The 223,869-nt window shown below is 70.3% G+C and carries 229 protein-coding genes, 3 tRNA genes and 4 pseudogenes (2 of these 236 running past the window's edge); 111 read left to right on the plus strand and 125 right to left on the minus strand.

Annotated features, from left to right (window positions below):
• Positions 1-499 carry the 3' portion of an RNA polymerase sigma factor gene (locus AB0C33_RS19345; protein ID WP_358289502.1) on the plus strand. Its footprint begins 92 nt before the window's first position, so only the last 499 of its 591 coding nucleotides appear in the window; the start codon falls outside the window, past its left edge; it ends in the stop codon at positions 497-499.
• The gene (locus AB0C33_RS19350; RefSeq protein ID WP_358289505.1) at positions 492-1,472 is read left to right on the plus strand and encodes a CU044_5270 family protein; all 981 of its coding nucleotides are present in this window, start codon (positions 492-494) and stop codon (positions 1,470-1,472) included. Before AB0C33_RS19345 ends, AB0C33_RS19350 begins: the two co-directional genes overlap by 8 nt.
• A gap of 731 nt (positions 1,473-2,203) precedes the next feature.
• Here AB0C33_RS19350 and AB0C33_RS19355 read toward each other — a convergent pair.
• Together AB0C33_RS19355 and AB0C33_RS19360 are read right to left on the minus strand one after the other, a co-directional pair.
• Positions 2,204-3,511, minus strand: a complete 1,308-nt coding sequence (locus AB0C33_RS19355; RefSeq protein WP_358289508.1) for an MFS transporter — start codon at positions 3,509-3,511, stop codon at positions 2,204-2,206.
• A gap of 546 nt (positions 3,512-4,057) precedes the next feature.
• Positions 4,058-4,237: a hypothetical protein gene (locus tag AB0C33_RS19360; RefSeq protein WP_358289511.1), complete on the minus strand. Its 180-nt coding sequence runs from the start codon at positions 4,235-4,237 to the stop codon at positions 4,058-4,060.
• Between the two features lie 537 nt (positions 4,238-4,774).
• Between AB0C33_RS19360 and AB0C33_RS19365 the strand changes: the two genes are divergently transcribed.
• Complete coding sequence (locus AB0C33_RS19365) at positions 4,775-4,930, plus strand: hypothetical protein (protein ID WP_358289514.1); 156 nt, start codon at positions 4,775-4,777, stop codon at positions 4,928-4,930.
• A 107-nt stretch (positions 4,931-5,037) separates the two neighbouring features.
• A complete protein-coding gene (locus tag AB0C33_RS19370; RefSeq protein ID WP_358289517.1) occupies positions 5,038-5,421 on the plus strand; it encodes a DUF5655 domain-containing protein in 384 nt (127 codons plus the stop codon).
• Positions 5,422-5,866: 445 nt separating this feature from the next.
• On the opposite strand, the gene AB0C33_RS19375 is transcribed toward AB0C33_RS19370, so the two are convergent.
• The 3 genes from AB0C33_RS19375 to pyrH all read right to left on the minus strand — a co-directional run bounded on the left by AB0C33_RS19375 (position 5,867) and on the right by pyrH (position 7,789).
• Complete coding sequence (locus AB0C33_RS19375; RefSeq protein ID WP_352323926.1) at positions 5,867-6,121, minus strand: hypothetical protein; 255 nt, start codon at positions 6,119-6,121, stop codon at positions 5,867-5,869.
• Positions 6,122-6,451: 330 nt separating this feature from the next.
• Positions 6,452-7,060, minus strand: a complete 609-nt coding sequence (locus tag AB0C33_RS19380) for an SMI1/KNR4 family protein (protein WP_358289520.1) — start codon at positions 7,058-7,060, stop codon at positions 6,452-6,454.
• Between the two features lie 15 nt (positions 7,061-7,075).
• On the minus strand, positions 7,076-7,789 hold the full coding sequence (gene pyrH / locus AB0C33_RS19385; protein ID WP_358289523.1) for a UMP kinase: 714 nt from the start codon (positions 7,787-7,789) through the stop codon (positions 7,076-7,078).
• Between the two features lie 140 nt (positions 7,790-7,929).
• Here pyrH and AB0C33_RS19390 point away from each other — a divergent pair, with 140 nt between their 5' ends.
• Positions 7,930-8,580 (plus strand): histidine phosphatase family protein, encoded by a 651-nt coding sequence (locus AB0C33_RS19390; protein WP_358289526.1) that lies wholly within the window; start codon positions 7,930-7,932, stop codon positions 8,578-8,580.
• A gap of 116 nt (positions 8,581-8,696) precedes the next feature.
• On the opposite strand, the gene AB0C33_RS19395 is transcribed toward AB0C33_RS19390, so the two are convergent.
• From AB0C33_RS19395 to AB0C33_RS19405, 3 genes are read right to left on the minus strand one after another with little or no spacing between them, the layout of a single operon-like run.
• A complete protein-coding gene (locus AB0C33_RS19395) occupies positions 8,697-9,158 on the minus strand; it encodes an NUDIX domain-containing protein (RefSeq protein ID WP_358289529.1) in 462 nt (153 codons plus the stop codon).
• Positions 9,159-9,196: 38 nt separating this feature from the next.
• Positions 9,197-9,724, minus strand: coding sequence for a hypothetical protein (locus AB0C33_RS19400; protein ID WP_358289532.1), 528 nt, complete (start codon positions 9,722-9,724; stop codon positions 9,197-9,199).
• A 21-nt stretch (positions 9,725-9,745) separates the two neighbouring features.
• Complete coding sequence (locus AB0C33_RS19405) at positions 9,746-10,414, minus strand: FadR/GntR family transcriptional regulator (RefSeq protein WP_358289535.1); 669 nt, start codon at positions 10,412-10,414, stop codon at positions 9,746-9,748.
• Positions 10,415-10,490: 76 nt separating this feature from the next.
• Here AB0C33_RS19405 and AB0C33_RS19410 point away from each other — a divergent pair, with 76 nt between their 5' ends.
• The 11 genes from AB0C33_RS19410 to alc are packed head-to-tail and all read left to right on the plus strand — an operon-like array spanning position 10,491 to position 22,740.
• Positions 10,491-11,621 (plus strand): amidohydrolase family protein, encoded by a 1,131-nt coding sequence (locus AB0C33_RS19410; protein WP_358289537.1) that lies wholly within the window; start codon positions 10,491-10,493, stop codon positions 11,619-11,621.
• Entirely contained in the window at positions 11,621-13,246 is a 1,626-nt protein-coding gene (locus AB0C33_RS19415; RefSeq protein ID WP_358289540.1) for an ABC transporter substrate-binding protein, read from the plus strand. The genes AB0C33_RS19410 and AB0C33_RS19415 overlap by 1 nt, the downstream gene beginning before the upstream one ends.
• Positions 13,243-14,175 carry an ABC transporter permease gene (locus AB0C33_RS19420; RefSeq protein ID WP_358289543.1) on the plus strand — a complete coding sequence of 311 codons (933 nt, stop codon included), beginning with the start codon at positions 13,243-13,245 and terminating at the stop codon, positions 14,173-14,175. Before AB0C33_RS19415 ends, AB0C33_RS19420 begins: the two co-directional genes overlap by 4 nt.
• Positions 14,172-14,972, plus strand: coding sequence for an ABC transporter permease (locus AB0C33_RS19425; RefSeq protein ID WP_358289546.1), 801 nt, complete (start codon positions 14,172-14,174; stop codon positions 14,970-14,972). Before AB0C33_RS19420 ends, AB0C33_RS19425 begins: the two co-directional genes overlap by 4 nt.
• Positions 14,969-15,898, plus strand: a complete 930-nt coding sequence (locus tag AB0C33_RS19430) for an ABC transporter ATP-binding protein (RefSeq protein ID WP_358289549.1) — start codon at positions 14,969-14,971, stop codon at positions 15,896-15,898. The genes AB0C33_RS19425 and AB0C33_RS19430 overlap by 4 nt, the downstream gene beginning before the upstream one ends.
• Complete coding sequence (locus AB0C33_RS19435; RefSeq protein WP_358289551.1) at positions 15,895-16,680, plus strand: ATP-binding cassette domain-containing protein; 786 nt, start codon at positions 15,895-15,897, stop codon at positions 16,678-16,680. Before AB0C33_RS19430 ends, AB0C33_RS19435 begins: the two co-directional genes overlap by 4 nt.
• A complete protein-coding gene (locus tag AB0C33_RS19440) occupies positions 16,677-18,131 on the plus strand; it encodes an amidohydrolase family protein (RefSeq protein ID WP_358289553.1) in 1,455 nt (484 codons plus the stop codon). The genes AB0C33_RS19435 and AB0C33_RS19440 overlap by 4 nt, the downstream gene beginning before the upstream one ends.
• The gene (locus AB0C33_RS19445; RefSeq protein ID WP_358289556.1) at positions 18,128-19,459 is read left to right on the plus strand and encodes an aldolase/citrate lyase family protein; all 1,332 of its coding nucleotides are present in this window, start codon (positions 18,128-18,130) and stop codon (positions 19,457-19,459) included. Before AB0C33_RS19440 ends, AB0C33_RS19445 begins: the two co-directional genes overlap by 4 nt.
• Position 19,460: 1 nt before the next feature.
• Complete coding sequence (locus tag AB0C33_RS19450) at positions 19,461-20,243, plus strand: aspartate/glutamate racemase family protein (protein WP_358289559.1); 783 nt, start codon at positions 19,461-19,463, stop codon at positions 20,241-20,243.
• Positions 20,243-21,583 (plus strand): allantoinase AllB, encoded by a 1,341-nt coding sequence (gene allB, locus AB0C33_RS19455; protein ID WP_358289562.1) that lies wholly within the window; start codon positions 20,243-20,245, stop codon positions 21,581-21,583. Before AB0C33_RS19450 ends, allB begins: the two co-directional genes overlap by 1 nt.
• Entirely contained in the window at positions 21,580-22,740 is a 1,161-nt protein-coding gene (gene alc / locus AB0C33_RS19460) for an allantoicase (protein ID WP_358289565.1), read from the plus strand. Before allB ends, alc begins: the two co-directional genes overlap by 4 nt.
• A 2-nt stretch (positions 22,741-22,742) precedes the next feature.
• On the opposite strand, the gene AB0C33_RS19465 is transcribed toward alc, so the two are convergent.
• Positions 22,743-23,264 (minus strand): EF-hand domain-containing protein, encoded by a 522-nt coding sequence (locus AB0C33_RS19465; protein ID WP_358289568.1) that lies wholly within the window; start codon positions 23,262-23,264, stop codon positions 22,743-22,745.
• A 162-nt stretch (positions 23,265-23,426) separates the two neighbouring features.
• Here AB0C33_RS19465 and AB0C33_RS19470 point away from each other — a divergent pair, with 162 nt between their 5' ends.
• Together AB0C33_RS19470 and AB0C33_RS19475 are read left to right on the plus strand one after the other, a co-directional pair.
• Positions 23,427-23,762 (plus strand): hypothetical protein, encoded by a 336-nt coding sequence (locus AB0C33_RS19470; RefSeq protein WP_358289570.1) that lies wholly within the window; start codon positions 23,427-23,429, stop codon positions 23,760-23,762.
• A gap of 10 nt (positions 23,763-23,772) precedes the next feature.
• On the plus strand, positions 23,773-24,579 hold the full coding sequence (locus AB0C33_RS19475; RefSeq protein ID WP_358289573.1) for an inositol monophosphatase family protein: 807 nt from the start codon (positions 23,773-23,775) through the stop codon (positions 24,577-24,579).
• 24 nt (positions 24,580-24,603) lie between these two features.
• Here AB0C33_RS19475 and AB0C33_RS19480 read toward each other — a convergent pair whose 3' ends face one another.
• Positions 24,604-25,107: a diadenosine tetraphosphate hydrolase gene (locus tag AB0C33_RS19480; protein WP_358289576.1), complete on the minus strand. Its 504-nt coding sequence runs from the start codon at positions 25,105-25,107 to the stop codon at positions 24,604-24,606.
• A gap of 134 nt (positions 25,108-25,241) precedes the next feature.
• Between AB0C33_RS19480 and AB0C33_RS19485 the strand changes: the two genes are divergently transcribed.
• Entirely contained in the window at positions 25,242-25,373 is a 132-nt protein-coding gene (locus AB0C33_RS19485) for a hypothetical protein (RefSeq protein WP_358289579.1), read from the plus strand.
• Positions 25,374-25,377: 4 nt separating this feature from the next.
• Here AB0C33_RS19485 and AB0C33_RS19490 read toward each other — a convergent pair whose 3' ends face one another.
• Complete coding sequence (locus tag AB0C33_RS19490) at positions 25,378-26,136, minus strand: NAD(P)H-binding protein (RefSeq protein WP_358289582.1); 759 nt, start codon at positions 26,134-26,136, stop codon at positions 25,378-25,380.
• 166 nt (positions 26,137-26,302) lie between these two features.
• Here AB0C33_RS19490 and AB0C33_RS19495 point away from each other — a divergent pair, with 166 nt between their 5' ends.
• Both AB0C33_RS19495 and AB0C33_RS19500 read left to right on the plus strand, forming a co-directional pair.
• Complete coding sequence (locus tag AB0C33_RS19495; RefSeq protein ID WP_358289585.1) at positions 26,303-27,190, plus strand: maleylpyruvate isomerase N-terminal domain-containing protein; 888 nt, start codon at positions 26,303-26,305, stop codon at positions 27,188-27,190.
• A 41-nt stretch (positions 27,191-27,231) separates the two neighbouring features.
• Positions 27,232-27,459, plus strand: coding sequence for a hypothetical protein (locus AB0C33_RS19500; protein WP_352327393.1), 228 nt, complete (start codon positions 27,232-27,234; stop codon positions 27,457-27,459).
• Positions 27,460-27,654: 195 nt separating this feature from the next.
• On the opposite strand, the gene AB0C33_RS19505 is transcribed toward AB0C33_RS19500, so the two are convergent.
• Positions 27,655-29,454 (minus strand): alkyl sulfatase dimerization domain-containing protein, encoded by a 1,800-nt coding sequence (locus AB0C33_RS19505; RefSeq protein ID WP_358289588.1) that lies wholly within the window; start codon positions 29,452-29,454, stop codon positions 27,655-27,657.
• Positions 29,455-29,602: 148 nt separating this feature from the next.
• On the opposite strand from AB0C33_RS19505, the gene AB0C33_RS19510 reads away from it, so the two are divergent.
• The 5 genes from AB0C33_RS19510 (at position 29,603) to AB0C33_RS19530 (ending at position 33,193) form a co-directional block, all read left to right on the plus strand.
• Positions 29,603-30,241, plus strand: a complete 639-nt coding sequence (locus tag AB0C33_RS19510) for an HAD family phosphatase (RefSeq protein WP_358289591.1) — start codon at positions 29,603-29,605, stop codon at positions 30,239-30,241.
• Positions 30,241-30,696 carry a GNAT family N-acetyltransferase gene (locus AB0C33_RS19515; RefSeq protein ID WP_358289594.1) on the plus strand — a complete coding sequence of 152 codons (456 nt, stop codon included), beginning with the start codon at positions 30,241-30,243 and terminating at the stop codon, positions 30,694-30,696. The genes AB0C33_RS19510 and AB0C33_RS19515 overlap by 1 nt, the downstream gene beginning before the upstream one ends.
• A gap of 18 nt (positions 30,697-30,714) precedes the next feature.
• Positions 30,715-31,653: a ribose-phosphate pyrophosphokinase gene (locus AB0C33_RS19520; protein WP_358289597.1), complete on the plus strand. Its 939-nt coding sequence runs from the start codon at positions 30,715-30,717 to the stop codon at positions 31,651-31,653.
• Positions 31,654-31,707: 54 nt separating this feature from the next.
• Positions 31,708-32,454, plus strand: a complete 747-nt coding sequence (locus AB0C33_RS19525; protein WP_358289600.1) for a nucleotidyltransferase domain-containing protein — start codon at positions 31,708-31,710, stop codon at positions 32,452-32,454.
• A gap of 100 nt (positions 32,455-32,554) precedes the next feature.
• The gene (locus AB0C33_RS19530; protein WP_358289603.1) at positions 32,555-33,193 is read left to right on the plus strand and encodes a maleylpyruvate isomerase N-terminal domain-containing protein; all 639 of its coding nucleotides are present in this window, start codon (positions 32,555-32,557) and stop codon (positions 33,191-33,193) included.
• 13 nt (positions 33,194-33,206) lie between these two features.
• On the opposite strand, the gene AB0C33_RS19535 is transcribed toward AB0C33_RS19530, so the two are convergent.
• On the minus strand, positions 33,207-33,776 hold the full coding sequence (locus tag AB0C33_RS19535; protein ID WP_358289605.1) for a TetR/AcrR family transcriptional regulator: 570 nt from the start codon (positions 33,774-33,776) through the stop codon (positions 33,207-33,209).
• A 73-nt stretch (positions 33,777-33,849) separates the two neighbouring features.
• On the opposite strand from AB0C33_RS19535, the gene AB0C33_RS19540 reads away from it, so the two are divergent.
• Positions 33,850-35,025 carry an FAD-dependent monooxygenase gene (locus tag AB0C33_RS19540; RefSeq protein WP_358289607.1) on the plus strand — a complete coding sequence of 392 codons (1,176 nt, stop codon included), beginning with the start codon at positions 33,850-33,852 and terminating at the stop codon, positions 35,023-35,025.
• 60 nt (positions 35,026-35,085) lie between these two features.
• Positions 35,086-35,910: an NmrA family NAD(P)-binding protein gene (locus AB0C33_RS19545; RefSeq protein WP_358289610.1), complete on the plus strand. Its 825-nt coding sequence runs from the start codon at positions 35,086-35,088 to the stop codon at positions 35,908-35,910.
• A 1-nt stretch (position 35,911) separates the two neighbouring features.
• Here AB0C33_RS19545 and AB0C33_RS19550 read toward each other — a convergent pair whose 3' ends face one another.
• The 5 genes from AB0C33_RS19550 to AB0C33_RS19570 are packed head-to-tail and all read right to left on the minus strand — an operon-like array spanning position 35,912 to position 41,640.
• On the minus strand, positions 35,912-36,916 hold the full coding sequence (locus AB0C33_RS19550; RefSeq protein ID WP_358289613.1) for an ABC transporter ATP-binding protein: 1,005 nt from the start codon (positions 36,914-36,916) through the stop codon (positions 35,912-35,914).
• The gene (locus AB0C33_RS19555) at positions 36,913-37,893 is read right to left on the minus strand and encodes an ABC transporter ATP-binding protein (protein WP_358289615.1); all 981 of its coding nucleotides are present in this window, start codon (positions 37,891-37,893) and stop codon (positions 36,913-36,915) included. The genes AB0C33_RS19550 and AB0C33_RS19555 overlap by 4 nt, the downstream gene beginning before the upstream one ends.
• Positions 37,890-38,771 (minus strand): ABC transporter permease, encoded by an 882-nt coding sequence (locus AB0C33_RS19560; protein WP_358289618.1) that lies wholly within the window; start codon positions 38,769-38,771, stop codon positions 37,890-37,892. Before AB0C33_RS19560 ends, AB0C33_RS19555 begins: the two co-directional genes overlap by 4 nt.
• Complete coding sequence (locus tag AB0C33_RS19565) at positions 38,768-39,823, minus strand: ABC transporter permease (RefSeq protein WP_358289621.1); 1,056 nt, start codon at positions 39,821-39,823, stop codon at positions 38,768-38,770. Before AB0C33_RS19565 ends, AB0C33_RS19560 begins: the two co-directional genes overlap by 4 nt.
• Positions 39,820-41,640, minus strand: a complete 1,821-nt coding sequence (locus AB0C33_RS19570) for an ABC transporter substrate-binding protein (RefSeq protein ID WP_358289623.1) — start codon at positions 41,638-41,640, stop codon at positions 39,820-39,822. The genes AB0C33_RS19565 and AB0C33_RS19570 overlap by 4 nt, the downstream gene beginning before the upstream one ends.
• A gap of 146 nt (positions 41,641-41,786) precedes the next feature.
• On the opposite strand from AB0C33_RS19570, the gene AB0C33_RS19575 reads away from it, so the two are divergent.
• Positions 41,787-42,137 (plus strand): DUF2809 domain-containing protein, encoded by a 351-nt coding sequence (locus AB0C33_RS19575; RefSeq protein WP_358289628.1) that lies wholly within the window; start codon positions 41,787-41,789, stop codon positions 42,135-42,137.
• A 4-nt stretch (positions 42,138-42,141) separates the two neighbouring features.
• On the opposite strand, the gene AB0C33_RS19580 is transcribed toward AB0C33_RS19575, so the two are convergent.
• The gene (locus AB0C33_RS19580) at positions 42,142-42,402 is read right to left on the minus strand and encodes a heavy-metal-associated domain-containing protein (protein WP_358289631.1); all 261 of its coding nucleotides are present in this window, start codon (positions 42,400-42,402) and stop codon (positions 42,142-42,144) included.
• 110 nt (positions 42,403-42,512) lie between these two features.
• On the opposite strand from AB0C33_RS19580, the gene AB0C33_RS19585 reads away from it, so the two are divergent.
• Entirely contained in the window at positions 42,513-43,058 is a 546-nt protein-coding gene (locus AB0C33_RS19585; protein WP_358289634.1) for a type 1 glutamine amidotransferase domain-containing protein, read from the plus strand.
• 86 nt (positions 43,059-43,144) lie between these two features.
• Here the strand turns inward: AB0C33_RS19585 and AB0C33_RS19590 are convergent, their stop codons facing one another.
• Positions 43,145-43,699 carry a helix-turn-helix domain-containing protein gene (locus AB0C33_RS19590; protein ID WP_358290748.1) on the minus strand — a complete coding sequence of 185 codons (555 nt, stop codon included), beginning with the start codon at positions 43,697-43,699 and terminating at the stop codon, positions 43,145-43,147.
• A gap of 92 nt (positions 43,700-43,791) precedes the next feature.
• On the opposite strand from AB0C33_RS19590, the gene AB0C33_RS19595 reads away from it, so the two are divergent.
• The 4 genes from AB0C33_RS19595 (at position 43,792) to AB0C33_RS19610 (ending at position 47,834) form a co-directional block, all read left to right on the plus strand.
• On the plus strand, positions 43,792-44,706 hold the full coding sequence (locus tag AB0C33_RS19595) for a zinc-binding dehydrogenase (RefSeq protein ID WP_358289637.1): 915 nt from the start codon (positions 43,792-43,794) through the stop codon (positions 44,704-44,706).
• 97 nt (positions 44,707-44,803) lie between these two features.
• Entirely contained in the window at positions 44,804-46,333 is a 1,530-nt protein-coding gene (locus tag AB0C33_RS19600; RefSeq protein ID WP_358289639.1) for an amino acid permease, read from the plus strand.
• A gap of 117 nt (positions 46,334-46,450) precedes the next feature.
• A complete protein-coding gene (locus AB0C33_RS19605) occupies positions 46,451-47,287 on the plus strand; it encodes an alpha/beta hydrolase (RefSeq protein WP_358289642.1) in 837 nt (278 codons plus the stop codon).
• Positions 47,280-47,834, plus strand: coding sequence for a TetR/AcrR family transcriptional regulator (locus AB0C33_RS19610; RefSeq protein WP_358289645.1), 555 nt, complete (start codon positions 47,280-47,282; stop codon positions 47,832-47,834). The genes AB0C33_RS19605 and AB0C33_RS19610 overlap by 8 nt, the downstream gene beginning before the upstream one ends.
• A gap of 4 nt (positions 47,835-47,838) precedes the next feature.
• Here the strand turns inward: AB0C33_RS19610 and lipB are convergent, their stop codons facing one another.
• Both lipB and AB0C33_RS19620 read right to left on the minus strand, forming a co-directional pair.
• Positions 47,839-48,474, minus strand: coding sequence for a lipoyl(octanoyl) transferase LipB (lipB, locus tag AB0C33_RS19615; RefSeq protein WP_358289648.1), 636 nt, complete (start codon positions 48,472-48,474; stop codon positions 47,839-47,841).
• The gene (locus tag AB0C33_RS19620; RefSeq protein WP_358289650.1) at positions 48,471-49,019 is read right to left on the minus strand and encodes a TetR/AcrR family transcriptional regulator C-terminal domain-containing protein; all 549 of its coding nucleotides are present in this window, start codon (positions 49,017-49,019) and stop codon (positions 48,471-48,473) included. The genes lipB and AB0C33_RS19620 overlap by 4 nt, the downstream gene beginning before the upstream one ends.
• 67 nt (positions 49,020-49,086) lie before the next feature.
• Between AB0C33_RS19620 and AB0C33_RS19625 the strand changes: the two are divergent.
• Positions 49,087-50,439, plus strand: a pseudogene (locus AB0C33_RS19625) (FAD-dependent monooxygenase); the annotation flags it as partial.
• A gap of 21 nt (positions 50,440-50,460) precedes the next feature.
• Here AB0C33_RS19625 and AB0C33_RS19630 read toward each other — a convergent pair.
• The 3 genes from AB0C33_RS19630 to AB0C33_RS19640 form a co-directional block, all read right to left on the minus strand.
• Positions 50,461-50,649 carry a PspC domain-containing protein gene (locus tag AB0C33_RS19630; RefSeq protein ID WP_352325923.1) on the minus strand — a complete coding sequence of 63 codons (189 nt, stop codon included), beginning with the start codon at positions 50,647-50,649 and terminating at the stop codon, positions 50,461-50,463.
• 62 nt (positions 50,650-50,711) lie between these two features.
• Positions 50,712-51,221, minus strand: a complete 510-nt coding sequence (locus AB0C33_RS19635; RefSeq protein ID WP_358289653.1) for an HAD domain-containing protein — start codon at positions 51,219-51,221, stop codon at positions 50,712-50,714.
• Positions 51,218-52,138, minus strand: a complete 921-nt coding sequence (locus tag AB0C33_RS19640) for an AraC family transcriptional regulator (protein ID WP_358289656.1) — start codon at positions 52,136-52,138, stop codon at positions 51,218-51,220. Before AB0C33_RS19640 ends, AB0C33_RS19635 begins: the two co-directional genes overlap by 4 nt.
• A gap of 75 nt (positions 52,139-52,213) precedes the next feature.
• Between AB0C33_RS19640 and AB0C33_RS19645 the strand changes: the two genes are divergently transcribed.
• Both AB0C33_RS19645 and AB0C33_RS19650 read left to right on the plus strand, forming a co-directional pair.
• Positions 52,214-53,026, plus strand: coding sequence for an NAD(P)H-binding protein (locus AB0C33_RS19645; RefSeq protein WP_358289659.1), 813 nt, complete (start codon positions 52,214-52,216; stop codon positions 53,024-53,026).
• A 109-nt stretch (positions 53,027-53,135) separates the two neighbouring features.
• Positions 53,136-53,963 carry an undecaprenyl-diphosphate phosphatase gene (locus AB0C33_RS19650; protein WP_358289662.1) on the plus strand — a complete coding sequence of 276 codons (828 nt, stop codon included), beginning with the start codon at positions 53,136-53,138 and terminating at the stop codon, positions 53,961-53,963.
• Here AB0C33_RS19650 and AB0C33_RS19655 read toward each other — a convergent pair.
• Positions 53,960-54,646: a hypothetical protein gene (locus AB0C33_RS19655; protein ID WP_358289664.1), complete on the minus strand. Its 687-nt coding sequence runs from the start codon at positions 54,644-54,646 to the stop codon at positions 53,960-53,962. The genes AB0C33_RS19650 and AB0C33_RS19655 overlap by 4 nt on opposite strands.
• A gap of 80 nt (positions 54,647-54,726) precedes the next feature.
• Entirely contained in the window at positions 54,727-55,692 is a 966-nt protein-coding gene (locus AB0C33_RS19660) for a hypothetical protein (RefSeq protein ID WP_358289667.1), read from the minus strand.
• A gap of 71 nt (positions 55,693-55,763) precedes the next feature.
• Between AB0C33_RS19660 and AB0C33_RS19665 the strand changes: the two genes are divergently transcribed.
• Positions 55,764-56,378: a TetR family transcriptional regulator gene (locus AB0C33_RS19665; RefSeq protein WP_357966875.1), complete on the plus strand. Its 615-nt coding sequence runs from the start codon at positions 55,764-55,766 to the stop codon at positions 56,376-56,378.
• On the opposite strand, the gene AB0C33_RS19670 is transcribed toward AB0C33_RS19665, so the two are convergent.
• Positions 56,327-57,478, minus strand: a complete 1,152-nt coding sequence (locus AB0C33_RS19670) for an MFS transporter (protein WP_358289670.1) — start codon at positions 57,476-57,478, stop codon at positions 56,327-56,329. The two genes, AB0C33_RS19665 and AB0C33_RS19670, sit on opposite strands and share 52 nt — an antisense overlap.
• Positions 57,479-57,567: 89 nt before the next feature.
• Here AB0C33_RS19670 and AB0C33_RS19675 point away from each other — a divergent pair, with 89 nt between their 5' ends.
• The 3 genes from AB0C33_RS19675 to AB0C33_RS19685 are packed head-to-tail and all read left to right on the plus strand — an operon-like array spanning position 57,568 to position 60,945.
• Positions 57,568-57,885, plus strand: coding sequence for a helix-turn-helix transcriptional regulator (locus AB0C33_RS19675; RefSeq protein WP_352321025.1), 318 nt, complete (start codon positions 57,568-57,570; stop codon positions 57,883-57,885).
• Positions 57,872-60,259: an ATP-dependent helicase HrpB gene (gene hrpB, locus AB0C33_RS19680; RefSeq protein ID WP_358289673.1), complete on the plus strand. Its 2,388-nt coding sequence runs from the start codon at positions 57,872-57,874 to the stop codon at positions 60,257-60,259. Before AB0C33_RS19675 ends, hrpB begins: the two co-directional genes overlap by 14 nt.
• Positions 60,256-60,945, plus strand: a complete 690-nt coding sequence (locus AB0C33_RS19685) for a hypothetical protein (protein ID WP_358289676.1) — start codon at positions 60,256-60,258, stop codon at positions 60,943-60,945. The genes hrpB and AB0C33_RS19685 overlap by 4 nt, the downstream gene beginning before the upstream one ends.
• A 14-nt stretch (positions 60,946-60,959) precedes the next feature.
• Here the strand turns inward: AB0C33_RS19685 and AB0C33_RS19690 are convergent, their stop codons facing one another.
• Positions 60,960-62,135, minus strand: coding sequence for a pyridoxal-phosphate dependent enzyme (locus AB0C33_RS19690; protein WP_358289679.1), 1,176 nt, complete (start codon positions 62,133-62,135; stop codon positions 60,960-60,962).
• A 57-nt stretch (positions 62,136-62,192) separates the two neighbouring features.
• Between AB0C33_RS19690 and AB0C33_RS19695 the strand changes: the two genes are divergently transcribed.
• The 3 genes from AB0C33_RS19695 to AB0C33_RS19705 are packed head-to-tail and all read left to right on the plus strand — an operon-like array spanning position 62,193 to position 64,645.
• A complete protein-coding gene (locus tag AB0C33_RS19695; protein WP_358289681.1) occupies positions 62,193-63,020 on the plus strand; it encodes an SPFH domain-containing protein in 828 nt (275 codons plus the stop codon).
• The gene (locus AB0C33_RS19700; protein WP_352321015.1) at positions 63,013-63,186 is read left to right on the plus strand and encodes a hypothetical protein; all 174 of its coding nucleotides are present in this window, start codon (positions 63,013-63,015) and stop codon (positions 63,184-63,186) included. Before AB0C33_RS19695 ends, AB0C33_RS19700 begins: the two co-directional genes overlap by 8 nt.
• Before the next feature lie 19 nt (positions 63,187-63,205).
• On the plus strand, positions 63,206-64,645 hold the full coding sequence (locus AB0C33_RS19705) for an amidase (RefSeq protein ID WP_358289684.1): 1,440 nt from the start codon (positions 63,206-63,208) through the stop codon (positions 64,643-64,645).
• Positions 64,646-64,658: 13 nt separating this feature from the next.
• On the opposite strand, the gene AB0C33_RS19710 is transcribed toward AB0C33_RS19705, so the two are convergent.
• The 5 genes from AB0C33_RS19710 to AB0C33_RS19730 form a co-directional block, all read right to left on the minus strand.
• On the minus strand, positions 64,659-65,504 hold the full coding sequence (locus AB0C33_RS19710) for an aldehyde dehydrogenase family protein (RefSeq protein WP_352355733.1): 846 nt from the start codon (positions 65,502-65,504) through the stop codon (positions 64,659-64,661).
• A complete protein-coding gene (locus AB0C33_RS19715) occupies positions 65,497-65,694 on the minus strand; it encodes a hypothetical protein (RefSeq protein WP_358289687.1) in 198 nt (65 codons plus the stop codon). The genes AB0C33_RS19710 and AB0C33_RS19715 overlap by 8 nt, the downstream gene beginning before the upstream one ends.
• On the minus strand, positions 65,684-67,129 hold the full coding sequence (locus tag AB0C33_RS19720; protein WP_358289725.1) for an aldehyde dehydrogenase family protein: 1,446 nt from the start codon (positions 67,127-67,129) through the stop codon (positions 65,684-65,686). Before AB0C33_RS19720 ends, AB0C33_RS19715 begins: the two co-directional genes overlap by 11 nt.
• Positions 67,130-67,213: 84 nt before the next feature.
• Entirely contained in the window at positions 67,214-70,069 is a 2,856-nt protein-coding gene (locus AB0C33_RS19725) for an AAA family ATPase (RefSeq protein ID WP_358289728.1), read from the minus strand.
• A gap of 106 nt (positions 70,070-70,175) precedes the next feature.
• Positions 70,176-70,322: a hypothetical protein gene (locus AB0C33_RS19730; RefSeq protein WP_358289730.1), complete on the minus strand. Its 147-nt coding sequence runs from the start codon at positions 70,320-70,322 to the stop codon at positions 70,176-70,178.
• Between the two features lie 209 nt (positions 70,323-70,531).
• On the opposite strand from AB0C33_RS19730, the gene deoC reads away from it, so the two are divergent.
• Positions 70,532-71,461: a deoxyribose-phosphate aldolase gene (deoC, locus tag AB0C33_RS19735; RefSeq protein WP_352355741.1), complete on the plus strand. Its 930-nt coding sequence runs from the start codon at positions 70,532-70,534 to the stop codon at positions 71,459-71,461.
• 29 nt (positions 71,462-71,490) lie between these two features.
• A complete protein-coding gene (locus AB0C33_RS19740) occupies positions 71,491-72,156 on the plus strand; it encodes a hypothetical protein (RefSeq protein WP_358289733.1) in 666 nt (221 codons plus the stop codon).
• Here AB0C33_RS19740 and AB0C33_RS19745 read toward each other — a convergent pair.
• The 8 genes from AB0C33_RS19745 to AB0C33_RS19780 form a co-directional block, all read right to left on the minus strand.
• On the minus strand, positions 72,153-72,719 hold the full coding sequence (locus AB0C33_RS19745) for a TMEM165/GDT1 family protein (RefSeq protein WP_352355745.1): 567 nt from the start codon (positions 72,717-72,719) through the stop codon (positions 72,153-72,155). The two genes, AB0C33_RS19740 and AB0C33_RS19745, sit on opposite strands and share 4 nt — an antisense overlap.
• A gap of 225 nt (positions 72,720-72,944) precedes the next feature.
• Entirely contained in the window at positions 72,945-74,021 is a 1,077-nt protein-coding gene (locus AB0C33_RS19750) for a UDP-N-acetylmuramate dehydrogenase (RefSeq protein WP_358289735.1), read from the minus strand.
• 319 nt (positions 74,022-74,340) lie between these two features.
• Positions 74,341-75,195: a hypothetical protein gene (locus tag AB0C33_RS19755; RefSeq protein ID WP_358289738.1), complete on the minus strand. Its 855-nt coding sequence runs from the start codon at positions 75,193-75,195 to the stop codon at positions 74,341-74,343.
• 150 nt (positions 75,196-75,345) lie between these two features.
• Entirely contained in the window at positions 75,346-75,774 is a 429-nt protein-coding gene (locus tag AB0C33_RS19760) for a MaoC family dehydratase (protein WP_352355751.1), read from the minus strand.
• Between the two features lies 1 nt (position 75,775).
• Positions 75,776-76,225 carry a MaoC family dehydratase N-terminal domain-containing protein gene (locus AB0C33_RS19765; protein WP_352320994.1) on the minus strand — a complete coding sequence of 150 codons (450 nt, stop codon included), beginning with the start codon at positions 76,223-76,225 and terminating at the stop codon, positions 75,776-75,778.
• A 198-nt stretch (positions 76,226-76,423) separates the two neighbouring features.
• The gene (gene rpmG / locus AB0C33_RS19770; RefSeq protein ID WP_019632658.1) at positions 76,424-76,588 is read right to left on the minus strand and encodes a 50S ribosomal protein L33; all 165 of its coding nucleotides are present in this window, start codon (positions 76,586-76,588) and stop codon (positions 76,424-76,426) included.
• Positions 76,589-76,659: 71 nt separating this feature from the next.
• Positions 76,660-76,733: transfer RNA gene (locus AB0C33_RS19775), tRNA-Met, on the minus strand.
• A gap of 737 nt (positions 76,734-77,470) precedes the next feature.
• Entirely contained in the window at positions 77,471-77,791 is a 321-nt protein-coding gene (locus AB0C33_RS19780) for a hypothetical protein (protein ID WP_357966825.1), read from the minus strand.
• Between the two features lie 1,805 nt (positions 77,792-79,596).
• Here AB0C33_RS19780 and AB0C33_RS19785 point away from each other — a divergent pair.
• Both AB0C33_RS19785 and AB0C33_RS19790 read left to right on the plus strand, forming a co-directional pair.
• A complete protein-coding gene (locus AB0C33_RS19785; protein ID WP_358289741.1) occupies positions 79,597-80,106 on the plus strand; it encodes a hypothetical protein in 510 nt (169 codons plus the stop codon).
• A 161-nt stretch (positions 80,107-80,267) separates the two neighbouring features.
• Positions 80,268-80,480, plus strand: a complete 213-nt coding sequence (locus AB0C33_RS19790) for a hypothetical protein (protein ID WP_358289744.1) — start codon at positions 80,268-80,270, stop codon at positions 80,478-80,480.
• A gap of 61 nt (positions 80,481-80,541) precedes the next feature.
• Here AB0C33_RS19790 and AB0C33_RS19795 read toward each other — a convergent pair whose 3' ends face one another.
• The 3 genes from AB0C33_RS19795 to AB0C33_RS19805 all read right to left on the minus strand — a co-directional run bounded on the left by AB0C33_RS19795 (position 80,542) and on the right by AB0C33_RS19805 (position 81,209).
• Positions 80,542-80,721: a hypothetical protein gene (locus tag AB0C33_RS19795; RefSeq protein WP_352320986.1), complete on the minus strand. Its 180-nt coding sequence runs from the start codon at positions 80,719-80,721 to the stop codon at positions 80,542-80,544.
• A 144-nt stretch (positions 80,722-80,865) separates the two neighbouring features.
• Positions 80,866-80,938: transfer RNA gene (locus AB0C33_RS19800), tRNA-Thr, on the minus strand.
• A 40-nt stretch (positions 80,939-80,978) separates the two neighbouring features.
• A complete protein-coding gene (locus AB0C33_RS19805; protein ID WP_358289747.1) occupies positions 80,979-81,209 on the minus strand; it encodes a transposase in 231 nt (76 codons plus the stop codon).
• A 133-nt stretch (positions 81,210-81,342) separates the two neighbouring features.
• Here AB0C33_RS19805 and AB0C33_RS19810 point away from each other — a divergent pair, with 133 nt between their 5' ends.
• A complete protein-coding gene (locus tag AB0C33_RS19810) occupies positions 81,343-81,978 on the plus strand; it encodes a hemerythrin domain-containing protein (protein WP_358289750.1) in 636 nt (211 codons plus the stop codon).
• 15 nt (positions 81,979-81,993) lie between these two features.
• Here AB0C33_RS19810 and AB0C33_RS19815 read toward each other — a convergent pair whose 3' ends face one another.
• The 3 genes from AB0C33_RS19815 to AB0C33_RS19825 are packed head-to-tail and all read right to left on the minus strand — an operon-like array spanning position 81,994 to position 86,774.
• Positions 81,994-85,200, minus strand: a complete 3,207-nt coding sequence (locus AB0C33_RS19815; RefSeq protein ID WP_358289753.1) for a BTAD domain-containing putative transcriptional regulator — start codon at positions 85,198-85,200, stop codon at positions 81,994-81,996.
• Positions 85,201-85,233: 33 nt separating this feature from the next.
• Positions 85,234-85,764, minus strand: coding sequence for an NlpC/P60 family protein (locus AB0C33_RS19820; RefSeq protein ID WP_358289756.1), 531 nt, complete (start codon positions 85,762-85,764; stop codon positions 85,234-85,236).
• Positions 85,765-85,817: 53 nt separating this feature from the next.
• Positions 85,818-86,774 (minus strand): lysozyme, encoded by a 957-nt coding sequence (locus AB0C33_RS19825; RefSeq protein ID WP_358289759.1) that lies wholly within the window; start codon positions 86,772-86,774, stop codon positions 85,818-85,820.
• Between the two features lie 305 nt (positions 86,775-87,079).
• On the opposite strand from AB0C33_RS19825, the gene AB0C33_RS19830 reads away from it, so the two are divergent.
• Genes AB0C33_RS19830 through AB0C33_RS19840 form a run of 3 tightly spaced genes read left to right on the plus strand, consistent with a single transcriptional unit; the run spans position 87,080 to position 89,261 of the window.
• Positions 87,080-88,021 (plus strand): ATP-binding cassette domain-containing protein, encoded by a 942-nt coding sequence (locus AB0C33_RS19830; RefSeq protein ID WP_358289763.1) that lies wholly within the window; start codon positions 87,080-87,082, stop codon positions 88,019-88,021.
• Positions 88,002-88,745, plus strand: coding sequence for an ABC transporter permease (locus AB0C33_RS19835; RefSeq protein ID WP_358289809.1), 744 nt, complete (start codon positions 88,002-88,004; stop codon positions 88,743-88,745). The genes AB0C33_RS19830 and AB0C33_RS19835 overlap by 20 nt, the downstream gene beginning before the upstream one ends.
• A 9-nt stretch (positions 88,746-88,754) precedes the next feature.
• Positions 88,755-89,261, plus strand: coding sequence for an NUDIX hydrolase (locus tag AB0C33_RS19840; protein ID WP_358289812.1), 507 nt, complete (start codon positions 88,755-88,757; stop codon positions 89,259-89,261).
• Here AB0C33_RS19840 and AB0C33_RS19845 read toward each other — a convergent pair.
• The 3 genes from AB0C33_RS19845 to AB0C33_RS19855 form a co-directional block, all read right to left on the minus strand.
• Positions 89,258-89,923 carry a flavin reductase family protein gene (locus AB0C33_RS19845; RefSeq protein ID WP_358289815.1) on the minus strand — a complete coding sequence of 222 codons (666 nt, stop codon included), beginning with the start codon at positions 89,921-89,923 and terminating at the stop codon, positions 89,258-89,260. The two genes, AB0C33_RS19840 and AB0C33_RS19845, sit on opposite strands and share 4 nt — an antisense overlap.
• A gap of 68 nt (positions 89,924-89,991) precedes the next feature.
• Positions 89,992-90,369: a DUF2255 family protein gene (locus AB0C33_RS19850; protein WP_358289818.1), complete on the minus strand. Its 378-nt coding sequence runs from the start codon at positions 90,367-90,369 to the stop codon at positions 89,992-89,994.
• A gap of 68 nt (positions 90,370-90,437) precedes the next feature.
• Complete coding sequence (locus AB0C33_RS19855) at positions 90,438-91,313, minus strand: LuxR C-terminal-related transcriptional regulator (RefSeq protein WP_358289821.1); 876 nt, start codon at positions 91,311-91,313, stop codon at positions 90,438-90,440.
• Between the two features lie 86 nt (positions 91,314-91,399).
• Here AB0C33_RS19855 and AB0C33_RS19860 point away from each other — a divergent pair, with 86 nt between their 5' ends.
• Positions 91,400-93,016 carry an AMP-binding protein gene (locus AB0C33_RS19860; RefSeq protein WP_358289824.1) on the plus strand — a complete coding sequence of 539 codons (1,617 nt, stop codon included), beginning with the start codon at positions 91,400-91,402 and terminating at the stop codon, positions 93,014-93,016.
• A 166-nt stretch (positions 93,017-93,182) separates the two neighbouring features.
• On the plus strand, positions 93,183-95,675 hold the full coding sequence (locus AB0C33_RS19865) for a cytochrome c oxidase assembly protein (protein WP_358289826.1): 2,493 nt from the start codon (positions 93,183-93,185) through the stop codon (positions 95,673-95,675).
• On the opposite strand, the gene AB0C33_RS19870 is transcribed toward AB0C33_RS19865, so the two are convergent.
• The gene (locus AB0C33_RS19870; RefSeq protein ID WP_358289829.1) at positions 95,659-96,639 is read right to left on the minus strand and encodes a YafY family protein; all 981 of its coding nucleotides are present in this window, start codon (positions 96,637-96,639) and stop codon (positions 95,659-95,661) included. The genes AB0C33_RS19865 and AB0C33_RS19870 overlap by 17 nt on opposite strands.
• A 59-nt stretch (positions 96,640-96,698) precedes the next feature.
• Here AB0C33_RS19870 and AB0C33_RS19875 point away from each other — a divergent pair, with 59 nt between their 5' ends.
• Positions 96,699-97,268 carry a DinB family protein gene (locus tag AB0C33_RS19875; protein WP_358289832.1) on the plus strand — a complete coding sequence of 190 codons (570 nt, stop codon included), beginning with the start codon at positions 96,699-96,701 and terminating at the stop codon, positions 97,266-97,268.
• A 29-nt stretch (positions 97,269-97,297) separates the two neighbouring features.
• Complete coding sequence (locus AB0C33_RS19880) at positions 97,298-97,759, plus strand: hypothetical protein (RefSeq protein WP_358289835.1); 462 nt, start codon at positions 97,298-97,300, stop codon at positions 97,757-97,759.
• 139 nt (positions 97,760-97,898) lie between these two features.
• Here the strand turns inward: AB0C33_RS19880 and AB0C33_RS19885 are convergent, their stop codons facing one another.
• Both AB0C33_RS19885 and AB0C33_RS19890 read right to left on the minus strand, forming a co-directional pair.
• On the minus strand, positions 97,899-98,012 hold the full coding sequence (locus AB0C33_RS19885; RefSeq protein ID WP_358289838.1) for an FAD-dependent monooxygenase: 114 nt from the start codon (positions 98,010-98,012) through the stop codon (positions 97,899-97,901).
• 84 nt (positions 98,013-98,096) lie between these two features.
• The gene (locus AB0C33_RS19890) at positions 98,097-98,465 is read right to left on the minus strand and encodes a hypothetical protein (protein WP_358289841.1); all 369 of its coding nucleotides are present in this window, start codon (positions 98,463-98,465) and stop codon (positions 98,097-98,099) included.
• 107 nt (positions 98,466-98,572) lie between these two features.
• Here AB0C33_RS19890 and AB0C33_RS19895 point away from each other — a divergent pair, with 107 nt between their 5' ends.
• The 3 genes from AB0C33_RS19895 (at position 98,573) to AB0C33_RS19905 (ending at position 103,193) form a co-directional block, all read left to right on the plus strand.
• Entirely contained in the window at positions 98,573-99,970 is a 1,398-nt protein-coding gene (locus tag AB0C33_RS19895; RefSeq protein ID WP_358289844.1) for a glutamate decarboxylase, read from the plus strand.
• Between the two features lie 179 nt (positions 99,971-100,149).
• The gene (locus AB0C33_RS19900) at positions 100,150-100,884 is read left to right on the plus strand and encodes an ABC transporter ATP-binding protein (RefSeq protein ID WP_352320949.1); all 735 of its coding nucleotides are present in this window, start codon (positions 100,150-100,152) and stop codon (positions 100,882-100,884) included.
• The gene (locus AB0C33_RS19905) at positions 100,881-103,193 is read left to right on the plus strand and encodes an ABC transporter permease (protein ID WP_358290751.1); all 2,313 of its coding nucleotides are present in this window, start codon (positions 100,881-100,883) and stop codon (positions 103,191-103,193) included. Before AB0C33_RS19900 ends, AB0C33_RS19905 begins: the two co-directional genes overlap by 4 nt.
• A gap of 51 nt (positions 103,194-103,244) precedes the next feature.
• Here AB0C33_RS19905 and AB0C33_RS19910 read toward each other — a convergent pair whose 3' ends face one another.
• The 10 genes from AB0C33_RS19910 to AB0C33_RS19955 all read right to left on the minus strand — a co-directional run bounded on the left by AB0C33_RS19910 (position 103,245) and on the right by AB0C33_RS19955 (position 109,051).
• A complete protein-coding gene (locus AB0C33_RS19910; protein ID WP_358289847.1) occupies positions 103,245-103,556 on the minus strand; it encodes a gas vesicle protein K in 312 nt (103 codons plus the stop codon).
• Positions 103,540-103,779 carry a gas vesicle protein gene (locus AB0C33_RS19915; protein WP_358289850.1) on the minus strand — a complete coding sequence of 80 codons (240 nt, stop codon included), beginning with the start codon at positions 103,777-103,779 and terminating at the stop codon, positions 103,540-103,542. Before AB0C33_RS19915 ends, AB0C33_RS19910 begins: the two co-directional genes overlap by 17 nt.
• On the minus strand, positions 103,766-104,554 hold the full coding sequence (locus AB0C33_RS19920) for a GvpL/GvpF family gas vesicle protein (RefSeq protein ID WP_358289853.1): 789 nt from the start codon (positions 104,552-104,554) through the stop codon (positions 103,766-103,768). Before AB0C33_RS19920 ends, AB0C33_RS19915 begins: the two co-directional genes overlap by 14 nt.
• Positions 104,544-104,921: a gas vesicle protein GvpJ gene (gene gvpJ / locus AB0C33_RS19925; RefSeq protein WP_358290755.1), complete on the minus strand. Its 378-nt coding sequence runs from the start codon at positions 104,919-104,921 to the stop codon at positions 104,544-104,546. The genes AB0C33_RS19920 and gvpJ (AB0C33_RS19925) overlap by 11 nt, the downstream gene beginning before the upstream one ends.
• Positions 104,922-104,947: 26 nt before the next feature.
• Positions 104,948-105,313, minus strand: a complete 366-nt coding sequence (gene gvpO / locus AB0C33_RS19930; protein ID WP_358289856.1) for a gas vesicle protein GvpO — start codon at positions 105,311-105,313, stop codon at positions 104,948-104,950.
• A gap of 43 nt (positions 105,314-105,356) precedes the next feature.
• Positions 105,357-105,545, minus strand: a complete 189-nt coding sequence (locus AB0C33_RS19935) for a gas vesicle protein GvpG (protein ID WP_352355805.1) — start codon at positions 105,543-105,545, stop codon at positions 105,357-105,359.
• Between the two features lie 132 nt (positions 105,546-105,677).
• A complete protein-coding gene (locus tag AB0C33_RS19940; protein WP_358289859.1) occupies positions 105,678-106,481 on the minus strand; it encodes a GvpL/GvpF family gas vesicle protein in 804 nt (267 codons plus the stop codon).
• Between the two features lies 1 nt (position 106,482).
• Complete coding sequence (gene gvpJ, locus AB0C33_RS19945) at positions 106,483-106,902, minus strand: gas vesicle protein GvpJ (RefSeq protein WP_358289862.1); 420 nt, start codon at positions 106,900-106,902, stop codon at positions 106,483-106,485.
• A gap of 56 nt (positions 106,903-106,958) precedes the next feature.
• Positions 106,959-108,491 carry an SRPBCC family protein gene (locus tag AB0C33_RS19950; protein WP_358289865.1) on the minus strand — a complete coding sequence of 511 codons (1,533 nt, stop codon included), beginning with the start codon at positions 108,489-108,491 and terminating at the stop codon, positions 106,959-106,961.
• A 5-nt stretch (positions 108,492-108,496) separates the two neighbouring features.
• Positions 108,497-109,051, minus strand: coding sequence for a hypothetical protein (locus AB0C33_RS19955; RefSeq protein ID WP_358289868.1), 555 nt, complete (start codon positions 109,049-109,051; stop codon positions 108,497-108,499).
• Between the two features lie 863 nt (positions 109,052-109,914).
• Here AB0C33_RS19955 and AB0C33_RS19960 point away from each other — a divergent pair.
• Both AB0C33_RS19960 and AB0C33_RS19965 read left to right on the plus strand, forming a co-directional pair.
• On the plus strand, positions 109,915-110,349 hold the full coding sequence (locus tag AB0C33_RS19960; RefSeq protein WP_358289872.1) for a MarR family winged helix-turn-helix transcriptional regulator: 435 nt from the start codon (positions 109,915-109,917) through the stop codon (positions 110,347-110,349).
• Positions 110,346-110,690, plus strand: coding sequence for a nuclear transport factor 2 family protein (locus AB0C33_RS19965; RefSeq protein WP_358289875.1), 345 nt, complete (start codon positions 110,346-110,348; stop codon positions 110,688-110,690). The genes AB0C33_RS19960 and AB0C33_RS19965 overlap by 4 nt, the downstream gene beginning before the upstream one ends.
• A 200-nt stretch (positions 110,691-110,890) precedes the next feature.
• Here AB0C33_RS19965 and AB0C33_RS19970 read toward each other — a convergent pair whose 3' ends face one another.
• On the minus strand, positions 110,891-111,553 hold the full coding sequence (locus AB0C33_RS19970; RefSeq protein ID WP_358290757.1) for a DUF4097 family beta strand repeat-containing protein: 663 nt from the start codon (positions 111,551-111,553) through the stop codon (positions 110,891-110,893).
• A gap of 196 nt (positions 111,554-111,749) precedes the next feature.
• Positions 111,750-114,032, minus strand: coding sequence for a hypothetical protein (locus AB0C33_RS19975; RefSeq protein WP_358289878.1), 2,283 nt, complete (start codon positions 114,030-114,032; stop codon positions 111,750-111,752).
• Positions 114,033-114,323: 291 nt separating this feature from the next.
• On the opposite strand from AB0C33_RS19975, the gene AB0C33_RS19980 reads away from it, so the two are divergent.
• Entirely contained in the window at positions 114,324-114,878 is a 555-nt protein-coding gene (locus AB0C33_RS19980) for a DUF6461 domain-containing protein (RefSeq protein WP_358289881.1), read from the plus strand.
• A 117-nt stretch (positions 114,879-114,995) separates the two neighbouring features.
• Here AB0C33_RS19980 and AB0C33_RS19985 read toward each other — a convergent pair whose 3' ends face one another.
• Both AB0C33_RS19985 and AB0C33_RS19990 read right to left on the minus strand, forming a co-directional pair.
• Positions 114,996-115,568: a hypothetical protein gene (locus AB0C33_RS19985; RefSeq protein ID WP_358289884.1), complete on the minus strand. Its 573-nt coding sequence runs from the start codon at positions 115,566-115,568 to the stop codon at positions 114,996-114,998.
• Between the two features lie 142 nt (positions 115,569-115,710).
• Positions 115,711-115,857 carry a hypothetical protein gene (locus AB0C33_RS19990; RefSeq protein ID WP_358289887.1) on the minus strand — a complete coding sequence of 49 codons (147 nt, stop codon included), beginning with the start codon at positions 115,855-115,857 and terminating at the stop codon, positions 115,711-115,713.
• Positions 115,858-116,370: 513 nt separating this feature from the next.
• Here AB0C33_RS19990 and AB0C33_RS19995 point away from each other — a divergent pair.
• The gene (locus AB0C33_RS19995; RefSeq protein ID WP_358289890.1) at positions 116,371-117,009 is read left to right on the plus strand and encodes a hypothetical protein; all 639 of its coding nucleotides are present in this window, start codon (positions 116,371-116,373) and stop codon (positions 117,007-117,009) included.
• 62 nt (positions 117,010-117,071) lie between these two features.
• Here AB0C33_RS19995 and AB0C33_RS20000 read toward each other — a convergent pair whose 3' ends face one another.
• Positions 117,072-117,404 (minus strand): hypothetical protein, encoded by a 333-nt coding sequence (locus AB0C33_RS20000; RefSeq protein WP_358289893.1) that lies wholly within the window; start codon positions 117,402-117,404, stop codon positions 117,072-117,074.
• A 184-nt stretch (positions 117,405-117,588) separates the two neighbouring features.
• Here AB0C33_RS20000 and AB0C33_RS20005 point away from each other — a divergent pair, with 184 nt between their 5' ends.
• The 3 genes from AB0C33_RS20005 (at position 117,589) to AB0C33_RS20015 (ending at position 119,722) form a co-directional block, all read left to right on the plus strand.
• Entirely contained in the window at positions 117,589-117,972 is a 384-nt protein-coding gene (locus tag AB0C33_RS20005; protein ID WP_358289896.1) for a hypothetical protein, read from the plus strand.
• A gap of 422 nt (positions 117,973-118,394) precedes the next feature.
• Positions 118,395-119,111: a VOC family protein gene (locus tag AB0C33_RS20010; RefSeq protein ID WP_358289899.1), complete on the plus strand. Its 717-nt coding sequence runs from the start codon at positions 118,395-118,397 to the stop codon at positions 119,109-119,111.
• 368 nt (positions 119,112-119,479) lie between these two features.
• Positions 119,480-119,722, plus strand: a complete 243-nt coding sequence (locus tag AB0C33_RS20015; protein ID WP_358289901.1) for a hypothetical protein — start codon at positions 119,480-119,482, stop codon at positions 119,720-119,722.
• A 90-nt stretch (positions 119,723-119,812) separates the two neighbouring features.
• Here AB0C33_RS20015 and AB0C33_RS20020 read toward each other — a convergent pair whose 3' ends face one another.
• Positions 119,813-120,409 carry a hypothetical protein gene (locus tag AB0C33_RS20020; protein WP_358289904.1) on the minus strand — a complete coding sequence of 199 codons (597 nt, stop codon included), beginning with the start codon at positions 120,407-120,409 and terminating at the stop codon, positions 119,813-119,815.
• Positions 120,410-120,832: 423 nt separating this feature from the next.
• The gene (locus tag AB0C33_RS20025) at positions 120,833-122,035 is read right to left on the minus strand and encodes a helix-turn-helix transcriptional regulator (RefSeq protein ID WP_358289907.1); all 1,203 of its coding nucleotides are present in this window, start codon (positions 122,033-122,035) and stop codon (positions 120,833-120,835) included.
• Positions 122,036-122,259: 224 nt separating this feature from the next.
• Here AB0C33_RS20025 and AB0C33_RS20030 point away from each other — a divergent pair, with 224 nt between their 5' ends.
• From AB0C33_RS20030 to AB0C33_RS20055, 6 genes and pseudogenes are all read left to right on the plus strand, one after another.
• Positions 122,260-123,777, plus strand: coding sequence for a serine hydrolase domain-containing protein (locus AB0C33_RS20030; protein ID WP_358289910.1), 1,518 nt, complete (start codon positions 122,260-122,262; stop codon positions 123,775-123,777).
• A 34-nt stretch (positions 123,778-123,811) separates the two neighbouring features.
• Complete coding sequence (locus AB0C33_RS20035) at positions 123,812-125,026, plus strand: serine hydrolase domain-containing protein (RefSeq protein ID WP_358289912.1); 1,215 nt, start codon at positions 123,812-123,814, stop codon at positions 125,024-125,026.
• A 147-nt stretch (positions 125,027-125,173) separates the two neighbouring features.
• Positions 125,174-125,974: a hypothetical protein gene (locus AB0C33_RS20040; protein WP_358289915.1), complete on the plus strand. Its 801-nt coding sequence runs from the start codon at positions 125,174-125,176 to the stop codon at positions 125,972-125,974.
• Positions 125,975-126,245: 271 nt separating this feature from the next.
• Positions 126,246-126,380: pseudogene (locus AB0C33_RS20045) on the plus strand (Imm53 family immunity protein); the annotation flags it as partial.
• Entirely contained in the window at positions 126,353-126,556 is a 204-nt protein-coding gene (locus AB0C33_RS20050; RefSeq protein WP_358289917.1) for an Imm53 family immunity protein, read from the plus strand. The pseudogene AB0C33_RS20045 and the gene AB0C33_RS20050, both read left to right, overlap by 28 nt.
• A gap of 508 nt (positions 126,557-127,064) precedes the next feature.
• Positions 127,065-127,760: a GNAT family N-acetyltransferase gene (locus AB0C33_RS20055; RefSeq protein WP_358289921.1), complete on the plus strand. Its 696-nt coding sequence runs from the start codon at positions 127,065-127,067 to the stop codon at positions 127,758-127,760.
• 710 nt (positions 127,761-128,470) lie between these two features.
• On the opposite strand, the gene AB0C33_RS20060 is transcribed toward AB0C33_RS20055, so the two are convergent.
• The 3 genes from AB0C33_RS20060 to AB0C33_RS20070 form a co-directional block, all read right to left on the minus strand.
• On the minus strand, positions 128,471-129,520 hold the full coding sequence (locus AB0C33_RS20060; protein ID WP_358289924.1) for a hypothetical protein: 1,050 nt from the start codon (positions 129,518-129,520) through the stop codon (positions 128,471-128,473).
• A complete protein-coding gene (locus AB0C33_RS20065) occupies positions 129,517-130,002 on the minus strand; it encodes a SigE family RNA polymerase sigma factor (protein WP_358289926.1) in 486 nt (161 codons plus the stop codon). The genes AB0C33_RS20060 and AB0C33_RS20065 overlap by 4 nt, the downstream gene beginning before the upstream one ends.
• A gap of 438 nt (positions 130,003-130,440) precedes the next feature.
• The gene (locus AB0C33_RS20070; RefSeq protein WP_358289928.1) at positions 130,441-131,952 is read right to left on the minus strand and encodes a hypothetical protein; all 1,512 of its coding nucleotides are present in this window, start codon (positions 131,950-131,952) and stop codon (positions 130,441-130,443) included.
• Positions 131,953-133,130: 1,178 nt separating this feature from the next.
• Here AB0C33_RS20070 and AB0C33_RS20075 point away from each other — a divergent pair.
• A complete protein-coding gene (locus tag AB0C33_RS20075; protein ID WP_358289931.1) occupies positions 133,131-134,285 on the plus strand; it encodes a hypothetical protein in 1,155 nt (384 codons plus the stop codon).
• 212 nt (positions 134,286-134,497) lie between these two features.
• Here the strand turns inward: AB0C33_RS20075 and AB0C33_RS20080 are convergent, their stop codons facing one another.
• Entirely contained in the window at positions 134,498-135,499 is a 1,002-nt protein-coding gene (locus tag AB0C33_RS20080; protein WP_358289934.1) for a hypothetical protein, read from the minus strand.
• Positions 135,500-135,857: 358 nt separating this feature from the next.
• On the opposite strand from AB0C33_RS20080, the pseudogene AB0C33_RS20085 reads away from it, so the two are divergent.
• Positions 135,858-136,227: pseudogene (locus AB0C33_RS20085) on the plus strand (leucine zipper domain-containing protein); the annotation flags it as partial.
• Positions 136,228-137,071: 844 nt separating this feature from the next.
• On the opposite strand, the gene AB0C33_RS20090 reads toward AB0C33_RS20085, so the two are convergent.
• Together AB0C33_RS20090 and AB0C33_RS20095 are read right to left on the minus strand one after the other, a co-directional pair.
• Positions 137,072-137,704: a 2'-5' RNA ligase family protein gene (locus AB0C33_RS20090; RefSeq protein WP_358289937.1), complete on the minus strand. Its 633-nt coding sequence runs from the start codon at positions 137,702-137,704 to the stop codon at positions 137,072-137,074.
• The gene (locus AB0C33_RS20095) at positions 137,701-138,957 is read right to left on the minus strand and encodes a hypothetical protein (RefSeq protein ID WP_358289940.1); all 1,257 of its coding nucleotides are present in this window, start codon (positions 138,955-138,957) and stop codon (positions 137,701-137,703) included. The genes AB0C33_RS20090 and AB0C33_RS20095 overlap by 4 nt, the downstream gene beginning before the upstream one ends.
• Before the next feature lie 101 nt (positions 138,958-139,058).
• Between AB0C33_RS20095 and AB0C33_RS20100 the strand changes: the two genes are divergently transcribed.
• The 6 genes from AB0C33_RS20100 (at position 139,059) to AB0C33_RS20125 (ending at position 143,537) form a co-directional block, all read left to right on the plus strand.
• Positions 139,059-139,457, plus strand: a complete 399-nt coding sequence (locus AB0C33_RS20100; RefSeq protein WP_358289943.1) for a hypothetical protein — start codon at positions 139,059-139,061, stop codon at positions 139,455-139,457.
• A gap of 252 nt (positions 139,458-139,709) precedes the next feature.
• Positions 139,710-140,024 carry a hypothetical protein gene (locus AB0C33_RS20105; RefSeq protein WP_358289944.1) on the plus strand — a complete coding sequence of 105 codons (315 nt, stop codon included), beginning with the start codon at positions 139,710-139,712 and terminating at the stop codon, positions 140,022-140,024.
• A gap of 315 nt (positions 140,025-140,339) precedes the next feature.
• Positions 140,340-141,029, plus strand: a complete 690-nt coding sequence (locus tag AB0C33_RS20110) for a GntR family transcriptional regulator (RefSeq protein WP_358289945.1) — start codon at positions 140,340-140,342, stop codon at positions 141,027-141,029.
• On the plus strand, positions 141,026-141,934 hold the full coding sequence (locus AB0C33_RS20115; RefSeq protein WP_358289948.1) for an aminoglycoside phosphotransferase family protein: 909 nt from the start codon (positions 141,026-141,028) through the stop codon (positions 141,932-141,934). The genes AB0C33_RS20110 and AB0C33_RS20115 overlap by 4 nt, the downstream gene beginning before the upstream one ends.
• A gap of 217 nt (positions 141,935-142,151) precedes the next feature.
• Positions 142,152-142,913 carry a hypothetical protein gene (locus tag AB0C33_RS20120; RefSeq protein ID WP_358289951.1) on the plus strand — a complete coding sequence of 254 codons (762 nt, stop codon included), beginning with the start codon at positions 142,152-142,154 and terminating at the stop codon, positions 142,911-142,913.
• A 42-nt stretch (positions 142,914-142,955) separates the two neighbouring features.
• Positions 142,956-143,537: a DinB family protein gene (locus AB0C33_RS20125; protein WP_237104576.1), complete on the plus strand. Its 582-nt coding sequence runs from the start codon at positions 142,956-142,958 to the stop codon at positions 143,535-143,537.
• A gap of 45 nt (positions 143,538-143,582) precedes the next feature.
• Here the strand turns inward: AB0C33_RS20125 and AB0C33_RS20130 are convergent, their stop codons facing one another.
• Positions 143,583-144,830 carry a hypothetical protein gene (locus AB0C33_RS20130; protein WP_358289954.1) on the minus strand — a complete coding sequence of 416 codons (1,248 nt, stop codon included), beginning with the start codon at positions 144,828-144,830 and terminating at the stop codon, positions 143,583-143,585.
• Positions 144,831-145,280: 450 nt separating this feature from the next.
• Here AB0C33_RS20130 and AB0C33_RS20135 point away from each other — a divergent pair, with 450 nt between their 5' ends.
• The 14 genes from AB0C33_RS20135 (at position 145,281) to AB0C33_RS20200 (ending at position 158,221) form a co-directional block, all read left to right on the plus strand.
• Positions 145,281-145,448 carry a hypothetical protein gene (locus tag AB0C33_RS20135; RefSeq protein ID WP_357966596.1) on the plus strand — a complete coding sequence of 56 codons (168 nt, stop codon included), beginning with the start codon at positions 145,281-145,283 and terminating at the stop codon, positions 145,446-145,448.
• A 17-nt stretch (positions 145,449-145,465) separates the two neighbouring features.
• Positions 145,466-145,795 (plus strand): WhiB family transcriptional regulator, encoded by a 330-nt coding sequence (locus AB0C33_RS20140; protein WP_358289957.1) that lies wholly within the window; start codon positions 145,466-145,468, stop codon positions 145,793-145,795.
• On the plus strand, positions 145,796-146,170 hold the full coding sequence (locus tag AB0C33_RS20145) for an RRQRL motif-containing zinc-binding protein (protein ID WP_358289959.1): 375 nt from the start codon (positions 145,796-145,798) through the stop codon (positions 146,168-146,170).
• Positions 146,167-146,361: a hypothetical protein gene (locus AB0C33_RS20150; protein ID WP_358289962.1), complete on the plus strand. Its 195-nt coding sequence runs from the start codon at positions 146,167-146,169 to the stop codon at positions 146,359-146,361. The genes AB0C33_RS20145 and AB0C33_RS20150 overlap by 4 nt, the downstream gene beginning before the upstream one ends.
• The gene (locus AB0C33_RS20155; RefSeq protein ID WP_358289965.1) at positions 146,358-147,338 is read left to right on the plus strand and encodes a DUF2637 domain-containing protein; all 981 of its coding nucleotides are present in this window, start codon (positions 146,358-146,360) and stop codon (positions 147,336-147,338) included. Before AB0C33_RS20150 ends, AB0C33_RS20155 begins: the two co-directional genes overlap by 4 nt.
• Positions 147,338-147,703 carry a hypothetical protein gene (locus AB0C33_RS20160; protein ID WP_358289968.1) on the plus strand — a complete coding sequence of 122 codons (366 nt, stop codon included), beginning with the start codon at positions 147,338-147,340 and terminating at the stop codon, positions 147,701-147,703. The genes AB0C33_RS20155 and AB0C33_RS20160 overlap by 1 nt, the downstream gene beginning before the upstream one ends.
• Positions 147,700-149,955 carry a cell division protein FtsK gene (locus tag AB0C33_RS20165; RefSeq protein WP_358289971.1) on the plus strand — a complete coding sequence of 752 codons (2,256 nt, stop codon included), beginning with the start codon at positions 147,700-147,702 and terminating at the stop codon, positions 149,953-149,955. The genes AB0C33_RS20160 and AB0C33_RS20165 overlap by 4 nt, the downstream gene beginning before the upstream one ends.
• Positions 149,956-150,095: 140 nt before the next feature.
• A complete protein-coding gene (locus tag AB0C33_RS20170) occupies positions 150,096-150,314 on the plus strand; it encodes a hypothetical protein (RefSeq protein ID WP_358289974.1) in 219 nt (72 codons plus the stop codon).
• Positions 150,315-150,346: 32 nt separating this feature from the next.
• Positions 150,347-151,243, plus strand: a complete 897-nt coding sequence (locus AB0C33_RS20175) for a bifunctional DNA primase/polymerase (protein WP_358289976.1) — start codon at positions 150,347-150,349, stop codon at positions 151,241-151,243.
• Entirely contained in the window at positions 151,240-152,802 is a 1,563-nt protein-coding gene (locus AB0C33_RS20180; RefSeq protein ID WP_358289979.1) for a YfjI family protein, read from the plus strand. The genes AB0C33_RS20175 and AB0C33_RS20180 overlap by 4 nt, the downstream gene beginning before the upstream one ends.
• Positions 152,803-152,815: 13 nt before the next feature.
• Positions 152,816-153,013, plus strand: coding sequence for a helix-turn-helix domain-containing protein (locus AB0C33_RS20185; protein WP_357994124.1), 198 nt, complete (start codon positions 152,816-152,818; stop codon positions 153,011-153,013).
• Complete coding sequence (locus tag AB0C33_RS20190) at positions 153,013-154,389, plus strand: tyrosine-type recombinase/integrase (protein WP_358289982.1); 1,377 nt, start codon at positions 153,013-153,015, stop codon at positions 154,387-154,389. Before AB0C33_RS20185 ends, AB0C33_RS20190 begins: the two co-directional genes overlap by 1 nt.
• Positions 154,390-154,782: 393 nt before the next feature.
• Positions 154,783-155,709, plus strand: coding sequence for a hypothetical protein (locus AB0C33_RS20195; RefSeq protein ID WP_358289985.1), 927 nt, complete (start codon positions 154,783-154,785; stop codon positions 155,707-155,709).
• A 478-nt stretch (positions 155,710-156,187) separates the two neighbouring features.
• Positions 156,188-158,221 (plus strand): hypothetical protein, encoded by a 2,034-nt coding sequence (locus AB0C33_RS20200; protein WP_358289988.1) that lies wholly within the window; start codon positions 156,188-156,190, stop codon positions 158,219-158,221.
• 846 nt (positions 158,222-159,067) lie between these two features.
• Here AB0C33_RS20200 and AB0C33_RS20205 read toward each other — a convergent pair.
• Positions 159,068-159,149: transfer RNA gene (locus AB0C33_RS20205), tRNA-Tyr, on the minus strand.
• Between the two features lie 87 nt (positions 159,150-159,236).
• Positions 159,237-159,917 carry a sulfotransferase family protein gene (locus AB0C33_RS20210; protein ID WP_358289990.1) on the minus strand — a complete coding sequence of 227 codons (681 nt, stop codon included), beginning with the start codon at positions 159,915-159,917 and terminating at the stop codon, positions 159,237-159,239.
• A gap of 219 nt (positions 159,918-160,136) precedes the next feature.
• Here AB0C33_RS20210 and AB0C33_RS20215 point away from each other — a divergent pair, with 219 nt between their 5' ends.
• On the plus strand, positions 160,137-160,634 hold the full coding sequence (locus tag AB0C33_RS20215) for a YajQ family cyclic di-GMP-binding protein (RefSeq protein WP_352322494.1): 498 nt from the start codon (positions 160,137-160,139) through the stop codon (positions 160,632-160,634).
• Between the two features lie 102 nt (positions 160,635-160,736).
• The gene (locus tag AB0C33_RS20220) at positions 160,737-161,207 is read left to right on the plus strand and encodes an NUDIX domain-containing protein (RefSeq protein ID WP_358289993.1); all 471 of its coding nucleotides are present in this window, start codon (positions 160,737-160,739) and stop codon (positions 161,205-161,207) included.
• A gap of 153 nt (positions 161,208-161,360) precedes the next feature.
• Here the strand turns inward: AB0C33_RS20220 and htpX are convergent, their stop codons facing one another.
• The 7 genes and pseudogenes from htpX to AB0C33_RS20255 form a co-directional block, all read right to left on the minus strand.
• Complete coding sequence (gene htpX, locus AB0C33_RS20225) at positions 161,361-162,212, minus strand: zinc metalloprotease HtpX (RefSeq protein ID WP_358289996.1); 852 nt, start codon at positions 162,210-162,212, stop codon at positions 161,361-161,363.
• 179 nt (positions 162,213-162,391) lie between these two features.
• Positions 162,392-163,951: an NADH-quinone oxidoreductase subunit N gene (locus AB0C33_RS20230; protein WP_358289998.1), complete on the minus strand. Its 1,560-nt coding sequence runs from the start codon at positions 163,949-163,951 to the stop codon at positions 162,392-162,394.
• A complete protein-coding gene (locus tag AB0C33_RS20235; protein WP_358290001.1) occupies positions 163,948-165,591 on the minus strand; it encodes an NADH-quinone oxidoreductase subunit M in 1,644 nt (547 codons plus the stop codon). The genes AB0C33_RS20230 and AB0C33_RS20235 overlap by 4 nt, the downstream gene beginning before the upstream one ends.
• Positions 165,588-167,531 (minus strand): NADH-quinone oxidoreductase subunit L, encoded by a 1,944-nt coding sequence (locus tag AB0C33_RS20240; protein ID WP_358290004.1) that lies wholly within the window; start codon positions 167,529-167,531, stop codon positions 165,588-165,590. The genes AB0C33_RS20235 and AB0C33_RS20240 overlap by 4 nt, the downstream gene beginning before the upstream one ends.
• Before the next feature lie 164 nt (positions 167,532-167,695).
• Positions 167,696-167,992, minus strand: a pseudogene (gene nuoK, locus AB0C33_RS20245) (NADH-quinone oxidoreductase subunit NuoK); the annotation flags it as partial.
• On the minus strand, positions 167,992-168,552 hold the full coding sequence (locus AB0C33_RS20250) for an NADH-quinone oxidoreductase subunit J (protein WP_352322488.1): 561 nt from the start codon (positions 168,550-168,552) through the stop codon (positions 167,992-167,994). The gene AB0C33_RS20250 and the pseudogene nuoK, both read right to left, overlap by 1 nt.
• Positions 168,549-170,042: a 4Fe-4S binding protein gene (locus AB0C33_RS20255; protein WP_358290007.1), complete on the minus strand. Its 1,494-nt coding sequence runs from the start codon at positions 170,040-170,042 to the stop codon at positions 168,549-168,551. The genes AB0C33_RS20250 and AB0C33_RS20255 overlap by 4 nt, the downstream gene beginning before the upstream one ends.
• 153 nt (positions 170,043-170,195) lie before the next feature.
• Here AB0C33_RS20255 and AB0C33_RS20260 point away from each other — a divergent pair, with 153 nt between their 5' ends.
• Positions 170,196-171,431: a serine/threonine-protein kinase gene (locus tag AB0C33_RS20260; RefSeq protein WP_358290010.1), complete on the plus strand. Its 1,236-nt coding sequence runs from the start codon at positions 170,196-170,198 to the stop codon at positions 171,429-171,431.
• Between the two features lie 265 nt (positions 171,432-171,696).
• Here AB0C33_RS20260 and AB0C33_RS20265 read toward each other — a convergent pair whose 3' ends face one another.
• From AB0C33_RS20265 to ndhC, 6 genes are all read right to left on the minus strand, one after another.
• Entirely contained in the window at positions 171,697-172,641 is a 945-nt protein-coding gene (locus AB0C33_RS20265) for a hypothetical protein (protein WP_358290012.1), read from the minus strand.
• Positions 172,642-172,720: 79 nt separating this feature from the next.
• Positions 172,721-173,662 (minus strand): NADH-quinone oxidoreductase subunit NuoH, encoded by a 942-nt coding sequence (gene nuoH / locus AB0C33_RS20270; RefSeq protein WP_358290014.1) that lies wholly within the window; start codon positions 173,660-173,662, stop codon positions 172,721-172,723.
• Positions 173,655-174,197: an NADH-quinone oxidoreductase subunit C gene (locus tag AB0C33_RS20275; protein ID WP_357994090.1), complete on the minus strand. Its 543-nt coding sequence runs from the start codon at positions 174,195-174,197 to the stop codon at positions 173,655-173,657. The genes nuoH and AB0C33_RS20275 overlap by 8 nt, the downstream gene beginning before the upstream one ends.
• Positions 174,194-174,667, minus strand: coding sequence for an NADH-quinone oxidoreductase subunit B family protein (locus AB0C33_RS20280; RefSeq protein WP_352322499.1), 474 nt, complete (start codon positions 174,665-174,667; stop codon positions 174,194-174,196). Before AB0C33_RS20280 ends, AB0C33_RS20275 begins: the two co-directional genes overlap by 4 nt.
• A gap of 90 nt (positions 174,668-174,757) precedes the next feature.
• On the minus strand, positions 174,758-176,017 hold the full coding sequence (locus tag AB0C33_RS20285; protein WP_358290016.1) for a M48 family metallopeptidase: 1,260 nt from the start codon (positions 176,015-176,017) through the stop codon (positions 174,758-174,760).
• Between the two features lie 74 nt (positions 176,018-176,091).
• A complete protein-coding gene (gene ndhC, locus AB0C33_RS20290) occupies positions 176,092-176,463 on the minus strand; it encodes an NADH-quinone oxidoreductase subunit A (protein ID WP_358290019.1) in 372 nt (123 codons plus the stop codon).
• A gap of 85 nt (positions 176,464-176,548) precedes the next feature.
• Here ndhC and AB0C33_RS20295 point away from each other — a divergent pair, with 85 nt between their 5' ends.
• From AB0C33_RS20295 to AB0C33_RS20320, 6 genes are all read left to right on the plus strand, one after another.
• A complete protein-coding gene (locus AB0C33_RS20295; RefSeq protein WP_358290022.1) occupies positions 176,549-178,036 on the plus strand; it encodes a polysaccharide deacetylase family protein in 1,488 nt (495 codons plus the stop codon).
• A 33-nt stretch (positions 178,037-178,069) separates the two neighbouring features.
• Positions 178,070-178,159: a putative leader peptide gene (locus tag AB0C33_RS20300; protein WP_352322479.1), complete on the plus strand. Its 90-nt coding sequence runs from the start codon at positions 178,070-178,072 to the stop codon at positions 178,157-178,159.
• 120 nt (positions 178,160-178,279) lie between these two features.
• Complete coding sequence (locus tag AB0C33_RS20305; protein ID WP_358290025.1) at positions 178,280-180,124, plus strand: 2-oxoacid:acceptor oxidoreductase subunit alpha; 1,845 nt, start codon at positions 178,280-178,282, stop codon at positions 180,122-180,124.
• Positions 180,117-181,163 carry a 2-oxoacid:ferredoxin oxidoreductase subunit beta gene (locus AB0C33_RS20310; RefSeq protein WP_358290028.1) on the plus strand — a complete coding sequence of 349 codons (1,047 nt, stop codon included), beginning with the start codon at positions 180,117-180,119 and terminating at the stop codon, positions 181,161-181,163. The genes AB0C33_RS20305 and AB0C33_RS20310 overlap by 8 nt, the downstream gene beginning before the upstream one ends.
• A 61-nt stretch (positions 181,164-181,224) precedes the next feature.
• The gene (locus AB0C33_RS20315) at positions 181,225-182,148 is read left to right on the plus strand and encodes an NAD-dependent epimerase/dehydratase family protein (protein WP_358290030.1); all 924 of its coding nucleotides are present in this window, start codon (positions 181,225-181,227) and stop codon (positions 182,146-182,148) included.
• A gap of 60 nt (positions 182,149-182,208) precedes the next feature.
• A complete protein-coding gene (locus AB0C33_RS20320) occupies positions 182,209-182,865 on the plus strand; it encodes a class I SAM-dependent methyltransferase (protein WP_358290033.1) in 657 nt (218 codons plus the stop codon).
• Between the two features lie 18 nt (positions 182,866-182,883).
• Here AB0C33_RS20320 and AB0C33_RS20325 read toward each other — a convergent pair whose 3' ends face one another.
• From AB0C33_RS20325 to AB0C33_RS20335, 3 genes are all read right to left on the minus strand, one after another.
• Positions 182,884-184,311 (minus strand): hypothetical protein, encoded by a 1,428-nt coding sequence (locus AB0C33_RS20325; RefSeq protein ID WP_358290036.1) that lies wholly within the window; start codon positions 184,309-184,311, stop codon positions 182,884-182,886.
• A 163-nt stretch (positions 184,312-184,474) separates the two neighbouring features.
• Positions 184,475-185,395: a hypothetical protein gene (locus AB0C33_RS20330; RefSeq protein WP_358290038.1), complete on the minus strand. Its 921-nt coding sequence runs from the start codon at positions 185,393-185,395 to the stop codon at positions 184,475-184,477.
• Positions 185,392-186,207 carry a 2OG-Fe(II) oxygenase gene (locus AB0C33_RS20335; RefSeq protein WP_358290041.1) on the minus strand — a complete coding sequence of 272 codons (816 nt, stop codon included), beginning with the start codon at positions 186,205-186,207 and terminating at the stop codon, positions 185,392-185,394. The genes AB0C33_RS20330 and AB0C33_RS20335 overlap by 4 nt, the downstream gene beginning before the upstream one ends.
• 106 nt (positions 186,208-186,313) lie before the next feature.
• Here AB0C33_RS20335 and AB0C33_RS20340 point away from each other — a divergent pair, with 106 nt between their 5' ends.
• Entirely contained in the window at positions 186,314-187,237 is a 924-nt protein-coding gene (locus tag AB0C33_RS20340) for a glycosyltransferase family 2 protein (RefSeq protein ID WP_358290044.1), read from the plus strand.
• Between the two features lie 94 nt (positions 187,238-187,331).
• Entirely contained in the window at positions 187,332-187,880 is a 549-nt protein-coding gene (gene rfbC / locus AB0C33_RS20345) for a dTDP-4-dehydrorhamnose 3,5-epimerase (protein ID WP_358290047.1), read from the plus strand.
• Here the strand turns inward: rfbC (AB0C33_RS20345) and AB0C33_RS20350 are convergent.
• Genes AB0C33_RS20350 through AB0C33_RS20360 form a run of 3 tightly spaced genes read right to left on the minus strand, consistent with a single transcriptional unit; the run spans position 187,769 to position 190,809 of the window.
• Complete coding sequence (locus AB0C33_RS20350) at positions 187,769-189,163, minus strand: O-antigen ligase family protein (protein WP_358290050.1); 1,395 nt, start codon at positions 189,161-189,163, stop codon at positions 187,769-187,771. The two genes, rfbC (AB0C33_RS20345) and AB0C33_RS20350, sit on opposite strands and share 112 nt — an antisense overlap.
• A complete protein-coding gene (locus AB0C33_RS20355; RefSeq protein WP_358290053.1) occupies positions 189,160-189,891 on the minus strand; it encodes a hypothetical protein in 732 nt (243 codons plus the stop codon). Before AB0C33_RS20355 ends, AB0C33_RS20350 begins: the two co-directional genes overlap by 4 nt.
• Before the next feature lie 9 nt (positions 189,892-189,900).
• Positions 189,901-190,809 (minus strand): hypothetical protein, encoded by a 909-nt coding sequence (locus AB0C33_RS20360; protein ID WP_358290056.1) that lies wholly within the window; start codon positions 190,807-190,809, stop codon positions 189,901-189,903.
• A 142-nt stretch (positions 190,810-190,951) separates the two neighbouring features.
• Here AB0C33_RS20360 and AB0C33_RS20365 point away from each other — a divergent pair, with 142 nt between their 5' ends.
• Positions 190,952-192,079, plus strand: coding sequence for an acyltransferase (locus AB0C33_RS20365; protein WP_358290058.1), 1,128 nt, complete (start codon positions 190,952-190,954; stop codon positions 192,077-192,079).
• Positions 192,080-192,085: 6 nt separating this feature from the next.
• Here AB0C33_RS20365 and AB0C33_RS20370 read toward each other — a convergent pair whose 3' ends face one another.
• The 10 genes from AB0C33_RS20370 to AB0C33_RS20415 all read right to left on the minus strand — a co-directional run bounded on the left by AB0C33_RS20370 (position 192,086) and on the right by AB0C33_RS20415 (position 202,140).
• Complete coding sequence (locus AB0C33_RS20370) at positions 192,086-192,931, minus strand: hypothetical protein (protein WP_358290060.1); 846 nt, start codon at positions 192,929-192,931, stop codon at positions 192,086-192,088.
• Positions 192,932-193,052: 121 nt separating this feature from the next.
• Positions 193,053-193,874 carry a hypothetical protein gene (locus tag AB0C33_RS20375; protein WP_358290062.1) on the minus strand — a complete coding sequence of 274 codons (822 nt, stop codon included), beginning with the start codon at positions 193,872-193,874 and terminating at the stop codon, positions 193,053-193,055.
• 7 nt (positions 193,875-193,881) lie between these two features.
• Positions 193,882-194,760 carry a glycosyltransferase family 2 protein gene (locus AB0C33_RS20380; RefSeq protein WP_358290065.1) on the minus strand — a complete coding sequence of 293 codons (879 nt, stop codon included), beginning with the start codon at positions 194,758-194,760 and terminating at the stop codon, positions 193,882-193,884.
• A gap of 15 nt (positions 194,761-194,775) precedes the next feature.
• Positions 194,776-196,251, minus strand: coding sequence for an oligosaccharide flippase family protein (locus AB0C33_RS20385; RefSeq protein WP_358290067.1), 1,476 nt, complete (start codon positions 196,249-196,251; stop codon positions 194,776-194,778).
• Positions 196,252-196,259: 8 nt separating this feature from the next.
• Positions 196,260-197,240 carry a hypothetical protein gene (locus AB0C33_RS20390; protein WP_358290070.1) on the minus strand — a complete coding sequence of 327 codons (981 nt, stop codon included), beginning with the start codon at positions 197,238-197,240 and terminating at the stop codon, positions 196,260-196,262.
• The gene (locus AB0C33_RS20395) at positions 197,237-198,502 is read right to left on the minus strand and encodes a DUF4910 domain-containing protein (RefSeq protein ID WP_358290073.1); all 1,266 of its coding nucleotides are present in this window, start codon (positions 198,500-198,502) and stop codon (positions 197,237-197,239) included. The genes AB0C33_RS20390 and AB0C33_RS20395 overlap by 4 nt, the downstream gene beginning before the upstream one ends.
• Entirely contained in the window at positions 198,499-199,515 is a 1,017-nt protein-coding gene (locus tag AB0C33_RS20400; protein WP_358290076.1) for an SDR family oxidoreductase, read from the minus strand. Before AB0C33_RS20400 ends, AB0C33_RS20395 begins: the two co-directional genes overlap by 4 nt.
• Positions 199,515-200,162, minus strand: coding sequence for a PIG-L family deacetylase (locus tag AB0C33_RS20405; RefSeq protein ID WP_358290078.1), 648 nt, complete (start codon positions 200,160-200,162; stop codon positions 199,515-199,517). The genes AB0C33_RS20400 and AB0C33_RS20405 overlap by 1 nt, the downstream gene beginning before the upstream one ends.
• Entirely contained in the window at positions 200,159-200,938 is a 780-nt protein-coding gene (locus tag AB0C33_RS20410; RefSeq protein ID WP_358290081.1) for a sugar phosphate nucleotidyltransferase, read from the minus strand. The genes AB0C33_RS20405 and AB0C33_RS20410 overlap by 4 nt, the downstream gene beginning before the upstream one ends.
• A complete protein-coding gene (locus tag AB0C33_RS20415; protein ID WP_358290084.1) occupies positions 200,935-202,140 on the minus strand; it encodes a class I SAM-dependent methyltransferase in 1,206 nt (401 codons plus the stop codon). Before AB0C33_RS20415 ends, AB0C33_RS20410 begins: the two co-directional genes overlap by 4 nt.
• Before the next feature lie 96 nt (positions 202,141-202,236).
• On the opposite strand from AB0C33_RS20415, the gene rfbC (AB0C33_RS20420) reads away from it, so the two are divergent.
• Entirely contained in the window at positions 202,237-202,794 is a 558-nt protein-coding gene (gene rfbC, locus AB0C33_RS20420; protein ID WP_358290087.1) for a dTDP-4-dehydrorhamnose 3,5-epimerase, read from the plus strand.
• Positions 202,788-203,618 (plus strand): glycosyltransferase, encoded by an 831-nt coding sequence (locus tag AB0C33_RS20425; protein ID WP_358290090.1) that lies wholly within the window; start codon positions 202,788-202,790, stop codon positions 203,616-203,618. Before rfbC (AB0C33_RS20420) ends, AB0C33_RS20425 begins: the two co-directional genes overlap by 7 nt.
• Here AB0C33_RS20425 and AB0C33_RS20430 read toward each other — a convergent pair.
• The 15 genes from AB0C33_RS20430 to AB0C33_RS20500 all read right to left on the minus strand — a co-directional run bounded on the left by AB0C33_RS20430 (position 203,615) and on the right by AB0C33_RS20500 (position 218,840).
• Positions 203,615-207,430, minus strand: coding sequence for a LamG-like jellyroll fold domain-containing protein (locus AB0C33_RS20430; RefSeq protein ID WP_358290093.1), 3,816 nt, complete (start codon positions 207,428-207,430; stop codon positions 203,615-203,617). The two genes, AB0C33_RS20425 and AB0C33_RS20430, sit on opposite strands and share 4 nt — an antisense overlap.
• Before the next feature lie 69 nt (positions 207,431-207,499).
• A complete protein-coding gene (locus AB0C33_RS20435; RefSeq protein ID WP_358290096.1) occupies positions 207,500-208,615 on the minus strand; it encodes a hypothetical protein in 1,116 nt (371 codons plus the stop codon).
• Positions 208,612-209,382: a WecB/TagA/CpsF family glycosyltransferase gene (locus AB0C33_RS20440; RefSeq protein WP_358290099.1), complete on the minus strand. Its 771-nt coding sequence runs from the start codon at positions 209,380-209,382 to the stop codon at positions 208,612-208,614. The genes AB0C33_RS20435 and AB0C33_RS20440 overlap by 4 nt, the downstream gene beginning before the upstream one ends.
• 52 nt (positions 209,383-209,434) lie before the next feature.
• Positions 209,435-210,394 (minus strand): endonuclease/exonuclease/phosphatase family protein, encoded by a 960-nt coding sequence (locus AB0C33_RS20445; RefSeq protein ID WP_358290102.1) that lies wholly within the window; start codon positions 210,392-210,394, stop codon positions 209,435-209,437.
• Positions 210,379-211,230, minus strand: a complete 852-nt coding sequence (gene rfbD / locus AB0C33_RS20450) for a dTDP-4-dehydrorhamnose reductase (RefSeq protein WP_358290105.1) — start codon at positions 211,228-211,230, stop codon at positions 210,379-210,381. The genes AB0C33_RS20445 and rfbD overlap by 16 nt, the downstream gene beginning before the upstream one ends.
• A gap of 13 nt (positions 211,231-211,243) precedes the next feature.
• Positions 211,244-212,173 carry a dTDP-glucose 4,6-dehydratase gene (rfbB, locus tag AB0C33_RS20455; protein WP_352364744.1) on the minus strand — a complete coding sequence of 310 codons (930 nt, stop codon included), beginning with the start codon at positions 212,171-212,173 and terminating at the stop codon, positions 211,244-211,246.
• Positions 212,170-213,237 carry a glucose-1-phosphate thymidylyltransferase gene (locus tag AB0C33_RS20460; protein WP_358290108.1) on the minus strand — a complete coding sequence of 356 codons (1,068 nt, stop codon included), beginning with the start codon at positions 213,235-213,237 and terminating at the stop codon, positions 212,170-212,172. Before AB0C33_RS20460 ends, rfbB begins: the two co-directional genes overlap by 4 nt.
• Before the next feature lie 2 nt (positions 213,238-213,239).
• Complete coding sequence (locus AB0C33_RS20465) at positions 213,240-214,694, minus strand: sugar transferase (protein WP_358290111.1); 1,455 nt, start codon at positions 214,692-214,694, stop codon at positions 213,240-213,242.
• 270 nt (positions 214,695-214,964) lie between these two features.
• Entirely contained in the window at positions 214,965-215,315 is a 351-nt protein-coding gene (locus tag AB0C33_RS20470) for a hypothetical protein (RefSeq protein ID WP_358290113.1), read from the minus strand.
• Between the two features lie 72 nt (positions 215,316-215,387).
• On the minus strand, positions 215,388-216,017 hold the full coding sequence (locus AB0C33_RS20475; RefSeq protein ID WP_358290759.1) for a GntR family transcriptional regulator: 630 nt from the start codon (positions 216,015-216,017) through the stop codon (positions 215,388-215,390).
• Positions 216,017-216,937, minus strand: a complete 921-nt coding sequence (locus AB0C33_RS20480) for an EamA family transporter (RefSeq protein WP_358290116.1) — start codon at positions 216,935-216,937, stop codon at positions 216,017-216,019. The genes AB0C33_RS20475 and AB0C33_RS20480 overlap by 1 nt, the downstream gene beginning before the upstream one ends.
• An 18-nt stretch (positions 216,938-216,955) precedes the next feature.
• Positions 216,956-217,333 (minus strand): hypothetical protein, encoded by a 378-nt coding sequence (locus AB0C33_RS20485; RefSeq protein ID WP_358290119.1) that lies wholly within the window; start codon positions 217,331-217,333, stop codon positions 216,956-216,958.
• 170 nt (positions 217,334-217,503) lie between these two features.
• Complete coding sequence (locus AB0C33_RS20490; RefSeq protein ID WP_358290123.1) at positions 217,504-217,998, minus strand: GNAT family N-acetyltransferase; 495 nt, start codon at positions 217,996-217,998, stop codon at positions 217,504-217,506.
• A 22-nt stretch (positions 217,999-218,020) separates the two neighbouring features.
• Entirely contained in the window at positions 218,021-218,380 is a 360-nt protein-coding gene (locus AB0C33_RS20495; RefSeq protein ID WP_358290126.1) for an MmcQ/YjbR family DNA-binding protein, read from the minus strand.
• A gap of 40 nt (positions 218,381-218,420) precedes the next feature.
• Positions 218,421-218,840, minus strand: a complete 420-nt coding sequence (locus AB0C33_RS20500; RefSeq protein ID WP_358290129.1) for a VOC family protein — start codon at positions 218,838-218,840, stop codon at positions 218,421-218,423.
• A gap of 155 nt (positions 218,841-218,995) precedes the next feature.
• Here AB0C33_RS20500 and AB0C33_RS20505 point away from each other — a divergent pair, with 155 nt between their 5' ends.
• Genes AB0C33_RS20505 through AB0C33_RS20515 form a run of 3 tightly spaced genes read left to right on the plus strand, consistent with a single transcriptional unit; the run spans position 218,996 to position 221,262 of the window.
• A complete protein-coding gene (locus tag AB0C33_RS20505) occupies positions 218,996-219,418 on the plus strand; it encodes a hypothetical protein (RefSeq protein ID WP_358290132.1) in 423 nt (140 codons plus the stop codon).
• A 32-nt stretch (positions 219,419-219,450) separates the two neighbouring features.
• Positions 219,451-220,278 (plus strand): hypothetical protein, encoded by an 828-nt coding sequence (locus tag AB0C33_RS20510; RefSeq protein ID WP_358290135.1) that lies wholly within the window; start codon positions 219,451-219,453, stop codon positions 220,276-220,278.
• 30 nt (positions 220,279-220,308) lie between these two features.
• Positions 220,309-221,262 carry a helix-turn-helix domain-containing protein gene (locus tag AB0C33_RS20515; protein WP_358290138.1) on the plus strand — a complete coding sequence of 318 codons (954 nt, stop codon included), beginning with the start codon at positions 220,309-220,311 and terminating at the stop codon, positions 221,260-221,262.
• A gap of 35 nt (positions 221,263-221,297) precedes the next feature.
• On the opposite strand, the gene AB0C33_RS20520 is transcribed toward AB0C33_RS20515, so the two are convergent.
• On the minus strand, positions 221,298-223,869 hold the 3' portion of the coding sequence (locus tag AB0C33_RS20520; RefSeq protein WP_358290141.1) for a S8 family serine peptidase. The gene runs 1,172 nt beyond the window's last position; 2,572 of the gene's 3,744 nt are visible here — the last part of the coding sequence; its start codon lies beyond the right edge, outside the window; the stop codon is at positions 221,298-221,300.

A 223,869-nucleotide genomic window follows, 5' to 3' on the forward strand; every position in this document is an offset into this window, starting at 1 on the left:
GCACGCGCCCGCGTTACGGCGTTACGTTGCCCGGCGGCTGGGCCCCTCTCTTGCCGACGACATCGTCTCCGACGCCTTTCTGACCGCTTTTCGGCGCCGTGGCCGCTATGACATGAGCCATCCTGACGCACGGCCTTGGCTGTACGGCATCACCGCTCGGCTCATCAGCCGACACAGACGTGTGGAGGTTCGGTTCTACCGGGCGCTGGTCCGCAGCGGCATCGACGAGATCGTCGAGCCCTACGCCGAGCGTGTCGATGACCGGATCGCCGCACAGCAGGCCGGTCTGGCGGCGGCGCTGGCAAAGCTGTCACCCGGAGATCGGGAGGTGCTGTTACTCGTGGCCTGGGCCGACATGTCATATCAGGACGTGGCCCGTGCACTGGATATCCCGATCGGCACTGTCAGATCCCGCCTGAACCGAGCCAGGACGAGGACACGCCAGGCGCTCGGCGGATCCGACCCCGCGATGACCCGAGAGGAGTCTTTCGATGGATGACCTGCGATCGTTGCACGAGTGGCGTGCCAAGGTCCCCGAGCCCGGCCATGAGTGGATCATCTCGGAGCGCCGGCGGCTGCTGGAGCGGATACGGGGGCGCAGGCGATCAGTGGGGCGCCGGCTGCTTGCGATCGGGGCTCTGGGGGCCGCCGCCGCGGTCGCCGTGGCCACCCTATGGCCGCCACCGCCTGCTCAGGGGCCGGCGGCTACACCCTCAGTCGTTCGGCTCGACTCCAGCGTGGTGCTGGTCCGCGCCGCCGATGTGGCGAGCAGGCGCAGGAGCGTCCAGGTGCCGCTGCCGACGCAGTGGCACTACACCAAGACTCTGGACAAGCAGCCGAACTCAGAGACGACCAAGACCCAGGAACAATGGCTGCGCTATGACGGCAGGCAGGCCGCCTCCTTCGGCGAGGACGGCCAGCTCACCGTCGGCAAGGAACACAACCCGCTGGATCCCGGCGATGACGACCTGTCGCCGCAGCAGTACGACGCCAAGCTACGCAAGCTGCCCACTGACCCGAGGAAGCTGCTGGCCAAGATCACAGGTGATCGTCACTGGATCGAGGGAGCCCGCGAGGAGGGGGTGCCCAAGAGCGTCGAACCCGCCGACGCCCGCGCCTATCGCGTGATCATGCTCTACCTGAGCAGGTACGGCACGATGCCACCGCGGCTGGAGGCGGCCATGTTCCGCGCTCTGGCGCTCATTCCCGGCGTCCGGATCGAGCAGGGCGTGAGCGACGCCGCCAGTCGCAGTGGGCTGGGCGTCTGGCTGGAGCGCCCCGGCGATGCGCGGCCCTTCCGCCAATACGAGATCCTGGATCCGGCCACCTACCGCTACCTGGGAACTCGGACGGTCTGGCTGCGCGATGCGTTCATGCCCGGCAGCAGCGAGCCCGCCACCCGCAAGGGAGCGGTGTGGAGCACGGCCTTGCTGACGTCGGTGATCGTGGAACGTCCCGGTCAGCGGGGCTGAACGCTCACCCGTGGGTGGGAAGCACGCAGGTATGAGGCGGACTTGGGACCTGTTCGTCGTGCGCGGCCGCATGAGCCTGGACGGTGGACGGCATGCACAGGGGCGCCGGGCTTGGCGTAATAGCGCCGTGACCAGCGTCGTCGCGGGCTCCCAGGCTGATGATCAAGGCTACTGGCGTACAGGATTTCGGGCCTGAGCATGCGGATCGGAAGCGGCTTGGTCCGATCGCATGTGTGTTCCACCGCAGGCCACGAAGCATCGCACAGCCAGAGTCCCGCTCCGTCTTCATCCGCTTGTTACGGGAGCCACGTTGAGAGCCACCGGAGTGGACGATCATGAATGGCCTTGGATATCGTTCGAGGACCTACGGATCAGAAGGTGCATGCCCGTACGGTCGGCGATCACCGGGCAGTCACGGGGACTCACGGGGATTGGACCGGCATCCGCCCAGGTCAGCGTTCTCACAACTCAGGGAGCATGACCAGCCTCTTGCCCTGCTCGGCGCCTCATCAAGCCGTGATCGATGCAGTTCCCATGCTGACAGCGCGCGTTCGATTCCCGTCATCCGCCCCCCATGAGAAGCCCAGGTAGACCGATCGAGTCGGCACCTGGGCTTTGATCTTTCTCAGGGTTCTGGGCCACGACATCGCGATCCGGTAGGGCAGGTGCTCCCGACGGGGATCGTCCTCGGACAGGGAATGACGAGACCGGCATTCGAGCGTCTTCAGCGCCTATTCAGGCACCTGCCCGGCATGTGCGCCCGGCCCTACGGCGTCGTGTCCGGCTGGGGTGACTTCCCCGGTGAAGCCGCGCAACTCTCGGCTGAGCGCGGCTATGACCGCGGTCATGCCGATCAGACCGCCCAGGATGACGAGCGCCGCCGCGCCGCCCAGTGCCGCAGCCAATGCTCCGCCGAGGACCGGGCCGAAGGGTTTGAGCGCCATGCTGCCCATGCTCAGGATCGCGCCCATCCGGCCGAGCATCTCTTCGGGCACCATCCGTGCGATCACCACGTTCAACACCACGTTCAGCGAGGGTGTGGACAGGGTGATGAACACCAAGGGAACCATTGGCCACCACGCTCCCCATGGCAGCGCCGTGGCCGCCAGTGCGGCGCCGAAGACCGTCAGGACGACCAACAGCAGTTTGCCGGGCGGGAGGAGCTTTCCGATGCGTCCCGACAGCAGCGCACCGGCCAGTCCGCCGACGCCAAGGCCGGCCAGGACTGTGCCGGTGGTGAGCGCACTGCCGCCGCGTTCGCCGACAAGCACGATCAGCGGGATCAGGAATGCCCCGCCCAGCAGGTTGAGGACCATCACCGCGGCAGTGACCTCCCTCAGGCCCCGCCGGCGCCACAGCCAAGTCATGGCCTCAACCGCCTCCCGGCGCATGCCACCCCGGATCGGGGGCTGCTCCTCGCCGTCCTCTCGTGTGGAGGTCCGCGACTCGTTCGCCGGGCGGCGCGGCACCTTCGCCAGAGCGTAGAAGATCGTGGCGGCAAGGAAGGTGATGGCGTCGACGACGAAGGGCACCGCACGCCCCAGGCCGTAGAGCAGGCCACCAAGCGGAGGGCCGGCCAGCCCGGCGGCATGGGTGCGGGACTCCTCTTGAGCGTAGGCGCTGTGCAGTTGGCTCGTGGGGACGATCCCGCGAACGGCCGTGCCCAGGACCGGCTCGATGAACGCGGCGCACAGCGCGTCGAGTACCGCCAGCGTGACGAAATGCCATATCTGCACCTGGTCGGTGAGGACCAGTGCCGCCAGCAGCGCTGAGACGACAGCCTGGAGACCCTGGGCGGATATCAGCGTACGGCGGCGGTCCCACCGATCCACCCAGACGCCGGCGGGTATCTGAACCAGAAGGAAGGCTACGGTGCGGGCTCCGGCAACGACGCCCGCCAATCCCGGGGAACCGGTGAGCGCGAGCACCAGCAGCGGCATGGCCAGTCTGGTGAGCTCCGACCCCAGTTCAGACACCGCGCTGCCGATCCACAGCAATTGGAAACGCACGTTCCTGCGCAACGGGACGATGTCGGTCACGGGTCATCTTCCTTGGGTCGGGGCGGTGCGACTCCGGGCCTGCGGCGCCGTTTCCGGATGAGGCAGGGCTGCCGCTGCGGTTCAGTCTTCGAACAGGCGCGCCCCGAGGCGAGACCCGGAGAAGATACTCATCAGGCATGACGCTGTCTACTGAATATCGCGGGCGGGCCATGCGCTCTTGCGCGCCCGCAGCGGAGCTCGTGAAAAGAGTTCGGCGGTCAGTCAGATCAGCGACGTGCCGCGTTGCCTCGCAGAACTTGATGGGAGCCCCCAGGGCGATCGACCTGGCCCGCTTCCCCCTCGGGCGGGTCGACGGCAGACGGGTTACCCAGGCGGGCGGGGTGCGACTTAGGCCGCAACGGTCAAATGAACATGCTTGACTTGAGTACCTATAGAAGGTCGCAAATGCATCCCCGATGGCCAGTCGGCAACGCGGCTTGGGCGGCAGCTGCCCTTACATGCCACTTGAAGGATCTGTACTTCGAGGACTGGCCGACGTCGCATGTTACAAGTCAGTTGACGCGCCGCGTGGTGTCGTGGGGCTTATCACGAGGCTGGGACGCCGAGTTGGAAGTGCCCGCCGCCGCCACGCACCCCGACAATCCCGAGCGGCAAGGCTTCCTTGACGTAGTTCTTCGGCGCCCGTTGGGCGGGGACATCGTGATCGAGATCGACCGGGCGAACAAGCAGTGGTCCCTCGTCAAGCTTCGGGCGGAGGTCGAGCATGGAGCCATTGCCGTTTGGCTGCGCTGGCACCGGCCCGAGACGGCTGTGGTGTCAGATGGGATCGGATTAGTCTCAGTCAAGACTGAGACACGTCGTAGAGACGGGGTCAGGCTCTTCAGCAGAGGCTACGTGTCATCCAGCACCGTACGGATACCTGGTCACGAGGTGATGGCGGCGCTCCGAGGGACGTGCCCAGTCCCAACGGCCAAGGGACGCCCCTGCCGAGGAGCCCCCGACATCAGGGGGTTCTGTCCCACGCACGATGGAACGGTGGCTTGCGGCGAGCCAACTGAGGACGGCCAACTGTGCCTCACGGCAACCAATGACGGAGGGCCTTGCAGCCGTCACCGCCGAGTTCGGGCGGAGCAGTAGCCGTGCCCAATGCGTGCCCGTTGGCAGAGCGGTCGTCACTGGTCAGGTCCCGTCTCCTCCGACAGGCCCCATAGGCAGCCACAGCGACACCGAACTCACTCGGCTCACCATCACGCACGAGCACTGATCCCCCATCTCTTCCTTGACCAACGAGAAGCCGACCTCGTGCAGACGGTGGTCGGCGCCCTCTTGCAGGTGCTCGATCACCTCGGCCCTACCCCTCCGGACAGCGCCTGCCTCGACCATCCTGAGTGGGTCAACATCCTGAACTCGGCCGGCGCCGCCTACCTGGCCTTGTCCTCCGACAAGCACGGCCCGTGACGAGACTTCGCGCAACGCGCCCTTGCACGTAGGAGCGTCAGGCAGGGGGAGTCCGTACGGGTTCGCAGCCCGAAAACCGTCGCCCCCGCCTGCTACTTTCTCGGTCCATGAACCATGAGACCTGGACGATCGACGATCACCTTGACGGCAAGCCCGACACATCGGTGGCCCTGTACCGCGAATTCGTCAGGTTGGTTGAGGCGTGCGGCCCCTTCACGTACGCGGTGTCCAAGAGCATGATCACCGTCAAGGGAACACGTCGTGGTTTCGCCGGAGCAAAGCCGGACGCGCGAGGGCTCCGAGGCTATTTCGACATCCAGCGCACGATCAGCGACGACGCACGCATCACCAGCCTGGCTCCGTACACGAAGCGGCTGTACGTTCATTCCTTCCGAATCTCTGATCTCGCTGAGCTTGATGAGGAATTCGCCGGCTGGCTCCGCGAGGCGTACGGAGTGGGTCAGGGCGAACATCTGGGCGCTTCACGATAAGGCCGGCCCCGACACGAGCTGTGAGGTCCCTGGTCGTCAGCTGATCGTCATGCGATCAGACAGTTTCGGCTTTCGAGGCGGCGCCGGTCTGCGAAGGCGTCGACCTCCGCCAGCCAGGCATTCCGGCTGAGTTCCAGCATGTCCAGCGCTCGGATCAGAGCCGACTCATCACGTCGGAGGTTTCCTGCCGTGGCAAGGTACGAGTAGGTCGCATTGAAGCCGATCGGGTGGTAGCAGCCGACTGCGCACCTCAGCGCGCACAAGCGTCTCCTGTGAGGAAGGTCGCGGACGCGTCTGGCGTATGTCCCGAAACCCACAGCACCACCCCTCGTCCGAGCCGTCATCAATGCAGTTGCCAAGCTGCCGGTGCGGGCGGGATTCCCGTCGCCCGCTCCAACGCTTCGCCTCTGTGGCGTTTCAGTCGTCGCCGAAAAAGCGTCTGGTCTTATTCGTCGTCCTCGTCACCCGTGTAGGCCTCGTACAGCTTGCGGCGGAGGAGGTCGGTTCGGACGGTCAGGGCGCCGAGGAGTTCCTCGTCGCTCAGCCCGTCCGTGGTTCGGAAGGCCCATGAGGAATGGCCTTCCTCGTCGAGGCACTTCACGAGGACTATCGCGCCCAGAGCGGTCCATCCTTCGGGAAGCGGGTAGACGTCGAGGCCGTTCAGGGCCTGGCCGACGGGTACTTCCCTTTCCTCTGTCACGAAGCCTCCTGATGGCTGGTGGCGGCACGAACCGGGATGTGCTGCTCAAGCGCGTCGCAGCAAGCAGCGAAGCCGCCGTGCCGGGGGCACTCGACCTCGCCGGCTCGCGGGCAGTAGTAGATGTCCGGACAGCCGCAGTCGGAGCACGGGCAGGGGGTCAGGCAGGGCGGCCACGTTCCAGATGATGTGCCGCCGGTTCCCCGCTGCGCAACCGCTTTAGTCTCCGAGCCAAAAGGCGGAGGGCGGCGGGGCTCAGCGGGCGTCTACGGAGAACGAGTCTCCAGCCCAGAGCCCTCTCGCTGTTGCATCCCGGGTTTCAGGAAGGGCGCCTCAGTCGGCCAGCCGCTGCTCAGCCGACTCCCATGGCCGCATTTCGCCGTCTTCGTCGGCGTCTTCTTCGTACCAGCCCGTTTCCGAGAGCCAGGTCTCCAGCCAATCGGTCAGGCTCTCCGAGTCGACATACCAGGCGTGGTGCCAGTCGTCGCCGATCCCGTTCGGTTCGAAGAGCAGTACGGCGGCCTCGGGGCTGCGGCAGTCCACGGCGGCGTACATGCCGCACCCCCAGTCCAGGATGGGCAGCACGTCCGCCGGCCAGTGCGCGTCCGTGCCGGGCCCTGAGGTCTCCCGGACCTCGCGGTATTCGCGCACGACGGTACGTCCTTCTCCCGCGAGCGGGAGGAGCTGGTAATCGGGGCCGAAGCCGCCGTTGGCCACCTCGCGGTAGAGGCGGGCGAGCACCGGAGGGAGTCGAAATCCCAAGATGCGTTCGGCCTGGGCCACCTCCTCCGCCGTCGCGGGAGGAGGCAGGTGCTCCGTGGTCGTGCTCGCCTTCGCCGACACACGCCGAAGGAGATCATCGTTGTCCGTCACGACGGTGATCCTGCCAGCTGCCCACGACAGGCACTTTCCTGCGATCTCAGCCGCCACCTGCTCGTTCATGCCCGCCCGAGATGGCTATCTGGAGGAATCCGGATCCCGGGTGATCCTCGTTCCCACGTCTTCCCCTTGGCAGATCGCCTTCATCACGCCCGTCGCCGCCACGTCGAACACGTGCATGAGCAGCCCTTGCTCATTGGCGAGCACGAAAGCGCTCTCGTCCATCACCCTCACCCCGGCCGCCAGGGCTTCTCGATAGGTGAGGTTGGTGTAGCGCTTGGCGTCCGGGTTCACGTTCGGGTCGCTGTCGTAGACCCCGTCGACGCCGCGCTTGGCGACCAGCAGCGCGTCGGCTTCGAGCTCCAGAGCCCGCTGGACAGCCGGATAGTCCGTCGTGACGTACGGCTGGCCGATGCCACCGGCGAGCAGGACGATCAGCCCGCGGCGAAGGTGCCGGTCGGCGCGCAGCCGGATGAAGGGCTCGGCGACACTCTGCATCGGCACAGCCGTCATCACCCGCACATCGGTCTGCGAACGCGCGGTGAGCACACCACGCAACATCAGCGCGTTCATCACCGTGCCGAGCATGCCGATGTTGTCGGCTTCGGCGCGGCCTATCCCCCAGCCGTCGGCCATCCGGCCGCGGAAGTAGTTGCCGCCGCCGATGACCACCGCGACCTCGACGCCCAACGTGCTGACGGAGAGGATCTCATCCGCCAGCTGAGCGAGGCTGGCCGGATCGGTTCCCCAACCGGCGTCGCCCGCAAGTGCCTCGCCGCTCAGCTTCACCACGACCCGTGAGTAACGACTCATCCCGTTCCCTTCACGGCCGCGCCCTCGGCGACCTGATCAAGGATACGAGGCGCACCCTCGCCAGAAGCATCCCGGCTGCAGGCGCCTCGACGGCCGCCCCATTTGGCATGATCCACAGCATGCGAACCCGGATGCTCTTCGTACGCCACGGGGACTCCCTGCACAAGCAGGACGGCGTGATAGGCGGCCCGAAGGGATGCCGCGGCCTCACCGACACCGGACATCAGCAAGCAGCACGACTCGGGCGGCAGATCGCCGCGGAAACAGGCGACGACACGACGACGATCTACTCCTCGCCCCTGCCACGCGCCGTGCAGACGGCCGCCGCGATCGCGACGGCCGCCGGCCTGCCCTCGTCACAGGACTGCGGGCTCTGCACGTGGCACACACCGCCAGAGGCGGACGGGCTCACCCACGCGGAGTTCCGGCGCCTCGACATCGAAGGCGGCGGCATCTACCGTCCGTGGCAACAGGGCAACGAGACCTGGGCCGAGATGGTGACCCGCACCAGCCGCACCATCACCGACCTCGCCCACCGCCACCGCGGCGAAACCGTCGTCGTGGTCGGCCACGCCGAGACGGTCGAGATCTCCTTCAACGCCCTCGGGCTGCTGCCGGTCTACCGGTCCTTCGACCTCAAGGTGTCCCCGGCCTCGGTGACGGAATGGGTCACCGACGAGGAGCCGACACAGTGGCCGCCACCCAGGTGGACGCTCGTGCGCTTCAACGACACCCCAGCCCCTGGGGGAGGCGCTGCGGCTCCGGGATGAACCGCTCCTGGTCGGGAGGGACGTTCACCGCGAGGGCCATCTCGACGTTGGCAGGGGTGATGGGCGCCAATCGCAGAAGCTTGTTCATGGGAGCACCCCTGGGTTCCAGGCGCGGGTCAGCTGTGGAGCAGGTGGGTGAGTGGCTCGTGCACGTCGGCGGGGTAGAGGTCGAGCTGCCCGAACTCGGCGGCGCTCGCCCAGACGAGCTCGAAGGTGTTGTCCGGCCCGTGGTCAACGGCTTCGTCACCGGAGAGCGACGGGACGCCGATCACGTCCCGCATGAGGAAGTAGGAGGCGGGCCGGCCGCCGTGCGAGCCGGTGAAGAGCAACCGGTCGATCGTCGCGGTGAGAGTCGTCTCCTCGTGGAGCTCGCGGACCGCGGCGCTCTCCGGCGACTCGCCATCCTCCACGTGACCTCCCGGGAGAAGCGCGTAGTGGTGCCCGGGACACGGCTGCCCCTGCCGGCCCTTGGCGGTGCAGATGCCGCAGGCGACGCCGGGGCCGCGCCGGAAGTACCGCTTGATGACCAGGACCCGGGCGCCGTCGACGACCACGGCGACCGCTCGGGGGATCGGCATGAGACGGATCATACGATCCGGCGTCGCACGGGCCGCGATCACTGCGGTTTCCAGCCCTCGGGGTCCAGCAGGTACGGGAGGAATTGACTGGTGGTCTTCAGCACGGCGGGATCTTGCCGTGGTGCAGGCCATATCTGCAGGTAGTAGCCGTCTTCCTCCCAGTTCTCGTCGTCCCCTTGGGTGTGGTAGCGCAGGCGGTAGGCGCCAGGACCGGCGGGCAGCGGAAGGCGGTGCGCCTTGTCCTCGCGCCAGTCGGTGGCCCATCCCACCACGACCAGCTCGCTCGCCACGGTTTCGAAGCTGATCTCCACGACGTCCTCGTAGCCGTCAAGGCGCGCGCCCGGATCCCGGTCGGCGACGGCCACCGTGAAGGGCACCTCTCCGGCCTGAGCGGCGATATGCAGGCAGACCACCCCTGCCGCCTCCACCTGGACGAGCCCGATGGAGTCCTCCGGCACACCGGGCGCATCGTAGCCCTCCTCGTCCAGGAGGTAGATCACGCCGCAGTCCGCCACGTACACGTCCAGCTGCTCGGTGTGCACGACAGGGGGCCCGGTTCCGCTCATGGACGGGAAGCATAGAGGGCGTCAGAGGTCGCGTTCCTGGTCGTTGAGGATGGTGAGCGCGATCGTGGCCGCGCCGGCCGCGTCGCCGGACTCGATCGCCTCGTACAGGTCCTCGTGGGTGGAGTCGGAGCCGAGCACGGCGCGTTCCATGCAGTGGTCGCGGCGGACGGTCTCGCGCACCGCCTCGCTCATGCCGCGGTACAGGTCCAGCAGCACGGGGTTGTGCGAGGCCGCGGCGATGGACAGGTGGAACTCCACGTCGGCGTCGGCGAACGCGTCGAGGTCGGCGGCCTGGTGGGCGGCGGTACGCCGGGCCAGGGCCTTCCTCAGGTCGTCGAGGTCGGCCGGCTTGCGGCGTTCGGCGGCCAGGCGGGCCGCCACGAGGTCCAGGCCGCGTCGTACGTCGATGATGTCGATGGTGGCCGCGCGGTCGAGGCGGCGCTTGAACGCCACCTCGCTTTCGTCGGTCGCGGTGACGTACGTGCCGTCGCCCTGACGCGTTGTGAGCAGCCCGGCGTGGACGAGCACGCGTACGGCCTCGCGTACCGACAGCCTGCTCACGCCCAGCGCCTCGGCCAGCCGGCTCTCCGTAGGGATCTTGGCCCCGACCGGCCAGACGCCGCTGGTGATCTCCTGGCGGAGCTCCCGGATGGCGGAGTCGACGAGGGAGGTCCGGCCCACGTGCCGCATTTGTCCTCTTCTCTAATCATCTGATGTCTGATAATTCTATGCCACTGTCGCCCTCGGGTTAAGGGGATCAGCCGGTATGGCTCAGATTCTGTTCACCGATGTACGCCCCCACGATGTCCTGATCGAAGACGGTCGCGTCGTCCCGCCGGCACGCCGGGCGGAGGACTGCGAGGTGGTGGCGGCGGGCGGACTGCTCGCCCTGCCCGCTCCGGTGGACGCGCACGTCCATCCCGACAAGACCACCTGGGGCCAGCCCTGGCTGAGCCGCACCCCGGCCGGGACGCTGCGCGACCTGATCGAGGGCGACGTCGCGGCGCGGGCGGAGATGACCGCCCCGGTCGCCACGCGGGCCCTGGCGCTCATGGACCACGCGATCGCCCGCGGCACCCGGGCCTGGCGGGCGCACGTGGACGTCGCCCCGGTGTACGGGCTGAGCAACGTGCACGGCGTACGGGAGGCCGCTCAGGCCCGCGCCGGCCTGCTGGACGTGCAGATCGTCGCCTTCCCCCAGCTCGGGCTGCTGTCGCGGCCGGGCACGGCGGAGCTGATGGAGCAGTCGCTCAAGGAGGGCGCCGACATCCTCGGCGGGCTCGACCCCGTGGGCATCGACGGCGACCTGCACGGCCACCTCGACCTGCTGTACGGCCTGGCCGAGCGGCACACCGTCCCCCTCGACATCCACCTGCACGACGGCGGCGACGAAGGGGTCGCGCAGGTGCTGGAGATCGCCCGCAGGGCGAGGTCCAGCGGCGTGCCGACCACGATCAGCCACGCCTTCTGCCTGGCCGACCGCGCGGACCTCGCCGAGACGCTGGCCGAGGCGAAGGTCTCGCTGACCACCTGCGCGCTCGGCGCCGACCCGGTCCTGCCGGTCGGGCCGCTGGTCGAGGCCGGGGTGCTGGTCGGCCTCGGGTCCGACGGGGTGCGGGATCCGTGGACGCCGTTCGGCGACGGCGACATGATCAACCGCGCCCACCTGCTCGCCTACCGCACCGACGCCCGCACCGACGAGGAGCTGGCCAGGTGCTACGAGATCGCGGCGCACGGGGGCGCCGCGCTGCTGGGCCTGGAGCAGGCCCGGCTCCAGCCCGGAGATCCCGCCGACTTCCTCCTGGTACGCGCCGAGTCCATGGCCCAGGCGGTCGTGGACAAGCCCATCCCCCAGTTCGTCGTCCGCAACGGACGCGTTCGCGAAAGGTCCTCCTGATGATCCGTCGAGCCCTACCGGTGGCCGCCGCACTCGCGGTGGCCCTGGCCGGATGCGGCCAGCAGGCCGCAGCACCGCAACAACAGCAGCAGGGCTCGGGCGAGGCGCCCAAGCTGGAGCTCAGGACCGTCACCGCCCCGGCCACCGGGGAACTGGACAGGGTGACGTGGAACCTGCCGTACGAGCCGCAGACGGTCGACCCGATCAGGTCGTTCAACTACGCCGAGAACACCGTGCTGGCCAACATGTGCGAGAGCCTGCTGCGGCTGACCCCCGAGTTCGGCATCCAGCCCGGCCTGGCCGAGAAGGCCGACAACCCCACCCCGACCACGTGGGTCTACACGATCCGGGACGGCGTGAAGTTCTGGGACGGCACGCCGCTGACCGCCGAGGACGTCGCGGCCAGCCTCAACCGCCACCTCGATTCCGCGCTCGGCACCTGGTGGGGCGACTACTTCCACACCGTGCAGTCGATCAAGGCGACCGGGCCGATGCAGGTCACCGTCACGCTGAAGCAGCCCGACGTGCTGTTCAACCAGGCGATGGCCACCGCGGCCGGCGCGATCGTGTCGGCCGAGTACGCCGGGAAGAAGGACCTGGGCTCGCCGACCGGCGGGGTGATGTGCACCGGCCCGTACAAGTACGGGAGCTGGAAGTCCGGCGACGCGCTGACGATCACCCGCAACGACGCCTACTGGGACACCGCGCTGCGGCCGAAGACCAAGGAACTGGTCTTCCGGTTCATCGCCGACGAGACCACCGCCATCAACGCGCTGCGCTCCGGCGAGGTGGACGGGCAGTACTTCTACCTGCCGCCGGCGGGGCTCGGCCAGCTCCGGCAGTCGCCGACCGGCTCGGTCACGCTCGGCAAGTCGCTGACCTTCTGGACGTTGCTCGGCGCCGCAAAGTCCGGCCCGTACGCCGACCCGAAGGTCCGCCAGGCGCTGTCGCTGGCACTGGACCGGGCGGCCATCTCCAAGGTGGTCTTCCAGGGGACGGCGATGCCGCAGCGCACCCTCGCCGGCGACGAGTACTGGGGATACCAGCGGGACGCCTTCCAGAAGGCCTACGACGCGATCCCGCCGGAGACGCCCGACCTGGCCAAGGCCAAGCAGCTGCTCACCGAGGCCGGCTCCCCCACCCAGACGATCACCATCGGGATCCAGGGCAGCTCGGCCGTCCACGAGCAGACCGCCAACCTGATCAAGGCGACCGGCGAGGCCCTCGGCCTGAAGATCGAGATCAGGGTGATCCCCGTCGAGCAGTACGGGAACCTCTACAGCGACCCCAAGGCCCGCGAGGGCATCGACGCCTTCTTCTCCACCTGGTACGGCAACGTGCCGGACCCGCTGGACATCTACACCGTCTTCCTGGCGGGCGGCCGTACCAACTTCAACGACTACGCGGCCGTGAACGCCGACATCGCCAAGGCGCGGGCCGCCTACGACGAGGCGAAGCGGGCGGGGCTGGTGACGGCGATCCAGCAGAAGGTCACCACCGACGTGCCGTGGATGCCGCTGAACAACCTGCCGGTGATCCTCTACATGAACAAGCGGGTGACCGGAGCTGTCGCCTCCTTCCCCTACCTGTACTACCCGTGGGCCGCGGGGCTCGGCGCGGCATGAGGTTCCTGGCGAGACGGCTGGCGGGGCTGATCGTGGTCCTGCTGGTCGCCTCCTTCCTGGTGTACGGCCTGCTCTACCTGGTGCCCGGCGGGCCGATGGCGTTCCTGCTCGGCAACCGCAGCGGCACCCCCGAGCAGGTCGCGGCCATCCGCGCGCAGTACCACCTGGACGATCCGTTCCTGCTGCGCTACGCCGCCTGGCTGCGCGACGCGGTGACGGGCGACTTCGGCGCCTCCCTGGTCTACCGGCAGGACGTCTCCGCGCTGATGGCGTCCCGGGCGACGACGACCGTCTTCCTGGTGGTCTACGCGACGCTGCTGATCGTGGCCGGGGGCGTGGCGATGGGCCTGCTGGCCGCGCTGCGCGGCGGCCGGGCCGACGGGCTGGTCAGCCTGGTCTCCTCGGTGTTCCTGGCCACGCCGCCGTTCGTGATCGGGGTGATCCTCGTCATCGTCTTCGCGCTGGGACTCGGCTGGTTCCCGGTCTTCGGGCCCGGCGACGGGTTCGGCGACCGGATCCACCACCTCACGCTGCCGGCGATCACGCTCAGCCTGGCCGGCGCCGCCTTCCTCGCCCGCATCACGCGGGCCTCGGTGTCGGAGGAGCTGGGCCGCGAGCACGTGGAGACCGCCCGCAGCCGCGGCCTGGCCGAGGGGCACATCGTCCGCAGGCACGTGCTGCGCAACGCGGCCATCCCGGTGGTGACCGTGGTCGGCCTGAACGTCGCCGGGCTGATCGCGGGCTCGGTCGTGGTGGAGAGCATCTTCGCCCTGGACGGTCTGGGCTCGTTGTTCGTCCGCGCGATCCTGCAACGCGACTTCGCGATCGTCCAGGCGGTGGTGCTCGTGCTGGTCACCGCCTTCGTCCTGATCAATCTGGTGGTGGACCTGTGCTACTCCGCTCTCGACCCGCGCCTGTCGCGGCAGTGACCCGCCGCCTGGGCGGGCTGGGCGTGGCCGCCGCCGTCCTGCTGGCCGTCGTCGTGGCGATCACCCTGCTCGCGCCGCTGCTCGCGCCCTACGACCCCGACCAGCCCGACCTGTTCAACGCGCTGGGCGGCGCCTCCGTCGCGCATCCGCTCGGCGGGGACGTCCTGGGCAGGGACGTGTTGTCCCGGCTGATGTACGGCGCGCGGAGCACATTGCTCGCCCCGGTGCTGGTGATCTGCGTCGCGAGCGCCGCCGGGACCACGCTGGCGATCGTCGCCGCCTGGGCGGGCGGCAAGGTGGACGCGGTCGTCTCCCGCCTGCTGGACGTGCTGTTCTCCGTGCCGGGCATCGTCTTCGCGCTGGTCACCGTGGCCGTGCTCGGTCCCGGCGTGCCCGGCGTGGTGATCGGCCTGGCGGTCGCGTACACGCCGTACGTGGCCCGGGTGGTGCGCAGCGCGGCGCTGCGGGAGCGCAGCCTGCCGTACGTGGCCGCCGCCTGGGTGCAGGGCCGGTCGGCGACCGCCATCTGCCTGCGCCACCTGCTGCCGAATCTGCGGCCGATCATCGTCGCGCAGTCGGTCTCGGCGCTCGGCTTCGCGGTGATCGACGTCGCGGCCGTCTCCTTCCTCGGGCTGGGCGTGCAGCCGCCCACCGCCGACTGGGGGCTGATGGTCAAGAGCGGCCTGGACAGCGCCATGCGCGGCCAGCCGCTGGAGGCACTGAGCGCCGGCCTGCTGATCGCGCTGGTGGTGGCCGCGGTGAACCTGTTGGGCGATCGCCTGGGGAGGCAGTCGTGAGCCTGTTGACGTTGGAGGGCTTCGGCCTGGCCGTGCCGTACGAACGAGGCTGGCGGACGCTGGTCGAGCACGTGGACCTGACCATCGGCGCGGGAGAGGCCGTCGGGCTGGTCGGGGAGTCCGGTTCGGGCAAGTCGATGACCGCCCGCGCGGTCATCGGCCTGACCCCGCCGGGCGCCCGCATGACCGGCAGGATCGTCTTCGACGGCGCGGACGTGCCCTCGGGCCGGGCGCTGCGGCTGCTGCGGGCCAGGCGGATCGCGATGGTCTTCCAGGATCCGCGGGCGCACGTCAACCCCGTCCGCAGCGTCGGCGACTTCCTCACCGAGGCCATGGTGCACAACCTGCGGATGCCGGTGCGGCAGGCGTCGGCGCGGGCCGTCAGGCTCCTCAAGGAGGTCGGCATCGCCGACGGCGAGCGGCGCCTGCGCCAGCACCCGCACGAGCTGTCCGGCGGCCTGCTGCAACGAGTGATGATCGCCTCCGTCCTGGCCGTCGAGCCCGACCTGGTGCTGGCCGACGAGCCGACCACCGCGCTCGACGTGACCACCCAGTCCGAGGTCATGGCCATCCTGGACGAGCTGCGCCGCGAGCGCGGCATGGCCATGCTGCTGATCACCCACGACCTGGAGCTGGCCGCCGCGACCTGCGACCGGCTGGCGGTGATGTACGCGGGCCGCATCGTGGAGGACCTCGACGGCGAGCCGCGCCACCCCTACACCCGCGGCCTCATGAGGTCGCGGCCGAGCCTTGAGGAGGCCGCGCACCGGCTGCCGGTGATCCCCGGACGGCCCGTGGCCGCCTTCGAGGCCGAGGACGGCTGCGCGTTCGCGCCACGCTGCGAGCTGGCCGAGCCGCGCTGCCGGGAGAGCCGGCCGCCGTCCGTCCGCGGGGTCGCCTGCCTGAGAGCGGAGGAGACGGCATGAGCGTGATCGAAGCGCAGCGGCTGCGCAAGGTGTACGGCCCGGCCACGGCGGTGGACGAGGTCTCCTTCACCGTGGCCGAGGGCGAGTCGCTGGCCGTCGTGGGCGAGTCCGGGTCGGGGAAGACCACCGTCGCACGCATGTTGCTCGGCCTGGAGACGCCCACCAGCGGCACGATCAGCGTCTGCGGGCGTCCGCGGGCGGCGGGCCGGGTCTCGGCGGCGGAGCGGCGCAGGCGGGCACGGGAGATCCAGATCGTCTTCCAGGACCCCTATTCGTCGCTGGACAAGCTGCAGCGGGTCGGCGACGTCGTCGAGACCAGCCTTGCCCTGCACTTCCCGCTCACCTCCGCCGAGCGGCGGAAGAAGGCGCTGGACCTGCTCGAATCGGTGGGTCTGGCCGAACGGCACGCGGCGATGCTGCCCAGGCAGCTGTCCGGCGGGCAGCGCCAGCGCGTGGCCATCGCCCGCGCCCTGGCGGTGGAGCCGCGGGTGCTGGTGCTGGACGAGGCAGTCGCCGCGCTCGACGTGTCGATCCAGGCGCAGATACTCAACCTGCTCGCCGACATCCGCGAGCGGCGCTCGATCAGCTACGTCTTCATCTCCCACGACCTGGCCGTGGTCAACCAGATCAGCGACACGGCCGTGGTGATGCGGCACGGCCGCGTCGTGGAACGCGGCGCCACCCGCGCCCTGCTGCGCGAGCCGCAGGAGGAGTACACCCGCGCCCTGCTGGCCGCCGTGCCCAGGCCCGGATGGAAGCCGACCCGGAGGAACACACAGTGAGCACGCTGATCAGGGCGTCGTTCGTCATCGGCTTCGACGGCGAGGACCACGTCATCCACCGCGACGCGTGCGTCGTCTACGACGGCGACCGGATCGTCCACGTCGGCCGTTCCTACGAAGGGCCGGTCGAGGAGGTGATCGACACGGGTGAGGCGATCGTCGGGCCCGGCTTCATCGACCTGGACGCGCTGGCCGACATCGACCACGCCGTCCTCGACACCTGGCACGCCGACTCCAGCGGGCTGAACTGGTCGCACGACTACGCCGTCAACCGGCGCCGGGCCGTCTTCCCCCCGGAGGACACGCTCTTCATGCGGGAGTACGCGCTCACCCAGCTCATCCGCAACGGCATCACCACCGCGATGCCGATCGCCGCCGAGACGCACAGCGCGTGGGCGGAGTCGTACGAGGAGCTGGCCGGCGTCGTGGAGATCGCCGGGCGGCTCGGCCTGCGCATGTACCTGGGGCCGTCCTACCGTTCGGGCGTGCCGGTGCTGCGCGCCGACGGCAGTCGGGACGTGCACTGGGAGCCCGGACTCGGTGAGCGGGGGCTCGCCGACGCCGTCCGCTTCGTCCGGGACGTCGACGGCGCCCACGACGGCCGGATCCGGGGTGCGCTGCTGCCGTGCCGCATCGAGACCGTCACCCTCGACCTGCTGCGCGCCACCGCACAGGCAGCGGAGGAGCTCGACTGCCTGGTGCGCCTGCACTGCATGCAGGGGCTGACGGAGCTGCGGCTGCTGCGCGAATGGTACGACCGGCACCCCCTGGACGTGCTGGCCGAGGTGGGCCTGCTCGGCCCGCGGCTGCTGGTGCCGCACGCCCTGTACCTCGGCGATCCCGGCACGCCGTTCGAGGGATCGCCGGACCGGCTCGCGGCGCTGGCGGGGATCGTGCACTGCCCCCTCACCTTCGTCAGGTACGGCGACGCGCTGCGCGACTTCGACCGCTACCGGGCGGCCGGCGTGACCGTGGCGCTGGGCACCGACTCCTTCCCGCCCGACATGATCCGCAACATGGACTACGGCAACAACCTGGCCAAACTCGTCACCGGACGACTGGACGCGGGCTCGGCCGCCGACTACTACCGGGCCGCCACCCTGGGCGGCGCCCGCGCGCTGGGCCGGGACGACCTGGGCAGGCTCGCCCCCGGCGCCAAGGCCGACCTGGTCGTCGTGGACCTCTCCGGCCCGCGCACCGGCCCGGTCGACGACCCGATCAGGACGATGCTGATGAACTGCACGGGCGCCGACGTGTCCACCGTGGTGATCGACGGCCGGCCGGTGATGCGCGACCGGACGATTCCCGGCGTGGACGAGGAGTCGATGCGGCTGCGCGCGCAGAGCTACTTCGAGACGATGAAGGCCGCCTACTCCGAGCGCGACCACCTGCGCCGCGACCCGGCGCTGCTGTTCCCGGCGTCCTTCCGCGTCGTCGAGGACGGCTCATGACCGACGCGACCTTCCTGTCCGGGCTCGCCGCCGAGCTCGACGTCCGGCTCGCCGCCGCGGACGAGCGGCTGCGCACGGCCTACCCCGGCGAGCCGGCCACCCGGCAGCCGGTGCACACGGTGTACGTCCCGGCCGACCGCTACACGCCGGACACCGTACCGGCGTGGGGCCGGCGGGCGCTGGCGGCGCTGGCCGAGCACGGCCGGACCGCCACGGAGTTCGCCGACGCGCTCGGCCTGCCGCCGCGCACGGCGGCGGAGGTGTACGACCAGGTCCGGGCCAAGCTGGCCCGCGAACCGGTCGAAGACCTCAGGATCGACTTCGAGGACGGCTACGGCCACCGCCCGGACGCCGACGAGGACGCCGCCGCCCGGACCGCCGCGAAGGCCCTGGCCGAGGCCACCGCCGCCGGAGCCGGCTCGCCGTTCTGCGGGATCCGGTTCAAGAGCTTCGAGGCGCCGACCCGGCGGCGCGGCCTGCGCACCCTGGCGATCTTCCTGGAGACCCTCGGACCGCCGCCCGGCGGCTTCGTCGTCACGCTGCCGAAGGTGACCTCGGTCGAGCAGGTGGAGGCGATGGCGCTGGCCGCCGGACGGCTGGAGGCGGCGTACGGGCTGGCGAGCGGGAGCCTGCGGTTCGAGCTCCAGGTGGAGACGCCGCAGGCGATACTCGGCGCGGACGGCGTCTCGCCGCTGCCGTCGATGATCCGCGCCTCGGCCGGGCGCTGCGCGGGCCTGCACTACGGCACCTACGACTACTCGGCGGCGCTCGGGGTGTCGGCGGCGTACCAGAGCGCGGAGCATCCGGTCGCCGACCATGCCAAGGCGGTGATGCAGGTCGCCGCCGCCGGCACCGGCGTACGCGTCTGCGACGGGTCGAGCAACGTGCTGCCGGTGGGCGACGGCGACGACGTCCGCGCCGCCTGGCGGCTGCACGCGCGCCTGGTGCTGCGCGCCCTGGAGGGCGGCGTCTACCAGGGGTGGGACCTGCATCCCGGGCAGCTCCCGAGCCGGTACGCCGCCGTCCACTCCTTCTTCAGGGAGGGGCTGCCGGCCGCCGCCGCCCGGCTGCGCGGCTATCGCGAACGCCGGACGTCCGGCTTCCTGGACGAGCCGGCGACCGTCCGCGCGATGGCCGGCTTCCTGGACGAGCCGGCGACCGTCCGCGCGATGGCCTGCTTCCTGGACGAGCCGGCGACCGTCCGCGCGATGGCCGGGTTCCTCGCCCGGGGCCTCGACTGCGGCGCGATCGGCGCGGCCGAGCTGGGCGCCCTGGCCGGGGTCACGCCGTCCGAGCTGCGCGCCATGCGCGCCGGGACGGGTGGCTGACGTGCGCATCCTCATCGTGAACGTGAACACCACCCGGTCGATGACCGACACGATCCGCGCCCAGGCGGCGGCGCACGCCTCGCCGGGGGTCGAGATCGTCGCGCTCACCCCGTCGTTCGGGCCGGAGTCGGTGGAGGGCAACTTCGAGAGCTACCTGGCGGCGGTCGCCGTGATGGACCGGGTCGTCCGCTACGACGAACCGTACGACGCGGTGATCCAGGCCGGGTACGGCGAGCACGGCCGCGAGGGGTTGCAGGAGCTGCTCGACGTCCCCGTGGTGGACATCACCGAGGCGGCCGCGCAGGTCGCGATGCTGATCGGGCGTACGTACTCGGTGGTCACCACGCTGGACCGCGCCGTGCCGCAGATCGAGGACCGGCTGCGGCTCGCCGGGCTGGCCGGCCGCTGCGCGTCGGTCAGGGCCAGCGGGCTGTCGGTCCTGGAGCTGGAGGAGGATCCCGGCCGGGCCGTCGAGGCGATCGTCGCCCAGGCCCGGGAGGCCGTCATCGGCGACCGGGCCGAGGTGATCTGCCTGGGATGCGGTGGCATGGCGGGACTCGACCGGAAGATCACGGCTGCCACCGGGGTGCCCGTGGTCGACGGCGTGGCCGCGGCGGTCGCGCTCGCCGAGGGGCTCGTCCGGCTCGGCCTCACCACGAGCAAGGTGCGCACGTACGGGACGCCGCGCCCCAAGACCGTGACCGGGTGGCCGATCACCGGCGGGGCCGCGGCCGTCGCCGGGCCGGTCCGCGCGGGACGGCGCAGCCAAGGAGGTGTCGCCTGATGGCCCGGCTGGACCTGCTGTTCAGGGCCCGTCGCGTGGTCACCGACGCCGGGGAGGTGGCCCGCAGCATCGGCGTGCGGGACGGGACGATCGTCGCGGTCGAACCGCTGGAGGCCGACCTGGCGGCCGCCGAGGTCGTCCGGCTCGGCGACGACGAGGTGCTGCTGCCCGGCCTGGTGGACAGCCACGTGCACGTGAACGACCCCGGACGGACCGAGTGGGAGGGGTTCGCGACCGCCACCCGGGCGGCCGCGGCCGGCGGCGTCACGACGATCGTCGACATGCCGCTGAACAGCGTCCCGCCCACCACCGACGCGGCGGCGCTGCGGGTGAAGCGGGCGACCGCCCGCGGGCAGGCGCACGTGGACGTCGGCTTCTGGGGCGGCGCGGTGCCGGGCAACCTGCGCGAGCTGCGCGGGCTGCACGACGCGGGCGTGTTCGGGTTCAAGAGCTTCCTGCTGCACTCGGGCGTGCCCGAGTTCCCTCCCCTGGAGCCGGCCGAGCTGGCGGACGCGCTGCGCGAGCTGCGGGCGTTCGACGCGCTGATGATCGTGCACGCCGAGGACCCGCAGGTGATCGACCACGCGCCGCCCGCACGCGGCGCCGGCTACCGCGACTTCCTGCGCTCCCGCCCGCGCGGCGCGGAGAACCTCGCGGTCGCGCAGGTCATCGAGCTGGCCCGCCGGACCGGCTGCCGGGTACACATTCTGCACCTGTCCAGCTCGGACGCGCTGCCGATGATCCGCTCGGCCCGGGACGACGGCGTGCGGATCACCGTGGAGACCTGCCCGCACTATCTGACGTTCAGCGCCGAGGAGATCGCCGAGGGGGCCACCATGTTCAAGTGCTGCCCGCCGATCCGCGAGGCGGCCAACCGCGAGTCGCTCTGGCGAGGGCTCGCCGACGGCACGATCGACTGCGTCGTCTCCGACCACTCGCCGTGCACGCCGGAGCTCAAGCGGCTCGACACCGGCGACTTCGGCCTCGCCTGGGGCGGCATCGCGTCGCTCCAGCTCGCCCTGCCCGCGGTGTGGACCGAGGCCAGGCGCCGCGGCCACCCGCTGACCGACGTGGCGCGCTGGATGGCCGGCCGGCCCGCACAGGTGGCGGGGCTGTCCGGCAAGGGCCGGATCGCGCCGGGCCACCAGGCCGACTTCTCCGTGTTCGCGCCCGACGAGCTGTTCGTGGCCGACAAGGACCGGCTGCACCACCGCCACCCCGTGACGCCCTACCACGGCCGCACGCTGGCCGGCGTGGTCCGCGGAAGCTGGCTGCGCGGCGAACGCATCGACATCGACGGCCCGCCGCGGGGCCGGCTGCTCACCCGAGGAGAAGCATGACCTTCACCCACTTCCCGGACCTGGCCTCGCGCGCGCTGGCCGGCAGTGTCGTGCACGCCAACGACGAGCTGTTCGCCGAGCGGGAGAACCTGATCAAGCCCGGCCCCGCCGCGTTCTCGACGGAGGACTTCGGCCACAAGGGCAAGGTGTACGACGGCTGGGAGACCCGTCGCCGGCGCGAGCCGGGGAACGACTACGCGATCGTCCGGCTCGGCGTGCCCGGCGTGGTGCGCGGGGTGGTGATCGACACCGCCTGGTTCAAGGGCAACTACCCGCCGTACGCCTCGGTGGAGGCGGCCAGCGTCGAGGGCGCGCCGTCACCGGCCGAGCTGGAGCGGGCGAACTGGGAGACGATCGTCGGGAAGAGCGCGATCAGGGGCGACGCCGAGAACGCGTTCGAGGTCGAAGACCGGCGGCGCTGGACGCACGTGCGGCTGAGCATCTACCCCGACGGCGGGGTGGCCCGGTTCCGGGTGCACGGCGAGCCGGTGCCCGACCCGCGCCTGCTGGACGGCACGATCGACCTGGCCGCGCTGGAGCACGGCGGCAACGTGGTTGCCTGTTCCGACACGTTCTACTCCTCGCCGGTGCAGCTGCTGCTGCCTGGCAGGGCCCGGATCATGGGCGACGGCTGGGAGAACGCCCGCCGCCGCGACGGCGGCAACGACCACGTGACGGTCAGGCTGGCGGGCCGCGGGCGGGTGCGCCGGGTGGAGATCGACACGTCGTACTTCGTCGGCAACGCGGCCGGCTGGGCCTCGCTGACCGGAACCGACGCGGGCTCTCCGGACGCGGGCTCTCCGGACGCGGGCGCGGAGTGGTTCGAGCTGATCCCGAAGACCCGGTTGCAGCCGGACACCCGCCATTTCCTGCGCCCGGTGTCGGCCGCGCCCGTGACGCACGTCCGCCTGGACGTCTTCCCCGACGGCGGCCTGGCCCGGCTCAGGGTGCACGGCGAGCTGGACGCCGACGCCCACCGCGCGGCCGTGCTGCGCTGGCTCGACCTGCTGCCGGCCGGGCACGCCGTCGAGGTGCTCCGCGGGGCCGGCGTGCCCGGCCGGACCGCCGAGGAGCTCGTCGGCCGGCGGCCGTTCGCCGACGGCGACGTGCTGCCCCCGGCGCTGCTCCTGCCCGCGGGGCCGCCTTTCCGACCTTGAGGTCATTCGGGCGGCGCGCCGAACACGTACGAGCCGGGGGCGTCCGGGTCGTCGCCGGCCCAGAACTCGGTCCAGTGGAGGCGGAACTCCTCGCGCGAGAGGTGGCCGTCGCCGTCCAGGTCGAGGCGGGGGAAGATGTCGTCGGTCACCGAGGGGGCGCCGTTCCACGTCTCGATCAGCGCGCCGTACTCCGCACGGGAGATGAGGCCGTCGCCGTTGAGGTCGATGGCCTCGAACATCGCGTCGGCGGTGCCGGTGACCGCGTCGGTCATGTCGCCGAGCACGTCGACCACGCTGAGCACCTGGTCGAGGGAGACGCCGGCGTCGCCGCCCGAGGCGGCCCTGAGCACCGGCCACCAGCCGGTCATGACGGAGGTCAGCCGCTCCGGGCCGGCCGGCCCGGCGAGGGCCGACCAGCGGTGGGCGAGCGCCTGGAAGTCGGCCTGGGTCAGCCGGCCGTCGCCGTCGACGTCCATCGCCCGGAAGACTCCGCCGACCTTCTTGCGCTGGAACTCACTGGCCACATCTGCCTCCACTCTTCGGGGAGACTCAATGCTGTCGAGTGATCACTTTTCGTGACCATAGTCGTTCGAGTGACTAATCCGTTACGTATTGTGGGCAGTCAGGTGAAGCCCGCGCAGCGGAGCCGCCCGTCGTCCGGTCGGTCACGCAGTTACCCTGGGCGGATGGGTCATGCGAAGACGTCGTTCGTCTGCCTGCCGTGCCGGGCCTCGTACAAGCAGCCCTACCCGCTGCCCGGCGACCGGGGCCGGTCGTGCCCGCGGTGCGGCGAGCCGCTGATCCACGTGGGCTCCGCCTTCGCGGCTCCCCGGCGACGCGACACCGCGGCCTGGCGGGTGCTGTCGCTGCTGCTGCACGCGGGCGTCGGCTTCCACAAGAGTTGTTGCGGCGGGCCCGGCTACCGGCCGCGCACGCTCGGCGCGGCTCGCGCGCGGATGGCGCACGCACGGGCCACCGGAGAGCCGTTCGCCACGGCCCTGACGCGTCCCGAACTGCCCTAGGACGGCCCGCATGACCATCGACGTCCGGACGCTGCTGCCCGTCGCCGAGCGGGCCGCGTCGATCGCCGGCGAGATCATCACGACCCGGGCGCCCGGCGTCGTCACCGCCAAGGGCGACCGCGACATGGCCACCGAGGTCGATTACGCCGTCGAGCACGCCGTACGCGAGTTCCTCTCGAAGGAGACGCCCGAGCTGGGCTTCCTCGGCGAGGAGGAGGGCGCGAGCCGGCCGGGCCAGGGCCTGACCTGGGTGCTCGACCCCGTGGACGGCACGGCCAACTTCCTGCACGGCATCCCGCTGTGCGGGGTCTCCCTGGGCCTGGTCGACGGGGACGTGCCGCTGCTCGGCGTCGTCGGCCTGCCGTTCCTCGGCGTCCGCTACTCGGCCGCGCAAGGCGCCGGCGCGACGGCCAACGGCTCGCCCGTCCAGGTCAGCGGCGCCGCGGAACTCCAGGACGCCGTCGTCGCCCTGGGCGACTACGCGGTGGGCGCGGACGCGGCGGAACGCAACCGCCCCCGCTTCGCCCTGACCCAGGAACTGGCCGCGCGAGTCCAGCGCGTCAGGATGCTCGGCTCAGCAGCGATCGACCTCGTGTGGGTGGCCGACGGCAAGGTCGACGCGAGCGTCATGCTCAGCAACAACCCGTGGGACACCGCGGCGGGCGTCGTCATCGCCCGCGAGGCCGGAGCCCTGGTGGTCGACCTCGACGGCAGCCCCCACGACATGGCCTCCCGGGCGACCATCGCGACGAGCCCCGCCCTCGCCCCCGAGCTCCTGAAGCTCCTCACCGCCGCCCTTCTGCACGCCTCGGAATAGGTCTGGCCGGTCCCGGGCCCCGCTTCAGCCGCCGGCGCGGCCCTGGGCTGCGTGGGCCGCGTACAGCACGCCGAGTCGCCGGTCGATCTCCGCACGCACCGGGTCGTGCCGCGGGCCGAGGGCGAATCGCCGGTCGGTCCAGCTGCCGGGCGGATACAGCCACACCGGCCGGCCGGCCAGGTGCTCCGGTTCCCACTCGTACCGCGGCCAGACGTGAGCGTGCAGGAACTGGTCGGTGTTGCCGAGAATCTCCAGGTTCACCCGCCGGAACGCCGGGTCCAGCGCGCCGCAGGCCCGCTCGACCGCCTCGCCGAGCAGCTCCATGTCCGACAGGAAGGCCATCCGCCTGGCCCGGGGCAGGTCGGACAGCCGCTGCACGCCGGGCTCGTCCGTCAGGAGAACCGAGTATCCCGGCAGGAACTGCGTGTCACCGATCACGGCGAAGCCGGCGTCCAGCCGCCTGAGCACCGTGGGGTTCCGGCCCGCCAACGCACTGCCGACCCTGTCCCGCCGCCAGTCACCGCTCACGGCCCCCGACCCTACACACAAGCCGCCACAGCTCACCGGCGAGCACTCCCATCGACACTTCTAACAGCCGGCTGTCAACACGGCCGCTGCGCACGGGCGCTTGGCGGCCCGGCGGTGATCGATAGCATCGCCGGATGGAGGATGATCTGCCGTCTCAGCACTTTTCCGACGCGGGCATGGCCATCGGTGTCGGAGTCATGGTGTTCCTGATTCTGCTGCCCACCATCGTCTGGATCGCCGTGGTGATGTCGCGCGGCCGCAAGTAGGCGGTCAGAGGGTGGCGTGGAGGTGGGAGAGCATCGTGCGGGCGGGGTGGCCGAGGATGTTCTCCAGGTCGGGGGTCTGTCTCTCCAGGGCGCCGGCGCGGATCCGGGCGTTCAGCCAGGCCATCGGGCCGGGGGCGGCGTCGGGGACCTCGCGGTAGGGCACGCCCAGCGCCCGCGCCACCTCCGGGTGGGTCCACAGCGGCCCGGTGAAGTCGTAGGCGCGGCCCTCGTGGCCTTCGCCGGTCAGCACGTTGGCCGCCGCCTCGGCCAGGTCGGAGCGGAACGCGGTGTTCAGGCCGCGCCCTCCGCCGCTCCCGGTCAGCTCACCGCCCGAGACCCGGGGGACGAACGCGTCGCTGTAGAACGGGTGGCGCAGGATCGTGCACGGCAGGCCGCTGCGCAGGAGGGCCTGCTCGGTGGCGTGGTGGGCCTCGGTCATGCCGGTGGCGACGGTGTCGGCGTCCAGGAAGCTGGTGTAGACGACGGCGCCGACGCCCACGTCCGCGGCGGCGGCGAGGGCGGCCAGGTGGTGGCCGATCCGGCGGCCGGGGTCGAGCTCCGGCGAGGAGATCAGGAGCAGGCGGGCGGCGCCCTCGAACGCCGTGCGCAGGCTCGCCGGATCGTCGTAGTCGCCCCGCCGCACCGGGACGCCCTCGGGCGCGCGGGCGGGATCGCGCACGGCGGCGACGACGTCCGCCCTGGTGCGCAGCCGGTCGATGACGAGACGGCCGAGCGCGCCCGACGCCGCCGAGATAACAATCATGGAGCTCCCTCTGATCAGGATGGGTGCTGAAAGTGAACTGCCGCGACGTCCTGCGACGCCACTGCTTTTCGCCCGGGACGGGCCCATGACGGCCCCAGAGGAGCATTTCCGGAGAAGACCGCCCAGGTCACCCGGGTTAGCGTGATCGTGGACCTCTGGAGAGAACATGGACGAGCTCATCACGTACGGCAAATGGGCGTCGGTGCGCGGCTCGCTCAAGGCGGCCACCGACCGGTTCGCGAAGCTGGTCTCCATCGTCGATCCCCACGCCATGGCGACCAGGGAGTGGACCGTCGCCGAGACCGCGGCCCACGTCACCGCGATCGCCTCGCTCTACACCTGCGTGGTGCGCGGCGACGTGACCACGCCCTTCCCGGAGCTGGCCGAGCCGATACTCGGCGCGAACGTCGACACGGTGAGCGCCCTGAACGAGCTGGCGTTCGAGCACTTCCCCGAGCGGGACCCGGTCGTCCTGGCCGAGCGGCTGCGCGGCGACGTCCGGGAGATCCTGCGCGCCGGCGCGGAGGCGGATCCGGCGACGCCGGTCCCGTGGCTGGGCGACGCGCGGGTGCCCGTCGCGGGCGTGCTGGCCCACCTGCTGAACGAGCTGCTGCTGCACGGCTGGGACATCGCCCGCGCGACCCGTACCCCCTGGTCGGTGCCCGCGCGGGACGCCGGGCTGTTCTTCGACCTGTTCCTCATCGGGATGATCAGGAACGACTACGGACGTCTGATGGACACCGGGACGCCCGCCCCGCCCCGCCGGATCACCGTCGGGTTCCACTCCGCGCACACCGCACCGGCTGCGCTGGCGCTCGAGAACGGGCGGGTGTCGGTGGCCGAGATGGGGCCGCAGGTGGACGCGCACGTGCGGTTCGACCCGGCGGCGCTGAACCTGCTGCTGTTCGGCCGGATGTCCAGGACGCGGGCCGCGCTCACGGGCAAGGTGGCGGTCTGGGGGCGGCGTCCGTGGCTGCTGCCGGCCTTCCTGCGGTTCGTACGGCTGCCCACGACGACGGTCCCGCGCTCACGCGCCGAGTCCATACAGGTGTGAACGCCACAAAGTATTCACCCGGTGGGCGCATACTGGAGGAGATGAAGCGAGCCAGCGGCGATTCTCGTCGTCACCTGCCCACAAGTCCCTTCAAACCGCCGCCTCCGGCGCCACCCGCGGAGCAGTTCGACATGCACGACCGGGTGAGCCACGACCGATTCGGCCTCGGTGTCGTCATCGGTGTGGAGGACGACGTCGCCGTACTGGTCGACTTCGGATCCCGGCAGGAACGGATCACGACGCCGTTCAACAAGCTGTACAAACTCTGAGAGCCGGTCCGCGACGCCCGTGTGCCCCGAGGGCCGCATGGGCGGGACCGACGCGCGGCGGGCCCGGCCGAGGGCGCCGGGGTTCAGTGACTCACGGGGACAGACGCTCGTGGGTCGATGGCGCGCGGAGTGGAGTCGCGGAGTGGAGTCGCGGAGTGGAGTCGCGGAGTGGAGTCGCGGAGTGGAGTCGGCGGCTCAGGGGGTGACGATGGCGAAGTCGCGGGCCGGTGAGTCGAGCACGGCGACCAGCCGCTGCAGCGCCGTGATGTCGCCCTCCCGCTCCACCCCCTCCACGCCCTTGCCGGCCAGCAGGCCGAGCAGCTGGGCCCTGGTGAGGCGGAGCGTGAGGTCCACGGGCTCCTCCGGCGGGTTCAGCCGCTGGACGAGCACGCCGTTGGACAGCGTGGTGCGGTACAGCTCCCCCAGGTCCGTCAGGTGCCAGTCGATCGACAGGCTCTCGTGCCAGGCCTTGGGGCCGTCCACGCGGATGGCGAGGGAGTCGAAGATCTGCTCCACGGTCAGGGCCGCGAGCAGGTCGGGCGAGGTGGTGGTCACGCGGGTGGGGGCGATGCCGTCGGTCAGCTCCATGGCCCCCGTCAGGTACGAGTTGCGCCACGTCCCGTTCTCCGCACCCTGGCCGAGCCGGGTGTAGACCTCGGCCAGCAGGTCCCTGGCCGCCTTGTTGCCCTCGTCGGCGAAGACGGCGTGGTTGAGCAGCTGGACGGCGAAGCGCAGGTCGTTCTCCTCGATGTAGCGGCGGGCGAAGGCCACGACGGCCGCGCCGCCGCCCATGCACTCGACGTACCGGATCGCGCTCTCCCTGGGCGGGTGCTCCCACAGGTGGGCGGGGTTGCCGTCGTACCAGCCGAGGTAGCGCTGGTAGACGGCCTTGACGTTGTGGCTGACCGAGCCGTAGTAGCCGTGGGTGTGCCAGACCTGTTCCAGCGCGGGCGGCACCCGCATCTGCTCGGCGATCTCGGCGCCGGTCAGTCCCTTGTTGAGCAGGCGCAGGGTCTGGTCGTGCAGGTAGGCGTACAGGTCTCGCTGTTCCTGGAGGAACCGGACGATGTTGCTCTTTCCCCAGGTCGGCCAGTGGTGGGAGGCGAAGGCGACCTCGGCCCGGTCGGCGAGCAGCGTGAGGGTCTCCGACAGGTAGCGGGCCCAGACGCGGGCGTCGCGCACCTGGGCGCCGCGCAGCGTGAGGATGTTGTGCAGGTTGTGGGTGGCGTTCTCGGCCAGGCAGAGGGCGTCGCGGTCGGGGAAGAGGAAGTTCATCTCGGCGGGGGCCTCGGTGCCGGGGGTGAGCTGGAAGACGATCCGCACCCCGTCCACGATCTCCTCCTGGCCGGTGCGGCTGACGTCCACGGTGGGCGGGATGAGGGACGTGGTGCCGGTCGAGGACGTCATGCCGAGGCCGCAGCCGATCTGGCCGTCCGGGGCGTGCGGCAGGGCCAGGCCGAACATGTAGCCGGCGCGGCGGTTCATGGCGGGGCCGGCGTAGACGTTCTCGGAGACCGCGTGATCCATGAACCCGGCGGGGGCCAGGATCGGCACGTTGCCGTCGGTGACGCCGCGCACGCCGCCGAAGTGGTCGACGTGGCTGTGGGTGTAGACGACGCCGGTGACCGGCCGGTCGCCGCGGTGGCGGCGGTAGAGCGCGAGCGCGGCGGCGGCGCACTCGGTGGAGACCAGCGGGTCGATGACGATGACGCCGACGTCGCCCTCGACCAGGGTCATGTTCGACAGGTCCAGGCCGCGTACCTGGTAGATGCCGTCGGCGACCTCGTACAGGCCCTGTTTGGCGCAGAGCTGGCTCTGCCGCCACAGGCTGGGATGAGCGGTTTCGGGGCATTCGGCGTTGAGAAAGGCGTAGGAGTCGTTGTCCCAGACGACCTCGCCGCTTCTCGACCTGACCACGGCGGGGGTCAACTTCGCGATGAAGCCGCGATCGGCGTCCTCGAAGTCGCCCGTGTCATGAAATGGAAGGTCTGCCATGTCTGCTCGCATGCCCCCGAATGGACGCTCGTAGCTCAACAACCAGCCCCAATAGCATGAAACTCGGGCAATAAGGACAGGGAGCGGCGGCGTAGCGACTCGGACGGTGTGATTGGGTGGTTCCAGGCTGATCTCATCGGGGGTGGTCATGGAAGCGTGCGTGTTCGACCTCGACGGCGTGCTCGTCGACTCCGAACCCGTCTGGGAGCAGGTGCGGCGCGCCTTCGTCGCCGACCACGGCGGCACCTGGCAGCCCGACACGCAGTCCAGGCTGATGGGCATGAGCACCGGCGAGTGGGCGGCCTACCTGCACGAGCTGGGGGTGCGCCTGACGCCCGACGAGATCGCCGCGGGCGTGGTCGACCAGATGGCCGAGCGCTACCAGGACGGCGTGCCGCTGCTGCCGGGCGCCCGCGAGGCCGTGCGCCGGCTGGCCGGGCACTTCACCCTCGGCCTGGCCAGCTCGTCGCCGCGGCGGCTGATCGACGTGGTGCTGGACGCGGCCGAGCTGCGCGAGTACTTCGTCACCACGGTCTCCACGGAGGAGGTCGCGCGCGGCAAGCCCGCCCCCGACGGCTACCTGGAGGCCGCCCGGCGGCTGGAGATCTACCCGAAGGACTGCGTGGCGGTCGAGGACTCCAGCAACGGGCTGCGTTCGGCGCACGCGGCCGGCATGCGGGTGATCGCCGTGCCGCATCCCGGCTACCCGCCCGACGACGACGCCCTCGCTCTGGCCTGGCAGGTCCTGCCCGACCTCGACGCGCTCACGATCGAGGCGCTGACGTGATGACCGGCGACATGGGCGTCCGTCCCCGGACGCCGGCCGACCTGAACGCCTGCGCCGACGCCCTGGCCCTGGTGCACGCCGCCGACCGCTACCCCGTCGACTGGCCGGCCGACCCGCGAGGCTGGCTGACCCCGGGCGACCTCCTGCGCGCCTGGGTGGCGGTCGAGGAGGGCCAGGTGCTCGGCCACGTGGGCCTGGCCGGCACCGACGAGGGCCCGCAGGTCACCCGGCTCTTCGTGGTGCCCGCCGCCCGGGGCCGCGGGCTGGCTCCCGTGCTGCTGGACACCGTGCGGAAGGCCGCAGGAACGCCCGTCGTCCTGGAGGTCTCCGACGAGGGCCGGGCGGCCGTCGCGCTCTACGAGCGGCTGGGCTGGCGCCGCGTCGGCAGCACCCGCGCTCGATGGCTCAACGCCGCGGGCGAACCCGCCCTGCTCCACCACTACGTGAGCCCGTGAGGCTATCCTTTGGGAATCGTGCGAGACATCACGGTTTTCAGTGGCAGCGCCCACCCCGAGCTGGCCGAGGAGATCTGCTCCCACCTCGGAACCCCGCTCCACCCCGTCAAGGTCGCCCGCTTCGCCAACGACGCGCTTGAGGTGCAGCTCCAGGCCAACTGCCGCGAGCGCGACGTGTTCCTCATCCAGCCCCTGGTGCCGCCGACGCAGGAGAACCTGGTCGAGCTGCTGCTCATGATCGACGCGGCGCGCGGCGCGTCCGCGGCCAGGACGACCGTGGTGCTGCCGCATTACGCCTACGCCAGATCAGACAAGAAGGACGCGCCACGCATCTCCATCGGCGCGCGCCTGGTCGCCGACCTGATGGTGGCCGCGGGCGCGAACCGGGTGCTGGCCATGACCCTGCACTCGCCGCAGGTGCACGGCTTCTTCAGCGTGCCGGTCGACCACCTGCACGCGCTGCGCGAGCTGGCCGCGCACTTCCGCCGCTACGACCTGTCGAACGCCGTCGTCGTCTCCCCCGACCTGGGCAACGCCAAGGAGGCCGCACACTTCGCCCGGCTGCTCGGCACGGGCGTCGCGATGGGCGCCAAGCAGCGCTTCGCCGACGACCGCGTGGTGATCAGCTCGGTCATCGGCGAGGTCGCCGGCAAGGACGTGATCATCCTGGACGACGAGATCGCCAAGGGCAGCACGGTCATCGAGCTGCTGGGCCGGCTGCGTGAGCAGGGCGTCAACTCCGTCCGGGTGGCGTGCACGCACGGGCTGTTCGCGGGCGGGGCGATCGAGCGGCTGGGCGCGTTCCCCGAGGTCATGGAGATCGTCTGCACGAACACCGTGCCGCCGCCCAAGCCGAGTGACAAGCTGACCGTGTTGTCGATCGCGCCGGCACTGGCCGAGGCCATGCGCCGGATCCACGACGGCGAGTCGGTGAGCGCTCTGTTCAGCACGTCCTGACGGCCCGCCCCGGTGATCTTCCGGGACGGCCGGGAATGGATCATAGTGGACATCATGCATGCGGCCACAGACGTCCTGCTCCGGCGGTTCCGAGACGGCGTGGGCGAGATCGTGCCCCTGGTGTCACTGTGGGCGCACGGCTCGCTGGGCGCCGGCGACTACCAGCCGGGGCACAGCGACCTCGACCTGATCGCGGTGGTCGAGACACCGGTCACGATGGAGCAGTGGCGCCGGATCAAGGGGCTGCACCGGGGGCTCGACCTGCCGCTCGCCGACCTCCTCCACTGCTCCTACCTGCCGCTGGAGGAGCTGGCGGACCCGCGGGTCGAGCACGTGACGTGGGCCCACGAGCAGATCTTCCGCCGTCCGGTGACTGCGGTGACCCGCCGCGAGCTGCACACGGCCCCGCTCGTGCTGCACGGGCCGCCGCCCGCCGAACTCCTGCCGGCCGTCTCCGACGCCGTGCTGGCCGACTTCGTCCGTACGGACCTGCGCGAGTTCTGGCTGGACAAGACCCGAGGGCGGCGGCGCTGGCTGCGGGACGTCTGGGTGGACCTCGGCCTGCTGACCGTCGCCAGAGCCTCGGTCACGCTGCGGGAGGGCCGGTTGATCACCAAGCGGGAGGCCCTGGACGTGCTGGCCGGGATGGGCGCGCCGGAGGCCGTCCTGGCCGACGTGCGCGCCCGCCGGTACGGCACGCCGCGCCCGGTGCTGAGCCGCTTCAGAAGGGGCAGGCTGACCCGCGCCTTCGTCCGGTCGGCCATCGGGAAGGTGCTGGCGGAGGGCCCCGGCGAGACCTGAGCCCGGCCCCGTCTCAGTGGGCAGGACGGCGGCCCTCCGCGGATCGCCGAGGGATAGTCTTGGCCCCGAGTTACCACCTGAACCGGGGAAAGGGCGGCATATGGGGGAGATCAGGCAGTCCTATCTGGTGGCCGCGGCGTCGGCGATGTCGCTGCTGCGCGACCCGGCCGTCCGGGCGGCGTGGGACAAGCCCAGCGCGCTGACCGAGTTCAGCGTCGCGGGCCTGGCCGGGCACCTGGCCCACCAGATCGTCCGGGTCGTCGACGTGCTCGACTCCGGCGAGGAACCCGGGGCGCCGATCCCGCTCATCGAGCACTACACGAGGTCGCCGTGGGTACAGGCCGGCCTCGACCACGAGAGCAACGTCAGCGTCCGGGCAGGCGGCCAGGCGGCCGCCGCGGACGGGCACGCCGCGCTCGTCGAGCGCACGCAGGCGCTGCTGGACCGGCTGCTGGCCGAGCTGCCCGCCGCGCCGGCGGACCGGGTCGTGCGGCTGCCGTGGGCCGGCTGGTCGCTGCGGCTCGACGACTTCCTGCTCACCAGGGTGATGGAGCTGGTCGTGCACTCCGACGACCTGGCCGCCAGCGTGGGCGTCGAGACGCCGGAGCTGCCGCCGTCGATCAACGAACCGGTCGTGGAGCTGCTGGCCCGCCTGGCGGTGCACCGCCACGGCGCGACCGCCGTCATCCGCACCCTCAGCAGGGCCGAACGCGCCCCCGCCACGATAAGCGCCTTCTAGTCCGCGACACCTTTCACGAGCCGCTCACCAGGCGCAGCGCCTCGGCCACCTCGCGCCCGGACAACGCGCTGTCCGGGTCGAGCAGCCACTGCGCCAGGAACCCCGTCAGCATGGCCTGGTACAGCGAGCCCACCAGCCGGGCCCGTTCGGGGTCCGTCTCCGCCCGCACGTCCTGGAACAGCTCGGCGAGCCCCAGCCGCGCGCCCTTGATCGCCGGGACGAGCTGCTCGCGCAGCTCCGGCACGTGATCGATCTGCCCGAGCAGCTCAAGCTGGGTGATCCAGAGCGGCCGCAGCCGGTCGAACGACTCCACCACCCGGTCCCACGCCGCCTCGAACCGCTCCAGCGGTGAGGCGCCCTCCTCGGCGTCGGCGACGAGCGTCCGCGCCAGGTCGTCGCCCCATTCCTGCATCACCTCGAACAGCGCCTCGTTCATCAGCGCGTCCTTGGACTTGAAGTGGTAGCCGATGCCCGCGAGGCTCACGCCCGACGCGGTCGCGATGTCGCGCGCGGTGGTACGCGAGTAGCCCTTCTCGATCAGGCAACGCTTCGCCCCGGCCAGCAGGTCTTCCCTGTTTCCCATGCCCAGACGTTAACACGAACGTCTGAAAACATCGTCCTAGACAAACGTCTGAGACAGATGTACTGTTCTCGGCATGAAGAACGTCCTGATCTCCGGCGCGAGCATCGCCGGCACCTCGCTGGCCTACTGGCTGCGCCGCCACGGCTGCACCGTCACCGTCGTCGAGCGCGCTCCGGCCGTCCGCACCGGCGGCTACAAGGTCGACATCCGCGGCGCCGCCCTCGACGTGATCGAGCGCATGGGCCTGCTCGACGCGGTCACCGCCCGCAGCACCGGCATGCGCGTCGCCACCCACTACGACCGCAAGGGTCGCCGGGTGGCCACCATGGACGCCGACCTGTTCGGCGGGCGCGCGGGCGACGACGTCGAGATCATGCGCGGCGACCTCAACGAGCTCCTGTACGACCTCACCCGCGACGACGCCGAATACCTCTTCGGCGACTCCGTCACCGCCGTCTCCGACGACGGCCTGGTCACCTTCGAGCACGCCGCGCCCCGCCGGTTCGACCTGATCGTCGGCGCGGACGGGATGCGCTCCAACATCCGCAGGATCGTGTTCGGGGAGGACGCTCGGTTCGTCCGCGACCTGGGCTACTACGTCTCGATCTCCACCGTGCCCAACACCCTGGGCCTGGACCGCGAGGAGGCCGTGCACGCCGCCCCCGGCCGCACCGCCAACGTCTACAGCACCCGCCAGGACGGCGCCGCCAAGGCGCTGTTCATGTGGGCCTCCCAGCCGCTGTCCTACGACCACCGCGACACCGGCCGCCAGAAGAACCTGCTGGCCGAGGCCATGGCGGGGGTCGAGTGGGAGGTGCCGGCGCTGCTCGGCGCGGTGCGCGACGCCGACGACTTCTACTTCGACTCGGTCAGCCAGGTGCACATGGACAGCTGGTCGAAGGGCCGGGTCGTGCTGCTCGGGGACGCCGCCTACTGCGCCTCGCCGGCCTCCGGACAGGGCACGAGCCTGGCGATCGTGGGCGCGTACGTGCTGGCGGGCGAGCTGGCCGGGGGCGGCGGCGCGGCGGGCTACGAGCGGGAGATGCGGGAGTTCGTCCGGGTCAACCAGGAGCTGGGCCCGGTGAACGTCAGGGGCATGGTGATGGGCTCACGGCTGGCGCTGTGGTTCCAGCTCAGGATGCTCAGGCTGCTGCCGTACCTGCCGGGCAAGGAGAAGGTCGTCGAGCGGATCGCCGGGGCGATCCATCGGGCCGCCGTGGCGATCCGGCTCAAGAACTACTCGGAATGAAGCGTTCCGTTCTGCTATAGTAAGAGCAGAACGTTCCGTTCCGAAAGAAGTGGGGTTCACATGACCATCCTCGTCACCGGTGCCACCGGGACCGTCGGCCGCCTCGTCGTCGAGGAGCTCCTCCAGGCCGGCCAGAAGGTCCGCGCGCTGACCAGGAACCCCGCCAAGGCCGCCCTTCCCGAGGGCGTCGAGGTCGTCGGCGGCGATCTCGCCGAGCCGGCCTCCCTGGCCGCCGCCTTCGAGGGCGTCACCGCAGTGCACTTCATCAACTTCGCCGGCGACGACTACGCCCCGCTGCCCGACGGCGCCGGGCTCGCCGAGCTGGCCGTCGAGGCGGGCGTGCGCCGGGTCACCGTGCTCGGCGGCCGCGAGGACGGCGAGCTGGAGCAGGCGCTCGCCGCCACCGACCTGGAGTGGACGCTGCTCCACCCGGTCGAGTTCATGGCCAACACGCTCCAGTGGTGGGCGCACACGATCAGGACGGAAGGCGTCATCAAGGAGCCGTTCGGCGACCGGCTGAGCGCCCTGGTGCACGAGCGCGACATCGCCGCGGTGACCGCGAAGGTCCTGACCGAGGGCGGCCACGGCGGCCGGACGTACGTGCTGACCGGCCCCCGCGCGATCACCCTGCGGGAGAAGGTCGCCGTCCTGGCCGAGGCCGTCGGCAGGGACGTCGGCTTCGTCGAGCTCACCGTGGACGAGGCGCGGGCCAAGTGGCGCGCCGACGGCATGGGCGAGCAGACCATCGAGTTCCTGGTCGGCGCGCTGGGCAACACGCCGGAGGTCGGCTACACGGTCGTCCCGACCGTCCGGGAGATCACCGGCCGGGACGCGCGTGACTTCGCCGAGTGGGCGCGCGAGCACGCCGACGCGTTCCGCGGGTGAGCTACCCGGTGACCGCCGCGTAGTGGCAGGCGGCCTGGGCGTCGGGGACCGCGGGCAGGATGCTCAGCGCCTGCGACCGGCAGGCCGCGTCCACGCCCGCCTCCGCCGCGCGGCCGGAGGCCAGCACGTGGCAGCGGGGATGGAAGCGGCAGCCCCCCGGCACCCTGGTCGGGTCCGGCGGCTCGCCGGACAGCACGATCCGCTCGGGCGACTCCGGCAACACCGACATCAGCGCCTGCGTGTACGGATGCCGCGGCGCCGTCAGCACCTGCTCCACCGGCCCCGACTCGACGATCCGCCCCAGGTACATGACCGCGACCCGGTCGGCGATGTTCCAGGCCAGGCCGAGGTCATGGGTGACGACCAGGGCCGACAGGCCGAGGTCGGTCTTGAGCTTGAGCATCAGCGCCAGGATCTCGCCGCGCACGGAGGCGTCGAGCGAGGCCACGGGCTCGTCGGCGATCAGCACCTTCGGGTCGAGGGCGAGCGCGCCGGCGATCACGACGCGCTGCCGCTGCCCGCCGGACAGCTCGTGCGGGTAGCGCAGGAAGAACCGCTCGGGCGGTCGCAGCCCGGCCCTGGACAGGGCCGAGGCCACGATCTCCTCCTCGTCGGGCAGGCCGTGGATGCGCGGCCCCTCGGCGACCGCCTCGTAGACGGTCTGGCGGGGGTTGAGCGAGCCCATCGGGTCCTGCAGGACGAGCTGGACCTGGCGGCGGTAGGACCGGAGCGCCTTGGAGCCGTAGTTCAGCGCGTTGCCGTCGTAGCGGACCTCGCCGGACGTGGGGCGTTCGAGGCCGAGCAGCGTGCGGGCCAGCGTGGTCTTGCCGCAGCCCGACTCGCCGACCAGGGCCACGATCTCGCCCTGGCCGATCGCCAGGTTGACGCCGTCGACGGCGCGGGCGCTGCGGCCCCGCGAGGAGAACGCGACGTGCAGGTCACGGGCCTCCAGCAACGCGCCCTTGCCCGTCGAGACGGTCTCGGCCGCGGTCTGCGTCTCGGTCATGAAGCCTCGACCTCCTCCTTGGAGCGTACGTGCACGCAGGCCGCGGCGTGGCGGGGACCGGCGGGCCACAGCTCGACGTCGAGGCCCGCGCATTCGTCCAGCGCGACCGGGCAGCGCGGGTGGAACGCGCAGCCGGTCGGGAGCTGCATCGGGTCCGGCGGGTCGCCGCCGAGCCCCTTGGGGGCCAGCCGCGAGACCGGGTCGCCCACGGTGGGGAAGGCGGCCGCCAGCGCCCGGCTGTAGGGGTGGCGGGCGTCGTGGAACACCTCGCGGGAGGGGCCGTGCTCGACCACCCGGCCGGCGTACATGACCGCGAGCTGGTCGCAGACGTCGGCCAGGACCGACAGGTCGTGCGAGATCATGATCAGGGAGATGCCGTGCTCGGCGATCAGCTCCTTGATCAGCGTCAGGACCTGCGCCTGGACCATCACGTCGAGCGCGGTGGTGGGCTCGTCGGCGATGATCAGGCGGGGCGAGCAGGCCAGCGCCATCGCGATCATCACGCGCTGCCGCTGGCCGCCGGACAGCTCGTGCGGGTAGCTGCGGGCCCGCCAGGCGGGCAGGCCGACCTGTTCGAGCAGCTCGCCGACGCGCTTGCGGGCGCCGTCCGGCTTGGCCAGGCCGTGCACGAGCAGCGGTTCGGCGATCTGCTCGCCGATCCGGCGCACGGGGTTGAGGCCGTGCTGCGCGCCCTGGAACACGATCGAGGCCTCGGCCCAGCGCACGGCCCGCATGCGTCCCCACTTCATGGTGAGGACGTCCTCGCCGTCGAGCAGGATCCGGCCGCCGACGCGCGTGCTCTTGGGCAGGAGCCTGAGCAGCGCCATGGCCAGCGTCGACTTGCCGGATCCCGACTCGCCGGCGACTCCGAGCGCCGCTCCGGCGTCGAGGGTCAGCGACACGCCGCGCACCGCGGGCACCTCGCCCGACGCGATGCGGTAGGTCACCGACAGGTCGTCCAGTTCGAGGAGACTCATGCCGCCCTCCTGAGCCTTGGGTTCAGCACGGCCTCCAGCGCCCGTCCGACGAGGGTGAACGCCATGACGACCACGAGGATGGCCAGACCGGGGAGGATGATGTACCACCACGCGCCCTCGTTGGCCGCGCCGTAGTCGTAGGAGCCGCGCAGCATGGTGCCCCACGACGTCTTGTTCGCGCTGGCGCCGAGGAAGGCCAGCGTGGACTCGGTGACGATCGCGCTGGCCACCTCCAGCGTCGTGCTGGCCAGCAGCAGCGGCGCCACGTTGGGCAGCACGTGCCGGGTGGTGATGTGCCAGTGGCCGCCGCCGAGCGCCTTGGAGCGTTCGATGTAGGGCCGGGCCTCGACGGCGAAGGTCTGCGCCCTGATCAGCCGAGCCGTGGACGGCCAGGTGGTGACCCCGATCGCCATGATGATGGTGAACGTGCTGCCGCCGAGGATGGCCGCCAGCACCAGCGCGGTCACCAGCGAGGGCAGCACCAGGAACCAGTCGGTGACCCGCATCAGCGCGCCGCCGAGCCAGCCGCCGAAGTGCCCGGCGGCGATGCCGATGACCATGCCGATCACGATGCTGAGCAGCGCGGCGAGGAAGCCGATGAGCAGCGAGGCGCGCGAGCCCCACCAGATCATCAGCAGGATCGACCGGCCCGACTCGTCGGTGCCGAAGGGGAAGTCCAGGCCGGGGGGCTGGAACTTCTCGCCCGGCGCGTCGATGACGCTCGTCACGCCCTCGTCGATGAACAGCGGCGCGACCAGCGCGAGCACCACGGCCACCAGCAGCACGACCATCCCGGCCACCCCGGCGCGGTGCCTGCGGAAGTCGGTCCAGAAGTTGCTCAGCGCCTGCCGCCTGCGCGTGGCAGCGACACTCGTCATGCCGACCTCACCCTCGGGTCGAGAACGTGGTAGAGCAAGTCGGCCAGCGTGTTCATGAGGATCACGGCCACGGTGATGAGCATGAACGTGCCCTGCATGAGCGTGAAGTCGGGGACCCGGACCGCCCGGTAGAACAGCTGCCCGAGGCCCGGCCAGGTGTAGATCGTCTCCACGGTGACCGCGCCGCCGACCACGAAGCCGATGCGCATGAAGACCAGCGTCACCGTGGGCAGCAGGGCGTTGGGCACCGCGTGGCGGCGGCGTACCTCGTCGTCGCGCAGGCCCTTGGCGCGGGCCACGGTGACGTAGTCCTGGCTGACCTCCTCCAGCAATGACGACCGCATGACCAGCAGGTACTGGGCGTAGATCACCGCCACCAGGGTCAGGCACGGCAGCACCATGTGCGAGGCCACGTCGAGCACGTAGGCGAACCCGTCGGGCGCGTCGACGCTCTCGATGCCGCGGAAGGGCAGGATGCCGGGGATCGGGCCGATGCCCACGCCCAGCACCATCATCAGCAGCAGGCCGAGCCAGAACGTCGGCACCGACCACAACACCAGCGACAGACCGGTGGAGAAGCGGTCGAACCGGCTTCCCCGCCGCCATCCGGCCCTGGTGCCCTGCCAGATGCCGAGGCTGACCGCGATGACCAGCCCGGTCCCGGCCAGCAGCAGCGTCGGGCCGATGCGCTCGCCGATGAGGTCGAGCACCGGCCGCTTGTACTCGTACGACGTGCCCAGGTCGAGTCTGAGCGTCTTGCCGACGAAGTCGAAGAACTGGTCGAGCACCGGCTTGTCGAGACCGAGCCGGTGACGTTCCATGTCGAGCTGCGCCGGGGTCATGTTGCGGCCCTGCGCCAGGTTCCGCACCGGATCGCCGGGCAGCAGGCGGAAGACGAAGAACGTCCCGACGATCACCGCGGCGATGCTGAACAGCGCCCCGCCGGCCTTCGACAACGCGTACCTCAGCGTGCCGTGGCGAGCGGGGCGGTCCTCACCAGGGCCCGCCGCCTGGACGGCGGCGGGCTCTGCTGCTTCGAGCGGTGTGGTCATTCGCGCTCGTCCGCGGCGCTCTTGCGCCGCCTGGTCAGGAGGAAGGCCACGAGGCCGATGACCACCACGCCGCCGACCACGCCGACGATGAGACCGGTGTTGGAGCCGGAGTCGCCGCCCGCGCCGGAGCCGCCCGCCGCGGTCGCCTTGACGTCGGCCGTGTAGAACGGCCAGTAGCCGCTGCCGCCGTACAGCAGGCCCTTGTCCTCGGGGATCGGGGTGATGCTGGTGATCCGGTCCTTGCGGTAACCCTCAAGGTCGTTGGTGTAGTAGATCGCGATGACGGGGGCGTCGACGTAGAGCCGCTGCTCCATCTGCTTGATGAGCTCGGCGCGCTTGGGCCGGTCGAGCTCCTTGAGCTGCTCCTGGTAGAGCTTCTCGAAGGTCGGGTCGCAGTAGAACGACTCGGTGCCGCCGCCCTCGCCGCCCGGCGCCGGCCTGCGGCTGCACAGGTGGGTGGCCAGGACCTCTTCGGGGTCGGGGTTGACCGACCAGCCGCTGATCGCGATGTCGAACAGCGCCGTGACGCCGGTCTCCTCGGTGAACTTGCTGGAGTCGAGCTTCTGGGTGGTCAGCGTGATGCCGATCTCCTTCCAGAAGCCGGTCAGGTACTCGGCGAGCTTGTCCTCGATCGGCGTGTCGGTGTGGATGCTGAAGCGGAACTCCAGCTTGCGCTTGCCGTCGGGCATCGTCCGGACGCCGTCGGCGCCCTTCTTGTAGCCGGCGTCGTCGAGGATCTTGTTCGCCTTGGCCACGTCGTAGGTGACCTTCTCCTCGCCCGCGGCCTCCCAGAAGAAGTCCTTGTACATGGGCGGGATGATCGAGCCGTCGGCGGGCTTGGCCAGCCCGCCCTGCACCTCGTCGACCAGCTTCTGCTTGTCGATGGCGAAGTGCAGCGCCTGGCGCACCTTCGGGTCCTTCAGCGCCGGGTGGCCGTCGCCGATGGGCTTGTTGTCGGTGGTCGTGGCGCCGTGGTTGATCTGCAGGTACGACGCCCGCCGGCCCTGGGTGTTCCACGCCTCGATGTTCGGGTCGTTCTCGATGGCCTGGAACTCCGGCGGCGTCATGCGGCCGAGCAGGTCGATGTCGCCCTTCTTGAGCCCGGCGATGGCGGCCTGCGGGTTGTCGTAGAAGATGAACTGCAGCTCGTCGAGCTTCGGCTTGCCCCGCCAGTAGTTGGGGTTGGCCTGCAGCTTGACGTACTGGTCCTTCTTGTGCTCGACCGCGATGAACGGGCCGCTGCCCACGGTCGGGTAGGTCTCCGCCTCGTAGTTGGCCATGTCGGTGACCTTCTCCCACACATGCTTGGGCATGATCGGGACCGGGTTCTCCAGCATGGACGCCTGCGGCGCCTTGGTCTTGATGATCAAGTCCTGGCCGTTGGCGGTGACGCTCGCGAAGTTCTCCACGGCGGGGCCGTTGGCCGTCTTGGCCGCCTCGTCCGTCATCATCTTGTTGAACGTCCAGGCGGCGTCCTCGGCCGTGACCGGCTGGCCGTCGGACCACTTGGTGTTACGGATCTTGAACGTCCAGGTGAGCCCGTCGTCGGACGTCGTCCACGACTCGGCGAGATCGGGGCTGGGCTGGAGCGTCTTGGAGTCAGGGACGGTGAGGAAGCCGTACATCGTGCGCTGGATCGCGGTGGAGACCAGCCGGACCGCCAGGAACGGGTTCATGGAGTCCATCGCCTGGGTGGCGCCGACGCGTAGGATCTTCTTCCCCGCCGCAGGTTCCTGGGCCTGGGCCGCCGTGGCGCCTTGGCCGGCCACTAACAGCGCGACGCCCAGCACAGCCAGGCGTGCGAACCATTTCCTCATGATGCCTCACCTTCAGGCGGGGGATTCCTGTGTAGATGAAGGCACACCATACGGAGACCGCGTGTCAACGAGTGGCGGAAAATTGTTTCATTCTCGTTTCCTTTTGCGGTGTAAATTTTCAGCAGGCTTGGCACTACCGTGATCGGGTGCCCCGCCTGCCCGTTCTCCTCGCCGCCGTCGCGACCGTCGTGGCCGGGCTCGGCGTCCGGGTGTTGTGGGACGGGCCCGTGCCCAAGTACGCGGGTGACGCGCTCTACACCGTACTGATCTACGCGCTCGTCGTGCTGGCGCTGCCGCGGGTGCGGCCGTGGGTGGCCGCGATGGTGTCGGGCGGGCTGAGCTGGGCGATCGAGTTCGCCCAGCTGGGTGAGATCCCGGCAGTCCTGCGGCCATTGCTGGGCAGCACTTTCAACCCGCCCGACCTGCTCTGGTACGCCGTCGGCGCGGCCGCCGCGTGCGCCGCGCACACCCTGTGGGCCCGGCGCCGATCCCCCTGAGGGGTCAGTGGCAGCCGCCCGAGCCGCAGCACGACCCGGCCTGCGGCAGCAGCTCGCGGCCGCCGCCCAGCTCGTAACCGGCCTCGACGACGGCCGACTCGATGACGGCCTGGTCGATCGGCGCGCCGCTGGTCACGACCATCTCCTTGGCCGCGAGGTCGACCTCGACGGCCTGGACCCCGTCGACCTTGCCGACCTCGGCCCGCACCGAGCTGACGCAGTGGCCACAGGTCATGCCCTCGACCTGGTACGCGGTGATCACCATGCCCGAACTCCTCTTCTCTAGGCTTCGCGGCCCACTCTATACCCCCCCAGGGTAGAGAGTGCATACTTCCCCGGTGTCCGGATAGGGGAGGGGAAAACGAAGGGACAGTCATGTCGAACGGCAAGACCATCGCGTTCCTGGTCGCCCCCGAAGGGGTCGAGCAGGTGGAGCTCACCGAGCCGTGGAAGGCGGTCAAGCAGGCGGGCGGCACGCCCAGGTTGGTCTCCACGTCCTCCGGGAAGATCCAGGCGTTCAACCATCTGGACAAGGCCGACACCTTCACCGTGGACGCCACGGTGGACGACGCCGACCCCGGCGACTTCGACGCCCTGCTGCTCCCCGGGGGCGTCGCCAACCCCGACTTCCTGCGCACGGTGCCGCAGGCGGTCCGGTTCGCGCGCGCCTTCTTCGACGCCGGCAAGCCGGTGGCCGCCATCTGCCACGCCCCCTGGACGCTGGTCGAGGCGGACGTCGTGCGCGGGCGTACGCTCACGTCCTGGCCGAGCCTGCAGACCGACCTGCGCAACGCCGGCGCGACCTGGAAGGACCAGGAGGTCGTGGTCTGCACGGACGGCCCGAACACCTTGGTCACCAGCCGCAAACCGGACGACCTCAAGGCCTTCTGCCAGGCCGCCACGGACGCCTTCTCGGCCTAGCCCGGCACACCGATCCGAGCCCGGCCCGAGGCCGGGCCCGCGGCCGCGTCGGCCCGGCCCGAGGCCGCCTCGGCCCCTTGGCGGGGTCAGGCGCGCAGGAGGGCCTCGGCGACGCCGCGCACCGAGGCCCTGAGCCGGTCGGCGCCGCCCTCGGCCATCACGTGCCGGGCGAGGTCGGCGTCGAAGGAGGCCAGCAACGTGTGGGCGGCGAACTCGGCGTCGAGCCCCGGCGCCGCCGCCGCGACCAGCCCCGTCACGTGGGCGTGCCACCGCAGGTAGGTGGGGTCGCGGTATTTGTCGGCCGCGCAGGCCCGTTCGTGCGCGGCGAACAGCGCCAGGTTGCGCTCGGCCAGCCCGGCCAGCTCGTCCAGGAACGCGAGCAGCCGCTCCCGCGCCGGCGCACCCGGCCCGAGTGGCGAGCCGGGCGTCTCGATGGCCTCGGCCAGGGCGGCGGCGCGCTCGGCCAGCAGCTCCTGGAACAGGCCGGTCCTGCTGCCGAAGCGGCGGAACACCGTGCCCTTGCCCACCCCGGCCGCCGCGGCCACCCGGTCGAGCGAGATGTGCTCGGCGCCGTGGGCGTCCAGGAGCTCTTCGGCGGCCCGCAGGATCGCCTCCCGGTTGCGGGTGGCGTCTGATCGCACCAAGGCCCCTCCTTGCAAGCGGACTGTCGGTCCCCATAGTATCCCGGCAACGAAGCGGACCGCCGGTCCGCATGATGGCGGGAGGATCTCGTATGCGCGCACTGGTGGTCGGCCCCGGGGCCGTGGGGCGGCTCGCCGACGTCCCCGAGCCCGTTCCGGGGGCCGGGCAGGCACTCGTCGAGGTGCGGCGGACGTCGGTCAACTTCAGCGAGCTGCGGCACATGGACCGCCTGCCGGAGGGCGTCGTGCTCGGCTACGACGCCGCCGGGGTGGTGCTGCGGCCCGCCGCCGACGGCACGGGCCCGGCCGAGGGCGCGCGGGTGGCGGCGTTCGGGGCGGGGGCGTGGGCGGAGCGGGCGGCGTTCGACACCGGCTCGCTCGCGGTGGTGCCCGACGGGGTGGACCTGGCGGTGGCCGCCGCCCTGCCGATGTCCGGCCTGTCGGCCCTGCGCTCACTACGCGCCGCCGGCGTCTCCCTCGGATCGCGCGTGCTCGTGACGGGGGCGTCCGGCTCGGTCGGGACGCTGGCCGTGCAACTCGCCAGGCTGGCCGGGGCCCACGTCGTCGCCTCGGTGAGCTCCCCGGCCCGCGCCAAGACCCTCGGCCCGGACGTGGACGTCGTGACCGCCCTGGACGGCGTGGCCCCCGTGGACGTCGTGATCGAGTTGGTCGGCGGCCCGACCCTGGTGGCCGCCTGGGGCCTGCTCAAGCCGGGCGGCAACCTCCAGAGCGTCGGCTGGGCCGGCGGGCAGCCGGCCGTCTTCCCGCCCGGCTCGACCTTCTCCCTCGGCCCCGCCCGCTCGATGAACTCCTTCGGCGACGTCAGCTCCCCCGGCCCCGACCTGGCCCTCCTGCTCGGCCTCGTGGCCGCGGGCGATTTGACCGTCGAGATCGGCCGCCGCGTGCCCTGGGACCGCCTGGACGAGGCCGCCGCGGCCCAGCTCGACCGCACGGTCACGGGCAAGGTCGTGCTCGACGTCGGCCCGGCGGGACACGCTCTCTCCTGACCACATCGAAACTCGTCTGTCACGCCTTGTCCCTCGGGAAGAAATGGTCTAGACCTAGACCAAACAGAGCGTCCTCCGCGCCCCCCAGGGAGACCTCATGTCACTCGAAGAGGATTCCAGGCGACTCGCCGAGCTCGGCTACAAGCAGGAGCTGGCCCGGACCTGGAGCGGCTTCTCCAACTTCGCGATCTCCTTCTCCATCATCTCGATCCTCGCCGGCTGCTTCACGACCTTCGGGCAAGCCTGGAACAACGGCGGCCCCATCGCCATCTCGTGGGGCTGGCCGCTGATCTCCGCGTTCATCCTGATCATCGGTTTCTGCATGTCGGAGCTGGTCTCGGCGTTCCCGACGGCGGGCGGCATCTACTGGTGGGCCGCCACCATGGGCAAGCCGATCCACGGCTGGTTCACCGGCTGGCTCAACCTGATCGGCCTCATCGCGGTCACCGCGTCGGTCGACTACGGCTGCGCCACGTTCCTCAACATCACGATCAGCCGCCTGACCGGCGGCGCGTGGGAGGGGACGCTCCCCCAGGCGTTCCTGCTGTTCGTGATCATCCTCATCCTGCACGCACTCATCAACATCTTCAGCCACCGGCTCATCTCGCTGCTGCAGAACATCAGCGTGTGGTGGCACGTCGCGGGCGCGGTCGTCATCGTGGCGATCCTGGTGTTCGCGCCGTCCGAGCACCAGTCGCTCGGCTTCGTGTTCGGCGGCACGATCAACAACTCCGGCTTCGGCGACGGCGACGGCGGCGTGCCCTTCTGGCTGTACGTGCTCCCGCTCGGCTTCCTGCTCACCCAGTACACGATCACCGGGTTCGACGCCTGCGCCCACGTGTCGGAGGAGACGCAGGGCGCGGCCAGGACGGCCGCCCGCGGCCTGTGGCAGTCGATCTTCTACTCGGCGATCGGCGGCTGGATCCTGCTGCTGGCGTTCCTGTTCGCCGCGACCAACGTGGACGAGATCAACAAGCAGTCCGGCTTCGTCGGCGCCATCTTCGAGACCGCGCTCTCCTCCCCGCTGGCCACCGCGATCTTCGCGATCTCCACGATCGGCCAGTTCTTCTGCGGGATGAGCTGCGTGACCTCGATGTCGCGCATGACGTACGCGTTCTCGCGCGACGGCGCGGTTCCCGGCTGGCGGCTGTGGTCGACGGTGGACCGCAACCGCACCCCGGTCAACGCGATCCTGGCCGGCTGCCTCATCGCCGCCCTGATCACCCTGCCCGCCCTGTACGCCCCGGCCGGCTCGACGACCCCGGTCGCCTTCTACGCCGTCGTGTCGATCGCGGTCATCGGCCTCTACCTGGCGTTCCTCATCCCGATCTGGCTGCGCCTGCGCATGGGCGACGCCTTCCGTCCCGGGCCGTGGACGCTCGGCCGCAAGTACCGGGTGCTGGGCTGGATCGCCTGCGTCGAGATCGTCATCGTGTCGGTCTACTTCGTCATGCCGTTCTCCCCGGCCGGTGTGCCGGGCAACAAGGACTTCACCTGGACGTCGGTCAACTACGCGCCGATCGCGGTCGGCGTCGTGCTGATCGGCATCTGGTTGTGGTGGAGCCTGTCGGCCAGGCACTGGTTCACCGGCCCGCGCCGCACGATCGACGAGGTGCCGATCTCCTGAGCACCCTGTGGGCGGGCACGGCCGATCCGGCTGTGCCCGTCTTTTTTTGCTGCTTGACACCGCTTGGCTAAAGGCTTTAGCTTTAGGGCTATAAGGGTTAGCCGAGAGGGGTTGGACATGACGGAGTTCCTGACGGTCGAGGGTGGACAGCTCGCCTACGACGTGACCGGCGAAGGGCCGCTGATGGTGCTGGCGCACGGCATGGGCGTCGGACGGCAGTCGTTCAGGTTCCTGGTGCCCGAGCTGGTGGCGGCGGGTTTCCGGGTGGCGACCACCGACCTGCGCGGTCACGGCGAGTCCAGCCGCGACTGGCCCTCCTACACCCGCACCGACGTCGCGGGCGACCTGCTCGCGCTGGTCCGCCACCTGGGCGGCCCGGCGGTCCTGGTGGGCCACTCGTTCGCGGGCGGGGCCGTCACGATCGCCGCCGCGCAGGCGCCCGAGCTGGTCAGCGCCGTGGTGGAGATCGGCCCGTTCACCCGGGTGCAGAAGATCGACGGCGGCGGCCTGCTGCGCAACGCCCGCCATCGCAAGGGGGCCATGCTGCTGCTCGGCGCGGCGCTCCTGCGCAGCATCGGCCTGTGGAAGAAGTACCTCGACCACGCCATGCCGGGCGTCAAGCCCGCCGACCACGCGGAGCACATCGCGGCGCTCGAAGCCGACCTGCGCCGGCCCGGCCGGATGGCCGTGGTCTCCAAGATGGGCCAGGCGCCCCCCACCGACGCCGGCGCGCGACTCCCCGACCTGACCCGCGACGTCCTGGTCGTGATGGGCACGCTCGACCCCGACTGGGCCGACCCGCGCGCCGAGGCGGAGGGCGTCGTGGCCGCCATGCCCGCCGGGCGCGGCCGGATCGCCATGATCGAAGGCGCCGGCCACTACCCGCACGCCCAGTTCCCGGCTCAGGTGGCCGCCGAGGTGCTGGCGTTCGTCAAGGAGCGCCTGCATGCCTAGGGCGGCGTTGTCCCGGGACACGGTCGTCGACCTGGCGGTGTCCCTGATGGACGAGAACGGGCCCGAGGCCCTGACGCTCTCGGCGCTGGCGGCCCGCGCCGGGGTCGCGACGCCGTCGTTGTACAAGCACGTGCGCAACCTGGCCGAGCTGCGCGAGCTGCTGTCGGTGCGGATCACCGACGAGATCACCGACGAACTGGCCCAGGCGGTGCTGGGCCGTTCCCGCGACGAGGCCGTCGGCGCACTCATGGACGCCTGGCGCGCCTACGTCACCCGCCACCCGCACCGCTACGCGATGGTCATCCAGCAGCCGCACCCCGGCATGCGGGCGTCGGGCGAGCGCCTGATGGGCATCATGCTCGCGGCGCTGCGCGGCTACGGGCTGGAAGGCTCCGACGCGATCCACGCGGCCCGCTGCCTGCGCGCGACGGCGCACGGGTTCGCGGTGCTGGAGGCGTCGGGCGGGTTCGGCCTGCCCGAGCTGCTCGACGAGAGCTACGACCTGCTCAAGCACATGGTCGTGGCCGGGCTGACCACTCCCCGCTGACGGGTCAGGACGCCTCGAAGGCGGCGGCCACGGCGGGCCGCACGTCCTGCATGGTGATGTCGCCCAGCTCCCGCTTGAGCGAGGTCATGTCCACGTCGGGCATGCCGCAGGCCACCGCCCAGTTCCAGGGCGTGAGGTCGCCGTCGACGTTGAGCGCGAACCCGTGGCTGGTGACGCCCCTGCTCTGGCGCATGCCGATCGAGATGATCTTACGGCCGGTCGTGGACGTCCAGACGCCGGTCAGCAGCTCCGAGCCCGGCGGGGTGTCCCGCCGCTCGGCGGGCAGGCCGAGCTTGCCCAGCGCCTCGACCAGGCGCAGCTCCACCTCCCGCACGTAGTCGACGATGCCCTCGTCCTCGCCGAGCTTGACGATGAGATAGCCCACGAGCTGGCCGGGGCCGTGGTAGGTGAGCTGCCCGCCGCGCCCGGTCTCCAGCACGGGAATGCCGCGCGCGGGGTCGGGCAGGTGCTCGGCGGGGGTGCGCCGGCCGACGGTGTAGACGGGCGGGTGGCTGAGCAGCCAGAGCGTGTCCGGCCGTTCGTCGCGCTGGCGCTGCCCGACGAGGTCGGTCATGCGCTCCATCGCCGTGTCGTAGTCGACCAGATCGTCCTGCAGAAGTGTCAGCGGCCTTGCCCTCATCCTTCGAGGATAAGACGCATCCCGGACACCAGCGCACGCAGCCCGAACTCGAAGTCGCCGTCGGGGTCCTCCATCGGCCGCGCGTCGAGCGGCACGGCCGGGCCGCGCTCGTCGATCGCCGAGCCGAGGGCGAACCTGCCGACCGCGATCAGCGCCCTGACCGCCTGCTCGCCGGTGAATCCCGCCTCGGTCAGCGGCCTGATGAGCGCCGGGAGCTCGGCCAGCCGGCGCGGCGTGGGCCGGGACCCGGCGTGCACGAGCGCGCCGTCCCGGTACGACAGCAGCGTGCCGCGGATCGCCCGGCCGCGGGACATGAGCCAGTTGTCCCATTCCTGACCCGGTTCGGGCACGTCGAGACGCTCCAGCGTGTCGGCGAGCATCTCCTCGGCCATCTCGTCGAGCAGCTCCTGCTTGTTCTTGAAGTGCCAGTAGAGGGCCGGCTGCTTCACGCCCAGCTCGTCGGCCAGCCTGCGGGTGGTCAGCCCGTCGATGCCCACCTCGTTGAGCAGCCGCAGGGCCGCGCGTACCGCCGTCCGCCGTTCCACGCTTGACAACTTATCAAAGATAAGGCTTTATCACTGATAAGCACTTATCGTTGATAAGGAGACGTGGATGGACGTCGTCATCGCCGGGGCCGGTCCGGTCGGCCTGATGCTGGCCTGCGAGCTGCGCCTGCGCGGCGTGCGCACGCTCGTGCTCGAACGGCTCGCCGCCCCCACCGGCCTGTCCAGGGCGCTCAACCTGCACCCCCGCTCGGTCGACACCTTCGCCATGCGCGGGCTGCTCGACCGGCTCGGCGACGCGCCCCGCCTGGACCTGCAGCACTTCGCCGGCATGCGGGTGCTCGACCTGACGGCCACGCGGACCCCGCACCCGTACGGGCTGCTGGTCCCGCAGTCGCGGGTGGAGGAGATCCTGGAGGCGCGGGCGCTGGAACTGGGCGCGGAGATCGTCCGGGGCCGGGCGGTGACCGGCCTGACGCAGGACGGGTCGGGCGTGACGGTCGAGACCGGCGACGGCACGGCGTACCGGGCGGCCTGGCTCGTCGGCTGCGACGGCGGCCGGAGCACGGTGCGCAAGCTGGCCGGGATCGCCTTCCCCGGCACCCCCGCCACCCTGGCCGCCTACGTCGGCGACGTCACGGTGGCCGGCGGTACGCCGACCGGCTGGGTCCGCACCGGCCACGGCCTGTTCCAGTGGCCGTTCGTCCGGCCCGACGGCACGACCAGGATCCTGACCGTCGACCACGGCCGGGTGCACGCGGACAGGGACGCGCCCGTGACGATCGAGGAGTTCGCGGCCAGCGTGCGCCGGCACCTCGGGGACGCCGCCCCCGAGATCACCGGGGCGACCTGGCTGTCCCGCTTCTCCGACGCGGCCAGGCAGGCCGAGCGCTACCGGGCCGGCCGGGTGTTCCTGGCCGGCGACGCGGCCCACGTGCACATGCCGTTCGGCGGCCAGGGGATGAACACCGGCCTCCAGGACGCCGTCAACCTGGGCTGGAAACTGGCACTGGCGGTGCGCGGGACGGCCCCGGCCGGGCTGCTCGACAGCTACCACGCCGAACGGCACCCGGTGGCCGCCGCCGTGCTGGCCAACACCCTGCAACAGGTCGAGCTGGCCGCGCCGGACGCCGGGACGACCCGGTTGCGCGACCTGTTCGCCCAGCTCATGACCGTCCCCGAGGCCAACAGGATGCTGGCCGAGGACGTGAGCGCGGTGTCGGTGCGGTACGCGACGGGCCCGAATCCGCTCGTCGGCGCCTTCATGCCCGAGGGCCTGCGGCTGGACGACGGGCGCGGACTGCTCGTCACCTCCGCCCCGGCCCTGCTCGCCGCGGGGGCGCGCTGGGCCGATCGGGTGGACGTGGTGCCCGGCGACCGCGAGCTGCTGGTGCGGCCCGACGGTTACGTGGCCTGGGCCGAACCCTGCGCGGAGCCCGCCGCGGTGGCGCTCACGCGGTGGTTCGGCGAGCCGGCGGACGCGTCAGTGGGAGTAGCCCCTCGGCTCCTCCGGGACGAGGATCCACATGGCGACGTAGACCACCCAGAGCGGGCCGGGGATGAGCGACAGCAGCAGCCAGAGGATGCGGACGAGGGTCGGGGGCAGGCCCATCTTGTCGGCGAGCCCGCCGCAGACGCCGGCCAGAATCCTGTGCTCCCTTGAGCGGTACATGCTGTTCCTCCGTGTCGTGATGACCTACCGGTAAAACGGACAGCAGTGCCGCCGATATCCCGCTAGGGACCCTGAGAAAACCCTGTAAGGGTCAGCCACTCATGAGCCATGCCCAGATGTTCCCTGGTCAGTCCATGTCTGGGATCGACGTGGATCAACAGGAAATTCTCCAGACCCTGATCGACCCTGAGGTACTGCTCGTCCTGCGCCCACACCTGGTCGTCGAACCACACGAACGGCCGCCGACCGGCGTACGCGGCGACGTGCGGCGTCTTGAACATCTCGCCGTGCTCGGTACGGGTCCGCTCAGGGCCCATGGTGACGACCGGGAGCGTCGGCAGGCCGATCCTGGGAGAGATCCACTCGTTGGCGTGCTGCTCCCAGGTGGTGGCCCAGACCAGCTCGGCGCCCGTGGTCAGGGCCAGGTCGAGCAGCCGGCGGCCGTGGCGGGGGTTGAGGTGCACGGTGTAGACCTCGGTGCCGATCGTGCAGCGGTAGCGCCGGAAGTCGGGCGTCGGGCGTCCCATCGGGTTGAGCACGCCGTCGACGTCGAGCAGCAGCAGGGGCTTCACCTCGCCGCTCCGGCCCGGTGCTCCTGGGGGCTGACGCCGCGTACGCGCTTGAAGGCCGCGCTGAGCGCGAACGGGCTGCCGTAGCCGACCTTCCTGGCCACCGAGCCGATCGTGGCGTCGGGCTCGCGCAGCAGGTCGGCGGCGAGCGCGAGCCGCCAGTCGGTGAGGAAGGACATCGGCGGCTCCCCCACCAGGTCGGTGAACCGCCTGGCCAGCGCCGCCCTGGAGACCCCCACCTCGGTGGCGAGGGCGGCGACCGTCCAGGGATGGGCGGGGTTGTTGTGCAACATCCGCATCGCCCTGCCCACGATCGGGTCGCCCATCGCGCGGTACCAGGCGGGCGCCTCGTGCGTGGCGAACCATGACCGGAGCACGGCGATCAGCAGCAGGTCGAGCAGCCGGTCGAGCACCGCGGACTGGCCCGGGTCGTCCTTGACGATCTCGGCGCCGAGCAGCGCGATGACCGGCCCGCCGGGCTGCACGAGGAGCTGGGGCAGCGCGTCGAGCAGGCGCCTGCTGACCTCGCCCTCCAGCGTGTACGTGCCGGTGATCAGCACGGTGCCGCCCGCCGGGTCGTTGCCCCAGGTGCGCACGCCGAGGTCCATCGACTGGTACAGCGACTCGCCGTCGAGGGTGGTGCAGCGCTGGCCGGGGTGGATGACGATCTGCGGCGCGGTGCCGGGGGCGTCGGCCACCACGTACGGCTCCGGCCCCCGCAGGATGGCCACCTGCCCGGGTTCGAGGCGGGCCGGCTCGCCCTTGTCCGGCAGCACCCACGCCTCACCGGACACCAGGGCCACCAGCGTGAGCGGGGCCTCGTCCTGGATGCGCATCGACCACGGCGGGTCGAGGATGGACCGGAGCAGGAAGGCGCTCCGCGCTCTCGGTCCGTCGAGCAATGCCGCGAGCTGATCCATGGGCTAGACGATCGCATATGGCAACGCGCTTCTCAACCATGGAGAGTCTTATGGGTATGACGGCTTACTAGATGCATGACGATTTTGGTTCTGGGCGGAACCGGCAAGACCGGCCGCCGTGTCGCTGACCGGCTCACCTCTCTCGGCCTTCCCGTGCGGATCGGCTCCCGCTCGGCCACGCCGTCCTTCGACTGGGCGGACCGCTCCACCTGGGCCGCCGCGCTCGACGGCGTCGAGTCCGTGTACGTGTCCTACTACCCCGACCTGGCGTTGCCCGGCGCGTACGAGGACGTCCTGGAGCTCACCCGGCTCGCCGCGGACGCCGGGGTGCGGCGGCTGGTGCTGCTGTCGGGCCGGGGCGAGCCGGGCGCCGAGGCGAGCGAGCGGACCGTGCGGGAGTCCGGCCTCGACTGGACGATCGTGCGCTGCGGCTGGTTCATGCAGAACTTCAGCGAGGGCTTCCTGCTCGACCAGGTCCTCGACGGCGTGCTGGCGATCCCGGTGGCCGACGTGCCCGAGCCGTTCGTGGACGCCGACGACATCGCCGACGTGGCCGTGGCCGCCCTCACCCAGGACGGCCACGCCGGCCGCCTGTACGAGCTCACCGGCCCGAGGCTGCTGACGTTCGCCGACGCGGCGGCCGAGCTGTCGAAGGCCACGGGCCGCACGATCACCTCCATCGAGGTCACGCCGGAGGAGTACGTGGCCGGGGCCGTGGCGGCGGGCGTGCCGAAGGAGGAGGCCGAGGGCCTGACCGGGCTGTTCACCGAGGTGCTCGACGGCCGCAACGCCCACGTGGCGGACGGCGTCCGGGAGGCGCTGGGCCGTCCGGCCCGCGACTTCGCCGACTACGCCAGGGCGAACGCCGCGGCGTGGGCCGGACGCTGAGAGCGGGCCGGCTCTCCCCCGGCCTGCTCAACCTGCTGGGCGGGCAACTGCGCGGCCCCCGTTTCCGCTAACCTCACCCTGGTCACTCCCGTAACCGGAAGGTGTAGTCGTGATCGGCTGGCTCGAAGCGGTGGTGCTGGGGCTCGTCCAGGGGCTCACGGAGTTCCTGCCGATCTCCTCCAGCGCCCACATCCGTGTGGTCTCGGCCTTGGTCGGCTGGCAGGACCCGGGGGCGGCCTTCACGGCGGTCATCCAGCTGGGCACCGAGGCCGCGGTGCTCATCTACTTCCGCAAGGAGCTGTGGGAGATCGTCTCCACCTGGGTCCGCTCGCTGTTCGACCGGGAGCTGCGCGGCCACTGGGCCGCCCGCATGGGCTGGTACGTCATCGTCGGCACGCTCCCGATCGGCGTGCTGGGCCTGGCGTTCAAGGACCAGATCGAGACCGTCTTCCGCGACCTGCGCGTGGTCGGCACGACGCTGATCGTCTTCGGCTGCATCCTGTGGTTCGCCGACCGCACCGCGCGCAACAAGCTCACGCTGGAGAAGCACCTCAGCTTCACCCACGCCATCGTCTACGGCTTCGCGCAGGCGCTGGCCCTCATCCCGGGCGTCTCCCGCTCGGGCGGCACGATCACGGCCGGCCTGCTGCTCGACTACCGCCGCGAGGACGCCGCCAAATACTCGTTCCTGCTGGCCATCCCCGCCGTGCTGGCCTCGGGGGCGTTCGAGCTGAAGGACATCGGCGAGGGGCAGGCCCCCGCGTGGGGGCCCACCATCCTGGCGACGCTGATCTCGTTCGCCGTCGGCTACGCGGCGGTGGCCTGGTTCCTGAAGTACATCAGCACCCACCGGTTCACCGCGTTCGTGATCTACCGCATCGTGCTGGGCTTCGTCGTCATCCTGGCGGTCACCGCGGGCTTGATCCCGGCCGCCTAGGCCGACACGGCCGTCCGGTCGAGGGCGGGCGAGGGGTAGTAGGCCGCCCACGCCTCGTCGCCCATGCGCAGCACCTTCAGGCCGGTCCAGCCGAGGCCGGCGACGGGCAGGGCCCAGAACAGCACGGTCACGGGGCCGTACTCGATGGGGAAGGAGACGACGTACCCGACGAAGACCAGCAGCGGCACCCACCAGCCGACGAACCCGGCCCGCCACACGGCGACGACCAGCAGCGGCAGGCCCAGCACGGCGAAGAACATCCACGGCATCTGGAAGCCGAAGATCACGCCGGGCAGGTTCAGCATCTCGTCGAGGATCTTCTGCGCCTGCTCCGGCGGGTTGTGCCGGCCCAGCCACCACTCGACGGGGTCGATCATCAGCAGGGCCGACGTCGAGATGTAGCCGATGGCCGTCGCCGCCCCGGCGATGTGGCCGAGCACGGTGGCCTTGCGCCTGGTGAGGTGCACCAGGGCGATGGCCGCCAGGCCCATGAGCATCCAGCTCCAGTGGTAGAGCGCCGACTCCGCCTGGGCCAGCGCGGGGTTGTCGCCGTAGCTGACCGCCTCGCGGGAGTCGCCCCACGTGCCGGGGTCGATGACGACGGCCACGAACTGCAGGAGCGGGGCCGCGATGAGCAACGTGCCCGCCGCGACGCGGCGGAAGGTCACCTGGTTCCTGAACATGGCGGCGACGGTACGTGCCGCCGCCGCCACCCGTCGTCCGCCTGCGGGGCGACCGCAGGTCACCTCCGAGGCGGAGAAGATCAGACGGCCACCGGCGCGCGCGGGGCGGCGGGGGCCGGCTGCGCCCGGCGGCCGGGCAGGGCGAGCAGGACCAGGCCGAGCAGCGCCCACAGGGCCAGCACCCCGACCGGCGTCCACAGGGCGGCCCCGCCGAAGAACACCGTGTTGCGCACCGCCTCGGCGGCCGGGCCCACGGGCAGGACACGGCCGACGGCGGCGTACCACTCGGGGATGTAACGGGCGCCGAGCGGCCCGCCGCTGGCCGGAAGCCCGATCGGGACGAACAGCAGCGCCGCCACCCCCACCCCCGGCGTGCCGATGACCTTGACCAGCCCGGCGACCACCAGGCCGACCGCCAGCGCGATGCCCGCCGAGACCGCCACCAGCGGGACGAAGCTGCCCGGCAGCGCGCCGAACACCACGTCGGCCAGCCACGCGACGGCCGTGCCCGCCACCAGCGCGCCCGCGGCCAGGACGCCCGTCCGCGCCGCCGCGCCCAGACCCGGCGCGACCCGGGCGAGCAGCACGGCCAGCGCGATCCCCGGCAGGAGCACGCTGAGCACGTAGAACATGCCGGCGATGCCGCCGGCGTCACCGGGCGGCAGCGGGACGGCGTCCTCGACCTCCAGGGTGCGGCCCTGCGCCTGCGCGGCCCCCTGGAAGGCGGCGGTGATCACCGTGGCGCCGGTGCGGCCGCCCGCGCTCGCCACCACCAGCCTGCCCTCCCCCGGCACGAGCACCGCGTCCACCTCCCGCTCCAGCAGCGCGGTCCGCGCGGCCTCTGCCGACCCGTACGGGCTCAGCGCGAACGCCCCCGGCCGTCGCCTGTCGATGCCGCTCTGGAGCTGCCGCACCTGCCCGGCGGGCGCGACGACGGCGACGGGCACGCCGTGCGGTTCCGGCGCGTGGAAGGCCCCGAGGAACGACCCGGCGAACACCATCCCCAGCAGCGCGACCCCGACCACGAGGCCAATGATCCTGCGCATTTTTCACCACCTGATGAGTTCATCGATGTTGAATTCGAGGGTAGATGAATTCCACGTGGTTGAATAGCCCCATGGCCGAGGAACGCGGAAGACGACCGGGAAACCCGCAGACCAGGCAGGAGATCCTGGAGGCGGCGATGGAGTCCTTCGCCGCCCACGGCTACGGCGGCACCACGATCAGGGCCGTGGCGCGGGCCGCGGGCGTCGATCCGGCGCTGGTGATGCACTTCTTCGGCAACAAAGACGGCCTGTTCGAGGCCGCGATCAAGGCCAGCATGCCGGTCGCGCTGATGGTCGGCGCCCTCGACGGCGACGCGTCCGGCATCGGCGAGCGGCTGGTGACCCGCTATCTGGAGTTGTGGGAGGACCCGCGGCACGGCCCCCGGCTCTCGGCCGTGCTGCACGCGGCCGCCGCCACCCCGGCGACGGCCGCGCTGCTGAAGGAGCTGCTGGGCCGGGAGCTGCTGGCCCCGATCGCCCGCCGGCTGCCCGGCGCCCATCCCGAGGTCCGCGCGCTGCTGGCGGCCTCGCAGCTGCTCGGCCTGGCCATGATCCGCTACATGCTCCGGCTCGACCCGCTGGCCTCGCTGCCCGCCGGCCAGGTCGCGGCCCTGACTGCGCCCAACGTCCAGCGTTACCTGACGGGCACGCTCTCGCTCGACGAGATCGCCGCCGCCCGGGGGTAGGTCGCCAGGGTGAACAGCAGCGCCGCCACGCCGAGCCCGGTGGCCAGCACGACCACCCCGGCCCGGCCGTAGGCGTCCAGGGCCACGCCGCCCGCGATGCCGGCCGCGAACAGGCCGACGTACTGGGCGGACGACAGCAGGCCGAGCCCGATGGGCACGTTGTCCGGCACCGCGGCCACCGTCCTGAACTGCTGGGCCGGCGCGACCAGCCAGCCGAGCGCGCCCCACAGGAGCGCCCAGACCAGCGCGATCGGCAGGGCCAGGTTCGCGACGGGGATCAGGGCCAGGAAGACCGTGGAGGCGGCCAGGCCGATCAGCACCATCCGGCGCGGCCCGTAGGCGTCGGTGAGGCGCCCGCCGAGCTGGTTGCCCACGATGCCGCCGAGCCCCCACGCCCACAACACGGCCGGCAGCGGCAGGTCGAACAGCGACCCGATGTAGGTGTAGGCGGTGAACCCGGCGCCGAACATCAGCAGCTGGGTGACCAGCACCACCAGCACCCGCCGGTCGGCCAGCGGCGCGAACCGCTCGCCGAGCCGTCCCGACACGGCGACCCGCACGTCCGGCACGAGCGCCGCCACCCCGGCGAAGCCGATCACGCCGAGCCCGACGACCAGCCACATCGTCGCCCGCCAGCCCGAGACCGAGCCCAGCCAGGTGCCCAACGGCACGCCGACGGCCGAGGAGACGCTCAGCCCGCCCATCACCAGCGCCAGCGCCCGCCCGCGCCGCTCGGGCGAGGTCAGCGCGTTGGCCACGCCCGAGGCGGTCGGGGTGAACATCGCCGCCCCGGCCGCGGCCACCACCCGCGTGGCCATGACCAGCGGGTACGTCGGAGCCAGCGCGGTCAGCACGTTGCCCGCGACGAACACGGCCAGCGCCAGCAGCAGCAGCCGCTTGCGCGACAGGCGGGCGGTGAGCGCGGCCAGCAACGGGGACAGCAGCGCGTACGCCAGGGCGAACACGGTCATGAGCTGCCCGGCGGCGGACGTGGAGATCCCGAGGTCCGCGGAGATGGGGGTGAGCAGCCCGGCGGTGACGAACATGCCAGTACCGATGGCGAAATTTCCGGCAGCAAGGGGATAGAGCCGGGAACTCATGGAACCTCCAGCCAATTAGTTGGACGGGCATCAAACTGTCATTACAGTTGGATAGTTGTCAAACAATCAGAGCGAGGTAGGGTGCCACCATGCGCCTGCTACCGCACCCCGCGAAGGAGGACATCCAGCTCACCGAGGTCCTGCGTGCGCTCGCCGACCCCGTCCGGCTGGAGATCGTGGTCCGCCTGGCCACCCTCGGCGAGATGACGTGCACCGCCGCGGGCGACCATCTCGGCGTCCACAAGTCGACGGCGTCCCACCACTACCGCTCGCTGCGCGAGGCCGGCGTGATCGTCTCCAAGCAGGAGGGCCGGCTCAAGTACATCAGCCTGCGCCGCGGCGACCTCGACGAACGTTTCCCCGGCCTGCTCGACTCCGTGTTGTCGGCCTCGCATGCCCCCGCCTGACCGGCTGCCGATCCACGACGCGCTCCCCGAGCTGCTCGCCACGCTGGAGCGCCACGGCACGGCGGTGCTCACCGCGCCGCCCGGCACGGGCAAGACCACGGTCGTGCCCCTGGCGCTGGCCGAAACCGGGCTGCGGGTGCTGGTCGCCGAGCCCCGGCGGCTGGCCGTCCGCGCGGCGGCCCGGCGCATGGGCGTCAGCTACACGATCCGCGGCGAGCGGCACACCGGGGCGAACCCCATGGTCGAGGTCGTCACCACCGGCGTGCTGCTCCAGCGGCTCCAGCGCGACCAGGAGCTCGCCGGGGTCGACGCGGTCGTGCTCGACGAGTGCCACGAACGCCATCTCGACGCCGACACCGCCCTCGCGTTCCTGCTCGACGTGCGCGAGACGCTCCGCCCCGACCTGCGGCTGCTGGCCACCTCGGCCACCGCCGACGCGGCCCCCTGGTCACAGCTGATCGGCGGGCCCGTGGTGGCCGCCTCGGGGACGGCTCATCCCGTGGAGACCGTGTGGGCGCCGCCGGAGCGTCCGGTCGCGCCGCCCCACGGCCTGCGCGTCGATCCGGCGCTGCTGTCGCACGTGGCCTCGGTCGTCCGGCGGGCGTACGCCGAGCGCGACGGCGACGTACTGTGCTTCCTGCCCGGTGTGGGGGAGATCGCCCGGGTCGCCGGGATGCTGGGCGACCTCGACGTGCTCCAGGTGCACGGTCAGGCGCCGGCGCGCGTCCAGGACGCCGTCCTGTCGCCCGGGGCCGGCCGCCGGGTCGTGCTGGCCACGTCGGTGGCCGAGTCGAGCCTGACGGTGCCGGGCGTCCGCGTGGTGGTGGACTCGGGGCTGGCCCGCGAACCCCGTACCGACCACGCCAGGGGGCTCGGCTCGCTCACCACGGTCAGGGTCTCGAAGGCGTCCGCCGCCCAGCGGGCCGGCCGCGCCGGGCGGGAGGCCCCCGGGGCCGTGTACCGCTGCTGGACGGCGGCCGAGCACGAACGCCTGGCCGACCACGCGCGGCCGGAGATCGCGCTGGCCGACCTGACCGGGTTCGCCCTCCAGGCGGCCTGCTGGGGCGACGCGGACGCGGTCGGCCTCGCCCTGCTCGACCGGCCGCCGCCCGCCGCGATGGCGGCCGCCGTCCGCACCCTTGAGGCGCTGGGCGCGCTGGAGGCCGGCCGGGTGACCGGCCGCGGGCGGCGCATGGCGCTCGCCGGCGTGCATCCCCGCCTGGCCAGGGCCCTGCTCGACCTCGGCCCGCGGGCCGCCGAGGTGGTGGCGCTGCTGTCGGAGCAGCTGCCCAGGGACGCGGGCGACGACCTCGCGGAGGTCTGGCGTGCGGCCCGCAGCGGCGGCACCGGCTTCGCGGCCCGCTGGCGCCAGGAGACCAGACGCCTCGCCCGCGCCTCCGGCCAGGGGCCGGAGGCGTGGGAGGTGGGTGACGACGCGCTGGCCGGCATGGCGGTGGCGCTGGCGTTCCCGGAGCGGGTGGCGCGACGGCGCGGCGGCGGCTATCTCATGGCGTCGGGCACGCAGGCCCAGCTCGTCGAGGGCTCCAGGCTGTCCACCTCGCCGTGGCTGGCGATCGCCGTCGCCGACCGGCCCACGGGCTCGGCCTCGGCCCGCGTGCGCCAGGCCGTGGTGATCGACGAGGAGATCGCCAGGCTGGCCCTGCCCGTCACGGTCGAGGAGGAGGTCGCCTGGCGGGTGCCGCCGGGCGAGCGGCGCGGCGACGTGTCGGCCCGCGTGGTCGAACGCCTGGGCGCGATCGAGCTGTCCGCCACGCCGCTCAAGGACGCCGACGTACGCCCCGCCATCCTGCACGGCCTGCGCACCGAAGACCTCCTGACCTGGACGAGACAGGCGAAGGACCTCAAGGACCGCCTGACCTTCGCCCACCGCGCGATCGGCCCCCCGTGGCCCGCCACCGACGACCTGATCGCCCTGGCCGACCAGTGGCTGGAGCCGGAGCTGTCCAGGGCCCGCCGCCGCGCCGACGTCGAACGCATCGACGTGGCCGCCGCCCTGCGCCGCCTGATCCCGTGGAGCGAGCGCCTGGAGAACGTGGCCCCCGAACGCGTCGAGGTGCCCAGCGGCTCGCAGATCAGGATCGACTACTCCGGCGAGCAGCCGGTGCTCGCGGTGAAGCTGCAGGAGCTGTTCGGCTGGGAGGAGACGCCGCGGCTCGCCGGCGTCCCCCTGCTGGTCCACCTGCTGTCCCCGGCGGGCCGTCCGGTGGCGGTGACCGCGGACCTGGCCTCGTTCTGGCGCGAGGGCTACCGGTCCGTACGGGCCGAGATGAGGGGCCGCTACCCTAAGCATCCATGGCCGGAGGATCCGCTCACCGCGCCGCCGACCCGCCGCGTCAACCGGAGCAGACCTTGATCGACGAAGCCGTCCGCGACAACGCCGCCTGGTGCGACACGATGTGCCGGGCGCACGGCCGTCCCGGCGTCTTCGGGCCGCTCGCCTGGACCAACCCGGCCAGGACGCCCGTCCTGTACCCCGACGCCGTCACGCTCTCCCCCGACGCCGGGCCGGCCGACGTGCTCGGCCACATCGACGCGGGTTCGGGCGCCTCGGTCAAGGACAGCTTCGGCACGCTCGACCTGCCGGGCTTCGACGTGCTGTTCACCGCCCAGTGGATCGCCCGGCCCGCGCCCGGCGCGCCCGAGCGTCCCCTCCGGGCGGCCACCGGCGACCCGATCGTGTGGGAGGTGGCCGCCGACCCCAGGGTGCTGGAGGAGTGGGCGCAGGCGTGCTTCTCCGGCGGCGCGCCCGGCCTGTTCCCGCCCGCGCTGCTCGACGAGCCGCACGTGCGGCTGGTGTGCGGCCGCATCGGGGCCGACGTGGTCTGCGGCGCGGCGCTCAGCGCGAGCGGCACGGTGACGGGCGTCTCGAACGTCTTCGCCTCGGGCTGCGACGAGTCCGCCGCCTGGGAGGGCACGGTGGCGATGGCGGCCGAGCTGTTCCCCGGCCGCCCGCTGGTCGGCTACGAGAGCGATCCGTCGGCCCCCCTCGCCCACGGCTTCACCACCCTCGGTCCCCTCCGCATCCTGCTCAAGCCCTGACAGACCGGGCGCGGTCAGTCCGTCAGGTCGGCCACCGTCAAACCGGTGCGGACCGGATGGGCCGCCTCGCCCACCCCCATGTCCTTGAACCCGCTCGACGTGCCCACGCACACCACCGGCCCGTCGAAGTCCCGGCGCAGCTTCCGGCAGCCCGCCAGGCCCGCCGCCCCCGACAGCTCCTGCCATATGCCCTGCCGCGCCAGGTCCCGCTGGGCGGCGCGCATCTCGTCGTCCGTCACGAGCACCGCCTCGCCGCCGCTGTCGCGCACCGCCAGCACGCCCCGGTGGCCGCCCACCGACCCCGCGATCCCGTAGGCCCGGCTGGCCCCCAGCTCGACGACCGCCGCGGGTGAGCCCGCGGCCAGGGCCCGCGCGTTGGGGCCGCCCGCGGCCGGCTCGCAGGAGAACATCCGCGGCACGTCCCCGGACAGCCCGAGCAGCCGCAGCTCGGTGAAGCCCTTCCACATCCCGAACAGCAGCTCGGCGTACCCGGTGGGCGCGAAGACCGCCGCGGGCACCCGTCGGAGCTGGAGGAACAGCTCGTACGCGACCGTCTTGTAGCCCTCCGGGCCGAACGGGTGGCCGGTGTGGGTCACGGTCTGGTTGCTGACCGGGTGGTAGCCCAGCCGGTCCACGACCTCCCGCAGCAGCGGCCACCGCTCCTCCGCCGGCACGGAGAACACCTTGGCCCCGTACGCCCGCACGAACGCCTGCACGCCGGCCGGCGAGTCCGCCGAGGCCAGCACGATGGCCGGCAGCCCGGCACGGGCGGCGTACGCGGCGGCCGAGGCGCCGTGGTTGCCGGACGAGGCCACCACCCCCGCCGCCCCCTCCGCCAGGGCGGCGCTGACCGCCACCCGGTTCAGCCGGTCCTTGTGCGACCAGGTCGGGTTCTGGGACTCGTCCTTGACGTGGATCCCGTCGAACTCCAGCAGCGGCGTCCCGCCCTCGCCCAGCGTCGGCGCCTCCAGGGACGGCAGCAGCGGCGACCACCGCGCGATGTCCGGCCCCGGCTCCTGGTCGAACAGCCCCTTGTCGACGCCCGCGTAGTCGTAGACGACCTCGACCGGATAGGCGATCTCAGCGGTGCTGGTGCGCGGGCAGCCCCTGGTGAGCGGCGGGGACAGCGGGAACTCGATCGAAGGGTCACCCAGCGAGCGCTGGCGGATGGCGAGTGAAGATCCGTTCACGCGCATGGAGTTTATATGGCTATCATGGTGATATCACTTCGATAGCAAGGAGTCGCGATGGAACGTCGTGCTTTCCGGGTCAACGGGTTCCTCGTCCTGCTCGTCCTCCTCCTGCTGGGCGGCGCGGCGCTGGTCTCGATCAAGACGCTCGGCATAGCCTGGATCGTGCTCTTCGCGCTCGTGGCCTCCGGCTTCACCGTGGTCAACCCCAACGAGGCCAAGGTCGTGCAGTTCCTCGGCCGCTACGTCGGCACGGTCAACGTGGCGGGGCTGCAGTGGGTGACGCCGTTCACCACCAAGCGCCGCATCAGCCTCCGGGTGCGCAACTTCGAGACCGCCAAGCTCAAGGTCAACGATGCCGACGGCAACCCGGTCGAGATCGCCGCGGTGGTGGTCTACAAGGTCACCGACACGGCCAAGGCCGCCTTCTCCGTCGACGACTACGAGGAGTACATCGCGATCCAGTCCGAGGCCGCCGTGCGCCACCTCGCGACCACCCACCCGTACGACTCGCACGAGCCCGAGCGCACCAGCCTGCGCGACGGCGCCGAGGTCGCCGGCGAGCTGACCGCCGAGCTGCGCGAGCGCACCGAGCTGGCCGGGATCGAGATCCTGGAGGCCCGCATCACCCACCTGGCCTACGCGCCGGAGATCGCCCAGGCCATGCTGGTGCGCCAGCAGGCCAGCCAGGTGGTGGCCGCCCGCACCAGGATCGTCGAGGGCGCGGTCGGCATGGTCCAGCTCGCGCTCGACCGGCTGGCCGCCGAGGGGGTCGTGGAGCTCGACGAGGAGCGCAAGGCCCAGATGGTCTCCAACCTCCTGGTCGTCCTGTGCGGCGACCGGGCGACCCAGCCGGTGGTGAACGCCGGCAGTCTGTATGCCTGAGCGGAAGAAGCTCCTGCTCCGCCTCGACCCGGCCGTCTACGACGCCATCGCCAAGTGGGCGGCCGACGACCTGCGCAGCATCAACGCGCAGATCGAGTTCGCGCTGCGGCTGGCGCTGAAGGAGGCCGGGCGGGAGCCTGGCAGGGGCTCTCGCAAGGAAGAGTGAAAACCTGCACACTCTAGACATGTTGTGGGCAGGCAGGACCGCCATCGAGATCGCGGCGGCCGTCCGGCGCGGCGACGTCACGGCCACGACCGTCGTGGAGGAGCACCTTCACCGCATCTCCGAGCGGGATTCCCGGGTGGGCGCCTTCCGGCTGGTCAGGAAGCAGGCGATGGACGAGGCGCGGGCCGTGGGCGACCGCCGCGACCTGGCCGACCTGCCGCTCGCCGGGGTCCCGGTGGCGGTCAAGGACAACCTGGAGGTGGCCGGCGAGCCCACCCGCGGCGGCTCGGCGGCCACGTCCGGCGCGCCCGCCCGGGAGGACCATCCGGCCGTGGCCCGCCTGCGCGCGGCGGGCGCGGTGATCGTCGGGCTGACCAACCTGCCGGAGCTGGGGCTGGTCGGCTTCGGCGACAGCCCGTACGGCGTCGTGCGCAACCCCTGGAACCTCGCCCGCACCGCCGGTGGCTCGTCCTCGGGCAGCGCGGCGGCGGTGGCGGCCGGGATGGTGCCGATCGCGCTCGGCAACGACGGCATGGGGTCGCTGCGCATCCCGGGCGCCTGCTGCGGCGTGCTGGCCGTCAAGCCGGGAACGGGCCTGGTCCCGCCGCCCGCCGACGACTGGGACGGGCTCACCGAGAACGGCCCCCTCGCCACGACCGCGGCCGACCTGTCGCTCGCGCTGTCCGTCCTGGCCGCCGATCCGGCGCTGGCCGAGGCGTGGCGTACCGGCCACCGGGTCGAGCCGAAGCCGCGCATGCTGCGCTCGGTCTGGGCCGACGACGACGAGGTGTGGGAGCCGCAACCGCCGCAGGACAGCCCGGAGCCGTTCGACCTGCGGGTGGCCTACGCCCCGCAGCCGCTGCCGCCGGGCCTGCCCGTGGACCGGGAGTTCCAGGCGGCGGTGCGAGCGGCCGCCGAGACGTTGCGGCACGCCGGGCACACCGTGGTCGAGCACCCGCACCGCCTGCCCGCCTGGCTCGGCCCCGCCGCCGTGGCCACCTGGCTCGGCCGGGCCGCAGCCGCCGCCGACGGTCTCGATCCGCACGGACTGGAGCGCCGCACCCGCGCGCTGGCCCGCGCCGGCCGCGTGCTCACCAGGATCGGCCTGGACGGCCGGCGCGGCCGCGAACGCTGGAGCGGCTACGGCGCCGACACCTGGTTCGGCGACGCCGACGTGATGATCACGCCGGCGCTCGCCGCCCTGCCGCCGCGCGCCGACCGCTGGGGCGGGCGCGGCCTCCTGCCCAACCTGCTGGCCAACGTCAGGTACGCGCCCACCACGGGCCCGTGGAACCTGTGCGGCTGGCCCGCGATGGCCGTGCCGGTCGCCACGCACTCCAGCGCGCTGCCGATCGGCGTGCAGCTCGTGGCGCCGCCGGGCGGCGAGCCGCACCTGCTGGCCCTGGCCGCCCAGCTCCAGGCGGCCCACCCGCCGCTACGCCCGCCCGGCTTCTCCTGACCGCCTGTTTCTTCTAGACGCCCGCTGGGTGCCAGACGGTCTTGGTCTCCAGGAACCGTGTCATCCGCCCGAGCCCCGGGTCGGCCGTCCAGTCCTCGCGCACCGGACGCAGCACCCGCTTGAGGTTCTCGGCCGCCTCCTGCTCGCAGCGCAGCGCCAGGTCGGCGTCCTCGACCCCGGTGAGGTCGAGCGCGTTGACGTCCATGTGCGCGGCCAGCCAGGGCGCCAGCTCGGCCTGCTGACCGGTCAGGATGTTGACCACCCCGCCCGGCAGGTCGGACGTGGCCAGCACCTCGGCCAGCGTGATCGAGGCGAGCGGCGAGGGCTCGGAGGCGACCACGACGCACGTGTTGCCGGTGACGATCACCGGCGCGACCACGGACACCAGCCCGAGCAGCGGATCGGCGGGCGCGACCACGGCCACGACCCCGGTCGGCTCCGGCGAGGACAGGTTGAGGTACGGCCCCGCCACCGGGTTCGCCGACCCGCGCACCGCCGTGATCTTGTCGGACCAGCCCGCGTACCAGACCAGCCGGTCGACCGCCGCGTCCACCGACTCAAGCGCGGCCTTCTTGCCCAGGCCCAGCTCCTCGGCGAACTGCCCGCGCCGCCCCTCCAGCATCTCGGCGACGCGGTAGAGGATCTGCCCCCGGTTGTAGGGGGTCGCGCCGGACCAGCCGGGGAACGCCTTGCGCGCGGCCACCACGGCGTCGCGCGCGTCCTTGCGCGAGGCGCGCGAGGCGTTGGCGAGGAAGTCGCCCTTGGGCGAGGTCACGGGATAGGACCTCCCACTCTCCGAGCGCGGGAAGGCCCCGCCGATGTACAGCTTGTAGGTCTTTCTGACGGACAACCTACTCATCGCCCCGACCTCTCCACGTGGACTCCTGCGACGTCTGGACCGGGGCGAACACCTGGCCGCACCTGCTGACGCCGCAGCGGTGGGCGTACCAGCCGACGCGTACGGGCCGGCCGGCGCGGGCGAAGGCGTGCCCGCGGGTGGCCTGGGCGCGCCGCCCGGACCGCCCGGCACGGCGATGATCACACGTCAAGGTAGGCCTCCAGCCCGGCGAGCCCGCCCTCACGGCCATACCCCGACTCCTTGTAGCCGCCGAACGGCGAGGTGGGGTCGAACTTGTTGAACGTGTTGGCCCAGACGACCCCGGCCCGCAGCCGGTCGGCCATCCACAGGATGCGCGAGCCCTTCTCGGTCCAGACCCCGGCCGACAGCCCGTACGGGGTGTTGTTGGCCTTCTCCACGGCCTCGGCCGGGGTGCGGAAGGTCAGCACGGACAGCACCGGCCCGAAGATCTCCTCCCGGGCGATCCGGTGAGACTGGGCGACCCCGGTGAACAGCGTGGGCGGGAACCAGTAGCCCCGCTCGGGCAGCTCGCACGCGGGCGACCAGCGCTCGGCGCCCTCGTCGGCCCCGGCCTCGGACAGCTCGCGGATCTTGGCGAGCTGCTCGGCCGAGTTGATCGCGCCGATGTCGGTGTTCTTGTCCAGCGGGTCGCCGAGCCGCAGCGTGCCGAGCCGCCGCTTCAGCGACTCCAGCAACTCGTCGTGGACGGACTCCTGCACCAGCAGCCGCGAGCCCGCGCAGCAGACGTGGCCCTGGTTGAAGAAGATGCCGTTGACGATGCCCTCGACCGCCTGGTCGACGGCGGCGTCCTCGAACACGATGTTCGCGGCCTTGCCGCCGAGCTCCAGCGTGAGCTTCTTGTCGGTGCCCGCGACCGCGCGGGCGATGATCCGGCCGACCTCGGTCGAGCCGGTGAAGGCCACCTTGTTGACGTCGGGGTGGGCCACCAGGGCGGCGCCGGTGTCGCCCGCGCCGGTCACGATGTTGACCACGCCGGGCGGCAGCTCGGCCTGCTGACAGATCTCCGCGAACAGCAGCGCGGTCAGCGGGGTCGTCTCGGCGGGCTTGAGCACCACCGTGTTGCCGCAGGCCAGCGCGGGAGCGATCTTCCAGGCCAGCATGAGCAGCGGGAAGTTCCACGGGATGACCTGCCCGGCCACCCCGAGCGGCTTGGTGCCACTGTGCCCGTCTGTCGTCCTCCGGCCGAACCCGGCGTAGGCCAGCTTGTCGGCCCAGCCCGCGTAGTAGAAGAAATGGGCCGCGACCAGCGGCAGGTCGACGTCGCGCGACTCGCGGATGGGCTTGCCGTTGTCGAGGGACTCCAGGACGGCCAGCTCGCGGGCCCGCTCCTGGATCAGGCGCGCGATGCGGAACAGGTACTTGGCCCGCTCGGCGCCCGGCAGGGCGCTCCACACGCCGAACGCCTTGCGCGCCGCCTGCACGGCCCGGTCGACGTCGTCGGAGGAGGCCGAGGCGACTTCCGCCAGCTTCTCCTCCGTCGCCGGGTTGACCGTCTTGAAGGGGGAGCCGGAGCCGTCCACGAACTCACCGTTGATGAACAACCCGTACGACGGCTTGAGATCGACAATGTCGCGCGACTCTGGCGCGGGTGCGTAGTCGAACATCGCCGTCACGCCAGGGTGAGGTATAGGGACATCACCTTGCCAGCGTAGACGGTCGGTCCGAGTGCTCAGAGGGGCCCGGAGCTCCTAGGACAGGAGTGACAGCCGATGCGCCGCCGCGGCGGCCTCTCCGCGCGTGGTGACACCCAGCTTGGCCAGGATGTTCGAGACGTGCACACTGACGGTTTTCGCCGAGATGAACAGTTCGGCGGCGATGTCGCGGTTGGTGCGGCCCTGGGTCACCAGGCGCAGCACCTCCAGCTCACGCGGCGTCAGCAGCTCCGACGGCGTCTCCTGGGCCTGCGGGCCGCCGCCCACGCGCCGCGACAGCGCCTCGATCTCCTCGGCGAGCGGGATGGCGCGCAGCGCGGCGGCGAGCGGACGCGCCTGCCGCAGCCTGGACGCCGCGCCCTCCCGGTCACCGCTCCTGGCCGCGACGCCGGCCGCCCGCAGCAGGGCCTTGGCCTGGTTGTGCGGACGCATCAGCCGCTCCCACGCCGCCGCCGAGGCGTCGAAGTCGCCGCTGTAGGACAGTCGGTACGCCTCCGCCACCGGCCCGCTGATCGTCAGCTCGGCCGCCACTTCCGCGGCGTGCGCCCGTACCGCGGCGGTCCGGCCGGGTTCGAGGTCCTCCGCCGCGTCGCAGACCGTGCGCAACAGGGAGAGCAGCCGCCAGCCCAGCATGGCCTTGCTCGGCAGCCTCGGATGCGACAGCGCCCGCTCGGCCACGGCCAGCGCCGCCCACGGCTCACCCTTGAGCAGGTGCCAGCCGATGTGCAGCCGCGCGTTGCTGATCACGTCCTGGACGAAGTCCTCGGGACGGTCCTTCAGCACGCCGATCTCCGACAGGATGCCCTCGACGCGCTGCAGGTCGCCCCTGGCCAGCCCGATGTCGGCCCGGACGCGCAGCAGCGCGTACTGGGTGCGCAGGACGGGCCCGTAGTTGAGCGCGCTGTCCACGAGGTCGAGCGCCTCGTCCCAGCGGCCGAGCGACTCCAGCGCCTCGGCCCAGTTGTTGAGGATGAACAGCCCGCTGCCGCGCAGCCTGCCGTACTTCTTGGCGTACTCCCAGCCCTCCTCCGACAGGCGCAGGGCCTCCTCGGCGCGGCCCATGTCGATGAGGGAGTCGATGTTGTTGCCGATCGCCCTGATGATGATGCGGCCCGAGCTCTCGGTCTTGCCGAGTGCCATCGCCTGCTCGTTGACGGCGATGACCCGCTCCAGCTCGCCTCTGAGCGAGTGGCCGAGCGCCAGGTTCATCAGCAGGTCGCCTTCGAGGCACTTGTCGCCGGACCGCCTGACCAGGTCGAGGCCCTCGTGGATCAGCTCCTCGCCCTCGGTGATCTGGCCGCGGAGCATGAGCTGCCTGCTCAGCGGCATGACGACCTCCGCGCGCACCGGGCCCGGCTCGGGCGCCAGCCGCAGGGCGTGCCGGAGCAGCTCGATGACGCCCATCTGGCCCTTCGACGCCTTGAACGACGCCTGCCGCACGATGAGCTGGGCCACCCGGCCCGGCTCCTTGGTCTCGTCCAGCTCGGCGAGGGCGGCCTTGACGAACTTCACGCCCTTGTCCACCTCGCCGCCGGCGTTCGCGGCCTCGGAGGCGCGTTCGAGCACGGCGGTGTGGTCGACGCCGATGCGCCGGGCGGCGTCGGGGACCCGGTCCCAGAGCATGAGCACGCGTTCCAGCAGCGGCACGGCCTCGGTGTAGGCGTACGCCTTGAACGACTTCTGCGCGGCCTCCCAGGCCGACACCAGGGCCCAGAGGTCGTTGCGGGCGCCGTGCCAGTGGTGGGCCAGCTCGACGGCGGCGCGGCCGGGCGGGACGAGCGAGCGGTCCTTGGAGATCTCCTCGGCGTACCGGGAGTGCAGGCGCTGGTGCTCCCCCGGCAGTAACTCCTCGTGCACGGCCTCCTGGATCAGCGCGTGCCGGAAGACGTAGGCGCGGTTGTCGGCGATCTGCAGCACGTTCCCGGCGATGGCGGGACGCAGGGCCGCCTCCAGCTCGATCTCGGACAGCCCGCTGACGGCGGCCAGCAGCGCGTGGCCGACCCGGTTGCCGCCGGCCGCGGCCATGCGCAGGACGCGCTGGGTGTCCTCGGGCAGCCGTTCGACGGCGCTGAGGATGAGGTCCTGCATGGACTCGGGGAACGTGCAGTCCTCGCCGCCGTCGAGCAGCGCCTCCACGAACAGCGGGATGCCCTCGCTGCGTTCGTAGACTTTCTGGACCTTCACATATTCCGGCGCGGAGCCGAGGATGCCGGCCATCTGCGCGGCCACCTCGTCGCGCGACAGGCGGGGCAGGTCGAGACGGTGGACGCCGTTCACCCGGCCGAGCTCGGCCAGCACGGGGCGGAGCGGATGTTGCCGGTGGAGGTCGTCGGAGCGGTAGGTCATGACGATGAGCACCTGCGGGGCGTGCAGGTTGCGGCTGAGGAACGCGATCAGGTCGCGGCTGGAGCGGTCGGCCCAGTGGATGTCCTCGATGACGAGGACCGTGGGGCGGCTGTCCGCGAGGCGTTCGAGAAGGGTGAGGAACTGCTCGAAGAGCCGGGCGCGGCCCGTATCCGTCTCCCCGTCGCCGCTGGGCTCGCCGAACTCCGGCAGCAGCCTGGCCAGGTCTCGCTGGGCGCCTTCGGGCAGCAGCGCGGCCACCGCGGCGGGGCCCTGCTCCCTGACGAGCTGCCTGAGCGCGGCGGTGAAGGGCGCGTAGGCAAGGCCCTCGGCCGACAGCTCCACACAGCCGCCGACCAGCACCTGCGCGCCGTCGGCCACGCAGGACTCGGCGAAGCGCTGCACGAGCCGGCTCTTGCCGACCCCAGCCTCCCCGCCCATGAGCACGGCCGTCACCGTGCCCTTACGTGCCTCGTCGAAGCTCTCTGCGAGAGCGGCGAGCTCCTCCGCCCGCCCGACGAAGACGGGACTCACCGAACGTCCCAGCATGTCGTTCAGCATGCCATGCCCTATCAATCAGTTTCGACGGGGTTTCAGGGGGGTTCAGAGGCCCGGCCGCCACAACTGATGACGCGGCCGGGCTCTCTGGGGGCGGTCATGACGAACGGAGCTTGCCGAAGACCGAGCGACGCTCGGCCTTGTTTCCCTTCATGGCCTCGCGTACTCGGCGGTGCTCGGCGGCGGCCCGCCGGAGCTCGCTGGCGTGGGACTTCATGAGCTCGTACTCGAGTTCGGGGTTCATCGTGTTCTCCTGAACATTTGCTGCTTTTCCCTGACATCTTCAATGTTCGGCCTAAGGCCCGGCCCGCCACATCGGGTGGATGACCTATCTGGGGGCGTACGCGGGGCCGGACATACCTAGGACGGGGCCCGCCACGCCTTAGGCGGCGTTCCCGTCCGTCCGGTTTGGAGGTAGTGGCCCTGGTCGGCGATGCTGTGAAGGTGTCAACTGTGACTACCTCGCTCGCGGACGTCGCCTCGTCCCACGCGACGCTGCGCGCCTTCCTGCACGGCCTTCCCGGAGTCGACCGGGTGGGCGCCGACCAGCGGGCGGCCATGCTCGGCACCCGTTCCATCAAGACCACGGCCAAGGCCCAGGCCATCGACCTGGCCATCTCCATGGTCGACCTGACGACGCTCGAAGGCGCCGACACGGCGGGCAAGGTGCGGGCCATGTGCACCAAGGCCGTGCACCCGGGCGGCGGCGCCCCCAAGGTGGCGGCGGTGTGCGTCTATCCCGACATGGTGGAGGTGGCCGTCCGGGCGGTGGCCGGGTCGGGGGTCAAGGTGGCCTCGGTCGCCACCGCGTTCCCCAGCGGGCGCTCCTCGCTGGAGGTCAAGGTGAGCGACACGGCGCTGGCCGTGGCCGCGGGCGCCGACGAGATCGACATGGTGATCGACCGCGGCGCGTTCCTGTCCGGCGACTACATGAAGGTCCACGACGAGATCGTCGCGGTGAAGGCCGCCTGCGGCGCCGCGCACCTGAAGGTGATCCTGGAGACGGGCGAGCTGGCGACCTACGACAACGTGCGCCGGGCGTCCTGGCTGGCCATGATCGCGGGCGCCGACTTCATCAAGACCTCCACCGGCAAGGTGTCCCCCGCGGCCACGCTGCCGGTGACCCTGATCATGCTGGAGGCGGTGCGCGACTTCCGCGACACCACCGGGCGCCAGGTGGGCGTGAAGCCGGCCGGCGGCATCCGCACGACCAAGGACGCCATCAAGAACCTGGTGCTGGTCAACGAGACGGCGGGCGACGACTGGCTCTCCCCCGACTGGTTCAGGCTGGGCGCGTCCTCGCTGCTCAACGACCTGCTCATGCAGCGCCAGAAGCTCGCCACCGGCCGTTACGCGGGCCCCGACTACTTCACCCTCGACTGACGGCGACGGCCCTCGGGCGGCTCTACGAGGTGTTCGGAGCCGTCGCGAGGCCCGCGAGCGTGCCCGGCTGCCCCCACTGCGTCGAGCCGGGCGAGCAGGCGTGCCTGCTGTCCGGCCCGGTCTCGGCGATCGAGGCGGGCTCGCTGGCCCGCTATGCGGCCAAGGCGCTCACCACGTGGGGGGACGTCCCCGCCTTCCGCTACTTCCTGCCGCGTCTGCTCGAATGCGCGGCGGCCGACGCGTTCTCCTACCCCGACCCGGAGATCGTCCTCGGCAAGCTGGCCGTCGCCGGCTGGCACGGCTGGCCGGGCGGCGAACGCGCGGCCGTCACCGCGTTCCTGCACGAGTGGTGGCTCGGCACGCTGCGCCGCCATCCGTCCCGTCCGCCGGCCGACACGGTGTTGTGCGCCGTCGCCGCCACCGGCGTCGACCTGGCGCCCTTCCTCGACGCCTGGGCCACGCTGGAGAGCGAGGCGGCGATCGCCCACCTGCGCGACTTCGTCACCGACGGCCTGTCCGGGCGGCGGCTGACCAACGCCTTCTGGAATCGCGACGCCCCCGCCCACGCCCAGGTCCTCGCCTGGCTCGGCGACGGGCCCGCGGCCCGGGCGGTGGAGGCCGCCTTCGCCCGGGAGAGCCGCGAGGCCGTGCTCAACCTGATCGCCGACGTCCACGAACGGCTGCCGCGCTGCTAGATCAGCGCCTCGACCAGCAGGATGACGCCGAACACCGCGAACGCGGCGGCGGCGCCGTACCGGATGACCTTCTCGGGGAGGTGCTTGCCGAGCAGGCGGCCCACCAGGATGGCCAGGGCGTCGGCGGCGACCATGCCCACGGTCGAGCCGATCCACGTGCCGACCCAGCCGTGCTGCGTGGCCAGGGTGATCGTGGCGAGCATCGTCTTGTCGCCCAGCTCGCTCAGGAAGAACGCCACGGTCACCGCGACCAGGACGTTCCTGGTCGTCTTGCGGGCCTTGTCCTCTTCCTCCTTGGTCAGCTCGTCGCCCCGCAACGTCCACAGGGCGAACCCGAGGAAGGCGATGCCGGCCACGATCGAGATGGCCGTCGTCGGCAGCGCCTTCCCGACCAGCCCGCCCACGGCCACGCTCAGCAGGTGCACGACGGTGGTGGCGATGGTGATGCCCGCGAGCACGGGCCAGGGCTTGAAACGGGTGGCGAACGTCATCGCCATGAGCTGGCTCTTGTCACCGAGTTCGGCCACGAAAATGACCGCGAGACTGATCCAGAACGCTTCCAACCGGTCCTCTTTCCCGCGACCAGACCGGAAGCAGGCACCCGGGGGATCTTCGGGCACGACTTTCGGCCCGGCAGCGTCTTTGTCCATGACTGCCAGGCCGAAGGTCTCGTCCGCCCGTCAAGGCCCGTGTGACCGGGCGCGATCACGCGCCAGTATGTCGATCACACGATTGGGACTACTCCCCTTCGGAATTACCAACACACCATAACAGCCCACGTAGAGCCGTCATTCCGCCGGCTGTTCCCCCGCCTCGGACACCGGCTCGGCCGTCAGTGTGCAACCGACCAGCACCGGCTCGTTGACCAGCGTCACGCCGAACTTCTCCCGCACTCCGTCACGCACCTCCACGGCCAGCCCCAGCAGGTCGGCCGTGGAGGCGGCGCCCGCGGGGTTGGTGAGGGCCAGCGTGTGCTTGGTGGAGATGCGCACCGGGCCGCGCTCGTAGCCCTTGGGGAAGCCCGCCTGCTCGATCAGCCAGGCGGCCGGCACCTTGACGCGGCCGTCGGGCATGTTCCAGCGGGGGTGGCCGGGAGCGCGTCCGGCCAGCTCGGCGGCCTCCTCGGCGGTCAGGATCGGGTTGGTGAAGAACGAGCCCGCGCTGCGGCTGTCGGGGTCGGCCGCCGGATCGAAGACCATGCCCTTGCCCCGCCGCAGCCCCAGGACGGCCTCACGGGCCGGCCCGAGGGGCACGCGGCCGCCGAGCTCCACCCCGAGCCGCCCGGCCAGCTCCTGGTAGGCCACCGGGCCGGACATGTCCGACACGTCCAGTGCGTACGTCACGGCGAGCACCACGTGCCGCGACAGGTCCCGCTTGAACGCGCTGTCGCGGTAGGAGAACCCGCACTGGCGCGCCTCCAGGTCGACCACCTGCCGGGTGAGCCGGTCGTAGGCCCGTACGCACCTGATGGTCTGCGCCACCTCCTGGCCGTACGCGCCGACGTTCTGGATCGGCGTCGAGCCCACCAGGCCCGGGATGCCGGACATGCACTCGATGCCGGACCACCCCTCGGCCACGGCCCGCTCGACCAGCCGATCCCAGTCCTGGCCGGCCTCGACCGTGAGCAGCACCTGCTCGCCATCCCTGGAGACCGTCACGCCCTCGGTGGCCACCTTGACGACCAGGCCGTCGAAGCCTTCGTCACCGATCACCACGTTGCTGCCGCCGCCGAGCACCAGGGTCGGCACCCCGTTCATGTCGGCCTCGGCGACAAGGGACACGAGCTGCTCCGCCGTGACTGCCTCGGCGAAGTCGCGGGCGGGGCCGCCCAGGCCCAGGGTGGTGTGCGACGCGAGCATCTCCATGGCCCCCAAGCTTATGAGCCCCCCAGCCCCCACGACACCGCCCCGAACCCCCTACAGCTCCCCCACAACCGCGAACCGCCCCGCCTCCAACGGCCACCTCCACCCCAAACCAACCCCCGGCGGCATCCCCCAACGGCTCCCCCGCCCCGAACCGCCACCATTCCTGGCGGCACCCTCTCGCACCGCCGCTCCCACTGGCGGCCCCCTGAGCCCGCCACCCGCTCCCTGCAGCCTCCTCCGACCCGGACCGCCACCCGCCCGCCCGTGCACGCGCCCGCGCCGACGCTGCCGATCGGCTCCACGGGGCAGGGGCGGGGGGTCAGCTGTGGAGAGGCTGGTCGTGGTGGTGGGGGGAGCCGAGGCGGTGGACCGGGAGGGGGCCCTCGGGCACCACCAGGCCGCCCTCCAGCGCGCGGGAGAACTCCAGGTCGGCCTCCTCGCCGCGCTCCGCGCCCTCGGGGAAGGCCCCCAGCGCCGCCGACCTGCGCACCGCCATCAGGTCGCAGCGCAACGCCCCCACCCTGCCGGGCTCCTCGGCCTCGGCCGCCTGCCACCCCGCCGCCACCGCCCCTTCCACGATGGCCGCCACCAGCGGCGTCAAGGCGTCCCCCGTCAGCGCGAGCGAGGTCTCCATCAGCACGTGCACCTCGGACTCGTCCAGCCGCAACAGCTTGGTACGACCTTCTCCCCACCCCGCCGTGCCCCCGGCCGCCCGCGAGGTCTCGGCGACGTGCCACACCACGATCCGCTCCGGGTGCCGTTCGGCCAGCTCGTCCAGGACGTCTCCCGCGCCGTCGACGTTCCCCAGGTCGAGGGCCAGGATCCGGGCGCGCGTGTGCTCGATCACCGACTGGACGCACTCCAGCACGTCCCCGGGCCGGCCGTCCACGAGCAGCCCGGCGGAGACCGTCACGTCCTTGGTCTCGACGCGCTGGCGTTCGGTGTTGACGCCCAGGTCGTCCATGCGGTTCGTGGCGAGGGTGCCGTCCCAGACGCGCTGGGCGTGCAGCATCGTGTCGTCGGGGTCGCCGTGCTGGCCGGGGTCGCCGGAGAAGCCCAGCGCGGCGGCGGGGTTCCCGTGCGCGCCCGCGCCCCTGGGCCGGGCGCGGCCCGTGCCGACGCCGGTGGCCGAACCGCCCGTGGTGTCCCGTCCGGTGCCGCTGCTGCCCCCCACCTGTTCAGGGGACGCGGGACGCAGGTGAGCAGGAGGCTTGGCATCGGTCACGGACGACACGGGGATGGAACGGACGGTGGGCCAGACCTGTCGCGGAACTTCACTCATAACAACACGGGCTACCCGCGACCCGCCCGACATATCACGGGATCAGGAGAGCTGTACCACCGCACGCGCCTTCGACAGGACCCTCGCGTCGCCCGCCTTGGCCGTCAGCCCGACGACCACCCGCTTGTCCTCCAGCTTCTCCTCGACGACCCCGCTCACCGAGATCGTCGCGCCCTGGTCGTCGTCGGGCACGATCACCATCGACGAGAACCGCACGCCGAAGTCCAGCACGGCGCCCGGATCGCCCGCCCAGTCCGTGACGAACCGGCCCGCCTGCGCCATCGTGAACATGCCGTGCGCGATCACGTCGGGCAACCCGACCGTCCGGGCGAAGCGCTCGTTCCAGTGGATCTGGTTGAAGTCGCCGGAGGCGCCGGCGTACATGACGAGGTTCAGCCGCCGGACGTTGTAGCCCACGACCGGGAGCTCCTGCCCGACCTCGACCTCGTCGTACCTCACCGTGGCCGCCATCTCAGCCCGCCCCTCCGCGCTCGACGATCGTGTTGTAGGTCGTGCAGACCGGCTCTCCGGCGACCGTCGTCACGTCGCTCCTGATCGTCAGCAGCTCGTTGCGCCCGGCGCTCCTGATGTCGGTGATCGTCGCGGTGGTGACCAGCTCGTCGCCAGCGCAGACGGGCCTGACGTACTCGAACCGCTGCTCGCCGTGGACCACCATCGCCAGGTTCAGGCCCAGCTCGGGGTCGACCAGCGCCTCGCCGCCCGCCTGCAGGCTGAACACGATGGGGAACGTGGGCGGCGCGATCACGTCGGGGTATCCGGCGGCCCTGGCGGCCTCCCTGTCGCGGTAGACCGGGTTGTTGTCGCCGATCGCCGCCGCGAACTCCTTGATCTTCACCCGGCTGACCTCGTACGGGGCGGCGGATGGATAGGTCCTGCCCACGAAGTCACGGTTCAAGGCCATCAGTGCTCCCTCGTATGTCTTCAACGAGCGCTGCTGAGGCAGACGGTAACAGAACAAGGTTCGGCTGTCGCCGCTCATGGCGTGCTTTTTGCCGGGACCCGGGTCAGCGCCTAAGAAGGCGCCTCAAAGCAGTGAAAACACGACAAACCGGCGCCCCGTCCGGGACGCCGGTTGTGCGATATGGAGGCAGAAGTACCGCTAGCGGGTTTCGCGGTGCGCGCGGTGGCAGCGGCAGTTCGGGCAGTACTTCTTCAGCTCAAGCCGATCCGGGTCGTTGCGCCGGTTCTTCCGCGTGATGTAGTTGCGGTGCTTGCACTCCTGGCAGGCCAGCGTGATCTTCGGCCTAACGTCGGTGGCAGCCACTTGGGAGTGCCTTTCTACGTTCGGGACATGGACACACCCGTACCCAGGCCGACCGACCTGGGATTGGGTAGTAGCGGAGGCCGGACTTGAACCGGCGACACAACGATTATGAGCCGTTTGCTCTGCCTGACTGAGCTACTCCGCCTTGGCCGGAAACTCCCGGCCCGTAGAGGATACCCGAAGCTGGGAGCACATTAGTAACTCACCTGATCGGGTGGGGTGCTACCAGTATGCCCCAGGAACCTCCGACAACCGAAATCCGATCATGCCACCTGGGTCTCGCCTGGGGAATCACCCGCGGAGGCCATCGCCACACTAGCAGCCCCCCCTTACCGACGCGAACCTCCGGACCAGGCACGCAGCAACGAACACACCCCGGCGACGCCCGTCCACGCGGTGGTCGGAAGGGCCCCCCGGCGGCCGCCGGCGACGCCCGTCCGTACGGCGAACGGGCGTGCCCCCGGCGAACGCCGGCGGCGCGCCCCCACGCGGGGACGACCCGCGCGGGAGACGGAGGGGTGTCCGCGACGGACGCCGACGCAGCGGCGGAGAGGGCCCGCAGCGGACGCCTGCGCTCACCCGGAGGTGTCACGCAGCCGAAGCCAGCGCAGTGGCGAAGCGGACAGACCTGGGCGGACAGCCCCGGGCGGACAGCCCCCGGGGGCGCAAGAGAGTGCGGTGGACACCCGTGCGACCGCGCAAGGGGAGCGCGTGCCGCACGGATGTCCGGCGAGGTGCCGCCCACCTCGACCGCGCTCCGGCTCCTCAACGACGAGCCGCGCCCCACCCGCCCGCACCTCGGATCCGAGGGCGCATTCGACCCCTGTCAGCCCCGCGCCTCGGACCCGAGGGGGCCCGGACCGGGCGGGGCCGGGCGGGGTCTCATGCCTGGCGTTCGTCGACGCCTACGGCGCCGACGCCGCTGCCCCAGCTTGCGCATTTGCCCTCGGACCGGCCCGAGGCGCCGGGCCCTAGCGTGATCCACGGGCCGACGACGTCCGGGCTCCAGCCGCACGTGATCACGGCGCGGTAGACCCAGGTCTGGCCGGTCGGGTTGTGGCAGTCGGCGCGGCCGACGTAGCCGTCCTCCGGGGCCCGGCCGCTGTTGCACTGGAGGCTGCCGGCCGAGGCGGGGGCGGACGGGATGACAAGCCCGGAAAGGACGGCGGCGACACCTGCGGCGAGTGCCAGTTTCCTGTTCATGTCGTCTTCCTCTTCTGCTCGTTCTGCTTGTGCTGCTCGGGGTTTCGGCGCTGGTCTGCGCTCGAATGCCAGGAAAGCGACCGAGCGCCGGTGTCCAACAGCAGGGCGGACAGGCTCGTCCGGAGTCGTCCACAGGCGAGCCTGACTCGGACGTCCCTGAAATCCCTCCGGACACGTACGGTCATCGTTCGTACACTGTCGGACAGAAGAAGGCCGGGTCGGGGAGAGGGGCGATGGGCGAGGACCAGGAAGGCGCGGAACCCGGCGTGGAGTCGGTGAGCTGTCACGAGGGTCTGGTGAGGCTCCTCGCCGAGCAGTTCGCGCGGGCGGACGTGTCGTTGCGGGAGCTCCAGGCACGGGCGGACAGGGCGGGCGGGCCCCGGCTTCCCCGGGCGACCTGTGCGGACATGCTGGCCGGACGGCGGTTTCCGAAGAAGGCGGTGATGGTGACGTTCCTGCGGGCTTGCGGGGTGCCCGAGCATCGGGTGCCGGAGTGGGAGCGGGCCTGGGAGCGTGTGCGGATCAACCGCATGCCCCCGTCCGGCTTCCAGCTCACCCGGATGGCGTTGTCCCCCGGTGTTCCGCCCTTCGAGTATTCCGGGGTTCCTGACGTCGCCTCCGTCCATCCGCACGCCGGTCCCGTCGGGGGGCTGCCTCAGCCGGGTGCCGCGCCTCCTGCGGAGCTGAGCCGGCCGGACGCCGTGCCCGTCGACAGCCGTGCCGAGCTCGGCACGACGCCGCCTGGAGGCCCTGGCCAAGGGGCTGCACCTCTTGTTGGAGGCCCCGGCCATGGGGCTGCGCTTCCCGGATTCTCTGGGTTCCACGGAGGGGCAGAGGGCCCGACAGGCGCTCAGATGGCGATAAGTGGAGCACCTCCGGCATCTGCCCCGGCCGCAGCCCCAGCGGCCACGCCCGTCACCCCTTCCGCCGGCGGCGCTCTCCCCGCCGATGGCCCCCTGGTCAAGGACCCCCCAGTCGCAGGTCCCCCGGTCGCCGCAATTCCGGCCGACGGTCCCCCGGTCGCCGCACTTCCGGGCAGCGCACTTCCGGTGGGCGGTCTCCCGGGCGGGGGCCTGCCCAGCGAGGGCCTGCGGGGCGGAGGGCTACCGGGCGAGGGTCTGCCCGGCGCAGGACTGCCGGGCGAGGGACTGTCCGGCGCAGGACTGCCCGGCGCAGGGCTACTGGCCCGGGGCCTGCCGGGCGAGGGTTTGCCGGGCGGGAGTCGGCTGGGCGAGGGGCGGCCGGGTGAGGGGTCTCCAGCGGGTGAGGCTCCGGGAGGTGGCCTTTGGGCGAGTGGGATCCCCGTTGACGGGATTGCGGGAGGCGGGGTTTCCGATGGTCTGTCCAGCGGGGGTGTTGCCTTCGGCACTTCCCTGATGGGCGCTCCCTCCGGCGGCGCGCTTCCAGCCGACAGGCTTCCCGCTGAGGGGAGTTCTGGTGGCGGGCCGCCTTCGGGCGACGTCGGGGCCGCCCTGCCCGTAAGCGGTGTCCCCGCCGGTGTTGCTTCCCTGATCGATGGTCTTCCCGCCGACGCTTCCCCGGTCGGCGGGGGGCCAGGCGTGCCGGCAAGTGGGGCAGCGGCTCCGGCGGGTTGGGCGGCCGTCACGGCAGGCGGGGCAGCGGCTCCGGCGAGCGGGGTGGCGGCCCCTGCGGGTGGGGTGGCCGTTTCGGTGGGTGGGGTGGTGGTCCCTGCGGGTGGGGTGGGGGCGTCTGCTGGGGGGAGGTGGGGGCGGTGGCGGGGGGTTGGGATTGGGGCTTTGGTGGTGGTGGGAGCGGTTGGGGTTGGGGTGGTGGTGGGGTTGTGGGTGGCGCCGCGGCATGTGCAGCCCTTCGCGCTCGGCCGCCCGGTCTCGGACGACGGGCGCGCGTTCGGCCACGGAGGGTCGAGCCGGTTCACCGTGACCGTGGACCCCGCCAACACCGGCGTACGGCTGATCCGCCGCCTGGACGCCGGCATCTCCATGCAGCAGGCCGCCATCACCGTGAACGGCGCCCCCGCCGGCGTGTGGCACCCCCTGCCCGTCGAGAACACCTACCGCTGGCGGGACCAGTCCGTGGACCTGCCACCGGCGCTGACCACGGGACGCCGATCGCTGACCGTGCTCAACACCTTCGTCTCCTCCTCACTCGACTTCAACGAGTTCCTCTACGTCGTCAAACAGCAGGTGAGAGGCGTCTGGTCGATCGCCGACACCGTGGACGTGGGGCCGTACCACACCACCAGCGAGGCCGCCCACGGTTACCGGCTCACCGGCCCGCAGACCTTCGCCGACACCCGCCACTTCGCCTACCCGCCCCTCGACGAGACCGCCTAGCGCCGGGCAGCGAACCCGCGGAACGTCCAACGCCGGGCACGCGAAAGCTCCGGACGCTTCCCCGCGTCCGGAGCTTTCAGGTGTGGGCAACCAACCCTCACCGGCCTACTGCCCGCCGGTCCGCATTCTATGCTTTTGTCCGTTTTGCGTAGAGTTGTGGCGTGACACGCTGGCACGGCCCCCGCGGCATCCTCGTCGAGGTCATCACCCTCGGCGCGAGGCAACGCATCAAGGTCACCCAGACGGTGAACGGCCGCCGCTACCTCCTCGGCTACTACGGCACCATCGCCCAGATCGTCCACCATGTGGACCTCGCCGACCTGGTCGAGGTGATCGACCTCCCCGCCTTCGCGTCCCGGAAGGCCAGAGCATGAGAGCCGCACAACCGAGAAGCCGCCCCTCCCCGCACGGGGAAGAGCGGCTCGCCCGCAGGACCTACAGGTCCTTGCACCACATCCATTTGCCGTCGATCAGGCATTTGTGCCAGCCGTCGTTCGCCGGGTTCCACGCGTAGGCGGGACTGCTCGCCACGCTGATCGTCAGCACGGTCGAGACGGAGAGCAGGATCAGAGCCAGCGCCCGGCGCACACCACGGGCCGCGAACATGTTTCTCATGACCGTCATGGAACACGCCGGCGCTTGGAGCCTTCTTGGGGCCGGCTGAAGCCCCGAAACAAGCGCATCCCAACCCAACCCGCACAACGAAAAACGCCCGGCTCCAAGTCACCTTGGCCGGGCGTCGTATCTGCTCATTACAAGAGCCCCCAAACGGAATCGAACCGTTGACCTTCTCCTTACCATGGAGACGCTCTGCCGACTGAGCTATAGGGGCCTGTCCGCTCGCTGCGGACAGGTGTAACCATACACGGCACTCAGCCATGATGCGAACTCGTACGGGCCTCCACCGCGCCGCCGGATCCGCGGCGCGCGGCGAGATCGATCACCTCGCACAGATCGGCCAGGTCGACGTGTGCGGCCACCTCCGCCACCGAACGGCAGTCGGCGACCAGCCACCCGTTCCTGCGCACCCGGAGCACCTGCCGGCCCGCCCGCATCGCCGGCACGACCTCGACGCCGTCGAGGCCGACCCATCGCCTGTCCATAGCGGCACACCCTAGCCGCCGGGTCTCTCAATTTCCGTCCGCCACAGGCGTTACCGCCATGCCAAGTCGGCACCAAGAGGTGTCTAAGAGCCGCGTCCCACGCTGGTGCCAAACGGACAGAAGGAGCACCGAAATGGCACCCAACATGCTCGGCTTCCGCATCACGCACCGGGCCATGCGCGGGGACACCCGCCATCTGGCCGAGGTGATGAGCGCGATCGCCGCCGGCGAGCAGCCTGCCGGTCAGGAGCGGCTGCGCGCGATCGCGACGTTCACCGCCAAGCTGTGCGCGGGCATCCACCACCATCACCAGGCCGAGGACAACGTGTTGTGGCCGGTCATCGTGCGCTCGGCGGGCGCCGAGGTGGACCTGAGCGACCTGACCGACGACCACGCGGCGCTCGACCCGCTGCTGGAGGAGATCACGACGGCCGCGGCCCAGCTCGGCTCCGACGGGCAGGCGGCCCGGCGGATGGCCAAGTCCCTGGCCGCGCTCGCCGACCTGCTGGACGAGCACATCGAGGAGGAGGAGCGGCTGATCTTCCCGGTCGTCGCCAAGTACGTCTCGGAGGCGGACTGGGCGAAGGTCGAGACCGAGGTCAGAAAGGGCGGGGACGCCCGGTTCGACCTGCCGAGGATCGCCCAGTACGCGCAGCCGGAGGAGCTGGCCGAGCTGCGGCGCCTGGCCGGGCCGGTGCTCGTGGTGCTGCTCGCGCTCATGGGCCGCGGCCACCGGCGCCGCCAGAGCCTGATCTTCGGCACGCCGTGAGCCTCCCGGGGCCGCTCAACGGCGCGCCCGGCGGCGGGCCGCCTGCGCCCAGTGGGGCGAGCCGACGCGCTCGGCGACCTGCAGAGCCTGCGCGTAGTGGCCGTCGGCCGGCAGCCCGAGCAGCTCGGCCAGGTCGCCGAGCACCAGCGCGACCGGCCCGAGCGTGATCGACCCGCTGCTCATCCCGGCCAGCTCGTCCGCCCACGGCAGCAGGACGCGGTAGGAGCGTGCGGCCACCTCGCGGTCCTCCAGGGCGACGGCGGTCTGGCCGCGCAGCGCCTGCCACATCAGCCAGTAGTAGTTGCGCGGCAACCACGACTCGGGCCGCCACACCAGCCGGGCCGCGTCCAGCTCGCCCGCGGCCGCCAGCGCCCCGGCGTAGATCTCGTGCACGGTGGCGCTGTTCACGCGTTCCCGGATGGCGGCCAGCTCGTCGAGGGAGTCGCGGACGTTCCCGCGGGCCATCCGGACGGCGAACCTGCACAGAGCGCCCATGGCCCGCGCGTTGACGCCGCCGCGCTCGGCCATCTGCTCGGTGAGCCCGGTGTAGACGGCCTCCGCCTCGTCGAACTCGCCCTCGACCAGCTTCCGCAGCGCGCCGAACAGCGCCAGGATGGCCAGCGACATGCCGAGCTGGCCGCTGGTGGACACCGCCACGCCGCTGTCGGCGTGCCGTCTGGCCGCCTCCAGGTCGGTGCGTCCGAGTGCGGCCATGAGCAGCGCGCAGTGGCCCAGTGTGAGGTAGCCGACGAGCCGGTGGGTGCGGCCCAGCTCCAGCAGCTCGGCGCCGACGGCCTCCAGCTCGTCCCGCCGTTCGGGGCTGAGCACGGCGAAGTAGCGGGCGTTGAGCGCCAGGCAGAGCAGGTCGGGACGCCCGAGGCGGCGGGCCAGGGCCACGGCCTCGGCGCCGGCGGCGTCCACGCGGTCGTCGTCGTGCCCCTCCAGCTCGAACACGAGCGCGGCCAGCAGGCGGCAGCGCGTCTCGTCGTCGGGGCCGGCGGCCAGCTCGCGTTCCACGGCCTCCATGAAGTCCCGGTTGTAGAGGGAGTCCACCTGGATCGTCCAGACCACGGGGGCTTCGTAGGAGGTCAGCGCGCGGGCGAGCGCGCCGCGCGGGGCGGCCAGCTCGACGGCCCGCGTCCGTGCGGCCAGCGCGCCCAGCACGTCGCCGGCGTGGCCCAGCGCCGACACCAGTCCGCACAGCAGGTCGAGCCGGGTCGCGTCGTCGGTGGCGAACTCCAGCGCGGCGCGCCACAGCGCCGCCGCCTCGCGGTGCGCGTGCAGGCCGGACGCCTGGACGGCCGCCGCCTTGGCGTACCGGACGGCGTCCGGCACGGCGGCCTCCAGCGCGTGGTGCGCCAGGGCCGCCACGTCGTTGGGCCGCAGCCGCTCCAGCACCGACACCACGCGCCCGTGCAGCCTGGTCCGGCGGATCCGCGCGGTGTCCTCGTACAGCGCCTGCCTGACCAGGACGTGCGTGAACCTGACGCGGCCCGGCCCCGGCTCGGCCAGCAGGCCCGTCATGACGCCGGCCTCCAGGCCGTCGAAGACGGTGTCCTCGTCGCCGTCGTGCAGCGCGATCAGCACGTCCACGTCGGCGTCCCTGCCGACGACGGCGGCGTTGCGCAGCACGGTCTGGGCGGTCGCGGGCAGGCGGGTGATGCGGCGGCGGATGAGGTCGCGCACGCCGGGCGGCAGCGCCTCGGCGGCCTGCGGCCCCTCGGAGGCCAGCAGGCGGGCGATCTCGCAGACGAACAGCGGGTTGCCGAGCGTGCGGTCCAGGACCGTGCGGACGGTGGCGGGGTCGAGGCCGGCGCGCTGTGAGTGGCGTTCGAGCAGCGTGGCGACGGCGGCCTCGTCGAGCCCGGCGAGCTCGACGTGCCTGCTGCCGGTGGCCAGCGCGGCCAGGGTGGCGGACAGGTCCTCGGTGGTCTCGGCCGGGCGGTAGGTGGCGACGACCAGGATCCGCGCGGCGGGGTCCAGGTGCCGCAGCAGGTGCAGGGTCTCGCCGTCGGCCCGGTGGACGTCTTCGAGGACCACGAGCAGCGGCGCGCAGCCCGCCAGGTAGCCGGCCACGGCCCTGGCGAGCTGGAACTGGTTCTGGATGGCGACGCCGTCGTTCAGGAGGGGGGCCAGGCGGGCCGCGTCGGCGGCGGCCGGCGGCCGTACGGCGGCGAGCTGCCGGACGATCTCGCTCCACGCCCAGGCGGGCGGCGCGTCACCGTCGATCTCGGGGCAGCGTCCGAACGCGACCCGCCACCCGCGCTCGGCCAGCTCGGCCGCGAACGCCTCGGCCAGCGCGCTCTTGCCCGCGCCCGGCTCGCCGCCCAGCCAGACCGTGCGCCGGTAGGGCCGCACGGCCTCCTCCCGCAGCGCGGCCAGCTCGCGGGCCCGGCCCACGATCGAGGGCTCCTGCGCGGCCACGGGCCGTTCCTGGACGTGTTCGACGACCTCGGGCGCGTGCAGGGACTCGGATTGGCGGAGGATGTCCTGTTCGAGCGCGCGCAGGGCCGGGCCGGGATCGACGCCGAGCTCCTCGGACAGGTTCTCGCGGGCCTGGCGCAGCACGGCCAGCGCCTCGGCCTGGCTGCCGGCTCGGTAGAGGGCCAGGGCCAGCAGACGGACGGCGTTCTCGCGCAGCGGGTGGGCGTCGGCGTGGCCGCGCAGCTCCGGCACGGCCTCGGCGTGGCGGCCCATCAGCAGCGCGGCCTCGGCGCGGTACTCGACGGCGACGAGCCTGAGCTCGGCCATCCTGGCCGCCTCGGGCGCGGCCCACTCCTCGGTGAACTCGGCGTAGGCGGCGCCCGTCCACAGGCCGAGCGCCTGGTCGAGCAGGTCGTGGGCGACGGCGCCCGCGCCCCGCTTGAGCGCCGCGCCGGCCGCGTCGATGAGGCCGGGCAGCCGCCAGGCGTCCACGGCCTCGTCGGGCAGGCAGAGCCGGTAGCCGGGCGGGGCGCTGACGATCACTCCGGCGGGGGCGCGCGGCGGCCGGTCGGGTTCGAGGACGCGGCGCAGGTTCGAGACGTAGACCTGGAGCGCGGCCAGCGCCTTGGGCGGCGGCTGCCCCTGCCACAGGTCCTCGATGAACCGGTCGGTCGAGACGACCTGGCCGTCGGCGGCGACCAGGCGGGCGAGCACGGCGCGCTGCCGGGCGGAGCCGAGGTCGAGCCGGCGGCCGTCCAGGGTGGCGTGGAGCGGTCCAAGGAGGTGTAACTGGAGCATGGCACCCTTTTTCCGTACCGGTAGCGCCCGCTTTCAGTACCGGTAGAAGCCCGCGAAGTCAGATCTTCGCCCGATATCGTCAATGCGCACCGAGGCCCCCGTCTCAGGCGCGTTCATCATCTTCCCACGACCCAGATAGATGCCCACATGCTGCGTCTTGATCTTATTTTTCGTGATTTTTCCGAAGAAGACTAAGTCGCCCGGCAGGCCGCGCTCGACGGGCCGCATCCTGCGCACGTGGTCGTCGGTGTTGCCGGGGCCGAGCACGTCCCTTCCGTTGGCCAGGGCGTACACCCATCGGGCCAGGCCGGAGCAGTCGAGGCCGCGGGTGCGCGCGGCCGGGCAGGGCTTGATCCGGCCGCTGTAGCCCAGGCAGGTGCCCTTCGTGGGGCCGGGCCGCTCGCCGTGGCCGCCGCCCCACGAGTACGTGATGTCGTACCGCTCGATCTCGTACGCGATGCGCACGATCCTGGACGGCACGAACGTCGACAACGGCATGGACGCCGCGCCCGCCAGCAGGACGACCAGGACGGTCACCGCCAGGACCAGCCGCCGCCGCGCCACCCGTTTCTCCCTTAAGCCGAGATCCCGGGTTTTATCCTACCTATCGCGATATTTCAGCTTTTGAGGTCAAGTGTGACCGTTCCTACCTCGACGACCATCCCGACCCGGCCCTTCGGCTTCGGCCTGGTGGTGAAGGTGAAGGCGGCCTTCTGGCCCCGCTCCAGCTTGCCGACCACGCAGCGCACGGCCGTGCCGCTGAACTTGCACCCGGGGGCCTTGACCACCTTCTGGCCGCCGTACGCGCGCCCGGAGACCACGATGTCCTCGACGGGGTGCGGGCCGGTGTTCGTGATCGTGACCCGGTAGAGCTTCCTGCCCTTGACCAGGCCGGAGACCGACACCCGCGCGGGCGGGTTGGCCAGCGACCGCAGCTGGGACTCCGAGCCGTTGAAGGAGTTCTGGCCACCGGCCAGCGAGCCCTTCTCCGCCGACTGCCAGAACGTGTGCCGCTTCCAGCTCTTCGGCAGCTCGCCGGGGTCGCTCCCCCAGCGGGCCAGCCAGAGCGGGTTGGCCTTGAACGCGCCGGAGTTGCCCGTGCAGGTCTGCCACCAGCTCGTGGTGGTGTAGATGATCGCGTCCCGGCCGGTCTGCTGCCGGTACTTCTTGGTGAAGTCCTTGATCCAGGTGACCATGTCCTCGGCGGACAGGTCGTAACAGTTGTTCTTGCCGTTCTTGTCCTTGTACGGGTTGTCCTCGATATCGAGGACTCCGGGCAGCGTTTGACCGTCGCTGGTCCAGTTTCCGCCGTTCTGAAGGAAATAGTCGGCCTGCGCTGTCCCGTCGGATTCATGTGGTTGCGCAAAGTGATAAGCGCCACGCACGAGCCCGGCCGTCGCGGCCCCGCCGAACTGCGGGTCGAACCGTGGGTTGCGGTAGTTCGTGCCCTCGGTGGCCTGCACGAACGCGAACTTGCCGCCGCCTGCGGCCACGCTCGCCCAGTCCACGTCGCCCGTCCAGTTGCTGACGTCGACACCGGGAACACCGTCGGCCGCCTCCGCGACCCCTGTCATGCCGACAGCGGCAATTACCGCAATTAACCACAAGCGTTTCACGCCCGAGATCATCGCGGAGTCGCCACTTACGCCGCAAGCACGGAAATATCACGTCTTTCCGTGAAAAAGCGCGAAACCCCATGTCGAGGCCCGGAAATCCGCCTTCCGCGACCACCTCTCCGGACGCCGTTTCCGCAGGTCAGAGCCGTATATGAACGTCACATTCGCGTTTGCCAAATCGATACCACCCAGCCCAAACTGAACCGATCCCCGAAAGGGCCCCTGACCAGGGGTTTCTTCGCCATGCCCAGGAGGCACCACCCATGATCCACACCCGGGCCCTCACCCGAGTGTTCAAGATGAAGAAGGAGACCGTCGAAGCCGTACGCGGCATCGACCTCGACGTCGAACCCGGCCGGCTCGTCGCCTTCCTCGGTCCCAACGGCGCCGGCAAGTCCACCACCCTCCGCCTGCTCACGACCCTGCTCCCGCCCACCTCCGGCACCGCCGTCGTCGCCGGCCACGACGTCACCCGCGACCCGGCCGGCGTGCGCTCCCGCATCGGCTACGTCGGCCAGAAGAACAGCGCGGGCGAGAGCTTCCGCGTACGGGACGAGCTCGTCACGCAGGGCCGCTGCTACGGCCTGACCGTCTCCGAGGCCGTCGCGCGGGCCGGCGAGCTGATGCGCCTGCTCGACCTGGAGGACCTGGCGAGCCGCAGGCCGGGCACGCTCTCCGGCGGCCAGCGCCGCCGCCTGGACATCGCGCTCGGCCTGATCCACCGCCCCGACCTGCTCTTCCTCGACGAGCCCTCGACCGGCCTCGACCCGAAGAGCCGCGCCGACATCTGGCGGCACATCCTGCGCCTGCGCGAGGCGTACGGCACCACGATCTTCCTCACCACCCACTACCTGGAGGAGGCCGACAACATGGCCGAACGGGTGATGATCATCGACAACGGCGCGATCACCGCCGACGGCACGGCCGAGCAGCTCAAGAACGACCTGGCGGGCGACACCGTCACGGTCACCACCGACACCGCCCAGGACGCCGCCAGGGCCGCCGAGCTGACCGGCGGCCGAGCCGAGGGCGTCACCGTGCGGGTGCGGGTGGCGAACGCGCCCGCCGCGCTCCCCGGCTGCCTGCGGGCGCTGGACGCCGCCGGGATCAAGGTGACCGCCGCCGAGACCGCGCGCCCCACCCTTGACGACGTGTTCCTCACCCTCACCGGGAGAAGCCTCACCGATGACGACCTTCCTGCGTGACACCGCCACCGTCTTCACCCGCGAGTTCCGGCCGGTCCTGCGCGAGCCGGTCGCGCTGCTGTTCGAGATGGGCCAGCCGCTGCTGTTCCTGTTCCTGTTCGGCGCGCTGCTGGACGGCGCGGTGGGCTCGTCGTGGCAGTGGTTCGTGCCGGGCATCCTGGTCATGATGTGCCTGACCGGGCCGATGTCGGCCGGTTACACGCTGCTGGTCGAGCTGATCGGCGGCTCGCTGGAACGCATGCTGGTCACGCCGCTGAACCGGACGGCGATGCTGGTGGGCCGGGCGATGAAGGCGATGGTGGTCCTGCTGGCCCAGGCCGTGCTGATCATCGTGCTGGCGGTCCCGCTGGGGTTCGAGCTGTATCCGGCGGGCGTCCTGGCGGGGCTGGCGCAGCTCACCGTGTTCGGGGTGGGGCTGGGGGCGTTCTCGTTCGTCCTGGCCATCCGGTCGGCGCCGGGCGGGACGCTGTTCTACGTCGTCAGCCAGTCGATCCTGTTCCCCCTGCTGCTGCTGTCGGGCGTACTGCTGCCCCTGGACACCGCGCCCGGGTGGCTGCGCGCCGTCGGTGCGGCGAACCCGGTCACGTACATCGTCGAAGGCCAGCGCGCGCTGTTCTCCGGCGACCTCGCGGACCCCTCCGTCCTGTACGGCACCGCGTCGGCCTGCCTGGTCGCCGCGATCGGCCTGTACCTGGGCAACCGGGCCATGCGCAAGGGCGTGTGAAATGGAGGCATGACCCGTGTGATGGCCTCCCGCACCGTGCCGTGGATCCCCGTCGAGCACCGCCTCGATGTGATCCTCTCCCCGGACCTCCCGCCCGCCGACGGCACGACCTCGGCGTTCGCGTTCGTCACCGACGGCGTCGGCAGGACCCTGCTCACCTGCGTCGACCGGCCCGGACGCGGCTGGGACGTGCCGGGCGGCCACCTGGAGGCCGGTGAGAGCGCCACCGAGGCCGCGGTCCGGGAGCTCCAGGAGGAGACCGGCCTGCTCCTGGAGCCGTCCGCCCTGTCGGTGTTCGCGTGGCAGCGCGTCGAGCTGCTGCGCCCGGCTCCGGCCGGTTACCGCTACGCGCCGCTGACGTACATGGTGATGTTCCGGGCGCGGCTGGCGGCGCCCGGCGCCGCGACCGCGCCGCCGGCGGGGTCGGAGAGCACCGGCGCGGAGTGGCTGCCCCGGGAGCGGATCACGGAGCTGTGCGCCCACCGCACCTGGCTGCCGCTGCTGGAGTGCCTCTAGAGGGTGCGCGCGCGTTCGAGGTCGTCGCTGCGGTAGTGCCGCTCCGGGATGCTCGCCAGGGTGGACGGGTGCACCTGCGGGCCCAGGCCGTACAGCTTCTGGAAGCTCATGATGAGCGGACGCCAGGCGTCGGGGTCGATGTGGTCGTCGGTGCCCTTCATCCGGATGTCCTCGTGCACCCAGACCCGCTGCACCCGCACCTCGAACGCGAGCACCCCGCCGTCGCCGACCGGGTGCGTCTCCTCCACCACGACCTCCATGGCGACCGGGCACTCGCCCACCCTGGGGGCGGCCACCGTCTCCGACGGGACGGCGGTCAGCCCGGCCCGCTGGAACTTGTCCGGCACGAACCGGTAGCCGCGCTGGTACTTGCGCTCGGGCACCGGGTCGCTCCCGGTGGTCAGCGCCAGCCGGTCCACCTGCGGGGCGAGCGCGTCGGACGGCAGGTTGAGCACGCCCTCGCCGGTCCGCAACAGGTTCTGGGACGTCTTCGACCTGGCCCCGAGCCCCAGCATGCCGCGCCAGCCCAGCCAGAAGGCCGACGACATGGGGGCGAGGTTGGGGGTGCCGTCCTCGTTCACGGTGGAGATCAGGACGACGGGAGTGCCGAAGTAGAGGATGTTGGGTTCAATGCGGACGTGCTGATCCACGACAGTGTTCATGCGTCCCACTGTCGCCGCCGGTGCGGGCCGGACGCTGGCGGCCTTCGGACCTGTCGTTGCCGGGCCGGTCAGGAGCGCGGCACGAGCCTGATCGTGGCGGCCCGCGCCTGCCCGCTGACCACCGAGTCCACGATGCTCTCCGGGTAGTGGCGGTACTTGGCCCGGTACGCGGCGTCGATCCGGTCGTTGAGCTCCTGGTCGGCGTCGGCGAACGTGACGCCCTTGTCGACGCCCCCGGCCTGGATCCGGCCGCGTCCGCGCTCCTGGGCGCCGCGGAACCAGGTGCCGTCCCGCCCGTTCACGGCCCGGACGTACAGGTCGTCGCCGAGGCGGACGACCCAGATCGTCACCGGGCGGCGCAGCTCGCCGTCGCCGCGCAGGGACGCGATCTGCAGCTCCTCGGCGGCGGCGATCCGGTCGAGTTCGTCGTTCGTCCAAGCAGTCATGGTGGGGGCCTACCCGGAACCGGTCGACGGGGCCGGCGGTCATCGTCCGTAGTTGGTAAATCCGCCGGTCAGGGGAGGTAGCCGGCGCGCCTGGCCGAGACCACGCTCTCCATGCGGGTGTGGGTGCCGAGCTTGCGCATCGCGCTGCGCAGGTAGCTCTTGACCGTCTCCGGCTTCAGGTCGAGCCGCCGGCCGACCTCGGCGTTGCCGCAGCCGACCGCGACCAGGGAGAGCACGTCGAGCTCCCGGGGGGAGAGCGGGTTGGCCGGGACGGGGCCGCCGTCCGGCGAGGTCAGCCGGTCGCAGACGCCCTGCAGCCGCTCGCGCAGGACCGGGTCGGCGACCTCCTGGGCGATCGAGCGCAGCTCGGCGTGCGCCTCGCGCAGCTGCTCCCATTCGGGGCCGGCGGGCCGTTCGCGGGCCGCGCCGGTGATCGCGGCCGTCTCCAGCGCGGCCACCCGCCGCTCCACCTCCGCGCGTACGGCCAGCTCGACGCCGAGCCGGGCGGCGATCTGGTTCATGCCGTCGAGGACGCGGGTGCCGAGCGGCAGCGGCTCGCGGACGCCGCCGTAGAGCAGCCCGTAGACCGTCTCGCCCACCACGACGGGGACGGCCGCGATCGCCCGCAGGCCCTCCGCCGCCACCGGTCTGTCGTATTCGTGGCTGATGCGGGAGTCGGTGACGTAGTCCTCGACGCTGCCCGGCCGGGCGGTGACCAGGACCCGGCCGCCCAGGCCGCTGCCGGTGTGGATGGCGAGCCCGCGCAGCACGTCCGTGCGGACCCCCGTCACCTCGGTGAGCCGCACGGCGCCGCCCGGGGCCGACACCGCGCCGCCGAACAGGACGGGCAGCCCGACGACGTGCCGCATCCGGGTGAGGGCGGCCCGCAGGAGCACGGCGGCCTGCGGGGCCAGGGCACTCGACGGAAGATGTGTCACCGCCATGTCACCAGCATGGCACGCGGCCGGCGTCCCGCGGCTACCCCTGAACGGGGGTAGCGTGCCGCACCGCCCTGGCGGATGCTTCGGGCATGGGTGACTCACTGCTCTCCTACGCGTCCGGCGTCTCCGCGCTCCCCCTGCTGGGCGAGACGATCGGGGAGAACCTGGAACGCGCCGCGGCCCGGTACGCCGGCCGCGAGGCGCTGGTCGAGATGGCGAGCGGGCGGCGCTGGACGTACGCCGAGTTCGACGCCGCGGTGAACGAGGTGGCGCTCGGCCTGCTGGCCAGGGGCATCGCCAAGGGCGACCGGGTCGGCATCTGGGCGCCCAACTGCGCCGAATGGGTGCTGACGCAGTACGCCACCGCCAAGATCGGCGCGATCCTGGTCAACATCAACCCGGCCTACCGCGCCCACGAGCTGGACTACGTGGTCCGCCAGTCGGGCATGCGGCTGCTGGTCAGCGCCGTCGAGCACAAGACGAGCGACTACCGCGCGATGCTCGCCGAGATCGGCTTCACGCAGGTGGTGTTCATCGGCGAGCCCGGCTGGGACGAGCTGGTCGAGACCGGCCGCCGCGCCGACCCCGCCGCGCTGCGCGTACGGGCGGCGACGCTGTCCTTCGACGACCCGATCAACATCCAGTACACCTCGGGCACGACCGGCTTCCCCAAGGGCGCGACGCTGTCGCACCACAACATCCTCAACAACGGCTACTTCGTCGGCGAGGGCGTCGGCTACACCGAGGACGACCGGGTCTGCCTGCCGGTGCCGCTCTACCACTGCTTCGGCATGGTCATGGGCAACCTGGGCGCGACCTCGCACGGCGCCTGCGTGGTGCTGCCCGCGCCCGGCTTCGACGCCGAGGCCACGCTGCGGGCCGTGGAGGCCGAGCGGTGCACCTCGTTGTACGGCGTGCCGACGATGTTCATCGCCGAGCTGGGCCATCCGCGCTTCGCCGACTTCGACCTGTCGTCGCTGCGCACCGGAATCATGGCGGGCTCGCCGTGCCCGGTCGAGGTGATGAAGCGGGTGATCGGTGAGATGCACATGAGCGAGGTGGCGATCTGCTACGGCATGACCGAGACGTCCCCCGTGTCGACGATGACCCGCCGCGACGACGGGCTGGTACGGCGCACCGAGACGGTCGGCCAGGTGATGCCGCACCTGGAGGTGAAGATCGTGCACCCGGAGACCGGGCTCGCGGTGCCCCGGGGCGAGCCGGGCGAGCTGTGCACCCGCGGCTACTCGGTGATGCTCGGCTACTGGAACGAGCCGGACAAGACGGCCGAGTCGATCGACGAGGCCCGCTGGATGCACACCGGCGACCTGGCCACCATGGACGCCGAGGGCTACGTCAACATCGTCGGCCGGATCAAGGACATGGTCATCCGCGGCGGCGAGAACGTCTATCCGCGCGAGGTCGAGGAGTACCTCTACACGCATCCCGACATCGCCGACGTCCAGGTGATCGGCGTGCCGGACGAGAAGTACGGCGAGGAGCTGATGGCCTGGATCGTCATGCGCCCCGGCACCGAGCCGCTGACCGCCGAGGCGATCAGGGACTTCTGCGCCGGCCGCCTGGCCCACTACAAGGTCCCCCGCTACGTGCACCTGGTCAACGGGTTCCCGATGACGGTCACGGGCAAGATCCGCAAGGTCGAGATGCGCGAGCAGGCCGTCACCCTTCTGGGGCTCCACCCCTGACCTGCTGAACCGGGGGCGGCGGGCGCGCGTATCTCCGCGTGTGCGCTCGAAGCAGACCTCGCTCGCGCCTGGCCCGGCCTGGGACCCCGTGGGAGCATGTGGGGGTCGCGCCCGCCCCGGGCGGCGCGGCCTGGTTCCTGGCCTCCGACGACGTGGCGGGTCGGCTATGAGAGCTTCTGTCCGGACGTACGCCGTGTTCGCGGTCGGCGTGGGCGTCCTGGTGCTGGTCGCGGTGCTGCGCTTCGGCGGCGGCGCCGGCACGGTGGAGGTCTTCGGGCTGCCCACCGCCGGTCCGGTCACCGACTGGGGGCTGCCGCTGGCCCGCCTCGCCCTCGACCTGTGCGCGGTGGCGTGCGTGGGGACGTTGCTGGCGGCGTCCGTGCTGGCCCCGGCCGGCTCGCCGGAGTCGGCGCGGTGCCTGCGCGCGGCGGGCTGGTGGGCGCTGGGGTGGGCGGTCGCCGCCCTGGCCGGTTACGTGTTCACCCTGTCCAGCTTCATCCCGATGCCGGTGCGGTACCTGCTCGCCGAGCCCGGCATGCTCGACTTCGGCACCTCGCTCCCGCAGACGCAGGCGCTCCTGGTGGTGCTGGTCACGACGTTCGCGGTGGCGGTGGCCACGCTCGTGCGCCGCCTGCCCGCCTGGGCGCCGCTGGCCGTGGCGGCGTTCGGGCTGCTGCCGCCCGCCTACGTGGGCCACGCCGCCTCGGCGGCCGACCACGACATCGCCGTGTCCGCGCTGATGGCCCATCTGCTGGGGGTGTCGGTGTGGGTGGGCGGCCTGGCCGCGGTACTGGTGCACTTCCGGCGCTCGGCCGACCTGCGGGTGGTGCTGCCCCGGTTCAGCACGATCGCGCTGTGCTGCTTCGCCGCCGTCGCCCTCTCCGGCGTGGTCAGCGGCTGGGTGCGGCTCGACCGCCTGTCCGACCTGTGGCTGAGCCGGTACGGCCTGCTGCTGCTGGCCAAGGTCGCCGCCCTGGCGGTGCTGGCCTGGTTCGGCCGGCGGCACCGTCTGCGTACCGTGGCCGGCGTGGCCGACCGGGGGGTGCGGGGCACGTTCGTCCGGCTGGCCGCGGGCGAGGTGATCGTGATGGTGGCGGCGACCGGGCTGGCCGTCGGCCTCTCGCGCACCCCGCCGCCGCCCGGCGCGGGCGGCGGGCACGACCATCCCGTCCTGGAGTACGCGCTCGCGCCCTTCTCGCCCGGCGCCCTGCTCAGCGAGGTGCGGTTCGACCCGCTCGTCCTGCTGCTGCTGGCGTTGCCCGCCGCCGGTTACCTGGCCGGCCTGCGCCGGGTGCCCGGCTGGCCGGTCCTGCGCACGCTCTGCTGGCACGCCGGGCTGGCCCTGGCCGCGGTCGCGCTGTTCGGCGGCGTGGGCGGGTACGCGCGGGCGATGTCGTCGGCCCAGGCCGTGCAGCACGTCGTGCTCGCCGTCGTCGCGCCGCTCCTGCTGTGCGCGGGCGCGCCGCTCACCCTGGCCGCGCGGGCCACCGGCCCCGGCTCCCAGTACGGCCCGCTCGGCGACCGCGCCCTCGGTCGCCGTCTCACCCGTCCCGCGCTGGTGACGGCCGCCGTCCCGGTGCTGCTCCTGCTGCTGTACGGCACGCCGTGGCTGCCCTGGTCGCTCGCCGGGTACGCGCCCCACCTGGTCACCATGGCCGTGTCCGCCGGGGCCGGCCTGCTGGTCGCCTGGGCGGTGCTCGACCTCGACCCGCTGCCCAGGCCGTTCCCGTGGGCCGCGCGGGTCCGGCTGCTGGCCGTGGCCGCCGTCGCGTACCTGGGGCTGGGGACGTACCTGCTGGTGGGACCGGCCGTCGCGGCGGAGTGGTTCGCCCTGGCGGCCCCGCCCGGGGTGCCCGACCCGCTGGCCGACCAGCGCGCGGCCGGGGCGGTGTTCCTGCTGGCGCCGCTGGCCGCCTACGCGTTCCCGGCCGTACGCCTGGCCCTGCGACGGCAGGCCGCCCGCGCGCACCGCCCCCGGTCCGTCCTACACTCATCCCCTATGGGCGATCTCCCGGTCTACGACGTTGTCCTGTTGCCGCCGCACGACGTCAACGCCGAGGCCGTGCGCCTGAGCCGGCGTTGCGCGGAGGCCGCCGCGACCGAGTTCGTCCTGCGCGAGGACGGCCTCTACCCGCACATCTCCCTCTACATGGCCAATTTCACCCCCGACCAGCTCGAAAAGGCCGTCGCGCTGCTGCGCGACCTCAGCGGCCGCACCTGCGCGACGCTCCTGGAAGGCGAGTCCTTCGCCGCCAACGAGCACGGCATGGTCGAGCTGTTCTTCCGGAAGACGGACGCGATCACCCGGCTCCAGGAGGACGTCGTCGCCGCGCTCAACCCGTTGCGCACGGGCCTGCGCCACCGCGACCCGGTCGGCCGCGTGCTGGCCGACCACCGGCTCACCGCGCCGCCCACGGCCCGCGCCAACCTCGACCTCTACGGCTACGACGAGATCGGCGACCTGTTCCGCCCGCACATCACCCTCACCCGGCTCCAGCAACGGGACCACCCGCTCGACCTGGGCCTCCTCGCCGCGCCGTCGGCCTTCACCGCCACCTACCAGGCCCTCGCGCTGTGCGTGATGGGCGAGCACGGCACCTGCACCGAGATCGTCGAGACCTTCACCCTCGACACCGCCCCCGTCACCCCGACGGCCTGACCGCCCCGGCCGAGGCCAGCCTGCGGGCCAGCTCCCGGCAGCGTTCCCCCAGCTCCGGCGGGTCGAGCACCTCGAAGTCGTGGCCCAGCGCGACCACGTGCATGAGCACGTAGTCGAGGCTGCCCGCGCCGCTGACCAGCTCGCACCGGTCGCTCCCGCGCTCCCGCACGACGGCCGCCGACGCGGGGACCTGCGCGCGTACCGTGGCTGCCGGGGCGTGCAGGAGGAAACGCGCCTGGTGCGGGTAGGCCCGGCTCGCCACGCCCTCCTGCACGTACGCCGCCGCGTCCGGCGCCGGGCGCGGCCGGAAGCGGAAGGTGCGCGCGGCCACCGACGCCATCCGGTCCACCCGGAAGCTGCGCCAGCCGTCCCGGTCGAGGTCGTAGGCGAGCAGGTACCAGCGCCGGTCGGAGGTCACCAGCCGGTACGGCTCCACCCGCCGCCGCCCCACCCGCCCTCCTGACGGGTAGTCGAAGCCGGCCTCGACCTCGTCCCGGCAGGCCCTGGCCAGCGTCATGAGCACCTCGGGATCGACCGGCACGCGCCCGCCGCCGAACGACTCCACCGCCCCGGACAGCGCGCGCACCTCGTGCCGGAGCCGGGCGGGCAGCACCGTGTCGAGCTTGGCCAGCGCCCGGATCGCGGCGTCGCCGGCGCCCGCGACCGCGCTGTCCGCCCCGGCGAGCAGCGACACGGCGGTGGCGATGGCCTCCTCGTCGTCGAGCAGCAGCGGCGGCAGGTCCTGGCCGGGCCCGAGCCGGTAGCCGCCGCCGATGCCCTGGCCGGCGTGCACCTGGTAGCCGAGCGCGCGCAGCCGTTCCACGTCACGGCGGACCGTGCGCGACGTGACGCCGAGCCGCCCGGCCAGCTCGGGGCCGGTCCAGACCTGACGTTGCTGCAACAGGCCGAGCAGGGTCAGCACCCGCTCGGTCGTGCCCCGCTCCGCGCCGCCCGTCTCGTCCATGCCGCCACCCTGCCAGAAAGCGGACCGATTCTGTCCGCCGGTGAGGTGATCGTGTTTCCATGGACGCACACACACTCGACTGGAACCGCACATTGCGCGAGCAGTGGGAGTTCCACTGGAACCACCAGCTCCGGGCCCGGCTCGACGGCCTGACCGACGAGGAGTACTTCTGGTCGCCGGTGCCGGACGCCTGGAGCGTACGGCCGCGCGGCGCCTCCACGGCGCCCGTCCAGGCCGGCGCGGGCGGCCACACGATCGACTTCGCCTTCCCCCAGCCGGTGCCGCCGCCCTTCACCACGATCGCCTGGCGGCTCGGCCACGTCATCGTCGGCGTGCTGGCCGTCCGCAACGCGGTGCACTTCGGGGCGCCGCCGGCCTCGTACGAGACCTGGGAGTACGCCGGCGGCGCGGCCGCGGCGCTCGACCAGCTCGACACGGAGGCCGAGCGGTGGCTGGCGGGCGTGCGGGGCCTCGGCGAGGCCGGCCTGCGCGCGCCCATGGGCGACGCGGAGCCCTTCCCGGAGGCCCCCATGGCCGACCTGGTCCTGCACGTCCACCGCGAGCTCATCCACCACCTGTCGGAGGTCTGCCTGCTGCGCGACCTGCACCTCCACATGAACCGCCCCTGACCGGAGGCGTCGCTTCCTACGCTCTCCCCATGAGCACCGACATCTACGGCTTCATCGAGGCCCGTCACCCGCTCGCCCACGAGGACTGGTACGAAGGCGACCCCTGGACGGCCGTCTCCATCCCGCTCCACCCGCTCTACGACGACCAGGACCACGAGTCGTTCGCCTGCCTGTTCGGCATCCGCGACCGGCTGGGGTGGCCGCCGGTCGCGGCCGGCCGCGGCCTGCCGGACGACGTGTCGGGACCAGTCCGCGCCGAGTACGAGGACACCGCCCGCCTCGACCCCGCCGTGCACGGGTGCACCTGGGTCTCCTGGGCGGAGCTGCGCGACCTGGACCTGACGGCACGCCCCGCGGCCGGATCCGTTCCCTTGACCCGCCTCGACCTGCTGGGGCCGGAGACCGGGTGGGCGGCCGTCTTCGAGGTGATGCGGGCGCTGGCGCGACGGTTCGGGCCCGACGGCGTGCGCCTGGTCGTCTGGTTCGACTGAGCGCCGGCGTCACCTACGTTCGACAGGGGCCCGTCCCAGCGCAGACGGTGTTCCAGGAGTGGCGCGCCGCGCAGGTCCGCGCGGTCGGCGAGATCGAGCAGGACGGGCCGCGCGCCGTGCATGAGCTCCGCGACGCCGGTCATGCCCTGGATCCCGGTCGCCGGGAACAGGTGAGCCGCGTCCCCGGCCGCAACTCCGCCGCCAGCATGAGACCGGTCGGCCCGGCCCCCACAATGATCACATCGGCATCCATAACCAGCCATTCCTCTCGCAAGCCACCATCCGGCCGCCCACCCAATGCCGCACGCGGCCACGACCCTGGAAGCCACCCAGCCGGTCACACATGAGGGACGACGACCACCTGATCGTCGTCTTCGTAGATGATCCTGCCGGGATCCGCCGATTCGAGGCGTACACACTCCACATCGTGCGCGGCGAGGATCGCCAGGTACCCCGGCACCCGCTCGACGAGCCGGGCGGCCGACGCCTTGAACCAGGCCGCCGCCGTCGGGTTGACGTCGCGGCGGTAGACGTCGGGGTCCACGGTCGTCGGGTCGGTGAAGTTGGCCTCGTACCACGCGTTGTTCTCGCGCCTGAACGCCTCCTCCTCGTCCGACAGAAGACCCTGCTCGGCGAGGCTGTTGACCAGCCCGAACACCCCTGGGTACGTCCCGCGGCCGTTCGGCGCGGGACTCTGGAACCGCACGAACACAGGCGCTCCTCGCTCTCGGTAAAAACGGACGTTGACTGACAGTAAAAACTTGCCTACTGTGAGTGCTCGACATCACAGAACTCATCGAGAAGGTGAAGCTCATGCTCAGACGAGTCGAATCCGACCGGTGGCAGGAAGCGCTCGATGTCAACCCCCTCTACAACGGCCTGGTGCCCGAGGGCGGTGTGCCCCGCTTCAAGATGCCGGCCAGCCCGATGAACCCCAGCGCGGCCCAGGCTCTCATCCGTGACGAGCTCCTTCTCGACGGCAACGCCCGGCTCAACCTTGCCACGTTCTGCACCACCTGGATGGAGCCGCAGGCCCGCGAGCTCATCGCCGAAACCCTCGACCGCAACATCGTCGACCACGACCAGTACCCGCAGACGGCCGACATCGAGGCGCGCTGCGTCAACATGCTCGACCATCTGTGGAACGATCCAAACGGCGTCAGCGTCGGCTGCTCCACGGGCGGCTCCAGCGAGGCGGCCATGCTCGGCGCGCTGGCGATGAAGTTCCAGTGGCGCGCGCGGCGCCGGGCGGCCGGGCTGCCCGTCGACCGGCCCAACCTCGTGATGGGCACCGCCGTCCACACCTGCTGGCCGAAGTTCTGCCAGTACTGGGACGTCGAGCCGCGCTGGATCCCGATCGAGGAGCCGGCCTACACGCTGTCCGCCTCCCGGCTCAGGGAGTTCTGCGACGAGAACACCATCGGCGTCGTCGGCGTGCTCGGCTCCACGCAGTGCGGCAAGTACGACCCGATCGAGCAGATGTCGGCCGAACTCGACCGGCTGGAGGCCGAGCGCGGCCTGAAGATCCCGCTGCACGTCGACGCCGCCGTGGGCGGTTTCATCACCCCGTTCCTGGAGCCCGACCGGGTGTGGGACTTCCGGCTCCCCCGGGTGCAGTCGATCAACACCTCGGGGCACAAGTTCGGCCTGGTGTACCCGGGCGTCGGCTGGATCGTCTGGCAGGAGCCCGACGCGCTGCCCGAAGACCTGGTGCTCTCCTGCGACCTGCTCGGCGGCAACATCGACACCTTCACGCTCAACTTCTCCCGCTCCGGCGCGCCGGTCGTCGCCCAGTACTACAACTTCCTGCGGCTCGGCTTCGAGGGCTACCGCGCCGTCCAGCAGACCTGCCGGGACGTGGCGACCTACCTCGGCGACGAGATCGCCAAGCTGCCCGAGCTCTCGCTCATCGCCGACGGCTCGGAACTGCCGGTGCTCGCCGTCCGGACCGCCCCCGGCTTCGACGGCTTCACCGTCTTCGACCTGGCCGAACGGCTGAAGATGCACGGCTGGCAGGCCCCGACGTACTACCTGCCGCCCAACCTGGAGCACATCGCCGTCATCCGCTTCGTCATCCGCAACGGCTTCAGCCAGGACATCGCGGCCAAGCTGCTGGCGAACCTGCGTACCGAGGTCGAGTACCTGCGTGACAACCGGGTCCCGCGGCCGCGGACGTCCGCCGAGCAGCCGGGCGTGCCGACCGGAAGGTGAGCCGGCGGTCCCACTGAAGGGCGATCCCCAGGTCTGGGGGTCGCCCTTCTCGTCGGTCGCCCGCGAGCCGTCCAGGCCCCGGGAGAAATATGACTGAATGTCCGGATCATGAGGACGTCATGAGTGATCGGTGATCGCGTCTCTGGTCGGCGTACGCGCAGGCCAGCAGGCTTGTACCCATGACGGACGTGGTGCGGTTGGACGCCGTGAGCAAGGTGTACGGCAAGGGCCAGGGCGCGGTGGCGGCCCTGCGTGAGGTGTCGGTGGGCATCCCGCAAGGGTCGTTCACCGCCGTGATGGGCCCCTCGGGGTCGGGCAAGAGCACGTTCCTGCACTGCGCGGCCGGCCTGGACGTGCCGTCGTCCGGCTCGGTGCGGCTCGGCGGCACGGAACTGTCGGGCATGGACGAGACCGGCCTGACCGAGCTGCGCAGGCAGCGGATCGGGTTCGTGTTCCAGGCGTTCAACCTGATCCCGGCGCTGGACGTCGTCGAGAACATCACGCTCCCCCTGCGCCTGGCCAAGGCCCGCGTGGACCGCGACTGGCTGGCGGAGATCCTGCGCCGGGTCGGCCTGGAGGGCCGGACCGGGCACCGGCCCGCGCAGCTCTCGGGCGGCCAGCAGCAGCGGGTGGCCATCGCCAGGGCGCTGGTCACCAGGCCGGAGGTGGTGTTCGGCGACGAGCCGACGGGCGCGCTGGACACGATGACCGCCCGCGACGTGCTGAGGCTGCTGCGCGAGGTGGTGGACGGCCTGGGCCAGACGGTGGTGATGGTGACGCACGACCCGGTGGCCGCCTCGTACGCCGACACCGTGCTGTTCCTGGCCGACGGCCGGATCGTGGACGCGATGACCGCGCCGACCGCCGACAAGGTGGCCGAGCGCATGACCAGGCTGGGAGCGTGGACGCGATGATCACCTTGGCATTGAGGACGTTGCGGCACAGGAAGGCCGCGTTCGCCGGCGCGTTCTTCGCGCTGCTGTGCGCCGCCGCACTGGTGTGCGCGTGCCTGATGTTGCTGGAGACCGGCCTGCGCGGCGGCGTCGCCCCCGAGCGGTACGCCGGCGCCCCCGCGATCGTGGCCGCCGACCAGTACGTGCGCCAGACCGTCGACAAGGGCGACGGCAAGAGCAAGACCAAGGCCAAGCCCTTGACGGAACGCGCCTGGCTGCCCGAGTCGGTCGTGGCGGCGATCCGGGCCGACAAGGTGGTCCCCGAGGTGACGTTCCCCTTCGGTGGCTTCACCGGGCACGGCTGGGAGTCGGCCGCGCTCACCCCGTTCACCATCGCGAAGGGACGCGAGCCTAGGTCGCCGGGCGAGGTCGTCGTCGACGCGCGCGCCGGGCTCGACGTGGGCGCCGAGCTGCGCGGACACCGCGTGGTGGGCGTCACCGCGCAGGCGCTGCCGAGCCAGGACACCGTGTTCTTCAGCACCGCCGAGGCCCGCCGCCTGGCCGGTCACCCCGGAAGGGTCAGCGCGGTCGGCGTGTTCCCCGGTCTGGACCGGGCACCGGAGGGCGCGGTGGTCTACACGGGCGACGAGCGCGGCAGGCTGGAGTTCCTGGACGCCGAGCAGGCGCGGGTCAAGCTGATCAGCATGGGCGGCGCGCTGGCCGGCACGTCGCTGCTGGTCGCGATCCTGGTCGTGATGGGCACGTTCGCGCTGTCCATCCAGCAGCGGCAGCGCGAGCTGGCCCTGCTGCGCGCCGTGGCGGCCACCCCCCGGCAGGTGCGCAAGCTGGTGGGCGGCGAGGCCCTGCTGGTCGCCGGGGCGGCCGGGGTGCTGGGCGCGGCGGCGGGCATCGGGGTCGGGTTCTGGCTGCGCGCCCAGTTCGTCTCGCTCGGGACGGTCCCCGCCAACCTCGGCCTGGTGGTCAGCCCGTTCCCGCCGCTGGCCGCGCTGCTGGCCACGGTCGGCGCCGCCTGGGTCGCGGCCCGCGTGTCGGCCCGCCGGCTGACCAGGATCCGGCCGGTGGAGGCGCTGGGCGAGGCGGTCCTGGACAGCGGCAGGGTGGCCCGGTGGCGGCTGGTGGCCGGGCCGCTGGCCCTGGCCGGCGCGGCGACGCTGACGGTGGTCCTGTCGAACCTGCGCACCGAGGCGGCGGCCACGCCCGTGACGATGCTGACCGCGCTGGTCTGGACGATCGCGCTGACGCTGCTCGGCCCGCTGGTCGCACGGGTGGCCGCGGCGGTGCTGTCGGTCCCGCTGCGGGCCTCCCGGGTGGGCGGCTTCCTGGCCGCGCGCAACCTGCGCGCCAACTCGGGGTCGCTGGCCTCGGTGTTGTCCCCGCTGACCCTGATGATCGCGATGACCTGCACGATCCTCTTCGTCCAGACCACGATGGGCCACGCCGCGCAGGAGCAGGCCGACGCGGGCACCCGCGCCGAGTACGTCGTGACCGGCGTCTCCGCCGCCGAGGCGGCCAGGGTTCCCGGCGTCGAGGCCGTCACCCGGGTGCTGCGCACGACCGTCCGGTCCGGCCTGGACAAGTACGGCGCGCAGGCGGTCACCTACGACGACCGCACGATGGACCTCGGCATCGTCGCCGGCTCGATGAAGGACGTGGCCGTCAGCTCGACCGCCGCCGAGCGGCTGGGCGTCGGGGTGGGCGACCCGCTGAAGCTGACGCTGGGCGACGGCACCCCCGCGACGGTGACGGTCGGCGCGGTGTACACCCGCGGGCTGGGCTTCGGCGACCTGACGTTGCCGTACGACCTGGTGGCGGGCCACGTGGACGAGCCCGCGGCGTCCCTGCTGGTCAAGGCGCCAGGGCTGACCGTGGACGCCCTGGCCGAGGCGCTGCCCGGGGCGTCGGTGCTGGACCGGGCGCGGGCCGCCGAGGTGAGCGCGTCGAACCCGCAGGCCACGTTCGTGGCGCTGGGGCTGATCATCGCCTTCACCGCGATCGCCGTGGTCAACACGCTGGCCATGGCCACCTCGGCCCGCTCGGGTGAGATGCGCGCGCTGCGCCTGGCCGGCACGACGCGGCGGCAGGTGCTGCTCATGCTGCGGCTGGAGACGCTGGGCGCGGTGGCCACCGCCGTCGTGCTCGGCACCGGGGCCGCGCTGGTGACACTGGCCGCGTTCGGGGCGGGGATGACCGGGTCCGCGGTGCCGTACGTGCCGGTGGGGACGTACGCGGCGGTGGTCGGGGCGGCGGCCGTGCTGGCCCTGGCGGCCACCGCCCTGCCCGCCCGGCTCACGATGCGCTCGGCCGCGTGAGCGAACGGTCGGTCCGCCGGGCGCGCGGGGTGCCCAAGAAGCCCGAGGCGGTCAGTCCGTCGGTAGCAGGGTGCCGAGGGGGCCGAGGTCGAGGTTGAGGTCGGCGGGCGTCAGCCCGAACCGGTCGCACAACTCGGCCATGGCCTCCTCCAGCCGCATGAGGGTCAGCCCCACCGCCTCCAATTGCTCCCCGGTCAGGTCGCCGTTGTCCATCCGCCGGACGCACTGGCGCTCCACCAGCTGGCGGATCAGCTCGACCAGCGTCAGCACCAGACGGCTCAGGTCGTGCTGCACCGAGTCGGCGTCCGTCTCCAGCCGCCACTCGCCGGGTCTGGCCACCCGCCCGTCAGTCGGGCTCGTCATGTCGCATCCCTCCTTCGACCGCGTCGCCCTCGCGCACGCTGACCAGCAGGGCCCGCAGCGAGATCCGTACCAGGTCGATGCCGGAGATGGACAGCACGAGATCGCCGGTCACCACCGCCCCGCCCGCCAGCAGGCGGTCCAGCAGATCGACGAGCGCCACCCGCTGGTCGGGCAGGCGGCCCTGGGCGGCGAGCCGGGCTCCTCTCGGCTCAGGAGGCGTCACCGCGGGCCGCCTCACCGTCCTGGTCGAGGGCGGCGAAGGAGTAGGGCGCCCACGGGCCGACGAGCTCCACGGTGACCCCTCGATCGGCGACGTCCTCGATCACCCGCGCGAACTCGGCGGCGCGTGCGTCGTCCACCAGGTAGGCGCCGTTGAGGACCATCTGCTCCCGCCGTCCGGACAGCTGCGGGTCCTGGGCCCGGTGGCATCTGCCGACGACGGCGACGTCCATCAGCGCCTCGTGCACGGCCCGTGCGTGCTCGGCGGCCCGGCGCCAGTCGGCCTCCCGGCTGCGCAGGGCGGCCCGGCGGCGGTTCAGGTAGGCCGCCCCCGGCGTCGCCGTCGCGCCCTGTGGGTCGGCCGCCGGCTCAGTCCCGCCGGGAACGGCGTACGCCTTGACGCCCCACTCCCGCCGGCCGGCCACCCGCGCCAGCACCGCGTCGAACTGTTCGTGCCGCTCGTCGAGCAGCTCCCGGACCTGCGCCTCTCCCGTGTAGACGGTGACCAGCCGCACCGGCGCCGTGGGCCTGAGAGCGGCGACGGCCTCCACCACCCGGTGGTGGGCGCGCGCGGTCTCCTCCAGCCAGGCGAGGTTCTCCATCGAGCGGCGCAGCGCCTCCTCGCCGAACTCCGCCAGCGAGACCGTGCTGAGGAACGCGGCCAGACCCCGGTGCGCCAGACGGTGCACGGGCGCGCCCGCCACCCCCGCCAGGCCGTCGGGCCCCTCGCCCTCGTCGCGGGTGACCGCGTAAAGGTAGACGCCCTGGTCAGTGGCCACGCTCGACCGCCTCAGGCACGTGGCCGGGCGCGTGCCCGGTCGCGGCGCCGCCTTCCACCACCCGGGCGGACACCATCTCCTCAAGGGCCGCGAGACGGCGGCGCAGCTTGCGGTTCTCCTTCGCCAGCTCCTGGGTGCCACCGGTGAGCCACGGGTCGTGCTCCCACCAGTCGATGCCCATCTCGCGGGCCGTGTCGACCGAGGCGATGAGCAGGCGCAGCTTGATCGTCAGCAGCTCGATGTCGAGCAGGTTCACCTGGATGTCGCCGGCGATCACCACGCCCCGATCGAGCACCCGTTCCAGGATGTCGCCGAGGTTGGCCGACTCGCGGCCGCCGGAGGCCGGCTGGTACGACGCCCCGGGCATGTACGGGCTCGACCGCACGTTGGCGCTCACCGCGAGCCCTCGGCGAGGTCGCCGCTGCCGCGCTTGTACCGGCGCACCCGTCGGTAGGACAGGAGGCCGCCCGACATGTCGAGTTCGAGCTCGTACAGGGCCAGGGTGTCACCGGAGGACGGGATCCGGCGGTCCTCCACCATCTCCACGCCGACCAGCCACCCGTCCTCGGCCGGCTCGACCAGCGTGACGCTCTCGGCCTCCTTGCCGGTCAGCTCGGTCATCATCCGCAACCCGACCCCGGCCACCTCGGCGGCCGGCATGTCCGCCGCACGCGTGCGAGGCGGCCCCTCGCCGCCGGTTGCCGCATGCCCTGTCGTCCCCGGCACGCGCTTGTGCTCGGTCTCCTGCCTGGCAGGCACCACGTCACCCCCGTACTCCCCTGGTGCGGCCCCCGCTAGCGCCTCACCAGCCGACCATCCCCCGCAAGATCTCCTCCACCGCCCGGTCCTCCTCCTCCGCGGAGATCCGGCCGTCGGCCCTGGCCTGCTCCACCGCCTCCAGGCGGCGCCGGACCACGGCCGGGTCGTGCAGCTCGCGCTCGACCTGGTCGCGCATGAGCTCGCCGAGCTTGACGACCGCGTAGAGCGGCATGAGTGGCCAGCCAAAAAGCAACGTCCCCAGTCCCAAGGATGTTCACTCCTCCCAGGTGCCCGCGTCGTGCCGGCGCGGTCAGCTCGTGCCGACGAAGCCGTACGGTCAGCTCGTGCTGACCAAGCCGTACGGTCAGCTCGTGCCGACGAAGTCGTACGGCGCCATCGGGCCCAGCAGCCGCAGCTCGACGCGTCCCGACCAGCGGCGGGCCAGCTCGTCCACGGCCTGTTCGAACTCGGCCCGCCGGTCGTCCGCCACCAGCGCGGCCACGTGCGCGGCGTCCCGTTCGTGGGAGGGCTCGCGCACGGCCAGCTGTTCGCAGACGTCGGAGAGCTCGTCCACCACCGTCGCGGTGTCGGCCTCGCGCTTGTCCGCGATCGTGCCCTCGATGATCTCGCCGAGCCGCATGCGCTCGTTGCGCGTCGCGTCCTCCGAGCGGCCGGCGATCTGCTGCCGAAGGCTCGCGGCCTCGCCGTTCTCGCGCAGGATCTCGGTCAGGATCGCGCGCTCGTCGTACCGGCCGTTGACGACGTACTGCGTCCGGCCCTCCACCTGCTGAAGGGCGTCGGCGAACTGGTCGTGGTACGGCTTCAGCAGCTCCTCCACCACGGCCTCGGAGTTCGTCAGCACCGCCCCGAACCGGAACGGCAGCACCGGCACCTCCGCCGCGGTCTGGTCGAGCAGCCGCTGGTGCGCCTGAAGGTCGCGCGGGCGGCCGAGCGGGCGGTCCGGCTCGACGTCGCTCACCAGAGCGGCGACCTGGCCGAACGGCACCAGCCGCACGTCCCCGCCGGGATCCCCCACCCCCTTGGTCCCGGGCTCCACCTCGACGTCCATCGGTACGATCCCGTACACGTAGGACGCGTAGCCGTTCATGCTCGCCTGCGACGTGTCCTCGGACCCGGCGGCCTCCGCGGCCTCTCTGTGTGGCGACATCTCAGTCATCCTCTCTACGACGTGCCCGGCGCGGCTCTTCCTCGCGGTCCACGACCTCACCCGTGAGCTCCTGCAACTCGTCGGGCTCGTCGGAGGCGGCCTCCAGCTCCCCGGCGTCAGGCTGGCTCGCCTGGCCGACGGCCCTGGCCGCCGTCACGCCCTCGACCACCTCCGGCAGACCCTTCTCGGTGGCCGACAGGTCGAGGCGGTTGGCCGCCTCCGCGAAGCGCAGGTACGTGTCCACGCTGGCCACGACGATCCGGGTGTCGATCGTCAGCACCTCGATGCCGACGAGCGAGACCCGGACGAAGGCGTCGATGACGAGGCCCTTGTCGAGGATGGTGTCGATGACGTCCGCCAGACTTGTCCCCGCGGTGCCGCTGCTGGCCGGTGTACCGCGACCGGCAGGCTGAACGGTCATGTCGTTCCCCCTGGTTCTGGGTGGCCGGGCCCTCGGCGACAGGCCCTGACGAGTGGCTACTCGGCTCGGATCCGGCGCCGGCGTACCGGGCGGTCGTGCTCGGCGGACCGGCGGGTGGGCGCTCCGGCGCGACGCCGCGCCACGGCCGGAGCCGCGGGACGCTCCTCGGGCTCCTCTTCCTCCTCCTCTTCTCCTTCTTCTTCCTCCTCGGGCTCCTCGAACTCTCCCTCTTCCTCCTCGAACTCCCCTTCTTCTTCCTCGGGCTCCTCCTCTTCTTCCTCGGGCTCCTCCTCTTCTTCCTCTTCCTCCTCCTCGGGCTCCTCTTCGTACTCCTCCTCGGGCTCTTCGGCTTCCGCCCGCTCGCCCTCCTCGGGCTCTTCGGCTTCCGCCCGCTCGCCCTCCTCGGGCTCTTCCGCTTCCGCCCGCTCGCCCTCCTCGGGCTGCTGCTCCTCGGCTTCCTGCTGCTCCCGCTCCTCCTGGACGGCGGTCTCGTGATCCTTGACGACCTGACTGTCGCGGATCTCGCCGCGCCAGCCCTCCAGCTCGTCGGGCTTCAGCAGCAGGTGCGCCATCACGTGCCGTCTGAAGTGCTTGAGCTCCAGGCGTACGCGCCGGCCCTGGGCGCGCCACAGGTTGCCGGTGCGCTCGAACAGGCCCTGCGGGTGGTACTCCAGCACGACCAGGACCCGGGTCAGGTCGGGCGAGACCTCATGGAAGGTCACCGCTCCGTCGACATACCCCTTCGCTCCTTCGGACCGCCAGATGATCCGCTGGTCGGGGATCTGCTCGATGATGTGCGCCTTCCAGGTCCGGTGCGACCAGAAGACCTGGGCCTTCCAGGACAGCTCCTCGTCGGACTCCTGGTTGATGGTCTCGACCTTCTTCATGAAGGTCGGGAAGTCCTGAAACTGGGTCCACTGGTCGTACACCAGGCGCCGGGGCGCACCGATGTCGATCGACTCGACGATATTGGTGATCTTCGCGTGTCCGGCTTTCCCGCCGCCACGGCCGGTGATCTTCTGCCAGATGCCCTTGAGTCCTCCCTTGAGGCCCCCCTTGATGCCTCCCTTCAGACCTCCCGTGAGGCCGCCTTTCAGGGCTCCGCTCATGAAGCCGGGCTTGTCCGAGCCCGTGACCGCGCTCATCAAGCCCTTTCCGCCGTGTTCGACGTAATCGGTGAGCCGGCCGGTCAGTCCTTCGAGCTTGTCCCCGGCGGAGGACAACACGCGCGTGCCCGCCGCCTGCAGGAGCCCCTGCGCGGACTGCACGAGCCGGTCCATCGGCAGGTTGTCGGCGATGCCCTGGCCGGCCTCCCCGGCCTTCCCCGCGACGTCCCCTGCCTTTCCGGTGACGTCCCCTGCCTTTCCGGTGACGTCCCCTGCCTTTCCGGTGACGTCTCCGGCCTTACCGGTGACGTCCCCGGCCTTACCGGTCACGTCCCCGGCCTTACCGGTCACGTCCCCGGCCTTACCCGTGACGTCCTCGACCGTGCCCGTCGCGGCCTGACCGGCTCGACGGGCCGTTCCGGCGGCCTTGCCCAGGGCTTCCCTGCCGCTTCCGGTCGCCGTCCTCTTCGCTGCATCAGCCACCGCACTCACCTCCGTGACTGGCCGACCCGCCGGACAGGACGTGTCCGCCGCTGCCCTCTGTGACCCTCATGACCCTCTTGACCCTCGGGCCTGCGTCTGGCCTGCTCCGGCGCCTCGGGTTCCTCTTCGTCGTCGTCCTCCTGGTAGCGATCGCTTTCGTCGTAGTCCTCCTCGCCGTAGTCGGCTTCCTCGTCCCTGGGCGCCTGCCGCTTCGTGGGCTGCGGCTCGGCTTCTTCTTCCTGCGCGGTCCCGGACTTCTCCCCACGCTCCTGGAGCTTGTGGGTCAGGGAGTCGATCTGCTTGGTGGCCGCGGAGATCACCGCCGCCTTGCCGACTTCCATGAGTTCGCCGCGAAGGCGGCCGGTCATCCGCTGAATCTCAGGATTGGAGCCGAGGGTCTTGACGCCTTGCGCCAGCAGGCCACCAGCCGCACCCTGGCCGCAGCTGGCGCGTCCCGCCAGCCCGGCCGCCGCCAGTGCCGCGGCCGTGCGCAACTTGTGGCGCCTGCCGAGGTAGTACCCGGCGAGTACGGCAAAGGCCATCTGCAATCTGCTCGACATGGTCAGCTCTCCTTCCGCTCGCTCACCATCTCGACCCGCACTGGAGTCACAGTGCGCGGTCCCAGTGCGCGCGGACAGACCCCGAACACGCCGACGCCTGCTCGCCGCGGCTTGACCTACCCGGAAAACCGACAAAGCACCCAATTGGCGAAAAACGGGACAGGGAGTTGGTGTGCGGGCGCGAATCCAAGCCGACCCATCAGGGCGTGTTTAGCCTCGCCTGCCCCCGGGCTCTGGCGAGCGGAAGCGTCAGGACCTGGGCCCGACCTGCCCAAGGATCCGCCAACTCCCGAACCGGACTGCTTGCGCCGAGCGTCATACGGGCCAGACGGCAACCGTCTGAGCGTGATCTCGGAGGCGACCATGAACGACCTGCCATCTTCCGTGTTCATCCGTCCGGCCCCATCCCGGTCCGCGGCACGCGGCAAGGGCGTCCTTCCGCCGTCCGCGCTCTTCCGGGGATCGCCGCTCGCCCCTCGGAGGCGTTTCGGCCACGTCTTCGTCGTCATCGCGGTCGCCCTCTCGCTCGGGACGGGCGTGTTCGTCGGATTCACGGTCAGCCGTGGGCTGCAGGAGGAAGCCCAGGGGCGCGGGCCGGCGGGCGTCGTGAGGGCGGCCGTCCCGCAGGCGGCCCCGTCCGCGCCTCCTCGGCCACTGGCCGCCCAACCGCCCCACCCGGTCACGCGGCCGAAGACCGCGGCGAAACACACAGCGAAGCACACGGCGAGGAAGCCGCAGCACGCGAAGAGGCGGAGGCACCACCACTCGCCGTGCGCCAGGTTCGAGGGGTTGCGGGCGCGCGTGTGCCACACGATCTTCCGCTGACTCTTGAGCTTGTCAAGAGTTGCCGATATAAAAAGATCGTGCACGAAGAGACCGCTGAGGACACGTTCTTCCGGGAGCTCGGAGGCGCCTGCGCCGAGCTCCGGCAGGCGTTCGCCCGGCACGTGGGCATGAGCCCCCACCGGGTCCAACTGCTCATCCGCCTCCGGCGCGACGGCGAGACCAGCCACAGCGAGCTGCGCCGGACGCTCGGCATCGACGGCGCGAGCGTCACCCGGCTGGTCAAGGAGTTCGAGGCCGAAGGGCTGGTCAGCCGCCGCCTGGACCCGGCGGACAACCGCTACACGCTGTCCGCGCTCACCCCCGCCGGCGAACGATGCGCGGCCGATCTCGACCGCTCGCACCAGGCGTACCAGGAGCGGCTCCTCGACGGCGTCCCGCCGCACCAGCGGGACCTCGTCCTGGACGCCCTGCGCCGCGTCCGCGCGAACATGACCGAACAGGAGAGCCGATGACCGAGGACGCACGGGCCGCGGCCCACCGCATGTACGCCGCCTTCAACGCCCGCGACCACGCCGCCACGACGGAGATCTTCGCGGCGGACTTCCACAGCCACCCCTTGGGCACGACCGGCCCCGACAGCGTCTCCCAGGCGTGGCGGCGGTTCCACGAGGCGTTCCCCGAGGTCCAGGTGGTCGTCGAGGACCTGATCGTCGAGGGCGACACGGTCGCCGTCCGCACGAGCGTGCACGGCATTCCCGACCGGGAGCCACCGACCATGCTGGAGATGTTGCGGGTGCGCGACGGACGGATCGCCGAACTGTGGGGCCTGTCCTCGCTGCGACGCGACTCCTGAGCCCGGCCTTCCCCGCAACGCAGAAGAGGCCCCGAAGGGCCTCTGACCTGCTGTTGGAACCGGCGGCCGGCGCAAGGTCCCGAGCTCGCGCGGGCTTGGCCGACAGTTTCACAGTCCCGCCAGATGAGCGCTCTGACCTGTGGCTTCTTCCTGAGGGCGGTTCCGGCGGGTTGGCCCGCCCTCTCGTCGGAAGCCGGGGGTCACAGGCTGCGGGCGGTGATGTCGCCGTTGGAGGTGGTGGCGTGGATGTCGAGCTCGACGGTGCCGTCGTTCTTGAGTGCGTTGGTGATGCGGCCGTGGCTCGTGCCGGCGTCCAGGGCCGCCGAGACGCCGTTGGCGGCGGTGATCGAGATGTCGCCGGACTGGGTGCGGAGCACGACCTTGCCGCCCGCGGCCTCGGCGATCCGAATGTCCCCGCGTGCGGTGCTGATCTCCGCGGGCCCGCCCAGCCGGCCGACCTCGACGTCGCCGTCCACCGCGGTGAGGCGAAGGCTCGCGGCCTCCTCGATCTCGATCCGGCTGTACGCGCCTTCGAAGGCGACGTCGCCGAGGCGTCCGGTGGTCCGCAGCTCGGCGCTGGCCGCCTTGGCCTCGACGCGGGAGCCGGCCGGCAGCTGGACCGTCACCTCGATCGACCCGGACGGGCCGAGGATCTGGCTCTTCGCCGCGGTCGCGATCCGCAGGACGCCGTCGGCGTAGTCGACCGTGGTCTGCTCCGCCGCCTGCACGTCGCGGCTCTTCGAGGCGTTGGCGGGCCGGACCTCGACCGTGGTGTCGCTCCGGTCGTCCGCCACGAACTGCACGCGTCCGGCGGGGATGTCGAGGACGACGCGGACGGGGGCGGGGGTGGTGAACTGCATGATGCTCTCCTGCGAGTGATGGTCTCCGACGCCCGCCCCTGGAGGGACGGGCGCTTGGCCCGCTTCGCGGCCCTGGGGCCGCGTCGCTGAACCGTTCATGGGTCAACCATCGCGGGCCGCTCTGATACCGCGCCGTCACCGCCCTGACATGGCCGCTGACATCCGGCAGGACGCGGCCGGCCCCCGCCGCCCTGCGGCCTCAGCCCATCGTCGCGAGGGTGTCGCGCAGCCGCCGCAGGTCGCGCATGCGGGCCTCGTACGTCGCCCCGACCACCACGAGCAGCAAGCCGCCCACGGCGATCGGCACCCAGCGCGGCACCGCGAGGAACAGCTCCGACACGTACGGGGCCAGTTCCCGCACCACGACCCCGGCGACCACGACCGCGCCGATCGACGTGGGCGCCTGGAGCTTGGACCGGACCCCGGCGAGCAGCACCGCCAGCGCCAGCACGCCGAGCGCCAACGACCGCCGCCATTCGGCGTCCGAGTACACCGCCACCAGGCTGGGCAGCATCGTGAAGGAGAGACCCGCCCCGTAGGCGGCCCACGACGTGACCGCCGCGCTGCGCCGCCGCCACCAGCCGGATCCCAGCAGCACCAGCGAGCACGGCACGGTGTACGCCTCGACGACGGTGACCTCGTCCGCCCCCAGCCGCAGCCACGACGCCAGCAGCAGCAGGACGGCGCCGGCGTACCTGAGGCCGGTCCCGCCGCTCCGGCCGGCCGGGCCCGTCCACAGCGACATGAGCAGCACCAGCACCCCCGCCACGGCGAACCCCATGCTCCCCGCGACCAGCAGGCGCATGCCCAGCGAGAGCCCCGCCGCCACCGCCTCCACGCCGAGGAACAGGGCGGCGAAGCCGGCTCCCCAGAGCCGGAGCTCCTTCAGCCTGGCCGACAGCGCCATCGCGGCGGCCGCCGCCGCCAGGATCGGCAGCACGATCAGCGTCGCGGGCTCGCTGCCGAACGCGTACGCCGCCGCCCGGACCGAGACGGGAGCGGCGACGAGCGCGCAGGCCACCGCCCACCAGGGCGTCCGGCCACGGGTGGCGGCCACCGCGAGTGCGACGGCCGACGCCGCCTGCGCCGCCGTCGCGACCGGGTAGGGCATCCCGAAGGCTTGGGGGGCGACCGCGATCGCGAGCGCCCCGGCCACCAACGCCCCGGCCGCCGCCACCTTGACCAACCACCCACCGCGGCCGCGCCCGGCCCCCGCCAGGAGGGCGGCCGCCGGTATGGCCAGGATCACCACGTCCACCGGCGACGCCGTCTCGAACGGCGGCCACTCCCGCCCTTTCCAGGCGCCCGTCCAGAGGACGTCCAGCCAGGCGAACGGCGCCGCCAGGGTGACCACGAGCCGGGGCAGCGCTGTCAGCGTGGTCACCAGCGCCACCAGCCCGCCGGTGCCCATGACCGCCGCCCGTAGCCGCCGCCAGGGCAACCGGCAGGCGGCGAGCACCACCCCGAGCGCCGGGACGAGGTAGGCCAGGGGACGCCAGTCCATGCCCGGACCGTCCAGCATCGGTTGCGCCAGCGCCGCCGGCACGGCGATCAGCGTGAGCGCGGTCCCGACGGCGACCGCGGAGCCCCAGATCTCCCTCTCGGCGTCGCCCCGCCTGACCAGCAGCCAGGTCACCCACCCGCCGAGCAGCACCAAGGCGACCAGCGGCACCGACCTGACCAGCGCCTGACCGACGGAAGGCGATCCCAGCGCGTACGGCACGCCGCTCAGCAGGGCGAGGACCGCGACCCCGCTGCCGGTCGAGGCGGCCGTCACCCGCACCGCTCCCCGGCCGCGGCGGACCAGGGCGACGTCCAGCGCCGCCGTCGCCACCAGCGCGGCCACCAGCCAGGTCACCGACCAGTCTCCGACCAGCAGCGCCAGGACCGGCTGCGCCAGCACCACGGCGACGGGACCAGGCCCGCGAAGCCGGGTGATCCGGGCATAGGCCACCAGGATCAGCGCGGTGAGCCCGAACACGCCCGCCGTGTACTGCAACACGTCGAGGGAGTCCACCCCGAGGAGTCCCACCCGCCTGGCCGCGTAGCCGTCGAGCAGCAGCAACGCGACCGCGAACCCGGCCATGGTCTCTGCCGTCGCGGTGAGCCTGCGCCGGATCAGCACGACCGGCGCCAGCATCACCAGCGCGGTGAACGCGGCCAGCACGGCCGCGCGCCCGCCTATGCCCAGCCGGCCCCAGCTCACCACGGTGAACACCGCCGCCGCCACCGTCAGCAGCAGACCACCGAGGATGAGCAGGACATTCTTCGCGGTACCCGCGGAAACCTCCGGCCTCGCCGCGCCAGGGCCCGCATCCCCGGATCCGGCCGCCACCCCCGGATCCGGCGGCAACGCGCTCGCCTCTGGGGGACCCGCCGCACCCGCGCTCGCCGCTTCGGCACGTAAGGCGCCGAGCAGTTCCGTACGGCGGGCCTGCAGCCCGGCGAGCTGGTCCCCCAAGCTGGCGAGAGCCTGATCCACCTGCCAGAGCTCATGCGCGACAGGGCCCTGCAGAGGCAGCGCACACCCCGGGCATCTGGAAACCGGCTCCTGAAGCCCGGCCCCGGACAACATCACCCCGCAGTCCGGACACTTCACATTTCCCTGCACCGACACTCCGTTTGAGCCCGACGAGATGACCCATATTGCACCGTGACGTCCTTGCGAATCACTGTCATCGGTTGTCGTAGCGGATTCCGGCCCGACTGATCGAGCGGCGGATCCGCGGCCTGGTCTAGGCTGACGGCCACCCGAAACGATCCAGGAGCGCGCATGGGCGGGGCGACCTCGGCAGACTACGCCTGGTTGAGCGACCGGTGGACCGACGGTGTCGGCACCACCGTCTTGTGCATCACGTTCGTCCGTGACCTGTCCCCCGCCGACGCCCTCCGACGGATCAAGGTCACCCCTGGCACTCGCGGCGACTTCAACGTCGCCGCCTACGCCGCTCGGGGCGGAACCGTCCTCGCCGACACGGGATGGGCCACCAAGTACGTCAGCAACCTGGCCGAGCCGTTGTCATTGGGCACGGCCGCGGCCATGGTGTTCGCCAATGTCGAGGACTCGGACTTCACCTACAGGGTGAACGACCGTCTGATCACCACGTTCGGCCTGTACGGCTACCGCTACCGGGAGGGCGACGATCCCGACCGGCTGCTCGCGGATGTCCGCGAACTGGGCCTGTACGACGACGGGGACGAATACTGCGAAGACCCCATCCCCGGCGCTCTGGCCCTCGCCTCCCGCGCCACCGGCGTACACCTGTCCCGCGCCCACTACGCCCGACCGGCCCTCACGGGTTCGACCGATCACCTCATGGAAGGTTGACCGCGCCGAGGACTGCGCCGTCGGCCACCCGGCGCCCGTCCCCCTCCCCGGTCTTCACGACGGTCAACCGCACCACGAAGTGCGGCGCACCGCTCGCCGGTGATCCCCGCGGGAATGTCAGATCCGCGTGCCACACTCCCCGTGATCACCCAGGAGGGAGAAACCGGTGCGCAGGCCGCCGCCCGCCTCCGCACGCCGGACCAGCGCCAAGAACGTGACCAGTACCGCGCCCATCGAATAGTGCAGCATCGGCCCGAACCTGACGATGTCCCAGCCGCCGAACTCAAGCGTTTCCCGGCAATCGTCCAAGATGACCCGAACAGCGTAGGGAAGGCTGAACACCCCGGCGAAGACCACGAACAGCGCCACCGTCACCCATGCGGCGCATGCTCCCCACCCGCCACGAAGGGCGAGAGTCGCACACAGCCCCAGCGCCATCACCCCGGTGGGCCAGCCGGACAACTCCGCGGAGATGGTCCCCCAGTTGATCTCGACCAGCCAATCGAACTTGCCGGGTTTCCACGGCTCGGCACTCAAGGGGCAGGCATAGCCGTGCGCCGAGTAGGTCGGCCCGCCAGAAAGGCGCCACTGCAAGGTACGCAAAGCGGGAGCCGCCAGAGCCGCCAAGGTCAGAAGGTGCACTCCCCAGCGCGGAGGAATCGCCGATAACGGAAGCAAGACAGCCGCCATGTGATCGCAGGAAAAGGGCGCCCAGCCTAGATCATTTCCCGTACGTATGTCAGCTGGCACCCACAATGGGCCAATGCGGGAACCGTGGGTGCATCTGGGCCGGCTGTGGACGAACGGCGATCCGTTTCTCGCTGTCGACGCTTCACTGCGCGGCGCCTGGCGCGGGTTCAGCGGCGACCAGTACGACCACATTGTGGATCTCGGCCCGGAAACCACCGGCATCCCGGTCGGAGCCGGCCGGGCGGTCCTCGTCGGCACCGAGGTACTTCTGGTGCTCGGACTTGATCACCGTTCGGGGCGTGGGGTACGAGGGCATGGCGGCCGCGATTCGCGAGCTGATCTCATCTGGAGAGATCGACACAGCATGCGGCCCGCTCGGGCCTCTTACCGATGACACGAACGCGTGAACGCCCCGGCTCCGAGTGGAGCCGCGCGACGTGGATTTCTGCCCGGTTGACGGCACGCTCATGGCGCGTCAATCACAGCGGCGAACACAGATTCGTTCTGTCGGTCCGCTGCTCTACGGTGTGCCGTCACGACGTCCTCTGTTGTGATCGGAGTGGTGAGCATGAGGTTGACGACGCCTTCGGCGCCGTTCGATTTGGCGGCTGTCTTCCCTGAACTGGCAGGTCAGCACCGGACCACGGTTCGTCTGCATCCACGCCGGGGAGAGCCGGCCGTCACGGACAGCTCTCTGGGCGGGCCGTTGTTGTGGCCGGCTGATGAGCCTTGGCCGATCTGTCCTGAGCCGCTGTCTCATCACCCCTCGGAGGGGTGGGATCCACTTCCACTCGTCCCGGTCATGCAGCTGTTCGCCCATGACGTTCCCGAGCTGCCCTTCCCCGATGACACCGACACCCTCCAGGTGTTGTGGTGCCCGCTCGATCACGAGCCGTACTCCCAGCCTCATCCGATCGTGCGTTGGCGTAAGGCGGAAGAGGTCGGAAGTCTGCTCACCAAGGCCCCTGAGCCGGATCCTGACAGCGACGACTCGTATCTCCCTATGGCGTGCGTCCTGTCGCCGGAGCGGGTGGAGGAGTACCCGGATGGCTGGGAGCTTCCCGATGAGCTCGGGGCTCGGATCTGGGCATGGGAGAAGGATGCCTCGAACTCTGACGACTTGAGCTACTTCTCGCACCTCTCAGCTGCTCCAGGGAGCAAGGTCGGAGGCTGGGTGGACTGGATCCAGGATCCGGTGCAGTTCGAGTGCGGCAGAGGCCATGAGATGGCACACCTGCTGACCATTGCGAGCTGGGAACTCGACATCAAGAGCGGCAGGCGTTGGGCGCCCATCGAAGAGCGTCCGCTGCTTACCCCTCACGCCCCTGAAGAAGTGCAGAACCCCACCGATCTCATGATCCAGGACGCTGGATCGCTCTACATGTTCGTCTGCCTGGAGTGCCCTGAGCGCCCAGTGGACTACATCAGCCAAGGGTCATGACTTCACCGCCGCGGTGATCGGCCGGTTCGGCGACAGCTTCCGCTGGGTGCCGGCGAGCTGTGTCACAGAGGGATCGGCAGTGCCGAGCAGGGGCTGTACATCAGTGCTTCGTCCAGGCGGACGCCGCTTTCCAGCTCCACCATGGCAAGGCAGGCCGCAATGATGTCCACCCTCGCCTCCGCGTCCTCGCTGTCATAGCCGCTCGCGAGAAGGTCGATGTACGGGCTCAAGGGACCCAGGTGCTCTGCCCATCTTGTGAAAGGCAGGGGGTCTGGATCCGGGTGATGGAGGAAGCCTTCGACCTGGCCGTAGCGGGCGTACATGCTGGTGTTGCCTTCGATGTCGAAGGACACGTACCAGTGCCGGAACCCCTGGCCGGCGAGTCGCTCGGTCATCTCCGTGCGGTCGCCGCCCGGGTTGACCCAGTCCAGCGTGACGATGCCGTTGCCGACCTGGTAGAGGCTGATGGAGCCGGTGCTGCGCGGCAGTTCGTCGGGGCCTTGGAGGGTGGCCCAATATCAGCCCCTGCGGAGGCACGAGCATCAGCTCGGCACCCGGCGGAAGAGGTTCCCCTGGGTCGTGCACCTCCAGTTCCTGACCAGGATGCTCGCGCGGGAACGCGAGCATCCTGGTGCCGACCGGAAGCGCTTCTTCAAAATCTGCGACGGATCTGCGCGGCTTCCACTGCTCAGCCGGGGCCTTCGGATCGCGGACCACACCACCCTGGCTGAGCTCTATGTAAACGAGCCCATCAGGGATCGTTTTCCGCCCCTTGACGCCCTTGAGCGCTTCCGTGACACGCATCCGCAGGACGACGCGATGGTCCAGAGGACCGCCGGGATAAGTCTTCAGAACGGGGCCCTGCTGCCAGCCGTCGATTGTTCCGGCTGCCACGACGGGACGGTCCGCGGCGAGTTCCTCCGGCGTTCTGTACGGGTCGAAGTCGGCCTCGACCACGCGTAACAGCGACAGGTCCAAAGAGCCCTTCGCTTCAGAGCCGGGGGCCTGCACCTGCTTCGGGCCCGCTTGTGTCGCGGGTGCGCCGTCGCCTGGCCCATCGCAGGCGGACAGGGCCGCCGTGGCGGCGAGGGCGAGCGCGGGAAGGGTCTGCTTCCGCATCGTTGTCCTCCCTCGTGGTCAGGCCCGGGAACGGACGCCAGTCGGCGATGTTGGTGAGCATTGTAGGTGTGGATCCAGGACCCGCTGGGGTTGCCGGTCGCCGCCCAGGACTCGTCCATGGGCGGGGAGCAAGTGGTGTACCGGTCGCGTCCCCCGTCCGGACCGCCTGCCACGAAACTCAGGTGCGGCGTCGCGTGGACGCCCTTTAGGCTGTGCCGGCGAAGCCCGACTTGTATCAATCTTGGTGAATCGGGGATGCGTGAGGTATGACGAGTCAATTGTTCGCGATCTGCTTCAATGCGATCCATCCCTCGGACCTGGCGCGGTTCTGGTCGGGGGTTCTGGGCTGGGAGATGGCCGACGGCCCTGACGACGACGTCGCGATCCTGCCACCCGACCCTGCCGGCTTCCGCGTCCGCTTCCTGCCGAGCCTGGAACCGAAGATCGGCCAGAACAGGGCGCACTTCGACCTGACGAGCACCTCCCCGGACGATCAGCAGCAGACGGTGGCCAGAGCACTGAGACTCGGCGGGAAGCACATCGACGTGGGCCAACTCCCGGAAGAGGGACACGTGGTGCTCGCCGACCCGGAGGACAACGAGTTCTGCGTCATCGAGGCGGGCAACAAGTTCCTCGCCGACACCGGCGTCATCGGTGCACTGGCCTGCGACGGCACCCAGGAGGTCGGCTACTTCTGGAGCGAGGCGCTGCGGTGGCCACTGGTCTGGGACCAGGACCAGGAGACCGCGATCCAGTCGCCGAGCGGCGGCACGAAGATCACGTGGGGTGGTCCTCCGGTGGCGCCGAAGACGGGCACGAACAGATTGTGCTTCGAGCTCGTGACGCCCGCCGACGCCGACTGGGAGACGGAGGTCGATCGCCTGCTCTCGCTCGGGGCGACGCGTGCCGACGAGGGCGATGGCGGCCAGATCCTGATGTTCGACCCGGACGGCAACGAATTCTCCGTACGCGGCCCCCGGTAGCGCGGCTCTGCCCGTCCGGTCCGCGTTTTCGATGCATCGCACATTTCGTGCCAGTGCCGGCTTGCGATCGTACGGACCGTGCTGCGCCAAGGCGGCGCCGGATGCCGCAGGTGGTGCGGCGCCCAACCGTCCCCGCACGGGCCGGGCTGATCTTCAGCTGGCCGCACTCGGCGGGGGGCCGACGTCGACGGCCGGCTGCGCGCCAGCTGCGGAGGCGGGGAGGGCGTCGGCCGGCCGCGAACACAGCCCCGCAATCGCCCTACGATCGGCCACGTATTGGGGGCGCTTACTCTGATGCGACTCTTGACCGGAACGGGGAGCAAATGATTTTAAGGGCATGCAGTCGGGTGTTGATGGGGATCGGGCTTGTGATCCTTGTTCCCAGCATCCTCATGCAGTTGGGAGTGCAGGACAAGTGGATGCGCGCGAGGGTGGTTGAGCCGTCGGAAGCGAATGCGTCCTTCCTGACACCGCTGGTGATCTCATGGATGGGTATCGCCCTGGGGATCGCGTGGGTGCTGGCGGCCATAACCTGCTATCTCATACCGAGATCCATGGCCTATCTGCAGCGAACGGAGGGCCGCCAAGGCGGTTCGGGTGCGGTCGTTTGACCTCCTCGCCACCTGATCACCCCGGAGCCGAAGTACCCTCACCGGAGGCGTGGGCTCAACGCTCACCAGCGCTGGAGTCGAGCCTGCCTTTCAGGCCTCGTTCCAGTTGTCGAGAACGATGACGGGCGCCTCTTCCACATCCAGCCACTCGCTTTCGATGCCCAAGCCAGTGGACGCCTCGATGAAGGCGAACGCCGCGCTGCGCTTGCCTCGATAGTCCTCGGGGTCGAGGTTGTCGAGCATGGCGCGGAACTCGGCCAGGATGCCCGGATCACCCTTTTGGACGGTGTGCTCGGCGAAGATGAAGTCGCGCATCCATGCCCTGATCTTGCCGTCGGCCGCGTAGAGAATCGTGTATCCCCCGTTGAAGTGCCAGGTCGTCATCCACACGCGTGACTCTTTGCTGAGTTCAGAGAGGATGTGATCGGGCGTGGCGAAGCCATGGGAGAACTCCAGGAAACCCCAGGCTCCTTCGCCCTGGTAGACGAAGAGCACGGGCATGTCCTCCTCCCCTGCCTCCTCTGTGGGGTACTCCATGATGCGTTTCTCGGGATCACGGCCCCCGTTCAGCCACCGCAGGAGATCGTCCACTGTGATCTCTTCATCGCGGGGTTGCACGACAGTCCAGCAGAGGGCCTCCTCAAAGTACTGCTGTTGGCTGAAAAGATTGCGGTAGTGATCGATCACGTGATGATTGTCGCGGAATGTGACAAGAGTGAAACAGCCCTCGTCTCCTCCGGAAACGCAGAAGAGGCCCGAAGGGCCTCTGAACTGCACTTACTGCTGACGGAAGATACAAGGTTCGACATTGTCCCTCGGCCCTGCAATGTCGGTCCATCTCGCGTACATCCCGGAGCATGCTCCGGCGTCACGCATTCTTCGTCCGCTCTTGCAGGCGTTTAAGGTGCCGGAAATACTGGCCACCTCGCGATCGGACTGCCCGGTCGATCAGTCGGACTTGTGGATCTGACGCATGCTCGTAGATCTCGAACGGATCGCCGTCGCGGCTAGGCTTCGACGGTCACCCCACCACCGTGGACGAGCGGTCGAGCGAGGTATCGATGACCTTCCAAGCGAGCAGCATGCCGCCACCCGGGCTGGAACAGCGTCCTACTTGGTCAGGGATTCGGCGACGAGTCGCCAGATGTCCGCGGCCAGGTCCATGTTGCCGCTCTGCTGGGCCTGCTCGGCGAGCTTGCGCAGCCCGGCGAGCGCCGCGTCCTGCTCGCCCTCCAGGAGCAGGACGCGGTTGCGCAGGACGTCGAGCCGCATCCGCTCCTGGTAGGTGAGCAGGTCGTCGAAGCCGGTCAGCCGGTCGAGGGCCGTGCGGGCCTCGTCGAGGTCGCCGGCGAGGACGGCGATCCGGGCGCGTACGGCCAGCAGTTGCTGCTCGATGGCGGGGGCGCCCGCGAACGGCATCGCGGCCTGGACTTCGGTGACACGCCGCCGGGCGGACTCCGTTCTGGGCGGATCGGCCCTGAGGTCGAGCCGGGCCGCGCCGAGGCGCAGGCGCATCCAGAGCGTCAGGTCGTCACGGCCGTCGAAGCCGTCGATGGCCTGGTTCATCAGCTCCGCGCCGGTGTCGAGGTCGCCCTGGCGGATCCGGATGTTGGCCACGGTCCACACGGCTTGCGCCCGCAGCGTTCCCGAGACCTGGTCCGCCAGCGTGAGCAGTTCGTCGGCATGCCGGGCGGCGTCGGGAAGCCGCCCGGCCTCGGCCAGCGCCGACACCAGGGCCAGCAGCGTGGAGGCGCGCACGCGGGCGGGCAGCGCTTCGCGTTCGGCCAGCTCGTAGGCGTGTGTCGCGGCATCGACGGCGCCGGCGATCTCTCCGGTGCTGCGCATGCAGCGCGACAGTGCGGCCAGCACCCTGGACTGCAGCTCGGGCAGCCCGATCTGCGCGCTGAGCGTGGCCAGCTCGTCGAGGCAGGTGCGCTGCTCGGCGTACTCCTGACGCCACTGACGCCATTCGGCGACCTGCCAGAGGGCCTGCCAGCGCAGCAGGGGGTCCTCCCCGCGGGAGGTTTTCAGGGCGTCGCTGAGGGTCTGGCCGCCTTCGTCCTGGCTCAGGCCGGTGGCCAGGGTCAGGCTCTCGGCCAGGGAGGTGGCGGTGGACTGGGTGAGGGCGGCGGGGCTGATGCCGAGCTGGGTGGCCAGGTGCGTGATGGCCCGTTCGGTGGGCTGACGCGCCCCTGATTCCAGCCGGGACAGGTATCCGGTGGACATGCCCTCGCCCGCGAGGGCTGCGAGCGTCAGGCCGCGTTCGGTCCTCAGTTGCCTCAGTCGGCGGCCGAAGAGTGGTTGTTCGAGCATGTCCGAACTCCCGGGTAGCGGTTGACGTCGTCCGACGTCCGGAGGGTAGCTCACTTGCCTCCTTCTAGACAAGTTCTTGCCCAGCGCCAACGTCGGTGCCATGCGGCTTTGGCAATCAGTCTTGGCAACTACTTGCCAAGACTGTGGCAACAGCCGTAGCGTTCCTGTCGTCGCCAACGGACCTCGTCGCCGACAAGCCAGAAGCAACCCGAAGGAGCACCGCCATGCCCATCGCCCTCACCGACCAGGACCAGCTCACCCTGCGCACCGCTGCCTGGGGCGCCGTCTCGCTGATGTCCGCCGCCGGTGCCGCCGGCTCGGCCCACAAGGCCGCCGCCGAGGGCTCCGTCGCCCTGACGTCCGCGACCGGCCTGGTCGGGCACGTCCTGGCCAAGGCGCCCAAGGGCGTGAAGTACGGCAGGACCGTGGCCGAACTCGCCGACCAGGTGTTGCCTGCCCTGAACGCCTCCATGAGCCTGCTCGCGAAGTCGGCGCCGGCCGAGGCCGACAACTTCCGCCGCACCGTCCTGGTCGCCGTCGAAGCGGCCACCCACGGGAGGCCCAGCCCCACCATGACCGAGATGGCCCGCAAGATCAGCGCAGCCCTCGACACCGCTCCGGCCACGCCCGAGGTGAGCGTGGCGAGCACCGTGGCCGTGCAGGATCGCCCGGAACTGCGGGAGGCCATGCAGGCGTACGTCGATTCCGGGGTGGCCACCGGAATGCAACTGCGAGTGAACGACGAGCGCGGCGAGTGGGTCGGCACCGCCGGGGTGCGCGAGCTGGGCTCGCCGGAGAAGCCGCCGGCGGACGGACGGTTCCGGGTCGGCAGCTCCACCAAGACGTTCGTCGCGACCGTGGTGCTGCAGCTCGTGGCCGAGGGCAGGATCGGACTGGACAACCCGGTGGACGGCTACCTGCCCGAGTTCGCGCTGGACGGCCGGATCACCGTACGGATGCTGCTGCAGCACACCAGCGGGATCTTCAACCACACCGGCGAGTACTACGAGGACGGGACGTTCGCGCCGGGAATCGCGTGGTCGGGCAAGGAATGGGTGGACGGCCGGTTCCACACCCACCAGCCCGAGGAGCTGGTCCGGCTGGCGCTGTCCAAGCCGGCGCGCTTCGAGCCGGGCACGGACTGGAGCTACTCCAACACCAACTACGTGCTGGCCAGGCTGCTGATCGAGCGGGTCACGGGCCGCTCGTTCGCCGAGGAAATGCGGCGGCTGATCCTGGGCCCGTTGGGACTGACGGGCACCGAGGCGCCGGGCACCTCGACGGAGATCACCGGCCCGCACGCCCACAGCTACTACCGGTACGAGGACGGCGGCCAGGAGCACACGGTGGACGTCACCAGCCAGAATCCTTCCTGGATCTCCGCCGGCGGCGACATGATCTCGACCACCCAGGACCTGCACACGTTCTTCTCCGCGCTGAACGGCGGCCGGCTGCTGCCCGCCGAACTGCTGACCGAGATGCGCAAGCCGGACCCGAAGATCGGCTACGGCCTGGGGATCTTCGAGCAGGACCTGGGCGAGAACGGCGGCACCGTCTACCACCACAACGGCGGCATGGCCGGCTCCGCGGCCCTGATGTACAGCACGCCCGACGGCCGCAAGACGATGACGGCCTCCGTGACCTACGTGGACGACGCCGCCCTGTCCAAGGCGGCGGCCTTCCAGCAGGCGACACAGCGGCTCATCGACGAGGTGTTCGGCGATGGCCGGCCCGCGAACTGAGAACAGCGACCAAGCCCCCAGAGACGAGGACATCATGAACACGACGATCAGCCGGCGCGCGGCCGTCGCGGCGCTCGCAACGGCGGTGCTGGCGGGGGCCGCCACCCCCGCCATGGCCGCCTCCAGCGCGCAGGATCGCCCGGAGCTGCGCAAGGCGATGAACGCCTTCGTCGACGCCGGTTTCACCGGGATCCAGCTACGCGTGCGCGATCAGCAGGGCGACTGGGCCGCCGGCGCCGGGGTGCGCAAGCTGGGCTCGGCCGCCAAGCCCCCGGCCGACGGGAGCTTCTGGGCGGGCAGCATCACCAAGACCTTCACCGCGACCATGGTGCTGCAGCTCGTGGCCGAGGGCAGGATCGGGCTGGACAGTCCCGCCGCCGACTACCTGCCCGGCTACGGGCTGGACGAGCGGATCACCGTACGGATGCTGCTGCGGCACACCAGCGGGATCTTCAACTACACCGGCGAGTACAACCCCGACGGGACGATGGACGAACCGGGGATCCCCGCCAACGGCGACGAATGGGTGCCCAACCGGTTCAACAGCTACAAGCCCGAAGAACTGGTACGTCTGGCGCTGTCCAAGAAGCCGCGCTTCGAACCCGGGACGCAATGGAGCTACTCCAACACCAACTACACCGTGGCGCTGCTGCTGATCGAGAACGTCACCGGCCACTCCTATGCCACCGAGCTGAAGCGGCGCATCACCGGCCCGCTCGGACTGTGGGGCACCCTCGCGGCGGGCAACCGCACGACGGCACTGCCCGGCCCGCACACCCACGGCTACTACCAGTACAAGGGCCGCGTGATCGACCTCTCCCACCAGAACCTGTCCCTGTTGACCGGCGCCGGTGACCTGATCTCCACCACCCAGGACCTGGCCACGTTCTTCTCCGAGCTGAACGGCGGCAAGCTCCTGCCCGCCCCGCTGCTGGCCGAGATGCGCACGGCGATCCCCACGTCGATCCCCAAGCAGGACTACGGCCTCGGCATCTGGGCGCAGGACCTGGGCCCTGGCTGCGGCACCGTCTACCAGCACAACGGCAGCCCGCCGCACGGCTACGGCGCGCTGATGTACAGCTCGCCCGACGGCAGCAAGACCCTGACCGCCTCGGTGACCTGGCTGGACTCGGCCACCAGAGGTTCGGCGAAGGACTTCCTGACGCTCGTGGACGCCCTCGTCAAGCAGGAGTTCTGCGACACACCGACCGAACAGACGCGGCCGGACAATCCTGGTTCCGCCTTCTGAGGACCCGGTGACCGCGGGGTGACGGGCCTCTTCCCGCTGGTGTGGCACAGGGCAGCCGAACACGGCGGCCGACCTGCTACACCGCCGAAGAGGCGTGATCATGACGAGATCTGCCGCTGCGAAGATCCCTGGCTTATGAGACGACGAATGGCCCTGGCGGTTCTCCTGGTGACCGCATCCACGGTGACTGCAGGGCCGGTCGTGCGGGCCGATGCCGTGTCGGACCCGGCCGACGCCATTCAGCGCCGGCTCGTGCCGGGCCATGGAGTGAAGATCGTCCAGCGTACCCGGGTGAACTGGTTCGGCAGTTGGTCCACCCACAAGCCGGTGCGCGGCGTCGTGGGGTTCGGCAAGGGCAAGATCGTGGCCACAGACCTGACGAACTACAACTTGGGACGCCACGGGATCCGCAACATCTGCATCGGAAAGCGCGGCTACCAGCTGTACGCCGAGCCCGACCCCGACCAGCCGCTGCCGCCGGGCAAGAGTTGGGTCACGTACGAGTGGCCCTGCCGGCTCGTTCTGAAGTCCGGCCACCATGTCAGCCTCAGCGACCCGGCCACCCTCAGAGCAGTGTTGGCCACCACCGCGCGCAAGCGGCCCGCCGGAGTCTACGACGGTGTGCGCACCACCCTCCACGAGGGCGCCATCACCTTCGCGCAACTCCACAAGGTCAACCCGGCCATGCGCATCGGCTTCCGCAGCAAGCCCACCGGCGAGTACGCCTCCTGGAAGGTGTCCTGGCGGTTGTGGATCGGCCGTGACCAACTCGTCCGCAGGGCGTGGAGCGCGTGGCGCGAACCGAACGACAGCCGCGACAAGTCCGCCACAGAGAACCCGTACTACGCCTTCGAAGAGGATCTCCGGTTGTCGAACTGGGGGATGAAGGCAGACATACAGCCCCCGCCCGCGGATGAGACCGTTTCGTCGGAGGAGTTGGACGACTGACCCGAACGCCACGCCGGCCGCTTGACCGCTTCCGACGTCGGCGCTCTGAACACCCCAGAACGAGGCCCACTGAAGATCAAAAGCCCAGGCCGACGACCTGGGCTTTTGTATGGATGGACCCTAGAGATTCGAACTTCTGACATCCGGCTTGCAAAGCCGCACACGATCTCACTCCACCAGCGAAGACGCGCGTGCAACGGCACTGATCGCTGTTCCCCCTCGCCTCCTGCCCCATCGGGCACGCGACGCCCACAGGTGTCAGACTCACCACGTGATCACCGATGCGCTCATCTTCCTCCAGTCTTGGTACGCCTCCTGCTGCAATGACGACTGGGAACACAGTTACGGCGTGTCTATCGAAACGTTGGACAATCCGGGATGGCACGTGAAGATCGACCTCGTCGACACGCCTCTTACGGGGCCTTTGCTGGACCCCTCAAGGTGGAACGCACCGAGGATGACTGGGTACATGTCTGGAGCGACGGGATCCGCTTCGAAGGAGCATGTGGGCCCCTGAACCTCGGTGAGCTGTTGGAAGCATTTCGCGACTTCGTCGACAATGCCGTCCCCGTCACTGACTGACGCTCTCACCAGGTGGCCTCAGGCCGGCTGCCCCGGGGGAGCCCGACGGCAGCTTCCGGCAGAGCCGACGGCTACGCGGCGCCTCCGGCCTCCTTCCGGTCAGCGCCGCCCACTTCGCTCTCCGATGGCCGGCTAACGGGTTTGCGCCACGCCCGGTGCCGCGTCCGACCGGCACATGCGCACAGCACCCCAAGCACTTGAAGGCTGAGGTAGACGAACAGGAATCTGTAGGCATTCGGCCACACGCGCCCGTCGTTGACGGCGAACACGAAGAAGAAGCCGGCAGCACCCCAGCCCAAGCCGATCAGAATAAGCGCCCGACCGGCTCTGTACCAGCCAGATCGGCGATACGCGTCCACACCGCGAACTGTCCCACGAACACATCACCCCAACAAGACCGCCTCCAGCGGATACCTCCCGCTCCGGAGCCTGTACGGAGTTCGGATCTCTAGGCCGACGGGAGGCTTCGGATCCATAGGACGGCCCCGCGTAGGTACAGGCCGGCCAGATGGCTGTCGGGTGTCCTGTCGAACAGGAAAGCCGGCCCACGCCGCTCTCTGATCCGGTTGGTGCAGCGTTCGGCCGTGTTGCGCTGCTTGTAGAGATCGGGATCACGGGGGACCGGCCGGCCGCCGGCAGATGGGTTAGGTTGGTCGAGATGAGGACATATGAGGACCTTCCGGCGGAGCTGGTGACCGAGCGGCTGCGGTTGCGACGGTGGGTGCCGTCGGATGCAGAGCAGTTCCGCGGGTTGTGGTTCGAGCGGGACCCGCGAGTGCCGGCGGCCCGGCGGATCGACGCCGAGGGACGGCCGACGGTCGAGGACGTCCGCGGCTGGCTCGTTGACAATCCGCTGACGGCGGCTCCTGGGCTCGGGTTGCTGGCCATAGAGCTGCGCGACACCGGTGGGTTCATCGGGTATTGCGGATTGACCGTCGGCCATGGATCGTTCGACGAACCCGAGATCGCGTACGAGCTGGCACAACGAGCCCACGGCCATGGTTATGCGACAGAAGCCGCCCGTGCGGTCTTGGAAGCCGCGATTCGAACAGGGCGTCGCCGCCTCTGGGCCACTGTGCGGGAGTGGAACACCCCCTCGTTCCGCGTCCTTGAGAAACTCGGCTTCCACCGAAGCGACCGCGTCGACGAGGACGTCGAACACGGCAACTCGATCTGGATGACGCGCGTACTCGACCCGCGATAGAGACGCGAGCATCAGCCACCAGATCACGCAGCTCGCGCAGGTGGCCGCCGCCGAAGGCCTCGACGGGACGCAAGGGGTGGGAGTTGCCGGACGGTCGTTCGGTACGTCCGCGCATCATCTCGACCAGCCAGGCCCGATCGGCGGCCGCCTTCACCGCCCCGACAGGGTAGGCGCGGTCGAGCGCCGAACAGGACCGCCTGGACGCAAGCACCCCCGCCCCGAACGTCGCACGGCCCTCAGGCGGCCTCAGCGCCCCCCACCCCTCACCTCCCGGCGATGAGGCCAGCACGGCCACATCCACCTCCCAGGGCCGCTACGGAACCCGAAAAGATCTTCCAGCGCGAGGTCATCGACCGGCACCAGCTGCTCGCGCAGACGAACCCGGAAACGTCGGAGGCCGGTGGCCATGACATCGCCGCCCCTCAAGGTCTTCCATGCAGCCAGAGCACGAGCGTTCTAACCGTCCAAAGCCTGGTCGCCCCTCATGGAGGTCCCCTACGCCCTACGTCATGCGGCCGTCTCCACATGGCTCAACGCTGGCGTGCCGAGCGCCCCAGGTAGCCGAATGGGCAGGACACGGCGTTGACGTTCTTCTACGCGTCCACGCCAAATGCATCAACGGACAGCCGAGCGAGGCCATGCGCCGCATCTGGACAGGAGGTCAACGGCCCTCGGGCAGAGCGTGATTACAAGTAGCTGCGTTGGGCTCCCTACGGCTGGGCAATGGCGGCCAGGTTCACCACGCGGACACCGCCGCCCTGCGTCCAGAAGATGACACCGCTGCCTGAGGACCACTGTCTGCCCCCCGACGGCAGTCGAGCGCTGTCAAAGGTCACGGTTGTCCGCGTGCGGGCGTCGTAGATCTCGCCGAAGGCAGTAAAGAACCGATCCTGATACGGGTAGCCGCGCAGCCCTTGGTGGACGTGGTTCCAGCTGCCGTCACTGCGCTGGACGACGGTGTCGTCTCTGCGTGTCCCGGTACACCAGGTCGGCCCGCAGCGCAGGCCCTCGACACCTGACGCGGGGCGGATCTGGATGGTCATTCCCGTCTGCAGGTTGACGACTTTGGTCGGATTGGTACGCATGTCCAGAGGCTCATCCGTCGCCCATGGCCACTCCACGAGTTGCAGGCCCTTGGACCCGGATACCCGTTCGGGGACTCCACGGCCGATCCTCATCCGCCAGACCCCGTCGAGCGGCGCCGACCAGATGACGTCCTGGCCGGCGAGTGCCAGGCGATCGACGTTCTCTGCCGGGACTGGTCCGACCTTGCTCGTCTGTCCACCGGCCCGCAGAGGGGCGATCCAGACGTGCCCGTCGGCGAGCCAGGCCACCCGCTCACGGTCGACGGCCAGATACCGCGGCGCCTGCCTGGGAGCGGCGACCGTTCGTGAACTCCTGGAGGCGGCGTCGTAGACGTCGAGCCTTCCCTGCTCGTTCCAGACCAGCACTTCGGTGGCGCTGATCGCCGCCAGCGGTCGGGAGCGACCGGGCATGGTGAACACCGCCTGTGGCCACATCCGCTCGACCGCGTTGCGCGCCGGCCCCGGCCCAGCCGGATCCACCACAAGCTGCGGTACGGGCCAGGCGGTCGTCACGCCCCAGGCCAGGGCCGCCGCGCAGACCACCGCGAGCGCGCCGCGGGTCCGCCGGCGCGCCCGCTTCCGCCGCATGGCCAGTACGCCGGGCAGCACGTCCAGGTTCTCGGCCCGGTCGGCGATGGTGCGCAACGCCTGGGCCAGCTTCTCCTCGGTTGTCATCTCCACCTCCCCGTGAGTGCGTCCGCGCGGACGCGGAGTGTGGCCAGGGCGCGTGAGACCTGGCTGCGTACGGTCGCCTGCGAGATGCCGAGCCTGGCCGCGATCTCCTCGTCGGCGAGATCCTCGTAGTAGCGCAGGACCAGCACCGCGCGCTGTCTGGCCGGTAAGGCCCGCAGGCGCTGCCAGATCTCGCCGAGCTCGTGTTCGTCCTCGTGGACCGGGGCGGGAACCTCCTCCGTGAGGTGCTCCAGCCGTCGCCTGCGCCACCAGCTCACATGCTGCCGGGCCATGATCGTCCGAACGTACCCCTCGGGGTCATCCTTGTTGCGTACACGCCGCCATGAGGAGCTCAGTTTGAGCAGAGCCTCCTGGACCAGGTCGGCCGCGTCGTCGGCGCTGCCGGTCAGCACCAGGCCGTAGCGCAGCAGCGCATGGCTCCTGGCACGGACGAACTCCTCGAACTCCACCTTCCAGGGACGCATGAGCCGACGTCCTCGTTGCAAAAACCTTTCACGCCGAGCCCGCACTGATCATGCGATGGCAGGCCGAGCTGATACGCCTGCATGCCATCGGGAACTTTCACCACCGAGTGGCCTGTACGCCCCCACCAGGGCGGGCGTGCAGACCACTTCGGAAACTGACACTGGTGCGGCATTCCCACCAGCTGCTCTTCGCCGGCGGAGGAACAACTCGCGCCCTTGCCCACATCGCCGGTTCCAGTCATCAGCAACGACGCAACCTTCTGGATGTACAAGATCCCGGAGGCAACCAGCGAGGGCGTCACCGCGCTCATCGCTGGACACCGCCGGTACTACGCCGACGCTCTCGACGAACGCGGACGGGTGGCAGTACCTGTGCACAGGGCTGATCGACCGGCGCCGGTATCTCGGAGGCTCCATATGACCGGGCAGGGCCTTGGCTCAGGGCGCCAGCATGGACATCACCTCGGGCGGCAGGGCCGGATTGGCGGCCGCGGCTTCCACCACCTGCCAGTCGTCATCGGTGAGCAGCTCGACGATGGCCTGGGGCGGCAGGGCCCGGTGACCGGCGGCGAGGGGTCTGGCCTGCCGATCCGACAAGCAGACCAATAGCGCCGGAGCCGTCGCGTTGGGGTGCCGGGCGATCTCCCGCAGTGCCTTGCGCACCGGCGGCCCGTGCCGAGCCAGGTCCTCCAGCAACGCCGGCGAGGCCTCCGGGTTCTTCGCCACTTTGGCCATGATCCGTACCCCGTGCCGCTGCACCATGGCATGCAGCCGCACGTCGGACAGGCCCGGGTGCGGAGCGATGGACTTGACCACCTTGGCGTCGAGATCGGCGGCCAGCCCATCGCGGATCTCAGGCGGCAGGTCACGTCGTTCGGCCAGCAACATCCGCATGACCGGATGTGGTGAGGCGGCCAGCTCCTCGATCTCGGCGCGCGAGGTGGTAGCGATCCTCGGCAGCAGGGTGGAACCGATTCTTGTGTCGTTGGCCAGACGGGTGAGCACCTCGAGCGGCACTCGCGGGTTGAAGGCGAGGCCGCGCCGCACGTCGGGGTCGGCGTCGGCGGCCAGCGCGCGGATCAGGTCGTCGCCGATCGCGGGATTGGCGGCCAGGGCAGCGCGGACACCGGGTTCCGGGCTGGCAGCGAGACGTTCGTAGACTGCCGCGGGCAGATCGGGGCGGACCGCCAGTGGCCAGCGCAGCAACATCGAAGGATGATCGGCAAAGCCGACGACGGCCGCGGTGGGCGTAGCCGGGTTCCACAGGGCATTCACGCGCGTCTGGTGAACGGTGGACTCATGAGAGCCGTCGCATGCTGCGGCCGGCGGCAGGTCGCAGTCGAGCCTGGGGCAATCCGGATCGTGGTAGAACGGCGTCTCCTCCCGGTCACAGACCAGACACCGCCTTGCCGGCGGCAGCCCCTCGCCGTTGACCAGCGCGGCCAGCACCGCTGGCGGCGCCGCCTCGTTGACGGCCACCGCGCAGCGGACCTCGGCATGGGGATGTGCCGCGAGCCGGGCCGCCATGTCCGCAGTCGCCTGCAATGCCAGCTCCGCGACAACCCGTGCCTCCGGATCGACGGCGAGGATCTCCTGCGCCTCGGCGGGGAGACCGGGACAGGCGGCCAACCGTTCCCGGCGTTCGATGATCGGATCCGCCGCCAGCAGGCGCGCCCAGGCCGGGCGACCGGCGCCCTCGGTGAGCAGGGCCAGGGCGGCGAACGGCTGTGCGCCAGGATCGACGTCATCAGCCGTCAGCAACCCCCGCTCCGCGAGCCGCCCAGCGCTCTGTTCGACGCGGGAGACCAGCGCGATCGCCTGCGCGTGGGTGAGGTCCTCCCGCTCGGACAGACTCACGGCGATGTCCTCGTCGGCAACCACGATCAGCCGGTCGACCAGATCGGGCAGAAGGGCTGGATTGGTAGCGAGGCCGCATAGGACAGAGTTCACAGGAGCATCCTGCCTGGGCCGTGATCACATGGCTCGTGATTATCTCCGTGACGGCGAGGTCTTACCTCCCGGCCGTCGCCTTGTTGTGCACGAGACTTCGGTCACCCGTGCAGACGACTTCGGAAATCGACACACAGATGGTGATCCAGATTTCGTCCCTTTGGGCTTCGGGACCGTTGCAGGAACATTGGCATGGAGTAGCCCGGTTCCATCGCGACCCACGAGCGAGAGCGTGCCTCCGGCCGCCCTGCTCAGGTCACCACAGGGACGAGGTCACGACGCGTTCGAGGCAACGTAGTGGCCGGTAGCCGGTGGCGTCGAGCTTGGCCGGTTCGGTGCCGACAATTCGTTGATCACGCAGAGGGTCGGGCGCAGTTGCACGCGCCCGATACCAGCGCGTAGAGGGCGGCAAGAGTGCTGCCGAAGTAGCTGCATTGCCGTCCCAGGGTGCCTGATTCCTTCCGGAGAGCTCTGTGACGCTCCGTCCTGAGGTGGACGCGCGCACTATGGGAGCCAGTGTCGCCGCAGACACATCCCGAGCGCAGCGGTCCACCAACCATGATCGCTAGGGAATGCATAAGGGAACGATCAACCGTAGAGAGCCGGCGCCACTCCTGGACGGCCGGACACAACGCAAGAGGCCCGTCACCGCGTTTCCGCTGGTGACGGGCCTCTTCCCGCTGGTGTGGCAGGTGCAAGGTTCGAACTTGCGTAGGCTGAGCCGACGGTTTTACAGTCCTGTCTCAACCAGGCCTCGAACTGGCAGTTCTTTGTGCACGACGCCAAACTAGCCGGGTATTGGCCGCAGCCAGCGTTGACTTGCTTAGCGCCCCCTCCATTGTCGCAGTCGCACTGCCCGGTTGAGCAATGCCCCGACTGGCGCTGCCGTGGTAGTCGAAACCTGTAAGGGTCTGCCGGGGGTGAGTCTCACGACCGAGGGGGACGGCAGCTCAATCAAGAAGCCAGGCAGCCACTGCCCTTGCTATGCCGGACAGTACACCTCCAACAGCGGCAGGGATGAGACGGAACAGTACGGTGCCGTTGTCGCGGGAGGCTGCTGGCGATGGATCTTCCGTCCGCGCGGAAGGGTTCTTGTCTGTGTCCATGCCACCAGTACGCCAGGCCCCACTCTCGCGAAGGCAGGCAAAAATCGCGGGGTTCTATCTACGATGCATCGTGTGGTCTGGAAGACCCCCACACCTACAGAGCTCCAGTTGCAGACCTGGCTGAACGAGCGAGGCCTGCCCGTGAGCTTGGCCAGGATCCGACGGTGGCGGGAGTTCGGCGCGCTCCCGTGGCCTCAGCGCCGAGCACTCGGCCATGGCCACGGTTCGGTCTCCTCAGCACTCGCCCAGGACACCTACATAGTCGCCGAAGCACTCGCATTAGCAACCAAGCAGAAAAAACAACTGGAGAAGGTGGTGCTTCGCGTATTCTTCGCCCATCCGCGGTATGAGGAACCGTTCATCGCTACTCGCTTACCGCTATCCGAGGACGGCGTGCGCAAGGCACTCGAGTGGGCGATCGTCAATGACTCCCGCAGCGCCATAGTCAAGATAGAACGCGCAATGGTCGCCGCAGGTACCGACGGCGATCCAATCGGAGCGGCTGTCGATGCAGCACATCAACACTTTCGCAGTCTTCTCCGCCAGCAATCAGCGGCTCGCCGGCGCCACATAGAGGTTCCCCGCCTCATCGAATTAAGAGATTCGAAAGATGCCACTGCTTTGGCAGACATGGCCGTCGCGGCGTTGATTCCTGGCGCTCTCGGTTCAGATACAGTCAACGAGGCTATCTGTGACCCCATCAATAAAATAGGTTTCGAATACGAGTCTAATGAGACACTCCCCTGCAAGACGCTAGACGAAGCGATACTTGCTCTCGGACGCGAACAAGAGCTGCAAGGACTTTCTGGGCAGGAGATTCCAAATATCTCCACCCGTGCTCAGATTCAGGCGCTCAGAGCAATGGATTACGACAAGGTTTGCATCATACGCGATCTTCTCGTTGTCCTCACTGAAGCCGCCCTCCCGCTTCGCATTGCCCGTAAAACTCTCTCAGACGACCCCGTCAACACCCGCGTAATGAACCTTCGCACTCAATACGCAATCATCGATTATTGCCTGCATTATGCAGACACTGCCAGCCGTGCCCCCGCGGCCAGTGCGTGGAAAGTCCTGACACCACACCTTCTCCTGCTACTGGGCAGCTACGGAGCTAGCGACAAAAAGTTCAACCATTTACGTGAAATTATGATTACCCTCGATCCTGTTCTTGATGGCATACCCTCATTGATCGAACGCATACGCACTAGCCACAAGTCAAATAAATGAGTCGTGGACATGCATAGCCCCAAGGGAGGCGCATCGATCATCGACGAAGCCGCATGCATCCACTCCCAGCAAGCACGACTCAAGGACTGGCGAGTGCTGCGAGCATGCGTGCTACGGACGTGCAAGCGCCGCCAAAGGCGGAGCGATCGCGACCCGTCCACCAGTTCCGAACTCAGACATATCATCCACTACCATAACGATGCCGTCATCCTCTATTCCAACCCCCACCAGTCGATTGAGCACGCGTCTAAAACCAAACTTTCAGGCTCTGCCAAGAAGTCGAAGGTGGCGGTGAACGAAAATCGCCCAGAAGTCCACGCATCCTCCTGGAATTCGACTAGCCCGATTCCGTCATCGCCCTGCCGAACTGCAGTAGCGGAGACGTCATCCTCAAATTCGCCAGCGAAGGTAAATGCGATCAGCGGCCCCTCGCGCGCATAGCTGATTGATGCAACGACGAGTCTCGTAGACACGCTATACGGCGCTTCGAAGAAAATCGGCGAGGAGTAGTATCGCATGCCCTCGAGGCGCGCCTGCACCTTCCTGTGGCTTTCCGCCATTATTTCGGCGATTGGGCCCCTCAGCACCTCTTCGACAGAGCACCCGCACACATCCTCGAAGATTGCTACTGCTGTCCGGCCCCCATTGTCGAGGGCGAGGCTAATGTTCAGAGGATTATAGGGGGTAAGCGGGGGCCCAACGATACGAGAACAAATATAGTCGGCTTTCGCCTCGTCCAAGAGCGCCAGTTTCTGGACGAGGGCGGGGGCATAATCCTCGAACACATGTCTTACATCTGGATCGTTGAGGTCCGCTTTTATAGCGCCAAGAAGGAGCTGGGCAACGTTTCCCGAGTTGCCGAACTTCTGCACCTTTTTCACGATTGTCGATCCGTATCGGGAGGCAGTGCGTAGGGCATCTAGCACGATACCTATGGCGCCATAACGCCTGCTCCCTTTCCTGCGCTGACAGCGGGCACAGATTGGAGCGAGGTTTTCGACGCCATGGATGTCGAAGTCTTCGTCCAGCGGGTACGCGGTCTTGAGCCCCTCCAGATCTTTAACGCCAGCGTCCTGCGGGAGAATGTGATCAATTTCGATATCGTTGAATTCTTTTGGGTCGCCGCACCAGTAGCATTTTTTGCCCCACGTATTGTGTAGGACCAGCCTCAGTACCGAATTGTCTCCACCGCCGTATCTGACAGTGTCGGCCACCGTCGTCCTCTCTCCGTTTCAAGGTTACCCAGTCAAGCGAGGGCACACTAAACTACCCCAGCGCCGGAGGCCAAGTGAGAACTGCGAGCGCCGCCTGGGCCGAGTGCCTTCCTTGACCCTCGTGGAACGGAACCCGCCGTCCTGCCTGACGACCTGCAGAGTGACACCAAACCAGCCCCATCGATTAGCCCGAGTGCCCGGGCCACCGACCTACCGGGCGCCTGCACGATATCGCCGCTAGGTGTACTGACGACAGAGGTTAGGTACGAGGCGACACAAGAGAAAAGATCTTGCAAATAGGAAGGGCCTTCGATTCGGTGTGGGTTGCGACATCTACACTCCGACCAGAAAGGCCCTCATGCCCCACCGTAACGCGCCCCTGGCCGAGCTCGGATGCCTACGCCTGGCCCGCTGTGTTGTCGAGGACGGATGGCCGCTGCGGCGAGCCGCTGAACGCTTCCAGGTCGACGTCACCACCGCCCGCGGCTGGGCCAACCGCTACCGCCAGTACGGCCAAGCAGGCATGCACGACCGCTCTTCCCGTTCTTACCCGCTACCGCCTTGCCCGGCTGGCCCATCTGGACCGCGCCACCGCCCAGCCGATCCACCGCTACGAACACCCCGCTCCTGGCGACCTGATCCACATCGACATCAAGAAACTGGACAACCTCCCCGACGGCGGTGGCCACAAAGTGCATGGCCGGACAGCCGGCAGGCGTAACAGCTCCGCCCACCGCGACCCGTCCTGGCCCCGCACCCGCCAGAGCCGCCCCAACCTCAGCTCCGCCAGGGGATGAGTGACCTTGGCCGCAGCGGGTGTGCGAGGTCGTGTTCGGGTTGCGGTCCTTCCAGGGTGACGAGTGATGCCATCCAGGACATCATCAACACCATCACCCTGTAGTTGCGATTCCCAGGGTGATGAGTGACCAGTAGACGGGCGTCGCGCCGAGATCAAGAGCGACGCGTTGCGATCCCTCCGAAGTGATGAGGTGACTCGCGCAGATCACCCAAAGTGCGCCTCTACAAGAGGATTTAACGCTGACACCGGTTGTCATCCGCAGAATCCGCAGAATGGTCGTCATGGGATGTCTGGGCAGGTTGGAGTCTTGCTGAGGCTGGCTCGCACAACAGGCGCACCCGCTCAGCAGAATGCCGCAGTATTCACAGAACTACCGCTCGGCGGGGACCACCCGCTGGAGGCCACATCTTCGAAGACAAACTCTCGGCGGCCAACGTGTAATTGTAGTGTTTTCGAGGACCTAGGACGACTCTAAGAGCCGCTAACGCAAGGAGGCGAGGCGTCGCCAGCAGATGGGCGCACAGGCTAGCTAAAGGAACGCCTCATGGCTGTCGTCACGGCCCTCGCAGCGGATGCGCATGCGTAGGAACGCATGGGGCAGGGCGAAGGTTTGCTCGCCTACGTAACGGTGTTTGCCCAGGCCGGAGCTGTGTTCGGTGTCAGCGAGCGATCAGGGGGATCTGCAGCTCACCAACCAATCGGCGGTACCTGTCGTGATCGTAGCTGCGGTCAGCGAGCACGGCTTCCAGACGCTGACGCGGCCGGGCACGCTCTCATGAGGTCCCAAGTCGCACTTGCGCTAATGGGCGCCAGTCCCAAACCGTCTCCGGACCGTCCTGGTTGACGATGTGAATGCTACGGATGGTGACGTCACGCTCGGGGAGTTGCTTGCCGAGCGCCGTAATGATGGGAGCCGCCGGGCCATCAGCACTGCTGTACGCCACAGTGACGTGCGGCACCCACGCTGTATGAGCGAGAGCACCATCACGTCCGGTAGCCGCCCGCGTAGCGAACTTCGCCGCTTCGAGTAGGGGACGCAGACGGTCCGCTGGCCGCGCCTCCAGGACCACCGCCTCAGGGTGGTAGAGCACACGCCCGAGCGTGACGGTGATAGGTGCGACCTGCGCGAGTTGAGCCGTGGCCTCCTCCGTCATCACGTTCACCTGATGGTCCGTGATCTCCTGCGAGTAGCCAGCGACCAACGTGGTGAGGTGGATGAACTTCTGCGGCACCAGATCGAGGCCGGGCAGGCCGGCCAGGCGGTTGTGAGCCTCTTGGACGATGGCCCGCGCTTCGGGGTCCTCTCCCAGAAGGACGTGCCAGTAGAGCTGGCCCTGGCCTGGCGGCAGCATGAGCGCTCGTCGCTTCTCCCAGCGGTTCACCATTCGCGTTGGCAACGGGCTCACGCATCCTCCTCGACAGGGGCGGGCAGAGCCCGAGCGGAGTTGAACGTCTTGATCTGCTCGCGCAGCGTGGTCACCATATCCGAGCCGCGGAACCGAGGAGCGGCCAATCGAGCATCCATTCGCACCAGGTAGTTGGTGATCGTGGACAGGCGGTGTTCGGGCGGCAGGGACAGGGCCGGCGTCACCTGTTCGGCGGCGGCGTCCAGGTCCTCCATCATCACGTACGCGATGCCGGCGCCGAAGCGGACTTGTGCCCAGGTGCCGGCCACCCAGGGAGCGCCGTTGGCCCATGCGTCGTCGGCCGCCGCTGCCGCCTGGAGTGCCGCGGCATGGTCGCTGGCCTGGAGTGCCACCGACAGGGCGTACAGTGCCCGCCTGGGTGCTGGGCACGACCAGGGCGTCACGCCGGAGTCGCCGCCCACGGAGCTGGCTGCCTCGTCCGCTCGGTGAAGTGCTTCTCGGGCTCGGTCGAAGTCGCCGAGCAGGCTTGCGGCGTTCGCTTCCTGGCTGGCCAGGAGCACCCGCAGGGGCGTGGGCGGGCTGCATTCGTAGCCGCGTCTGGCCGCGTCAGCAGAGACGGCGTACCGGCATCGCCACCGCTCGGTCTTGGCCTGGGCACTCAGCGCCGCGGCCTCGCTCGCGCCGGCCTCTTGGGCGGACAGGAGGGCGGCCCTGCCGTGGACGATGGCTGATTCGTCGTCGTACAGGTCGCCCAGCAGGATGCAGGCGTGGGCGAGGAGTTCGGCGTCGATCCGGAACAGCTCGCGCGTCTGGTGAAGCCGCTGCTTGCCACCCCGCAGGAGCGCCAGCACTCGCCGGTGCAGGCGTAGCACATCGGCGAGCAGTGGCGCGGGGGCGGTCTGGGTGTGGCGCTGTGTCAGGTGGTAGCGGGTCTCGTCGATCATGGCGATGGTGCTGTTGCCGACGTTGGTCTGCTCGATCCAGGCTGTGTGGTCGATCAGGTCACCGCTCGTGGGCAGCGTTCCCACCAGCTCGCCGTCATGGTCGAAGAGGACGGCCTCGTCTATGCCGAACACGCGGCAGTAGAGCAAGGGGTAGGGGTCCTTCGGGCGGCTGTTGCCTGCCTCGTGGTCTTTGATTCTGCGGACCACCGAGTCGAATTCGGGCAAGGCGATCCCCTCGCCCGCCGCCTGGAACAGGTGTCTGGCCAGTTGCTTCTGTGACCAGCCGCGCTGACGTCGCTCGTCGCGAATGCGTTCGGCCCACCGGGGAGTTCTGGGCTGTTCCAGCATGCCGTCGCACCTCACCACCGAGTTGGGGGACACGGTCGCCGCCCCCAGTGTCCCCCAATCACATCTGTCTACGCGTCGTTACTCAGCGTTGTGATGGATTCGTGTACTGGGACACGAATCACCTAGACGCCGACACCAAAGCCGGGCTGGACGAGCTGCTGAGGGCTACTGCCCAAAGCGTTCGCCATGCCTCCGCATTGGCGGCGCTCATACAGGACTTCCGGGATCGCCAGCTCTCCGTTCTGCGCGGCACCTATCCGGCGTGGGACATCTCCCTGGAGCTCGACTCCACGGAGAGGCTGTGGTGGACCGCCGTGCCGAACCGGTCTCTGACCGTCGAGTTGGTGGCGGAGGGGGTCATGCGCATCGTCAGGTGCGAGGACGCGATCGCGCTCGCGGCGGCCTTGGCCTGGCAGTCGACACTGATCGGCAACATCGAGAACGCTGCAGGACCTCCGCACAGCCATCCGGCTTGCCAACTGCAGGGGCGGCCGGCATGACGTCGACGCTTGAACAGGCATGTGAGCTTGATCTGCGCGGTGCGTTCAGGCGCTTCTACGTCTGGTGCGACGTTGCGGGTCTATGGCATGCGAGGCCGCTGCCGAAGCTGACGGCCGGCGAAGTCGCCTACGGCGTCCTGCGGGAGGTGGTCGCCGACTCGCCTCTGCAGCTCGCCTACAAGTGCACCTGGCAGCGGAGCCGTCGCAAGGTCTACCGGTACGTGAGGCAGTACGGCGCAGGGGAACCGGAGCATGACCCAGCCTCCTGACGAGCCCGTACCTGAGTGGGAGCCGTACCTGCGTCCTCCGAGGGACCGCATCCGGATCACGGAGACCTCATGTTGCGGTGCTCTTGAGTGGGCCTGCCAGGGCGGACAGTTCCTGATCCTCCGGCGCACCTCTACAGGCCAGTACGAGGAGACGGCCAGAGGGCTGTACCGGCATGCGCGGTCCGTCTGGGAGGCGCTGCTCATCCTTCATGAGGACGAGCACAAGCGGAAGGTCCGGGCTCGGATGGCTACTCGTCCCAAGCAGCGTGGCCAGGCGCTGCCGGGCAAGGCCACGTGAACCGCCACCAGAGCAACTCTCTTGAAACACGAGAGCTGATCCAATCTGCGGTGTTCCGCGGCATAGTGCGAGCCGCCGTGGCCGCGATGGCCAGCGAGGGGTTATGGGCTCGGGCACTGGGATGAAGGGTTCTGCGGATTGCGCGGCAAGCCCGCCAAGATCGACGCCTACCACCAGCGTGAACAAGCTGGTTTTGTACGGCGTCCCCCCGCCGCGCGTAGGGAAAGACCAAGGGAGACATGGTCTGCGAAGCTTCGCCAGTGGCCATGTCTCCCGCCCTACCCTAGAGACACTGTGCCTCGGCGAGGGAGCGCGATGAGCAAGGCGAAGGACGCCCGTATCTACGTCCGAATTGCAGACGACATCCGCACTCGCATCCTTCAGGGTGATCTGCCGGCCGGTGCCATGCTGCCCTCCGAATCCACCCTCGCCAGCACGTACGGCGTGGCAAGAGGAACCGTCCGTCAGGCGGTCGCCGAGCTGGAACGCTCGGGGCTGGTGGCCAGCGAGGCCGGCCGTGGCCGGCGCGTGAAGAGCGAAGACCCCACAGCCCCGCGGGCAGCAACAACACAGTACGAGTCGATCGCCGAGACCCTCCGAGGGCGCATCGAGAACGGCGAGCTAGTCCCTGGCCAGCAGTTGCCCGGAGAGGCCGCAACAGCGGAGGAGTTCGGGGTGTCGAAGGGCACGGCCCGCCAGGCGCTGCAACTCTTGGCCGGCGAACGGCTCATCACAGCCGTCCACGGCAAGGGCTGGTTCGTCGGCGGCCCCGAGCACGCGCAAACCCGAGCCGACGCGGTTGCCGCCGAGTTCCGGCAGGACATCTCCACAGGCAAGCTCGCTGAGGGCTCCGTCCTGCCCGGAGAGAACACACTCGCCCAGGAACGCGGCGTCGGCCGCATCACCATCAGGCGCGCCTTCGCGCTGCTGGAAGCGGAAGGAGTCATCGAGAAAAGGGCCGGTATGGGCCGCGTCGTCAAATCACGAGCCGAAGGTGACACGTGACCGTATCCCAGACGCCCTCGATCCCCTTCACCACCGCCGAAGCACTAGCCACCTTGCACGAGACCTGTGAGAGCACAGGACTGGACAGCCAGGACGCCCGCCTGATCCGCCTCGGCGAGAACGCTCTGTTCGCACTCCCCGCCGAGCAAGTGGTCGTCAGGATCGCGCGCAGCGTCGAGGTGCTGGACGACGTACACAAGGAAGTAGCCGTCTCGGCCTGGCTGAACGACTCCGGAATACCGGCGGCGAGAACGACGGCCCACGACCAACCACTCATCGTCAGAGGCCACCCGGTAACGCTCTGGCACCTCATCCCCGACAGCGGCTCGTCCGCGACCCTCGACGACCTGGCCGGCGTCCTGCGCGAGCTCCACGGCCTGGCCGTCCCCGCCGACCTGGAGCTGCCGGCGATGGACATCCTCAGCCGCGTCTCTGAACGCATCAATGCGGCGTCCGTCCTCACCGACGAGGATCGAGACTTCCTGCTGACACGGCGACACGAGCTGCAATGTGCGTACGACGCGCTGGCCTTCCCTCTCACGCCGTGCGCGGTTCATGGTGACGCGCACAACGAGAATCTCATCCGAACCGTCGACGGAAGGGTCCTGCTCATCGACTTCGAGCGCTTCGCGTTCGGCCCGCCGGAGACGGATCTCGCGGTCACCGCCATCGAGCACACCGTCGGCTGGGGAACGCGCACTGAATATGACCGGTTCGCGGAACGGTACGGATTCGATGTTCTCGCCTGGAAAGGCTATTCGGTGCTCAGAGACATCAATGAGCTGAAAATGACGACGTGGCTCATGCAGAACGTCAACGAAGACGCGGCCATAGCCCGGGAGTTCCGCAATCGCATGAACTCGCTGCGGAATCCCGACGCACCTCGCCGCTGGCGTGCTTTCTAGGGTCGATGTCCTGGGCCGGGAGATGACCGCCCCGCAGGCGCGCAGTACGGGTGCCACTTACTCGAAAATCAAGGTCGATCTCCGGGGCTCACGTGCCGTATCCGACATGTTGTGACGGCTGTCAGTCGCAGGGATGCAAAGCCCCTTTCCAGCAGCCTCAGCTCTCGTCGCTCAAGATCACCGATAGGGTGCGCCAGAAGCAAAAGGAGCCTCTGACGTGTCACCCTCAGCCCCGTTAGCCTGGCTGGCGGCCCTCGCCGCTGCGGCCTACCCCACCTGGGACACCTGGAAGACCAGGTTCGACTGGTCCTCTCTGTTCACGGCCGCCGACGTGCCCGAGCAGTACCTCGCGCAGTTGCACTACGAAGGCTTCACCGAGGGCGTAGTGAGCTGCGTACGTCCGTACGACGCGATCGACCGCTCGCCGTTCCTACCGCTGCGCGACGACCTCGCCACACTCACCGAACTCGCGACGACCTGGGCCGTGCCCCTCCTGGTCGTGCTGGTCGCCCTGATGCGGCGGCATTCGGCGACGGCGGGACCGCGTGCTGCCTGGGCGCTGCTGCTGATCGCGCTCGCTCGGCCGCTCTCGGCCGACTACCAGGGGGACAGCATCTGCTCGGGCTCACTGCCCATGTTCACCCCGGACTGGTTCGAGGCTCTGTCCGGCGGCTGGGGACTCTGGGAGTTGTGCCTGCTGGCGGCTGCCCTGCTGGTGCTGCTCGCATCGAACTCCCCCGCGCTGCCGATCTCTGGGCGGCGCGCGCTGACGACCGTCATGGACGCCCTGGTGGTGTACGGGCTGGTGGGCCTCGCCCCTCTCCTCACCGGGGACGAATCCCTGCGCGCCGGCCTGCTGTACCAACTCCAGGTCGACGGCCTCCGCGATGCCCCTGCTCGACTGCTGGTGCTCGTGCTGCCGCTCGGTTACCTCCTGTGGAGATACGGCCGGCCACCTCGCCACGGGTACGACAGCTAATGCGGTGACCATGAACGTTCACCGGGTGGACAACGCACCGGCTTGACCGCGCTCACGTTGATCCACGCGGTTGCCGATCTCGTTGTTGTATGGTCTGACGTCGGCAAATATCGCGGGGAGGGCAAGGCCGTGGAGCGCGAAACACTGGTCGGTTACCTGGACTCGCAGCGCAAGCACGTCCTGGGCATCCTGGACGGCCTTGGCGAGGAGCAACTACGCCAGGTGGTGCTGCCGTCCGGTTGGTCGCCCCGCGACCTGGTGCACCATTTGACCTGGTCCGAGGCGCTTTGGTTTCGCGGCGCGATGACCGCCGATCGCCAGGTCATCGACACGCTCGTGGTCGGCGAGTTCGGTTGGAAGGTCCCCGAGGAGTTCTCCGGTGCGGACGTGCTCGCGCGGTATCGACGGACGATCGAACAGTCGAACATGGTCATCGGGGCGACGGCGATCGATGCCGTGCCGGCCTGGTGGCCGACGAAGATGTTCGGTTCGGGGTCATGGCGGCTGGGGTCTTTGCGCGAAGTGCTGATGCACGTGATCGTCGACACTGCGACGCACGCCGGACAGCTCGACGCGGTCCGGGAGCTGATCGACGGACGGCAGTGGCTGGTCAACGACGACTGACCGGCCGCAGGTCACTGAACCCGTTGAACGTTAGCGGTCACCGCACTAATCGCTCTCCGACGAATACTTCCGGGCGACGACGGCGTTGAACTCCGCCACCAAGCCATCGTCCGCGTACGCCTCCAGGTCTGCTTGCAGGTCTCGGATGTACCGGAGGTAGCGCTCCGACTTGAGCGGCCCGGCGAGGTCGACGGCCTCCAGCGCGACGGCCGCGGCCTGCGACGGGTCGCCCATGTGCACGTAGCTCGCCGCCTGGACCAGCCGGTCGAAGGCCAGGGTCCGCACGTACATCGGATCGCAGAGCCCGACCGCCTGGCCGACGAACTCCATCGCCCGGAACGGCTTGCGAAGGTCGCGGTAACAATGCGCGCCCTCGCTGGCCAGTTCGGCGGCGTCGAAGTACCCGACCCACGAGGGGTCATCGTCCACGTTGCGCTTGGCGAACCATTTCTCCGCCTCAAGCAGGGCTCGCGCACAGGCGGCCTCATCGCCATTCCCTGCGTGCGCGCGAGCCTCCATGGCGAAGAACAAGGCCATGGGCGTCGCAGTGGATGCGTTACGGCAACCCTCCTGCGCCGCACGCGCGAGTTGAATGGCCTGATCGTATCGGCCCAGATAATTGGCCTGATGGCTCATGTCGGCCAAGATCAGGCCACCCAGCATGCGATCTCCGGACACCTGCGCAAGGCGCAGTCCTTGCAGGAAATAGCGCTGCGCGAGCCCGTGTCGGCCGAGGTCGTACGCCGTCCACGCGACCAACTCTGTGATTTCGGCCGCCGCCGCGTACAACGCCCGCCCTACCGACTCCTCGAATTTACCGTCGAGCATGGGAACGACTTCTCGGTGGTAATACTGGACGAGGGCGGAACGTGCATGTCCGCCCCCGAATTGAAAACCCATGCTCGCGAATAGCTCTGTGGTGGCGCGAATGGTCTGCACGTCCCACGGGCCGACAGACGGCCGCGCGTGCTCCCGTACCAGCACCGGCTCCGGCCGCGACAGCAGCCATGCGATGAGGGACTCGTTCCAGGCATCCGGGACGACCACCGACTGAAGCGCCACCGGATCGTCTGCGAGGTCGCGCCGCGTCAGGCCCAGCAGCCGACTCCCCACGTCGGAGATGCCGCCGCCATGAGCCAGCGTGCGTTCCAGCGTCTCCGGAGTCACGACGCTGGCGAACCCGATGTCGTCCAGCGTGAAGGTGGCCCCGGCCTTCCTGCTGAGTGCTTCCGCGATGAAGCGCGCGGTGGCAGGCCGCGGTTTCACCCCGTCGAGCCAGCGTTTGACGTCCACGTGCGTACAGCTCAGGGTTACGCCTTCTTCTTGCGCAATCTGTCGCACTCGTGAAGCAAGTCCCGAATTAGAACAATCGGCACGCCGCATCGCATCAGCAAGCCCCACATTGGGCATTCGAGACATCTTCACCTCCACATGTGCACGCCTCGGCAATCATGGCGTGAACACGGCCTTAAACGCCCGCTTTCCCGAGAAATACCGGCCCGCGTTTCTCCTGCTCAGGGCTTGAATCACCCCCAAAAAGCACCCCCTGTGCATTCAGTCCCGATCATGAGCACAGTGTTGGGGCGGCGCCCGGCGAGGAAGGCTTGAGTCAGCAAGAGCGGGCGAGCCAAGCACCGCGGGACTCCAACACAACCAGTCCCTCACACTTGACTCTCCGTAGCTGTACATGTTCTATGTCTCTTAGGACCTGCTCGACAGGTCTTCGAACCGAGAGGTCTCGTCATGCTCATCCGTCCACGCAAAGTGCTCCCGACCGTCCTGACGATCTGCGCCGCGCTCTACGCCCTGAAGGACCCGGAGGGCGCGGCGACCATCGTCAAGGCCGCCGCCCACCTGGTCATGAGCGCTTCGGAGTCCTTCGCCCGGTTCGTCCACACCGTCAACAAGTGATCGCAGAAAGAGACGCCGTGACTCAGAACTCGAACCGCCCCATCCATCCGGCCCGCATGTCACTCGCCGAGATCGAAGCCACCTGGCAGACCGACGGCGGGGCACCGCTCCCCGAGTGCACGTACGACCCCGAGCTGCACACCGGCCCGCGGCTCACCATCGAGAGCACCGAGGAGCGCACCGCCCGCGAGGCCGTCGCCCAAGAGGTCTGTGCGACCTGCCCCGCCCTGTCGCTGTGCGAGCAGTACGCGAGGCGCACCCGCCCGACCTCGGGCATCTGGGCCGGCCTGCCGGCCGCCGCCCTGATCACCTACACCACCGACCTGGCAGACATGGAGGTGGCCTGAATGGCCAGCCGTATCCGCACCCGCTTCTGGGACCCGTCCGGCGCCCGGTACGGCATTCCCACCTACCCACGGCACCTGGTCCCGCCGCACCTGCTCACGCTCCACCAACTCGCCGCCCAGGGACTACGCCCTGGCCCTCAAGGTGCACAGGCCCAGGCCCTGTGGCGCGGCCGGCGCCCCGGCCCGCCTCGCGTTCGGGCCGTTTCCCTGTACGACGTGCGGTTCGCCCTGCCGAAGCGCACCCCGAGCCCTCGCCGACGTACCGACATCTTCAAGACCAGCCGGACGTGCCCGGAGTGCCTGATCGACGTCGGCTACGTGCTGCCGCGCCTCCTCGGCGTGTGCCTCGACTGCGCCGAGGAGGCAGCCGCGTGAGCCGCCGCACCCTCGACACCTCCGGGCGGCCCGGCGTCACCGTCCACGGCCAGAAGCTTTCGAGCCTCTACCAGCCGGAAGCCGGACGCGACGGATGGCTGGAGGCCGACCGCAAGCGCGGCATGAGCCGCAGTGGACGCCCCACCCGCGAACGCCGCCCACGAACCACCGACAGGAAGGACACACGATGACCGCCTACAAGGCCACGGTCCGGCCGTTGACTGAGGGCGAACGTACCGCCATCTCCACCACCGCAGCCGTCACCGGCGCCCTCGGGCTCCTGGGCTTCGTCAACAGCTTCGAGCGTGTCGCCACGGCGGCCGAGCCCTCGTTCGGATGGTTCGCCTGGACCGTTCCACTCGGCATCGACCTGGGGATCGCGGCGTTCTCGGCGCTCGACATCGTCCTTGCCCGCCTCGGCATGCGCCTGGGCTGGCTCCGCTTCATCCCATGGGCCCTGACCGCCGCGACCGTCTACCTCAACGTGGCCGCCTACCTCACCACACCAGGACCGACGGACTGGTTCGCCGTCGTCGCCCACGCCCTGCTGCCGCTCCTGTGGGTCATCGCCATCGAGGTCGGCGCCCACGTCGTTCGCAAGCACGCCGAGCTGGCCAGGCCGGACCACATGGACGGCATCCGCCGCTCACGCTGGCTACTCGCCCCGCTGGCGACGGTCTCCCTCTGGCGCCGCATGGTGCTCTGGGAGATCCGCAGCTACCCGGAGGCCCTGGGGAGGGAGCGCGAACGCATCCTGGCCCGGACCGAGCTTCAGGACCGGTACGGCCTGCTGTGGCGGTGGAAGGCAACCCGTCGCGAGCGAGCCCTGTACCGCCTCGGCGAACTCACGCCCAAGCACACGCAACTGCCGGCCGTGACACTCCCGGAGCTGGAGGCCCCCAGCACCGTGCTACCGCCGGCCGCTTCAAGGCGACATGGCCGTGGACCCAAGCGGCCCCAGAACACGACACCACCGAACGTAGGAGACCTCCTGCCACTGGGACGACACATCGCCGCCGACCTGATCTCACAGGGCGAGCCCCTCACCCGTGACCGCCTCCGCGACGCCATCCGCAACCGCGGCCAAAGCATCTCGACCGACCGCGCCGGCGCGCTCCTGGCCCAGCTCAAAGCGGAAGGCCCCGTACCCGAAGGTGAGGCCGCCTGATGAGCCTGACCATCACCGACACCCGGATCAGCTCCGACCGGTGCCCGAACGTCGCCGAACTCGGCGCGGGCGGTTGGACCGTCACCGGCTACCCCGGACGCCTCTTCGACCGCGACGCAGCCACCACCGCCATGCTCCTGGCCGAACTGCTCGCCCTGACCCTGCCGACCGCACCCGGCATCACTCAAGCGGTCGGACCGCAGCCGCCGACCGCTGACCACAGACCCACCGACCGCCCGGACGAATCGCGGCCCGACCGCACATCGTCCCTGACCGTCACGTGGGGCGCGGCCTCATCCGCCAAGACAACGACCGCGCCCCAGGACCCCACCACCCATCAGGCAGCAGAGGTGCCTTCATCATGACTCACCGACCGGACGACCCCAACCACCACCCGAACGAGGACGACACTCCAGACCGGTCCGACGAACCGACCCCGGACCGCCAGGACGGCAAGGGGGCGGACATCGTCGACCTCGACGCCGCCCGGTCCGGACGCCACTCCGACCGCTCCCAATCGGACCCGAAGAAACCCGCGCAGAACGACGCGGACGGACCGGTCCTCGACGGCGAGATCGTCCGAGTGGACCAGCCCGGTCCGACCCGGACGGACTGGCGGGCGAGCCTGGAACGGAAGGCGACCACCCGACAGCCGATCATCCCGCTGTGGCTGCGCTCCCGCTCCGAGGCCGTCGAGACCATCCGCTGGGCGAGCCTCCACTACCTGCACGTCGCCTGCTACCAGACCGTCCGCGCCCCGCTGTACGCCGGACGCCTGACCGCCCGCGCCCCGCGCGGCCTCGTCCGCCTCGTGAACGGCATGGCGCGGTGGACGTTCGACCTGGAAGGCGAGCCCGCACGCGTGGCGGCCATCCGCAAATCCGACTACGAGGGGTACCTGAAGCTGAGCAGGCAACGAGACTCACGTGTGCGGCTGCGGGTCTGGATCACCGGGACGATCCTGATCGCGCTGCTGGTCCTGGCCATCGTCGCGGCCAACGAGCCGACCGCCGTCCACTGGGGAGCGCTCGCCGTGGCCATGGCCCTGCTGGGCCTCCTCGGCAAGCCCGCCGACCGGCCGCTCACCAACCGAGCCGTCATGGCGTCCGAGGTGGAGAAGCTGACCAGTGACATCGTGGTCCGCGCGCTGAGCGTGCTCGGCATCGCCGGCATCACGCAGGCCCTGTCCAAGAACCCCAAGGACGCCATCGGGTTCGTCGCCCCGATCACCCGCGACGGCCCCGGCTGGCGCGCCGACATCGACCTGCCGTACGGCGTGACCGTGGCCGATGTGCTGGACAGGCGGAAGCAGCTGTCCGGCGCGCTGCGCCGCCCGCTCGGCTGCATCTGGCCGGAGGGCGACCCGTCCGTCCATGAGGGACGGCTGATCCTGTGGGTGGGCGACAAGGACCTGTCCAAGACCATCGTGCGGTCTCCGCTCAAGCGGGCCAGCTCGCATGACGTGTTCAAGGGCATCCCGTTCGGCAACGACCCGCGCGGACGCCTGGTCACCGTGCCGCTCATCCAGTACAACGTGCTGATCGGCTCCCAGCCCGGCCAGGGCAAGACCTCGTCCATCCGCGAGCTGGCCGCCGGAATCGTGCTCGACCCCACGGTCGAGGCGTGGTTCCACGAGCTCAAGGGCACTGGCGACCTGGACCCGTACGACAAGGTCTGTCACCGCTACGTCTCCGGCATCGAGGACGAGGCCATCGCCTACGCCGCCGACTCCCTGACCCTGCTGCGCAAGGAGGTCATGCGCCGCTCGGCCGCACTCAAGGCCCTGCCCGCGGACCTGTGCCCGGACAAGCGCGTCACCCGGCAGATCGCCGACAAGCGCTCACTGGGCCTGCATCCGCTGGTCTGCATCATCGACGAGTGCCAGAACCTGTTCGCCCATCCCGAGTACGGCGACAAGGCAGGTGACGACGCCGAGTTCATCATCAAGCTCGGCCGCGCCCTGGGCGTCGTCCTGATCCTGGCCACCCAGCGCCCGGACCGCGACAGCCTGCCCACCGGCATCTCCGCGAACGTCTCCATCCGCTTCTGCCTGCGGGTGGCCGGCCAGCTTGAGAACGACATGATCCTCGGCACCTCGGCGTACAAGAACGGCATCCGCGCCACCGTCTTCGTCCCGGAGAAAGATGCCGGCACCGGCTACCTGGTCGGCGCGACACCGATGCCCAAGGTCGTCAAGGCCGCCTACCTGAACACCCCGGAAACCCAGCTCATCGCCGACCGCGCCTACGCACTGCGCAAGACGGCAGGCACTCTCACCGGCTACGCCCTCGGCGAGACGCCCGAGCAGACGGCGCCGACCTTCGACCTGCTGGCCGACATCCTGGCCGTCGTCCCGCCGTCCGAGGCCAAGGTCTGGAACGAGGTCGTCGTGGACCGCCTGGCCGAACTCCGGCCGGACATCTACGGCGCATGGGCGGCCCTGGAAGGTGGGGCGAAAACCGCCCAGCTCACCACCGCTCTCAAGCCGTACGGCGTCCGCACCATGCAGGTATGGGGCACCCCGGAATGCGGCGGCAAGGGCGCCAACCGCATCGGCATCGCCCGCGACGACCTCACCACGGCCATCACCCTGCGTGACAAGGGCAAGGCGTCGTAGCTCGCCCGGTCGCCTCTAGACCTAGAGGCGCATCCCTCTAGGTCTAGAGGCTCCCCTAGAGCCCGAAACCGTGTTCTATCTGGGCTCTAGCGCCTAGAGCCTGACCTGCGGAAACCCTGAATTCGGCCCCGGAGGCCCTCATGACCAGCGTCATCGCCCTGCTAGCAGCCTGCCTACCGTTCGTCACTCTCAGCTACGTCATCGTGTGTCTGGCGTCGCCCTGGGGCCGCTGCACCCGATGCCGTCCCGGCGGCAAGAACCGCACCTGCCGTGCCTGCGAAGGCACCGGCAAGCGCCCCCGCCTCGGCTGGCAGCTCTACTTCTACGCCCGCCGCCTCCACCGCGACGGCAACCACTGATGCCACCCACCTGCTCCTCTCAGGAGACCCACATGCGCGACCTCACCCGCTACGCCCTGGCCGCCGCCGCCCGCGGCTGGCACGTCTTCCCACTCACCCCGTACGACAAGCGCCCACTACCCGGCTTCACCGCCTGGGAGCAGCACGCCACCACCGACACCGGACTCATCCGCCACATGTGGTCCCGCGCCCCGTTCAACATCGGAATCGCCTGCGGCCCATCGGGCCTGGTGGTGCTCGACCTGGACGTACCCAAGCCCGACGAGCATCCGCCGCCCGACTGGGCGCAGCCCGGCATCAGCGACGGCGCGGACGTCCTGGCCTCGCTCTGCGAGCAGGCCGGCCAACCGCTGCCGCTGGAGACCTTCACGGTCCGCACCCGACGCGGCGGCACTCACCTCTACTTCACCGCCCCGGCCGACACCGACCTCCGGAACACCGCGGGCAGGCTCGGCTGGAGAATCGACACCCGCGCTAACGGCGGCTACGTCATCGGCCCCGGCAGCCACGTCACCCAGCGGGACGGCAGCGGCTCCTACGACGTCCTGCACGACCCGACTCCGGCCACGCTTCCAGCCTGGCTGACTGAGCGTCTCAGTTCTCCCCCGCCGCCCACGTCCAGCACGTCTGCGGGGGCAGTGCTGGCCGCCTGCGGCGGGGACCGGGCAGCCGGGTACGCCCTGGCGGCACTGCGTGGCGAGGTCGAACGAGTGCTGGACGCCGCCCCCGGCACCCGCAACGACACCCTCAACCTCGCGGCATTCGCTCTGGGCCAGCTCATCGCGGCCAGCCTGCTCCCACGCAACCTCGCCGAAGCATGCCTGCACAACGCAGCCGAGGCCATCGGGCTCGACTTCCGCGAGGCGTTCAACACCATCCGGTCCGGACTCGACAGCGGCCTACGCCGACCAAGGAGGGCAGCCGCTTGACCACCAACGGACGCCCCACCGCCGAAACCATCCTGAGCAACCTCGGGGCCGCAAAGCAGCTCACCGAACTGCACAATGCACCCGCGGCTTGGGAGCCGCCCGCGCCACTCGGCCAGCGCGGCGATCTCCCAACCTTTCCAGTACACGCCCTTCCCGGCTGGGTCGCCGACCACGTCAGCGCCGTAGCAGAGGAGACACAGACACCACTCGACCTGGCAGGCTGCGTCGCCCTGGCCGCGCTGTCCACCGCGGCCGGCGGACGGGCAGTGGTTAACGTCCGCGGCTCGTGGGTCGAGCCGGTGAACCTGTTCGTCCTGGTCGCCATGCCACCCGGGTCACGCAAGTCCGCCGTGTTCCGCGCCATGACCAGCCCGCTCATCCACGCCGAACGTGCCCTGCTCAGCCGTATCGGACCGCAGATCACCGAGGCCGAAGTCGCCCGCCGACTGGCCGAGGACCTCGCCGAGAAAGCCGCCCGCGCGGCCAGCTCGGCACGCGGCGAATCCGCCGCCGAGGCGATCGCCGAGGCCCAGAGCGCAGCCCTGGCAGTCGAGGAGATCAAGGTCCCGGTCAAGCCTCGGCTGATGGCCGACGACGTCACACCCGAATCCGCCTCCACCATCCTCGTGGAGCAGGGAGGCCGTCTCGCCGTCCTGTCCGCCGAAGGCGGCATCTTCGCCACCCTCGCCGGCCGCTACTCCGGCACACCCAACCTGGACCTGTTCCTCAAAGGCCACGCCGGAGACCCACTCATCATCGACCGCCGAGGCCGCAGCGAACGCGTCGACCAAGCCGTCCTGACCATGGGGCTCGCCGTCCAGCCCGAGATCGTCTCCGACATCGCCACCATGCCCGGCTTCCGCGGCAAGGGCCTGCTCGGCCGCATCCTCTACAGCCTGCCGAAAAGCAACGTCGGCTACCGCAACGTCGACGCACCCACCGTCCCGGATCACATCGCCGCCCGCTACGACGCCAACCTGCAACGCCTCACCATCGACATGCACGACTGGCACGACCCCGCCCAGCTCGTCCTGTCACCCGAAGCCGCCGAGATCTTCACCGAGCACCGCCGAAGCACCGAACGCCGCCTGCGCCCAGACTCAGGCGACCTCGGCCACATCACCGACTGGGCAGGCAAGTTCGACGGCGCTGTCATGCGCCTCGCCGGCCTCATCCACCTGGCCGGCCGCGTCGAAGACGGCTGGCGCCACCCGATCACCGTCGACACCGTCAACGCCGCCATCACCATCGGCCAGTACTTCATCACCCACGCCTTGGCCACCTTCGACGCCATGGGCGCCGACCCCGACCTCGAAGCCGCCCGCATCGTGCACGCCTGGATGCACCGCACCGGCACGCAGCGCTTCACCGTCCGCGACGCCTTCACCGCCCTGCCACGTAACCGCTTCCGCAAGGTCGCCGAGCTGGAAACACCACTCGACCTGCTGGAACAGCTCGGCTGGATCCGCCGCGAACCCGAACCACCCAGGACGGGCCCCGGCCGCCGCCCATCACCGGCCTACGCCGTCCACCCAAGCCTCCACCAGCAAGCAGCTTGAGAAGGAACCGCCCTTGAAGACAACAACCCGCACCGACGAAAAGCTCACTGTCGCCGAGGTCTGCGCCGAACTCAAGATCGCCCGCTCCACCTTCTACGACTGGCGCGCCAAGAAGCAGGGCCCCCGCTGCATCACCCTCGCCAACCGCGAACTACGCATCCGCCGCTCCGAACTCGACCGCTGGCTCACCGAACGAGAGGACGCCGCCTGATGGGGAAGACCACCTTCAGCGTCCGCTTCTGGGCGATCAAGACGTACAAGGGCACCAGGGTCACCACCCACACCGTCCGCTGGATCGTGGACGGTCGCGAGTGGAAGGAGCCCTTCCGCACCCTGGCCCACGCCGAGAGCTTCCGCGCCCAGCTCATGACGGCCGCCCGGCAAGGCGAGGCGTTCAGCATCGCAACAGGGCGTCCCATCTCCTGGCAGCGTGAGGAGACCGTCCTCACCTGGTTCACCTTTACGCTGTCCTACGTCGAGGCCAAGTGGCGCTACGCCGCGCCAAACCATCGCCGAGGCATTGCCGAGGCCCTGATTGACGCCACAGAGGCTCTGCTGACCAAGGAAAATGGCGCACCGGACACCGCTATCCGACGCGCGGCGCTTCGCTGGGCCTACAGCGAACGAGTACGGGACACTACTGAGCCACCAAGGGATCTCGCCATGGCTCTGAAGTGGCTCGAAACCAACACGGTCCCCATGACAGCATTTGAGGAACCCGGAAAGGGGGCCCTTCTCACACGCGGTGTGCTGGACAGAATCAGCCGCACCAAGGATGGCAGGACCGCCGCGGCGAACACAGCCAACCGCAAGCGCATGAGTCTGAACAACGCCATGGAGTACGCCGTGGAAATCGGCGCCCTGCCATCTAACCCACTGAAGGCGGTGAAGTGGGTCAAGCCACGCACCCTCACCAGCGTTGACCCACGAGTCGTGATCAACGTGGAGCAGGCGCGACGCTTCCTCGCTGCGGTCCAGCGACGAGGTACCCAAGGCCCGCGCATGAAGGCGTTCTTCGGCCTCATGTACTTCGCTGCCCTCCGTCCCGAAGAGGTCGTTGACCTTCGACTGGAGCACCTGGTTAACCTCCCAGAGAACGGCTGGGGTGAAATGCGGCTCACCCACGCCGAGCCCCGTGCCGGCAGCCGCTGGACCAACAGCGGGAAAGTCCGCGAGCGTCGCGCGCTCAAGCACCGCGCAGAAGGCGAAACTCGCGGCGTGCCCATCCACCCGGAACTCAGCGCGATGCTCCGCGAGCACATCCAAGAGTTCGGCACCGGTGCCAACGGCCGCATCTTCATCGGCCCTCGCGGCGGCCTCATGACTGATCGTGCCTACCTGAAGGTCTTCCACGAGGCCCGCGCAGACGCCTTCACCACGACGGAGGGCGGATCGCCTCTGATGGCCGTCCCCTACGATCTACGCCACGCCTGTGTCTCCACATGGCTCAATGCGGGCGTACCCGCACCCCAGGTTGCCGAATGGGCAGGCCATAGCGTCAACGTCCTACTACGTGTCTACGCCAAGTGCATTCACGGCCAGCAAGGCGAGGCAATGAGGCGTATCTGGGACGCGACCAAGTCCTGAAATTAGCCGTGCCACGGCGTAGCCAGCACCTTAGCAGGACCGCCGCGTCGAGTCCCGTAGCTGTCGGGGATCTACGCTAGTGAAGGACATGGCCCAGGTGATTGGCTGGCTCCGCTGCGAGGATCCATCTCTGACGGAACGCTCCGCACACGGATTGTTCAGATGACAGCGGCACCTGCCGAGGTCGCAAGCGCCCAACTCGGCAGGATGGGCAGGCCATGCCGACGTACTCGTGCACGCCACCAGCAAGTTCGAACTGACTTTCAGCACTCTCCCAAGGCTGACCAGTGGCCGATGAGACTCTCAAGTAACTACCTGTTGCGCCCTGTAACGAATAGCATCTAGACACGTATATACGATCAGAGGCTCATATCGGACTGAGAAAAGGATCGCATGGATCTCGATTGTCAGCCTGCGCTGGATCCCGGCAACGCGTTTGAGCAAACCTGCTGGAATATCCTTCGTCGGCGCTACCCACCGGAGAAGCTTGCCTACATTCCAGCAGAAATGGGAGGGGACTGCGGAATTGAAGGATACTCTACGGACGGCATTGCGTACCAATGTTATGCAGATCGAGATTCCTTAACCCTTCGCCATCGAACGGACAAACAGAAGGGCAAGCTGCATGATGATACCGTAAAACTCAAAAAGTACGCGACTCGACTCGAAGGGGTACTGAATGGGCTGATCATTCAGCATTATTTTCTTTTGGTCCCCGAGTACCATGCTGCCGAACTCATCTCATACGCCCATGATCGAGCAGCAGCAGTGCGTAGTTATGGCCTCAGCTTTATCAGCGATAACTTCGCTATTCATATCAAAACCTTGCAGGACTACCCGGCCGAACTGCGGGCTGCACTGGCGGACGGTGCAGCCAAAGCTTCGATCCCATCACCTTCAAGCGACATCGCCGATATTGCCCCATTTCAGGTAGAGAAGCCTCAACTGGTCACCGTAATCGAGGGCAAGTTGGCATATATCGGAAGTCGCAATCCCAATGCAAACCTCGACGCTCTGCGCGACCGCTTCATCCATGCCTTCCTGCAGAAGGAAGAGATCATGGCCGCCTTGCGCGAATGGCCAGATACCTGGGAAGCGATAGAACGTCGACGCCAGCTACGTGAGGAGTATTTGGAGCTTGAGAGCGAGTTAAGCCCCGACGACCCTAATTCGCGAATCCTAGTGCTTGTGAAGACATATCAGGCCGAGCTGGAGGCAAACGTAGCCGGCCTACGTGAGCCTGACGCTCAAAGGGTTGCGATGGGACAGGTAGGGGATTGGCTGATGCGTTGCCCCCTCGATTTCCGGGCGGCATCGTGAACGCTTCTCAGCCCTCGGGAATAGAGGACCTTCTGAACGTTCCTTATCGCTTCACGAGGCAGCCTGACCCGACCCCTCCTGCGCTGCGACCAGAGCGCCGTGTTCCACTCGTCCTTCTTTTGGTAGCTAAATGTCACGGATCCGGCGCGAGCTGGAAAGTTCTACAACTTCTAAGTTGGGCGATACGGGATCAGAATCATACCGCCCTCATGATGGCACTGTTGAATGGCCGTGATCTCCCAGATCGGCCAGTCGTTCGCTTCGAACCCGCCTTAGATCGCGCCCTAGATCTAGCAGTAGGTCATGGATTTCTTGAGCAGAAAGCTGCGCGCACCTTTAAGCTGACTCCAGACGGTAAGAGGCTAGTGCAGTCGATCACCTCTACAGATGCTTTCACGAAAGAGCGTGAGTTGCTTGCCTTGATCCCTGGGAAGCTGACTAAAAAAGACTCTGATCGAATATACGAATGGCGTGCGATATGAGCAGAATCCGCTTTCGCCATCTCCAACTGCGCGCCGAGACAGGCCGTGGAAGGTTCGGCGCAGATATTGCCTTGCATGATGGGCTTATGGTCTTGTGGGCAGATAACTCGCGCGGGAAATCTACGGCGGTACAAAGCTTACTATTTGCGCTCGGCCTTGAACGCATGATCACTGCCCGACCAGCAAACGCAGTAACATCCGCCATGCGCGACAGGCTGATTTACGACGCCACTTCAAAACAGGAGACACCTGTACTATCGTCATGGGTAGCTGTCGAGATTGAGGGCAAGGATGGGAGGATCGCGACCGTAACACGCTGGATCAAGCACGAGGAATATAACTCCAGCTTGATGCGAGTAGTCGAAGGTCCAGCAATATCTTCCCCTGGAAATTACAATGGGTATGACCTCTATGTGGGTCGCGCAGGAGCTGCAGGAAACCCGAGAGGCTTCCACCACTGGCTAGCGCAATTTATCGGATGGGAACTGCCGATCCTGCCGGGAGCGGATGGCCGCATGTCCCGGCTATACATGGAGCAGATATTTCCGCTTCTTTTTGTAGAGCAAAGACGTGGGTGGGGTGGCATTCAAGCCCAGATGCCCTACTTCTCAGGCATAACTGATGTACGGCGACGATCCATTGAGTTTCTTCTAGATCTGGAGGTCGGCAAGATCGAGGCGGAGCGTTTGCGATTGCGGGCTCAAGAAAAAGAGCTTCAGGATGAATGGCGCTCGACTGTTCGGTCCTTCAAGGAAATCATTCGCGGTAGCGGACTTATAACTGTGCGTTTGCCTGAAACGCTCACCGTTGCTTGGCCTCCGGATCAAGCTCCGTTTCTGGCCGAAGGGCGAGAAGCGGAGTGGATCCCGATAAGCGATCTTTTGTTGCAACTCGAGGCCGAGCATCGAGAGTTGGAGAATGCGCCAGTACCCCGTGTGGCCGATATAGAAATCGAAACCGAAGAACGTCTTACGACTGCCCTACGTGAGATTGACAATATACGTGAGGCGGGTGGTTACCTTAGGGATGATATTCTGCGTGATCGCAACGAGTATCACGCGCTACAAAAGCGCCTAGACGCATTGAGGGAAGACCTTCGCCAACATCAAGATATCGTCACTCTACAACGTCTCGGTTCAACCGATATAGATCGGCTCCATGGCGACTGTCCTGTCTGCCATCAAGAGCTTCCAGCTTCTCTTATCGGCGCTCCATCCCCAATCCGCACTCTGAGCCCAGAAGATACCGTCTCTTACATAAAACAGCAGATCGAACTCTTTGAGGTGATGGCGCGAGACACCGAGAGGACACTGACCGCTAAGGAGGAGCGATGGGCAGCTATGCGTTCCAAGGCGTCAGAACTCAACTCTCTTGTCAGGGCTCTACGCGCAACTCTCAACACACCCAGCGGCACTCCATCCATCGAGTTGATAACTCGTCAGGTTCAAGTTCGTGAGCGCATCGACCGGCTACGTTCGTTGAATGAAAGGTTCCTTGAGTTGCTCGGAACTCTAGACCGGGTCGCCGCTAATGGGAGACTGCTCCGAGCCGCCCTTCAGGACCTTCCTACCGATAGGCTGTCTGCCGTCGATCGCGAAAAACTGAACCGTTTGGAGACCTCCTTCGTTCAGCAACTCCACGCGTATGATTTTGGGTCCTTCTCTGATGAGCGGCTGCGCATCTCTGACATAGACTATCTTCCCAGGCGTGATGACTTTGATCTGCAGGCCGACATCTCAGCCTCGGACTCGATTAGAGTGATTTGGGCATACCTCCTAGGCTTACTGGAGGTTTCCAAAACGATGGAAAGCAACCATGTCGGTCTCCTAGTGCTAGACGAGCCAAGACAGCAAAGCGCAAAACAAGTCTCGTTCAGGGCTCTGCTCGAACGGGCGTCTACGGACGCTAAGGATTGCCAGATCATCTTCGCAACGTCGGAGGATCTGGCAACGTTGAGGCGAATGCTCGCTGGCCTTCCTCACCACTTGTACGCTGTCAAGGACTATGTTCTGAAGCCGGTGGCTGAGTAGAATTCCGTGGTTCAGCATCGGAGGACACGATCGTTCGATTAGCTGCCATGACTCTTGCCACTGTCGTAACAGATTGAGCGCCCATCCGAGTTGTAGGCTGGGGACGCCAGTTTAGCTGCCGCCATGTGTATCGCTAAGTCTGCCGCTGAAGGGGTGCCCCACCGATGGCCGTGTCTGAGGCTGCCGCATCGGAACTGTAGGAGGTACTGGGCACCAGCGACGTTGTGGGTCTGCTCCGGTAGTCGCTTCGAATGGTGCTGCAGGAGCTTAGCGAGGCGTGGGTTAACAACGTGATCGACGCCGCCCGCGGAGGACGCACCAACTTACGGGGCAACTAGCGAAACGGCTTGCGGCTGCGGATCCTGGCGATCCTGGCTGATGATCTTGCCTATGAATTCCAAGCGCTCAAGGTGCTGCCCTTCCTCTGATTACGTTCCGCCGCCGTCTGGGCACTCGGTGCGGCCGGTACGGCTTCGCCTGGTTCGTCCTGCGTGACATTCAGTGGCAGATGTGGCGAGGGGATTATTGGGTCGGCCTGCCCTCTTCGGGTGAGGCGGCCAGCCATGCCGACGCTGAACGCCCTGGCTGATCGCCTCGGAGACGCCGGGATGGCGCTCATAGTCGTGCGCCGGTAGCGGCAGGCGGTCGGCCTAGCCAAGGTCCGTAGATCCACAACCTCCACCACACTTGTTCGGAGACAGGCTTGGACGCCGCTGCGCTCCGGAACTTGGCCGCGTATTGGCCGTGAGAGGCCGTAGAAGACCGGTGATCGCCGTGAACGGCCGGACACAACGCGAGAGGCCCGTCACCGCGTTTCCGCTGGTGACGGGCCTCTTCCCGCTGGTGTGGCAGGTGCAAGGTTCGAACTTGCGTAGGCTGAGCCGACGGTTTTACAGACCGCTCCCTTTGGCCACTCGGGCAACCTGCCGTGCCATCCGCTCTCGCGGCGACAGACAGAAGAATAGCGGACTTCCGAGGTGTACGTGACACCAGTTTGTCCCCAGCCGGATCGTGGTCACCGGCTGCGCCGGAACAGCAGGCGTCCCATCCCGCGTGCGTGCTGGTCGAAGCCTGCCGCGTCGTTGGTTCTGGGGAAGGGTTCGTCCGGGACGGGCACGCCGAGGAAGTCGCACAGCGGCTGCCAGCCCTGGGCGACTTCGAACACCAGCAGGCGGTCCTGGGGGATGGTGGCTTTGACCTCCTCCACGTGTTCGGTGAAGATCTTGAGGGCGAGTTCGGTGTCGGGGGTGCCGCCGCCGAAGACGCGCTCGCTCACGACCAGCCGGGTCATCCGGATGAATGCCGCGAAGTCCGTGTCGAGGAGGCGGGAGAGTGTGGCCATCGTCCGGCCCGACCAGGTGCGGGCGCGGGCCGACTGTTTGAAGATGGTGGCGTTCATGCTGGCCAGCCAGCGTTCCGGGTCGCGGACGGTGAGGATGACCTTGGCGTCGGTGTAGTGGTGGGCGAGTTCGCGCCAGTACGCGGCGGCCGGCCAGTCGACGCAGGAGTCGTACCCCGACATGAGGGTTTCCCAGGTGACCGGACGGCCTTCGGCGAGGTCCAGCCAGCGTCGGATGTGGACGGGATTCTGGAGCACCTCCGTCATGTGGTGACATGGGCCGAAGCCCAGACGTTCCAGCGCGGTCTTCGTGGACAAGGTTCCGGTACGGCCGAAGCCGGCTCCGATGACTCGCATGATCCCTACCAATACGATCGGAAACTGCGAAATGTGGGTCCACAGGCATGATCCGTCGCCAAGAGCCCGGCATCAAGCCGCCTCGCGCCCACGTGGACTGCACGGCGCGCCGATGCTGGCTAGGCTCGTTCGCTGGGTCCGCGCATTCGGCGTACGACGGAGCGGTTTCGCGTACGGCGGAGAGGCGGGATCCCTAATAACGCTTTCACAGCCGAGAGGATGGGTGTTTTGGCCGATTCATCTTTCGATATCGTCAGCAAGATCGACCGCCAGGAGGTCGACAACGCGCTGAACCAGACGGCTAAGGAGATCGGACACCGCTTCGACTTCAAGGGCACCGGGGCGAGCATCAGCTGGACCGGTGACAACATCGAGATCAAGGCGAACAGCGAGGAGCGCGCCAATGCCGCACTCGACGCGTTCAAGGACAAGGTGGTCAAGCGCGGGCTCTCGCTGAAGATCCTCGACGCGGGCGAGCCCAGGCTGTCGGGCAAGGAATACCGCATGCTGGTCACCCTCAAGGAGGGCATCGACCAGGAGAACGCCAAGAAGATCTCCAAGCTGATCCGCGACGAGGGGCCCAAGGGCATCAAGGCGCAGATCCAGGGCGAGGAGCTGCGGGTCAGCTCGAAGAAGAAGGACGATCTGCAGGACGTCATTTCTCTGCTCAAGGGCAAGGATCTCGACATCGCTCTGCAATTCGTGAACTACCGCTAACAGGTCGGCATCCGGGGCACATGGCGGCGTACGCGCCTTCTTGTGCCTCGGGCCTGCATTCGCGGTGGAACGGGCGAATCCGGCATCGCAGGCTCGACAATCGTGACGAAGATCCCCCTGCGCCGCTTCACGGCACGCGTCCTGCCCCTTGATGCGAAAGACCGAGTGCTGCTGCTGCACGGCTTTGATCCGCAACTGCCGGACAAGCCGTTCTGGTTCACCATCGGGGGCGCGGCGGAGGCCGGGGAGGAGCTTCGGCAGGCCGCCGCGCGCGAGCTGTACGAGGAGGTCGGGATCCGGCGGGAGGTGGCGGAGTTCACCGGGCCGTACGGGATGAGCACGATCGAGTTCTGCTGGTCCGATTACGTAATCACGCAGGACCAGACCTTCTTCGCGATCCGGGTGCACGACACCGCCGTGTCGTTCGAGCACATGGAGCAGATCGAGAAGGAGACGACGACGGGGCATCGGTGGTGGAGCGCGGAGGAACTCGAGAACACCGAGGAGACCTTCTTCCCGGAGGACCTGCCGGCCATCCTGAGGAGGATCGCTGCGGCCGGAGAGCCGGGGTAGCCCTGACGTCGCCGGAAGGCCCTGATCGCTGCAGCAGGACCGCCGGAGGGCAAGACTGACGGGTGAGCCCCGTTCGGGGCTCTCGGTCGATTTCGGAGGTCCTGGCGCATTCGGCACGGACGCGTCCCCCGCACTTCGTCCTGGCCGGGAAGGTCAGCGGCGGTAGCCGGCCATGCGCTCCAGCCTCGCCACCCGCTCCGACGTGGGCGGATGCGTCGAGAAGAGGCGGCCGAAGCCGGATCCGCTGAACGGGTTCGCGATCATCATGTGGGACGCCGACGTGAGACGGCTGTTCTCGGGAAGCGGCAGCCTGCGCGCACCCATCTCGATCTTGCGAAGGGCCGAGGCCAGGGCCAGCGGGTCGCCCGTGAGCCGCGCGCCCGACTCGTCGGCCTGGAACTCTCTGGTGCGGGAGATCGCCATCTGGACCATCCCGGCCGCCACGGGCCCGAGGATCATCATCAGCAGCGCGCCCACGAACCCGGGCCCCTCGTCGTCGTCGGAACCGCCGAAGAAGACGGCGACGTAGCTGAGCCAGGTGATCATCGTGGCCAGCGCACCGGCCACGGAGGAGACGAGGATGTCCCGGTTGTACACGTGGGACAGCTCGTGCCCGATCACGCCGCGCAGCTCGGACTCGTCGAGCAGCTGGGTCAGGCCGTACGTGACGCACACGGCGGCCTTCCGCGGGCTGCGGCCGGTCGCGAAGGCGTTGGGCTGGACCGTCGGGGAGATGTACAGCCGCGGCATCGGCTGGCGCGCCTCGGTGGAGAGCTCGCGGACGATCCGGTAGAGCGTGGGGTGCTCCACCTCGCTGACCGGCCTGGCCCGCATGGCCGACAGCGCGATGCGGTCGGAGAAGAAGTAGGCGACGCCGTTGCTCAGCAGGGCCAGCACGAGCGCGATCTGCAGGCCGGTGCCTCCCCCCAGCCACGCGCCCATCACGATGATGAACGCGGACAGACCTCCCAGGAGGATGGCGGTACGCAGACCGTTGTGGTGCAAGGTCTCCCCCCTTCGTGGTCCGGGTTTCACCTCGTCCAACGACGACGACCCGGTCTATCGTTCCCCGGCGTGCTCAGCTGCGGGCGGAGCGCGACTTACCCCCGTGTCCGCCGGGGAACAGGGCGGGGTGCGGCCCGGCTGCCCGCATGAGGACAGCCGGTGTCATGACCTGCCTACGGTCAGCTCGTGGCCGATAAGGACGTCATGTCCAGCACGAGCTGCGGAGCGACCGAGAAGAGGATCGCGACGGCCAGGGCCAGGCCGACGGCGAGCCACGCCGACGGGGACGAGCCACGCAGGCGCGTCTCCCCTGGAGGGGCGAAGAGGCGGGCCGCCCAGGCGGCGTAGTAGTAGAGGCCGATCACGGTGTTGACGGCCATGACCAGCGCGAGCCAGCCGAGGCCGCCCTCGACGATCGTCCGGAACACGAAGACCTTGGCGAAGAGGCCGGCCAGCCCCGGCGGCAGCCCTGCCAGGCAGACCAGGCAGAAGGCCAGCACGATGCCGGCCGCCGGGCTGCGGAGGACCAGGCCGCGGTAGTCGTCGAGCTCGTTGCGCGGGGCGGCCCTGGAGACGAGCAGGACGACGGCGAAGGCCCCGAGGTTCATGGCCGCGTAGATGACCAGGTACGCGACGGATGTGCCGGTCGCGGCCTGGGACGGAGCCTGGGACGGGGCCGCCGTGGCGGCGATCGCCAACGGGGCCAGGATGTAGCCGGACTGGGCGACCGAGGACCAGGCCAGCATGCGGACGGCCGACCGCTGACGCATGGCGAGCAGGTTGCCCACGGTCATGGTCAGCGCCGAGATGACCGCGATCACCGGCCCCCAGGTGGACGACTGGCCGGCCAGCCCGGCGACCAGGACCAGGATGAGCCCCGCGAACCCGGCCGCCTTGGAGATGACCGAGAGCAGGGCCGCCACCGGGACGGGCGCGCCCTGGTAGACATCCGCCGCCCAGGAGTGGAACGGCACGGCGGCGATCTTGAACGCGAACCCGGCCGCCACGAGGACGACGCCCACCGTGACGACCGCGGGCAGCCCGTGGGCCGTCTCCAGGGCCGTGGAGTGCGTCCCAGCCGCCCCCGGCGCCGGGATCCGGCCGCCCAAAACGGCCGCCACGCGGGACAGGTGGACCGCCCCGGAGACGCCGTACAGAAGGGAGACGCCGAACAGCATGACGGCCGTGGACACGACCGACACGACGAAGAGCTTGACCGCGGCTTCGGAGGCGCGCCCGTCGTAGCGTTTGAGCGCGGTGAGGGCGAACACCGGCAGCGAGACCAGTTCGAGCGCCACCACGAGCATGATCAGGTCGCGGGAGGCGGGCAGGGTCACCGCGCCGACGAGGGTGCACAGTAGCAGGAAGTACCACTCACCGGCCGGGATGCCACCCCCGGCCAGCTCCGTCATCGACATCAGCACGACCACCACGGCCGCGACGAGCACCAGCCCGGCGAAGACCGTCGTGAACCGGTCGGCGACGAACGAGCAGAGCGTGCCCGCTCCCCCGGTCGCGAGGTCCGGCGGCACGCAGAACGTCGCCCGGGACGTGCCGCCTGCGGCCTGCGCGATCACGAACCCGAGTGCCACGACGACCCCCGCCAGGGTCACCAGCCCGAGCGCGGTGCGGGTACGCGTCGAGGCAGGCAGGAACACGTCGAGCAGCAGCACGAGCCCGGCCACCACCGCCAACGCCAGCGGCGGCGCGATCACGAAGTAGTCGATCTGCTGAGTCATGGCAGGGCTCCCAGCAGGGTCTGCGCCACCGGCGTGGTGAGTGAGAGCAGGAGACCGGGCCAGAGCCCGAAGAGCACGATCAGGACCACCAGCGGGGTCCACGCGGCCACTTCGTAGGACCGGAGGTCGTCGATGCGCTGCGTGGCGTGGTCGGCTTCGAGGGTCGCGGTCGCCGGTTGCCCCGCGAGCGTCTCCTCCGAGCCGAGAGGCACAACGGGACGTTCGTCCGGAGTCTCCCCCTCCGGTGGGGTCTGCCGCCGCCGCGCGGTTCCCGACGGACGGCCGTGGGTGACGCGGGACAGCATGAGCACGAAGTACGCGGCCGTCAGGACCGCTCCCAGGCCGCCGATCACCATGTACGTGCGGAAGAGCGCACGTGGCAGGCCGCTCGCCGGCTGGAACGACCCCAGCAGCGCCAGCATCTCCCCCCAGAACCCGGCCAGGCCGGGCAGCCCGAGCGAGGCGATCGCGGCGAACGTGAGCACCGATCCCAGTCGCGGCATCGTGGCCAGCAGGCCGCCGCCGAGGCTCGGCATGTCGGCCGTGTGATAGCGGTCCTTGATCCCACCGGCGAGGAAGAACAGCAGGCCGGTGATCAGGCCATGGGCGACGTTCGCGAACAGGGCGCCGTTGACGCCGACCGGGGTCAGGGTGGCGAAGCCGAGCAGGACGAAGCCCATGTGGCCCACGGACGAGTAGGCGATCATGCGTTTGAGGTCACGCTGGGCCAGGCAGGCCAGGGCGCCGTAGACGATGCCGGCCACGGCGAACGCCCCCAGCCACGGCGCCACGGCGGCTGCCCCCTCGGGGAGGACGGGGATGGCGATCCTGGCGAAACCGTACGTGCCCATCTTCAGCAGCACTCCGGCCAGCAGCACCGAGCCGACGGTCGGGGCCTCGGTGTGGGCGTCGGGCAGCCAGGTGTGCAGGGGCCACATCGGCGTCTTGACCGCCAGGCCCACACCGATCGCCACGAACGCCAGGATCTGCACGGATCTGGACATTCCTGCGCCGTGGGCGGCGGCCAGCTCGGCCATGTCGAGCGTGCCGGTCCGCGCCCAGACGAGCAGCAGGCCGAGGAGCATCACGACCGAGCCGAGCAGCGTGTACAGGATGAACTTGACCGACGCCGCCCGGCGCCCGGCGCCGCCCCAGATGCCGATCAGGAAGTACATCGGGATCAGCACGATCTCGAAGAAGACGAAGAAGAGCAGCAGGTCGAGGGCGAGGAACGTACCGATCATGCCGACTTCGAGCACCAGCAGCGTGAACACCAGCGCCCTCGGCCTGTTCCCCAGGAACCGGCTCGGCGTGCGAGGCCGGCCCCAGGACAGGTAGCCGAAGCAGAGGAACGTCAGCAACGCGGTGAGCACGATCAGCGGCAGGGAGATGCCGTCGACGCCCAGATGGAAGCGGAGCCCCAGGCCGGGGATCCACGGCTGGTCGACCGCGAACTGCAGGCTCGTCGGCCGCCCGTGGTCGAACGTGGCCGCCATGACCAGGACCAGTGCCAGCGTGACCCCCGAGAGGATCAGGCCGTACGTGCGCAGGGCCGGGCGGAGCGCGCCGGGGGCGAGGAGGAGCACGAGCGCGCCGAGCAGGGGCACGGCGAGCAGTGCGACCGACAGCCAGCCCGTCATGTGAGCATCACCGCCCCCACCGCGATCAGGATCACGCCGGCGAGAACGCCGCTGACATAGAGCTGCACGTTGCCGTTCTGGGCCAGGCGCAGCCATCCGGACAGGCCGCGGGCGGTGCGGCCCGACCCACGGACCGCGCCGTCGACGACCACGTCGTCCGTTCTGACGACCAGCCGGGCCAGGGCCGTGATCGGGCGGACGAACAGCGCCGCGTAGACGTCGTCGACGTAGAAGGCGCGCTCGCAGGGCACCCGTAGCGGGCCCAGCAGGCGGGCCGGGTCGGTGACGGGATCGCCGCGCCAGACGGCGTAGACGACGCCCGCGCCGAGCAGCGCGAGCACGACGCTGATCACGGCCACCGCCAGCTCGACGTGCGGCTGCCCCGCGAAGCCCAGCAGCAGAGCGGGGACCGCGAGGAGCACGACGGGCACGAGCATGGTCTTGGGGGCCTCGGTGACGTCGACGACGTGGGCCGTGCCGGGCTCGGGCTCGGGGAGCGCCACCACGCGCGGCGGCCCGAAGAACGTGCGGAGCCAGGCTCTGGTGGCGTACGCGCCGGTGACGGCGACGGTCGCGAGGGCGCAGCCGTACAGGAGCAGGGCGGCGGCGTCCGTCAGGCCGCCGCCGGCCAGCGCGCCGTCCATGGCCGCCAGGACGCCGTCCTTGCTGAAGAAGCCGCTGGCCGGTGGCAGGCCCATCAGAGCGGCGAACCCCACCGTCATCGTCACGAACGTGACCGGCAGCTCGCGGCGCAACCCGCCCATCTGGGCCATCAGGTTGGAGCCGACGTGGTGGATCACCACTCCCGCGCACAGGAACAGCAGCGCCTTGAACGCCCCGTGGGTCACCAGGTGGAAGATCGCCGCCCGGTCGGAGCCCGCGGCCAGACCGCCGGCCATGTAGGCGAGCTGGCTGACCGTGGAGTAGGCGAGCACCCGTTTCAGGTCGTCCTGGGCGAACGCGGCCAGTGCGGCGCCCAGCATGCCGATCGCGGCGATGACGGCCAGGACGTCGAGCGTGGGACGGGCGGCGAGGAAGGCGGGAAAGAGCCTGGCCACGATGAAGATGCCGGCGGCGACCATGGTGGCGGCGTGGATCAGCGCGCTGATCGGGGTCGGGCCGGCCATGGCGTCCGGGAGCCAGGTGTGCAGCGGCACCTGGGCGCTCTTGCCTGCGACGCCGCACAGCACCAGCATGGTGGCCGTCGTCAGGGTGGCCGCGGACATGTCGGGCACCTTCGCCAGCACGTCGGCGACGCGGAAGCTGCCCGACGCCGTGCCGAGGACGAAGATGCCGAACAGGAAGCCGACGTCGCCGAGCCGGGTGACGAGGAACGCCTTGACCGCCGCGCGCGAATTGCCCCGGTCTTCCCACCAGTGGCCGATGAGGAGGTAGGAGCACAGGCCCATGATCTCCCAGCCCACGTAGAGGACCAGGAGGTCGCCCGCGTAGACCACCAGGAGCATGGCACTGGTGAACAGGCTGATGAACGCGCTGTAGGAGGGGTAGCGGGGATCGTCTTTGAGGTAGCCGACCGAGTAGACCTGCACGGCCAGCGCCACCAGCGTCACCAGGACGCCGAGGAGGGCCGACAGGTCGTCGGCCAGCAGGGTCAGCGAGATCGGGACGCCGCCGGTGACGATCGAGCCGTACGTGCGGCCCACGGGCGCCGAGGAAGCGCCGCCTTCGAGGAACGTGAAGCCCGGCCCCCAGGCCAGCCAGAGAGCCAGCACGGCCGACGCCGCGGTCGGGATGACGGCGATCCAGGCGGCTCGGGTGTTGGCCCGTTCGCCGGAGGTCTTCTCGGCCGCCGCGAGCCGCGCTCCGCCCGGTGGTTGTTCCTGGACAGCGGGGCGGGCGTGCGGCCAGCGGGAGAGCAGCAGGCCGGTGGCGGCGGCGATGGCGGGCAGCAACACGGCCAGCAGCGGGAACGTCGTCACAGCTCGCCCCCTCGCCGGGCGCGGCGGTCGTCCGGGTGGGGCTGGCCTGGGCCGGTCGGCGAGGCCGGATGGTGGTCGTTGAGAGAGGGCGGGGTGGTGTCGGCGGCGTGGCCGGAGGGGGTGGCGGCCGGGACCAGGTCAGGGCGTTCGTCGGGAGGCTCGGACAGGTCGCGGAGGTGGTCGAGGTCGACGGTCCGGCGGTTGCGGTAGAGGGCCAGGACGATCGCCAGGCCGAGGCCGACCTCGGCGGCGGCGATGACGATGACGAAGAGGGTGAGCACCTGACCGCTGTGCAGCCGGTCGCGCAGCCACACGTCGAACGCCACCAGGTTGAGGTTGACGGCGTTGAGCATCAGCTCGACCGACATGAGCACGAGGATCGTGTTGCGCCTGGCGAGCATGCCGTAGACGCCCACGGAGAACAACAGCGCGGAGACGACCGCCGGGTAGACGATGTGCACTAGTGACCCCCGGTCTGATCGGGCGGCGAGCCGGGAATGTCCGTACGGGACAGCACGATGGCTCCGATCAATGCGGCGAGCAGCAGCACGGACAGCGCCTCGAACGGCAGCACCCAGGTGGCGAAGACGCTGGCGCCCAGCTCCTTCGCCGCCCCCTGGCCCGGTGTGAGCGGGGTGTACGCCGTGCGGAAACCGTCGATCACGACCGTGACCAGGACCGCGGCGGTCGCCACCGCCACCAGGGCGGCCACCGGCCGGTTGCCGCTGTCGAGGTCGGCGGAACGGCCGATCGGGGCACGGGTGAGCATGATGCCGAACAGCATCAGGACCACCACCGCGCCCACGTAGATGAGCACCTGGACCCAGGCCACGAACTCGGCGGTCAGCACCAGGTAGCCGCCCGCGAGCGCGCCGAAGGAGACCACGAGCCACAGGGCGGCGTGGACGAGTTGCCGGGTCGTGACGACGAGCAGCGCCGATCCAACCGCTACCGCTCCCAGCAGCAAGAAGACGATCTCTTGCCCGGTGGGTGACAGGTAGGAGGGCACCGCCTCGGTCACGACTCCTCCTCGGACTCCTCTGTGTCGTCAGGGCCGAGCCGCCCCGGCGGTCGGATGGACCTCGGGTCCGCCATCCGGCGCCTGCGGGGGCTCGCGGAAGAAGTCTGCTCGTCCGGGCCGGGTTCCGGAGACGGTTCACCCGCGCCTGTGGAAAACCCGTTCGAGGGCGGCTCGCCTGTGGATGAAGGCGTTCGCGGCGGGTGCTCGTCCGAGGCCGGGGCGTCCTGGTCGGGCGGGCGGTTCGGCTCCTCGCCCGCCGGAGCTGCGGCGTCGCCGTCATGGGCGCGCGGCGCGTCGCCCTCCCCCGCGGGGGGAACGTCGCCTTCCGTCACGTCTGACGGGCTTGCCGCTGTTGACGGTTTCGGGGTTGTTGTGTCGGACGGGCGAGTGTCTTCCGGCTCTTTGTCCTGTGCATCGGCGGACGGTTCGGCCGCTTGCGGGCTTGGCGGGAGAGCGCCTGGAGGACGGATGCCTCGTACGTTGGACATGGGCCTGCGCGTACGCTCGCGGCGGCCCGCAGGAGACGGAGGCGCGGCAGGGCCTTCGCTGGGCGCGGCTTCAGGAGCTTCCGCGGAGCCGGCCTTCTCACCTGCTCGCTCTTCCCGGTCGGCACCGGCGCGCGCTTCGACGCCTCCCGCCGACGGGCCCGCGTCGGTGCGCCCAGCAGGCGGAGTTGCGCCGGCCTGTCCGGCGTCACCTGCTGCGGCCCCCCCGGTGCCAGGGACGGCTTCCCCGCCTTCGGGACGGCGCGCTGCTTCGGCGCCGGGGGTTGCGCTCACGGCGGAGCCGGCGGCGGAGTCGGGGCCGGGCGGGGATGTGGCGCCGGCCTCGGAGTCGGGGCCCGGTCGCGCTGTGCCCGTTCCCTGGGGGGTCGTTGACGCTGCTTCGCCCCCGGCGCCCTCCCGCTCTCGCGGGGCGCGGCGGGCGGCTCCGGCGGGGCCGGGCGCTTCAGGCGCTGCTCCGGGGCGGGTGGTTCCGGTACGGGCCGCGGGACGGCGAGGGGCCGCCGTGAGCTCCTTGGGCGGTTCGGCGCCGGGATCGTGGGCGGGCGGCGGCGGGACGGTCTGGGTCCAGGACGCCAGCTTGTCCTTCTCGTGAAGAAGGTTCCGGATGTCACCCTCGGCGTACTCGAACTCCGGAGACCAGAAGAGCGCGTCGAAGGGACAGACCTCGATGCAGATGCCGCAGTACATGCACAGCGCGAAGTCGATGGCGAACCGGTCGAGCACGTTGCGCTGACGGGGACGCCCGCCCTCCGGTGCCGGGATCGTCTCCTTGTGGGAGTCGATGTAGATGCACCAGTCGGGGCACTCTCGGGCACAGAGCATGCAAGAGGTGCAATTTTCCTCGACGAGGGCGATAACGCCTCGACTGCGCGGCGGAAGAGCCGGCTTGACCTCGGGATACTGCTGGGTGACGGATTTGCGCAGCATGTGGCGAAGAGTGATGGACAACCCTTTCGCCAGTCCGACTCCCGGTATCCGCGCCATGGTTCAACATCATGACGTACTTGGCGGCGGAGGTGAATGAGTCAAGACCGTTGTCCCCAGTTTTTCCACAGCCATCCACAGGTTCGGTGGAAGTTATCCACAGGCTGGGTGACTGTCCGATATGAACGACTGCATGGCGATAGTCTCTCGGCCATGCCGTACAGCCATCCGGTCCGTCCCAGCAGCGGGGCGTGGGCGGCCGCCATCGGGTGGGCCAGCCTGGCCCTGATCTCGTGCGGGCTGGCGACCCCGTTCACGATCGGGTTCGCGGCATTCTGGCTGCGGAGCACCTGGCAGGCCATCGGGGCCTGCGTCTACCTGGTCCTGATCGGCTCGTTCGTCATCGCCATCATGTTGTACGACGACTTCGACAACATCCCCGAGCCGATGTCCACTCTGATCTCGTTCGGGTTCGTGATCGCCTGGATCGGCGGGATCGCCCATTCGGCCGTCCTGGTGCCGGCGATGGCGCGGGCGCGGCACCGGCCGCCGGTGCACGCGCAGGCCCCCGTGCGCACGCAGGCGCCCATGCACGCGCCCGCCCAGACGCCCACGCCGCGGCATCGGCCCGCCGACCTGCATCAACGGACCACGGCCCCCACCCATCAGCAGCATCGCGGGCAGCCGGAGTGGATCGGGCACTACCGGGTGCTGCACCAGCTCGGGCGCGGCGGGCAGGGCGCCGTCTACCTGGCCATGGCGCCCAACGGGGCGCGGGTGGCGGTCAAGGTGCTGCACGACCTGGTCGACGAGACCGCCCGCACCCGGTTCGCGCGGGAGGTGGACGCGGCTCGGCGGGTCGCCACGTTCTCCACAGCCCGGGTGCTCGATGTGAACATCAACGGACAGCACGCGTACATCGTCTCGGAATACGTGGAGGGGCCGTCGCTGGAGCAACTCGTACGGCGCCACGGGCCCCGCGACGAGGACGGCCTGACGCGGCTCGCGTTATCCACAGCCGGAGCGCTGGCGGCCATCCACAAGGCCGGGGTGGTGCATCGTGACTTCAAGCCGAGCAACGTCCTGATCGGGCACGACGGGCCGCGGGTGATCGACTTCGGGATCGCCCGGGCGCTCGACCGGATGACCATGACGTCCGGGAAGATGGTGGGGACGCCGCCGTACATGTCGCCTGAGCAGCTGACCGGGGAGCCTGTGGGGCCGGCGTCCGACGTGTTCAGCTGGGCGGTGACGATGATGTTCGCGGCCACCGGGCGTCCGGCGTTCGGCGAGGACACCGTGCCGGCCGTCTTCAACCGGGTGCTCACGGTCCACCCGGACCTGTCGCCGTTGCCGCCCGCCTTGCGCGGCGTGGTGGGGGCATGCCTGAACAAGCGCCCCCAGGAACGCCCGTCGGCTTCGGACGTGATGGTCGCGATCGTCCACTGACCACCGCCCCCCGGCACATGCCGCGACCACCGAACAACCGACCGCAGGCGGATGACCACCGCTTACCGCTTCGCCCACCGGTGACCGTCCGTGGGCGGTCCGTGCCAGCCGGATCGGGAGGGCCCGAAGCGAGTCGCCCCACCACCAAGCGCCGTACGACGAAAGCGGGCACCCCCTACCCAAGGGGACAGGACGGGAGATGGAGTAGGGCGCCCCTCACGATCCGGTCGAGGGGTTCGTGGAGGGCGGCCCGATGAGGAGGGGGTCAGGGGAAGGCTTGGCGGGAGCGGGTGGTGAGGGTCAGGTATTCCTCGCGGGAGACCCGGTGCATCGCCAGCCCCAGCCCGTGGCGTTCGGTGAAGCGGTGGAGAGAGGCCGGGGGCCAGCGGCCGGGCAGGTGGAGCAGGGGGTTCCCCGCGGGGTCGAGGAGGAAGACGCCGCACAGGTCGTCGTGACGGTAGCGGAGGAGACTGCTGCCCGGTTCGACCGGAAGTTCGGTGATGACCCCCGAACGGCGGTACACCGACAACGTCCGGGACGACTTCATCCGCAGACACGGCCCTCCGGGCGGCCCCACGACAAGGCCCCGCCTCTCCTGCCACCGGTGCACCCCGCCCAGCACGGGCCGTACGACGAGCAACGCGGGACTGAAAGCCACCATCAGCCATTTGGCCTCGATCAGTTCCATCAGAAAACGTCCGAAGGCCGAGAAGCCGCGCCAGGCGACCCACATTCCGGTGACCCCCAGATACACCATCAACGCCAGCCCGGCGATTCCCGCGCACACCCCCAGCGCCAGGTTCCATCGGGCCGTCCGCGGCGCCGGGACTCCGCGGATGCGTTCCCAGCCGGGGGCGCGGGCGGCCAGGATCCGGCGCGCCCGCTCGGAGCTGTCGTCCCGGCCGTCCCGGAGCGGGATGCCGGCCTTGGCGGCGAAGTCCCGCAGCTGGGGTGGGTGCCAGTCGCCAGGCAGGTCCAGCAGGACGAGCCCGTCGGGGTCGAGGGCGGCGACCCCTTTCAGGAACCGCGACCTCTTCCCGGAACCGTCTGTCGAATAGTCGTAACGATAGAGCGACGCGGGCGACAGGGTCGTGGAACGGCCCCTGGCTACGTCGGTGACGGTCAAGGTGCGGCCGTCGGAGGTGAGACTGACTTTCGGGCAGCGGGCGCCTTTCATCGCGCCCGCGACGGGCAGAATTTGCGCGTTCACGAATTGTCCCCTTCATCCGGGGCCCCCTATGCCGGGTACGACGGATAAGGGCGTCATAAAGTTTCCGCCGGCGCGAAACTCAGATGAGGACCTTCACCACTCCGGTGAGCGCGAGCTGCACGAGCGCCAGCGGCACCAGTCCGGCCCAGGCGAGCTTCTGGAGCTGGTCCTCACGCAGCCGCGGATAGGTGACGCGCAGCCAGATCACCACGAACGCCAGCGCGAAGACCTTGATCAGGGTCCAGATCCAGCCGGGCAGGAACGGCCCGTGCCAGCCGCCCAGGAAGAGCACGGTGGTCAGAAGGGACAGGACGACGATCCCGGCGTACTCGGAGAGCATGAACAGGGCGAACCGCATGCCGGTGTACTCGGTCATCGGGCCCATGATGATCTCGGACTCGGCGATCGGCATGTCGAACGGCGGACGGCGCAGCTCGGCCAGCCCCGCCACGAAGAACACCACTCCGCCGATCGCCTGCCAGGGCAGCCACCACCACTGCCACGCCTCGACGATGCCGGGCATCGACAGCGTGCCCGCCGCCATCGCCACGGACGAGGCCGCCAGCACCAGCGGCAGCTCGTACGACATGAGCTGGGCGGCCGCCCGCATGCCGCCGAGCACCGAATACTTGTTGGCCGACGCCCACCCCGCCATGATCGCGCCGAGCACCCCGACGCCCATGACGGCGAGCACGAAGAACAGCCCGAGATCGAGGTCGACGGCGACCAGGCCGCGATCGAGCGGAATGACGATCAGGACGACCAGGTACGGGACCAGCGCCACGCCCGGCGCGATCATGAAGACGCGGCGGTCGGCCGCGGCCGGGATGACGTCCTCCTTCTGCATGAACTTCACGCCGTCGGCGATGAGCTGCGCCCAGCCGTGGAAGCCGCCGGCGTACATGGGGCCGAGCCTCGACTGCATGTGGGCCATGACCTTGTGCTCGGTCTGGCCGACGATCAGCGGCAGCACCAGGAACACGACGAGGATGACGACGAAGCTCAGCACCACTTCAAGCATCAGGCGGACCCCAATCGGCCGGTACTCCGGGCGGAAGCGTCTTGCGGCGGCTCGGGGCGCCGTGCCCTGACTCGCCCGGCTCCTTGGCGCCCGGCCACGGCTTGGCCACGCGGGCGGCCAGCACGAAGTCCTTGCGCAGCGGATGGCCCTCGAAGCCGTCGGGCAGGAGCAGCGGCACCAGGTACGGGTGCTCCTCGAAGATCACCCCGAACATCTCGTACGTCTCGCGCTCGTACCAGTTCGCCCCCCGGTAGACGCCGACGGCGGACGGCAGGCGCGGGTCGGCGCGCGGCACCCGGGTGCGCAGCAGCAGCCGCTCGCGGGCGTCCAGGTTGTAGACGTGGGCGACGACGACGAAGGCGTCGGGCGGCTCGTCCACGCCGGTCAGCCAGTCGAAGAAGGCGTGGCCGAGGTCGTCGCGCGCGAAGGTCAGCAGCTCGATCCAGTCGGCGGGGGCGACGTCGACCGTGGTCTCGCCGTAGGACTCGCTGATCTCGGCGCGCTCGCCGAAGCGGGCGGCGACGGCGGCGTTCACGCCTGGTCCTCGGAGCCGTGGGAGCGGGACCAGACGTAGCGGTCGCTCAGCTTCTCCCCCGCGATCTTCTCCTGGAGCTTCATGATCCCGTAGAGCAGCGCCTCGGGACGGGGAGGGCAGCCGGGCACGTAGACATCGACGGGGATGATCTGGTCGACGCCGTTGGTGACGCAGTAGGAGTCCCAGTAGGGACCGCCGGTGTTGGAGCAGGCGCCGAACGAGATCACGTACTTGGGATCGGGCATCTGCTCGTAGAGGCGCTTCACGGCGGGGGCCATCTTGTCGGTGACCGTGCCGGAGACGATCATCAGGTCGGCCTGACGGGGGCCGTTGGCGAACGGGATGACCCCGAACCGGATGAAGTCGTGCCTGCTCATGGAGGTCGCGATGAACTCGATGGCGCAGCAGGCCAGCCCGAAGTTGAACACCCACAGCGAATAGCGCCGCCCCCAGTTGAGCACGAACCGCATGGGTTTGGGCGCGAGCCTGGAGACAGGTCCGACGGTGGGCATCGGGAGATCCGTTGCTGCCATGTCGCCCATTCTTGCGCGAATCGCAGGTCAGGCAAAGGAATCATGTCTCTTGGTGGCGCCGAGCTCGGTGGCGAGCCGGTCGAACAGGGGGGCGAGTTCGGCCTCGATGGCCTCGTTCTCAATGTCGCGCAGCCTGATCAGGGGCCAGTCGTGAGGCAGCGAGCGGACGAACTCCACGCGCAGCGGGAGCGGTGGATGCGAGTCGTCGAGGCGGGCCTGTGCCATGGCCTCGATCCGGCGGCGCCGCTCGAGCTCGGAGTCGGGGACGGCGGCCTGCCGCTCACGCAGGTGCTCCCACACCGAAGGACCGAGCGCGGACGACATCCAGGCCAGTTCGTTCACATCGACGTCGGCGGTGGCGACGAGGTCAAGCATTGCTGCGGCGGCCGCGGAGGAGGCGATGCGGGCGGAGCGTTCGTCGGCGACGTACTCGGCCTGGCGGGCGGAGCGCATGGTGACGACCAGCAAGAGCAGACCCACCAGCCGGACGACGAGCCCGGCCACGCGCATCACGATGAGCAGCACCAGCGCCAGGACGCTGAGCACGCTCTGCGGCACGGCCTCCGCCACGTACTCCCCACCCCCGGCCGCGCCGCGCATCGCGCGGTGCACGGCGGCCAGCGCGCCGAGCGCCGTACGGGTGAACCGGTCGTGGCGGCTGTCGCCGTTGCTGGAATGGCTCAGCTCGTGCGCGAGCAGCGCCACCCGCTGCTGGGGTTCGAGCAGCGCCCAGAGGGGGGCGCCGATCGTGAGCACGCGTCTGCCGCTTGGGCCCACCTGTTCGAAGGACGCGTTGAAGACGGGGGTGACGACGACGAGGTCCACCCGGTCCGCCCCGATCTCCGCCCCGATCCTGTCCGTCAGGTCGTACAGGCGCGGCGCGGCGTGTCTGGTGAGCACGAGCGGCCCGCTCGGCACCCGGCCCAGACGCGGCCGCATCAGCCAGGCCACGAACAGCAGGAACGCGCCGAGCAGCACGCCGAGAACGTTCGGCCACGTGACGACCGTCCAGCCGGCCGTGACGATCGCGCTCGCCGCGATCAGGTGGATGAGCCCCGCGAACAGGTACGAGAGCGCCCGCGGGACTTTCCCCTTCGGTACGTCGGCGCCTCTTCTGAGCGTGTCGGCGTGCAGTCCGGCCGTCAGGCGGTCGGCGAGAGCCGCGCTGATCGAGCGCTTGCCCTGAGGGACGGGCAGATTCCATCCGCAGGACGGACACCAGGCGGGATACCGCTCATCATGCTCGATCGAAACGTCGCAGCGGGGACACGATCTTTGTCTCGGCACGACCGAGGACGGTGACAGATGACACATTCAGGGCGCCAGCACGTCCGGGTAACGATCGGCGGCCAGGAGCAGGGCTATGTCCAGGACAAGACCCGTTTGCGCCAGGCGTACAGGATGCCGAGGGCGATGAAGCCGAGGAACACGAACATCTCCACCAGTGTCGTCACCCCGTAGCCGGGCGCGTCGAAGATCGTGGCCCACGGGAAGAGGAAGACGGCGTCGACGGCAAAGACGACGTAGAGGTAGGTGAAGACGTAGTAGCGGACCTGCGACTGCGCCCAGCCGTCGCCGACGGGGTCGACGCCGCATTCGTACGTGGTCAGCTTCTCGGGGGTCGGCCTGGTGGGCCGCAGGAGCCGGTTGGCCATGAGAGCCCCGGCGACGATGGCGACACCGATCGCGAACAGCGCGGCGACCAGCACGTAGGACCCGAAGTAGCCCTCCATGACGTGATCGTAACCCAGTCAAACCTCAGACCCCATAACCCCAAGACGGGGCAAAAGCTAAGATCTCCCACATACCCTGACAGACATGCACCAAACGCGATTCTTTGCTGGAATCGCTCTGCTGGCCCTCTCGGCCGGGGGCTGCGGGCTGGCCGCCGCCGCACCCGAGCGGGACGTGCTGGTCCCGGCAGAGCCGACCGCGATCGACTTCGTCGACCCCGCGACAGTCGTCGGCCTGTCCACCGCGACCATCACCAACGAGGACGACGACCACAGCAGATACGTGCACATCAGCTACCCCGAACTGACCGACGCGCCGGGCCTGAACCGCGCGCTGCGCGCGGACGCCGAGCGGCAGCTGCGGGACTTCCGGGCCGCCAAGAGCGTCAACGGCGACTACCCGCGTCCCGAGCTGAACGTGGACTGGCAGCTCGCCGCCCGTTCCCCGGAGGCCGTCGCGGTTCGGCTGCGCACCGGCGAGTTCCTGGGCGCGAGCTGGGGCAACTCCACCCGTACCTTCTGGTTCGACCCGCGTACCGGCAAGGCGGGCGGGTCCACGGCGCTGCTGGGCGGGACGCAGGCGCTGGACCGGCTCGCGGTGCTGGTCAAGGAGCAGCTCAAGGGACGCGGGCCGCAGGTCGAGCGGGACGGCGTGCGGGCCGACCCCGGCCAGTTCGACTCCATGGCCTTCAACCGGAGCGGCGACCTGGTGGTCGAGTTCGACGACTGCCAGATCGGGCCGTGCTCGCTCGGCCGGGTCGCGGTGGCCGTCCAGGCGGGACGGGTCGCGCCGCTGCTGTCCGAGCTGGGACGCCGGGCCCAGGAGAGCGTGCGGGAGGCCGCCCGCAGCGCCCCTCCGGCCGGGCCGGCGACGACGCCGAAGACTGCGCCGGCGGCGAGCCCCGAGGCGTCCAGCAACCGGGCCGGGAGCGTGAACTGCGCCAGGACCAAGTGCGTGGCGCTGACGTTCGACGACGGGCCGGGGCCGCGGACCGGGCGGCTGCTCGACCTGCTGGCCGCCGGCAAGGCGCGGGCCACCTTCTTCACCGTCGGGACGAACGCCGTCGCGCAGCCGGGCCTGCTGCGCCGGATGAGCGCGGAAGGCCACCTGGTCGGCAACCACTCCTGGTCGCACCGGGACCTGTCGAAGCAGGCGACCAGCAAGATCGCCGACTCCTTCCGGCGTACCGACGACGCCGTCCGGGCGGCGATCGCGCAGGAGCCCACGCTGGCCCGCCCGCCGTACGGCGCGATCAGCAAGGACGTGCGCGACGTCGCCCGCGACCTGGGACTGTCGCTGGTCGGCTGGGACGTGAACTCCAGGGACGAGCCCGGCGCGACGGCGTCGGAGATCGCCGAGCGCGTCGTGCGCAAGGCCCATCCGGGCGCGATCATCCTGATGCACGACACCAACCCCGAGTCGATCGACGCGATTCCGGGCATCCTGAAAGAACTCAGCGGGAAGGGTTACACCTTCGTGACCGTTCCAGAGTTGTACGGCTCCGCAGCGATGCGCGCCGGACGCCTGTACGAGTCGGGGAACCAGCAGTCGCGTAAGCAGCCCCTGACGTAGCACACGTGTTGGGGGGACGTATCATTGGCGCTCGTGACCCGAACCGTCCTCTTCGCACGCCTGCATGTAGACCTCTGCAGGCTCGCGTCAGGGCTGTGTCGTCGTTCTCCCGCCTCACCCTGACTTCCGACCGCGTTACCCGCTTTCGCGGCTGGCAAACGCGTGACCTTCCGAGGATCTAGCATGGAAACAGAGAACGCGCCCAACGCAACCGCGCCTTGGCGCGTCGAGGAGGACTGAGCTGTGACGAAGCAGGTCCAGCAACTCGACCGCGTGATCATCAGGTTCGCCGGCGACTCCGGCGACGGCATGCAGCTCACCGGCGACCGCTTCACCGCGGGGACGGCGGAGTTCGGCAACGACCTGTCGACGCTGCCCAACTTCCCCGCCGAGATCCGCGCCCCCGCAGGAACCCTGCCCGGCGTGTCGAGCTTCCAGCTCCACTTCGCCGACCACGACATCCTGACGCCCGGCGACGCGCCCAACGTGCTCGTGGCCATGAACCCGGCGGCGCTGAAGGCCAACCTCGGCGACCTGCCGCGCGGCGCCGACATCATCGCCAACACCGACGAGTTCTCCAAGCGCAACCTGCAGAAGGTCGGCTACGCGGCCAACCCGCTGGAGGACGACTCCCTGAGCGAGTGGCGCGTGCACGCGGTGCCGCTGACCTCGCTGACGGTCAAGGCGCTCGAAGGCTTCGAGATCTCGAAGAAGGACGCCGAGCGCGCCAAGAACATGTTCGCCCTCGGCCTGCTGTCGTGGCTCTACCACCGGCCGACCGAGCAGACGATCTCGTTCCTGCAGCAGAAGTTCGCCAAGAAGCCCGACATCGCCAAGGCGAACATCGCGGCCTTCCAGGCGGGCTGGAACTACGGCGAGACGACCGAGTCGTTCTCGGTCTCCTACGAGGTCAAGCCGGCCAGGCTGGCTCCCGGCGTCTATCGCAACATCTCCGGGAACCAGGCCCTCGCCTACGGGCTGATCGCGGCCAGCGTGCAGTCGAAGCTGCCGCTGTTCCTGGGCTCGTACCCGATCACGCCGGCCAGCGACATCCTGCACGAGTTGTCCAAGCACAAGCGGTTCGGCATCCGCACCTTCCAGGCGGAGGACGAGATCGCGGGCGTCGGCGCGGCGCTGGGGGCCGCGTTCGGCGGGGCGCTGGGCGTGACCACCACCTCCGGCCCCGGCGTGGCGCTGAAGGCGGAGACGGTCGGCCTCGCGGTCACCACCGAGCTGCCGTTGATCATCGTTGACGTCCAGCGCGCCGGTCCCAGCACGGGCATGCCGACCAAGACCGAGCAGACCGACCTGCTGATGGCCATGTTCGGCCGCAACGGCGAGTCGCCGGTGCCGATCGTCGCGCCGCTCTCGCCGAGCGACTGCTTCGACGCGGCCGTCGAGGCGGCCCGCATCGCGGTCAAGTACCGCACGCCGGTCATGTTGCTCTCGGACGGCTACCTGGCCAACGGCTCGGAGCCGTGGCGCCTGCCCGAAGTTTCCGACTTGCCCGACATTTCGCAGGAATTCACGACCGAGCCCAACGGTGAGGGCGGCGAGTTCCTGCCGTTCAAGCGTGACACCGAGACGCTGGCCCGCCCCTGGGCCATCCCCGGCACCCCCGGCCTCGAACACCGCATCGGCGGCATCGAGAAGGCCGACGGCACCGGCAACATCTCCTACGACCCGGACAACCACGACCTGATGGTCCGCACCCGGGCCTCCAAGATCGCCGGGATCGACGTGCCCGACCTCGCGGTCGACGACCCCGACGGCGACGCCAAGGTCCTGGTCATCGGCTGGGGCTCGACGTACGGGCCGATCGCGGCGGCCGTGCGGCGCATCCGGCGCGAGGGCGGCAAGGTCGCCCAGGCGCACCTGCGCCACCTCAACCCGCTGCCGGCCAACACCGGCGAGGTGCTCAAGAGCTACGACAAGGTGCTGCTGCCCGAGATCAACCTCGGCCAGCTCGCGCTGCTGCTGCGGGCCCGCTACCTCGTCGACGTGATCAGCTACAACCGCGTGCGCGGGCTCCCGTTCAAGGCCGAGGAGCTGGCCGGAGTCATTCAGGACGTGATCGACAGTGACTGAGCTGGTGAACGGGAAGGGCCTGAGCCTGGTTCCCAAGACCGACGTCAAGCAGGGGCTGAAGGACTTCAAGTCCGACCAGGAGGTGCGCTGGTGCCCGGGTTGCGGCGACTACGCGATCCTGGCGGCCGTGCAGAGCTTCCTGCCCGAGCTGGGGCTGCGGCGCGAGAACATCGTGTTCGTCTCCGGCATCGGCTGCTCCTCGCGCTTCCCGTACTACCTCAACACCTACGGCTTCCACTCGATCCACGGCCGCGCGCCCGCGATCGCGACCGGCCTGGCCGCCTCGCGGCCCGACCTGTCGGTGTGGGTGATCACCGGTGACGGCGACGCGCTGTCCATCGGCGGCAACCACCTGATCCACGCGCTGCGCCGCAACGTCAACCTGAACATCCTGCTGTTCAACAACAGGATCTACGGTCTGACCAAGGGCCAGTACTCGCCCACCTCCGAGGTTGGCAAGATCACCAAGTCGACCCCGATGGGCTCGCTGGACAAGCCGTTCAACCCGATCTCGCTGGCCATCGGCGCCGAGGCGTCGTTCGTGGCCCGCACGATCGACTCCGACCGCAAGCACCTGCAGTCGGTGCTGCGCGAGGCCACGGCCCACCGCGGCACGTCGCTGGTGGAGATCTACCAGAACTGCAACATCTTCAACGACAACGCCTTCGAGCAGCTCAAGGACCCGGCGGTGCGCGACGACATCACGCTGCGCCTGGAGCACGGCCAGCCGATCGTGAGCGCGTCCAAGGCCGTCGTGCGCGGCGCGAACGGCGGCATCGAGGTCGTCGCCAGGGACGGCGTGAGCGAGGAGCAGATCCTCGTGCACGACGCCCACAACCCCGACCCGTCGGTGGCCTTCGCCCTCAGCAGGCTCGACGAGCCGGCCTTCGAGCACGTGCCGATCGGCATCTTCCGCCAGGTCGACCGCCCGGCCTACGACGTGCTCATGGCCGACCAGCTGGAGGAGGCCGTGGCGCAGAAGGGCCCCGGCGACCTGAGCGAGCTGCTCATGGGTGGAGACACCTGGCGCATCGGCTAGTTCGTGTATTAGATGGAGCCGTCGGCCCGACGGCTCCATCTTCCACGGAGGTCAATCCACGATGTCGTATTGGCCTGAGGCCGTGGTGCTGGTGACGGGTGCGGCCGGGTTCATCGGATCGCACCTGGCCGCGCGCTTACGCGTGCTCGGCGCGCAGGTGCACGCGGTCAGCCGGCGGCCACAGCAGGCCCGCCACGGGGAGATCTGGCACCAGGCCCGGCTCGACGACGCCGGCGACACCGCGCGGCTGTTCCGGTCGGTACGCCCGAACCTGCTGTTCCACCTCGCCGGCGAGGTCACCGGGTCGCGCGGCGACGAGGTCGTCCTGGCCACGCTGGAGAGCAACGTCGTGGGCGCGGTCAACGTGTTGTCGGCCGCGCGCGAGCACGGCGTCCGGACCGTGTTCACCGGCTCGATCGAGGAGCCGCGGCCGGGCAACGACCATGCGCCGCCCTCGTCGGCGTACGCGATGTCCAAGTGGGCCGCCACCGGCTACGCGCGGCTCTACCACCGGCTCTGGGACCTTCCCGTCACCGTGCTGCGTCCCAGCATGGTCTACGGCCCGGCCCAGCCCGACACCACCAAGCTCGTGCCGTACGTGACGCTCAGCCTGCTGCGCGGCGAACGTCCCCGGCTGACCAGGGGCGCCAAGCTCGCCGACTGGATCTACGTGGACGACGTCGTCGACGCGTTCGTGCTGGCGGGCGAGTCCGACAAGGCGGTCGGCCACACGCTCGACGTCGGCACCGGCGTACGGACCGCCGCCCACGAGGTCGTCGAGCGGCTCTACCGCATCACGGGCGCGGACACGCGGCCCGAGTTCGGCGCCGCGCCCGACCGTCCGCACGACATCACGCAGGTCGCCGACATCGTCCCGGCGGCGGACCGGCTCGGCTGGCGCCCTGCCACGGAATTGGACGAAGGGTTGCGCCGGACGGTCAATTGGTATGCATCCCAAGAATGTCACGAAGAAAGGCCCTCTTAGCCGGACAGGCGAAATTCTGCGAGCATGGGGCTACTTATTCCGGCCGGAGGAGTTGCCTTTATGAGCCGCCTGAACGCCCTGCGCAGTCGTTTCGTGGACGCTCCCGACTCGCTGGGAGCCAAGGCGCGGGCACGCAGGTGGCAATGGTTCGCCGCCCGTTTCCCCGACCTCGACCGGATGAACGTCCTCGACCTCGGCGGCACGGCCGGGGCCTGGATGCGCGCCCCGGTCAGGCCCGCGCACGTGCACATCGTCAACCTCGAACAGCCGCCCGCCGACCTGCCGTCCTGGCTGCGGGCCGACGTCGCCGACGCCTGCGACCTGCCGCCCGCGATCCGCGGCAGCCGCTACGACCTGGTCTTCTCCAACGCCGTCATCGAGCACGTCGGCGGACATCAGCGCCGGCAGCGGTTCGCCGACACCGTGCACGAGATGGCCGATCGCCACTGGGTGCAGACGCCCTACCGGTACTTCCCGGTCGAACCGCACTTCCTGTTCCCCGGCTTCCAGTTCCTGCCGCTCGCCGCGCGGACGACGATCCTGCGCCGCTGGCCGCTCGTCCACACGCCGACCTCCGACCGGGACGCCGCCCGGATGATCGCCATGGAGGTCGAGCTGCTGAGCGTGACCGAGATGCGGCACTACTTCCCCAAGTCGCGGCTGCGCTTCGAGCGGCTGGCCGGGCTGGTGAAGTCGGTCATCGCGGTCCGCAGCTGAGGCCCAGGCTCGCCGGGGTCAGTCCGTGCCCATGATGGTCGCGCCGCCGCCCTCCCAGGAGTTGCCCTTCCAGACGTTGCCCGGCCCGTTCGCGTCCCAGTACGACACCGGGCCGGCGTAGCCGCCCTTCGGCCAGACCTTGCGGCTGAAGACGTTGTCGATCACCTTGATGTTGGACGACAGGCCCTTCCGTCCGGCGCCCGCGTACAGCGACCAGCCGCCGCCGGCCAGGAAGTTGCCCTGGACGGTGACGTTCCTGGTGACGCCGAAGTCCTGGAAGAGGGCGATGGCGCCGGTCTGGTCGAGCGTGTTGATCACCGTGTTGTGCCGGATGACCAGCTCGGTGCCGGGGGCGGCGGTGCCGGTGGACATGATCATGTCGGTGTGGTCGCCGGAGTAGTACTTCGGGTCGTGCACGTAGGAGTCCTCGACCAGCCCCTGGTCGGTGAGGATGCCGTTGGAGATCGTGTGGATGTCCACCCGGCGGATCGTGACCAGCTTGCCCTGGTTGAGGATGCCGAACTGGGTGCGCACCTTGCCGTTGCCGAAGATCTCGCTGTCCTCGACCTTCAGGCCGGAGAAGCCCTCGCGCTGGAGGATGCCCCAGTAGTCGCTCTGGCCGCGGACGCGGGTGTTGCGGATGGTCACGTTGTCGGCCTCGACGGTGATGTCACCGGTGACGTCCCAGCCGTCGATGACCTTGCCGTCCTCCTTGATGACGATCGAGCCGGTCTTCTTGACCAGGTCGGTGCCGTCGGGGACGCCGGTGTTGCCCGCCCCGGGCCAGCCGCCGCCGCCGGGGGGCGGGGTGGAGGTGGGGGTTTTGGTGGGGGTCTGGGTCGGCGTCTGGGGCGGGGTCTGGGGCGGGGTCTTGGTGGCCGTGGGGGTCGCCGTATGGGTCGCCGTCGGAGTGCCGGTGGGCGTCTTGGTGGGCGTCGGGGTCGGCGACTCGGTGGGCGGCGTGCCCGTGGGGGTCGGGGTCGGGGTGGGCGTGGCCGTGACGGTCGGCGTGGCGGGAGGACTCACCGTGGGCGTCGTCGTGGGCGTCGTCGTGGGCGTCATCGTGGGCGTCCCGGGTGGGGTGCCCGGTGGGGTGCCGGGCAGGGTGCCGGTCGGCGTCGGGCGGTGTGTCGGCCGGTGGGTGGGACGGCGCGTCGGGCGCGCGGTCGGCTGCCTCGTGGGCCGCCTGGGCCACCACCTGGGCTCCTGGCTTCGGGTCCTGGTGGGCCGGGGCTTGTGGGTGGTGGGACGCGGCTGGGCCCGCCGGCCGGCGGCGGCCTGCGGCGAGGCCGCGCTGCTCGCCCCACTGGCCTCCGTCAGGACGGCCCGGGGGTCCAGTACATCGGAGACGACGAGGCCGTACCCGCCGGCCAGCAGCGCCACCACGGAGACCCCGGCCAGGGATAACCAGCCGGTACGTCTCTTCCCTCTTCGATGCCGCGACACAGGCGACTCCTTCCGATCGTGGCCGAGTCCGAGTCCCCCAAGGGGAGAGAGTAGCCATGCCGAAAGAAGAAGTGGTGCCTTTTACCGAAATAAACTCGTTATCCTCCAAATTCACAACAAGCTCATGTTTCTCATCTATTGCGGCAAATCCGACAGAGAGGCGTCATCCCGGCGTCACCGTGCCGCCGTTTTCCCAGGTGTTCCCCTGCCACCGATTTCCGGGCCCGTCCTTATCCCAATATGAAACCGGCCCCGCCGCTCCGCCCTTGGGCCAGACGCGGCGGCTGAAGACGTTCCCGATCACCTTGATGTTGGACGACTTCCCCTTCACCCCGGCCCCGGCGTACAGCGACCAGCCGCCGCCGGCCAGCAGGTTGCCCTCGACCGTCACGTCCTTGACCACGCCGAAGTCCTGGAAGAGGGCGATGGCGCCGGTCTGGTCGAGGGTGTTGATCACCGTGTTGCGCCGGATGACCAGCTCGGTGCCGGGCGCGGGCGGCCCGGTGGACATGATCATGTCGGTGTGGTCGCCGGAGTAGTACTTCGGGTCGTGCACGTAGGAGTCCTCGACCAGGCCCTGCTGGGTCAGGATGCCGTTGGAGATGGTGTGGACGTCCACCCGGCGGATCGTGATCAGTTTGCCCTGGTTGAGGATGCCGAACTGGGTGCGCGCCCTGCCGTTGCCGAAGATCTCGGTGTCCTCGACCGTCAGGCCGGTGCGTCCCTCGCGCTGGAGGATGCCCCACCAGCCCTTGGTGCCGCGCACCCGCGTGTTGCGGATGACCACGTCGTCGGCCTCGACCGTGATGTAGCCGGTCACCTCGACGCCGTCGATCACCGTGCCGTTCCTGGTCACCCGGATCGATCCTGATTTGCGCAGCGCCATCCCCTCGGGCACGCCGGTGTTGTGCGCGCCCGGCCAGCCCTGCTCGGCCGGCTTCGACGACGGCGGCGTGCCCGGCCTGGACGTGGCCGCGGCGGGCGACCGGGTGACCTCGGGCCCGCCGGGGGACCCGGTGCAGCCGCCCAGCAGCACGACCAGGACCGCGACGAGGCACCAGGCCCCTCGGACGTACGGCCTCACTCGCCCTTGGTCCTCCGGCCGCCGACGAGGTCGGCCAGCGCGGGCGGCGTCCAGCGTTTGGCGACCTGGCGCAGGTTGCTCTTCCACGCCTCGCCCGGCCGCTGCTTGAACAGCGTGGTGTGGTCGTCGGTGACCTCGTCGTCGGGTCTGCCGTTGGAGTAGTAGTAGAGCGCCATCGAGCGGCGGGCCCGGTCGTCCGGGCAGGTGAGCGGGTCGGGGTGGCCGTGGTTGGCGTCGTCGGTCGTGGCGAACAGCACGAAGCGGTTGAAGACCGGGAGGATCTTGCCCTCGCACTCGGTCATGTCCTTGTTCCACAGCTGCAGGTGGCCGCCGTAGCTCTCCTGCCAGTCCTTGTTGAGGTAGAGCAGGCCGTTGAGCCGGCGGTCGAGGTTGAGCCGGCGGCTGCGGTTGAAGTCGGCGTGCACCTTCAGGAAGCCGCCGGGCCGGATCTGGTGCAGGCCGCCGCCCTCGAAGTGCGGGTCGGAGACCAGTTGCGTGATGCCGGTCAGCCGCTCCAGGAACTCGACGAACACGCCGCTGTTGAACTCGGCCAGCAGGCGCCGGGTGGCCGGCCCCATGCGCTCGGTGTCGGCCAGCGCCAGCTTCACCTCGCGCGCGCTGTCGAACCGCTGCCAGGTGGCGTCGCGCGGCTCGGGGAACTCGTCGAGGACGGGCTCCAGCACCTCGGGCGGCAGGAAGTCGTCGATGACGACGTGACGGAACGGCGAGGCGGTACGGAACTGCTCGGAGTACTTGTCCGCCAGCGGGAACAGCTCGTCCCGGTGGAAGGTGAAAGCCTGCAGATCCTGCATGGAATGTGTCTCCGTCTCCTACGACACCCGGCCCCTACCTCCTCATCGCCTCATCAGTGCCTTCTGTTACCTGTAACGATCCATTCCCGGCCGCCGATGGCGACATGTGACGCCCGGCTCTCCCCGAGTCGCGATCGTGATCGTGACCTACAACAGCGCGCCGGTCCTCGGCGGTTGCCTGGCCTCCCTGCCCGAGGGCGCGAAGGGGGTCCGGCTCACCGACGTCGTCGTGGCCGACAACGCCTCCAAGGACGACTCGCTCGCCATCGCCGAACAGGCCGCCGGCCTGCCCGTACGGCCCCTTCAGGTGGGCCGGAACGCCGGGTACGCCGCGGCGATCAACGCCGGGGTCGCCTCGCTCGACCTGGACGACCTCGACGCGGTGCTCGTCCTGAACCCGGACTGCCGCCTGCGTCCCGGCGCGCTGGCCGTGCTGGCCGCGGCCCTCGACCGGCCCGGCATCGGCATCGCGGTCCCCCGGCTGGTCAGCACCGAGGGGGTACTCCACCACTCGCTGCGCCGCACGCCCGCGGTACGCCGCGCGCTGGCCGAGTCGCTGGTCGGCGGCCGATTGGCGGGCCGGATCGGCACGCTGGGCGAGATGGTCGTCGATCCGGCCCGTTACGAACGTCCCGGGCCGGCCGACTGGGCCACCGGCGCCGCCATGCTCGTCTCGGCCACGGCGCTGGCCCTGCTCGGCCCCTGGGACGAGTCCTTCCTGCTCTACAGCGAGGAGACCGAGTACGCGCTGCGCGCCGCGGACGCCGGCTGGACCCTCTGGTACGAGCCGGCCGCCGTGGTCGAGCACATCGGCGGCGAGGCCAAGACCAGCCCGATGCTGGCCGCGCTGCTCACCGTCAACCGCGTCCGGCTGTTCCGGCGGCGCCGGGGCCGGGTCGCGACCGCGGGCTTCTACCTGGCGGTGCTGCTCGGCGAGGCGATGCGGGCGGCGGCCGGGCGGCGTACGGCCAGGGCCTCGGTCGTGGCCCTGCTCAGGCCGTCCCGCCGCCTGCGGGCCCTGCCGGGCTGAACCGCGGGCCCTCGCACAGGAGCCGCGGGCCCTCGCACAGGAGCCGCGGGCCCTTCCACAGGAGCCGCGGGCCCTTCCACAGGAGAGGAACACGATGAGAGTCGAGCGACTGGGGCTCGAAGGCGCGCTGCTGTTCGTGCCGACGCCGAGCCACGACGACCGCGGCCTGTTCACCAGGACCTTCGACGCCGTGATCGCCGCCGAGCACGGGCTGGACCACACGGCGTTCGTCCAGGACAGCCAGTCGCGCTCGCGGCTCGGCACGATCAGGGGCATGCACGGCCGGTCGGGGCGCGGCGAGGCCAAGCTGGTGCGCGCGGCCCGCGGCGCGGTGCTGGACGTCCTGGTGGACGCGCGGCCCGGGTCGCCGACGTTCGGCTCGCACGTCGCCGTCCGGCTCGACGACGTGACCTTCGCCAACCTGTACGTGCCGCCGGGCGTGCTGCACGGCTACCAGGCGCTGACCGAGCAGGCCGACGTCTGCTACCGCATCGACAGGGAGCACGACCCGGCCGAGGACCTGGCCGTCCGCTACGACGACCCCGACCTCGCGCTGCCGTGGCCGTTGCCGGTGACCGCGATCAGCGAGCGCGACAGGTCGGCGGGCTCGTGGAAGGAGCTCAGGGCCGTCCTGGCCGCCTGATCGCGGCGTTCGAACCGCATCAGCGCCCCGGCCGCGCCGACGAGCAGGAACAGCACGCTGGTGATGCCGGGGAAGGACAGCAGGTCGAAGGTGGCCGCGCCGAGCAGCGGGATCACCAGGCAGGCGGCGATGGTCAGGCCGAGGTTGCGCACGTTCGGGTCGGTGCTCATCCGGCGCACCCGCAGGGCGACGACGATCCCGCACCCGATCACGCCGACGAACCCGAGCACGCCGACCACCCCGGTCTCCACCAGGGACAGCAGGTACTGGTTGTCGAACACCTGGTGCTTGAAGGGGTACCAGGTGCCGAGGCCGCGGCCGAAGAACGGGCTCTTGGCGAACTCCCGCATCGCGAAGGGGTAGTCGTGGGTGCGGTAGATGACGCTGCTGTCCTCGCCCGCGCCGGCGAACAGGTTGTAGAACGTGCCGATCAGGCCCGGCGCCAGCACCTTCATGAAGCCCAGGAACACCACGAACGCGCCGATGGTGACGATCCGCCGCCGGTTGGACCAGCCGAGCAGCAGGATCAGCCCGGCCCCGGCCAGGCCGAGCACGGCCGTCCTGGAGACCGAGAACATCAGGCCGGCCGCGATGACGGCCGCGCAGATCCACCAGCGGGTCGCGGCCTGGCCCCGGCTGCGCGCCTGGAAGCCGAGGTGGGCGGCCAGCGGCAGCAGCATCGCCGACAGCGCGCCGAACTCGATCGGGTGGCCGAGCGTGCCGGCGACCCTGCGCAGGTCGGACCGGGAGATCACGGTCGGCACCTCCTCGACCGAGGAGTGGCGCAGGCCCGGGACGCGCATGTACTCGGTCAGGTCGAAGTCCAGCCGGAACTGCAGCAACGCGACGATCGCGGCGAACGTGCCGCCGATGACGACCGCCTTGAGCACGAAGTCGAGGCGCTCGCGGCTGCCGATCCCGTCGCACATCACCAGCAGCAGGCTCGCGTACCCCAGGTACAGCACCAGCGTGTGGTCGGCGAGGTTGAGCTCGTCGGAGGGCAGGTAGCGGTAGGTCGTGTAACCGTAGACGGCCAGCAGGAGCATGCCGTAGACGAAGATCGAGGTGCGGACGGGGTTGCCGCCCTTGGCGACGCCGGTCGTGCCGACCATCTGGGCGCACACCCACACCACGCCCATGAACAGGGCCATGATCTCGGCGGGGGTGAGCGAGAGCGGCAGCCCGGCGACCGCCAGGCGGGCCGGCAGGATCAGCAGGAACAGCACGAACAGGCAGGCCAGGGTGGCGCCGTCGGCGCGCCGCGGCAGGACGGTGCCGGTCATCCTTCGTGTCCCGCAGACGTCCTGGCGCCGTTGGCGAGCGCGGGCTCGAACAGCACGGGACCGCCCCAGGCCCGGCGGCGTGAACGGCGGTGCCGGGCGAAGCTCTCGACGGCGAAGGCGGCGAACAGGCTCATGAAGAACGCCAGCGCGCCGGTGATGACGGCGCTGCGCATGCGGCTGCCCTTCTTCTCGTCGGGCGCGGTCGGCGGCACCACGACGGTGGCGGTCACGTACGTGGTGGGCGGCGCCTTGACCTGCTGCTGCCGGGCCCGCAGCTCCTTCTGGGCCAGGGCGGTGACCTTCACGACGATGCCGTGGGCCAGCTCGGCGGTCGGCGCCTCACAGATGATCACGATGAACGGGGTGGCGGGCATCAGCTCGGGGTTGGTGCCACCGCTGGTGATCTTGAGGGTGACGTCGCCGCCGATGGGCGCGCCGAGCGCGGCGGCCGTCTGGGGCGTGTTGAGCGCCTGGATGAGGATCGAGGAGGTCATGCTGAGCCCCTGGTCGAAGGAGACCAGGGGGTTGGTGCGCGGATTGGGGAACTTGGGGTCGCTGGGCACGCTGCCGCCGGTCACCGGCAGGGTCAGCACGAGCGCCGAACTGGAGATGAAGGTCTTGGGCGCGACGGCGAAGACGCCGAGGGCCGTCACGACCGTGAGCAGGAACGCGGGGACCGTCACGTACCAGCGCTTGAACAGGATCTTCGCCGTCGCCCAGAAGTCCATGGCGGGCCCTCACTTCTCGCCGTCGTCCTGGTTCGCCTTCCTCGGCCCCGGGACGGGCGACAGCGGGCCAGCCCGGTAGGCGGGGAACTCCATGGTGGCCGAGCTGTCCTCGTCGAGGACCGGGAGCTCGACGGGCTCGGCCGCCTGGGCCTCGACCGGCTCGGGCGCCGGAACCGGAACGGGAACCGGAACCGGCACCGGAGCCGGAGCCGGAGCCGGAACGGGAGCGGCGACGGGAGGCGCGGCCGGGGCGGCGGGCTCGGGCTGCCGGGGCTGCCGGGGCTCGCGCCGGACCACCACGCCGTAGGCGATGCCGAGGCCCAGGAACAGGGTGAGCAGCGCGCCGCCGATCGCCCCCTGCCAGCTCACGCTGTGGTCGGCCTCGGGCTTGGACGGCGGCACGATGTCGGTGGAGGTGATGAAGGTGTTCGGCGGCGCGCCGAGCGTCTTCTGCCACTTGAACAGCTCGCTCGCCACGCGCTCGCGGGCCGCCATGAGCACGGTCGTGGCCTGCCTCGGGGACTCGCTGTCCACCCTGATGTAGATGTAGGGCCCGTTGATGTCCAGGACGTTGGGGTTGGTGCGCCCGTCGTCGATGGTGATCTCGGTCGGGCCGTCCTTGGGGGCGCCGAGCTCGGTCCAGACGTCCTGGGTGTTCATCGCGAGGATGACGATGCTGGCGCCGGTCTTGAGCGCGTCGTTGAAGGAGAGGAAGGGGTTGGTCAGCCCTTGCTTGGTCTTGTCGCTGTTGACCGTGCCGCCGTTCACCGGGGTCGCGAGGACGAGGGAGACGTCGGTCGTGTAGTGGGCCGGGAGGACGAGGTACACCACGCCGCCCACCAGGATCGACAGGAGGATCAGCGGCGGGCCTATCAGAATTCGTCGGAGAAGACCAAGGATCGCCTTCCAGAACTCCATTTTGGTACGTTCCCCCGCATCAGCGAACTTGCCCTATAGCGGACCATCGCCCAATCACTGGCAGACGTTACATCCCCCCAGATCGGTTACATCGGACGTGATCGCCGCGATAGACCTACGACTACGGCGACGGGGGCTTTCGGTGGGGCTGACAACTGAGCGTCCGGCGACACGGAGCAGGCTCGCCGGGCTCGACGGGTTACGGGGGCTGGCCGCGCTGTTCGTGGTCCTGCACCACTGCTGGCTGCTGTCGTTCCCCGGGTTCCCGGTCAACGACGCGCCCTGGTGGACGGGGTGGCTGCTCTACGGGCACTTCGCGGTCGTGGTGTTCATCGTGCTGTCCGGGTTCTCCCTCGCGGTCTCGCCCGCCCGGTCCGGCTGGCGGCTGGGCAGCATCCCCACGTTCTTCAACCGGCGGGCCTGGCGCATCCTGCCGCCGTACTGGGCGGCGCTGCTGTTCAGCCTGGTGATCGCCTGGACGGTCATCCCGCAGCCGGGCCAGCAGGCGCCCACCGGGCAGTCGGTGCTCATCTACGGCCTGCTGCTCCAGGACGTCTTCGGCTCCCCCAGCCCCAACGGCGCCATGTGGTCGATCGCCGTCGAGGCGCAGCTCTACCTGGTGTTCCCGCTGATGGTGCTGGTGCTGCGCCGGTGGGGGGCGGCGGTGATGCTGGGCGCGGTGACGCTGGTCGTGGTGGCCGTGGGGGCGCTGGCGCCGTACGTCCCGGCCGTGGAGCTGCTGATGCGGCTGACCCCGCAGTTCGCCGCGCTGTTCGCCATGGGCGCGGTGTGCGCCGGGGTGGTGCGGGCCTCGGAACGTTCCGGGCGGCCGCCCTGGCACTGGCTGGCCGCGGCGGCCGCGCTGCCGGTGCTCGCGCTGGTCGTGGTGGCCGGTCCTGAGTGGGTGGTCGGGCACTTCTTCTGGGTGGACCTCGCGGTCGGGCCCGCCGCCGGCCTGCTGCTGGCCGGCGTGGCGACGGGCCGGCCCTCCTGGCTCGTCCGGCTGCTCGACACCCGTCCGGTACGGCGGCTCGGCTCGTTCTCCTACAGCCTCTACCTGATCCACGCGCCGTTGGTGGTCATGGTCAACCGGCTGGTGGTCGCGCCGCGCGTGCCGCCGGGGATGCCCGCCTTCCTCCTCACGCTCGCCCTGGCCGTGCCGGCGAGCGTGGGAGTGGCGTGGTTGTTCGCGTCCGTCTTCGAGCTGCCCTTCCAGCGGCACAGAGGCTGGCGGAGGCTGCGCGAGGCCGCGCGGGCGCGGTTCAGGTGACCCGGATCAGGTGATCTTCGCCAGCGCCTCGGCCTCGTAGGCCGCCGCGAGCTCCTCGGGGATGCGCGACAGGTCGTCGGCCCGGTGGAAGTCGCGCAGAGTGGTGCCGCGGCAGGCGGCGTCCACGTTGGGGGCGGCGGCGCGCGAGCGGACGTCGTCGATGTGGACGGTGCGGAAGTCGATGCTGAACCGGGTCCTGCCGGAGGTGTTGGCGACGGTGGAGTGCAGGTGCGCACCGGAGAACAGCATCATGCCGCCCGGCTCCGGGACGAGCCGCAGCTCGGGGTCGAGGTCGAGCGCCTCCTCCGGCTTGGGCTGCTCCCTGGTGTCGCTGTGGACGTGCTGCGCGGCGGTGGGCCGGCTCACCGCGGTCCATTCCGCGTAGTCGTAGCGCCCGCTGCCGTTGAGCACGGGACGGTCGAAGTACTGCGGGTGCAGGGCGAAGACGTTCTCCGGGACCACCTCGTAGATGGGCATCCACCAGTTGACCTGGCAGAACGGCGCGGAGTACCAGCAGTCCCTGTGCGCGTGGTAGGCGTAGGAGATGCCCGAGTCGAGGTAGTGGTCGGCGGTCGAGGTGCGCAGCCGCGGCACGTCGAAGTAGGTCTTGTCCAGCGCCATGCCGAGCTCCTCCAGCAGGGCGCGGATCAGCTTCTTGCTGGTGGGATGATGGATGAAGCGGGGCTTGAGCTCGGCGAGCAGCGCGGCGAAGTCCTCCACCGGCATCTCGTGCTGGGCGGTCTGCGGGTCGCGTGCTCCGAACGCCTCCTCGATCAGCTCGCGGGCGAACTCGATCAGCTTGGTCGAGGCGGGGGTGGCGGAGTAGAGGAACACATCCCCTTTGAAGATCATTTGGCGCCGAACATCATCCCGAATTCGGCTATTGGTTAATATGACGGACATAGCGAGATTTACCCCCTCGCGTCGTTCTTTTCCTTTCTCTCGCCGGTGCCCGCTTCTTCGTTACAGGGGATTACAGCGGCAATTGTGTCTCGGTGTCCGGCCGGGCGACATAGGTCGAGTAGTCGGGGTGGTCGAACCGGTGCAGCGCCTGGATGTTGTCGTTCCAGGGGGCGGGGACCGGGCGCTTGTGCCGCAGGCCGTGGATCGGGGCCAGCTTCATCGCCTTGTGCTCCTCGTTGAACTCGCGGATCGCGCTCAGCTCGCCGACGTAGTCGTTGTGGATGACCTGGTCGTCGTCGCCGACGGTGTCGTCCAGGTAGACGAACACGCGGGGCAGGAAGTAGCGGTGGTCGCCGGCGAACAGCCTGAGCGCCGCCGCCGTCGAGGAGTAGAAGTCCACGTCGATCGAGACGAAGCCGATGGGCGCGGGGTGCTCGCCGTCCAGGAACTCCCCGACGGTGTCCTCGATGTTGCCCAGGATCAGCTGCGCCGCTCCCAGGCGGGCGCGCAGGGCCTCGACGTCCATGACGAAGTCGCCCTCGCGCCAGATGTAGGGCAGGTCGCGGTAGTCGGTGGGCTTGGGCAGGCCGGCGCCGGTGTCGAAGCCGTACACGTCGATCTTGACGCCGGTCGCCGCCGTCGCCAGCGCCGCCATGCGGTTGAGCTCGACCATGCCCGCGCCGCCGGCGACGCCGAACTCGACCACGCTGATCCGGCCGACGCCGAGCCGCCTGGCCAGCTCGGCCGCCTGCTGGACGCCGTACGCGTAGTGCGGCCGCGGATAGAGGTCGAGCGCGCAGCGCAGCTCGTGGGAGCCGAACGGCAGGCGCCGCAGGACGGCCAGCAGGATGCGGCCCGGCTGCATGAGCAGCCGCACGATGCGAATCAGCACGAGGGTTTCACCCTTTCGAGGAGACGAGTCGGGCGGCCAACCCGGCGATCTTGCGGCTGCGGTGCGTCAGCATCTGCTGCTGACGCCGCCAGTACGTGCGCAGCAGCACGGCCCGCGCGCGGGCGCGTTGCTCCGCCGACAGTTCCGTGCCGCCGAGGGCCCGGTGCATGGCCCGGAACTGCAGCGTGGTGGCGAAATGGGCGGTCCAGGCGGGCACGCCGAGCGCCGCGGCGATCCCGGACAGACGGCGTTCGCGCAGGTTGCGATGGGCCAGCACCCGAGGGACGTGCCCCCAGGGCGCGGTCAGCGCGAGCATGGTGGCGTAGACCTCGTCCTCGCGGATCATCAGCGGTCTGGGCACGGCGGCCACCCGCTCGCGCCGCATCAGCCCGTAGAGGGGGTCGAGGCCGTGGTGCTGGGTCGTGACCACGTCCCACAGCTCGTCGAGGCGGTCGACCGGGTCGTCGGAGAGCATCCGGGTGCCGCGGTAGCGCGGCTCGTGGACGGTCCCGTCCGCGCCGGTGTACCGGACGTCGGAGGTGACCAGGATGAGCCGCTCGTCGGCCAGGAACGGCTCCAGCGTGCGCGAGACGTAGTCGGGTTCGAGCAGGTCGTCGTCGCCCATCCAGCGGAAGAACTCGCCGCGCGCGCGGCGCAGCACCTCCACGAAGTTCCCGACCACGTGCAGGTCGTGGGGCTGGCGGTGGTAGGCGATGCGGTCGTCCTGGCGGGCCAGCTCGCGGCAGAGCTCCTGCGTGCCGTCGGTGGAGGCGTTGTCCGAGATCACGACCTCCAGCTCGGCGTGATCCTGGGCGAGCGCGGAGCGCACGGCCGTCTCCAGCCGGTCCGCGCCGTTGCGTACCGGGATTCCGATGGACACCAGCATCGTCTCTCCTCGGGGTCAGCGCGCGCGGGCGGGCAGCAGCCGCACCAGACGGGCGCTCACTAGGTGGAACTGGTCGCGGGTCACCACGACCAGCACGTACGCCAGCAGCCCGCCGCCGCCGGCCAGGGCGAGCTGGACGAACGGGCTGCCGTGGGTCAGGCTCGCCAGGCCGAGCATGACGGCGGCGCAGACCACCGCCCCGACCGCCGGGCGTACGAGACCGGGCAGCACCGGCCCGAGCCGGACCCCCGCCCGCTGCACGGCGATCATCGCCAGCGGCAGGGCGACCAGCACGGCGGCGGCGGCCTGGCCGATCGCGGCGCCCCGGATGCCGTCGAGGTGCGTGCCCGCGATGACCGCCGGGATCATCGCCGCGGCGTGGCCGAGGTTCATCCAGACGGTCGAGCGGGTGGCGCCCTGGCCGTTCAGGATGTCGAGCGCGAAGGCGGTGAGCATGCGCACCACCATCAGGACCGCCAGGAACCGCAGCACCCCGGCGGACTGCTCCCACTGCGGGCCGTAGATGAAGATGATCAGCGAGTGCGCCAGCACCGCCATGAACACGGCCAGCGGCAGCACCATGGCGATGAGCAGCGGCACGCTGCGCTGGACGCCGATCGACAACGACTCCTCGTCCCGCTCGGCCAGCCGGGAGAAGCCGGCGATCGACACCATGCGGATGGCGCTGCCGATGATGCCGGGCACCCAGCTCGACACGTTGAACGCCATCAGGTAGAACCCGAGCCACGCATCGCCCATGATGTTGCCGACGATGATGTAGCCCACGTTGAGCAGCAGGACCTCCAGGGCGATCCCGGCCGCCGAGGGGATCCCGAACCTCAGCAGCCGGCCCGCGACGTTCCGGTCGAACCCCAGCCGGTAGGGCAGCCGGGCGTAGATCAGCATGAAGACGCCGGTGACCACGGCCCCGGCCAGCTGCCCCCAGGCGAAGCTGTAGGCCCCGGCGCCGTTGACCGCGAGCACGATGGCCACCGGCGCGTTGACCAGGAAGCCCGCGAGCACCGCCTTGGCGTTCTTGCCGGTGCGGAACCAGCGCAGCAGGGCCGCGCTGCGCACCGCCGTGACGGCCTCGACCAGGATGACCGCGGTGAGGATGCGCACCACGGAGGTGGCCTCCGCGCTGCCGGCCAGCGCCGAGAAGTACGGCGCCCCGACCCAGAAGAGCCCGTACAGGCCGAGCGCGGAGATCATCGTGAGCGTCGTGGCCGTGGGCGCGATGTCCTCCAGCCGGCCGCGCCACTGCACGACGGCCGACATGACGCCGACGTCCTTGACCACCATGACGAACTGGGTGGCCGCGAGCGCGACGGCGTACGTGCCGAAGTCCGCGGGTGCGAGGAGCCGGGCCAGGATCAGCCCGAGGATGAACGAGCCCGCACGGGTGACGAGCGTGCCGAGCAGGCTCCACACCGCCCCTCGACCCGCCTTGCGCCCAATGTCACTGATGTCCGGGCTCGCCTGATCCACCATGCTGTGCCCTACTTTTGCTCGTTGACCCGCTCCAGCCAGATCTCCCGCCAGAACGGGATGAACGCGCGGGGGCAGTTGGACTTGTACACACCGTCGCAGATGATTCCGTCCAAGGCGATGCACGGATTTTTCATCTCAAGCAGCTTTCCGGTCTTCTCGTCGATGCAGCGCTCGACCCGCGCGGTGACCCGGGCGACCTTGCCGCACGACCGGGCCATGTCCTCCTCGAAGCCCAGCCCCCGGTTGAACCCCTTGGTGGTGAGCGTGGCGACGATCTCGTCCTTGGACTTGACGCGGACCAGCTCACCCGGCTGGAGGTCGGTCGTCCCGGTGGGGGCCGGGCCGGTGTGCGGGCCGGGCTGCACGAACCCCCAGTCCAGGCCACCCCTGAAGCGCAGCGCCCGGGGGAACCTCCTGGACAGCCGCTGGTAGCGGTTGAACAGGCCGAAGAACAACGTCCGGACGGTCGAGGCGATCCCGGCGTTGCCCACCCGGACGTCCGTGACGTACTGGCCCAGGTCGCGGAACGGCAGCAGCTCGGGGGCGGCCCGCAGCAGCTCGGTCGCCTGGCAGCGGAACCGTTCCTCGCCGTCCGGCGCGGGCTCCTTGCGGGTGTTGACCTCCAGCAGCGGCAGCAGCGGCCGCTCGGGACGGACCCGCTCCTCGGCCGTGGGCGGCCCGTCGACCTTCCGCAGCCAGGACGTCTTCCAGTAGAGCAGGCAGGCCGTCTGGCAGCCGCCGTGGGCCGTGCCGTCGCAACGGGAGCCGGTCAGGTGGACGGCGTCCTCCATCTTCCGCATCCCGGTCCTGGTCATCGTGTCGCAGAGCTTGTTGGCCACCTTGTGGACGGTCAGCCGTTGCCCGCAGAACCGCAGCATCTCCGGCATGAACGGAAGGCTGTCCAGCTCTCCGCGCTCATCGAGGGTCGCCAGGATCTCTTCAGCACTGAGAACCTCGACCACGTCGCCGACTTTCAGCGCCAGGCTCAATCCACCCACTCCTTCAGCAGGCCCGCGTTCTGCAGGGCGTTCGCCGCGTCCGCCAATGCCTGGAACGGCAGGTTCGACCGTTCCGCGATGTCGAGCAGGCTGTGCCGCCCGTCGGAAAGGTTGAGCACCCACAACATCGCCATCTGGGCCTGTTTCGTGTCACTGCGGCCGCCCAGCGAGCCGTACAGGCCGCGCGCCCCGAGCTGGGGCTCGCCGTACGGGCTGAGGTTCTGGTAGCGGCGGTTGCCCTCCAGGACCCGCACGGCGCTCCACAGCGTCTCCAGGGTGTCCTCCATGGCCTCGGGCCGCACGAAGTCCGGATCGTCGGCCGAGGTGTGGTACTCCGGGTAGCCCCCGTAGGGCGTCCTGGTCAGCGAGCCCACGGGCAGGTCGAAACCCGGCGAGCAGTACTGCCGCTCGTCGTAGCCGTAGGGCGAGAAGTCCAGGAGGGTGTGCGGCCGGTCCTTGAGCACGTGCGCGAAGACCTGGTCGATCTCGGCGTCGCCGCGCCTGCTGCGCTTGTAGGTGATCGTCCCGGCGTCCCCGGCGCAGGCCAGGGTGAGGCCGTGCCTGATCCGGTCCACGCGCTCGCGGTTGAGCGCCAGCCAGGTGATCGCGCCGATGGTGCCGGGCGCGAACACGAACCGGTAGGTGTACCAGGGGTCGAGGAGCCGCTGGGCCAGCGACACCGCCACCGCCACCCCGGCCAGGTTGTCGTTGGCCAGCGAGGGATGGCACACGTGGCAGGAGATCAGCACCTCCTCCGAGCTGCGGCCCCGGATCACGTGCTCGCCGTAGGTCAGGTGGCCGTCGGCGAGCGTGGAGTCGATCCTGACCTCGTACGGCCCGTCCGCCAGCCCGTCCAGGGTGTTCTGGCTCAGGCAGAAGCCCCAGGTCTCGGCGTAGTAGCTGGTCCGGTACGGCACCAGGTCCGGCTGGCCGGGCAGCGTGTGCAGGCGTCCGCGCAGCTCGGCCAGTGACATGGTGGCCTCGACCGGCGCGCTGTAGCCGACGACGTGCAGGTTGCTCCGCCGGAAGTCGACGACCCGGTTCCCGGCGGCGTCCTTGACGTAGGCGTCGCGGATGTTCCACTCGCGGGGGATCGTCCAGTCGAGCACCTGCGTGCCCGTCGGCACCTCGGTGATCTCCAGCGGGATCGAGCCGCCGATGATCTCCAGGGTGCGGCGCAGGCCGTCGCCGGTGATGCTGCGGCACAACGGGTAGAGCCGCCGTACCAGGTCGTGCATCTCCGGGCCGGTCATGGCCGCAGGGTGGCGTCGACGGTGCCGGCCTCGCGCCGGTCGGCGAGCCGGGCCAGCCTGGTGAAGCGGCGGTCGAAGTCGTGCCGGGTCAGGCCGTGCTCACGGTAGGCGTCGATGAGCTCGACGGCGCCCGCCTTGACCGTCCAGCGGGCCTCGTAGCCCAGGGCGGACCTGATCCGGGAGAAGTCGACGCGGTAGGAGCGCGGGTCGGCGCCCGTCTCGCCGGTGATCGTCAGCGTCGAGCCGGGGACGGCCGCGACCACCTCGGCCGCGATCTCGGCCACGGTCACGTTGTTGGCCTCGGTGCCCACGTTGAAGGCCGTGGCGTGCACGGCCTCGCGCGGCGCGGTCAGGGCGGCGGCGAACGCGTCGGCGATGTCCCTGGCGTGCACCAGCGGACGCCACGGGGTGCCGTCGGACAACACCCGGACCTCGCCGGTCAGGTGCGCGTGGCCCACCAGGTTGTTCAGCACGATGTCGGCGCGCAGCCTCGGCGAGAACCCGAAGGCGGTGGCGTTGCGCAGGAACACCGGGGTGAAGTCGTCGTCGGCCAGCGCGGTCAGGTCGTCCTCGACCCGCACCTTCGACTCGGCGTACGGCGTGACCGGGCGCAGCGGGGCCTCCTCGTCCAGCAGGTCCGCGCCGCCGGAGGCGCCGTAGACCGAGCAGGTGGAGGCGTACAGGAAGCGGCGCACGCCCGCGTCCTTGGCCAGCCTGGCCAGCCGTACGGAGGCGTGGTGGTTGATGTCGTAGGTCAGGTCGGGCGCGAGCGCGCCGAGCGGGTCGTTGGACAGGGCGGCCAGGTGGATCACCGCGTCGAACCCGGCGACGTGCTGGGGGCCGGCGTCGCGCAGGTCCACGGCGTGCGCCTCGACCGGCTCGGGCTCGGGCCCGAGCACGCAGTCGGCGAACAGGCCGGAGTCCAGGCCGACGACCTGGTGCCCGGCCTCGGCCAGGACGGGGGCCATCACGCTGCCCAGGTAGCCCTGGTGGCCGGTGAGAAGTACCCGCATCAGTTCTCCAGATCGACGGTCAGCTTGGACACGTGGAACGCCTCGGCGTACCGCGTGTGGCATTCGATGCCCCGGATGCGGGCCAGCCCCAGGAACGCCTCGCGGTCGTACCAGGGGCGGTGCCGCTGCGAGGCGTAGTGGCGCTGGAGCAGGTCCGCCTTGCGCTCGGCCACCTCCGGCGTGAGCGGCTGGTAGACGGCGGGGGCGGCCAGGTCGCCGTCCCACTTGACGATCTCGTAGCCGAGCGTCAGGTGGTCGCGGAAGGCGGTGGGCGCCAGCTCGGCCAGTCCCCGGTGGTCCTGGTGGGCGTCGCCGCGCCAGGGCGCCAGGATCAGGCCGGGCTCGGTGCGGGCGCGCAGCTCCTCGACCGCGGCCTTGGCCTCCTCCCAGCGGGCCGGCAGGTAGCCGTCGGGCAGCTTGAGCACGCTCACCCGCAGGTCCGCGCCGGGGCAGAAGTCGGCCAGCGCGGCGCGCTCCTCCTCCTCCCGCTCGGTCCCGCCGCCGGACAGCACCAGCGCGTCCACGCGCACGCCGGGACGGGCGGCGCAGATCGTCAGCAGGCTGCCGCCGGCTCCGATCGCCAGGTCGTCGCAGTGCGCGGCGAGCGCCACGACGGAGGTCACGCCCCCGGGACGCAGTCCGATCACCGGGACCGTTCCCACAGAGCCCACGGGCGCACGCCGCGCGAGTACGCCTCGTCCAGCTCCATGCGCTGGTTGACGGTGTCGGTGGGCCGCCAATAGCCGCGATGGGGGTAGGCCAGCAGGCGTCCGCGCTTGGCCAGCTGGGCGCAGCCGTCGGCGACCAGGTCGCCGTTCTCCGGGATGTGCTCGAAGATCTCCTGGGTCAGCACGAAGTAGCCGCCGTTGACCCACACCGGCATCTCACTGACCGGCGAGATGCCGCCGACCAGCCCGTTCTCGCCGACGTCCACGCAGTGGAAGGTCTGGGACGGCGGCACCACCATCATCGAGGCGGCCGCGCCGGACTCGGTGAACCGGTCGATGATCTCGGGCAGCGGCGCGTCGGTGAGCACGTCGGCGTAGTTGGCGAGGAACACCTCGTCGTCGCCCAGATGGCTGCGGACCCGGCGTAACCGCTCCCCGATCGGGGAGTCCGTCCCGGTCTGCACGAACGAGATGGACCAGTCGGAGATGTCGCTCGACAGCAGCTCGACCTTGCCGCCGCGCAGCACGAAGTCGTTGGAGGTGGCCTCCTGGTAGCCGAGGAAGAAGTCCTTGATGTGGTGGGCGCCGTACCCCAGGCACAGGATGAACTCCTTGTGTCCGAAGTGGGCGTAGTAGCGCATCACGTGCCAGAGCAGTGGTCGCGGACCGACGAGCGCCATCGGTTTGGGCACCTCGCCCGGCACACCGGTCCGCATCCGGGTGCCGAATCCTCCGCAGAACAAGACAACCTTCACACGACCTCCAGGTGTGGGATCGGGAAGACCAGCCGGCCTCCCCATTCGTACACATAGGAGAGCTGAGCGGTGAGCTCTTCGCGCAGGTTCCACGGCAGGACCAGCACATAGTCCGGACGGTCCTGGGCGATGCGCTCCGGCGGAGCGATCGGGATCCTGGTGCCCGGCGTGAACCTGCCGTGTTTGTACGGATTGCGATCCACGGTGTAGGCCAGCAGATCCGGCCGGACGCCACAGTGGTTGAGCAGCGTGTTGCCCTTGCCCGGCGCGCCGTACCCGGCGACCGTCTTGCCCTCCTCGGCGGCGGTGATCAGGAATCGGAGCAGGTCGCGGCGGACGCGGGCGACCCGCTCCGCGAACCCCGCGTAACCGGAGAGGTCGTGCAGCCCGGCGGCCTTCTCCCTGGCGAGCACGTCGAGCACCCGGCCGGACGGGCTGCCCGAGGGCCGCGCCCACAGCCGGATCGACCCGCCGTGGGTGGGCAGCAGCTCGACGTCGACCAGGGTCAGGCCGCCGCTCGCCAGCGCCCGCTGCGCGGAGGCCACCGTGTAGTACTGGAAGTGCTCGTGGTAGATCGTGTCGTACTGGTTCAGCTCCACGAGCGTGAGCAGGTGCTGGACCTCGATCGAGACCCATCCGTCGTCGGCCACCAGGGCGCGCAGCCCCTTGGTGAAGCCGATGACGTCGGGGATGTGCGCGTAGACGTTGTTGGCCACCACCAGGTCGGCCGGACCGTTCCCGTCCCGCACCGACGCGCCCGTCTCCGGGGTGAGGAACGCGGTGAGCGTCGGCACGCCCTTGTCCTTGGCCGCCTGCCCCACGTTGGCCGACGGCTCGATGCCGAGGCACCGGATGCCGCGTCCGACCACGTGCTGCAGCAGGTAGCCGTCGTTGCTGGCCACCTCGACCACGAACGACGGCTTCAACCGTTCCACGGCCGTGTCGACGAACCGCCGCGCGTGCTCCACCCAGGAGGCGGAAAATGACGCGAAGTAGGCGTATTCGGTGAATGTCTCTTCCGGTGTGATCAACGGCGGGATCTGGGCCAGCCAGCAGCCCGTGCAAACCCGCAGATGAAGGGGATAGGTGAGCTCGGGCTGATCGAGTTGTTCCGCCGTGAGGAAGAGCTCACAGGGCGGTGTCGCCCCTAGATCCACCACGCCGACCAGGTCCGTCGAGCCGCACAACCGGCACGATGTCATCAACAAAGGGCCCCACCCAGAAATGACAAGATTTCCCCCTTTGGAAACCCACAGCCATACTTCGGGTGAGCGGCAATGAGTGTTACAAGTGTCTTCATGAAACGCCTGAGCATCGATGGAGCATTGCTCTACACCCCCCGCATCCTCAGCGATCCCCGGGGCGTTTTCCTGGAAAGCTTCCGCGCCGCCGACCTGCGGGAGGCGACGGGGCGCTCGATCGAGCTGGCCCAGGTCAACTGCTCGGTCTCCGGCCGGGGCGTGCTGCGCGGCATCCACTTCGCCGACGTGCCGCCCGGCCAGGCCAAATACGTCATGTGCGTGGCGGGCGAGGCCATGGACGTCGTGGTGGACGTCCGCGTGGGCTCGCCGACGTACGGGCGGTGGGAGGCGGTGCGGCTGGACGACGTCTCGCGCCAGGGCATCTTCCTGACCGAGGGATTAGGCCATGGCTTCATGGCCCTCAGCGAGTCGGCCACGGTCGTCTACCTCTGCTCCTCCCCGTACGACCCGGCCCACGAGCACGGCATCCACCCGCTCGACCCCGACCTCGCCATCGAGTGGCCGTTCGACGTGGAGCCGGTCCTGTCGGCGAAGGACGCCGCCGCCCCCACGCTCAAGCAGGCCCGCGACGCGGGGATCCTCCCGTCGTGGTGAGCGTCGTGATCCCGGCCCACAACGAGGCCAAGGTGCTCGGCCGGCTGCTGGACGGCCTGCTCGGCGAGGCGGCGCCCGGCGAGTTCGACGTGGTGGTCGTGGCCAACGGCTGCACCGACGGCACGGCGGAGGTGGCCCGGCCGTACGACGTCCGGGTGCTGACCACGCCCGTCCCGTCCAAGAGCGCGGCGCTGCGCCTGGGCGACGCGGCCGCCCGCGGCTACCCCCGCCTGTACGTGGACGCCGACATCGAGCTCAGCACGGCCTCGGCGCGCGCGCTGGCGGCCGTGCTGGCCGCGCCGGACGGGCCGCTCGCCGCCGCGCCGGAGCGGGACCTGACGCTGGCCGACCGCCCATGGCCGGTGCGCGCCTACTACGCGATCTGGACGCGGCTGCCGCACGTCCGCGCCGGGCTGTTCGCCCGGGGCGTGATCGCGGTGAACGACGCAGGCAACGAGCGGCTGCGCGCGCTGCCGCCGGTGATGGCCGACGACCTGACCGCCTCGCTGGCGTTCACGCCCGGCGAACGCGTGATCGTCGGCGCCGCCCGCGCGGTGATCCATCCGCCGCGCACGGTCGCCGACCTGCTGCGCCGCCGGGTCCGCGCCATGACCAGCGTCACCGAGCTGGAACGGACCTCGGCCGGCGCGGGCGAGCGCACCGGGCCGCGCGACCTGGCGGCCATCGTGGCGAAGGAGCCGCGCCTGGCGGGCGCGGCGGTGGTCTTCGCCGCGATGGCCGTGCTGGCCAGGCGGCGGGCCGCCCGCGCGATCCGCGCGGGCGACTACACCACCTGGCTGCGCGACGAGAGCAGCCGGAGCTAGCTGACCGGCGTGTTCATGTCGGTGCCGATCTGGGCCCGGGTGAGCACCTTGTTGTAGATCCGCACCTCGTCGATCAGGCCGCTGAAGTAGTCACCCGAACCGCTGTTCCCGCCGATCCGCAGCGGGCTCGTACCGATGCGCAGGTCGCCGCCCGTGGGGTTGGTGGCCACCTCCACTCCGTTGACGTAGAACCGCAGCGTGGAGCCGTCGTAGGTGGCGGCCACGTGGCTCCAGGCGTTCAACGTCAGGTAGTTCGGCGCCTGCGCGTTCACCCCCGAGGAGGTGTGGATGAAGGCCGACGGGCTGCCGTTGCTGCCGCTGCTCATGATCGCCCAGGCGAGGTCCGCGCCGAACTCCTTCATCAGCACCGTCCGCCAGCCGTCCATGCTGGACGGGCGCACCCACGCCTCCAGCGTCATGGCGTCGGTCAGGTGCAGCGAGGCGGAGTCGGCCACGGTCACCCAGCTCGACGTGCCGTTGAACGACAACGCCTGGCCGTACTTGCCGGCCACCCAGGTCGCCGCGGTGGCGGTGCCGTTGTTGCCGGCGCCGGAGGAGTCGGCGACGGCCGTGCCGCTGCTCGCGTTCATGCCGTACGCGGCCACCAGGCCGCTGACGGCGGGCGGCTGGGTCACGACCGCCGACACCTCGTTGGACGGCGGCCCGGTGTTGCTGGCGGCGTCGAAGGCCACCACCCGGTAGTAGTACGTGCCCGGCGCGACCCCCGAGTCGACGAACGCCGGCCCGCCGGTCGAGCCCACCTGGTTGGCCCCCGACGGGGTGAACCCCGCGGTCGAGGAGCGGTGGACGGTGTACCCGGTCACCCCGACGTTGTCGGTCGCGGGCGTCCAGACGAGCTGCGCGCTGCCCGGCCCGCCGGTCGCGGTCAGCGGGCCGGGCGCGGTCGGCGGCGTGGTGTCGGGCGGTCCCTGGGGGCCGACGGGGGTGTTCATGTCGGTGGTGATCTGCGCCGGGGTGAGCGCCCGGTCGTAGACGCGCACCTCGTCGATCAGGCCGCTGAAGTGCTCGCCGGAGCCGCTGTTCCCGCCGATCCGCAGCGGGCCCGTCCCGGTGCGCAGGTTGCCGTACATCGAGGTGCCGCCCACCTCGCTGCCGTTCACGTACAGCCGCAGCCGGCTGCCCTCGTAGGTCGCCGCCACGTGGCTCCACGTGTTCAGCGGCAGGTTGCCCGGCGCCTGCGCGTTCGTGCCCGCGAAGGTGTGGACGAACGCCGCCGGGCCGCTGCCGCCGCTGGCCATGAGCGCCCAGTCCAGGTCGGCGCCGAACTCCTTCATCAGCACCGTCCGCCAGCCCGTCACGCTGGTCGGGCGCACCCACGCCTCCAGCGTCATGCCGCCGGTCAGGTGCAGCGAGGCCGAGTCTGCCACGGTCACCCAGCTCGACGTGCCGTCGAACGACAACGCCTTGCCGAACCTGCCGCTCGTGCTCCACGTGGTGCTCGCCGCCGTCCCGGCGTTGCCCTTGCCGGAGGAGTCGGCGACCGCCGTGCCCGCGCCCTCGTTCATCCCGTACGCGGCCACCAGCCCGTCGGGCCCCTGGGCCCGCTCGAAGGTGGCCGTGTAGGTCACGCCGGTGGCCGGGGCGGTGATGTCGTGGCTGACCGCGCCGCCGTCGGACCAGGAGGCGAAGGTGTGGGTGAAGCCGTCCGCGCTCTGCGGCGACGGCGCGGAGATCGAGTTGTGCGAGCCCACGATCACCGTCCTGGTGAAGGGGGTCACGGACTGCTCGCTGTTGAAGCCGATCTGCAGGCCGGAGGGCGAGGTCTCGAACCCGACGTTCACCGTCTTCGGCTGCAGCACCACGCTCTTGATGTCGGTGAGGCCCTGCGCGTCCGTCGCGGTCAGGGAGAGCTTCAGGTAGGAGGGGTATTCGTGGTCGGGCGCGACGAACGTGCCGCTGGTGCCGGTGGTCGAGGTGATCTCGTGCTCATGGCAGGTGAGCGGGCAGTGCATCAGGCTCAGCTTCCACACCATCCGCGAGCCGGGGATGGTGCCCTCCTGGGCGTCGGTGGCGGAGCCCGAGTAGGCGATCGTGTCGCCGACCGCCCAGGTGAGCCCGGTGGACGGCGTGTTGATCGTCGCCTGCGGCGAGGTGTTGCCCACGTTGATCGTGACGGTGGCGTCCCCCTGCCCGCCGTGGCCGTCGCTCGCCCGCAGCCGCACGACGTAGGAGCCGCGCTGGCTGTAGGTGAAGGACGGCGCGGTCGCGGTGGAGTCGTCGAGCTCGCCGTCGCCGTCCAGGTCCCACTGGAAGGTCAGCGGGTCGCCGTCGGCGTCGCTGGAGTCGGCGGCGGTGAAGTTCACCGTGAGGGGTTCGACGCCGGCGGTGGCGCTCGCCCTGATGACGGCGGACGGCGGGTGGTTGGCGTAGATGTAGCGGACGATCTGCCCGTTGGTGTAGTCGACCGCGAACAGGTCGCCGCCGGGGCCGGTCTGCACCTCCACGGCGGGCATCCCGGAGTCGAACGTGGTCACCGTGGCCGGGTCGGGCAGGCCGTTCGCGCCCTTGGTCATGACCCAGACGCACGACCTGCTGAAGTCGGAGAAGAACAGCGCGCCGTCGTAGGCGTGCGGGTAGGAGCCGCCCTCGTAGAACGCGACGCCGCTGGAGGACGATCCGCCTGACGGGCACGGGTCGTTCGGCGCGGGCTTGGAGGCGTGGTTCCAGGCGAAGTACGGCTGCGTCACCGCCGACGGGCCCGCCGCGTACAGGTTCTCGCAGAGCGTCAGGTTCAGGTTGTCGTAGCCGCCCTGCCGGGCCGGGCCCTCGTAGCAGGGCCAGCCGAAGTTGCTGACCGGGCCGGTGGGCGAGGCGATCCGGTTGATCTCCTCGTAGGTGTTCCAGCCGACCTCGCCCGCCCAGATCTCGTTCGTGCCGGGCCGTACGGTGATGCGGAACGGGTTGCGCTGGCCGTAGGCGATGATCCTGGCCGCGTTGGGGTCGCTGCTGCCCGCGTTCGGGTTGCCGGGGGCGGCCGCGCCGGTGTCCGGATCGACCCTGATGATGCTGCCGTTCAGGCCCGCCGGGTCGCCGCCGGTGCGCAGGTCCTGCGAGCGCAGCGCGCCGCCCTCGGCGGCCGGCGGGCTGAGCGCGGTGCCCACGGGCGAGGGCGGGTCGCCGCAGGGGTTGTCCGGGGTGACGTCGGAGCTGGTCACGTTGTCCTGGCCGTAGTCGGCGAAGTTGAAGCTGGCGCCGTCGCCGCCGCTGGCGTAGAGCATGCCGTCGGGGCCGAACGCCAGGTCGCCGACGGAGTGGCTGGGGTGCTGCTGGCACCAGCCGGTGATCAGCGGCGTCTCGGCGACCGAGCCGCCCGAGGGCGCCAGCACGGACAACCGCCCGGTGATCAGGCAGCCGTCACCGGTCGCGCCGGGCGGGGTCGGGCACGGGTCGGCGCTCACGCCCGCGGTGCCCCAGCGCGGCGCGCCGCCGCCGGGCACCGCGTCGTAGGAGTACAGCACGTAGATGCGCGGGTCGGCCGGGAAGTCCGGGTGCAGGGCCAGGCCGAGGAGCCCGCGGTCCCAGAAGTTGTGCACCTGCGTGCGCAGGTCGGCGTAGATCGCCGGCGTGGTGTCGGTGAGTGAGTCGAAGACCTTGATCAGGCCGCTCTTCTCGGCGACGAACACCCGGCCGTCCGAGGCGAACTCGATGTTGGTCGGATTGGTCAGCCCGCTGAAGACCACCTGTCTCTGGAAGCTGCCCGGCAGTGCCTGCGCGGGCGGCGGCGCGACGATCGCCAGCCCGGTCGTGATCAGCAGGACGGAAAAAAGCGCATGGCGAAGCCGCCGTAACACGGGAACCCCCTTGAAACGGAAAAATCCCCCGAGCCCTGGATCGATCTATCGCACCGATTCAGGGCTAAGTCACGCGCTTTGTCCGCATCTGGCCAGCCACGCGTACAGCAACCACCCCAGCTCGTACGGCCGGCACTCCCGGTCCACGGCGACCGGCGGGTAGACCCGGTCCAGGACGCCGAGCCGCATCTCCTTGTGCACCCCCGTCGCCATCGCCCGCAGCCCGCGCACCAGCTTGCGCGGATCGGCCCTGGCCTCCTTCCGCCAGGTCAGCGCCAGGTCGTCGAGCACGAACGAGGGCCGAGCGATCATCCAGTCGAGCCCCTTGGAGATCTCCGCCACGTACGCCGTGCCGCCCGCGTCGGCCAGGTCCAGCAGCGCCATCGGCCCCATGGAGAGCTGGTGCACGCTGTACACCGGATACCCCTCCACCACCGAGCCGGTACGGGCGTCGTAGTGCCACCACCACTCCCCCTCCGGCCCCTGCGCCCGGCAGATGCCCGCGGCCACCTGCTCGGCGGCCCGCAGCGCCTCGGCGTCCCCGGTGGCGGCGTGCAGCCGGGCCAGCGCCTGCAGCGGGTAGACCTGGTCGGCGAAGCAGCCCACGTGGGCGCGGTAGCGCGGCACCAGCGCGCCCCGGCCGAGCGCGTGCGGGTAGAGCCGGTTGCCGGCCAGCCCGCCGAGCAGCCGCTCGCGGGCGCGTTCGGCCCGGCCGTCGCGCACCCCGGCCGCGACCAGGGCGGCCAGCACCCACGCCGCCTCGACGGTGTGGATCTGCCCACCCGCGTCCAGCTCGGCCAGGCGGCTCAGGGCCAGATCGAGGTCCGCGTGCCCGGCCTCGGCCGCCGCCCAGCAGATCAGCGCCGCGTCGCCGGCGCCGCTCACCTCGGGAAGCCGCTTGACCAGGTTCCCCACCAGGTCGAGGACGTCGTCGCCGGCCAGCGCCGCCCGCTGCCGCGCCTCCTCCAGAGTGGCCACGCCGAGCGCGACGATCGCGGAGTAGCGGATGCTGCGCCCCTCGGGCACGGCCGTCCACGTGCCGTCGGGCTGTCGCCGGCCCCGGCGGGTGAAGACGAAGCCGCCGTCGCCGTAGCCGGGGGGCAGGCCGCGTACCGACAGGTCCAGCATGCCCCGCACGAAGTCCTGGTGGCCGGAGCTCAGCAGAGCGATCCGGTGATCCGTCACGTCGTCTCCTCGATCCTGCGTCTGACACCGGCCCACTCCCTGACCACCAGGAGCAGGAAACTGCCGTTGGTGCGCACGTAGCGCGGCCCGAGCCGCAGCGGCTCCTGGAGCATGCGGTAGAGCCATTCCAGCCCTGATCGCTGCCAGCGCACCGGCGCCCTGCGGGTACGTCCGGCCAGCACGTCGAACGAGCCGCCCACGCCGTGGATGATCCGCGCCCCGGTGCGCTCGCCCCACTCGCGGATGAAGATCTCCTTCTTCGGCGAGGTGATGCCCAGGAACAGCAGGTCGGCCCGCGAGGCGGCGATCTCGGCGGCGACCTCGGCCGACTCCTCCGGCGCGAAGTAGCCGTCGCGGGAGCCGGCGACGGCCAGCCCCGGGTAGCGGGCGCGCACCTCGTCCAGCACCCCGGCCAGCACCTCACCGGTCGCGCCGAGGAAGTACGCCTGGTAGCCGCGCCGGCCGCCCTCGGCCATCAGCTCGGTGAACAGGTCGATGCCCGCCACCCGCTCGGGGATCCGGTGACCGAGCGCCCGCGCCGCCCAGACCACCGCCTGCCCGTCGGCCAGCACGAGGTCGCTGTCCAGCACCGACTGGCGCAGGGCGGCGTCCGCGCGCATGTTGACGACCTTGGCGGCGTTCACCACGCCGATGGTCAGCCTGCCGCCCTCCGCGACGGCCGCCACGCAGCGGGCGATCACCTGGTTCATGGTGAGGGCGTCCAGCACGGTGCCGAACACCGTCTTCCGCTCCGGCAACCTCGTCATCCGTCCCCCTGGGTGTCCATGACATATCGGTCTCAGCTCCGGAAACGTCACATCAAGGAAGGACCAGCTCGGTGAGCGTGGCCCGGTGGTCGGTCCGCGGCACCCGCAGGGTCTGGAAGCTCCGGACCGCGATCCGCCGGTCGGCCAGCACGTGGTCGATGGCCACCTTCGGGAACAGCCGCGGCTGCTCGTAGTAGGGCCAGGTCATGGAGAGCCCCTTTCCGGTGACGTCGGCGGCGTCCCGGTAGCCCGTGGCGATCAGGTCGCGCAGCACCGCGTGGTCGAGCGTGGAGTTGAAGTCCCCGGCCAGGATCCGCAGGCGGCCGCCGGCGGGCGGCAGCGCCCGGATGCTCGACGCCCAGCAGGCCGTGCGCCAGCCCTCCGAGGGCGCGCACGCGTGCACGGCGACGATCTCGGCCTCCCGCCCGCCCGGCAGCGTGACGACGGCGGGCAAGTGGCGCGGGCTCTCCTCGAAGGGCGGCGCCGCGATCGGCGAGTCCGCGGCGCGCAACGGGTACCGCGAGTAGATCGCCGCCCCCGACGAGTCCTCCCCCGGCAGCACGATCCGGTACGGCAGCAGCCGCGTCAGCCCCAGCTCCTCCACCCGCTCCCGCATCAGGCCGGTGAACTCCAGCAGGTGCAGCACGTCGGGCCGCTCGCGCTCGACCGTCTCCACCAGCACCGGCGGCAGCACGGAGGAGTGCAGCAGGTTGACCGCCAGCACCCGCAGCACCGGCCCGGCGGCCGGCGGGTTGCCCTCGGGCACCGCGCGCGGCACGACGGCCACCGCGAACGCGCAGGTCACGGCTAGCGCGGCGGCGATCAGCGCCCCGGCGCGCAGGTAGAGCGCGAACGCCAGCGGCAGCACCGACAGCGCCGCCGCGTACGGCGTGAACGACACGAGCTGCGACCACAGGAACTTCGGCTCCCACCCGAGCAGCCGCAGCCCCGCCCAGCCCGCGAGGCCCGCCACCATGATCCACAGCACCGCGCCGCCTACGCGACGCCGCACCGGCGCCCGCGGGTCAGCACCGGCCAGGCCGCGCGCAGCGCCTGGTGCCAGTGCCGGATCGGCTCTCCCTTCGTGTGCGCGAGCACGCTGTTGGCCGGACGCCGAGCCGGCCGGGGGAAGCCCGCCGAGCTCACCGGGCGCACCCGGTCCGGGTCCAGGCCGAGCAGCGTGAAGATCTCCTTGGCCAGGCCGCACCATGTCGTCTCCCCGGAGCTGGTGCCGTGGTAGACGCCCGGCGGCAGCTCGGAGCGCGCCAGCCGTACCAGGTAGTCGGCCAGGTCGGCGGTCCACGTCGGCTGGCCGTGCTGGTCGTCGACCACGTCCACGGTGTCGCGCTCGGCCGCCAGCCTGATCATGGTCCGGACGAAGTTGGGGCCGGCCGCGCCGTACAGCCAGGCGCTGCGCACCACGTGGTGCCCGTGCTCCAGCGCCGCCCGCTCGCCGGCGAGCTTGGTCCTGCCGTACGCGTTCACCGGCGCGGTCGGCGCGTCCTCCGGGTACGGACCCGGCGCGGTGCCGTCGAAGACGTAGTCGGTGGAGACGTGCACGAGCCGCGCCCCGGCCCGCGCGCAGCTCTCGGCCAGCCAGCCCACCGCGTGCCCGTTGATCTCCAGCGCCTCCGCCTCGTGGGTCTCGGCGTCGTCCACGGCGGTCCAGGCGGCGCAGTTGACCACCACGCCCGGCCGGTAGGCGGCGACGAAGTCGCGCACCGCGCGCCGGTCGCACAGGTCGAGCTCGGACCGGGCGAGCGCGAGCACCGGCTCGCCGGTCAGCGCGGCCCGTTCCAGGACGTCGGCGGCCAGCATCCCGCCGCCGCCCGTGACGAGCCACCTCATGGCAGGCGCCCGGTCACGCGGGCCACCAGTCGCGGTGCTCGGCGTACCAGCGGATCGTGTCCTTCAACCCCTGGTCGAACGGGATCTCCGGGCGGTAGCCGAGCTTGCGCAGCTTGCTGTCGTCCAGGGAGTACCGGCGGTCGTGGCCCTTGCGGTCCTCGACGTGGCGCACCGAGTCCCAGTCACGGCCGCAGGCTTCGAGCAGGCGGGCGGTCAACTCCTTGTTCGTCAGCTCGGCGGTGCCGGCGATGTGGTAGATCTCGCCGGGTTCGCCCTTCTCGGCGACCAGGCGGATGCCGGCGCAGTGGTCCTCGGCGTGGATCCAGTCGCGCACGTTCCCGCCGTCGCCGTACAGCGGGACCGGGCGGCCGCGCAGCAGGTTCGTGACGAACAGCGGGATCAGCTTCTCCGGGTACTGCCGGGGGCCGTAGTTGTTGCCGCAGCGGGTGATCGACACGTTCAGGCCGTAGGTGATCGCGTACGAGCGGGCGATCAGGTCGCCGCCCGCCTTGCTGGCCGCGTACGGCGACCGCGGGCGCACCGGCGCGGACTCGTCCCAGGAGCCGATGTCGATCGACCCGTAGACCTCGTCCGTCGAGACCTGGACGACCTTGGGCGTGCCCGCCTCCAGGCACGCCTGCAGCAGCGTCTGGGTGCCGAGCACGTTGGTCCGCATGAACTCGGCGGCGGCGCCCTCGATCGACCGGTCGACGTGGGACTCGGCGGCGAAGTTCACCACCAGGTCGTGCCCGGGGACGACCTCGCGCAGCAGCTCGGCGTCGCAGATGTCGCCGTGGACGAACTCGTGCCGCACCCCTTCGAGGTTGGCCCGGTTCCCCGCGTAGGTGAGCTTGTCGAGGACCGTGACGTACGCGTCGTGCAGCCCCCGGACGAAGTGGGAGCCGATGAATCCCGCGCCGCCGGTCACCAGAATTCTTGTCATGTAGTGATCTGTACCTTGCTGTGATCGCCCAGCACGAGACGGTGGGCTCTGGGCGTGTTGGGCGCTCGGGTGACCTCGACGTCGTGGCCGATCAGTGACGCCTCGATCCGGCCGACGCCGTTGATGGACGCCCGGGGCAGCAGGATCGAGTATTCGATCTCGCTGCCGGTGACCACGCACGACGCGCCGACCGAGGTGAACGGCCCGACGTAGCTGTCCTGGATGCGCGCCCCCCGGCCGATGATCGCCGGGCCGACCACGCGGGAGCGCTCGACCACCGCGTCCGGCTCGACCACGACCCGGCCGATCAGCTCGCTGGCCTCGTCGACCCGCCCGCGCACGCCGGGCTCGACCGACTCCAGGACCAGCCGGTTGACCTCCAGCATGTCGGTGACGTTGCCGGTGTCCTTCCAGTATCCCGAGATCACCGACGACTCCACGCGCAGACCGGCCTCGATCAGCCACTGGATGGCGTCGGTGATCTCCAGCTCGCCCCGCCACGACGGCTTGAGCTCGGCGACGGCGGCGTGGATCGCCGGGCTGAACAGGTACACGCCGACCAGCGCCAGGTCGCTCTTGGGCCGGGCCGGCTTCTCCTCCAGGCCGATCACGCGGCCCTTCTCGTCCAGCTCGGCGACCCCGAACTGGCCGGGATCGCCGACCCTGGTCAGCATGATCTGCGCGGCGGGCCGTTCCCTGGCGAACCGGTCCACCAGGTCGTTGATGCCGCCGACGACGAAGTTGTCGCCCAGGTACATGACGAAGTCGTCGTCGCCGAGGAACTCGCGGGCGATCAGCACGCCGTGTGCCAGCCCGAGCGGCGCCTCCTGGCGGAGGTAGGTGACCTGCAGCCCGAACGCCGAGCCGTCCCCCACGGCCGTCTCGATCTCCGCCTGCGTGTCCCCGACCACCAGGCCGAGCTCCCGGATCCCGGCCGCCGCGATGGCCTCCAGCCCGTAGAACAGGACCGGCTTGTTGGCGACGGGGACCAGCTGCTTGGCCGAGGTGTGCGTGATGGGCCGGAGCCGTGTGCCCGACCCTCCGGCGAGCACGAGTGCCTTCACTGCTAGTAAGCCCCTTCTCCACGGGTGACGACGGACCAGGTCTTCCACAGGATCTGCAGGTCGAGCAGGAGCGACCAGTTCTCCACGTAGCGCAGGTCGAGCCGGACGGATTCCTCCCACGTCAGATCGGAGCGCCCGCTGACCTGCCAGAGGCCGGTCATGCCCGGCTTGACCACCAGACGGCGGCGCACGTCGGCGCCGTACCTGGCGACCTCCTCCGGCAACGGCGGCCGGGGGCCGACGAGGGACATCTCACCACGGATGACGTTGAGCAGCTGCGGCAGCTCGTCCAGCGAGTAGCGGCGCAGGAACGCGCCGACGCGGGTGATCCTTGGATCGTTCCTCATCTTGAACAGCACGCCGTCGAATTCGTTCGCCGCGAGAAGCTGGTGCTTGAGCCGTTCCGCGTCGACCACCATCGTGCGGAACTTCACCACCCGGAACTCCCGGCCGCCCCTGCCCACCCTGGTCTGGTGGAACAGCGCGGGCCCCTGGCTGGTGAGCCTGATCACCAGGGCGAGCGTCAGCAGCGGCAGCGCGAGCACGAGCAGGGCCGCGCCGGCCACCAGCCGGTCGAAGGCCGCCTTCACGAGCTGCCGGGTGCCGTCGAACTCCGGGTGCTCGACGTGCAGCAGCGGCATCCCGGCCACCGGCCTGATGCTGATGCGCGGGCCGGCGACGTCCAGGAGGGCGGGCGCGACGAACAGGTCGGTGCGCGCGGTCTCCAGGCTCCAGGCCAGCCGGCGCAGCGCCGCGCCGTCCAGCTCGGGACAGGCCAGGACGGCCACCGCGTCGGCCCGCGAATGGGCCACGACCTCGGCGACGTCGCCGAAGGAGCCCATCACCGGGATGCCGTCGAGGTCGACGTCGAGCGTGTCGTGCGGCAGGCAGGCGCCCACCACCTGCATGCCGTGGTGCGGCTGGCGGCGGAACTGCACGACGAGGTCGAGGATCGACTCCCGGTGCCCGACCGCGATCACCTGCCGCATGTACTCGCCGATCGCCCTCCTGCGATGAAGCCGCTTGCGCATGCGGTAACGGAAGTAGAGCGTGGCCAGCAGCACCAGCGGCAGCATCGCCATGACGAAGCTGCGCGCGATGGCCGTCTGCGTGGCGTAGGCCAGGATGGCCGTGGTGGCCATCAGCCCGATGCCGCCGGTGAAGACGGCCTTGAACTCCTCGGTGCCCTCGCCGTTGGCGCGCTGACGGTACGCGCCCGCCATCATGAGCGCGACCGGCCAGCCGACGAGCAGGCCGAGCCCGAGCACGTACTCGGCGATCGGCACGTACACGCCGGAGGCCAGGCGTACGCCCAGCACGCACGCGCACGCCAGCAGCGCGCACGCCGTGTCCCCGCCTAACAGGAGCCGCAGATACGCCCGGGTCCAGATGTTGGACTCAAGGCGTGGCGCGGCCTCGAGGAGCACAGCAGTGGACTCCCCAGTCCCCACCCTCATAGCACCACCCTGTGATAACTGCTTTCACCGCGATAACAGGACGTTCCTTGTGCCGCATAGGTTGACAATGACCCATGCGTTATCAAGGGCGGCGGCCCCCACTAAAGAGTAAAGATCGATTCCAACCTGGGGAATAACGGGAAATGTCCACAATCGGACGTCGATCTAGGGGTTTCGGGGGTTGACGGAACGATCCAAAAGTGCAGCATCGAAGCGAGAAAATGTGAGGTTTATGGCGACATTTCGCCAGGTGACCGGGGGGCGGAGCCGCTAGTCGTACTCCAGGTCCGGCAATGCGGACGGCGGATCAGGGCTGCGCCACACGACCACAACTCCGTCACGCGCGGAATCGGCGGCCAGGTTCAGCCGGTCGAGATCGAAATCGGGCAAGTAGCGTAGCCGGGCGACAAAGGTGGCATCGGTCGCGGAACGCGGCACCACGCAGCCTTCGCCGTCCCGGTCGAGCAGGATGTAGTGGACGTCTTCCCCGGATTCGGTGGCGACACGGACCTCCACCACGTCCTCCCACGCGAGGGCTTCGACGCTGCCGTCGGCGTAGTGGCGGGTGACGCCCTCTTCGGTGACATATACGTAGGAGTCCGGCATCGGGTTGCCGTGCATGGCCGCGATTCTTGCGAGTTCCGGGGCCGTCCCGCAAGGGTTCGCGCTCAATGACGCACATGAGCCACCCGTTCAAGGAAGCTCGGGACTGCCCCAGTTGTGGCTGAGATGCGCCGCGACGGCCGCCCGCGCCGCCTCCACCGGGCCCGCCGCGATGGCGTCGAGGAGCTCGCGGTGCTCGCGGATCAGGACGTCCCGGTCGCGGTAGACCTGGCGCAGGCGCACCATGCCGAGCCTGGTCTCCGCGGCGAGCGTGGCGTAAAGACGTTCGAGCCGCCGGCTGCCGGCCGCCTCGATCAGCGCCTCGTGCAGGGCCATGTGCTCGGCGACGGTCGCCGACCAGGGCGCGTCGGCCGGCAGCTCCGCCCACCTGAGCAGCGCGGCCTCGGCGTCGGGCACCCGGCGGCCGGCCACGGCCTGGGCCATCAGGTCCTCCAGGGGGCGGCGCACGTACATGAGGTCCTGGAGGTCCGAGATCGTCACCTCGGGGACATAAGCGCTGCGGTTGCGCTCCCGCCTGAGCAGTCCCTCGTGCACCAGGCCGGCCAGTGCCTCGCGCACGGTCGGCCTGGCCACGCCGTACGACGCGGCGATCTCCTGCTCGGGCAGCGGCGTGCCCGGCGCGATCTCGCCGGAGAGCACACGGGTGCGCAGGGCGTCGGCGAGCGCGCCGACCGTGGAGACGGGTTTGAGGGGCAACATCACGGCTGTGATGCTAGTGCCGTTTCCCTGCCCTGCTCGCTGCCCTGCTCGCTGCCCTGCTCCCCGCCCCGGGCTCCGCCGCGTTCCGGCACGGCCACCGCCACCAGCCCGAGCACCAGCATCACCAGCCCGGCGATCGACAGCGGGGCCAGCCGCTCGCCCAGCACCAGCAGGCCCAGCAGCGCGGCGACGGCCGGCTCGGCCAGCGCCAGCGTCGAGGCCGTGGCGACCGGCGTGGTGCGCAGGCCGCGCCCGTACAGGATGTAGGACAGCGCGGTGGTGCCGAGGCCCAGGTAGAGCACGGCGAGCAGCCCGCGCGGATCCCCCAGCCAGCCGACGCCGTTGATCAGCAGCACCGGCAGCATGACCAGGGCGGCGCCGCCGAACAGCACGCCCATCACGGCGTCCGACTCGGCCCCCTTCTCGATGGCCCTGGCCGCGGAGACCGCGTAGAAGGCGTAGAGCAGGCCGCCGAGCAGCGCGAACAGCACCCCCGACACCATCTGCCCGCCCGCCTGCGCGCCGCCGCCGCCGATCAGCGCCGCGCACCCGCAGACCGCCGCCGTGGTAGCCAGCGCCCACCGCCCGCTCGGCCGCCGGCCGTGCAGCCCCCAGGACAGCAGGCCCGTGAACACGGGCCCGCTGCCGATCGCGACCACCGTGCCGACGGCCACGCCCGTGCGGCCGACCGCCGCGAAGAAGCACAGCTGGTACGCCGCCACCGCCAGGGCCGCCGGCACCAGCACCGGCCGGAACGCCCGCCGGACGCCGGCCCGCGCGAGCAGGCCGAGCGCGGCGCCGCCGATGACCAGCCGAGCCGCGGCCAGGGCGACCGAGTCGGCCGAGACCAGCAGCCCCGCGGTGCCCGCGGTGCCCCAGAGCGCGGAGGCGCCCACGACGGCGAGAGGTCCGTTCTTCATGCTGCCATTGTCAGACAATTAGACAATTTCGTCCAGCAGGCCGTCCAGCATGCGGTCAGCGGGGGCGGCGACGTCGCCTGCGTAGTCGTCCAGGACGGCGAGCGCGTCGTGCACGTTCGGCAGGCTTCGGCGCGGCAGTTCCAGCAGCGGCTCGCCCTCCGCGGTGATCCCGCCCGCCACGTGGAAGGCGTCGCCGGAGACGGTGAGGGACACCTCGAAGCGCACCTCGCGGCCGTCGGGGAGGACGAAGTCGGCCCCGGTGCGCACCCCCGAGGGCGGGACGAAGCAGGAGAAGGGACGGCTGCGCACGAAGGGGTGGCGTAAGCCGGCGAGGATCTCAGCCGCCCTGCTCAGGGCCGCCAGCAGCCCGGCCGCGGCCCGGCTCTCGCTGTCCACCCGAAAAAGGGTAGTTCACCCCGCCACCACGTGACCAGCGCACCCGATCACCCGGCCCTCCCGGGCCCTCCGGCCGCCGGGCCCTCCGCAGTGGGATCAGCCGGTCACCAAGCCCCTCCCCGATGCGAGCGTCGCCCCGGGCCCTCCGCGGCGGGAGCAGGCCGGGCGGGTCAGTCGGTGGCGAGGCGGGCGTGGCGCTCGACGTCGAGGCGCACGCCCTCGTGGCGGAGCTTGCCGCGCTCGATGCCCTCCGCCCGGAACCCCGCCTTGGTCGCCACCCGGCACGACGCCGGGTTGTCGGTGCGGTGCCCCAGCTCCAGCCGGAAGAGCCCGCGCTCGCCGAACGCCCACCGGGCCAGCTCCTGGGTGGCCGCGGTCGCGATCCCGAGCCCCCGGTGCGCGGGCAGGACCCAGTAGGACACCCACCCGTTGTCGTGGGCGTCGATCCCGGCCACGGCCACGTTGCCGACCACCGCGCCGCCCTCGACGGTCACCGCGAACGCGTGCCCGACGCCCGTCCAGGACGTGATCCAGCCCACCGCGTCCTTGAGCGTGACGACGGGGAAGGACGACTGGCGGCGCAGATCGGGCGTACGGAACGCGCGCAGCACGGCCGGGGCGTCGTCCTCGCGCCACTCGCGAAGCCGGATGTCGACGGGGGTCACGCTGCCCGAGACTACCGCCGGCTCACGAGGGCGCGATCTGGTGCTCCGCCTCGAACGCGCTGACCAGCGGCCGGGGCGCGGTCAGGCACCACGCCTCGGCCATCAGCTCGAACAGCTCGTCGATGTCGATCTTGTCGAGGTGGACGACGACCCACCCGAAGCGCCCGGCGGTGAACTGCACCTCGAACACCTCGGGCCGCTCGGCCACCAGCGCGAGCTGCTCCTCGATTGTGGCCTTGACCCCGACGGTCTCGGTCTTCTCCCACAGGTAGCCGAAGCCCTTGCCGTGGACCTTGAAACCGACCCACTCCGCGCTGGGATGCTCGGTCACCTCCGGCAGCCCGCGCACCAGATCGAGGAACTCGTCGACGCTCACACCCATGCCGACCTGTCTACCAAACCCGACCGACAACTCCGCCGGCTCAGCGGTAGTAGCGGACCTCGATGACGTTGCGGTCCGGGTCGGGGAAGAAGATGGTCTCGGGGGCGATGCCCTGGGCGCCGAAGGAGTTGGAGCCGGTGCCGGTGACCTCGACCCCGTGGTCCTTCAGCCGGACCTTGAGCGCCTCGAAGTCCTCCCTGCTCACCGACAGGCAGAAGTGGTTGATCTGGTGCCCGGCGCTGCCCGTCACCCCCGTGCCCTCCTCCACGCCCTTCGACACGTCGTGCGCCATCAGGTCGATGATCGTCCCCTCGGCGATCCGTACGCTCGGGAACCCCGCTTCGCCCTCGCGGAACTCCTCCCCCCGGACCCCGGGCAGGCCCACCACCTGCTCGTAGAAACGCAGGGCGGCAAGCTGGTCGGAGACCCAGAGAACGAGATGATCCAGACGCGCATCCATGTAATAGATCCTCCATTCCCGTCCAATATCCGTTGCGCGCATGCCGCTGTCCAATTGAGGGCTCCCGGGACGGACGATCGTCCCCTGATCGAAAGACGGGATTCACGCGGGGTTCCCCTGTCCCGGCCGGGGGCCGATCCGTCATGATTTGTCCCATGACGGTGACCGTGCGGACCGAGCCGATGCCCTTCGTCGTACGGGCCGCCAGGTTTCTCATGACGCTCCAGGTGGCGTTCGGGCTGGTGGCAGTTGTCTCCCTGGGCGCCGCGGCGTTGTCCGTCCTCGCCCCCGGCCCGCTCCTGCTGGTCGCGTGGGAGGCGGCGATCCTCGGGCTGACCGGCTGGCTGTTGGGCCGGTTCGGCAGGCGCGCCATGTGGGTGCGCTGGGCGGTCGTCGCCCTGGAGGTGCTCGTCGTCACCGATTACGTGGTGCTGCGACTGATGGACTCCGGCGGCCTCGACCCGGTGCGACTGCTCGTCGCGAACGCCCTCGGGCCGGTGCCCGTCGTCGTCCTGCTGCTCCTGCCGCCGTCCTGGCGCTGGTTCTCGCAGCGGAAGCGGACGGATGCCCCCTCTTGACAGGAATGGGCGAAGATCGTCCATGATCGGGCATGAACGCGTTGATCCGGGCGGCCCTCGTGGGGGCCGTCGTGGGCCTGGCACAGGCCGTCATCGCCTTCCACGGCCCTGAGGACGCCGCGGGCAACCTGCTGCTGATGTTGTTCGCGCCCCTTCCGGCCGGGATGTTGCTGTCCTGGTACGCCATGTTGCGGAACTGGTGGCTCGTGGCGCTGCTGGGACAGTTCGCCCTGGTCGCGCTGTACGTCGGCCTGACCATGACCGCGCCCTTCCCCGTCCTCGTCGGCTTCGGCTCCTGGCGCGTCGGCCTGATCACCATGGCCGCCGGAGCCTGCGGCTACGCCGTGGGAGCGGGCCTCGCCCTGCCGCTCGCCACGCCGCTGCGCGTCTCGGCGGTCGGCGTGGCCGCGTCCCTGTTCCTGGCGGCCTGGTCGAACCAGGACGTGATCGCGCTCGCCGCCCAGGCGCAGGGCATGGCCGCCCGGGACACCACGAACGTCGTGCCCGACCTGCCCGGTTTCCGGCTGACCAAGGCGAAGATCTTCGGCCCGGAGCTCTCCCTATGGTACGAGCGCGCCACCGCCACCGTCTTCGTCGACGTCCTGCCGGAGACCATGTCCCCGGAGCAGGCCTGCGACGACGTAGTGGATCCCCAGGAGGACATGACCTGCGTGGAGGCCGCGCCGGACCTGTGGATCCTGACGAGCGACTACGGCAGCACCGTGTTCACCGCCTACGAGAACACCCTGGTGCGGCTCTCCAGCGGGTACATGCCCGAGAAGCAGCTGCTCGCCGCCGCGCGCGCCCTGCGGCCCGTCGGCCTCTGGGAGCTGGCCGCGCCCGCGTACGAGCGACCGTGACGCTGCCAGGCAGCCGGAAAGTGATGAAAGATGCTGGATAGGCTGGGGTTCAGCGACGAGGAGGAGGTCGTCTACCTGGAGCTCCTGCGCCGCCGCCGGGTGACGATCCCCGACGTGGGCGAGGCGCTGGACCTGCCGGTGACGGCCGTGACGGCGGCCGTGACGCGGCTCGTCGCGCTCGGATTGGCCAGCCGCGACAACACCGGGTTGTACATGGCCGTGCCCCCCGACGTGGGCCTCGGCACGCTGATCGCCGAGCGCCAGGCCGCGTTGCAGCAGGTGCAGGGCAGGCTGGCCGAGCTGGTGGAGGTCTACCGGACGGGCGCGGCCTCGCCCGCGGGCGAGATCGAGGCGCTCACCACGCCGGAACAGCTCGCCACCTGGCTCGGCAACCTGGAACGCGGCGCCCGCCGGGAGGTGCTGGCCTTCTTCCGGCCTCCGTACGTGCTCGACGTCAACCTCGACGACTCCACCAACGCCCTGGCCACCTACCGCTACGTGTACGAACGCGCCGCGCTGGACGACCCCAGGGCCCCGGCCGAGATCGCCAGGTTCCTGAAGGGCGGCTACGAGATCAGGATCGCCGCCGAGCTGCCCAGCAAGATGATCATCGTGGACCGGGAGGTCGTGCTCCTGCCCGTCCTGCCCGACCAGACGAGCGTGGAACCGGGCTTCCTCCTGGTCAGGGGGCAGTCCCTGGTCCATCTTCTGGTGGAGTTGTTCGAGCGGGTGTGGCAGGCGGCGACCCCGCTGCGGCTCACCGCCACGAGCGTGACCGAAGGGGTCGCGGCCTGGGACGACACCGATGTCGCGCTGATGACGTACCTGCTGTCCGGGATGCCGGACAAGACGGTCGCCAGCCGGCTCGGCACCAGCGAGCGCACCGTCCAGCGCCGGATCCGGCGGCTGATGAAGCTGGCCGGGACCGACAGCCGCATGCAGCTGGCCTGGTACGCGGCCCGGTCCGGCATGATCCCGCTGTGAGGGGCGCCCCCGCCGGGGACGCCCCTCACCTGGAACTATCGGCGTAGCTGGTACGCGCGGGTCACGATTTGCTCGACGGTGCCGCCGTCGGCGTCGGTGGCCTGCACGCGCAGCGACACGAACCCGCCGGGCTTGGCCGGGTTCGTGATCGTGCCGGTGAAGGCCCGCTCACCGGCCCCGGCGAGCCGTATCGGCTGCCAGGTGGCGCCGTCGTCGGCGGAGGTCCACAGGGCGGCCCGGGTGATGCGCGGCCCCGCCAGGCCCTTCGGGTAGCGCAGGCCGAGGCCGACGCGGGTGGGGGCGTTCGCGTGGGCGCTGTTGGTCTCGTCCACGTCGAGGTCGTAGTCGATCGACAGGACCGGCAGCAGGTCCTGGGCGGCCACCTGCTGCGAGTGGAACGTCCAGTCGGTGCGCACCTTGGTGGAGGTCGTCCAGAAAGGTGCGTTCCGCTGCACGTCGGTCACCACGCGGTACTGGGCGCGCTCCGGCACCACCGGGAAGGCGACGGCCGCCGACGGCGCGGAGCCCAGCAGCTCGCCGTCGCGGTAGACCGTCGACTGCTCCTTGTCGGCGGAGGCGCGGAACAGGTACGTCTGGCCGGGCGCGGTGTCGAACAGCCCGCCCGCGAAGAGCACGCCGATCGCGCCCTCGCGGACCGCCGACTTGTCCGCCGCGGCCGGCAGCGCCGTGCGGACCACCGCCTTGTTCCAGTCGCGCGACACCCGCTGACCGGCCTTGAGCACGGACGGCGCGGTCTGCTGCCACGCCTGGCCGCCCTCCCAGACCGAGCCCACCTGCATCGACTCGAAGGTCCGCAGGTCGGCCGTGACGTACTCGGTGAGGGGCCGCGGCGTGATCATCCGGGTGAAGACCGCGTAGGCCGTGCCCTGCATCGGCGAGACCAGCGACCGGGCGTACCCGGCCTCCGTGGCCGGCGCCGAGGCGTGGAACGACGACTGCACGGTGGCCAGCTCGCCGTCGCGCACCTTGTACCGCTGGTCCGCCGGGACGCCGCCGTTACGGTACTTGACCAGCTCGTAGGCGTACGGGCTCACCGCCGTGCCCGAGAGCCGGACCTGGAGCCTGCCCTTGGCCGCCGCCGCGGCCAGCCGGGCCCCCTGCTCACCCGCGAGCGTCATCGCCGGGATCCTGGTCGGCGACGTGCTCCAGTTGTCGGCGCCCCAGTTGTCGGGCTTGTCGTTGTAGATGATGACCGCGCCCGCTCCCGCGGCGGCCGCGTTGTCGACCTGCTGCTGCGGCGTGAGCTCGGCGCTGCGCTTGACCAGCGCGAGCCGTCCCCGGACCGGCTGCCCCGCGTAGTCCTCGGGACGCCCGCTCCCGGCGTCCGCGGCCCGCAGGACCTGGGCGCCGTCGATGCGCGCGGAGCCGGCCCGGCCCCGGAAGTAGGCCGGCTCGATCGGCTCGGCCCCGGCGCCGAGGACCTGGGCCTTCAGCTCCGGCGCGGTGAGCGACCAGGCGACCCGGGACTCGAAGCGGCTGCTCGTGCCCTGGGACGGGACGGAGTACACCTTCGTCTCGCCGTTCATCCACTGTTCGAGGCCGTAGGCGCTGGTGCCGGCCGCGCTCTGGACCGACAGGCCGAGCCGGACCCTGTCCGTCTGGTTCGGCTTCGGGGTGTCCATGGTGACCGGTCCGGCCTTGGCGCCGTCGAAGGTGATGGTCCGGTCGGAGTCGATGACCGCGCCCGGTTCGGCGCCGTAGGTGTACTCCCAGACCCGGTTCCCGTCGGCGGCGTAGTGGAAGATCTCCGCCATGAAGGCGTGCTCGCCCCGGGGCAGCCGGACCTTGGCGGTGCCGTCCGCGCCGATCAGGTAGCTGTCCGGAAGGGCCAGCCTGTCGAGGTTGATGTCGTGCACGACGGCGGCGCCGGTGGTCGGCCTGCCGTCCCGGTCGAGCACCTTGAGGGTGACGTCGAAGCGCTCCACGTCCCGGACGAAGCCGACGGCCGTGGTCACGACCGTCTGGCCGTCGGCGGTGGTCGCGGTGACGTGCGCGCCGTGCGCCCCCGCCGGCACGGCCGAGGTGTCGACCGTGACGGCCGCCGACGCGGTGCCGTGCGCCGGCACGGTCACCGTCTGGGCGCCCAGGGTCAGCGCCGCGGCCGGCAGGTCCTCGCCCGCGCCCTTGGCGGCGAGCGTCAGGGTGACGGGCTGGTCGCCGTCGTTGACGTACTCGATCTGCTTGGTGGCCGGCTCTCCGGCGTCCCAGTCGGCGAGCCTGAAGTCGATCACGCCGGAGCCCGAGACGGGCTGGCGTACGGCGCGGCTCACGTCCACGCGGCCGGCGCCCTGGCTGTGCACGGGGGTGCCGGCCGTCGTCCGCGCCGTGCTGACGAGCTGGTTCTTCAGCCTCGCGGCGGTCCAGTCGGGGTGCCGCTGCGCGAGGATGGCGGCGGCGCCCGCCACGTGCGGCGTGGCCATCGACGTGCCGCTCGCCGTGGTGTACGTGCCGTCCACGGGCGTGCCCATCGAGGTGCCCGCGGCGCGGGCGGCCACGATCTTGAAGCCGGGAGCGGTGATCTCCGGCTTGAGCGCCCCGTCGCCGCCGCGGGGACCCCGGCTGGAGAAGTCGGTGACCGCGTCGGCC

This window comes from Nonomuraea sp. NPDC048881 (genome assembly GCF_040649795.1).
Taxonomy (GTDB): domain Bacteria; phylum Actinomycetota; class Actinomycetes; order Streptosporangiales; family Streptosporangiaceae; genus Nonomuraea.

Coding starts and splice junctions, on each gene's coding strand:
- AB0C33_RS19995 (WP_358289890.1), top strand. CDS start 116,371: ATGCAGCTGTTCGCCCATGACGTTCCCGAGCTGCCCTTCCCCGATGAC.
- AB0C33_RS19935 (WP_352355805.1), bottom strand. CDS start 105,545: ATGCCGCTCTACGCGGTCGTCAAGCTCGGCGAGCTCATGCGCGACCAG.
- AB0C33_RS19380 (WP_358289520.1), bottom strand. CDS start 7,060: ATGAACGAGCAGGTGGCGGCTGAGATCGCAGGAAAGTGCCTGTCGTGG.
- AB0C33_RS20355 (WP_358290053.1), bottom strand. CDS start 189,891: ATGGACTTCTGGGCGACGGCGAAGATCCTGTTCAAGCGCTGGTACGTG.
- AB0C33_RS19560 (WP_358289618.1), bottom strand. CDS start 38,771: ATGACGAGTGTCGCTGCCACGCGCAGGCGGCAGGCGCTGAGCAACTTC.
- AB0C33_RS20040 (WP_358289915.1), top strand. CDS start 125,174: ATGGCCCTGGCGGTTCTCCTGGTGACCGCATCCACGGTGACTGCAGGG.
- AB0C33_RS20380 (WP_358290065.1), bottom strand. CDS start 194,760: ATGCTGGTGTCCATCGGAATCCCGGTACGCAACGGCGCGGACCGGCTG.
- AB0C33_RS20055 (WP_358289921.1), top strand. CDS start 127,065: ATGGCTGTCGGGTGTCCTGTCGAACAGGAAAGCCGGCCCACGCCGCTC.
- AB0C33_RS20255 (WP_358290007.1), bottom strand. CDS start 170,042: ATGGCGCGGATACCGGGAGTCGGACTGGCGAAAGGGTTGTCCATCACT.
- AB0C33_RS20145 (WP_358289959.1), top strand. CDS start 145,796: ATGGCCAGCCGTATCCGCACCCGCTTCTGGGACCCGTCCGGCGCCCGG.
- AB0C33_RS19710 (WP_352355733.1), bottom strand. CDS start 65,504: ATGAGTAGGTTGTCCGTCAGAAAGACCTACAAGCTGTACATCGGCGGG.
- AB0C33_RS20175 (WP_358289976.1), top strand. CDS start 150,347: ATGCGCGACCTCACCCGCTACGCCCTGGCCGCCGCCGCCCGCGGCTGG.
- AB0C33_RS19705 (WP_358289684.1), top strand. CDS start 63,206: ATGTTGTGGGCAGGCAGGACCGCCATCGAGATCGCGGCGGCCGTCCGG.
- AB0C33_RS20470 (WP_358290113.1), bottom strand. CDS start 215,315: ATGCACGGCAACCCGATGCCGGACTCCTACGTATATGTCACCGAAGAG.
- AB0C33_RS19630 (WP_352325923.1), bottom strand. CDS start 50,649: ATGTACCGCTCAAGGGAGCACAGGATTCTGGCCGGCGTCTGCGGCGGG.
- AB0C33_RS20400 (WP_358290076.1), bottom strand. CDS start 199,515: ATGCGGGTACTTCTCACCGGCCACCAGGGCTACCTGGGCAGCGTGATG.
- AB0C33_RS19370 (WP_358289517.1), top strand. CDS start 5,038: ATGAACCATGAGACCTGGACGATCGACGATCACCTTGACGGCAAGCCC.
- AB0C33_RS19965 (WP_358289875.1), top strand. CDS start 110,346: ATGACCGAGGACGCACGGGCCGCGGCCCACCGCATGTACGCCGCCTTC.
- AB0C33_RS20280 (WP_352322499.1), bottom strand. CDS start 174,667: ATGCGGTTCGTGCTCAACTGGGGGCGGCGCTATTCGCTGTGGGTGTTC.
- AB0C33_RS19545 (WP_358289610.1), top strand. CDS start 35,086: ATGACCATCCTCGTCACCGGTGCCACCGGGACCGTCGGCCGCCTCGTC.
- AB0C33_RS19515 (WP_358289594.1), top strand. CDS start 30,241: ATGACCGGCGACATGGGCGTCCGTCCCCGGACGCCGGCCGACCTGAAC.
- AB0C33_RS20295 (WP_358290022.1), top strand. CDS start 176,549: ATGCACCAAACGCGATTCTTTGCTGGAATCGCTCTGCTGGCCCTCTCG.
- AB0C33_RS19825 (WP_358289759.1), bottom strand. CDS start 86,774: ATGACAGGGGTCGCGGAGGCGGCCGACGGTGTTCCCGGTGTCGACGTC.
- AB0C33_RS19850 (WP_358289818.1), bottom strand. CDS start 90,369: ATGACTGCTTGGACGAACGACGAACTCGACCGGATCGCCGCCGCCGAG.
- AB0C33_RS20370 (WP_358290060.1), bottom strand. CDS start 192,931: ATGATCTTCAAAGGGGATGTGTTCCTCTACTCCGCCACCCCCGCCTCG.
- AB0C33_RS19875 (WP_358289832.1), top strand. CDS start 96,699: ATGGACGCACACACACTCGACTGGAACCGCACATTGCGCGAGCAGTGG.
- AB0C33_RS20110 (WP_358289945.1), top strand. CDS start 140,340: ATGAGCAAGGCGAAGGACGCCCGTATCTACGTCCGAATTGCAGACGAC.
- AB0C33_RS19835 (WP_358289809.1), top strand. CDS start 88,002: ATGACGACCTTCCTGCGTGACACCGCCACCGTCTTCACCCGCGAGTTC.
- AB0C33_RS20170 (WP_358289974.1), top strand. CDS start 150,096: ATGACCAGCGTCATCGCCCTGCTAGCAGCCTGCCTACCGTTCGTCACT.
- AB0C33_RS19905 (WP_358290751.1), top strand. CDS start 100,881: ATGATCACCTTGGCATTGAGGACGTTGCGGCACAGGAAGGCCGCGTTC.
- gvpJ (WP_358290755.1), bottom strand. CDS start 104,921: ATGCCCGGGGCGTCGTACCAGCCGGCCTCCGGCGGCCGCGAGTCGGCC.
- AB0C33_RS20230 (WP_358289998.1), bottom strand. CDS start 163,951: ATGACTCAGCAGATCGACTACTTCGTGATCGCGCCGCCGCTGGCGTTG.
- AB0C33_RS19830 (WP_358289763.1), top strand. CDS start 87,080: ATGATCCACACCCGGGCCCTCACCCGAGTGTTCAAGATGAAGAAGGAG.
- AB0C33_RS19655 (WP_358289664.1), bottom strand. CDS start 54,646: ATGTTCAGGAACCAGGTGACCTTCCGCCGCGTCGCGGCGGGCACGTTG.
- AB0C33_RS20105 (WP_358289944.1), top strand. CDS start 139,710: ATGACCCAGCCTCCTGACGAGCCCGTACCTGAGTGGGAGCCGTACCTG.
- AB0C33_RS19580 (WP_358289631.1), bottom strand. CDS start 42,402: ATGGTGATCACCGCGTACCAGGTCGAGGGCATGACCTGTGGCCACTGC.
- AB0C33_RS20160 (WP_358289968.1), top strand. CDS start 147,338: ATGAGCCTGACCATCACCGACACCCGGATCAGCTCCGACCGGTGCCCG.
- AB0C33_RS19955 (WP_358289868.1), bottom strand. CDS start 109,051: ATGTCGAGCAGATTGCAGATGGCCTTTGCCGTACTCGCCGGGTACTAC.
- AB0C33_RS19660 (WP_358289667.1), bottom strand. CDS start 55,692: ATGCGCAGGATCATTGGCCTCGTGGTCGGGGTCGCGCTGCTGGGGATG.
- AB0C33_RS20095 (WP_358289940.1), bottom strand. CDS start 138,957: ATGCTGGAACAGCCCAGAACTCCCCGGTGGGCCGAACGCATTCGCGAC.
- AB0C33_RS19570 (WP_358289623.1), bottom strand. CDS start 41,640: ATGAGGAAATGGTTCGCACGCCTGGCTGTGCTGGGCGTCGCGCTGTTA.
- AB0C33_RS19855 (WP_358289821.1), bottom strand. CDS start 91,313: ATGGCGGTGACACATCTTCCGTCGAGTGCCCTGGCCCCGCAGGCCGCC.
- AB0C33_RS19805 (WP_358289747.1), bottom strand. CDS start 81,209: ATGGACAGGCGATGGGTCGGCCTCGACGGCGTCGAGGTCGTGCCGGCG.
- AB0C33_RS19535 (WP_358289605.1), bottom strand. CDS start 33,776: ATGGGAAACAGGGAAGACCTGCTGGCCGGGGCGAAGCGTTGCCTGATC.
- AB0C33_RS20480 (WP_358290116.1), bottom strand. CDS start 216,937: ATGAAGAACGGACCTCTCGCCGTCGTGGGCGCCTCCGCGCTCTGGGGC.
- AB0C33_RS20010 (WP_358289899.1), top strand. CDS start 118,395: ATGACGAGTCAATTGTTCGCGATCTGCTTCAATGCGATCCATCCCTCG.
- AB0C33_RS20065 (WP_358289926.1), bottom strand. CDS start 130,002: ATGCGTCCCTGGAAGGTGGAGTTCGAGGAGTTCGTCCGTGCCAGGAGC.
- AB0C33_RS20260 (WP_358290010.1), top strand. CDS start 170,196: ATGCCGTACAGCCATCCGGTCCGTCCCAGCAGCGGGGCGTGGGCGGCC.
- AB0C33_RS19895 (WP_358289844.1), top strand. CDS start 98,573: ATGCTCAGACGAGTCGAATCCGACCGGTGGCAGGAAGCGCTCGATGTC.
- AB0C33_RS19585 (WP_358289634.1), top strand. CDS start 42,513: ATGTCGAACGGCAAGACCATCGCGTTCCTGGTCGCCCCCGAAGGGGTC.
- ndhC (WP_358290019.1), bottom strand. CDS start 176,463: ATGGAGGGCTACTTCGGGTCCTACGTGCTGGTCGCCGCGCTGTTCGCG.
- AB0C33_RS20360 (WP_358290056.1), bottom strand. CDS start 190,809: ATGGAGTTCTGGAAGGCGATCCTTGGTCTTCTCCGACGAATTCTGATA.
- AB0C33_RS19420 (WP_358289543.1), top strand. CDS start 13,243: ATGAGGTTCCTGGCGAGACGGCTGGCGGGGCTGATCGTGGTCCTGCTG.
- hrpB (WP_358289673.1), top strand. CDS start 57,872: ATGCCCCCGCCTGACCGGCTGCCGATCCACGACGCGCTCCCCGAGCTG.
- AB0C33_RS19870 (WP_358289829.1), bottom strand. CDS start 96,639: ATGGACGAGACGGGCGGCGCGGAGCGGGGCACGACCGAGCGGGTGCTG.
- AB0C33_RS19885 (WP_358289838.1), bottom strand. CDS start 98,012: ATGGATGCCGATGTGATCATTGTGGGGGCCGGGCCGACCGGTCTCATG.
- AB0C33_RS19350 (WP_358289505.1), top strand. CDS start 492: ATGGATGACCTGCGATCGTTGCACGAGTGGCGTGCCAAGGTCCCCGAG.
- AB0C33_RS19670 (WP_358289670.1), bottom strand. CDS start 57,478: ATGAGTTCCCGGCTCTATCCCCTTGCTGCCGGAAATTTCGCCATCGGT.
- AB0C33_RS19880 (WP_358289835.1), top strand. CDS start 97,298: ATGAGCACCGACATCTACGGCTTCATCGAGGCCCGTCACCCGCTCGCC.
- rfbD (WP_358290105.1), bottom strand. CDS start 211,230: ATGAGGTGGCTCGTCACGGGCGGCGGCGGGATGCTGGCCGCCGACGTC.
- AB0C33_RS19605 (WP_358289642.1), top strand. CDS start 46,451: ATGACGGAGTTCCTGACGGTCGAGGGTGGACAGCTCGCCTACGACGTG.
- AB0C33_RS19910 (WP_358289847.1), bottom strand. CDS start 103,556: ATGACGAGCCCGACTGACGGGCGGGTGGCCAGACCCGGCGAGTGGCGG.
- AB0C33_RS19695 (WP_358289681.1), top strand. CDS start 62,193: ATGGAACGTCGTGCTTTCCGGGTCAACGGGTTCCTCGTCCTGCTCGTC.
- AB0C33_RS20395 (WP_358290073.1), bottom strand. CDS start 198,502: ATGACCGGCCCGGAGATGCACGACCTGGTACGGCGGCTCTACCCGTTG.
- AB0C33_RS19510 (WP_358289591.1), top strand. CDS start 29,603: ATGGAAGCGTGCGTGTTCGACCTCGACGGCGTGCTCGTCGACTCCGAA.
- AB0C33_RS20465 (WP_358290111.1), bottom strand. CDS start 214,694: ATGAGGGTGGGGACTGGGGAGTCCACTGCTGTGCTCCTCGAGGCCGCG.
- AB0C33_RS19540 (WP_358289607.1), top strand. CDS start 33,850: ATGAAGAACGTCCTGATCTCCGGCGCGAGCATCGCCGGCACCTCGCTG.
- AB0C33_RS20440 (WP_358290099.1), bottom strand. CDS start 209,382: ATGACGAGGTTGCCGGAGCGGAAGACGGTGTTCGGCACCGTGCTGGAC.
- AB0C33_RS20035 (WP_358289912.1), top strand. CDS start 123,812: ATGAACACGACGATCAGCCGGCGCGCGGCCGTCGCGGCGCTCGCAACG.
- AB0C33_RS19555 (WP_358289615.1), bottom strand. CDS start 37,893: ATGAGTCTCCTCGAACTGGACGACCTGTCGGTGACCTACCGCATCGCG.
- AB0C33_RS20335 (WP_358290041.1), bottom strand. CDS start 186,207: ATGCAGGATCTGCAGGCTTTCACCTTCCACCGGGACGAGCTGTTCCCG.
- AB0C33_RS20215 (WP_352322494.1), top strand. CDS start 160,137: ATGGGTGTTTTGGCCGATTCATCTTTCGATATCGTCAGCAAGATCGAC.
- AB0C33_RS20030 (WP_358289910.1), top strand. CDS start 122,260: ATGCCCATCGCCCTCACCGACCAGGACCAGCTCACCCTGCGCACCGCT.
- AB0C33_RS19765 (WP_352320994.1), bottom strand. CDS start 76,225: ATGGCCTTGAACCGTGACTTCGTGGGCAGGACCTATCCATCCGCCGCC.
- AB0C33_RS20235 (WP_358290001.1), bottom strand. CDS start 165,591: ATGACGGGCTGGCTGTCGGTCGCACTGCTCGCCGTGCCCCTGCTCGGC.
- nuoH (WP_358290014.1), bottom strand. CDS start 173,662: ATGCTTGAAGTGGTGCTGAGCTTCGTCGTCATCCTCGTCGTGTTCCTG.
- AB0C33_RS19760 (WP_352355751.1), bottom strand. CDS start 75,774: ATGGCGGCCACGGTGAGGTACGACGAGGTCGAGGTCGGGCAGGAGCTC.
- AB0C33_RS19900 (WP_352320949.1), top strand. CDS start 100,150: ATGACGGACGTGGTGCGGTTGGACGCCGTGAGCAAGGTGTACGGCAAG.
- AB0C33_RS20135 (WP_357966596.1), top strand. CDS start 145,281: ATGCTCATCCGTCCACGCAAAGTGCTCCCGACCGTCCTGACGATCTGC.
- AB0C33_RS19725 (WP_358289728.1), bottom strand. CDS start 70,069: ATGCTGGGACGTTCGGTGAGTCCCGTCTTCGTCGGGCGGGCGGAGGAG.
- AB0C33_RS19495 (WP_358289585.1), top strand. CDS start 26,303: ATGGACGAGCTCATCACGTACGGCAAATGGGCGTCGGTGCGCGGCTCG.
- AB0C33_RS19780 (WP_357966825.1), bottom strand. CDS start 77,791: ATGAACAGGAAACTGGCACTCGCCGCAGGTGTCGCCGCCGTCCTTTCC.
- alc (WP_358289565.1), top strand. CDS start 21,580: ATGACCTTCACCCACTTCCCGGACCTGGCCTCGCGCGCGCTGGCCGGC.
- allB (WP_358289562.1), top strand. CDS start 20,243: ATGGCCCGGCTGGACCTGCTGTTCAGGGCCCGTCGCGTGGTCACCGAC.
- AB0C33_RS20155 (WP_358289965.1), top strand. CDS start 146,358: ATGACCGCCTACAAGGCCACGGTCCGGCCGTTGACTGAGGGCGAACGT.
- AB0C33_RS19505 (WP_358289588.1), bottom strand. CDS start 29,454: ATGGCAGACCTTCCATTTCATGACACGGGCGACTTCGAGGACGCCGAT.
- AB0C33_RS19720 (WP_358289725.1), bottom strand. CDS start 67,129: ATGTTCGACTACGCACCCGCGCCAGAGTCGCGCGACATTGTCGATCTC.
- AB0C33_RS20505 (WP_358290132.1), top strand. CDS start 218,996: ATGACGGTGACCGTGCGGACCGAGCCGATGCCCTTCGTCGTACGGGCC.
- AB0C33_RS19395 (WP_358289529.1), bottom strand. CDS start 9,158: ATGCCGATCCCCCGAGCGGTCGCCGTGGTCGTCGACGGCGCCCGGGTC.
- AB0C33_RS20210 (WP_358289990.1), bottom strand. CDS start 159,917: ATGCGAGTCATCGGAGCCGGCTTCGGCCGTACCGGAACCTTGTCCACG.
- AB0C33_RS19940 (WP_358289859.1), bottom strand. CDS start 106,481: ATGTCGCCACACAGAGAGGCCGCGGAGGCCGCCGGGTCCGAGGACACG.
- AB0C33_RS19675 (WP_352321025.1), top strand. CDS start 57,568: ATGCGCCTGCTACCGCACCCCGCGAAGGAGGACATCCAGCTCACCGAG.
- AB0C33_RS20350 (WP_358290050.1), bottom strand. CDS start 189,163: ATGACCGGCACCGTCCTGCCGCGGCGCGCCGACGGCGCCACCCTGGCC.
- AB0C33_RS20165 (WP_358289971.1), top strand. CDS start 147,700: ATGACTCACCGACCGGACGACCCCAACCACCACCCGAACGAGGACGAC.
- AB0C33_RS19610 (WP_358289645.1), top strand. CDS start 47,280: ATGCCTAGGGCGGCGTTGTCCCGGGACACGGTCGTCGACCTGGCGGTG.
- AB0C33_RS20500 (WP_358290129.1), bottom strand. CDS start 218,840: ATGGATGCGCGTCTGGATCATCTCGTTCTCTGGGTCTCCGACCAGCTT.
- AB0C33_RS19985 (WP_358289884.1), bottom strand. CDS start 115,568: ATGGCGGCTGTCTTGCTTCCGTTATCGGCGATTCCTCCGCGCTGGGGA.
- AB0C33_RS20515 (WP_358290138.1), top strand. CDS start 220,309: ATGCTGGATAGGCTGGGGTTCAGCGACGAGGAGGAGGTCGTCTACCTG.
- AB0C33_RS19360 (WP_358289511.1), bottom strand. CDS start 4,237: ATGCTCGACCTCCGCCCGAAGCTTGACGAGGGACCACTGCTTGTTCGC.
- AB0C33_RS19410 (WP_358289537.1), top strand. CDS start 10,491: ATGGCTCAGATTCTGTTCACCGATGTACGCCCCCACGATGTCCTGATC.
- AB0C33_RS19810 (WP_358289750.1), top strand. CDS start 81,343: ATGGCACCCAACATGCTCGGCTTCCGCATCACGCACCGGGCCATGCGC.
- AB0C33_RS19980 (WP_358289881.1), top strand. CDS start 114,324: ATGGGCGGGGCGACCTCGGCAGACTACGCCTGGTTGAGCGACCGGTGG.
- gvpJ (WP_358289862.1), bottom strand. CDS start 106,902: ATGACCGTTCAGCCTGCCGGTCGCGGTACACCGGCCAGCAGCGGCACC.
- AB0C33_RS20190 (WP_358289982.1), top strand. CDS start 153,013: ATGGGGAAGACCACCTTCAGCGTCCGCTTCTGGGCGATCAAGACGTAC.
- AB0C33_RS20415 (WP_358290084.1), bottom strand. CDS start 202,140: ATGACATCGTGCCGGTTGTGCGGCTCGACGGACCTGGTCGGCGTGGTG.
- AB0C33_RS20475 (WP_358290759.1), bottom strand. CDS start 216,017: ATGTTGCCCCTCAAACCCGTCTCCACGGTCGGCGCGCTCGCCGACGCC.
- AB0C33_RS19700 (WP_352321015.1), top strand. CDS start 63,013: ATGCCTGAGCGGAAGAAGCTCCTGCTCCGCCTCGACCCGGCCGTCTAC.
- AB0C33_RS20320 (WP_358290033.1), top strand. CDS start 182,209: ATGAGCCGCCTGAACGCCCTGCGCAGTCGTTTCGTGGACGCTCCCGAC.
- AB0C33_RS20385 (WP_358290067.1), bottom strand. CDS start 196,251: ATGGTGGATCAGGCGAGCCCGGACATCAGTGACATTGGGCGCAAGGCG.
- AB0C33_RS19860 (WP_358289824.1), top strand. CDS start 91,400: ATGGGTGACTCACTGCTCTCCTACGCGTCCGGCGTCTCCGCGCTCCCC.
- lipB (WP_358289648.1), bottom strand. CDS start 48,474: ATGAGGGCAAGGCCGCTGACACTTCTGCAGGACGATCTGGTCGACTAC.
- AB0C33_RS19400 (WP_358289532.1), bottom strand. CDS start 9,724: ATGAGCGGAACCGGGCCCCCTGTCGTGCACACCGAGCAGCTGGACGTG.
- AB0C33_RS19600 (WP_358289639.1), top strand. CDS start 44,804: ATGTCACTCGAAGAGGATTCCAGGCGACTCGCCGAGCTCGGCTACAAG.
- AB0C33_RS19445 (WP_358289556.1), top strand. CDS start 18,128: ATGACCGACGCGACCTTCCTGTCCGGGCTCGCCGCCGAGCTCGACGTC.
- rfbC (WP_358290047.1), top strand. CDS start 187,332: ATGAGAGTCGAGCGACTGGGGCTCGAAGGCGCGCTGCTGTTCGTGCCG.
- AB0C33_RS19500 (WP_352327393.1), top strand. CDS start 27,232: ATGAAGCGAGCCAGCGGCGATTCTCGTCGTCACCTGCCCACAAGTCCC.
- AB0C33_RS20495 (WP_358290126.1), bottom strand. CDS start 218,380: ATGGGTGTGAGCGTCGACGAGTTCCTCGATCTGGTGCGCGGGCTGCCG.
- AB0C33_RS20315 (WP_358290030.1), top strand. CDS start 181,225: ATGTCGTATTGGCCTGAGGCCGTGGTGCTGGTGACGGGTGCGGCCGGG.
- AB0C33_RS19645 (WP_358289659.1), top strand. CDS start 52,214: ATGACGATTTTGGTTCTGGGCGGAACCGGCAAGACCGGCCGCCGTGTC.
- AB0C33_RS19435 (WP_358289551.1), top strand. CDS start 15,895: ATGAGCGTGATCGAAGCGCAGCGGCTGCGCAAGGTGTACGGCCCGGCC.
- AB0C33_RS19750 (WP_358289735.1), bottom strand. CDS start 74,021: ATGGAGATGCTCGCGTCGCACACCACCCTGGGCCTGGGCGGCCCCGCC.
- AB0C33_RS19405 (WP_358289535.1), bottom strand. CDS start 10,414: ATGCGGCACGTGGGCCGGACCTCCCTCGTCGACTCCGCCATCCGGGAG.
- AB0C33_RS19490 (WP_358289582.1), bottom strand. CDS start 26,136: ATGATTGTTATCTCGGCGGCGTCGGGCGCGCTCGGCCGTCTCGTCATC.
- AB0C33_RS19470 (WP_358289570.1), top strand. CDS start 23,427: ATGGGTCATGCGAAGACGTCGTTCGTCTGCCTGCCGTGCCGGGCCTCG.
- AB0C33_RS19525 (WP_358289600.1), top strand. CDS start 31,708: ATGCATGCGGCCACAGACGTCCTGCTCCGGCGGTTCCGAGACGGCGTG.
- AB0C33_RS20000 (WP_358289893.1), bottom strand. CDS start 117,404: ATGACCGAGCGACTCGCCGGCCAGGGGTTCCGGCACTGGTACGTGTCC.
- AB0C33_RS19845 (WP_358289815.1), bottom strand. CDS start 89,923: ATGAACACTGTCGTGGATCAGCACGTCCGCATTGAACCCAACATCCTC.
- AB0C33_RS19475 (WP_358289573.1), top strand. CDS start 23,773: ATGACCATCGACGTCCGGACGCTGCTGCCCGTCGCCGAGCGGGCCGCG.
- AB0C33_RS19485 (WP_358289579.1), top strand. CDS start 25,242: ATGGAGGATGATCTGCCGTCTCAGCACTTTTCCGACGCGGGCATGGCC.
- AB0C33_RS20195 (WP_358289985.1), top strand. CDS start 154,783: ATGGATCTCGATTGTCAGCCTGCGCTGGATCCCGGCAACGCGTTTGAG.
- AB0C33_RS19840 (WP_358289812.1), top strand. CDS start 88,755: ATGACCCGTGTGATGGCCTCCCGCACCGTGCCGTGGATCCCCGTCGAG.
- AB0C33_RS19530 (WP_358289603.1), top strand. CDS start 32,555: ATGGGGGAGATCAGGCAGTCCTATCTGGTGGCCGCGGCGTCGGCGATG.
- AB0C33_RS19815 (WP_358289753.1), bottom strand. CDS start 85,200: ATGCTCCAGTTACACCTCCTTGGACCGCTCCACGCCACCCTGGACGGC.
- AB0C33_RS19565 (WP_358289621.1), bottom strand. CDS start 39,823: ATGACCACACCGCTCGAAGCAGCAGAGCCCGCCGCCGTCCAGGCGGCG.
- AB0C33_RS19730 (WP_358289730.1), bottom strand. CDS start 70,322: ATGAACCCCGAACTCGAGTACGAGCTCATGAAGTCCCACGCCAGCGAG.
- rfbC (WP_358290087.1), top strand. CDS start 202,237: ATGAAACGCCTGAGCATCGATGGAGCATTGCTCTACACCCCCCGCATC.
- AB0C33_RS20025 (WP_358289907.1), bottom strand. CDS start 122,035: ATGCTCGAACAACCACTCTTCGGCCGCCGACTGAGGCAACTGAGGACC.
- AB0C33_RS19595 (WP_358289637.1), top strand. CDS start 43,792: ATGCGCGCACTGGTGGTCGGCCCCGGGGCCGTGGGGCGGCTCGCCGAC.
- AB0C33_RS19550 (WP_358289613.1), bottom strand. CDS start 36,916: ATGACCGAGACGCAGACCGCGGCCGAGACCGTCTCGACGGGCAAGGGC.
- AB0C33_RS20060 (WP_358289924.1), bottom strand. CDS start 129,520: ATGACAACCGAGGAGAAGCTGGCCCAGGCGTTGCGCACCATCGCCGAC.
- AB0C33_RS19390 (WP_358289526.1), top strand. CDS start 7,930: ATGCGAACCCGGATGCTCTTCGTACGCCACGGGGACTCCCTGCACAAG.
- AB0C33_RS19665 (WP_357966875.1), top strand. CDS start 55,764: ATGGCCGAGGAACGCGGAAGACGACCGGGAAACCCGCAGACCAGGCAG.
- AB0C33_RS19640 (WP_358289656.1), bottom strand. CDS start 52,138: ATGGATCAGCTCGCGGCATTGCTCGACGGACCGAGAGCGCGGAGCGCC.
- rfbB (WP_352364744.1), bottom strand. CDS start 212,173: ATGACAAGAATTCTGGTGACCGGCGGCGCGGGATTCATCGGCTCCCAC.
- AB0C33_RS20200 (WP_358289988.1), top strand. CDS start 156,188: ATGAGCAGAATCCGCTTTCGCCATCTCCAACTGCGCGCCGAGACAGGC.
- AB0C33_RS20510 (WP_358290135.1), top strand. CDS start 219,451: ATGAACGCGTTGATCCGGGCGGCCCTCGTGGGGGCCGTCGTGGGCCTG.
- AB0C33_RS19795 (WP_352320986.1), bottom strand. CDS start 80,721: ATGAGAAACATGTTCGCGGCCCGTGGTGTGCGCCGGGCGCTGGCTCTG.
- AB0C33_RS20050 (WP_358289917.1), top strand. CDS start 126,353: ATGGCACGTGAAGATCGACCTCGTCGACACGCCTCTTACGGGGCCTTT.
- AB0C33_RS19865 (WP_358289826.1), top strand. CDS start 93,183: ATGAGAGCTTCTGTCCGGACGTACGCCGTGTTCGCGGTCGGCGTGGGC.
- AB0C33_RS19415 (WP_358289540.1), top strand. CDS start 11,621: ATGATCCGTCGAGCCCTACCGGTGGCCGCCGCACTCGCGGTGGCCCTG.